Source organism: Arthrobacter sp. FB24 (assembly GCF_000196235.1).
GTDB lineage: Bacteria > Actinomycetota > Actinomycetes > Actinomycetales > Micrococcaceae > Arthrobacter.
Genome location: NC_008541.1, coordinates 1,549,047 through 1,779,732 on the forward strand (window position 1 = coordinate 1,549,047; position 230,686 = coordinate 1,779,732).

General features: G+C 65.6%; 211 protein-coding genes, 1 tRNA gene and 3 rRNA genes (2 of these 215 only partly in view). 163 read left to right on the top strand and 52 right to left on the bottom strand.

Features of this window, described 5'->3' with window-relative positions:
- The 4 genes in view from ARTH_RS07050 to ARTH_RS07065 are tightly spaced (at most 2 nt apart) and all read left to right on the top strand, a layout consistent with a single transcriptional unit that may run on beyond the window.
- Positions 1–274, top strand: the 3' portion of a protein-coding gene (locus ARTH_RS07050; RefSeq protein ID WP_011691249.1) for a CoA transferase subunit A. It extends 551 nt beyond the left edge of the window; only the last 274 of its 825 coding nucleotides appear in the window; its start codon lies beyond the left edge, outside the window; the stop codon is at positions 272–274.
- A gap of 2 nt (positions 275–276) precedes the next feature.
- Positions 277–1,044: a CoA transferase subunit B gene (locus tag ARTH_RS07055; RefSeq protein ID WP_011691250.1), complete on the top strand. Its 768-nt coding sequence runs from the start codon at positions 277–279 to the stop codon at positions 1,042–1,044.
- A complete protein-coding gene (locus ARTH_RS07060; protein ID WP_011691251.1) occupies positions 1,041–1,601 on the top strand; it encodes a MaoC family dehydratase in 561 nt (186 codons plus the stop codon). Before ARTH_RS07055 ends, ARTH_RS07060 begins: the two co-directional genes overlap by 4 nt.
- The gene (locus ARTH_RS07065) at positions 1,598–2,431 is read left to right on the top strand and encodes an HpcH/HpaI aldolase/citrate lyase family protein (RefSeq protein WP_011691252.1); all 834 of its coding nucleotides are present in this window, start codon (positions 1,598–1,600) and stop codon (positions 2,429–2,431) included. Before ARTH_RS07060 ends, ARTH_RS07065 begins: the two co-directional genes overlap by 4 nt.
- A gap of 108 nt (positions 2,432–2,539) precedes the next feature.
- Here the strand turns inward: ARTH_RS07065 and ARTH_RS07070 are convergent, their stop codons facing one another.
- The 4 genes from ARTH_RS07070 to ARTH_RS07085 are packed head-to-tail and all read right to left on the bottom strand — an operon-like array spanning position 2,540 to position 6,126.
- Positions 2,540–2,932 (bottom strand): universal stress protein, encoded by a 393-nt coding sequence (locus tag ARTH_RS07070; RefSeq protein ID WP_011691253.1) that lies wholly within the window; start codon positions 2,930–2,932, stop codon positions 2,540–2,542.
- 58 nt (positions 2,933–2,990) lie between these two features.
- Positions 2,991–4,610, bottom strand: a complete 1,620-nt coding sequence (locus ARTH_RS07075) for a tripartite tricarboxylate transporter permease (RefSeq protein ID WP_011691254.1) — start codon at positions 4,608–4,610, stop codon at positions 2,991–2,993.
- Positions 4,610–5,122, bottom strand: coding sequence for a tripartite tricarboxylate transporter TctB family protein (locus tag ARTH_RS07080; protein WP_011691255.1), 513 nt, complete (start codon positions 5,120–5,122; stop codon positions 4,610–4,612). The genes ARTH_RS07075 and ARTH_RS07080 overlap by 1 nt, the downstream gene beginning before the upstream one ends.
- On the bottom strand, positions 5,119–6,126 hold the full coding sequence (locus tag ARTH_RS07085) for a Bug family tripartite tricarboxylate transporter substrate binding protein (protein ID WP_011691256.1): 1,008 nt from the start codon (positions 6,124–6,126) through the stop codon (positions 5,119–5,121). The genes ARTH_RS07080 and ARTH_RS07085 overlap by 4 nt, the downstream gene beginning before the upstream one ends.
- A gap of 256 nt (positions 6,127–6,382) precedes the next feature.
- Here ARTH_RS07085 and ARTH_RS07090 point away from each other — a divergent pair, with 256 nt between their 5' ends.
- The gene (locus tag ARTH_RS07090; RefSeq protein WP_052309655.1) at positions 6,383–8,035 is read left to right on the top strand and encodes a sensor histidine kinase; all 1,653 of its coding nucleotides are present in this window, start codon (positions 6,383–6,385) and stop codon (positions 8,033–8,035) included.
- Positions 8,032–8,718: a response regulator gene (locus ARTH_RS07095; RefSeq protein WP_011691258.1), complete on the top strand. Its 687-nt coding sequence runs from the start codon at positions 8,032–8,034 to the stop codon at positions 8,716–8,718. Before ARTH_RS07090 ends, ARTH_RS07095 begins: the two co-directional genes overlap by 4 nt.
- Here the strand turns inward: ARTH_RS07095 and ARTH_RS07100 are convergent.
- A complete protein-coding gene (locus ARTH_RS07100; RefSeq protein ID WP_011691259.1) occupies positions 8,710–10,185 on the bottom strand; it encodes a lipase maturation factor family protein in 1,476 nt (491 codons plus the stop codon). The genes ARTH_RS07095 and ARTH_RS07100 overlap by 9 nt on opposite strands.
- Before the next feature lie 120 nt (positions 10,186–10,305).
- Between ARTH_RS07100 and dxr the strand changes: the two genes are divergently transcribed.
- The 11 genes from dxr to ARTH_RS07155 all read left to right on the top strand — a co-directional run bounded on the left by dxr (position 10,306) and on the right by ARTH_RS07155 (position 21,868).
- The gene (gene dxr, locus ARTH_RS07105) at positions 10,306–11,490 is read left to right on the top strand and encodes a 1-deoxy-D-xylulose-5-phosphate reductoisomerase (protein WP_011691260.1); all 1,185 of its coding nucleotides are present in this window, start codon (positions 10,306–10,308) and stop codon (positions 11,488–11,490) included.
- Between the two features lie 18 nt (positions 11,491–11,508).
- Positions 11,509–12,840, top strand: a complete 1,332-nt coding sequence (locus ARTH_RS07110; protein ID WP_011691261.1) for a M50 family metallopeptidase — start codon at positions 11,509–11,511, stop codon at positions 12,838–12,840.
- 105 nt (positions 12,841–12,945) lie between these two features.
- A complete protein-coding gene (locus ARTH_RS07115) occupies positions 12,946–13,620 on the top strand; it encodes a hypothetical protein (RefSeq protein WP_011691262.1) in 675 nt (224 codons plus the stop codon).
- A complete protein-coding gene (locus ARTH_RS07120; protein ID WP_011691263.1) occupies positions 13,617–14,093 on the top strand; it encodes a hypothetical protein in 477 nt (158 codons plus the stop codon). Before ARTH_RS07115 ends, ARTH_RS07120 begins: the two co-directional genes overlap by 4 nt.
- A 42-nt stretch (positions 14,094–14,135) precedes the next feature.
- Positions 14,136–14,429, top strand: a complete 294-nt coding sequence (locus ARTH_RS07125) for a YciI family protein (RefSeq protein WP_011691264.1) — start codon at positions 14,136–14,138, stop codon at positions 14,427–14,429.
- A gap of 48 nt (positions 14,430–14,477) precedes the next feature.
- Positions 14,478–15,644 (top strand): flavodoxin-dependent (E)-4-hydroxy-3-methylbut-2-enyl-diphosphate synthase, encoded by a 1,167-nt coding sequence (gene ispG / locus ARTH_RS07130; RefSeq protein WP_011691265.1) that lies wholly within the window; start codon positions 14,478–14,480, stop codon positions 15,642–15,644.
- The gene (locus tag ARTH_RS07135; protein WP_011691266.1) at positions 15,607–16,494 is read left to right on the top strand and encodes a GNAT family N-acetyltransferase; all 888 of its coding nucleotides are present in this window, start codon (positions 15,607–15,609) and stop codon (positions 16,492–16,494) included. The genes ispG and ARTH_RS07135 overlap by 38 nt, the downstream gene beginning before the upstream one ends.
- A 40-nt stretch (positions 16,495–16,534) precedes the next feature.
- On the top strand, positions 16,535–17,284 hold the full coding sequence (locus tag ARTH_RS07140; RefSeq protein WP_011691267.1) for a hypothetical protein: 750 nt from the start codon (positions 16,535–16,537) through the stop codon (positions 17,282–17,284).
- A 469-nt stretch (positions 17,285–17,753) separates the two neighbouring features.
- Positions 17,754–19,565 (top strand): proline--tRNA ligase, encoded by a 1,812-nt coding sequence (locus ARTH_RS07145; RefSeq protein ID WP_011691268.1) that lies wholly within the window; start codon positions 17,754–17,756, stop codon positions 19,563–19,565.
- A gap of 17 nt (positions 19,566–19,582) precedes the next feature.
- Complete coding sequence (locus ARTH_RS07150; RefSeq protein ID WP_011691269.1) at positions 19,583–20,377, top strand: sulfite exporter TauE/SafE family protein; 795 nt, start codon at positions 19,583–19,585, stop codon at positions 20,375–20,377.
- Positions 20,378–20,443: 66 nt separating this feature from the next.
- Positions 20,444–21,868 carry a pyridoxal phosphate-dependent decarboxylase family protein gene (locus ARTH_RS07155; RefSeq protein WP_011691270.1) on the top strand — a complete coding sequence of 475 codons (1,425 nt, stop codon included), beginning with the start codon at positions 20,444–20,446 and terminating at the stop codon, positions 21,866–21,868.
- Positions 21,869–21,899: 31 nt separating this feature from the next.
- On the opposite strand, the gene ARTH_RS07160 is transcribed toward ARTH_RS07155, so the two are convergent.
- The 3 genes from ARTH_RS07160 to ARTH_RS07170 all read right to left on the bottom strand — a co-directional run bounded on the left by ARTH_RS07160 (position 21,900) and on the right by ARTH_RS07170 (position 24,955).
- The gene (locus tag ARTH_RS07160; RefSeq protein ID WP_011691271.1) at positions 21,900–22,895 is read right to left on the bottom strand and encodes an aminoglycoside phosphotransferase family protein; all 996 of its coding nucleotides are present in this window, start codon (positions 22,893–22,895) and stop codon (positions 21,900–21,902) included.
- Positions 22,896–22,938: 43 nt separating this feature from the next.
- On the bottom strand, positions 22,939–23,670 hold the full coding sequence (locus ARTH_RS07165; protein ID WP_011691272.1) for a VIT1/CCC1 transporter family protein: 732 nt from the start codon (positions 23,668–23,670) through the stop codon (positions 22,939–22,941).
- Positions 23,671–23,749: 79 nt separating this feature from the next.
- Entirely contained in the window at positions 23,750–24,955 is a 1,206-nt protein-coding gene (locus tag ARTH_RS07170; protein WP_052309656.1) for a ferritin-like domain-containing protein, read from the bottom strand.
- Between the two features lie 105 nt (positions 24,956–25,060).
- Between ARTH_RS07170 and rimP the strand changes: the two genes are divergently transcribed.
- The 5 genes from rimP (at position 25,061) to rbfA (ending at position 31,079) form a co-directional block, all read left to right on the top strand.
- Positions 25,061–25,678, top strand: a complete 618-nt coding sequence (gene rimP / locus ARTH_RS07175) for a ribosome maturation factor RimP (protein WP_011691274.1) — start codon at positions 25,061–25,063, stop codon at positions 25,676–25,678.
- The gene (gene nusA, locus ARTH_RS07180) at positions 25,678–26,658 is read left to right on the top strand and encodes a transcription termination factor NusA (RefSeq protein ID WP_011691275.1); all 981 of its coding nucleotides are present in this window, start codon (positions 25,678–25,680) and stop codon (positions 26,656–26,658) included. The genes rimP and nusA overlap by 1 nt, the downstream gene beginning before the upstream one ends.
- 216 nt (positions 26,659–26,874) lie before the next feature.
- Positions 26,875–27,216, top strand: a complete 342-nt coding sequence (locus tag ARTH_RS07185; RefSeq protein ID WP_043429599.1) for a YlxR family protein — start codon at positions 26,875–26,877, stop codon at positions 27,214–27,216.
- Positions 27,217–27,368: 152 nt separating this feature from the next.
- Positions 27,369–30,275 carry a translation initiation factor IF-2 gene (gene infB / locus ARTH_RS07190; RefSeq protein ID WP_011691277.1) on the top strand — a complete coding sequence of 969 codons (2,907 nt, stop codon included), beginning with the start codon at positions 27,369–27,371 and terminating at the stop codon, positions 30,273–30,275.
- Positions 30,276–30,569: 294 nt separating this feature from the next.
- Complete coding sequence (gene rbfA / locus ARTH_RS07195; protein WP_011691278.1) at positions 30,570–31,079, top strand: 30S ribosome-binding factor RbfA; 510 nt, start codon at positions 30,570–30,572, stop codon at positions 31,077–31,079.
- Between the two features lie 65 nt (positions 31,080–31,144).
- Here the strand turns inward: rbfA and ARTH_RS07200 are convergent, their stop codons facing one another.
- Positions 31,145–32,257 carry a ScyD/ScyE family protein gene (locus ARTH_RS07200; RefSeq protein ID WP_011691279.1) on the bottom strand — a complete coding sequence of 371 codons (1,113 nt, stop codon included), beginning with the start codon at positions 32,255–32,257 and terminating at the stop codon, positions 31,145–31,147.
- Positions 32,258–32,441: 184 nt separating this feature from the next.
- Between ARTH_RS07200 and ARTH_RS07205 the strand changes: the two genes are divergently transcribed.
- The 3 genes from ARTH_RS07205 to ARTH_RS07215 all read left to right on the top strand — a co-directional run bounded on the left by ARTH_RS07205 (position 32,442) and on the right by ARTH_RS07215 (position 33,908).
- Positions 32,442–32,927, top strand: coding sequence for a nucleoside deaminase (locus ARTH_RS07205; RefSeq protein WP_011691280.1), 486 nt, complete (start codon positions 32,442–32,444; stop codon positions 32,925–32,927).
- A gap of 97 nt (positions 32,928–33,024) precedes the next feature.
- Complete coding sequence (gene trxA / locus ARTH_RS07210; protein ID WP_011691281.1) at positions 33,025–33,498, top strand: thioredoxin; 474 nt, start codon at positions 33,025–33,027, stop codon at positions 33,496–33,498.
- A gap of 71 nt (positions 33,499–33,569) precedes the next feature.
- On the top strand, positions 33,570–33,908 hold the full coding sequence (locus ARTH_RS07215; RefSeq protein WP_011691282.1) for a CU044_2847 family protein: 339 nt from the start codon (positions 33,570–33,572) through the stop codon (positions 33,906–33,908).
- Positions 33,909–33,939: 31 nt separating this feature from the next.
- On the opposite strand, the gene ARTH_RS07220 is transcribed toward ARTH_RS07215, so the two are convergent.
- Both ARTH_RS07220 and ARTH_RS07225 read right to left on the bottom strand, forming a co-directional pair.
- Positions 33,940–34,149, bottom strand: a complete 210-nt coding sequence (locus tag ARTH_RS07220; protein ID WP_011691283.1) for a hypothetical protein — start codon at positions 34,147–34,149, stop codon at positions 33,940–33,942.
- A gap of 93 nt (positions 34,150–34,242) precedes the next feature.
- Positions 34,243–35,397: a pyridoxal phosphate-dependent aminotransferase gene (locus tag ARTH_RS07225; protein WP_011691284.1), complete on the bottom strand. Its 1,155-nt coding sequence runs from the start codon at positions 35,395–35,397 to the stop codon at positions 34,243–34,245.
- 136 nt (positions 35,398–35,533) lie between these two features.
- Here ARTH_RS07225 and truB point away from each other — a divergent pair, with 136 nt between their 5' ends.
- From truB to ARTH_RS07250, 5 genes are all read left to right on the top strand, one after another.
- Positions 35,534–36,454, top strand: a complete 921-nt coding sequence (gene truB, locus ARTH_RS07230) for a tRNA pseudouridine(55) synthase TruB (RefSeq protein WP_011691285.1) — start codon at positions 35,534–35,536, stop codon at positions 36,452–36,454.
- Position 36,455: 1 nt separating this feature from the next.
- A complete protein-coding gene (locus ARTH_RS07235; protein ID WP_011691286.1) occupies positions 36,456–36,809 on the top strand; it encodes a hypothetical protein in 354 nt (117 codons plus the stop codon).
- Between the two features lie 18 nt (positions 36,810–36,827).
- A complete protein-coding gene (locus ARTH_RS07240; protein WP_156810637.1) occupies positions 36,828–37,283 on the top strand; it encodes a hypothetical protein in 456 nt (151 codons plus the stop codon).
- Positions 37,284–37,364: 81 nt separating this feature from the next.
- Positions 37,365–39,059 carry an HNH endonuclease signature motif containing protein gene (locus tag ARTH_RS07245; protein ID WP_043429608.1) on the top strand — a complete coding sequence of 565 codons (1,695 nt, stop codon included), beginning with the start codon at positions 37,365–37,367 and terminating at the stop codon, positions 39,057–39,059.
- A gap of 265 nt (positions 39,060–39,324) precedes the next feature.
- Positions 39,325–39,918 carry a hypothetical protein gene (locus ARTH_RS07250; protein WP_011691289.1) on the top strand — a complete coding sequence of 198 codons (594 nt, stop codon included), beginning with the start codon at positions 39,325–39,327 and terminating at the stop codon, positions 39,916–39,918.
- Between the two features lie 18 nt (positions 39,919–39,936).
- On the opposite strand, the gene ARTH_RS07255 is transcribed toward ARTH_RS07250, so the two are convergent.
- On the bottom strand, positions 39,937–40,758 hold the full coding sequence (locus tag ARTH_RS07255; protein ID WP_011691290.1) for a DUF937 domain-containing protein: 822 nt from the start codon (positions 40,756–40,758) through the stop codon (positions 39,937–39,939).
- A 256-nt stretch (positions 40,759–41,014) separates the two neighbouring features.
- On the opposite strand from ARTH_RS07255, the gene ARTH_RS07260 reads away from it, so the two are divergent.
- From ARTH_RS07260 to ARTH_RS07290, 7 genes are all read left to right on the top strand, one after another.
- Entirely contained in the window at positions 41,015–41,998 is a 984-nt protein-coding gene (locus ARTH_RS07260; protein WP_011691291.1) for a bifunctional riboflavin kinase/FAD synthetase, read from the top strand.
- A 29-nt stretch (positions 41,999–42,027) separates the two neighbouring features.
- Positions 42,028–42,882 (top strand): tryptophan 2,3-dioxygenase, encoded by an 855-nt coding sequence (gene kynA, locus ARTH_RS07265; protein ID WP_011691292.1) that lies wholly within the window; start codon positions 42,028–42,030, stop codon positions 42,880–42,882.
- Positions 42,879–44,159 (top strand): kynureninase, encoded by a 1,281-nt coding sequence (kynU, locus tag ARTH_RS07270; RefSeq protein ID WP_011691293.1) that lies wholly within the window; start codon positions 42,879–42,881, stop codon positions 44,157–44,159. The genes kynA and kynU overlap by 4 nt, the downstream gene beginning before the upstream one ends.
- Before the next feature lie 208 nt (positions 44,160–44,367).
- Positions 44,368–44,637 (top strand): 30S ribosomal protein S15, encoded by a 270-nt coding sequence (gene rpsO, locus ARTH_RS07275; RefSeq protein WP_011691294.1) that lies wholly within the window; start codon positions 44,368–44,370, stop codon positions 44,635–44,637.
- Between the two features lie 246 nt (positions 44,638–44,883).
- The gene (locus ARTH_RS07280; protein ID WP_011691295.1) at positions 44,884–47,124 is read left to right on the top strand and encodes a polyribonucleotide nucleotidyltransferase; all 2,241 of its coding nucleotides are present in this window, start codon (positions 44,884–44,886) and stop codon (positions 47,122–47,124) included.
- Positions 47,125–47,292: 168 nt separating this feature from the next.
- A complete protein-coding gene (locus tag ARTH_RS07285; protein ID WP_011691296.1) occupies positions 47,293–48,636 on the top strand; it encodes a M16 family metallopeptidase in 1,344 nt (447 codons plus the stop codon).
- A 72-nt stretch (positions 48,637–48,708) separates the two neighbouring features.
- Complete coding sequence (locus ARTH_RS07290; RefSeq protein WP_011691297.1) at positions 48,709–49,170, top strand: DUF1579 family protein; 462 nt, start codon at positions 48,709–48,711, stop codon at positions 49,168–49,170.
- A 37-nt stretch (positions 49,171–49,207) separates the two neighbouring features.
- Here ARTH_RS07290 and ARTH_RS07295 read toward each other — a convergent pair whose 3' ends face one another.
- On the bottom strand, positions 49,208–49,489 hold the full coding sequence (locus ARTH_RS07295; RefSeq protein ID WP_011691298.1) for a hypothetical protein: 282 nt from the start codon (positions 49,487–49,489) through the stop codon (positions 49,208–49,210).
- 175 nt (positions 49,490–49,664) lie between these two features.
- Here ARTH_RS07295 and ARTH_RS07300 point away from each other — a divergent pair, with 175 nt between their 5' ends.
- The gene (locus ARTH_RS07300) at positions 49,665–50,768 is read left to right on the top strand and encodes a helix-turn-helix transcriptional regulator (RefSeq protein ID WP_011691299.1); all 1,104 of its coding nucleotides are present in this window, start codon (positions 49,665–49,667) and stop codon (positions 50,766–50,768) included.
- Positions 50,769–50,783: 15 nt separating this feature from the next.
- On the opposite strand, the gene ARTH_RS07305 is transcribed toward ARTH_RS07300, so the two are convergent.
- Positions 50,784–51,050, bottom strand: a complete 267-nt coding sequence (locus ARTH_RS07305) for a MoaD/ThiS family protein (RefSeq protein ID WP_011691300.1) — start codon at positions 51,048–51,050, stop codon at positions 50,784–50,786.
- A gap of 4 nt (positions 51,051–51,054) precedes the next feature.
- Positions 51,055–52,185 carry a GTP 3',8-cyclase MoaA gene (moaA, locus tag ARTH_RS07310; protein WP_198011542.1) on the bottom strand — a complete coding sequence of 377 codons (1,131 nt, stop codon included), beginning with the start codon at positions 52,183–52,185 and terminating at the stop codon, positions 51,055–51,057.
- A 132-nt stretch (positions 52,186–52,317) separates the two neighbouring features.
- Between moaA and ARTH_RS07315 the strand changes: the two genes are divergently transcribed.
- From ARTH_RS07315 to ARTH_RS07355, 9 genes are all read left to right on the top strand, one after another.
- Entirely contained in the window at positions 52,318–53,061 is a 744-nt protein-coding gene (locus tag ARTH_RS07315) for a response regulator transcription factor (protein ID WP_011691302.1), read from the top strand.
- Positions 53,048–54,289, top strand: a complete 1,242-nt coding sequence (locus ARTH_RS07320) for a sensor histidine kinase (protein ID WP_011691303.1) — start codon at positions 53,048–53,050, stop codon at positions 54,287–54,289. Before ARTH_RS07315 ends, ARTH_RS07320 begins: the two co-directional genes overlap by 14 nt.
- A gap of 25 nt (positions 54,290–54,314) precedes the next feature.
- Positions 54,315–55,877 (top strand): molybdopterin-dependent oxidoreductase, encoded by a 1,563-nt coding sequence (locus ARTH_RS07325; protein ID WP_011691304.1) that lies wholly within the window; start codon positions 54,315–54,317, stop codon positions 55,875–55,877.
- A 105-nt stretch (positions 55,878–55,982) separates the two neighbouring features.
- Positions 55,983–57,272, top strand: a complete 1,290-nt coding sequence (locus ARTH_RS07330) for a molybdopterin molybdotransferase MoeA (protein ID WP_011691305.1) — start codon at positions 55,983–55,985, stop codon at positions 57,270–57,272.
- Positions 57,260–57,754 (top strand): cyclic pyranopterin monophosphate synthase MoaC, encoded by a 495-nt coding sequence (gene moaC / locus ARTH_RS07335; protein WP_011691306.1) that lies wholly within the window; start codon positions 57,260–57,262, stop codon positions 57,752–57,754. Before ARTH_RS07330 ends, moaC begins: the two co-directional genes overlap by 13 nt.
- Positions 57,751–58,275: a MogA/MoaB family molybdenum cofactor biosynthesis protein gene (locus ARTH_RS07340; protein WP_011691307.1), complete on the top strand. Its 525-nt coding sequence runs from the start codon at positions 57,751–57,753 to the stop codon at positions 58,273–58,275. The genes moaC and ARTH_RS07340 overlap by 4 nt, the downstream gene beginning before the upstream one ends.
- Positions 58,265–58,732 carry a molybdenum cofactor biosynthesis protein MoaE gene (locus ARTH_RS07345; RefSeq protein WP_011691308.1) on the top strand — a complete coding sequence of 156 codons (468 nt, stop codon included), beginning with the start codon at positions 58,265–58,267 and terminating at the stop codon, positions 58,730–58,732. The genes ARTH_RS07340 and ARTH_RS07345 overlap by 11 nt, the downstream gene beginning before the upstream one ends.
- 74 nt (positions 58,733–58,806) lie before the next feature.
- Positions 58,807–59,565, top strand: coding sequence for a 4-hydroxy-tetrahydrodipicolinate reductase (dapB, locus tag ARTH_RS07350; RefSeq protein WP_011691309.1), 759 nt, complete (start codon positions 58,807–58,809; stop codon positions 59,563–59,565).
- A 5-nt stretch (positions 59,566–59,570) separates the two neighbouring features.
- On the top strand, positions 59,571–60,044 hold the full coding sequence (locus tag ARTH_RS07355; RefSeq protein WP_011691310.1) for a hypothetical protein: 474 nt from the start codon (positions 59,571–59,573) through the stop codon (positions 60,042–60,044).
- Here ARTH_RS07355 and ARTH_RS07360 read toward each other — a convergent pair.
- Entirely contained in the window at positions 60,041–61,276 is a 1,236-nt protein-coding gene (locus tag ARTH_RS07360; protein WP_011691311.1) for a heparan-alpha-glucosaminide N-acetyltransferase domain-containing protein, read from the bottom strand. The genes ARTH_RS07355 and ARTH_RS07360 overlap by 4 nt on opposite strands.
- A 68-nt stretch (positions 61,277–61,344) precedes the next feature.
- Here ARTH_RS07360 and ARTH_RS23085 point away from each other — a divergent pair, with 68 nt between their 5' ends.
- From ARTH_RS23085 to ARTH_RS07395, 7 genes are all read left to right on the top strand, one after another.
- Complete coding sequence (locus ARTH_RS23085; RefSeq protein WP_011691312.1) at positions 61,345–61,803, top strand: hypothetical protein; 459 nt, start codon at positions 61,345–61,347, stop codon at positions 61,801–61,803.
- 78 nt (positions 61,804–61,881) lie between these two features.
- Positions 61,882–62,790 carry a 4-hydroxy-tetrahydrodipicolinate synthase gene (gene dapA, locus ARTH_RS07370; RefSeq protein ID WP_011691313.1) on the top strand — a complete coding sequence of 303 codons (909 nt, stop codon included), beginning with the start codon at positions 61,882–61,884 and terminating at the stop codon, positions 62,788–62,790.
- A 42-nt stretch (positions 62,791–62,832) separates the two neighbouring features.
- The gene (locus ARTH_RS07375; protein WP_011691314.1) at positions 62,833–64,524 is read left to right on the top strand and encodes a ribonuclease J; all 1,692 of its coding nucleotides are present in this window, start codon (positions 62,833–62,835) and stop codon (positions 64,522–64,524) included.
- Between the two features lie 197 nt (positions 64,525–64,721).
- Positions 64,722–67,661 carry an FtsK/SpoIIIE family DNA translocase gene (locus ARTH_RS07380; RefSeq protein ID WP_011691315.1) on the top strand — a complete coding sequence of 980 codons (2,940 nt, stop codon included), beginning with the start codon at positions 64,722–64,724 and terminating at the stop codon, positions 67,659–67,661.
- Positions 67,662–67,670: 9 nt separating this feature from the next.
- Positions 67,671–68,312: a CDP-diacylglycerol--glycerol-3-phosphate 3-phosphatidyltransferase gene (pgsA, locus tag ARTH_RS07385; protein WP_011691316.1), complete on the top strand. Its 642-nt coding sequence runs from the start codon at positions 67,671–67,673 to the stop codon at positions 68,310–68,312.
- Positions 68,309–68,803 (top strand): CinA family protein, encoded by a 495-nt coding sequence (locus ARTH_RS07390; protein ID WP_011691317.1) that lies wholly within the window; start codon positions 68,309–68,311, stop codon positions 68,801–68,803. Before pgsA ends, ARTH_RS07390 begins: the two co-directional genes overlap by 4 nt.
- Before the next feature lie 140 nt (positions 68,804–68,943).
- Positions 68,944–69,387 carry a helix-turn-helix domain-containing protein gene (locus ARTH_RS07395; protein WP_043429615.1) on the top strand — a complete coding sequence of 148 codons (444 nt, stop codon included), beginning with the start codon at positions 68,944–68,946 and terminating at the stop codon, positions 69,385–69,387.
- Between the two features lie 122 nt (positions 69,388–69,509).
- On the opposite strand, the gene ARTH_RS07400 is transcribed toward ARTH_RS07395, so the two are convergent.
- Entirely contained in the window at positions 69,510–70,019 is a 510-nt protein-coding gene (locus ARTH_RS07400) for a MarR family winged helix-turn-helix transcriptional regulator (RefSeq protein WP_043430523.1), read from the bottom strand.
- A 41-nt stretch (positions 70,020–70,060) separates the two neighbouring features.
- Between ARTH_RS07400 and ARTH_RS07405 the strand changes: the two genes are divergently transcribed.
- The 6 genes from ARTH_RS07405 to dapF all read left to right on the top strand — a co-directional run bounded on the left by ARTH_RS07405 (position 70,061) and on the right by dapF (position 75,747).
- Positions 70,061–70,285, top strand: a complete 225-nt coding sequence (locus tag ARTH_RS07405; protein WP_011691320.1) for a DUF3046 domain-containing protein — start codon at positions 70,061–70,063, stop codon at positions 70,283–70,285.
- 189 nt (positions 70,286–70,474) lie between these two features.
- Positions 70,475–71,530, top strand: coding sequence for a recombinase RecA (gene recA / locus ARTH_RS07410; protein WP_011691321.1), 1,056 nt, complete (start codon positions 70,475–70,477; stop codon positions 71,528–71,530).
- A gap of 166 nt (positions 71,531–71,696) precedes the next feature.
- Positions 71,697–72,188, top strand: a complete 492-nt coding sequence (locus tag ARTH_RS07415) for a regulatory protein RecX (RefSeq protein ID WP_043429617.1) — start codon at positions 71,697–71,699, stop codon at positions 72,186–72,188.
- A 17-nt stretch (positions 72,189–72,205) separates the two neighbouring features.
- A complete protein-coding gene (gene miaB, locus ARTH_RS07420; RefSeq protein WP_011691323.1) occupies positions 72,206–73,774 on the top strand; it encodes a tRNA (N6-isopentenyl adenosine(37)-C2)-methylthiotransferase MiaB in 1,569 nt (522 codons plus the stop codon).
- Between the two features lie 3 nt (positions 73,775–73,777).
- Positions 73,778–74,716: a tRNA (adenosine(37)-N6)-dimethylallyltransferase MiaA gene (gene miaA, locus ARTH_RS07425; RefSeq protein ID WP_011691324.1), complete on the top strand. Its 939-nt coding sequence runs from the start codon at positions 73,778–73,780 to the stop codon at positions 74,714–74,716.
- Between the two features lie 86 nt (positions 74,717–74,802).
- Entirely contained in the window at positions 74,803–75,747 is a 945-nt protein-coding gene (gene dapF / locus ARTH_RS07430; protein WP_011691325.1) for a diaminopimelate epimerase, read from the top strand.
- Here the strand turns inward: dapF and ARTH_RS07435 are convergent.
- On the bottom strand, positions 75,728–76,342 hold the full coding sequence (locus ARTH_RS07435) for a class I SAM-dependent methyltransferase (RefSeq protein WP_011691326.1): 615 nt from the start codon (positions 76,340–76,342) through the stop codon (positions 75,728–75,730). The genes dapF and ARTH_RS07435 overlap by 20 nt on opposite strands.
- A gap of 448 nt (positions 76,343–76,790) precedes the next feature.
- On the opposite strand from ARTH_RS07435, the gene hflX reads away from it, so the two are divergent.
- Both hflX and ARTH_RS07445 read left to right on the top strand, forming a co-directional pair.
- A complete protein-coding gene (gene hflX / locus ARTH_RS07440) occupies positions 76,791–78,359 on the top strand; it encodes a GTPase HflX (protein WP_011691327.1) in 1,569 nt (522 codons plus the stop codon).
- A complete protein-coding gene (locus tag ARTH_RS07445) occupies positions 78,352–80,424 on the top strand; it encodes an ATP-dependent DNA helicase (protein WP_011691328.1) in 2,073 nt (690 codons plus the stop codon). The genes hflX and ARTH_RS07445 overlap by 8 nt, the downstream gene beginning before the upstream one ends.
- A 78-nt stretch (positions 80,425–80,502) precedes the next feature.
- Here the strand turns inward: ARTH_RS07445 and lexA are convergent, their stop codons facing one another.
- Complete coding sequence (lexA, locus tag ARTH_RS07450) at positions 80,503–81,252, bottom strand: transcriptional repressor LexA (protein WP_043429618.1); 750 nt, start codon at positions 81,250–81,252, stop codon at positions 80,503–80,505.
- A 484-nt stretch (positions 81,253–81,736) separates the two neighbouring features.
- On the opposite strand from lexA, the gene ARTH_RS07455 reads away from it, so the two are divergent.
- The 8 genes from ARTH_RS07455 to ARTH_RS07485 all read left to right on the top strand — a co-directional run bounded on the left by ARTH_RS07455 (position 81,737) and on the right by ARTH_RS07485 (position 88,070).
- Complete coding sequence (locus tag ARTH_RS07455) at positions 81,737–82,078, top strand: LysM peptidoglycan-binding domain-containing protein (RefSeq protein ID WP_043430526.1); 342 nt, start codon at positions 81,737–81,739, stop codon at positions 82,076–82,078.
- A gap of 142 nt (positions 82,079–82,220) precedes the next feature.
- A complete protein-coding gene (locus tag ARTH_RS07460; RefSeq protein ID WP_011691331.1) occupies positions 82,221–83,339 on the top strand; it encodes a histidinol-phosphate transaminase in 1,119 nt (372 codons plus the stop codon).
- 89 nt (positions 83,340–83,428) lie between these two features.
- Positions 83,429–84,055, top strand: coding sequence for an imidazoleglycerol-phosphate dehydratase HisB (hisB, locus tag ARTH_RS07465; RefSeq protein WP_011691332.1), 627 nt, complete (start codon positions 83,429–83,431; stop codon positions 84,053–84,055).
- Positions 84,052–84,807: an imidazole glycerol phosphate synthase subunit HisH gene (hisH, locus tag ARTH_RS07470; RefSeq protein WP_011691333.1), complete on the top strand. Its 756-nt coding sequence runs from the start codon at positions 84,052–84,054 to the stop codon at positions 84,805–84,807. The genes hisB and hisH overlap by 4 nt, the downstream gene beginning before the upstream one ends.
- 18 nt (positions 84,808–84,825) lie before the next feature.
- Positions 84,826–84,966, top strand: a complete 141-nt coding sequence (locus ARTH_RS24070; protein ID WP_198011622.1) for a hypothetical protein — start codon at positions 84,826–84,828, stop codon at positions 84,964–84,966.
- A gap of 54 nt (positions 84,967–85,020) precedes the next feature.
- Positions 85,021–85,767 (top strand): bifunctional 1-(5-phosphoribosyl)-5-((5-phosphoribosylamino)methylideneamino)imidazole-4-carboxamide isomerase/phosphoribosylanthranilate isomerase PriA, encoded by a 747-nt coding sequence (gene priA / locus ARTH_RS07475; RefSeq protein WP_011691334.1) that lies wholly within the window; start codon positions 85,021–85,023, stop codon positions 85,765–85,767.
- Between the two features lie 13 nt (positions 85,768–85,780).
- On the top strand, positions 85,781–86,710 hold the full coding sequence (locus ARTH_RS07480) for an SseB family protein (RefSeq protein ID WP_011691335.1): 930 nt from the start codon (positions 85,781–85,783) through the stop codon (positions 86,708–86,710).
- Positions 86,711–86,768: 58 nt separating this feature from the next.
- On the top strand, positions 86,769–88,070 hold the full coding sequence (locus tag ARTH_RS07485) for an MFS transporter (protein WP_011691336.1): 1,302 nt from the start codon (positions 86,769–86,771) through the stop codon (positions 88,068–88,070).
- Positions 88,071–88,160: 90 nt separating this feature from the next.
- Here the strand turns inward: ARTH_RS07485 and ARTH_RS07490 are convergent, their stop codons facing one another.
- Positions 88,161–88,559, bottom strand: a complete 399-nt coding sequence (locus tag ARTH_RS07490) for a DUF1844 domain-containing protein (protein WP_011691337.1) — start codon at positions 88,557–88,559, stop codon at positions 88,161–88,163.
- Positions 88,560–88,944: 385 nt separating this feature from the next.
- On the opposite strand from ARTH_RS07490, the gene infC reads away from it, so the two are divergent.
- From infC to ARTH_RS07510, 4 genes are all read left to right on the top strand, one after another.
- Positions 88,945–90,024, top strand: a complete 1,080-nt coding sequence (infC, locus tag ARTH_RS07495; RefSeq protein ID WP_043429620.1) for a translation initiation factor IF-3 — start codon at positions 88,945–88,947, stop codon at positions 90,022–90,024.
- Positions 90,025–90,140: 116 nt separating this feature from the next.
- Entirely contained in the window at positions 90,141–90,335 is a 195-nt protein-coding gene (gene rpmI, locus ARTH_RS07500) for a 50S ribosomal protein L35 (RefSeq protein ID WP_009358635.1), read from the top strand.
- Positions 90,336–90,454: 119 nt separating this feature from the next.
- Positions 90,455–90,928, top strand: a complete 474-nt coding sequence (rplT, locus tag ARTH_RS07505; RefSeq protein ID WP_011691339.1) for a 50S ribosomal protein L20 — start codon at positions 90,455–90,457, stop codon at positions 90,926–90,928.
- A 53-nt stretch (positions 90,929–90,981) separates the two neighbouring features.
- The gene (locus ARTH_RS07510) at positions 90,982–91,878 is read left to right on the top strand and encodes a TrmH family RNA methyltransferase (protein ID WP_011691340.1); all 897 of its coding nucleotides are present in this window, start codon (positions 90,982–90,984) and stop codon (positions 91,876–91,878) included.
- A gap of 92 nt (positions 91,879–91,970) precedes the next feature.
- Here ARTH_RS07510 and ARTH_RS07515 read toward each other — a convergent pair whose 3' ends face one another.
- Positions 91,971–92,237 (bottom strand): GlsB/YeaQ/YmgE family stress response membrane protein, encoded by a 267-nt coding sequence (locus ARTH_RS07515; protein WP_011691341.1) that lies wholly within the window; start codon positions 92,235–92,237, stop codon positions 91,971–91,973.
- Positions 92,238–92,495: 258 nt separating this feature from the next.
- Between ARTH_RS07515 and ARTH_RS07520 the strand changes: the two genes are divergently transcribed.
- Complete coding sequence (locus tag ARTH_RS07520) at positions 92,496–93,413, top strand: cation diffusion facilitator family transporter (protein ID WP_011691342.1); 918 nt, start codon at positions 92,496–92,498, stop codon at positions 93,411–93,413.
- Positions 93,414–93,475: 62 nt separating this feature from the next.
- On the opposite strand, the gene ARTH_RS07525 is transcribed toward ARTH_RS07520, so the two are convergent.
- Positions 93,476–94,687 (bottom strand): MFS transporter, encoded by a 1,212-nt coding sequence (locus ARTH_RS07525; RefSeq protein ID WP_011691343.1) that lies wholly within the window; start codon positions 94,685–94,687, stop codon positions 93,476–93,478.
- Positions 94,688–94,866: 179 nt separating this feature from the next.
- Here ARTH_RS07525 and ARTH_RS07530 point away from each other — a divergent pair, with 179 nt between their 5' ends.
- Positions 94,867–95,319 carry a (deoxy)nucleoside triphosphate pyrophosphohydrolase gene (locus tag ARTH_RS07530; RefSeq protein WP_011691344.1) on the top strand — a complete coding sequence of 151 codons (453 nt, stop codon included), beginning with the start codon at positions 94,867–94,869 and terminating at the stop codon, positions 95,317–95,319.
- Between the two features lie 7 nt (positions 95,320–95,326).
- Here the strand turns inward: ARTH_RS07530 and ARTH_RS07535 are convergent, their stop codons facing one another.
- The gene (locus ARTH_RS07535) at positions 95,327–96,448 is read right to left on the bottom strand and encodes an Rv2578c family radical SAM protein (protein WP_011691345.1); all 1,122 of its coding nucleotides are present in this window, start codon (positions 96,446–96,448) and stop codon (positions 95,327–95,329) included.
- Between the two features lie 83 nt (positions 96,449–96,531).
- Between ARTH_RS07535 and pcp the strand changes: the two genes are divergently transcribed.
- The gene (pcp, locus tag ARTH_RS07540; RefSeq protein ID WP_011691346.1) at positions 96,532–97,206 is read left to right on the top strand and encodes a pyroglutamyl-peptidase I; all 675 of its coding nucleotides are present in this window, start codon (positions 96,532–96,534) and stop codon (positions 97,204–97,206) included.
- 4 nt (positions 97,207–97,210) lie between these two features.
- Here the strand turns inward: pcp and ARTH_RS07545 are convergent, their stop codons facing one another.
- Both ARTH_RS07545 and ARTH_RS07550 read right to left on the bottom strand, forming a co-directional pair.
- Positions 97,211–97,846, bottom strand: coding sequence for an SIMPL domain-containing protein (locus ARTH_RS07545; RefSeq protein ID WP_011691347.1), 636 nt, complete (start codon positions 97,844–97,846; stop codon positions 97,211–97,213).
- A 1-nt stretch (position 97,847) separates the two neighbouring features.
- Positions 97,848–98,336, bottom strand: coding sequence for a hypothetical protein (locus ARTH_RS07550; RefSeq protein ID WP_011691348.1), 489 nt, complete (start codon positions 98,334–98,336; stop codon positions 97,848–97,850).
- A 282-nt stretch (positions 98,337–98,618) separates the two neighbouring features.
- Here ARTH_RS07550 and pheS point away from each other — a divergent pair, with 282 nt between their 5' ends.
- From pheS to ARTH_RS07565, 3 genes are read left to right on the top strand one after another with little or no spacing between them, the layout of a single operon-like run.
- Positions 98,619–99,680 (top strand): phenylalanine--tRNA ligase subunit alpha, encoded by a 1,062-nt coding sequence (gene pheS / locus ARTH_RS07555; RefSeq protein WP_011691349.1) that lies wholly within the window; start codon positions 98,619–98,621, stop codon positions 99,678–99,680.
- Between the two features lie 2 nt (positions 99,681–99,682).
- On the top strand, positions 99,683–102,226 hold the full coding sequence (gene pheT / locus ARTH_RS07560; RefSeq protein WP_011691350.1) for a phenylalanine--tRNA ligase subunit beta: 2,544 nt from the start codon (positions 99,683–99,685) through the stop codon (positions 102,224–102,226).
- A 34-nt stretch (positions 102,227–102,260) separates the two neighbouring features.
- On the top strand, positions 102,261–102,941 hold the full coding sequence (locus tag ARTH_RS07565; RefSeq protein ID WP_011691351.1) for a 4'-phosphopantetheinyl transferase family protein: 681 nt from the start codon (positions 102,261–102,263) through the stop codon (positions 102,939–102,941).
- A 41-nt stretch (positions 102,942–102,982) separates the two neighbouring features.
- Here ARTH_RS07565 and ARTH_RS07570 read toward each other — a convergent pair whose 3' ends face one another.
- The 4 genes from ARTH_RS07570 to ARTH_RS07585 all read right to left on the bottom strand — a co-directional run bounded on the left by ARTH_RS07570 (position 102,983) and on the right by ARTH_RS07585 (position 110,718).
- Positions 102,983–104,350, bottom strand: a complete 1,368-nt coding sequence (locus ARTH_RS07570; protein WP_011691352.1) for a M1 family metallopeptidase — start codon at positions 104,348–104,350, stop codon at positions 102,983–102,985.
- Between the two features lie 52 nt (positions 104,351–104,402).
- Complete coding sequence (locus tag ARTH_RS07575) at positions 104,403–108,416, bottom strand: Pls/PosA family non-ribosomal peptide synthetase (RefSeq protein ID WP_011691353.1); 4,014 nt, start codon at positions 108,414–108,416, stop codon at positions 104,403–104,405.
- Positions 108,417–108,533: 117 nt separating this feature from the next.
- Positions 108,534–109,499 carry a quinone oxidoreductase family protein gene (locus ARTH_RS07580; protein ID WP_011691354.1) on the bottom strand — a complete coding sequence of 322 codons (966 nt, stop codon included), beginning with the start codon at positions 109,497–109,499 and terminating at the stop codon, positions 108,534–108,536.
- 130 nt (positions 109,500–109,629) lie between these two features.
- Entirely contained in the window at positions 109,630–110,718 is a 1,089-nt protein-coding gene (locus ARTH_RS07585; protein ID WP_011691355.1) for a fatty acid desaturase family protein, read from the bottom strand.
- A gap of 167 nt (positions 110,719–110,885) precedes the next feature.
- Here ARTH_RS07585 and argC point away from each other — a divergent pair, with 167 nt between their 5' ends.
- From argC to ARTH_RS07635, 10 genes are all read left to right on the top strand, one after another.
- Complete coding sequence (argC, locus tag ARTH_RS07590) at positions 110,886–111,917, top strand: N-acetyl-gamma-glutamyl-phosphate reductase (protein WP_011691356.1); 1,032 nt, start codon at positions 110,886–110,888, stop codon at positions 111,915–111,917.
- Complete coding sequence (gene argJ, locus ARTH_RS07595) at positions 111,914–113,080, top strand: bifunctional glutamate N-acetyltransferase/amino-acid acetyltransferase ArgJ (protein ID WP_011691357.1); 1,167 nt, start codon at positions 111,914–111,916, stop codon at positions 113,078–113,080. The genes argC and argJ overlap by 4 nt, the downstream gene beginning before the upstream one ends.
- Before the next feature lie 32 nt (positions 113,081–113,112).
- Positions 113,113–114,045: an acetylglutamate kinase gene (gene argB / locus ARTH_RS07600; RefSeq protein ID WP_011691358.1), complete on the top strand. Its 933-nt coding sequence runs from the start codon at positions 113,113–113,115 to the stop codon at positions 114,043–114,045.
- On the top strand, positions 114,042–115,322 hold the full coding sequence (locus tag ARTH_RS07605) for an acetylornithine transaminase (protein ID WP_011691359.1): 1,281 nt from the start codon (positions 114,042–114,044) through the stop codon (positions 115,320–115,322). The genes argB and ARTH_RS07605 overlap by 4 nt, the downstream gene beginning before the upstream one ends.
- Positions 115,319–116,326, top strand: coding sequence for an ornithine carbamoyltransferase (gene argF / locus ARTH_RS07610; RefSeq protein WP_011691360.1), 1,008 nt, complete (start codon positions 115,319–115,321; stop codon positions 116,324–116,326). Before ARTH_RS07605 ends, argF begins: the two co-directional genes overlap by 4 nt.
- Positions 116,326–116,886, top strand: a complete 561-nt coding sequence (locus ARTH_RS07615; protein ID WP_011691361.1) for an arginine repressor — start codon at positions 116,326–116,328, stop codon at positions 116,884–116,886. The genes argF and ARTH_RS07615 overlap by 1 nt, the downstream gene beginning before the upstream one ends.
- 12 nt (positions 116,887–116,898) lie before the next feature.
- Complete coding sequence (locus ARTH_RS07620) at positions 116,899–118,104, top strand: argininosuccinate synthase (RefSeq protein WP_011691362.1); 1,206 nt, start codon at positions 116,899–116,901, stop codon at positions 118,102–118,104.
- Positions 118,105–118,109: 5 nt separating this feature from the next.
- Positions 118,110–119,549 (top strand): argininosuccinate lyase, encoded by a 1,440-nt coding sequence (gene argH, locus ARTH_RS07625; RefSeq protein WP_011691363.1) that lies wholly within the window; start codon positions 118,110–118,112, stop codon positions 119,547–119,549.
- 128 nt (positions 119,550–119,677) lie between these two features.
- Positions 119,678–120,232, top strand: coding sequence for a pyridoxamine 5'-phosphate oxidase family protein (locus ARTH_RS07630; protein WP_011691364.1), 555 nt, complete (start codon positions 119,678–119,680; stop codon positions 120,230–120,232).
- A 31-nt stretch (positions 120,233–120,263) separates the two neighbouring features.
- On the top strand, positions 120,264–121,001 hold the full coding sequence (locus ARTH_RS07635) for a maleylpyruvate isomerase family mycothiol-dependent enzyme (protein ID WP_043429624.1): 738 nt from the start codon (positions 120,264–120,266) through the stop codon (positions 120,999–121,001).
- Between the two features lie 14 nt (positions 121,002–121,015).
- On the opposite strand, the gene ARTH_RS07640 is transcribed toward ARTH_RS07635, so the two are convergent.
- Together ARTH_RS07640 and ARTH_RS07645 are read right to left on the bottom strand one after the other, a co-directional pair.
- Positions 121,016–121,510, bottom strand: coding sequence for a methylated-DNA--[protein]-cysteine S-methyltransferase (locus tag ARTH_RS07640; RefSeq protein ID WP_011691366.1), 495 nt, complete (start codon positions 121,508–121,510; stop codon positions 121,016–121,018).
- A 45-nt stretch (positions 121,511–121,555) separates the two neighbouring features.
- Positions 121,556–123,070: a DNA-3-methyladenine glycosylase 2 family protein gene (locus tag ARTH_RS07645; RefSeq protein WP_011691367.1), complete on the bottom strand. Its 1,515-nt coding sequence runs from the start codon at positions 123,068–123,070 to the stop codon at positions 121,556–121,558.
- 91 nt (positions 123,071–123,161) lie between these two features.
- Between ARTH_RS07645 and ARTH_RS07650 the strand changes: the two genes are divergently transcribed.
- From ARTH_RS07650 to ARTH_RS07735, 18 genes are all read left to right on the top strand, one after another.
- Positions 123,162–123,815, top strand: coding sequence for a DNA-3-methyladenine glycosylase (locus ARTH_RS07650; protein ID WP_011691368.1), 654 nt, complete (start codon positions 123,162–123,164; stop codon positions 123,813–123,815).
- A 91-nt stretch (positions 123,816–123,906) separates the two neighbouring features.
- Positions 123,907–124,464 (top strand): adenine phosphoribosyltransferase, encoded by a 558-nt coding sequence (locus ARTH_RS07655; RefSeq protein WP_011691369.1) that lies wholly within the window; start codon positions 123,907–123,909, stop codon positions 124,462–124,464.
- A gap of 105 nt (positions 124,465–124,569) precedes the next feature.
- Complete coding sequence (locus ARTH_RS07660; RefSeq protein WP_011691370.1) at positions 124,570–125,547, top strand: IS481-like element ISArsp1 family transposase; 978 nt, start codon at positions 124,570–124,572, stop codon at positions 125,545–125,547.
- Positions 125,548–125,629: 82 nt separating this feature from the next.
- Positions 125,630–127,858 (top strand): HelD family protein, encoded by a 2,229-nt coding sequence (locus ARTH_RS07665; RefSeq protein WP_011691371.1) that lies wholly within the window; start codon positions 125,630–125,632, stop codon positions 127,856–127,858.
- Between the two features lie 100 nt (positions 127,859–127,958).
- The gene (gene tyrS, locus ARTH_RS07670) at positions 127,959–129,272 is read left to right on the top strand and encodes a tyrosine--tRNA ligase (RefSeq protein WP_011691372.1); all 1,314 of its coding nucleotides are present in this window, start codon (positions 127,959–127,961) and stop codon (positions 129,270–129,272) included.
- Positions 129,273–129,786: 514 nt separating this feature from the next.
- Positions 129,787–131,310: ribosomal RNA gene (locus ARTH_RS07675) — 16S ribosomal RNA — on the top strand.
- A 518-nt stretch (positions 131,311–131,828) separates the two neighbouring features.
- A 23S ribosomal RNA gene (locus tag ARTH_RS07680) occupies positions 131,829–134,966 on the top strand.
- Positions 134,967–135,187: 221 nt separating this feature from the next.
- Positions 135,188–135,304: ribosomal RNA gene (rrf, locus tag ARTH_RS07685) — 5S ribosomal RNA — on the top strand.
- Together the 16S, 23S and 5S rRNA genes form the textbook arrangement of a ribosomal RNA operon.
- Before the next feature lie 598 nt (positions 135,305–135,902).
- Positions 135,903–137,945 carry a hypothetical protein gene (locus ARTH_RS07690; protein ID WP_011691373.1) on the top strand — a complete coding sequence of 681 codons (2,043 nt, stop codon included), beginning with the start codon at positions 135,903–135,905 and terminating at the stop codon, positions 137,943–137,945.
- 6 nt (positions 137,946–137,951) lie between these two features.
- Positions 137,952–138,944 carry an HAD-IIA family hydrolase gene (locus ARTH_RS07695; RefSeq protein ID WP_011691374.1) on the top strand — a complete coding sequence of 331 codons (993 nt, stop codon included), beginning with the start codon at positions 137,952–137,954 and terminating at the stop codon, positions 138,942–138,944.
- Between the two features lie 22 nt (positions 138,945–138,966).
- Positions 138,967–139,167, top strand: coding sequence for a hypothetical protein (locus ARTH_RS07700; RefSeq protein ID WP_011691375.1), 201 nt, complete (start codon positions 138,967–138,969; stop codon positions 139,165–139,167).
- Positions 139,168–139,169: 2 nt separating this feature from the next.
- On the top strand, positions 139,170–139,982 hold the full coding sequence (locus ARTH_RS07705; RefSeq protein WP_011691376.1) for a TlyA family RNA methyltransferase: 813 nt from the start codon (positions 139,170–139,172) through the stop codon (positions 139,980–139,982).
- A gap of 13 nt (positions 139,983–139,995) precedes the next feature.
- On the top strand, positions 139,996–141,018 hold the full coding sequence (locus ARTH_RS07710) for an NAD kinase (RefSeq protein ID WP_011691377.1): 1,023 nt from the start codon (positions 139,996–139,998) through the stop codon (positions 141,016–141,018).
- A gap of 3 nt (positions 141,019–141,021) precedes the next feature.
- Positions 141,022–142,761: a DNA repair protein RecN gene (gene recN, locus ARTH_RS07715; RefSeq protein ID WP_011691378.1), complete on the top strand. Its 1,740-nt coding sequence runs from the start codon at positions 141,022–141,024 to the stop codon at positions 142,759–142,761.
- A 134-nt stretch (positions 142,762–142,895) separates the two neighbouring features.
- Positions 142,896–144,689: a CTP synthase gene (locus ARTH_RS07720; protein WP_011691379.1), complete on the top strand. Its 1,794-nt coding sequence runs from the start codon at positions 142,896–142,898 to the stop codon at positions 144,687–144,689.
- A gap of 27 nt (positions 144,690–144,716) precedes the next feature.
- Complete coding sequence (locus ARTH_RS07725; RefSeq protein WP_011691380.1) at positions 144,717–145,379, top strand: NUDIX domain-containing protein; 663 nt, start codon at positions 144,717–144,719, stop codon at positions 145,377–145,379.
- Positions 145,379–146,419 carry a site-specific tyrosine recombinase XerD gene (gene xerD / locus ARTH_RS07730; RefSeq protein ID WP_011691381.1) on the top strand — a complete coding sequence of 347 codons (1,041 nt, stop codon included), beginning with the start codon at positions 145,379–145,381 and terminating at the stop codon, positions 146,417–146,419. The genes ARTH_RS07725 and xerD overlap by 1 nt, the downstream gene beginning before the upstream one ends.
- Positions 146,420–146,444: 25 nt before the next feature.
- On the top strand, positions 146,445–146,936 hold the full coding sequence (locus tag ARTH_RS07735) for an 8-oxo-dGTP diphosphatase (RefSeq protein ID WP_011691382.1): 492 nt from the start codon (positions 146,445–146,447) through the stop codon (positions 146,934–146,936).
- Positions 146,937–147,012: 76 nt separating this feature from the next.
- Here the strand turns inward: ARTH_RS07735 and ARTH_RS07740 are convergent, their stop codons facing one another.
- From ARTH_RS07740 to ARTH_RS07755, 4 genes are all read right to left on the bottom strand, one after another.
- A complete protein-coding gene (locus ARTH_RS07740) occupies positions 147,013–148,152 on the bottom strand; it encodes a bifunctional 2-methylcitrate synthase/citrate synthase (protein WP_011691383.1) in 1,140 nt (379 codons plus the stop codon).
- Between the two features lie 65 nt (positions 148,153–148,217).
- Entirely contained in the window at positions 148,218–149,123 is a 906-nt protein-coding gene (gene prpB / locus ARTH_RS07745; RefSeq protein WP_011691384.1) for a methylisocitrate lyase, read from the bottom strand.
- Positions 149,123–150,643: an MmgE/PrpD family protein gene (locus tag ARTH_RS07750; protein ID WP_011691385.1), complete on the bottom strand. Its 1,521-nt coding sequence runs from the start codon at positions 150,641–150,643 to the stop codon at positions 149,123–149,125. The genes prpB and ARTH_RS07750 overlap by 1 nt, the downstream gene beginning before the upstream one ends.
- Before the next feature lie 10 nt (positions 150,644–150,653).
- Entirely contained in the window at positions 150,654–151,295 is a 642-nt protein-coding gene (locus ARTH_RS07755; protein ID WP_043429630.1) for a GntR family transcriptional regulator, read from the bottom strand.
- 175 nt (positions 151,296–151,470) lie between these two features.
- On the opposite strand from ARTH_RS07755, the gene ARTH_RS07760 reads away from it, so the two are divergent.
- Positions 151,471–153,372 carry an AMP-binding protein gene (locus ARTH_RS07760; RefSeq protein WP_011691387.1) on the top strand — a complete coding sequence of 634 codons (1,902 nt, stop codon included), beginning with the start codon at positions 151,471–151,473 and terminating at the stop codon, positions 153,370–153,372.
- Between the two features lie 43 nt (positions 153,373–153,415).
- Here ARTH_RS07760 and ARTH_RS07765 read toward each other — a convergent pair whose 3' ends face one another.
- Entirely contained in the window at positions 153,416–154,126 is a 711-nt protein-coding gene (locus ARTH_RS07765) for a response regulator (protein ID WP_011691388.1), read from the bottom strand.
- Positions 154,123–155,754 (bottom strand): sensor histidine kinase, encoded by a 1,632-nt coding sequence (locus ARTH_RS07770; RefSeq protein ID WP_011691389.1) that lies wholly within the window; start codon positions 155,752–155,754, stop codon positions 154,123–154,125. The genes ARTH_RS07765 and ARTH_RS07770 overlap by 4 nt, the downstream gene beginning before the upstream one ends.
- Before the next feature lie 140 nt (positions 155,755–155,894).
- Between ARTH_RS07770 and ARTH_RS07775 the strand changes: the two genes are divergently transcribed.
- The 10 genes from ARTH_RS07775 (at position 155,895) to ARTH_RS07820 (ending at position 165,674) form a co-directional block, all read left to right on the top strand.
- A complete protein-coding gene (locus ARTH_RS07775; RefSeq protein WP_011691390.1) occupies positions 155,895–157,238 on the top strand; it encodes a C4-dicarboxylate transporter DctA in 1,344 nt (447 codons plus the stop codon).
- 261 nt (positions 157,239–157,499) lie between these two features.
- Positions 157,500–158,399 carry a ParA family protein gene (locus tag ARTH_RS07780; RefSeq protein ID WP_028271698.1) on the top strand — a complete coding sequence of 300 codons (900 nt, stop codon included), beginning with the start codon at positions 157,500–157,502 and terminating at the stop codon, positions 158,397–158,399.
- 8 nt (positions 158,400–158,407) lie between these two features.
- On the top strand, positions 158,408–159,298 hold the full coding sequence (locus ARTH_RS07785) for a segregation and condensation protein A (RefSeq protein WP_011691392.1): 891 nt from the start codon (positions 158,408–158,410) through the stop codon (positions 159,296–159,298).
- A gap of 47 nt (positions 159,299–159,345) precedes the next feature.
- Positions 159,346–159,984, top strand: a complete 639-nt coding sequence (scpB, locus tag ARTH_RS07790; RefSeq protein ID WP_043430534.1) for an SMC-Scp complex subunit ScpB — start codon at positions 159,346–159,348, stop codon at positions 159,982–159,984.
- Positions 159,985–160,094: 110 nt separating this feature from the next.
- Complete coding sequence (locus ARTH_RS07795) at positions 160,095–161,315, top strand: pseudouridine synthase (protein ID WP_011691394.1); 1,221 nt, start codon at positions 160,095–160,097, stop codon at positions 161,313–161,315.
- A 3-nt stretch (positions 161,316–161,318) separates the two neighbouring features.
- On the top strand, positions 161,319–162,428 hold the full coding sequence (locus ARTH_RS07800) for a prephenate dehydrogenase (protein ID WP_011691395.1): 1,110 nt from the start codon (positions 161,319–161,321) through the stop codon (positions 162,426–162,428).
- Positions 162,428–163,141 (top strand): (d)CMP kinase, encoded by a 714-nt coding sequence (gene cmk / locus ARTH_RS07805; RefSeq protein WP_011691396.1) that lies wholly within the window; start codon positions 162,428–162,430, stop codon positions 163,139–163,141. The genes ARTH_RS07800 and cmk overlap by 1 nt, the downstream gene beginning before the upstream one ends.
- Before the next feature lie 61 nt (positions 163,142–163,202).
- Positions 163,203–163,886, top strand: a complete 684-nt coding sequence (locus tag ARTH_RS07810) for a lysophospholipid acyltransferase family protein (protein ID WP_011691397.1) — start codon at positions 163,203–163,205, stop codon at positions 163,884–163,886.
- 10 nt (positions 163,887–163,896) lie between these two features.
- The gene (der, locus tag ARTH_RS07815) at positions 163,897–165,447 is read left to right on the top strand and encodes a ribosome biogenesis GTPase Der (protein ID WP_011691398.1); all 1,551 of its coding nucleotides are present in this window, start codon (positions 163,897–163,899) and stop codon (positions 165,445–165,447) included.
- A gap of 150 nt (positions 165,448–165,597) precedes the next feature.
- A tRNA-Pro gene (locus ARTH_RS07820) sits at positions 165,598–165,674 on the top strand.
- Positions 165,675–165,771: 97 nt separating this feature from the next.
- On the opposite strand, the gene ARTH_RS07825 is transcribed toward ARTH_RS07820, so the two are convergent.
- The gene (locus tag ARTH_RS07825) at positions 165,772–166,662 is read right to left on the bottom strand and encodes an Fpg/Nei family DNA glycosylase (protein WP_043429634.1); all 891 of its coding nucleotides are present in this window, start codon (positions 166,660–166,662) and stop codon (positions 165,772–165,774) included.
- Between the two features lie 148 nt (positions 166,663–166,810).
- On the opposite strand from ARTH_RS07825, the gene gcvH reads away from it, so the two are divergent.
- From gcvH to ARTH_RS07850, 5 genes are all read left to right on the top strand, one after another.
- Positions 166,811–167,197 (top strand): glycine cleavage system protein GcvH, encoded by a 387-nt coding sequence (gene gcvH / locus ARTH_RS07830; protein ID WP_043429635.1) that lies wholly within the window; start codon positions 166,811–166,813, stop codon positions 167,195–167,197.
- A 135-nt stretch (positions 167,198–167,332) separates the two neighbouring features.
- Positions 167,333–167,809, top strand: a complete 477-nt coding sequence (locus ARTH_RS07835) for an FHA domain-containing protein (RefSeq protein ID WP_011691401.1) — start codon at positions 167,333–167,335, stop codon at positions 167,807–167,809.
- A 23-nt stretch (positions 167,810–167,832) separates the two neighbouring features.
- Positions 167,833–168,549, top strand: a complete 717-nt coding sequence (gene ftsR / locus ARTH_RS07840; protein ID WP_043430536.1) for a transcriptional regulator FtsR — start codon at positions 167,833–167,835, stop codon at positions 168,547–168,549.
- The gene (locus ARTH_RS07845; RefSeq protein WP_011691403.1) at positions 168,549–169,052 is read left to right on the top strand and encodes a bifunctional nuclease family protein; all 504 of its coding nucleotides are present in this window, start codon (positions 168,549–168,551) and stop codon (positions 169,050–169,052) included. The genes ftsR and ARTH_RS07845 overlap by 1 nt, the downstream gene beginning before the upstream one ends.
- 241 nt (positions 169,053–169,293) lie before the next feature.
- Positions 169,294–169,890: a MerR family transcriptional regulator gene (locus tag ARTH_RS07850; RefSeq protein ID WP_011691404.1), complete on the top strand. Its 597-nt coding sequence runs from the start codon at positions 169,294–169,296 to the stop codon at positions 169,888–169,890.
- 134 nt (positions 169,891–170,024) lie between these two features.
- On the opposite strand, the gene ARTH_RS07855 is transcribed toward ARTH_RS07850, so the two are convergent.
- Entirely contained in the window at positions 170,025–170,861 is an 837-nt protein-coding gene (locus ARTH_RS07855) for a ParA family protein (RefSeq protein WP_011691405.1), read from the bottom strand.
- A 306-nt stretch (positions 170,862–171,167) separates the two neighbouring features.
- Here ARTH_RS07855 and ARTH_RS07860 point away from each other — a divergent pair, with 306 nt between their 5' ends.
- The gene (locus tag ARTH_RS07860) at positions 171,168–174,563 is read left to right on the top strand and encodes a pyruvate carboxylase (RefSeq protein ID WP_011691406.1); all 3,396 of its coding nucleotides are present in this window, start codon (positions 171,168–171,170) and stop codon (positions 174,561–174,563) included.
- 54 nt (positions 174,564–174,617) lie between these two features.
- Here the strand turns inward: ARTH_RS07860 and ARTH_RS07865 are convergent, their stop codons facing one another.
- Complete coding sequence (locus ARTH_RS07865; RefSeq protein ID WP_043429637.1) at positions 174,618–176,456, bottom strand: AMP-dependent synthetase/ligase; 1,839 nt, start codon at positions 176,454–176,456, stop codon at positions 174,618–174,620.
- A 223-nt stretch (positions 176,457–176,679) separates the two neighbouring features.
- On the opposite strand from ARTH_RS07865, the gene ARTH_RS07870 reads away from it, so the two are divergent.
- The gene (locus tag ARTH_RS07870; RefSeq protein WP_011691408.1) at positions 176,680–177,771 is read left to right on the top strand and encodes an ROK family glucokinase; all 1,092 of its coding nucleotides are present in this window, start codon (positions 176,680–176,682) and stop codon (positions 177,769–177,771) included.
- A gap of 29 nt (positions 177,772–177,800) precedes the next feature.
- Here ARTH_RS07870 and ARTH_RS07875 read toward each other — a convergent pair whose 3' ends face one another.
- Genes ARTH_RS07875 through ARTH_RS07885 form a run of 3 tightly spaced genes read right to left on the bottom strand, consistent with a single transcriptional unit; the run spans position 177,801 to position 179,934 of the window.
- Positions 177,801–178,340, bottom strand: coding sequence for a hypothetical protein (locus tag ARTH_RS07875; protein ID WP_011691409.1), 540 nt, complete (start codon positions 178,338–178,340; stop codon positions 177,801–177,803).
- Positions 178,337–179,149, bottom strand: coding sequence for an alpha/beta hydrolase (locus ARTH_RS07880; protein ID WP_011691410.1), 813 nt, complete (start codon positions 179,147–179,149; stop codon positions 178,337–178,339). The genes ARTH_RS07875 and ARTH_RS07880 overlap by 4 nt, the downstream gene beginning before the upstream one ends.
- On the bottom strand, positions 179,146–179,934 hold the full coding sequence (locus tag ARTH_RS07885) for an alpha/beta hydrolase (RefSeq protein WP_011691411.1): 789 nt from the start codon (positions 179,932–179,934) through the stop codon (positions 179,146–179,148). The genes ARTH_RS07880 and ARTH_RS07885 overlap by 4 nt, the downstream gene beginning before the upstream one ends.
- A gap of 111 nt (positions 179,935–180,045) precedes the next feature.
- On the opposite strand from ARTH_RS07885, the gene ARTH_RS07890 reads away from it, so the two are divergent.
- Positions 180,046–180,849, top strand: coding sequence for a lysophospholipid acyltransferase family protein (locus tag ARTH_RS07890; protein ID WP_011691412.1), 804 nt, complete (start codon positions 180,046–180,048; stop codon positions 180,847–180,849).
- Between the two features lie 92 nt (positions 180,850–180,941).
- Positions 180,942–182,333: a class II 3-deoxy-7-phosphoheptulonate synthase gene (locus ARTH_RS07895; RefSeq protein ID WP_011691413.1), complete on the top strand. Its 1,392-nt coding sequence runs from the start codon at positions 180,942–180,944 to the stop codon at positions 182,331–182,333.
- Positions 182,334–182,446: 113 nt separating this feature from the next.
- Here ARTH_RS07895 and ARTH_RS07900 read toward each other — a convergent pair whose 3' ends face one another.
- Both ARTH_RS07900 and ARTH_RS07905 read right to left on the bottom strand, forming a co-directional pair.
- Complete coding sequence (locus tag ARTH_RS07900; protein ID WP_011691414.1) at positions 182,447–184,579, bottom strand: Stk1 family PASTA domain-containing Ser/Thr kinase; 2,133 nt, start codon at positions 184,577–184,579, stop codon at positions 182,447–182,449.
- 102 nt (positions 184,580–184,681) lie between these two features.
- Complete coding sequence (locus ARTH_RS07905) at positions 184,682–186,022, bottom strand: lytic transglycosylase domain-containing protein (RefSeq protein WP_043429639.1); 1,341 nt, start codon at positions 186,020–186,022, stop codon at positions 184,682–184,684.
- Positions 186,023–186,265: 243 nt separating this feature from the next.
- Here ARTH_RS07905 and ARTH_RS07910 point away from each other — a divergent pair, with 243 nt between their 5' ends.
- Positions 186,266–186,619 carry an Rv2175c family DNA-binding protein gene (locus tag ARTH_RS07910; protein ID WP_011691416.1) on the top strand — a complete coding sequence of 118 codons (354 nt, stop codon included), beginning with the start codon at positions 186,266–186,268 and terminating at the stop codon, positions 186,617–186,619.
- 54 nt (positions 186,620–186,673) lie between these two features.
- On the opposite strand, the gene ARTH_RS07915 is transcribed toward ARTH_RS07910, so the two are convergent.
- Both ARTH_RS07915 and ARTH_RS07920 read right to left on the bottom strand, forming a co-directional pair.
- On the bottom strand, positions 186,674–187,768 hold the full coding sequence (locus tag ARTH_RS07915) for a polyprenyl synthetase family protein (protein WP_011691417.1): 1,095 nt from the start codon (positions 187,766–187,768) through the stop codon (positions 186,674–186,676).
- Positions 187,765–188,295 (bottom strand): hypothetical protein, encoded by a 531-nt coding sequence (locus ARTH_RS07920; RefSeq protein WP_011691418.1) that lies wholly within the window; start codon positions 188,293–188,295, stop codon positions 187,765–187,767. The genes ARTH_RS07915 and ARTH_RS07920 overlap by 4 nt, the downstream gene beginning before the upstream one ends.
- Positions 188,296–188,435: 140 nt before the next feature.
- Between ARTH_RS07920 and dinB the strand changes: the two genes are divergently transcribed.
- The 24 genes from dinB (at position 188,436) to ARTH_RS08040 (ending at position 216,314) form a co-directional block, all read left to right on the top strand.
- Positions 188,436–189,596: a DNA polymerase IV gene (dinB, locus tag ARTH_RS07925; protein ID WP_083812744.1), complete on the top strand. Its 1,161-nt coding sequence runs from the start codon at positions 188,436–188,438 to the stop codon at positions 189,594–189,596.
- 344 nt (positions 189,597–189,940) lie between these two features.
- On the top strand, positions 189,941–190,312 hold the full coding sequence (locus ARTH_RS07930; protein WP_011691420.1) for a DUF3040 domain-containing protein: 372 nt from the start codon (positions 189,941–189,943) through the stop codon (positions 190,310–190,312).
- A gap of 387 nt (positions 190,313–190,699) precedes the next feature.
- Positions 190,700–191,128, top strand: coding sequence for a division/cell wall cluster transcriptional repressor MraZ (mraZ, locus tag ARTH_RS07935; protein ID WP_011691421.1), 429 nt, complete (start codon positions 190,700–190,702; stop codon positions 191,126–191,128).
- Positions 191,129–191,306: 178 nt separating this feature from the next.
- On the top strand, positions 191,307–192,305 hold the full coding sequence (gene rsmH, locus ARTH_RS07940; RefSeq protein WP_011691422.1) for a 16S rRNA (cytosine(1402)-N(4))-methyltransferase RsmH: 999 nt from the start codon (positions 191,307–191,309) through the stop codon (positions 192,303–192,305).
- Positions 192,302–192,964 carry a hypothetical protein gene (locus ARTH_RS07945; protein ID WP_011691423.1) on the top strand — a complete coding sequence of 221 codons (663 nt, stop codon included), beginning with the start codon at positions 192,302–192,304 and terminating at the stop codon, positions 192,962–192,964. The genes rsmH and ARTH_RS07945 overlap by 4 nt, the downstream gene beginning before the upstream one ends.
- Before the next feature lie 43 nt (positions 192,965–193,007).
- Entirely contained in the window at positions 193,008–194,810 is a 1,803-nt protein-coding gene (locus ARTH_RS07950; protein ID WP_011691424.1) for a peptidoglycan D,D-transpeptidase FtsI family protein, read from the top strand.
- Between the two features lie 77 nt (positions 194,811–194,887).
- Complete coding sequence (locus ARTH_RS07955; protein WP_011691425.1) at positions 194,888–196,540, top strand: UDP-N-acetylmuramoyl-L-alanyl-D-glutamate--2,6-diaminopimelate ligase; 1,653 nt, start codon at positions 194,888–194,890, stop codon at positions 196,538–196,540.
- Between the two features lie 6 nt (positions 196,541–196,546).
- Positions 196,547–198,022, top strand: coding sequence for a UDP-N-acetylmuramoyl-tripeptide--D-alanyl-D-alanine ligase (locus ARTH_RS07960; protein ID WP_011691426.1), 1,476 nt, complete (start codon positions 196,547–196,549; stop codon positions 198,020–198,022).
- Entirely contained in the window at positions 198,019–199,128 is a 1,110-nt protein-coding gene (gene mraY / locus ARTH_RS07965) for a phospho-N-acetylmuramoyl-pentapeptide-transferase (RefSeq protein WP_011691427.1), read from the top strand. The genes ARTH_RS07960 and mraY overlap by 4 nt, the downstream gene beginning before the upstream one ends.
- Positions 199,110–200,711, top strand: a complete 1,602-nt coding sequence (gene murD, locus ARTH_RS07970; RefSeq protein WP_043429642.1) for a UDP-N-acetylmuramoyl-L-alanine--D-glutamate ligase — start codon at positions 199,110–199,112, stop codon at positions 200,709–200,711. The genes mraY and murD overlap by 19 nt, the downstream gene beginning before the upstream one ends.
- Before the next feature lie 2 nt (positions 200,712–200,713).
- Positions 200,714–202,087, top strand: coding sequence for a putative lipid II flippase FtsW (gene ftsW / locus ARTH_RS07975; protein ID WP_011691429.1), 1,374 nt, complete (start codon positions 200,714–200,716; stop codon positions 202,085–202,087).
- 6 nt (positions 202,088–202,093) lie between these two features.
- The gene (gene murG, locus ARTH_RS07980) at positions 202,094–203,194 is read left to right on the top strand and encodes an undecaprenyldiphospho-muramoylpentapeptide beta-N-acetylglucosaminyltransferase (protein WP_011691430.1); all 1,101 of its coding nucleotides are present in this window, start codon (positions 202,094–202,096) and stop codon (positions 203,192–203,194) included.
- Positions 203,191–204,594 carry a UDP-N-acetylmuramate--L-alanine ligase gene (gene murC / locus ARTH_RS07985; protein ID WP_011691431.1) on the top strand — a complete coding sequence of 468 codons (1,404 nt, stop codon included), beginning with the start codon at positions 203,191–203,193 and terminating at the stop codon, positions 204,592–204,594. The genes murG and murC overlap by 4 nt, the downstream gene beginning before the upstream one ends.
- A complete protein-coding gene (locus ARTH_RS07990) occupies positions 204,587–205,489 on the top strand; it encodes an FtsQ-type POTRA domain-containing protein (RefSeq protein WP_011691432.1) in 903 nt (300 codons plus the stop codon). The genes murC and ARTH_RS07990 overlap by 8 nt, the downstream gene beginning before the upstream one ends.
- Before the next feature lie 273 nt (positions 205,490–205,762).
- On the top strand, positions 205,763–206,986 hold the full coding sequence (ftsZ, locus tag ARTH_RS07995; protein WP_011691433.1) for a cell division protein FtsZ: 1,224 nt from the start codon (positions 205,763–205,765) through the stop codon (positions 206,984–206,986).
- 45 nt (positions 206,987–207,031) lie between these two features.
- The gene (locus tag ARTH_RS23800; protein WP_011691434.1) at positions 207,032–207,739 is read left to right on the top strand and encodes a polyphenol oxidase family protein; all 708 of its coding nucleotides are present in this window, start codon (positions 207,032–207,034) and stop codon (positions 207,737–207,739) included.
- Positions 207,732–208,478, top strand: a complete 747-nt coding sequence (locus ARTH_RS23805; protein WP_011691435.1) for a YggS family pyridoxal phosphate-dependent enzyme — start codon at positions 207,732–207,734, stop codon at positions 208,476–208,478. The genes ARTH_RS23800 and ARTH_RS23805 overlap by 8 nt, the downstream gene beginning before the upstream one ends.
- Before the next feature lie 88 nt (positions 208,479–208,566).
- Positions 208,567–209,103 (top strand): cell division protein SepF, encoded by a 537-nt coding sequence (locus tag ARTH_RS08010; RefSeq protein ID WP_011691436.1) that lies wholly within the window; start codon positions 208,567–208,569, stop codon positions 209,101–209,103.
- Between the two features lie 117 nt (positions 209,104–209,220).
- Positions 209,221–209,508, top strand: a complete 288-nt coding sequence (locus ARTH_RS08015) for a YggT family protein (RefSeq protein ID WP_011691437.1) — start codon at positions 209,221–209,223, stop codon at positions 209,506–209,508.
- A gap of 174 nt (positions 209,509–209,682) precedes the next feature.
- Positions 209,683–210,381 carry a DivIVA domain-containing protein gene (locus tag ARTH_RS08020; protein WP_011691438.1) on the top strand — a complete coding sequence of 233 codons (699 nt, stop codon included), beginning with the start codon at positions 209,683–209,685 and terminating at the stop codon, positions 210,379–210,381.
- Positions 210,382–210,514: 133 nt separating this feature from the next.
- Positions 210,515–211,081: a signal peptidase II gene (lspA, locus tag ARTH_RS08025; RefSeq protein ID WP_011691439.1), complete on the top strand. Its 567-nt coding sequence runs from the start codon at positions 210,515–210,517 to the stop codon at positions 211,079–211,081.
- On the top strand, positions 211,074–212,000 hold the full coding sequence (locus tag ARTH_RS08030; protein ID WP_011691440.1) for an RluA family pseudouridine synthase: 927 nt from the start codon (positions 211,074–211,076) through the stop codon (positions 211,998–212,000). The genes lspA and ARTH_RS08030 overlap by 8 nt, the downstream gene beginning before the upstream one ends.
- Positions 212,001–212,036: 36 nt before the next feature.
- On the top strand, positions 212,037–215,594 hold the full coding sequence (gene dnaE / locus ARTH_RS08035) for a DNA polymerase III subunit alpha (RefSeq protein WP_011691441.1): 3,558 nt from the start codon (positions 212,037–212,039) through the stop codon (positions 215,592–215,594).
- Positions 215,595–216,314 carry an SDR family oxidoreductase gene (locus tag ARTH_RS08040; RefSeq protein ID WP_011691442.1) on the top strand — a complete coding sequence of 240 codons (720 nt, stop codon included), beginning with the start codon at positions 215,595–215,597 and terminating at the stop codon, positions 216,312–216,314. It begins immediately after the preceding gene.
- Between the two features lie 4 nt (positions 216,315–216,318).
- Here ARTH_RS08040 and ARTH_RS08045 read toward each other — a convergent pair whose 3' ends face one another.
- Positions 216,319–216,777: a flavin reductase family protein gene (locus tag ARTH_RS08045; protein WP_245201285.1), complete on the bottom strand. Its 459-nt coding sequence runs from the start codon at positions 216,775–216,777 to the stop codon at positions 216,319–216,321.
- 181 nt (positions 216,778–216,958) lie between these two features.
- On the opposite strand from ARTH_RS08045, the gene ARTH_RS08050 reads away from it, so the two are divergent.
- From ARTH_RS08050 to nrdR, 3 genes are all read left to right on the top strand, one after another.
- On the top strand, positions 216,959–217,531 hold the full coding sequence (locus tag ARTH_RS08050; RefSeq protein ID WP_011691444.1) for a hypothetical protein: 573 nt from the start codon (positions 216,959–216,961) through the stop codon (positions 217,529–217,531).
- Between the two features lie 83 nt (positions 217,532–217,614).
- Complete coding sequence (hisD, locus tag ARTH_RS08055) at positions 217,615–218,991, top strand: histidinol dehydrogenase (RefSeq protein ID WP_011691445.1); 1,377 nt, start codon at positions 217,615–217,617, stop codon at positions 218,989–218,991.
- Positions 218,992–219,127: 136 nt separating this feature from the next.
- On the top strand, positions 219,128–219,625 hold the full coding sequence (gene nrdR, locus ARTH_RS08060) for a transcriptional regulator NrdR (RefSeq protein ID WP_011691446.1): 498 nt from the start codon (positions 219,128–219,130) through the stop codon (positions 219,623–219,625).
- Between the two features lie 68 nt (positions 219,626–219,693).
- On the opposite strand, the gene ARTH_RS08065 is transcribed toward nrdR, so the two are convergent.
- The 3 genes from ARTH_RS08065 to map form a co-directional block, all read right to left on the bottom strand.
- On the bottom strand, positions 219,694–220,452 hold the full coding sequence (locus ARTH_RS08065) for an SDR family oxidoreductase (protein ID WP_011691447.1): 759 nt from the start codon (positions 220,450–220,452) through the stop codon (positions 219,694–219,696).
- Between the two features lie 16 nt (positions 220,453–220,468).
- A complete protein-coding gene (gene ppgK, locus ARTH_RS08070; RefSeq protein ID WP_011691448.1) occupies positions 220,469–221,272 on the bottom strand; it encodes a polyphosphate--glucose phosphotransferase in 804 nt (267 codons plus the stop codon).
- A 73-nt stretch (positions 221,273–221,345) separates the two neighbouring features.
- Positions 221,346–222,224, bottom strand: coding sequence for a type I methionyl aminopeptidase (map, locus tag ARTH_RS08075; RefSeq protein WP_043429646.1), 879 nt, complete (start codon positions 222,222–222,224; stop codon positions 221,346–221,348).
- A 125-nt stretch (positions 222,225–222,349) separates the two neighbouring features.
- Between map and ARTH_RS23810 the strand changes: the two genes are divergently transcribed.
- Complete coding sequence (locus tag ARTH_RS23810; RefSeq protein WP_011691450.1) at positions 222,350–222,514, top strand: hypothetical protein; 165 nt, start codon at positions 222,350–222,352, stop codon at positions 222,512–222,514.
- Positions 222,515–222,546: 32 nt separating this feature from the next.
- Here the strand turns inward: ARTH_RS23810 and panB are convergent, their stop codons facing one another.
- Positions 222,547–223,452 (bottom strand): 3-methyl-2-oxobutanoate hydroxymethyltransferase, encoded by a 906-nt coding sequence (gene panB / locus ARTH_RS08080; protein ID WP_011691451.1) that lies wholly within the window; start codon positions 223,450–223,452, stop codon positions 222,547–222,549.
- Positions 223,453–223,711: 259 nt separating this feature from the next.
- Between panB and glnA the strand changes: the two genes are divergently transcribed.
- The 6 genes from glnA to ARTH_RS08110 form a co-directional block, all read left to right on the top strand.
- The gene (glnA, locus tag ARTH_RS08085) at positions 223,712–225,052 is read left to right on the top strand and encodes a type I glutamate--ammonia ligase (protein ID WP_011691452.1); all 1,341 of its coding nucleotides are present in this window, start codon (positions 223,712–223,714) and stop codon (positions 225,050–225,052) included.
- 9 nt (positions 225,053–225,061) lie between these two features.
- Complete coding sequence (locus ARTH_RS08090) at positions 225,062–228,073, top strand: bifunctional [glutamine synthetase] adenylyltransferase/[glutamine synthetase]-adenylyl-L-tyrosine phosphorylase (protein ID WP_011691453.1); 3,012 nt, start codon at positions 225,062–225,064, stop codon at positions 228,071–228,073.
- A gap of 111 nt (positions 228,074–228,184) precedes the next feature.
- Positions 228,185–228,886, top strand: coding sequence for a transporter substrate-binding domain-containing protein (locus tag ARTH_RS24470; protein ID WP_011691454.1), 702 nt, complete (start codon positions 228,185–228,187; stop codon positions 228,884–228,886).
- Between the two features lie 18 nt (positions 228,887–228,904).
- Positions 228,905–229,720 carry an ABC transporter substrate-binding protein/permease gene (locus ARTH_RS24475; RefSeq protein WP_011691455.1) on the top strand — a complete coding sequence of 272 codons (816 nt, stop codon included), beginning with the start codon at positions 228,905–228,907 and terminating at the stop codon, positions 229,718–229,720.
- The gene (locus tag ARTH_RS08105; protein WP_011691456.1) at positions 229,717–230,466 is read left to right on the top strand and encodes an amino acid ABC transporter ATP-binding protein; all 750 of its coding nucleotides are present in this window, start codon (positions 229,717–229,719) and stop codon (positions 230,464–230,466) included. Before ARTH_RS24475 ends, ARTH_RS08105 begins: the two co-directional genes overlap by 4 nt.
- Positions 230,467–230,533: 67 nt before the next feature.
- Positions 230,534–230,686, top strand: partial view of a VOC family protein gene (locus ARTH_RS08110; RefSeq protein WP_043429647.1) — the 5' end (the start) only. 264 nt of this gene lie beyond the right edge of the window; 153 of the gene's 417 nt are visible here — the first part of the coding sequence; it begins with the start codon at positions 230,534–230,536; the stop codon falls past the right edge of the window.

Below are 230,686 nucleotides of genomic sequence, written 5' to 3' on the forward strand. Positions count from 1 at the left end.
GGTCTTCCATGCCACGGCGATGAACTTCAACCCGCTGTGCGCCATGGCCGGACGGATCACCATCGCCGAGGTCGAGGAACTGGTGGAGCCGGGCGAGCTGGATCCGGAGCATGTTCATGTTCCCGGCATCTTCGTCCAGCGGGTCGTCCTCGCCCCCCGGGGCGAGAAGCGCATCGAAAAGCGGACGGTCGCGGTGTCCTCCGCCGGCAACCCCTCCCCGGGGACTGAGCGCCAGACAACCGGCCAGCAAACAACTGGCCAGGCAGGAGCATAGCCGTGGAATCGAACAGCACGCCGGGAGCCCCGCCCCGTCCCGAAGCCGTACGCCATGAATACCGGCCGCCCGCCGTCGGGCATCCGGCTGGCACCAGCCCCGAAACGAAAGGCTGGACCCGCAACGAACTGGCCGCCCGGGTGGCTGCTGAACTGCAGAACGGCCAGTACGTCAACCTCGGCATCGGGATGCCCACGCTGATCCCCAACTACATCCCGGCGGGCATCGAAGTGGTGCTGCACTCGGAAAACGGCATCCTGGGCGTGGGGCCGTACCCCGGCGAGGACCAGGTGGATCCGGACCTGATCAACGCCGGCAAGGAAACCGTCACCGTGAACAAGGGCGCCGCGTTCTTCGACTCCGCCGCCTCGTTCGGCATGATCCGGGGCGGCCATGTGGATGTGGCCGTGCTCGGCGCCATGGAAGTGGCCCAGAACGGGGACCTGGCCAACTGGATGATCCCGGGCAAGATGGTCAAGGGCATGGGCGGCGCCATGGACCTGGTGTTCGGGGCCAAGAAGGTGATCGTGATGATGGAGCACGTGGACCGCAGCGGCAGGCCCAAGATCGTGCAGCAGTGCACCCTGCCGCTGACCGGAAAAGGGTGCGTGGACCGGATCATCACCGACCTCGCCGTAATCGACGTCGTCACCGAAGGCAGCTCCTCCCGGCTCGTACTGCGCGAACTGGCCCCCAACGTGACGGCCGAGGAAGTCGCCGCGGCCACGGGTGCGGAACTCTTCGAAGAGGACCAGGAACTGACGGTATGACGAATGCTGATGGGGTTTCGACCGGCTCAACCACCGGCAGCCCGCGCGTCGTTGAACAGCGGGGCCTCTACTTCGACGAGCTTGAGGAGGGAGTGGTCTACGCCCACCGCCCGGGCCGGACAGTGACCGAGACGGACAACGTCCTGTTCACCACCATGACCATGAACACCCAGGCGCTGCACCTTGACGCGGCCTGGAGCGCCGGGCAGCCCTTCGGCCAGCGTCTGGTGAACTCGATGTTCACGCTGGCCACTGTGGTGGGGCAGTCCGTTCCGCAGCTGACGCAGGGGACCATCATCGCGCAGCTGGGACTGACCGACGTGTCGTTTCCGCATCCGCTGTACCACGGCGACACTCTCTACACGGAGACGGTCATCACCGGCAAGCGGCTGTCCGCATCCCGGCCGGGCCAGGGAATCGTGACCATGCAGCACACGGGCCGGAACCAGGACGGCGTTGTGGTGGCACTGGCCTCGCGGAGCTGCCTGATGTGGACGCGCGAGGCGCACACGGACACGCAGAAAGAAGCCACCGAAAAGGGGACAATCGAAGCATGACTTTCCTGATGGGTCCCGCCCTGCTCTTCTGTCCTGCCGACCGTCCCGAGCGATACCAAAAGGCCGCGGAGCGTTCCGACGCAGTGATCGTGGACCTGGAGGACGCCGTCGCGCCTGCTGACAAGCAGCGCGCCCGCGGGGCCATCCTCGCCCAGCTGGGCGCCACCGGCGACGTTCCGGAGCTGGACCCCAGCCGGACGATCATCCGGATCAACCCGGCCGGCACGGATGAATTCGAGAAGGACCTGCACTGCCTCAAGCACACCCCGTACCGCCACGTGATGCTTGCCAAGGCCGAAAGTGCCGGCCAGCTCAAGGCGCTGGGGGACTACAGCGTCATCGCGTTGTGCGAGACGGCCGCGGGAATCATCAACGCCGCGGCCATCGCCGCCGAACCCAACGTGGTGGGCCTGATGTGGGGTGCCGAGGACCTGCTCGCGTCGCTGGGCGGGACGTCCAGCAGGAACGACGACGGCAGCTACCGTGCGGTGGCGCTGCATGCCCGGTCCTCGGTGCTGCTCGCGGCCGGGGCCTTCGGCAAGGAAGCCATCGATGCGGTGTACGTCAACATTCCGGACCTTGACGGGCTGGCAGCTGAGTCACGCGACGCTGTTGCTTCGGGATTCGGTTCAAAGGCCTGCATCCACCCCAGCCAGGTTGCCGTGGTCCGTGAAGCGTACGCCCCTGCGGAGTCGGACGTCGCCGCGGCCAAGGAGCTCCTGGCGGCTGCCGCTGCTGCAGGAAGCGGAGTGTTCCAGTTCAACGGCAGGATGATCGACGGCCCGATCCTCAAACACGCTGAATCAACCCTGCGGCGGGCCGCCCGCTAGACCGGGACACCTGACCGCCCCGCAAAGCGAAAAGCCGCAGCCCGGGAGTCCTAGGACTCCCGGACTGCGGCTTTTCCGGGCTACTCCGGCCTGGACGGTCGTGAGGCGTTAGCCCGCCTTCACTGCAAGCACCGGGCAGTCCGCCTCAAGCAGTATCCGTTGGGACGTGCTTCCCAGGATCAGCTTGCCTACGGGGGTGCGGCGGCGCAGACCGATCACAATCAGATCGGCCTTGTGCTCTTCCGCGGCATCCAGTACCTCCGCAGCCGCATCGTGGCCACGGACCGGCTGCTTGATCACATGGTCAATGCCCTGCGCAGCGAGCCGGTCCTCGATGCTCTGGATCTCAGGTTCCTGTGCGTACCGGTTGTCCACCAGTGCATCACCCTTGGAGGAGTTGATGACCAGCAGCCTGCCGTTGCGATTCCGCGCCTCGGCGATGGCCTGGGCGAGCGCTGCTTCACCCTCGGGTGTCGGGACGTATCCCACCACGATCGTCATGGTTGCTCCTTGTTAGCTGTACTTGTTTGTCACTGGTTCATCGTGTGGCCGGCCCTGACTAACCGTCGCCGTCGCCGTCGCTGTGGCCGTCGCCGGACGAACTGTCCGCACGGCGGCTGGCGTGGCTGACGCTGCCGCTAACTTCCCGCGGTTCGGCTGCGCCGGAAGTGGCGGGAAGCAGTGGGCTGCGCATCGGGCGGTTGCGGCGGATCAGCATGAACAGCAGCGGCCAGAGAAGGATGATCGCCACGATGACCCAGATCCCGACGGCGATCGGTTCGCTCCACAGCCCGGCCGGATTGCCGGCGCTGAGCTGGAGGGTCTTGCGCAGCTGGCCTTCCAGGCGCGGCCCCAGGATCACACCCAGGACCAGCGGCAGGACGGGGAGCCCGAAGCGCCTCATCATGAAGCCCAACGCACCAAGCACCAGCAACAGGACCAGGTCGAATGCCTGCAGGTTCACCGAATAGGCGCCCAGCGTAGCGAAGAACAGGATCCCGGCGTAGAGGTACGGCCTAGGGAGCTGCAGGAGCTTTGCCCAGACCGGTGCCAGCGGAAGGTTGATGATCAGGAGCAGGAAGTTGCCGATGAAGAGGCTGGCAATCAGCGCCCAGACCAGCGGCCCCTCGCTGGCGAACAGCTGCGGCCCGGGCTGGATGCCGTAGGACGTGAAAGCTGCCAGCATGACGGCGGCCGTGGCGTTGGTGGGCAGGCCAAGGGCAAGCATGGGGGTCAGCGTGCCTGCCGCCGCGGCGTTGTTGGCGGCTTCCGGCCCGGCAACACCCTCGATGGCGCCGTGGCCGAATTCCTCGGGATGCTTGGAGAGCCGCTTCTCCGTCACGTAGGACAGGAAAGTGGGGATCTCGGCGCCGCCCGCGGGAAGTGCTCCGAAGGGGAACCCAAAAGCCGTACCGCGGAGCCAGGGCTTCCAGGACCGCTTCCAGTCCTGTTTGCCCATCCAGGGCTGTCCTACAGGGATGATGTTCATCGGAGTGCGTCGCAGGTGCGCAGCCACCCACAGTGCCTCGCCGACGGCGAAGATGGCCACAGCCACCACCACGATGTCCAGGCCGTCGGCCAGGAGCGGCATCCCGAACGTGAGGCGCTGCTGGCCAGTGACTGAATCCATGCCCACGAGGCCAATAGCCAGGCCCAGGCCCAGCGACGCGAACCCGCGCAGCCGGGAGGAACCCAGCACGGCGGTGACGGCCAGCAGGGCGAGCACCATGATCGCGAAGTAGCTGGGGGAGCCCAGGCTGACGGCGAACTGGACCACGATCGGCGCGCAGACGGCGAGCAGCGTGGTACCGATGGTGCCGGCAACAAAGGAACCGATGGCGGCGGTGGCCAAAGCCTGTGCCGCCCGCCCGGCTTTCGCCATTTTGTTGCCTTCGATGGCGGTGACCACCGATGACGACTCACCGGGTGTGTTGAGCAGGATGGAGGTGGTGGAGCCGCCATACATGCCGCCGTAGTAGATGCCGGCGAACATGATGAAGGCGCTGGTCGGCTCCAGGGCGTAGGTGACCGGAAGCAGCAGGGCCACGGTCATTGCCGGGCCGAGGCCCGGGAGGACTCCCACGGCCGTGCCGAGGACCACACCGATGACTGCATAGAGGAAATTCATGGGGGTTAGCGCCGTGGCGAACCCGTCCATGAGGGAGGAGAAGACGTCCATTAGAGGATCCCTTCCAGCAAGCCCGCGGGCAATGCGATGCCGAGGCCCAGGAAGAAGCCGTAGAAGGTCAGGATGGACAGGGCCAGTGAGATGAGGCCGTCACGGACGTAGTGCCGTCCGCCGAGGGCCCACACGCTGCCCCAGAACAGCACCGTCCCGGAAATCACCCAGCCGGCCCAGTCGATGAGGAGGATGTTCGCGACGAAGGCGCCAATCAGGGGGAGCACGGTTTTCCAGTCCGCAGGGTGCGCCAGGTCAACATCCTCGCCGCCTTCAGCCTCGCCCTTGCCGCCGCGCATCACATTTACTGCCAGCAGCACGGCGCAGACGATGAGCAGGCCGGCCACGATGAAGGGGACCGTTTTGGGACCCACCGGGTCCGACTTGGAATAGGGTGTCGCCAGGCCGTAGGCGTCAAGGAAGACCATGACCCCGGCCGCTCCGAGCAGGAGGGCGACCCCCAGCTCGGAGCGGCCTTTGAGCCGTGAGGCCACCGTGGGTGAGGAACTCACGCCAAGCCAAGCTTCGTGAGGACGTCCGCCACCCGCTTGTCCTGCTCGGTCAGGAAGGTCTTGAATTCGTCACCGGTGACAAAAGCGTCGGTCCAGCTGTGCGTCTTCAGGGTCTCCTTCCAGGCAGCGGTACCGTGCATCTTCTCGAGGGCTGCGATGAGGGCTGCCTTGTCGGTGTCACTGATTCCCGGAGGGGCAACGATGCCGCGCCAGTTCGTGAAGACCAGGTCGATGTTGGATTCCTTCAAGGTGGGGGCGTCAACGCCGTCCAGCCGCTCTGCGCCGCTGGTAGCCAGCACTCGGACTTCGCCCGATTCGATCTGCTTGAGGTACTCACCGGCGCCCGAGGCAGCGAAGCCGAGTTTGTTGCCGAGGATGGCCGGGAGCAGGTCGCCACCGCCGTCGTAGGAAACAAAGTTGACCTTGGTGGCGTCGATCCCCACGGCTCCTGCGAGCTGCATGGGCAGCAGGTGGTCAGGACCGCCCGGCGAGGAGCCGCCGCCGACGGCGATGGAACCCGGATCCGCCTTCCAGGCCTTCACAAGGTCATCGATGGTCTTGTAAGGCGAATCCTTGCTGACCATGATGGCGCCGGGCTCTTCAATGAGCTTGGCCAGCGGCGTGGTGTCCGTCAGCTTGGACGCGGACTTGTTGGTGTAGCTGGCACCCACCACGCCCAGGCCCATCAGCATCGTGAGGTCGCCGTTGCCCTTTTCGTTGACCACGCGGGCCAGCCCCACGGTGCCCCCGGCCCCGGCGAGGTTGAAGACTTCAGTGTTGGTGGCGATCTTCTCGTCGTCGAGAACCTTCGCGGCGGCACGCGCGGTGGTGTCGTAGCCGCCGCCGGGCGTATTGGGGACCAGGATCTGCAGCCCGGTGACGGGTCCGGCAGCGGCGCTGGAGCTGCCGCTCGTTGAGCTCTTGCCGGTGGCACCGCAGCCGGTGGCCATCAGGGCGATGCCGGCAGCGACGGCGGCAATTCGCAATGCGCGGTTCTGGCGCATGGTGTTCCTCTTCTCAGTAAAGTTCTCGGTAAAGCTAGTCAGCAAGACTGACCGGTGCTCTGATGCTAGGCGCGGAAGTGACAGGCATCACTCTTGTGTACGCAGAGAAAGTTAAGTTCATTTCGTTCACGTTTCCGCGGTCCCACCGGAGGCTCCGGACGGGCGGCTTGCGCGTCTGCCCGGCAGGGCGCGCTGGGGTATAGTTCCGGTACCCCACCCACCAGAGGAAAGAACCACAGTGACTCGACGAAGAGGAATGTCCCTCGCCGGGCAGTACCTGGTCCTGCAGTTGCTGATTGTCCTGGCCGTCCTCGTCGCCGTCGTTGCCATTTCGCTGGCCCAGTCGGCCGCCGCGTTTGAGCGGATCGAGGGGCGCCGGGCACTGTCCGCGGCTGAGGCGCTGGGCAGCAATCCCGCCGTTCGTGCGCTTCTTCCCTCGGCCGAACCGCGCGGCAGCGCGGCACTGTCCGCCGTCGCCGAGTCGGTCCGCACCGTTTCCGGTTCCGCGCAGGTGGCACTCGCCCGGTCTGACCGCACCGTGGTGGCCTCGTCCGATCCTGGACTGCTCGGCCGGCCGTTGGAACTCGGTGCGAGCCGGGTCATGGAAGGCCGGGCCTGGACCGGCGTGGTGGGCGGAACGGCCACCCCCGTGCTTTCAGCCCACGTGCCGGTCCTTGACGACTCCGGGACCATGATTGGCATTGCGTCCATCAGCCGGAACTACCCGTCCACGTGGGAGCGCCTGGGGGATGCCGTCCCCAACCTGTTGACCTATCTGGGAGTTGCCAGCGTCCTGGGTGTTGCCGGCTCCCTGCTGCTGTCCCGCAGGGTCAAGCGGCAGACCCTCGGCATGGAGCCAAGCGAAATCTCGGGCCTGGTGGAGAACCGCGAAGCGATGCTGCATGGACTCAAGGAAGGCGTGGTGGCGCTGGACCTCCACGGACGGATTACCGTGGCCAACGACAGCGCCCGGGCACTGTTGGGCCTGCCGGCGGACTGCGTGGGCAAAGATCTGGCCGGACTGCCCGTTGAGCCGGCGCTCAAGGAAGTGCTGACCGGCGAGCAGCCCGGGCAGGACCAGATGGTGCTCGTGGGGGAGCGCCTGGTGGTGCTGAACCGGGTGCCGATCCGTTCCAGGGGCAGGGTGATGGGTTCTGTCGCGACGTTGCGTGACCGGACTGAGCTTTCGTCCCTGGAACGCGAACTGGGCACCACACGGACGGCAACGGACACGCTCAGGGCGCAGGCCCATGAATTCGCCAACCAGCTGCACGTTATTTCGGGGCTGATCCAGATCGGCGAGTACGATTCCGTCGTGCAGTTCGTCAACGGAGTCACGGTGGACCGGACGCGCCTGAATGATGATGTGACCAGCCGCATCCAGGACCCGGCGCTCGCGGCACTGCTGATCGCCAAATCAAGCCTCGCGGCGGAACGCGGCGTGCCGCTGCAACTGGACCCCGCTTCGTCGCTGTCGCCGGTGGGCGACGAGCTCTCGCGTGACCTGACCACCGTTGTGGGGAATCTCGTGGACAACGCACTCGACGCCGTCACGGGAGCCGCCGAGGCATCGGTCCGGGTCCTCGTCGAGGATCGTCGCGAGGAAGTGGTCGTGACCGTCCGGGACACCGGGCCGGGCATTGACGGCGCGGCCGCCGACGAGATCTTCCGGCAGGGATTCAGTACCAAGCAGCCCGGCCCGGCCGGCGGCCGGGGCTTTGGCCTGGCACTCTCGCGGGTGGTCTGCCGGCGTAGCGGCGGGGACCTTGCAGTGGCCAACGACGGCGGGGCCGTCTTTACGGCGCGGCTGAAAAGGAAGCCGCTGAAAGGTACGCCGCTGAAAGGGACGCCGGCAGAAGGCGGGCCGGCACGCACGGCTCCGGCCACAGGAAAGGGGACCCGGGCATGATCAATGTCCTGATCGTCGATGATGACTTCATGGTGGCAAAAGTCCACGCCGGCTTCATCCAGCGAACGCCGGGTTTCGCCGTCGTCGGGGTTGCGCACACCGGAGCCCAGGCCATCGCGGAAACCGCACGCCTGCAGCCTGACCTTGTCCTTCTGGACATCCACCTGCCCGACATCAACGGCCTCGACCTCATGGGCAGGCTGAGGGCAACCGCGCCGGAACTGGACGTACTGGTCATCAGCGCGGCCCGCGAGGTGGAAACCGTGCGCCGGGCGCTGCGTGGCGGCATCGTCCACTACCTGATCAAGCCGTTTTCGCAGGCGGACCTGCAGGAGCGGCTGGAGCACTATCGCAGCGCCTACCAGGGCCTGGACCTTGCCAAGGACGTCGCCGAGCAATCCGACGTCAACCGGGTCTTCGGGCTGGAGCGCACCGAGCGCGGGGAACGCACGGAAAACCGCCTCCCCAAAGGGTGCAGCCCGGAGACCCTCAGCCGGGTGGTGGACGTACTGGAGTCCGCCGAAGCGGATCTTTCGGCGGCCGAAGTCGCGGACCTGCTGGGCACATCCCGCGTCAGCGCCCGCCGTTACCTCGAATACCTCCACGATGAGGCGAGGGTCGAAGTGCGCCTGAAATACGGTGCTGGCCGTCCGGAGCGCCGCTACGCCCTCAAGTCAGCGTGACCCCGGCGGGAGGGACAGCGGCGGAATGGCCTCGTACAGCAGGGTCCTGATCCATCGCTGGCCCGTCTCGCGGTATTCGGCCCGGCTCGCGAAGCGGTACAGGTAGCTGTGGACGCGCACCCACCGGGGGCGGGCGCCGTCGAACGGGTCCTTGCGCAGCAGCCGCAGCACAGCACCGTCGGCTTCCAGCAGCTTGGCCAGGAAGGCGTAGAACCACTCCTCGTGCACGGTGCGCAGGGGCAGGAACCACATCAGCCAGTCCAGCCGGAGATGGTACGGGGCCCACTGGCGGGGCAGCCGGCGGACGTCACCGGGTTTCCCGCGGAATGCGTACTCCCGCCAGTCGGAGTCGTCGTCCGGCTCGGCGTCGAGGGTGCCCTCCACCACGATCTCGATCCGCAGTTTGGTCACCGTTCCGAAGGCGCCGTAAGTGTTCACCAGCTGCCAGCGGTTGAAGCTGGCGTTCATCAGCTGACGGTGCTGCAGCAGGTTCCGGGCCGGCCAGTAGCTGAGCACCAGCAGGAGCACGGTGACGGCGAGCACGACGGCGAGCCACCACACCGGGGTCTGCGCACCGGCGCCGGAACTGTCTGTTGAACCGTACGTATGCCAGTCCAGCGGGATAACGGGCAGCACCGCATGGGCCACCGGATCGCTGACTGCGGCGAAGGCCAGCAGGATGGCCATCCAGTTGAGCCAGGCGAAGTTTCCGCTCGCCACCAGCCACAGCTGGGTAAAGATGACGATGCCCGCGGCGACGCCGGCCAGCGGCTGCGGGGCGAAAAGGAAGAAGGGAACCACCAGCTGGGCGAAGTGGTTGCCCAGGACCTCCATCCGATGCAGGGGCTTGGGCAGAAGGTGGGCCTGCCGGCTTAAGGGGCCGGGCATCGGCTGGGTCTCGTGGTGGTAATACAGTGCGGTCAGGTCACGCCACTCGCTGCCACCGCGGATCTTGATCATCCCGGCACCGAACTCAAGCCGGAACAGCAGCCAGACCAGCAGGATCAGGATCGTCCGCGGCGGCGGCGTCTGGTCCGAGCCGAGGAACGCCACCGTGAAGCCGGCCTCCAGCAGAAGCATCTCCCAGCCGAACCCGTAGAAAGTCTGTCCCACGTTCACGATCGACATGTACAGCAGCCAGAGGGCCAGGAAGGCGATCATCGGCAGCCAGGGAGGTCCCAGCTGCGGAAGCCCCAGGACGAGAGTGGCCGAAATGGCCATGCCGCACCAGCAGACCAGCCGCAGCAGCCGGTCCGAATAGCGCCACAGGAACAGGCTGGGCCGGCGGCGGCGCCTGAAACTGTCCAGATAGTCCGGGACAGGGAGCAGGCCGCGCTCTCCGAGCAGCGCCGGGAACTGGTTGCGGCAGGAGAGGAACGCCACCAGGAAAAGTGTGGCAACGCCGCGCTGCAGCACCTGCCGGGCGAATTCGTACTCCGGCGCATCGAACCATGCGGCCCACTCCACGTTGTTCACGTTACGCCTGACGCGCACCGCGTCAATGTCCCGCGGCACAGGCCGCCGGCGGATGCGGTGTCCCGAGTCCGTGCCGCCCGCGGGTGCGCTGACGTGCGGGATACTTAACGGATGCAGCCACGCAGAATCGTTCTCCTCGGATCCACCGGTTCCATCGGCACCCAGGCGATTGACGTCGTCGACGGCGCCCCGCACCTTTTCGAGGTTGTGGCACTGAGCGCAGGCGGCGGCAACCTGGAACTCCTTGCCCGCCAGGCCGTCCATACGAAGGCCAAGGCCGTCGGTACGGCCAGTGGCGACGCCACCGCCCTGCAGCGCCTGATTGACGACGCCGCCCGCGCCACCGGCGTGGCAGGCTACCGACCGGAGATCATCACCGGGCCGGACGCGTCAACCCGGATCGCGGAAATCGAAGCCGACGTGGTGCTCAACGGCATCACCGGCTCCATCGGCCTGGCACCCACCCTCGCGGCCCTGAAATCCGGTGCCACCCTTGCGCTGGCCAACAAGGAGTCGCTGATCGTCGGCGGCGCCCTCGTGAAGGCGGCCGCGCGCGAAGGCCAGATCGTCCCGGTGGACTCCGAACATTCGGCGATCGCGCAATGCCTGCGTTCCGGGACCGCTGCCGAGGTGGACCGGCTCATCCTGACCGCCTCGGGTGGCCCGTTTCGCGGCAGGACCCGCGAGGAACTCCACAACGTCTCGCCGGAGGAGGCCCTGGCGCACCCCACCTGGGACATGGGGCTGATGGTCACTACCAACTCCGCCAGCCTGGTGAATAAAGGGCTGGAGGTAATCGAGGCTCACCTGTTGTTCGATATCCCGCTGGACCGGATCGACGTGGTGGTCCACCCGCAGTCCGTGGTCCACTCCATGGTGCAGTTCGTGGACGGCTCCATCATCGCCCAGGCTTCGCCGCCGGACATGCGCCTGCCCATCGCCCTCGGCCTCGGCTGGCCGGACCGGGTGCCGAAGGCTGCCACACCGTGCGACTGGACCCAGGCCACCAGCTGGACCTTCGAACCCCTGGACGCCGAGGCATTCCCGGCCGTAAACCTCGCCAAGGACGCTGCCAAGCAGGGGAGCACATACCCTGCCGTTTTCAACGCGGCCAATGAAGAGGCCGTGATGGCCTTCCACGCCGGCCGGATCCGGTTTACGGACATTGTGGATACCATCGAAGCGGTACTCAGCGAACACCCAGGATCTTCCGGGCTGACAGTTGAGTCCGTGCTGGATGCTGAAGCGTGGGCACGAGCGCGCACCCACGAACGTTTAGCAGTGAGCAGTCTCTAGGAAGCAGCAGATCTACGCATGAGTCCCGTCATTCTCTTCATTCTCGGTGTCGTCTTTGTGGCGATCGGCATCGCCGTCTCCATCGCACTGCACGAGGTGGGCCACCTCGTTCCCGCCAAGCTGTTCAAGGTGCGCGTCACCAAGTACATGATCGGCTTCGGCCCCACCCTGTGGTCAAAACGCAGGGGGGAAACCGAGTACGGCGTCAAGGCCATCCCGCTGGGCGGCTACGTGTCCATGATCGGGATGTACCCGCCGAACAAGGACGACGGCACGGTACGGCCCTCCAGCACCGGCATGTTCCAGACCCTCGCCACCGAGGCGCGTTCCATGGCGCACGAGGAAGTTGGCCCCGGCGACGAGAAACGGGTCTTCTACCGGCTCCCGGTGTGGAAGAAAGTCATCGTGATGCTTGGCGGGCCTGCGATGAACCTGCTGATCGGCGTGGCGCTGACGGCCGTGCTGCTGATGGGCTTCGGGATCAGCACCCCCACCACCACCATCGCGGACGTTTCCAAGTGCCAGGTGAAGGCCGGGGAGACCGTGGATCCGGACTCCGCCGACTGCAAGCCCACGCCCGCGGCTGCGGCGCAACTCAAACCGAACGACACCATTACCTCCTTCGACGGCAAAGCCGTGACCAGCTGGGATGAACTCACCGGCTGGATCCGTGCGTCCGCAGGCCGGGAAGTCAGCATCACCGTGGAACGTGACGGCTCGCCTGTCACCACCACGGTGACTCCGGTGCTTTCGGCCCGGCCGGTCGTCGGCGCCGACGGCCGGCAGGCCACTGATGCCAACGGAACCCTCCAGTACCAGGAAGTCGGGTTCCTGGGGATCGGTGCCCAAACAGCGCTGGTTGCCCAGCCGGCGTCGTCCGTCCTGCCCATGGCGGGAGAAAACATCCGGCAGGTTGCCGGCGTCGTCCTGAATCTCCCGGCACGGGTGGTGGGCGTTGCGAAGGCGGCCTTCAGCGAAGAACCGCGCGATCCGAACGGACCCATCAGCGTGGTTGGCGTGGGCCGGGTAGCGGGTGAAGTCGCCGCCATGGAGGAGGTTCCGCTGCAGTCCAGGCTCGCCGCGCTGGTGGGCCTGCTTGCCGGACTGAACTTCGCGCTCGCGGTGTTCAACCTGGTTCCGCTGCTGCCGCTGGACGGCGGCCACGTGGCCGGGGCGCTGTATGAGGGAGCCCGACGGCGGGTGGCCAAGCTGTTCGGCCGGCCCGACCCCGGTGCGTTTGACATCGCGAGGCTCCTGCCGGTGACGTACGTGGTCGCCGCGCTGCTCATGGGCATGAGTGCGCTGCTGATCTATGCGGACATCGTCAAGCCCGTCAATCTCTTCGGGTAATCAGCTCCAAGCGGCTTTGTTCCTAACATCAGCTCCTTTTGACTTATTTTCATAAATCAGCTGAAAACGATTGATATTGGAAAATCAGTCGGTTATGGTTGCCCCATGTACGTGCTCACCATCGACCAGCGGGGCAGCACCGGTGACCGGGACCGCGTGCCCGGCCTCCTTGCCGAGCTGCACCGGACATCCACCGCGGGCAGGTTCGAACGCTCCGTCGGGGACGAAGTTCAGGGCGTCGTGGAAAAAACGGCGGAAGTCGTGGACATCGCCCTTCACTGCCTGCGGAGCGGCCAGTGGTACGTCGGAATCGGAGTCGGCGCCGTCGACCTCCCGCTGCCGGCCAGCCCGCGGGAAGGATCCGGGCCCGCATTCGTCGCCGCCCGGCTGGCGGTTGAAAAAGCCAAGTCCGCTGCCGCCCATGTTCCGTTGTCCGTGGTGTCCGGCGGACTCCACCGCGGCGGAGCGGCTAACCCTGAGGCCGGGCCCGGCATCAGGGCCTGCGCGAACGCCGAGGCAGTCCTGCGTCTGATTGGCCGGCTGGTGCAGGACCGCACGGAAGCGCAATGGAAAGTGGTGGACGCCCTCCGCGGACTGCAGCACGACGGGTCAGCCAGGCACGGCAGCCAGAAGCTCGCAGCCGCACAACTCGGAATCACGGAGCAATCGGTGAGCCGTGCCGTCCTGAGGTCCGGCTGGCAGGAAGAATGGGCGGCGAGGCCTGCCGCTGAGATGCTCCTGGCCCTTGCCCATGATGCAGTGCTGGAAGGACACAGGTGAACGCTCTCTGGATTACGCTCGCCCTGCTGACTGCGGGTTTCGCCGGCTGGCCAGTCACGGCACTGGTGTTCCGGCTGGCCCGGACCATCGACGACAAAGCGGACGCGGCCAGGGCAGCCGAAGACCGGGCGGCCAGCGAGTCCGCTGACGACCCCGCCGCGGACGTCACGGTGGACAATGCCACGGCGCACAAGGCCGCGGCGGACAAGGCCTCCGCCCAGCTGGCGACCACCACGCGGATACTGCGTGGCGGTGCCATTATCGGCGTCCTGGAAAGGCTGGCGGTGTGCCTGGCCATCCTGGCGGGCCAGCCGGTGGCCATCGCCTATGTGGTGGCCATCAAGGGCCTGGGACGCTTCGCAGAGCTGAAGGAGACTCCCGTTGCCGCGGAAAGGTTCATCATCGGTACGCTGACGTCCATGCTGTGGGCCGCCGGGGTTGCCGCCCTCGCCAAGATCCTCTTCCTCGGCTGAACCGGATACGTACTCGGGCGGGCATGGCGATAGGGTATCCATATGACTGTTTTTGCTGTTGAGTACGTATACGCCGCCGAGTCCACCGAAGCACGGAACGCCGCCCGTCCGGCACACCGGGAATGGACCGCCGGGCTTGCCCGTGAAGGCGCGCTCCTGGCCAGCGGACCCTACGGCGACGGCGCCGGTGCGTTGCTGATCTTCAAGGCCGCAGACGAAAATGCACTGAACGGTATCCTCAAGCAGGATCCTTTCGCCTCGGGCAACGTCATCGCAGGCACGCGCACCACGGAATGGAACCCGGTGACCGGCCTCCTGGCCGAGCACGCCGCCTAGCCCGCCGGCACCACACACCATCGAACTTCGATATAAATAGGAGTCCACGTGACCTCGGTCAGCCTGGGAATGCCGTCAGCACCGCCGCCCGTCCTTGCCCCGCGCAGGAAGACCCGCCAGATCAAGGTGGGCTCGGTGGGCGTCGGCTCGGATTCGCCCATCAGCGTGCAGTCGATGACCACCACGCCCACTACGGACATCAACGCCACGCTGCAGCAAATTGCCGAGCTGACGGCCTCGGGCTGCGACATCGTGCGCGTGGCCTGCCCCTCCGCAGATGATGCGGAAGCCCTGCCGATCATCGCGCGGAAGTCCCAGATCCCCGTCATCGCGGACATCCATTTCCAGCCCAAGTACGTCTTCGCCGCCATCGAGGCGGGTTGTGCTGCGGTGCGCGTCAACCCCGGCAACATCCGTAAGTTCGATGACCAGGTCAAGGAGATCGCCCGCGCCGCCAAGGACCACGGCACCTCCATCCGGATCGGCGTCAATGCAGGATCCCTGGAGCCCGGGATCCTGAAGAAGTACGGCAAGGCAACCCCCGAGGCCCTAGTGGAGTCAGCGGTCTGGGAAGCCTCGCTGTTCGAGGAGCATGGCTTCCACGACTTCAAGATCTCCGTCAAGCACAACGACCCCGTGATCATGGTCGCCGCGTACGAGATGCTGGCAGAAAAGGGCGACTGGCCCCTTCACCTCGGCGTTACCGAGGCCGGACCGGCCTTCCAGGGCACCATCAAGTCCGCCACCGCCTTCGGCGCACTCCTGTCCAGGGGCATCGGCGACACCATCCGCGTTTCCCTCTCGGCCCCTCCCGTCGAGGAAATCAAGGTTGGCAACCAGATCCTGCAGTCCCTCAACCTGCGCCCCCGCAAGCTCGAAATTGTCTCTTGCCCGTCCTGCGGCCGCGCCCAGGTGGACGTCTACACCCTCGCCGAGCAGGTCACAGCGGGGCTGGAAGGCATGGAGATCCCGTTGCGCGTGGCCGTCATGGGCTGCGTCGTCAACGGCCCGGGCGAGGCGCGCGAAGCCGACCTCGGCGTGGCCTCCGGTAACGGCAAGGGACAAATCTTTGTGAAGGGAGAGGTCATCAAGACTGTCCCTGAGAGCGAAATTGTTGAGACACTGATCGAAGAGGCCATGCGAATCGCTGAAGAGATGGGGGAGGCCGATGGCGAAGATGCTGTCAAGGGTAGCCCCGTGGTTAGCGTCTCGTAAGGAGACTGCCGGGCCCGGCATATCAATCCGGGTCCTGTCCGGGCCGGACACTGCCGAACTGCGGGAACTGGCCCGGGCAGACGTTGTGGCCAACGTGTTCATCCTGTCGCACCTGGCCGCGACAGGGACGGCCGCGCCCACCGTGGGCGGGGCCAGCATTTTTGGCGTGTTCGACGGCGACGCCCTGGTGGGCGCGTGCTGGGCCGGGGCAAACCTTGTTCCCGTCCAGCTGGACCCGGAACTCGCCGGTCTTGTCGCCGAGCATGCGCAACGTTCCGGCCGCCGCTTCGCCTCCATCTTCGGCCCCGCGGATACTGTCCTAGCCATGTACGAGCAACTGGAGCAGCTCGGGCAGCAGGCACACGAGGTCCGGGCGGACCAGCCCCTGATGACCATCGCCGGGCCGCCGGCCGTACAGGCGAACACGGGCCTGGGCATCGGCCAGCTCGCCGACTTCGACAGGATCCTTCCCGCCTGCGCCGCCATGTTCGAAGAAGAAGTCGGCTATTCGCCGTTCCTGGGCGGCCGCGAGTTCTACAGCAGGCGCGTGGAAGGCCTCATCCGGCAAGGTCATTCCCTCGTCCACCTCGACCAGGGCGGCCAGGTGATGTTCAAGGCCGAACTGGGCGCCGTCACTCCCGACGTGACCCAGGTCCAGGGCGTCTGGATGAACCCCTCCTCCCGCGGGCTTGGACTCAGCGCCGGCTATATGGCCGCCGTCGTATTGCTGGCGCAGAAATTGGCGCCGGTCACCAGCCTGTACGTCAATGACTACAACGCCCGGGCGAGGGCCACCTACGAACGAGTTGGCTTCCACCAGGTAGGTACGTTCGCTACAGTTCTGTTCTAGCTGGCCCCAACGGCCGGTGTTGGAACTTATTGGGGGATAAATGAATACGTCCGTTGTGCGCTTTTTTGGGGCCTCTGCCCTCCTGGTGCTTGGCCTGTCCGCCTGCGGCGGTCCTGCGGCTCCTGTTGACGCCGGGGCGTCCCCGGAAACGTCCGCCGCATCTGTCACCCCGAGCCCCACGCCACCGGAAGCTGCATTCACCATGCTGACCTCTGACGAACTCGCGGAGATCGCCGGATCCGTCAAAGACTCAGCCAGCGCACCCCTCTCCGTGTTGCCTGCCGACAAGGTCTCGCAGGCGCTCGACCAGATGATGTCCCTCATGACCGATGTGCAGGTGGAACCGGCCGAGTGCAATTCCATCGCCACCGGGGCTGCCATCAAGCCGGACAGCAACACCACCATGGCGGTGGGTGCCTCTACTTCTTCAACGGCGGAACTCACCCAGACGCTCTCCTTGCTATCAGGGGTGGCGAAGGAGCAACTGGACCAGACGCTGGCCCGTCGCAGTAGCGAGATCAAGGACTGCAGCAGCATCAGCATGAACATCCAGGGAATGTCCATGACAGCCGAGACCACACGACTTGACAGCAGTGCCGCCACTCCCGGCGCCATCGCCATGCAGACGGACGTCACGCTGCCCACGGGCGCCACCCAGAGAACGGTGATGTCCTTTGCCGTCAAAGGCGGCGTCCTGATCTCGGCGCAGGCCTCCGGGACGGGCGTTACCTCGTCCGACCTGACGTCGGCTGAAGCCCTGCTGGACCAGGCGGCTACCCTCATTGACTAGCGGACCGTCCACCGGGACGCACGCGGTAACACAGAGTCAACAGCCGAAAACTGCGTGACGACTCTTGTAATGGTGCCGTGGATCACATAAGTTCTTCCTAGCCGCGCCGATGGGGTGCGTGCGGTCTCAGGGGGAAATCAGCAGATGGCACTGGACGTTGACCTTCCCAGCAGGCACGCCTAGCGCTTCCTCCGGACTTCTGGGTCCGACGGGCCGTAAGAGCCACGCCAAAACAGGATGACCAGCCGGCAACGGCCAGGGGCTTCCTTTCAGTTCTGGCGTGGCTCTTCTCCGTCCGGCGCGGGAACGCGCGGGCGGCAGGGTCATTGACTCCGATGCCCGGCACCCGCCGACCGGCGGCCTGCCGACGGGAACCCGGCACCCGCCGCGCCACGGTAGATTAGTACCCAGACGAATTTGCCAGGCCCGTCATCTGAACAGGCACCTCCCAAGAAACGGATTCCTACCCGTGGTCCTTCGACTTTCCAAGCTGTTCCTGCGCACCCTGCGCGAAGATCCCGCCGATGCCGAAGTGGCGAGCCACCGGCTCCTGGTCCGCGCCGGGTATATCCGCAGGGCAGCGCCGGGCATCTACACCTGGCTGCCGCTCGGCCTGAGCGTGCTGCGCAAGGTGGAGAAGGTCATTCGCGAGGAAATGGCCGCCATTGGCGCCCAGGAAGTGCACTTCCCGGCGCTCCTGCCCAAGGAGCCCTACGAGGCCACTAACCGCTGGACCGAGTACGGCGAGGGCATCTTCCGGCTCAAGGACCGCAAGGGCGGGGACTATCTCCTGGCCCCGACGCACGAGGAAATGTTCACCCTCCTGGTGAAGGACCTGTACTCCTCGTACAAAGACCTTCCGTTGAGCATCTACCAGATCCAGAACAAGTACCGCGACGAAGCCCGCCCCCGCGCGGGCCTGCTGCGCGGCCGCGAGTTCATCATGAAGGATTCCTACTCGTTCGACGTCGACGACGCCGGTCTGGACGCGAGTTACAACGCGCACCGCGCCGCCTACCTGAAGATCTTCGAACGCCTCGGCCTCGAGGTCATTCCGGTGGCTGCCACGGCGGGAGCCATGGGTGGCTCCCGGAGCGAGGAGTTTCTGCACCCCACCGAGATCGGCGAAGACACCTTCGTGCGGTCCGCCGGCGGCTACGCGGCCAACGTTGAAGCCGTCACCACTGTGGTCCCGGCTGAGATCGACTTCAGCAATGCGCCTGCAGCCGAGATCCGGGACACCCCGAACACCCCCACCATCGACACTCTTGTGGACGCGGCAAACCAGCTGGTTCCGCGCGATGAGAACGACGGCGGCGCATGGACGGCCGCTGACACGCTCAAGAACGTCGTCCTGGCCGTCACCCTGCCCACCGGTGAGCGCCAGATCGTCGTCATTGGCGTACCCGGTGACCGCGGTGTTGACCTGAAGCGGGTTGAGGCCAACATCGGCGCTTACCTGCCGGTCGCCGGCGAGATCACCGTGGAAGCCGCGGGCGAGGAAGACCTCGCCCGCAACCCCCTGATCGTCCGGGGATACCTCGGCCCGGGAATGTCCCTCGGCACGCCGCTTCTCGGCCTGGAAGGTGCCGCCAAGCTGCTGTACCTGGTGGATCCCCGAGTCGTCAAAGGCACCGCATGGGTGACCGGAGCCAACATGGCCGGCAAGCACGTCTTCGGCCTTGTGGCCGGCCGCGACTTCGGCTGGGACGGAGTGATCGAGTGCACGGAAGTGCGCGCCGGGGATGAAGCCCCGGACGGTTCCGGCCCGCTGGAAACCGCACGCGGCATTGAGATGGGCCACATCTTCCAGCTTGGCCGCAAGTACGCCGAGGCCCTTGAGTTGAAGGTCCTGGACCAGAACGGCAAGCAGGTGGTGGTCACCATGGGTTCCTACGGCGTGGGCGTCACCCGTGCCGTCGCTGCCTTGGCCGAGTCCAACCACGACGCCAAAGGCCTGGTCTGGCCCCGTGCAGTGGCTCCTGCCGATGTCCACGTTGTGGCTGTGGGCCGGGGCGAGGAAATCTTCGCCGCCGCCGAACAGCTGTCACTCGAGCTCGAAGCCGCCGGCCTCGAGGTCATCTACGACGACCGCCCCAAGGTGTCCCCGGGCGTCAAGTTCGGCGACGCGGAACTCATTGGCGTGCCCACCATCCTGGCCGTTGGCCGCGGGCTGGTGGACGGCGTCGTGGAGATCAAGGACCGCCGCAGCGGTGAGGCAGAGAACGTGGCAGTTGAGAAGGCTGTTGACTACGTCGTCAACGCCGTCCGCAGCAAGTAACCCGCGCGGCTGAAGGAGTGATCTCGGGATTCGAGTCGCTGGAGCCCGCCACGCTGATCCTGATCATCGTGGCGGGCTTCGCCGCAGGATGGATTGATGCCGTGGTGGGCGGCGGGGGGCTCATCCAGCTCCCGGCGTTGCTGCTGGTGCCGGGCATCAGCCCGGTCCAGGCCCTTGCCACTAACAAGATGGGGTCGATCTTCGGGACCACCACCAGCGCGGTGACGTACTACCGCCGCGTCCGGCCCGACCTGCGGACGGCCATCCCCATGGCCGTTATCGCGCTGGCCGGGAGCTTCGGCGGTGCCGTGCTGGCCGCCACCCTGCCGGCGAGTGTTTTCAAGCCCATCATCGTGGCGGCGTTGGTGGCCGTCGCGCTGTTCACGGCGTTCAAACCCAATGTCGGCGACCTGACCTCGCTCCGCCACGACGGCAGGACACACTACGTGGTGGCCTGCCTCATTGGAGCGGCTATCGGCTTCTACGATGGCCTGATCGGGCCCGGGACGGGATCATTCCTGATCATCGCCCTGGTGTCCGCGATGGGTTACGCCTTCCTTGAAGCCAGCGCCAAGGCAAAAATCGTGAACATGGCCACGAACGCCGGCGCTCTCATCTTCTTCCTGCCGCACGGCTCCCTGATGTGGGGCGTGGGACTGGTGCTGGGGCTCGCCAACATGGCAGGCGGCTACCTCGGGGCGCGGACAGCGGTGAAGCAGGGCAGCACCTTCATCCGCAACGTCTTCCTGGCCGTCGTCGGCGCCCTGATCCTCAAGTTGGGCTACGACATCTGGCAGGACACCTTCGCCTAGGCACTTAAGCCGAAGGTGACAGAAAAGACCCTCCCGGCCTGAGGGGAGCGGGCGTACCATGCTCCTATGTCAACAGGGGACGAACCCTTCCGGGCCGCCTTGGGCGCCGCAGCCCGGCATGCCAATGAATGGCTGGAAAGCCAGCCCACCCGCCACGTCGGGCCGCGGGCCACCGCGGGGGAGCTGGAAGCCGACTTCGGCGGCCCGATGCCCGAGACCGGCCTTCCGGCGGGCGACGTGATCGATTACCTCGCAGCCAAGGCGGAACCCGGCCTCATGGCAATGCCCTCGGGCCGCTTCTTCGGCTGGGTCATCGGCGGCACCCTGCCCGCCGCCATGGCGGCAGACTGGCTGGTCAGCGCCTGGGACCAGAATTCGTTCCTCCGCGCTGCCACGCCGGCCGCCGCGGTCATCGAGGCGGCCGCCGGGAGCTGGTTCCTGGACCTGCTGGGCTTGCCCGAAACGGCCGACGTCGGATTCGTCACCGGAGCGACGATGGCCAACTTCGCCGGCCTTTCCGCCGCGCGCTGGCGCGTCCTGGAGAAAGCCGGCTGGGACGTCAACGCCGCCGGGCTTGCCGGAGCTCCGGCTGTCAGCTGCCTTGTGGGGCAGGAACGCCATGACTCGATCGACCTCGCGCTGCGGTATCTGGGCATGGGGCACCCCGTCGCGGTGCCTTCGGACCGGCAGGGCCGCATTGATCCGGCGGAGCTGGACTGTGCCCTGGACCGCGCGCTGGTCAAAGCATCGGGCGGTGCGGGGGGATCGGCTCCTGCACCGCCGATCGTCTGCCTGCAGGCCGGAAACCTGCATTCCGGTGCGTTCGATCCGTTTCTCGAGGCGGTCACCGTGGCGAAGGCACACGGCGCATGGGTACATGTTGACGGTGCCTTCGGGCTCTGGGCGGCCGCGGTGCCGGAGCTCGCCGCCCTCACCGCCGGGCTGCACCTGGCGGACTCGTGGGCCACCGATGCGCACAAGACACTCAACGTGCCCTACGACTGCGGCATCGTTGCCGTGCGGGACACGGAAGCGCTGGAGGCGGCGTTGAGCGTCAACCCCAGCTACATGATTCGCGATGCCGGTTCGGCGCCGGACCCCTTCCAGACCGTGCCGGAACTTTCCCGCCGGGCACGCGGCGTTCCGGTGTGGGCGGCGCTGAAGTCCCTTGGCCGGAACGGTGTTGCTGAGCAGGTGCGGAACCTGGTCAGCCGGGCCTCGCAGCTGGCGCGGCAGCTGTCGGCACTGGACGGTGTTGAAGTGCTCAACGACGTCGCCTACACACAGGTCTCGCTGGCGTTCGGCGACGACGCCACCACGCGGGCGGTGACGGCCCGGATCATCGAGGACGGCCTCGTGTGGATGTCCGGTTCCCGCTGGCAGGGGCGGGATGTCCTGCGTATTTCGGTGAGCAACTGGACAACCGACGACGCCGATGTCGAAGCGGCGGTCGACGCGGTGCGGAAGGCCCTGGCAGCAGTCCGGAGCTAGGACAAAGCCTGTCCGGCCGCTTGGCCGGGTGCTACTTCCCCGGTGCCGGAAGGTCATGGGCTGCCGGCAGTCCGCCAAGGGTTCGCCCGGCCAGCGTGCTCGCCACCCAGAGTGAACGCGCAAGGTCGCCATCGTGGAGGGGGCGCGAGGCATACCAGAGCGCGTTTTCAACTTCACGGGCGAGGCTCCATTGCCGGGCCACCTCGGCATCAAGGCCTGCGGCGGCGCTGAACTCACGGCACCTGTCCAGCAATCCCCGGCCGGGGTTGCTGCGGGGGAGGTCGCGGATGCGGTTCCACAGGAGCGGCGCCACGGAGAACTCGGCTTCACCGATCATCGGCTGCGGGTCAATTGCGGCAAAACCGCCCTCCGGCCGGGCCAGGATGTTCAAGTAGTGGAAGTCCGTGTTGACCAGCACATCGGTCCCGCCACGGCGGCCCACGGCTCCGCGGGTCTGGCACACTTCCAAGGCGGCCTCCAGGAGCCAACGGGGAAAGGGCCTGCCGAGCTGCTCCCAGTCCGCCGGAAGATCATCGCTCCACTGCTCCGCGCGGGCGGCCACATGGTGGAATTCCTGCCACTCCGGGCGCTGGTCCGGGATGAGGCTCAACTGCCGTGTCAGGCCGCCCCACACTTCCACGGCCGTTTCCATTGGGACCTGCTGGAGGCAGCAGCCGGCGTCCAGCCTCTCCAACAGCATGGAACAGGTGCCGGCGTCGGACTCCAGGAGCCGTACCGCGCCTTGGCCATCCCAGAGCCGGAGGGCGAAACGCTCAACCCGGGCTTCGTCGTGCGGGTAGGCAACCTTCAGGGCGGCCGGGACGCCCTTCCGGGTGACCGGGACAACCACTCCGCCGTGGCCGTTCCACGGCAACTGGCCCGGTTCGAGGTCCACCTCAAGGTCCCACCGCTCCAGGCGTCCGCAGATCAGTCCCTGGAGTGACCCCAGCCAGGCACGTCCGCCGCTGGTCCGGCTGTAGCGGCGGCTAAGGTCGGGCGGGATCGGGACATCTGCGGGCGGTTTCATCGGATCCAGCGTAACTGCTGGACCGCCCCCGGCAGGCCGGGGATCAGGCCACGACGCCGCTGGCCCCGAGCAGGGTGCCGATGGCGAAAGTCGCGATAAGTGCCAGGGCGCCGCCTACCACCACCCGGACGGCGGCCTTCATTTTCGAGCCTCCGCCGATCCAGGCCCCCAGGGCACCGGTTGCCGCCAAGGCCACCAGCACGGCCGCGAAGGTCAGGGGAACGCGGATGTTTTCCGGGGGCAGCAGGATTGCCAGCATGGGCAGGATCGCTCCGACCAGGAAGGCTATCGCAGACGCGAAGGCTGCATGCCACGGGCTGACGATGTCGGTTTCGTCGATGTGCAATTCGGCGGACAGGTGGGCGGCCAGGGCATCGTGGGCCGTGAGTTCCTTGGCCACAGTGCGGGCGGTAGCGGGGCTGAGGCCCTTGCCTTGGTAGATGGCGGTGAGCTCCTCGAGCTCTTCTTCCGGCTGTTCGGCCAGCTCGCGCTTTTCCTTATCGATGAGGGCCTGCTGGCTGTCCTTCTGGCTGCTGACGGACACGTATTCGCCCAGCGCCATGGAAATGGCGCCGCCCACCACGCCGGCCGTACCGGCGATGAGGATGGGGCCGGAATCGGTGGTGACACCGGCGACGCCCACCACGATCGCAGCGACGGAAACGATGCCGTCGTTGGCCCCGAGCACGCCGGCGCGCAGCCAGTTGAGCCGGTGGGCTATGTCGTTGTGGTGCGGTTCGTTCTCATGCTGCGTTGCTACTCGGGCGCTGTCCATGCCTATAGCAAATCACTGGTGTTCGTGGCTTGCCAGTAATACGGGGCTAAGGAAGGTAAGGCACGCTTTGGCCCGGGGCCTATTGGCCGGCGTCCGACGGCGGCGGCGAAGCACCCGGCGCCGTGGATTCCGGAGCCGGGCTGTCCGTGGCGAGTTCGGGAAGCTGCGCGGTGTCCACCACGATGCCCGGCAGGGGGCCGGAGTCGGCGCCCCATTGCGCGGCGCGGTTGGCGGCGGCCAGCAAACCCGCAATGGCCCATTGCCGGATGCCGCCGTCGCTCAAGGCCACCAGGTCGCCGTACACCGGAAGGGTGCCTGCTTCGAGGCTGCCCAGGCCGGCTGCCGGCGACTCGAGGAACAGCGGGCCGAGGGTGTAGCCGGCCTCCCGCGGGGGAATGTCCACGCACTGTGCCCGGCTCAGCGCCTCTGCTTCGGCCAGGACTGATTCATGCCGGGCCAGCAGCTGTGACGCGGAGCCGGCGGCGGCGCCGTCGAGGCGGGCAAGAGCTACCTGGTAGCCGTAGACCGTCTCAGCCTCGGTCTTGACTGTCATTGCCAGGGCAGTTGCCGTTGTCGCCGAGCCTGCGGCCGGCCCGGACGCGGCCGGGGCGGGCGGGCACGAACTTTCGCCGGCGGCCGGCGAGGCAGCAGGCAGAGATGCGGCCGACGGCGATGCAGCTGCCGCCGCCGCAGGTGCCGGAGACGGCGCCGGAAGCACGGGCAGTTCCGGGGCCGTTGCCCCCACCGCCGGCGCCAGCGAGGACGCCTGAATAAGCTGGGCGGTGCCGACGGCGGCGAGCAGCCGGGCCATCCCGCCGTCGGAGGCTTCCGCGTCCTTGAGGCGCCGGGTGCCGCTGGCCGATACAGCGGCGACCAGCCCGGCGGGGGAGTCCGCCACCACGGGCTCTCCGTTTACGGGCGCGGAAGCTGAGGGCTCACCTGATGCTGTGCCGGATGCAGCGGCAGTGGCCGCGGGAGGCGGCTTCTGGTCGGGACCGGACAGTGCCCTCGCCTGGGTTGTCAGCAAAGTCACAGTGCGCAGCAGCGCCTGGCGCTCGGCCCCGGAAACGGAATCCGCAAGAAGGCTGCCGGCCGTGCGCAGGTGCATCGTTTCGGCAAGGGCCGAGGCCCGCGCCCGCTCGGAAAACGACGGCTCCGGCGCCTCCGGAGGCTGCCCCGGTGTCAGCGCCAGCCCCAGGCTGATGACCAGCAACGCCAATGACGCCAGGATGCCGTACCGGAAATAGCGGCCCGGCCGGCGTTTTTCCTTGGTGTCGTCTTTCACAACAGACCATGTTGTCATGCCCGGCAGCAAGCGAGTGCACCATGGCGTCCATAAAATCGCTACGCTAGTACACACAACATCATCTAGCGGGAGGCGGCCGGCATCGTGAGTAATGCAGAAGCCACGACTTCATCAGACCGGACCGGGACGGGCAAGGCTGAGGCCGAATCCGTGCATAACCCGGAGGCCGAGCGCGTCCGGGCGCTGCTGGAGCCCTCGGTCCAGGCACACCGGCTGTACCTGGAGGACGTGTCTATCCACGTCGCCGGTGCCAACCGGGTGGTCCACGTGGTGGTGGACCTGCCGCAGGAAGAAACCGGCGGAGTAAGCCTTGACGTTATTGCCGAGATCTCCAAGGAGCTCTCCGGCATCCTGGACGGCGATCCCAGCTACGACAGCCGCCCGTACGACCTCGAGGTTTCCTCGCCCGGGGTTGGACGTCCACTGACTGAACCGCGCCACTGGCACCGCGCCCGCGGCCGCATGGTCAAGGTGAATGTCATCCAGGGTGAGAACCTCACCGGCAGGATCCAGTCCGTTGACGACGACGGCGTGACCCTGGTTCCGGAGATCGCGGCCAAAAAGGGTATGAAGCCCAAGCAGGGCGAGCCCGAGAAGATTCCTTTCGACAGGATCCGCAATGGAAAAGTCGAGATAGAGTTCAGCCACCTCGATGAGGTCGGTCTGGAAGATGAAAACAATGGACCTTCTGAGGAGGCCTGATGGATATTGACATGAGCGCACTGAGACTTCTGGAGCGTGAGCGTGAAATCCCGCTGGACCTCCTGATCCCGACCATCGAGCAGGCACTGCTGGTGGCCTACCACAAGTCTCCGGGAGCCTTTGAAAAGGCCCGCGCAGAGCTGGACCGCAAGAGCGGCCACGTGACCATCTGGGCCACTGAAATCGACGACGACGGCGCCCCCATCGGCGAGTTCGAAGACACCCCGGCCGGGTTCGGCCGCATCGCTGCCAGCACGGCACGGCAGATCATCCTGCAGCGCCTGCGCGACGCGGAGGACGACAACGTCCTGGGCCAGTTCAAGGGCCGCGAGGGCGAACTGGTTGCCGGCACCATCCAGCAGGGCAACAACCCGCACATGATCCAGGTGAACCTCGGAACGGTTGAGGCGCTGCTTCCCCCGCCTGAGCAGGTACCCGGCGAGAAGTACATCCACGGCAACCGGCTCCGCGCCTTCGTGATCGACGTGCACCGCGGCACCAAGGGCCCGTCCATTACGCTGTCCCGCTCGCACCCCGGCCTGGTCCGGAAGCTCTTCGAACTGGAAGTTCCGGAGATTGCCGACCGCTCGGTGGAGATCGTGGCGCTGGCCCGCGAAGCCGGGCACCGCACCAAGATCGCCGTCAAGGCCAACATCCCCGGCATCAATGCCAAGGGTGCCTGCATCGGTGAGATGGGTTCGCGCGTCCGGGCCGTTATGACCGAGCTCAACGACGAAAAGATCGACATTGTCGATTTCAGCGAGGACCCGGCGACCTTCATCGCCAGTGCCCTGTCGCCGTCGAGGGTGAATTCCGTCACCATCACGGATGAGGCAACGCGTTCCGCGCGTGTCGTCGTCCCTGACTACCAGCTGTCGCTGGCCATCGGCAAGGAGGGCCAAAACGCCCGCCTGGCCGCCAAGCTCACCGGCTGGCGGATTGACATCGTCTCCGACGCGGCGGTTTCGCGCGAAAACTGAACTGCCTCGGCGGACGGCCCCTTGGATTGTTCCGTCCGGATTCGACCCGTCGTTTCGGGGCCGGGGCACTTGAGGGGCTAGAATAGACATTGACCGTGCCTGATGGCCGGTATTCGTGCGCCTTGAGCGTGCCCGCATAATCGGCGTTCGTCACGAACGCGGAACGTGCAGGCCGGTTCGGGGCAGCAGATTTGTAGGGGCAGGAAGATACTCACCGTGGCGCTAGTGCAACACCTTGAGGATCAGCCGCAACGCACCTGCATCGGATGCCGGAAGAAGGGCCCGCGGTCTGAGTTACTCCGGCTCGTCGCCGAACGCAACGGTTCCCCCGTTGTCGTGGTGGACGAACGACGCCGGATGGCTGGCCGGGGTGCATGGCTGCACCCCAGCGAAACGTGCCTGGCGCTGGCAATCAAGCGGCGTGCGTTCGGACGTGCCCTACCGGGCACCACCGGAACTGCCGCCGTCGAACGCCGGATAACGGCAGGCACGCAAGCCGTGGACACTCCGGTGGCCGCAGCAACAACCGTCCAACCTGAAAGCGGGTCAGAAAACTGATGGAAACCCGATGAGTTCCCAGCGATGAGTGCGCAACGATGACAACTTTGTTGCGCTCTGCAATGGACCTTTCAGCTGCTATCGCGGCGAAGGTCCGCAGTAAGAAGTAGACGGTTCGTGCCTGGCTCGGTGCGGACCGAGACAGGAGAAATGTGGCCAAGGTCCGCGTACATGAGCTTGCTAAAGAGCTCGGTATTACTTCCAAAGATGCAGTAACCAAACTGCAGGAACTGGGCGAATTCGTTCGCTCTGCCTCTTCCACCATTGAGGCCCCCGTTGTGAGGAAACTCCGCAACGCATACCCCGCCGCGGGCGCTTCGAAGTCCGAAGCTCCCGCTGCAGCGCCCAAGGCGCCCGCCAGCCCCGCAGCTACCCGACCGGCCCCCGCGCCGGGCCCGGCAGCACCCAAGGCTCCGGAACCCAAGGCAGAAGCTCCGGCTGCTGCCTCCGCTCCGTCGGCGCCTGCTCCGGCAGCACCTGCTCCCGCGGCCCCGGCTGCGGCAGCCTCTGCTCCGTCGGCGCCTGCTCCGGCCGCACCGTCCACCGGTGCAAAGCCCGGCGCACGCCCGGCCCCCAAGGCTGAAGCTCCGGCTGCCCCGGCCCGCTCCGGCGGCCAGGGCTCGGCACCCCGTCCGGGCGGCCCCCGTCCCGGCAACAACCCGTTCGCCACGTCCCAGGGCATGCCCCGGGGCCGCGGCGGCGACAACGAGCGTCCGCCGCGTCCGGGCAACAACCCGTTCGCTCCTTCCCAGGGCATGCCCCGTCCGGGCGGAAGCCGCACCGAGGGCGAACGCCCCGGCGGCCCGCGTCCGGCAGCCGGCGCAGGAGGTCCCCGTCCGGGTGCTCCGCGTCCCGGCGGCACCCAGGGTGCACGTCCCGGCGCTCCGCGTCCGGCCGGTGCTCCCGGTGCACGCCCCGGTGCAGGCGGCGGAAACCGTCCTACTCCGGGCATGATGCCTAACCGCACCGAACGACCCGCACCCGCTGGTGCAGGCCGTCCCGGCGGCGGAGGCCGCGGTCCCGGACGCCCCGGTGGCGCACCGGGTACCGGCGGCGCTCCCGGCGCCGGCGGCGGTGCTCCGGCCGGCGGTGGCTTCGGCAAGGGTGGCCGCGGTCGCGGTGGCACCCAGGGTGCCTTCGGTAAGGGCGGCGCAGGCCGTGGCAAGCAGCGCAAGTCGAAGCGTGCCAAGCGCCAGGAACTCGAGCAGATGAGTGCTCCGTCGCTGGGTGGCGTCAGTGTGCCCCGCGGCGACGGCAACACCGTAGTCCGGCTCCGCCGCGGCTCGTCCATCACGGACTTTGCCGACAAGATCGAGGCAAACCCCGCTGCACTGGTGACCGTGCTCTTCCACCTCGGCGAAATGGCCACGGCCACGCAGTCGCTGGATGAAGAGACCTTCGCCCTGCTCGGCGAGGAGCTTGGCTACAAGCTCCAGGTCGTGTCGCCGGAGGACGAGGAGCGCGAGCTGCTCTCCGGCTTCGACATCGACTTCGACGCCGAGCTGGAGGCCGAAGGCGACGAGGAACTCGAGGCACGTCCTCCTGTTGTCACCGTCATGGGTCACGTTGACCACGGTAAGACCCGCCTGCTGGATGCCATCCGTAACTCCGACGTCGTCGCGGGTGAACACGGCGGCATCACGCAGCACATTGGTGCTTACCAGATCACCACCGAGCACGAGGGCGCCGAACGCAAGATTACGTTCATCGATACTCCGGGCCACGAGGCGTTCACCGCCATGCGTGCCCGTGGTGCGAAGGTCACCGACATTGCCATCCTGGTGGTCGCAGCGGACGACGGCGTTATGCCGCAGACCGTTGAAGCCCTCAACCACGCGCAGGCCGCCAACGTGCCGATCGTCGTGGCCGTGAACAAGATCGATAAGGAAGGCGCCAACCCGGACAAGGTCCGCGGCCAGCTGACCGAGTACGGGCTCGTTCCGGAAGAATACGGTGGCGACACCATGTTCGTGGAGGTCTCTGCACGCCAGAACCTCAACATCGACGAGCTGCTCGAGGCTGTTCTGCTCACCGCAGACGCAGCCCTGGACATGCGCGCCAACCCGAACAAGGACGCCCGCGGTATTGCGATCGAAGCCAACCTGGACAAGGGCCGCGGTGCGGTTGCTACCGTCCTGGTTCAGTCCGGTACGCTTCACGTCGGCGACACCATCGTGGCAGGCACGGCCCACGGCCGCGTCCGTGCGATGTTCGACGACGACGGCAGCGTCCTGACCGAGGCCGGCCCGTCCCGCCCCGTGCAGGTACTGGGTCTGTCCAACGTCCCGCGCGCCGGCGACACCTTCTTTGTGACCGCTGACGAGCGCACCGCCCGCCAGATCGCCGAGAAGCGTGAAGCAGCAGACCGCAACGCCGCTTTGGCCAAGCGCCGCAAGCGCATCAGCCTGGAAGACTTCGACCAGGCCGTCGCCGAAGGCAAGATCGACACCCTCAACCTCATCCTCAAGGGTGACGTGTCCGGTGCCGTGGAAGCCCTCGAAGACGCGCTGCTCAAGATCGACGTCGGCGAAGGTGTCCAGCTCCGCGTTATCCACCGCGGTGTCGGTGCGATCACGCAGAACGACGTCAACCTGGCAACGGTGGACAGCGCCGTCATCATCGGCTTCAACGTCAAGCCCGCCGAGCGTGTTGCCGAACTGGCAGACCGCGAAGGCGTGGACATGCGCTTCTACTCCGTCATCTACGCAGCAATCGATGACATTGAGATGGCCCTCAAGGGCATGCTCAAGCCGGAGTACGAAGAAGTCCAGCTTGGCACCGCCGAGGTCCGCGAAGTGTTCCGTTCCTCCAAGTTCGGCAACATCGCCGGTTCCATCGTTCGCTCGGGTGTTATCCGACGCAACTCGAAGGCCCGTATCAGCCGCGACGGCAAGATCATCGGTGACAACCTCACCGTTGAGACGCTCAAGCGCTTCAAGGACGACGCCACCGAGGTCCGCACGGACTTCGAGTGTGGTATCGGTCTTGGCTCGTACAACGACATCAACGAGGGTGACATCATCGAGACCTTCGAGATGCGCGAGAAGCCGCGCGTCTAGTCTGAGCTATACAGGTCGGGGGCGTCGGAGTTTTCCGGCGGCCCCGCCCCTACGCTGGGCGGCACTGGATCTGCGATCCTGTGCCGCCCAGCTCCGGTAGCGGAACTGGCCTTCCCAACCCTCGCAAGCTCGGGTCGGGGCCCTCGGCCAGCTCCTTGGATGCCACTCCCGGGCCGCCGGAAAAAATCCAACGCGGGTCCGTCGTAGACTCGCTTTAGGTGCGTGGCAATTAACCGAACCTTTGTACGCAAGCCGCTAACGCGCCGTCGTACATCCAAATATTTAGGAGTGGAAATGGCTGATCCGGCACGCGCTGCCAAATTGGCGCAGCGGATTAAGGTTGTTGTTGCAGAGGCTTTGGGCCGGAAGGTCAAGGATCCGCGGCTTGAAGGCATCACCGTTACCGATGCCCGTGTGACCAATGATCTGCAGCACGCCACGATCTACTACACCGTGTTCGGGGACCAGGTGGTTCAGGCGGATGCTGCCAAGGGCCTGGAGAAAGCCAAGGGCGTTCTCCGCCAGGAAGTCGGCCGCAACATTACTGTCCGGCTGACTCCCACCCTCGAGTTCGTGGCCGACCAGATTCCGGTCAACGCCTCCAACCTCGAAGAACTGCTCCGCGCCGCCAAGAAGCGTGACGCTGAAGTGGCCGCCCTGGCTGCAGGCGCCAAGCACGCCGGGGATGCCGATCCGTACAAGAGCGACATTCCCGAGGACGTGGAAATCGACGAGGACGACTTCGACGAAGAGGACGAAGACCTCATCGACGACGAAGAACTCGACGAAGACGGCAACAAATAGGCCGTCGAAACATCAGTGTGGCCGGACCCGCAAGGGACCGGCCACACGGCGTTTAAGGACCCGGATCAACGGCGGGAATGGCGGTCACGGTACACGGTCACCAGTTTGCCGTTGGGCGGCTGGTTTTCTGCAGGCAGGGCATCGGTCGTTGCGTACAGCGTCGAACCCCTGAGGGCGACGTCGGCCGTGAGCTTGCCCGCCAGCACAGTCCGCTGCCTGTCGTTGCCATCTATCCTGAGCACACCCTCGCCGAACAGGGAGGCGACGTACAGGTCGCCGTCGTCGTCCACCGCCAGCCCGGTGGGTGACATGACCTCGTCAGCGAAAAGCCGCACCCGGCCATTGTCCGGGTTCACCCTGTAGACGGCGCCGCGGGCACCCAGTGCGGGGTCCTCCGGTCCGCCCGGGAGCACAGACACGTACAGCCAGCCGTCGGGTCCCACTGCGACGTCCGTGGGAACGGGTTCAAAAATATAGGTCAGGCCCACAACGCAGTCCGGGAGCTTCAGCGTGGCGGCCGCTTCTGCGGTGATTTCGAAGGGGCGCGGCGGCAGGACCGCCACTGTTTCAGCGTCTCCGGAGTCGGCGTCGACGGCCACAATGCTATTGGCTCCGGCATCGGCCACATAGACGGTGTCACCGGAGAGGGCGATGCCATACGGATGGGAGTCAACAGTCCCGGTGTAGGAGACGGGCACCTCAGGCGGAATTTGCGCCGCGCATGCATCCGGCAGGTCCTCAAATCCGTACCTGACGTCACCATCGGCGTTCTTTTCGTTCTCCAAGGCCGCCAGGTCACCAAAAGTCCGTTGTGTCCCATCGGCTGCGATGGTCCGGACATGACCGGCCAGCGGACGGGGATCCATGGGGCCGGCCCCCTGGCTCTCCACGAAGTAGGTGGTCGAACGGCGCTGCACGCTTCCGGCCACGTCCCATTCCGGATCGGAATACAGGACTGTCTTGGTGCCGTCGGAAGCTACCCGCGTCAGTCGGCTGGCGAATTCCTCACTCACAATCGCCGTGCCGTCACGGCCTGCGCTTACGTGCAGCGGGCCGACCAGCCCGTCGGCGAGGGTGACCGGTTCGGTTCGCGGCGGGGCGGCGACGCCTGCAGAGCCGGTCGCCAGGAAGACCGCGGCGCTGATGGCGGCCGCGGCAAGCGGAACGTGCTTTCTCATGGTGGTCTCCAAATGCCCAAAGATGATTACCAGGATTCATTGAGACCACGGATTCGGCTGGCGGGAAACACTGCCGCCCCCACTGCGCACATTCTATTTCTCAGCCTCCGGCAACGTCGATGGCTTCCGCAAACCCGGCATCCGGCTTCCTTGGAAAGCCGCGCCCGCTCGCTATGATCGGTGCATGGATGCCCCACCCTCAGCCGCTGATATCCAGAAATTCCTGGGCCAGGCCGTCGACCTCGCCGTTCAGAATGTGGCCGCCGGCGGCGGTCCTTTCGGGGCACTTGTGGTCACCGCGGACGGGACGCGCCATTTCGGCGTCAACAGGGTGACGCGGGACAACGACCCCACCGCGCATGCCGAGGTTGTGGCCATCCGGACGGCAGCGGCAGAATCCGCCAATTTCGATCTCAGCGGGGCCGTGCTCTACGCAAGCTGTGAGCCGTGCCCGTTGTGCCTGGCAGCCGCCTTATGGGCGCGGATCGATCGCGTGTATTTTGCCGCGGACAGGCACGGCGCTGCAGCCGCCGGCTTCGACGACGCCCTGTTCTACGAATACTTTGAGGGCGTCCGGCCCGAACTCATGCCGGTCAACCAAACCGATGTCCCGACGTCGAACGCCCCGTTTGAAGCCTGGGACGCCAACCCGGACCGCACCGAATACTGACCTTCGTTCCCGGCCCCGGCATCGGGGAATCCGGCAGCCGGAGCCGGCGGGACCTTCGACTCTATCCGGCTTATGAAGGCAGGCGTCCGATTAACCCATGACTTCAGGGGCGACTGGAAGACAGCGCGGGGCAGTGGAGCCGAGGCTCATCAGGTGTCCCGGCTGCGGGAAGACCAACAGGATTCCGGCAGCCGCTCCCGGCCGTCCCCGCTGCGGCAACTGTAGCCATGATTTGCCGTGGATCGTCGACGCCGGAGACTTGGACTTCAAGCACATCGCGGAAGAGTCAACGGTGCCCGCCCTGATCGACTTCTGGGCTGAATGGTGCGGGCCCTGCCGCCTGGTCAGCCCCGTCCTGGACCAGTTGGCCACCGAGAAAGCGGGCCGCATCAAGCTGGTGAAAGTGGATGTAGACCACGCTCCCGGGCTCTCAGCGAGATTTGCGGTGCAGGCGATCCCCACGCTCATGGTGATCGTCGGCGGGATCGTGATTGCCCGGCAAGCGGGTGCCGCGCCCGCGGCGACCCTGCGGACCTGGCTGGAACACGCGCTGTCCTCGACCCTGAGCTAACCAACCCCGGCTGCGCCCAGAGGGGTCATTTTCGGCACACATTCGGCAAAGTTCGGCACAGGGAGGAAAGCATGACAGAGATACTGCGCTACGAAGTCGGATCCGGCGTGGTCCTGGTGGAAGCCGAGGAGAGCAGCTTCGGAGTGGAACACCCGTCGCGTGACGAGCAGGGGATCCAGGACACCGGGCGCAGGCTCGAAGATGCGCTGGCCTCCGTACGGCCGGCCGCCAAGGCAGCAGCGGAAGTCCTGGGGGACCTTGCGCCGGAACACCTGGAAATCCAGTTCGGCGTGAAATTGGCCGGCGCGGCGGGGGCCATCATCGCGAGGAACGTTACTGAAGCCCACTTCATCGTCAAGATGTCATGGTCGCCCGAGCAAGAACCACTCGAGGAAGAGATAGTGCCCTAGCGGCACCGCCTTCCTAGCTTCGGGAGCGCCGCTACCTTCGGGACCGCCGGCCGCCGCGCACGCCCAGCCCGCCGAGAAGCGGTGATCCCATGCCCAGCAGGAAACCGAAGTCATACCAGTTACCGGCTCGTGCGTTGTTGTAGAAGGGGAACTCAGCCCAGGCGCCGAACACGTGCGCGATGAGCACGATCCACGCCGTAAAACCGTTCCAAAAGCCCCACAGCAGGTCCTGCCACCACATGTTGTTCCTCTCCGGTGCCGCCCCTGTGGACAGGTTAGGGCCCGGCAGGCGTCTGCACTAGGGGCTCAGTGCCCCACTTTGGGCGTCGTTTCATCATCCCCGGGAAGGCAGGCGGCCCACGCCTTCCACGAGTTCCGCCTGGGCACCGCAGAGCGCAATCCGGATCCAGCCTTCGCCGATGGAACCGAAGGCGGTGCCCGGAGCGAAGGAAACTCCGGCATCGGCCAGGAACGTGCGGACCCAGGACCGTACATCACCGCCGCTGACGTGGGAAACATCCGCCCAGAGATAGAACGCCCCCTGCGCCGACAGGAACGGAATGCCCTTGGACGCCAGCACCGCCGACGCAGCGTCCCGGTTCGACCGGTAGTGGGCGTGCGCGTGGCTGACGTAGTCCTGCGGTCCCGTCAGCGCCGCGATCGCCGCGTACTGGGACGGCGAAGCGACGCAGGAAACGATCGACTCCATCACGTTATTCATCTTCCGTTCCAGCCCGGGCGGGCAGACCAAGGCCCCGATCCGGAGCCCCGTCAGTCCGTACGTCTTGGACAGGGTCAGCGACGTGAAGACCCTGGCCTCCCCGGGGACATCGCTGTCGAAGCGGGCCGGACTGACATGGGGCACGTCATACGTGAAGGCCTCGTAGCATTCGTCGGAGATGATCCACAGGTCGTGGCGCCGGGCCAGGTCCACGAGGCCCCGGGTGAGGTCGCCGCCCAGGACCGCGCCCAGCGGATTGGACGGCGAATTGAGGATCAGCACCCTGCTCTGCGGAGTAATGAGGGCCTCAATGTCCTCGATCCTTGGCTGGAAGTCGTGCTCCGGGTACAGCGGGTACCGTACGGGCTTTGCATGCAGCAGCTGGCTGGTCATCGCAAACGTGGGGTAGCCCGGGTTGGGAATCAGGATTTCGTCACCGGGGGAGAGCAGGAGGCTCATGGCGAAGTGGAGGCCCTGCTGGGCGCCGTCCACAACATAGACGCGCTCGGCCCCGATCTCAACGCCATTGTGCTCGCGGAATCTGGCTGCGAAGGCTTCGCGGAGGGCAGTGATCCCGGCATTCGGCGTGTAGTTGGTTTCGTCGCGGTCCAGGCATGCCATGCCCGCTTCGAGGACATGGCGGGGGAGCTCAAAGCCTGGTTCGCCGATGCTCAACACAATGGCACCCGGCGTGCCCCACGCGGCTTCGGTGATCTCACGGATCTGGTTGACGGGGAAGTCGTGGATGTGTGCGGCAAGCTCGGGCATGTCTGCCATCCTAACCGCCCGCTGTCGGACCCCCGGCGGTGGCACCGCCCGCCGTCGGAGTGTCCGCCCGCCGTCGGACGGGCAGCACGCCGGCCGACGAAAAGGGAGAGCCGCAGGCGCGGATATACTGGGAGGCGTGCTTTCTGGACTGGTAATAGTGGACAAGCCGCAAGGATGGACCAGCCACGATGTGGTTGGACGGATGCGGCGGCTGGCCGGTACCCGGAAAGTGGGACACGCCGGCACGCTGGATCCCATGGCCACGGGTGTGCTCGTCCTCGGAATCAACAAGGCCACCCGCCTGCTGACGTACATCGTGGGAACATCCAAGACATATACCGCCACCATCCGCCTCGGAGAATCCACTGTGACGGACGACGCCGAAGGCGAGGTGGTGAGCAGCCACTCCGCCGCTGCAGTCACGGAGGGAGCCATCAGGGCCGCCGTTGCAGCCCTCACCGGCGAGATCCAGCAGGTCCCCAGCAGCGTCAGCGCCATCAAAGTCAACGGCGAGCGTGCTTATGCCCGCGTCAGGTCCGGCGAAGACGTGAAGCTTGCCGCACGGCCGGTCACCATCCACCGCTTCGATGTCCACGCGGTCCGCCCTGAGCGTGCCGGGGCAGTGCTGGACGTGGACGTCACCGTGGAATGCTCGTCCGGTACGTATATACGTGCCTTGGCACGCGACCTTGGTGAAGCGCTGGGGACCGGGGGCCACTTGACGGCGCTTCGAAGGACCCAGGTTGGGCCCTATACCCTTGACCAGGCCCGGACGCTGGAGCAGTTGGCCGAGGAACTGGAAGTGCTGGAGATGTCCCAGGCGGCGCGGGCGCTCATGCCGAACCGTGAGCTCAGCGAGGACGAAGCCACTGAAATCTCCTTCGGCCGGCGCATAGCCGCAGGCGCCGGAGCCGGAACACCGGAAGCTGCCACCGCAGACAATCCCGCCGCGGCCTTCGCTCCCGACGGCTCGCTGGTGGCCCTGCTGGCCGACGCCGGCGGCTACGCGAAGCCGGTGCTGGTCTTCGCCCCGAGCAACGAACAGCCGGGCAAATAGCGTGGACGCGTACTTCTATATCATTCTGGCCGTCGGCCTGCTTTCCACGGTCATCTGCGCAGTCGCGGGGATCATGAAGAAAGCTCCCAACGATGCCACCATCCTGTCAGTTGCCGCCGTCGAACTGGCGCTCCTGGTTTACCTTGTGGGCTCGATCGTCCGCGTAGCCTCGGGGGAACGGATAGCCGGGGAACCGTGGGAGTTCTGGGGCTACCTGGTCACTGCCTTGATCCTGCCGGTTGGCGCCGTTTACTGGTCCATCCTGGAGCGCACCCGGTGGAGCAACTTTGTCCTGGCTGCCGTGGGTGTCACCGCCCTTGTGATGGCCGCACGCATGAACCAGATCTGGTACTGAGTGGAAGAAGCACACGACGTGACTCCGCAAACCCCCGTCAACAAGACCGACGCGGCTCCCAAGGCCCAGTCCAAGGACACCCGGAACACCGGACCCGGGCGGCTGCTGATCGCGGTCTATGCAGTATTCGCCATCTCCGCCACGGCCCGGGCCGGCTACCAGATTCTCACGAAGTTCTCCGAAGCGCCGCTGGCTTACCTGCTCTCGGCGTTCGCGGCGCTCGTTTACGTCGTAGCCACGGTCTCCCTGGCGAAGGCCGGGAGGACCTGGTTCAAGGTGTCCGTGGCTGCTGTCCTGGTGGAACTCGTGGGCGTGGTGGTGGTCGGAGCGCTGAGCATCTTCGACTCCGTCAACTTCCCGCACGAAACGGTCTGGTCCCTCTTTGGCCGCGGCTATGCGTTTATCCCGCTTCTGCTTCCCATCCTCGGCCTCGTGTGGCTGTACAGGCGCAGGCCGGCACCTCGGGAGGTTTGAGTCGCACGGTCTGACGCATCCGTCCGGCCGTTCTGACCCCGGTGTCCCGTTTTTGTCGTAGGTCTTTGGCAGAGTTATGCCATGGAAGTTATGGGGGAACTTGCAGCAGCACGAGGGGCGTTGCGGTGGGCCAAAATGGACGCTGCCGCTTCACCCGCGTCTGATGCTTTCCCCGCGTCGGTGCGCGGTTTGCGAAGTGTTCCCTCCGGGCAGCAGCCGAAGCCGTTAGCGTTCGACGGCGGCGGGTCCGGTGATCTGGACCGGTGCCTTGCGCTGCTGGAGGCCATCAGTTCGACGGCGGTTCCGGTCGCTGCGGGGATGCGCTTCCGGGAGGCTGCTGACTTCGCTGCCCGGGTGGAGGACATCTCCCGCGCCGCTGAATATTTGCAGGTGGTTGCTGCCGCGGCTGTGGACCGGTCCCGGCGGGAGGCTATTTATGCCGCTGCACGGGCTGGTGCGGGCCGTGGCGCGGCGGTTGGCTGGACCACCGGGTGGGGCAACGAGACGGCTGTTCACGGGCCGATCGGCTGGGCGGCCGGAACGGAGGCCCAGGCCGCGGACGCCGGAAGTGGCGCGGCTGAAGAGATACCTGCGGCAATGCCGAAGACCTGCGATCCGGATCCGGCCGATGACGGGTGCCGGAACACGGCCGAGTTCCTCCGTATGAGGCTGCGGATCGGTGCCGGCGAAGCCCGCCGCCGGCTCGCCCTCGCCGAAGCCGTGCTGCCCCGGACCGGGATCACCGGCCACCCCCAAGAACCGGAACGGCCCGAACTCGCCGCGGCCGTCGCATCCGGGTCCGTGGGCTCCCGGCCCGCGACCATCATCACCCTCGCCCTGGACCGGGTCCGGCACCACGCCCCCGAAGACACCACGGCCCGGATGGAACACGCCCTAACCCGCACCGCGGCAGAGCACGACACCGATTTCGTGACCCGCATCGCCCGGCAGTGGACAGAGGCGATCGACCAGGACGGCAGCGAACCCTCCGAGGAGGAACTCCGCCACCGGCAGGGCGTGTTCATCCGGAAACCCCGCCGCGGACTGTTCCACGTGGAATTCTTCGCCACCCCCGACCAGTACGAACCCCTCCTGACCGTGATGAACACCGCCACCAACCCCCGCACCCAACCAGAAGCGGCTGAAGGCACCGACGGAACCATTAGCGGCGAGGGCGACCTGGACCGGCGGACCCGGCCCCAGCAACTCCTGGACGGCCTCGTCGGCGCCGCCAAAACCGCCCTCGCCACCGGAAACCTCCCCGCTGCCGGCGGCCTGCGTCCCCAGGTCATGGTCACCATCGACTACCGCGACCTCCTCGACACACTCGAACAGGGCACCCCAGGCACCCCGGGCACCGGCTCGTTCGCGTTCACCGGCCCCGTCACTGCGTCCACGGTCCGGAAGATCGCCTGCGACGCCGACATCATCCCCGTCCTCCTCGGCAGCCAGGGCCGCATCCTGGACATCGGCCGCACCACCCGGATCTTCCCGCCCCACATCCGCAAAGCCCTCACCGCCCGCGACCAGGGCTGCGCCTTCCCGGGCTGCACCATCCCCGCCCCCTGGTGCGAAGCCCACCACACCACCTACTGGTCACACGGCGGAACCACCAGCACCGAGAACGGCACACTGCTCTGCTCCCATCACCACCACCTGATCCACAAAGAGCAATGGCACATCCAGGTCAAAACCGGGATCCCCTGGTTCATCCCGCCACCCCACATCGACCCACACCAACAACCCCAAAGAAACCGCTACTTCAGACTCGAGTGAGACTCCGGCAGTTAACCCGTGCCCTCGTATTGGCCATCGGAAACGAGCGAACATCCTGAGCGGTTCCGGCCTGAAATCCCAGCCTTCGGTGAATCCCAAGCGCCCCAAGAACGCACGCTGGTCTGGCTCGTTGAAGGATTGTCGCGGTAGCCAAAGCCAGCCGGAGCCAACTGCGGGAACGACTGTTGCGGCCGGGTGCTATCGTGGCAAATCGCGGTGCAGACTTCTGGGGAGGCCGGACCGCCGAGCAAACGGGGAGCAGATCATGAAACCCATCCCGGTAAACCCGTCACGTGTCCTCTTTTACGGAGTGACGGGCAGCGGCAAGTCCTCGGCAGCCCGCGCCTATGCGGCAGCGTCGGGACTTCCCGAGTTTTCAGCCGACGACGACATTGGCTGGCTTCCCGGCTGGCAGCAGCGCAGCGTCGAGCAGCAACGTGAGCTCGCGGCTGATGTTGCGGCGCGCGAGCGCTGGGTCCTGGACAGCGCCTATGGCCACTGGCGCGACATCGTTGTACCCCGGGCTGAGCTGGTTATCGCTTTGGATTATCCCCGTTGGCTGTCGCTGTCCAGACTGGTCCGCCGCTCCCTGCGACGGATTATCACGCGGCAACCCGTCTGCAACGGAAACGTCGAAACGCTCGCGAGGCTATGCGCGAGGGATTCGATCTTCTACTGGCACTTCAATTCATTCGCCAGGAAGAGACGTGTGTTCAAGGAATGGCAGGCCAGCCCGGACATGCCGCCGGTGATGGCGTTTCGCAGGCCCAGGGACCTCGACGACTGGCTGGCGGAGGTCGCAGCAGCGGCTTCACGTCCCGGGGATGTTGCTGAAGGTTCCGGCCGCCAGCACCATTAGGAGCCCGACCCGGGACGGCTATTTCTTGCCGAAGAGTCCACCCAACAGGCCGCCCAGACCGCCGCCGTCGGCGTTCTTTTTCTCTTCGGGGCGGTCCTCGGAACGGTTGTCGGAACCGTCGCCGGGGAGGTCGACGTCGATCACATCTCCCGGAACGGGCGCCCCCGCCTGCGGTATCGGCTGACCGAGTGGTCCGGTGGGGGGCTGCGGCGCCGAGTCCTTGTTGGCCTCGGGGACGACTGCATCGCGGGACTGCTGACCGCCCTGCCGGCCCCCGCCCAAAATGCCGCCGAGGATGTCGCCCAGTCCTCCTTGGGCACCCGCGCCGCCCTGTGAACCGCCGAGAATGCCGCCCAGGATGCTGCCGAGGTCGATTCCGCCGGGGCTGCCGGCCGCATCACCCCCTGCCCCGCCGCCCTCCTGTGCACTCCGCCCGCCGAGGATCTTGTTGGCGAGATAGGACATCACGATGGGCGCCAGGATTGGCAGAAGCTTCCTGACGAGGTCGCCGCCCACGCCGCCCAGGTTGGCAGTGCCGGCGAGCTGTTGTGCCACCTGATCCTGTTGCCCGCCGAAAACATGGCTGACAATTTTCTCGCCGTCGGCGGTATCCACCTGCGCAGCGTCGATGCCACCTTCTGCCAGCCCGTCCTGGTGCTGGGCAAGAGCGGACTCAAGGGAGGCGGCACCACCGGGCGCCTGTGCGTTGCTCTGCAAGCCGGCGAGGAGGGTGGGAACCGCAGCCTCGATTGCGGCCCGGGCGGACTCCGTGTCCGTGCCCAGCAGACCGGCGACCTGGTCAACGGGTATCTGTTCCAAAATCTCGCGGAGGTCAGTCATAGCGCTCTCCTTCAGCCCGGCGCAGGGCCGCGGGCATCGTTGGCTGCGGCGCGCAACTGCGGCGCCGGTTGCTGCCCTTGCATCCTAGCCGGGCACCCCGGACCGCGGTAGGCCGGAACCCGGGACCGGCCGCGGTGTCGGTCGCCGCAGGGTGATTTCGGGTAATTTCCAGAGGCAATTGCGGGTAATCTTAGAGAGTTCCGGGGCCCGGCGCGGTTTCGGACGAGTCAATGGCAGGCAGCAAAAGGCGAGGTTGATGGTCCACATCTGGAACGATCCGTCCGAGGTCCCCGCGGACTTCGGCCCTACCGTTGTCACTTTTGGCAATTTCGACGGCGTACACCGCGGGCACCAGCAGGTGCTCTCCCAGCTCATCCGCACAGCCCGCCTTAACGGCGCGCGTGCTGTGGCGGTGACGTTTGATCCCCACCCCGCGCAGGTGCACCGGCCCGAGTCCGCTCCTGAGCTCATCATGGGTCTGGAGGACAAGCTCGTGGCCCTCGGCGAGCTGGGCCTGGATGCCGTCCTGGTCATGAAGTACTCCTTGGAGCTGGCCAGCCTGACGCCGGAAGAATTCGTCGCTGGCGTCCTCGTCGGCAGCCTCAAGGCCAGCCACGTGGTGATCGGCCATGACGCCCGCTTCGGCCGCGGCAACTCCGGCGACCTCTCCACCATGCAGGAACTGGGGGAGAAGTTCGGCTTCACCGTCCAGGTCATCAGTGAATTCGGCTCCGAAGGTTTTCCCATCCACGACGACGGCGGCAAGGACCGCCGTTGTTCGTCCACCTGGGTTCGTGAGGCCTTGCGGGACGGCGACGTGGCCACGGCGGGTGCCGTGCTGGGCCGCCCGCACCGGATGCGAGGCGAGGTGGTGCACGGTGCTGCCCGCGGCCGTGCACTCGGATTCCCCACCGCCAACCTGGCTTCCGAAGCCAGCGGCTACATCCCCGCCGATGGAATCTACGCCGGCTGGCTCGTGGACCAGGCCGGCACCAGATGGCCCGCAGCCATCTCCGTCGGGTCCAACCCCACATTCGACGGCGTCAGCCGTCAGGTTGAAGCACACGTTATTGACCGTCCGGAAGAACCGGTTGAAAACTTCGATCTGTACGGCCAGACAGTAGTTGTGGAGTTCGTTGCACGGCTGCGGGGCATGGTGGCGTACCGTGGGCCGGAGGCGCTCGTCGAACAGATGCGCCTGGACGTCGTCCAGGCCCACGACATCCTGTTCCGGCGCTGACCCCAGTCACTGGCAAGGAAGGCACCGCTGTGTCCGTTGAGAAGAACACGAGGCAACTGGAGAAGGACATTGTCCGGGACTTCAGTTCGCGGATGAGCTACGCGTCGTACCTGCAACTGCCCACGCTGCTCAGCGCGCAGCAACCGGTCAGCAACCCCGAACACCACGACGAAATGCTGTTCATCATCCAGCACCAGACCACTGAACTGTGGCTGAAGCTGGTCCTTCACGAGCTGCGCAGCGCCGCGGCCTGGCTCCGCAGCGACGACCTCGGATCCGCCTTGAAAGCGATCGCGCGAGTGAAGCACATCCAGAAGACACTGACCGAACAATGGTCCGTGCTGGCCACGCTGACACCCACCGAGTATTCCCAGTTCCGCAGGTTCCTGGGCAACTCCTCCGGGTTCCAGTCCAGCCAGTACCGGGCCGTGGAGTTCGTCCTGGGCAATAAGAACCGCAAGATGCTCCCGGTGTTCGAATCCGATCCTGAGGCCTACCAGCAGCTGAGCAACGTCCTTGAGGCGCCAAGCATCTACGACGAATTCCTCGCCTACCTCAACCGGCAGGGCTTCGACATCCCGACGTCCCTGCTGGAGCGCGACGTCACTAAGGCTCACCAGTTCTGCCCGGAACTGGTGCCGGTGTTCAAGCACATCTACGAGAACGCAGCTGACAACTGGGGTGCCTACGAGGCATGCGAAGAACTGGTGGACTTGGAAGACAACTTCCAGCTGTGGCGTTTCCGCCACCTGCGAACGGTGCAGCGGACCATTGGCATGAAGGCCGGCACCGGCGGATCCAGCGGGGCCGCGTTCCTGCAGAAGGCCCTGGAACTGACGTTCTTTCCCGAACTTTTCGCCGTCCGGACGGAGATCGGCCAGTGAACGCACTTGATCCGCGGGCAACAAGCCCGCTGGCACCGGATACGGCGGACGCCACAGACGCCCTGCGGCAGCGCGCCGTCGAACTTGACGCCGCCGACCCGCTGGCAGGCTACCGCGACCACTTCATCGGAACTGACACCGAGCTGTCCTACCTGGACGGGAACTCGCTGGGCCGTCCGCTCAAGCGGACAGCTACGGACATCGGCAGCTTCATCCAGCACAGCTGGGGCGGCCGGCTGATCCGAGGCTGGGACGAGGAATGGCTCCGGCTGCCGGAAGCTACCGGCGACCAGCTGGGCCGGGCAGTCCTCGGCGCCGCACCCGGGCAGACCATCATTGCCGACTCCACCACGGTTGTCCTGTACAAGCTGATCCGTGCCGCCCTCGCTGCGGTCAAGGACCCCGCCAGGACCGAAATCGTGCTGGACACGGAGAACTTCCCCACGGACCGTTACCTTCTCGAAGGCATCGCCCGGGAAGAGGGGCTGACGCTGCGATGGATCGAGGCCGATCCCGCTGCCGGGGTGACCGTTGACCAGGTGCGCGAGGCGGCAGGGCCGGCTACCGCCGTCGTGGTCCTCAGCCAGATCGCCTACCGCTCCGGTTATCTCGCCGACCTGCCGGCGATCACGGCGGCAGTGCACGACGCCGGCGCGCTGGTGGTATGGGACCTGTGCCATTCCGCCGGTTCGGTGGAGATCGACCTGGACGCCGCCGGCGTCGACTTCGCTGCGGGCTGCACCTACAAATACCTCAACGGGGGACCGGGCTCGCCGGCGTTCGCCTACATCAACTCCCGGCACCTCCCGGGGCTGAGCCAGCCGATCTGGGGCTGGATGGGCCGCAAGGACGCGTTCGAAATGGGGCCCGGCTACGAACCGGCTCCCGGGATCCGCGGCTTCCTCAGCGGAACGCCGGCAATTTTCGGCATGATCGCCATGCAGGGCACGCTGGACCTGATTGAAGAAGCCGGCATGTCCGCACTCCGGGAAAAATCCCGGAAGCTGACGGCGTTCGGGCTCGAGCTCCATGACGCGTGGCTGGCTCCGGCCGGAGTCGTGCTGGCAACGCCGCGGGATCCGGAGCGCCGGGGGAGCCACATCACCGTGGACCATCCGGACTTCCGGGAGATGACGGCGCAGCTCTGGGCGCGGGACGTCATCCCGGATTTCCGGGCACCGCACGGCATCCGGATCGGGCTCTCGCCGCTCAGCACCTCATTTATGGAGGTGTACCGCGGTGTTGCCGCCGTCCGGGATCTGCTGGCGCGCCGCTAGCAGGGCCACCCGCAGCGGTCGTGCTGCACGGCGTGTTTCGACAAGATTGCGGCCGGGCCGGTAAACTAAACGTTGGATCCGGCTGCAGTCCGTGGCGGCTGGCTCTTGTTATGTGCAGGATTTCCCGGGTTACCGCGGATTTCGGGCACTGGCACACCCGGCAGTGAGTTACTGATTCGGGCCTCACGGCACATCTCTAGGAGTTATTGTGGCACTTGACGCCGCTGTAAAGCAGTCCATCATCAAGGATTTCGCAACGTCCGAGGGCGACACCGGTTCACCGGAGGTCCAGGTTGCAGTCCTGACTCAGCGGATCAAGGATCTCACTGAGCACATGAAGGAGCACAAGCACGACTTCCACACCCAGCGCGGTCTGCTGGCCATGGTTGGTCGTCGCAAGCGTATGCTCACCTACCTCAAGAACACTGACATCAACCGCTACCGTGCGCTCATCGAGCGCCTCGGCCTGCGCCGCTAGTCAGACCTGAGGGGCGGCCCCTTCCGTGACGGAAAGGGCCGCCTTCTTCAACCAAAACTAAACAGGAGGATCAACCGCATCACGCATTCGCGGTCCTCGGTAGTGATTCCCGGGAACGGCTTCGAAGAATGAAGCCCGGCCCGTGGGTCTCGATCGATGACCGGGTGCAGTGCAGGCCAGTAGACAGATGCTGGACTGGGTTGATGCGGCTGGACTTCCGTTAACCAAGAAACGGAGGTGACTCTCTTGGAGGGTCCCGAAATCCAGTTCTCAGAAGCCGTCATTGACAATGGCCGCTTCGGCAAGCGTGTAATCCGCTTCGAAACCGGCCGCCTTGCCAAGCAGGCAGCCGGCGCAGCCATGGTGTACATCGACGAAGACACCGCGCTGCTGTCCGCAACCACCGCCGGCAAGCACCCGCGTGAAGGCTTTGACTTCTTCCCGCTGACCGTTGACGTCGAAGAGCGTATGTACGCCGCCGGCCGCATCCCGGGTTCGTTCTTCCGCCGCGAAGGCCGCCCGTCCACCGAAGCCATCCTGGCTTGCCGCCTCATGGACCGCCCGCTGCGTCCGGCCTTCATCAAGGGCCTCCGCAACGAGGTCCAGATCGTCGTCACCGTCCTGGCGATCAACCCTGACGAGCTCTACGACGTCGTGGCCATCAACGCCTCCTCGATGTCCACCCAGCTCTCCGGCCTGCCGTTCTCCGGCCCGATCGGTGGCGTCCGCGTTGCCCTCGTCGCCGACGAGCACGGTTCGCAGTGGGTTGCTTTCCCGAAGCACTCCCAGCTCGAGAACTCCGTGTTCAACATGGTCGTTGCCGGCCGCGTTGCCGGTGACGACGTCGCCATCATGATGGTCGAAGCCGAAGCTACGGACAACTCCTGGAACCTCATCAAGGAACAGGGCGCCACCGCCCCCACCGAAGAAGTTGTGTCCGAGGGCCTCGAGGCCGCCAAGCCGTTCATCAAGGCACTGTGCGACGCCCAGGCAGACCTTGCCGCCCGCGCCGCCAAGCCGACCGTCGAGTTCCCGGTCTTCCTCGACTACGAGGACGACGCCTACGCCGCTGTTGAAGCCGCTGCGGCCGAGAAGCTGGCTGCTGTCTTCCAGATTGCTGACAAGCAGGAGCGCGACGCCGCTTCGGACCAGCTCAAGGACGACGTCACTTCGTCGCTCGCCGGCCAGTTCGAGGGGCGCGAGAAGGAGCTGTCCGCAGCTTTCCGCTCGGTGACCAAGCACGTTGTGCGCCAGCGCATCCTGAAGGACCAGATCCGCATCGACGGCCGTGGCCTGACGGACATCCGCCAGCTCACCGCCGAGGTCGAGGTCCTGCCCCGCGTTCACGGTTCGGCCATCTTCGAACGCGGCGAGACCCAGATCATGGGTGTCACCACGCTGAACATGCTGAAGATGGAACAGCAGATCGACTCGCTGTCGCCGGTAACGCGCAAGCGCTACATGCACAACTACAACTTCCCGCCGTACTCCACCGGTGAAACCGGTCGCGTGGGTTCGCCCAAGCGCCGCGAAATCGGTCACGGCGCCCTGGCCGAGCGTGCACTCGTGCCCGTCCTGCCGTCCCGCGAGGAATTCCCCTACGCCATCCGCCAGGTATCTGAGGCTCTCAGCTCCAACGGTTCGACGTCGATGGGTTCCGTCTGCGCCTCCACGCTGTCGATGCTCAACGCAGGCGTGCCGCTGAAGGCGGCCGTTGCAGGTATCGCCATGGGCCTGGTGTCCGACCAGGTTGACGGCCAGACCCGCTACGCAGCACTGACCGATATCCTCGGCGCCGAAGATGCCTTCGGCGACATGGACTTCAAGGTCGCCGGTACTTCCGAGTTCGTCACGGCCATCCAGCTGGACACCAAGCTCGACGGCATCCCGGCCTCGGTCCTGGCCGCCGCCCTGAAGCAGGCCCGCGAAGCACGCCTGCACATCCTTGAGGTCATCAACTCCGCGATCGACACCCCGGACGAGCTCTCCGAGTTCGCTCCGCGCGTCATCGCGGTCAAGATCCCCGTGGACAAGATCGGCGAGGTCATCGGGCCCAAGGGCAAGATGATCAACCAGATCCAGGAAGACACCGGCGCGGACATCTCCATCGAGGACGACGGCACCGTTTACATCGGCGCCACCAACGGCCCGTCCGCCGACGCCGCACGCTCCGCGATCAACGCCATCGCCAACCCGCAGGTTCCGGAAATCGGAGAGCGCTACCTGGGTACGGTCGTCAAGACCACCACCTTCGGCGCCTTCATTTCCCTCACCCCGGGCAAGGACGGTCTGCTGCACATCTCCGAGCTGCGTAAGATCGCCGGCGGCAAGCGCGTTGACAACGTCGAGGACGTCGTCTCCGTGGGCCAGAAGATCCAGGTCGAGATCACCAAGATCGACGACCGTGGAAAGCTGTCCCTCTCCCCGGTCATCGCCGAGGAAGAAGGCGCTGAAAACGCCGAGGTCGCCGAGGCAGCCGCAGAGTAATCTGCAGCGCACCTCGTAGTACCAGCGTGACGGCGGGGCCGGTGGAACTTCCACCGGCCCCGCCGCCGTTAAGCCGCCCGATTGAATCGCCATTTCCCCGGACATGGCGGCAGTGGTCCGCTGGTACGATTGCAGGCAGATTTGGCACCGTTTTCCTGAAAGGCCTTGATGACTGTCGTACCCCTGCCGCTCGTGCAGAACCATCCCGGAGACACCCTGATCCACGGAGCCGACGGCGGGTCCGTGGTTCGCCGGTCCGTACTTCCCGGAGGCGTGCGTGTACTGACGGAAGCCATGCCCGGCCAGCGGTCCGCGACCATCGGCTTCTGGGTTGGCGTGGGTTCACGGGACGAAGCCCACGGGCAGCACGGGTCCACCCACTTCCTGGAGCACCTGCTGTTCAAGGGCACCAAGCGGCGCACCGCGCTGGAAATTGCCTCCGCGTTTGATGAGGTCGGCGGGGAGTCCAACGCGGCCACTGCCAAGGAAAGCACCTGCTATTTTGCCCGGGTCCTCGACACGGACCTTCCGATGGCCATCGATGTCATCGCGGACATGATTACCGGCGCAGTCCTGGACCCGCAGGAGATGGAGCAGGAACGCGACGTCATCCTGGAGGAAATCGCGATGGACAGCGACGACCCCACGGACGTCGCCCACGAGCACTTTGTCGCCGCAGTGCTGGGAACGCATCCGCTTGGACGGCCGATCGGCGGAACACCGGAGGCCATCCGGGCCGTTGCCCGCGATTCCGTCTGGGACCACTACCGCCGGTACTACCGCCCGGACGAGCTGGTCATCACCGCCGCCGGCGGACTGGACCACGACGTCGTCTGCGGATTGGTGGTGGATGCCCTCCACCAGGCGGGCTGGGCGCTGGAGCCCGGTGCAGCACCCGTGGAGCGGCGCTCCACCGAACGGGCCGACATCACCGGAACCGCCGGACTCCACGTGGTCAAGCGGCCCGTCGAGCAGGCAAACATCATCATGGGCTGCCCCACCATCGTCGCCACGGACGGACGCCGCTACGTCATGAGCGTGCTTAACGCCGTGCTGGGCGGCGGCATGTCCTCGCGCCTGTTCCAGGAGGTGCGGGAAAAGCGCGGCCTGGTCTACTCCACCTATTCCTTTGCCTCGTCCTATGCCGACGCAGGCTATTTCGGCATGTATGCCGGCTGCACTCCCTCGAAGGTCCGCCAGGTCGTTGAGCTGCTGGGCGCCGAACTGGACAAGCTGGCGGAGCACGGCATCTCCGGGGACGAGCTCAGGAAGGCCGTGGGTCAGCTGTGCGGCGGGATCGTGTTGGCGCTCGAAGACACCGGATCACGGATGTCGCGGCTGGGCAGGGCCGAACTGGTGTCCGGCGAATACCAGGACATCGAGGAGACGCTCCGGCAGATCAAGAGCGTTACCGTGGAGCAGGTGCGGGAACTGGCACTGGAGCTTGCGGCGGCACCCCGGACGGTGACAGTGGTGGGTCCGTTCGAGGAACGCGAAACCTTCGGCCTCTGAACCCGCCCGCCCTTCGCTGGACAACTCCATCCGCGGGCGTGATGATGAACCCGGGGCCACACTGGAGGAGCAATGGACCGTACGCACCCGGGCACTGCGCAGGCAGAGCTGGAGGTTTTCCTCGGGCACTGGACGGGGACGACCCATATTGAGGCGACACCCCGGCGGCCTGCCAGGACTGCGGCGGCAGAGATGACCTTCACCAAGGCCGCCGGCGGCTACGCGGTGCTGCAAAGCTACCGGCATACCCAACTCGACGGTATCCGTTTTGAGCGCCATGGCATGTTCACCATGGACCCCGACCACCCTGACACGGTCTGGTACCACGTGGACAGCGTGGGGCTGCCCCGGGAGCCCCCTACGCGGTGCAGCTGGCACGGCGGAGTCCTCACCGTGGAACGCCGAACCGGCAGGGATACCTCCCGGCACACGTACCGGGTGGACGACGGCGTGCTGACGCACACGTCCGAAGTCCGCCTGGCCGGCGCCACAGCCTTCGCGCCGTTCATGACCTCCGTTTGCCGCCGCACCTGACAGCGCAACCGGACACCTGTGGCCCGCCCGGAGCGAATCAGCCTGCTGATTCCAGAATCCGTGCCTTCGGCGCACCGTCCAGGGCCGGAGCCGCGGCCGGCGAGTTCCACACCTGCTGCCGGAGCCTGGCCAGCAATTCCTCGGCCTGTCCCCGGCGGGTAAGGTCAAGTTCAACCACCACGTAGTGCGGATCGTCCACTGGCCGGCTAATGCGATGGGCCAGTACGCCAGAGGCTGTCCGGTTGACAGGGTCCCTGTCGAAGGCGGCCTTCCACATCCCGAAGTCCTTGATGCCGTGCTCAATCTGGAGCGTGTACATGTCATTCCTTTCTGTGGGCCGATGCCGTCCGTCCGGATCGTGCCCCTGGGCCAACGGTAGGCACACCGCGGGAAGGGCCGGTATCCCAGAAATCTGGGCGGGACCCCTGGCCGGGCAGTGATGGCCGGGGGCCCGTGACCCGCACTTGCGGGGGCTCCCGGGCCATACTGTTTGCATGACCACGCATCGGGCAGCGGGCCGAAGCCTGGAAAGGATCGGTGACCTCTGCGGTTCGCCGCTGGAGGACCATAACCTGCGCGCAGCCCTGTTAGCGGAAATTGCCGGCATTGTCCCGTTCAGCTCGTTTGTGTGGCCCCTGACCGACCCCGAAACGTGCACCGGGATCTCACCGATGGCCCGGATTCCCTGCCCCCAGGAACTGCCGGCCCTGATCAGGCTGAAGTACGTGACGGCGCCCGGCCGGTGGACGTCGCTCATCGGGAACGGCCCGCCCACGGTGACGCTGCAGACGGCAACCGGGGGAGACCTTGTCCGGAGCCCGCTCTGGAACGGTGTCCTTGGGCGGTACGGGGTGGTGGATGTCCTGTCCACGGTGTTCGCGGACAGATACGGTTGCTGGGGCTGGCTGGACCTGTGGCGGACCGCAGATGACGGGCAATTTTCGGACCTCGAAGCGAAGCACCTGGCGGCTGCGGCGCCCGTCATCGCGGCTGGCCTGCGGCGAAGCAGGGCAGCCCGGATGAGGCTCGATGCGAAGCCGCGCCGCAACCTGCTGCCCGCGGCGGGGCTGCCTCAACAGGCGGTGCTGACGCTGGACACGGAGCTGGGAGTCACCAGCCGAAGTGCGTCCGCAGCCGATTGGCTCGGCCTGCTGCAGCCGGGGCCCCGCCCTTTTGAAGCGATACCGGCCGAGGTCTTCAACGTGGCCGCGCAACTCCTGGCACGGGAGGCCGGAGTGGATTCCCACCCGGCGTCTGCCCGGGTCAGCATCGGCTCCGGCCGGTGGGCGGTGCTCAGGTCATTCCGGCTGGATCCGGGGGAGAACGGGGCAGCGAGGCTGGCAGTGACCATCCAGGAATGCCCGGCGGGGGAACGGCTCGACGTGTTCGCCCGGTGCTTTGGCCTGACGCCGAGGCAGCGCAGCCTGCTGGAACTCGCCGCAGGCGGACTGGACACCGCGGCGCTGGCGGCGGCCCTCCGGATCAGCCCCTACACGGTGCAGGACCAGTTCAAGCTGGTTTTTGCTGCCTGCGGCGTACGGAGCAGGAACTCGTTGCTGGCTTTGGCCCTCGGAACGGAGCGGGCCGGCCCCTCGTAATAAGCTGCCCAATCCCTAGCCGCCGGCAAACGGCGGCAGCACGTCCACGACGTCATCCGGCCCCAGGACCACGGACCGGTCGCGGACGGCCACTTCGTTAAGCAGGAAGCTGCTTCGCGAAAGAAGCCGCGCGAGCGGCGGGGTGCCGGCCGGCGGAACCGGGCGGTCGACGTCGAGCACAGCGCTCAACAGTGCCTCCAGAGTGGAGCCGGCGGGAAGCTCAAAGCCTTCCTCTTCCACCCCTGCGGCAGCGCGCGCGGCAGCGAAATAACGTACGTTCAATGCTTCAGCCTCCGATGGCGCTCATGCTGCGGTCCGGCTGGACAAAGTCCGGAGCGTCCAAACCGACGTGGTCCATGCCGTGGGCTTTCGGCTTGATCCACATGGCGTCCTGCCAGCGCTCGGCGAGTTGCTCATCCGTGGCGCCTTCGCGCAGCAGCCCCAGAAGGTCGACTTCTTCGCGCGAGAACAGGCAGCTCATGATCTTGCCCTCGGCCGTGATCCGGGTGCGGCGGCAGTCCGAACAGAAGGGTTCGGTGACGGAGGCGATGATTCCAACTGTTCCCAGCACGGGTCCGGAGGCCTCCGTGGAACCCGGGGCGCGGCGTCGTACTTCGAAGCGTTCGGCCGGTGCGCCGTCACGGTCCCTCGGATCGGCGCTCAGGACGTAGTCGACGGACAGGAGTTCGCGGATTTCGGCCGCGGTAATCATGTTCCGGCGGGTCCACCCGTGGTCGGCGTCGAGCGGCATCTGCTCGATGAAGCGGAGTTCGTAGCCGCGGTCCAGTGCCCACGCCAGCAGCGACGGGGACTCGGCGTCATTGATTCCGCGCATCAGGACGGCGTTGAGCTTCACGGGACCGAGCCCGGCGGCCCACGCGGCGTCCACACCGGCCAGGACCTTGTCCAGGAAAGGCCTCCGGGTCAGCTTGGTGAACGTCTCTTCGTGCAGGGAATCCAGCGAAACGTTGATCCGGGAAAGACCGGCAGCCTTCAGTCCGGCCGCCTTCTTATCCAGCCCCACCGCGTTGGTGGTCATGGAGATCGGCAGCTCCGGGTGCGCCTGGCGCAAGGCGGAGATAATGTCGAGGAGGTCGGCCCGGACCAGGGGTTCGCCGCCGGTGAGGCGCAACTCGCGCACCCCCAGCATGTCGACGCCGATCCGCACTATCCTGACGATTTCCTCGGCGGACATCACGGCCTGCTTGGCCAGCCATTCAAGACCTTCGGCCGGCATACAGTACGTGCAGCGCAGGTTGCACTTGTCCGTCAGGGACAACCTCATGTCCGTGGCGCGGCGTCCGTACCGGTCCATTAGGCCCGCGGGCATGCCCGCCGGCCTCGACGGCAGCGACGGTGCTCCCGGGTCGGAACCTGCCCCCTCCCGGGGTTGCGGCATACCAAGCTGAACACTCATAAATTCAGGCTACGCCACCTTGGGGTCAACCATCACGCCTATGACATCCGCGGATCTTACGGAATCCCTACGGATCGCCACGGCGGGCGGCAAAGCCGCGCCACGCCCAGGCGTCGAACCTATGCTGGAGGAGTGAACAAGTCCCAGCCGGCGCCGGTCCAGGCCGCAGTCGGAAACCGGCGGATACTCCTCGTCGAAGACGAACAGACCATCGCCGGAGTGGTCCGTGACTACCTTGTGCAGGCGGGCTTCCAGGTGGACCTCGCTGCGGACGGGTTCACGGCCCTGCGCCTCGCGGCGGAGCGGCACCCGGACCTCGTCCTGCTGGACCGCATGCTGCCCGGCCTGGACGGCGTGGAAGTGTGCCGCAGGCTCCGCCAGACGATGAGCGTCCCCGTCATTATGCTGACGGCCCTGGGGACGGAGGATGACAGGATCCTTGGACTGGAGGTCGGTGCGGACGATTACATCACCAAGCCTTTCTCGCCCCGGGAACTGGTGCTCAGGGTGCGCTCTGTTTTGCGGCGCAGCGTTCAGGAGTTCAGCCCCGAACCGGCGGTGCAAGTTGCCGGGTTCGAGCTCAACCCGGCAGCCCGGACCGTGACGCACCACGGATCTCCGCTCGCGCTGACCATCCGGGAGTTCGACCTTCTGGCCTTTTTCCTGCGCCGCCCCAACCAGGTGTTCAGCCGCGAGGAGCTGATCAGGGCCGTGTGGGGCTGGGACTTCGGGGACCTCTCCACGGTCACCGTCCACGTCCGGCGGCTGCGCGAAAAGATCGAGGCTGATCCCACCCGGCCGGCCCTCCTGAAGACGGTGTGGGGCGTGGGCTACCGGCTGGACACCCCGGACGGGGCTGACGGTGCAAACAGCTGAACTTCTCGCCATCGTCGCCTGGGCGCTGCTCTGGGCCGTAGTCATCGGAGCAGCATCGCTGCTGCTGCTCAAACCCCTTCGCAGAACGTCCATCGCCGTCCAGATCTGCGTGGTGGTGCTGTCCACCGTTGCGGTCCTGACCGCAGGCATGGTGAGCGCCTTCAATGCGATGGTTATTTCCGCCCGGGACCTGGAGGTCATGTGGTACGTCCTGGCCATCGCGTCCGCGGTGGCTGTGGCCATCTCACTGGTCCTCGGGGCGCGTGTCTCACGCAACGCCAAACTCCTCGCAGCTGCCGCAAGGAGCATTGGACGCGGCGAGCACCCGGGGCTGCCGGCGCCGCTCATGAGTTCCGAGCTCTCGGAACTGGCGGATGAACTGGAACGCAGCAGCCGCATGCTGGCTGAATCCCGGGAGCGGGAGGCCGCCGTCGAGAATTCCCGCCGCGAACTCGTCAGCTGGATTTCGCACGACCTTCGCACGCCGCTGGCCAGCATGCGCGCGATGGCGGAAGCGCTTGAAGACGGAATGGCCTCCGACGTCAGCGGCTACTACCGCAAGATCATCAGCCAGACGGATCAGATGGCCGTCATGGTCAATGATCTCCTGGAGCTCTCCAAGATCCAGGCAGGCACCCTGCGGCTCAAGGCCGAACCGCTGGATCTCTACGACCTCGCCAGTGACGCGATTGCGGATCTGGCCCCGCTGGCCGCCCGGCGGCAGATGAGGCTCGACGGCGGCGGGGTCCGTGAGTGCCTGGCCTTCGCGGACGGCCCCTCCCTGGGGCGGGCGGTCCGCAACGTGGTGCTCAACGGCATCCTGTACAGCAAGCCCGGTACCGGCGTGACCGTTGAAGTCACCAGGGAGGGGGAAGATGCGGTGGTTACGGTGACGGACGGCTGCGGCGGAATTGCACCGGAGGACATCCCCCACCTCTTCGACACGGGATGGCAGAAGAATCCCTCGCGCGGCCGCTCCGGCGGCGCGGGCCTCTCCGGAACAGAACCGGAAGCCGCGGGCTACAGCGGGGCCGGGATCGGGCTCAGCATGGTTGCAGGAATCATCCGGGCCCACGAGGGAAGCGTGACGGTGGAAAATGTCGACGGCGGCTGCCGGTTCTCCCTGCGCCTGCCCGCCCCGGACAGGGAGCGCCCGACGGAAGCCCCGGGCCGGAGTTCAACCGGCAGCCCGGACGTGAAAGAAGGGGAGGTCCCCCGTGGACACTGATCCGCAGGAAAGGGCGGCCGCGAAAGTGCCTCCCGCCGCTGTTCCTGCCCCCGCCCCCGCCGCTGTCGCCCGCCGGTGGGCAGCGGCCGCAGGCGTTGTCGCCGTGGCCGTCGGAGTCGTGGCCGGCGAACTCGCCGCCGCCCTCGTGAGCCCCGCACTTTCGCCCCTGACGGGCGTCGGCGGTGCAGTGGTCGATGCTGTTCCTCCGGCCGTGAAGGACTGGGCCATCTCAGTGTTCGGCACGGCGGACAAGCTGGCGCTGCTCGTGGGCATGGGACTGGCCATGGCGGCCCTCGCTGCGCTAGCCGGCATCCTTGAGTGGCGGCGCCGCTTTGCCGGGTTTGCAGTCATCGCCCTATTTGGCGTGGCGGGCCTGGCGGCGGTCCTTGGCCGGGCACAGGCAACCGGCAACGCCGTTGTGCTGCCCCTTCTTGCGGCCGGAACCGGAATCCTTGTCCTGCGCTGGCTGATGTCACGCCTCCGGAACCGGGACCCGGCAGGCACGCCGACGGCCGGCCCGGCCCGGCGCCGGTTCCTGCAGGCACTGGGCGGAGGCGCCGTCGTCGCGGCCCTTGGAGGCGCGCTTGCTGTTGCCCTGCGCGGCGCCGCGGCCGGCGTCAGTGAATTCCGTAGCAAACTTGCCTTGCCGTCCGCGGCATCCCCGGTCCCGCCGGTTCCGGCCGGTGCTGAGCTGGGGCTTGACGGCATCAGTCCGCTGGTCACGCCCAACCGGGACTTCTACCGGATCGACACTGCCCTCACTGTTCCGGCGGTGGGTCCGGACACCTGGGTCCTCAGGGTCACGGGAATGGTGGAACGGGACATCGAGCTCGATTTCGCCACGCTGCTTTCGAAACCCATGACGGAACGCCACATCACCATCGCCTGCGTCTCCAATGAAGTGGGAGGGGACCTCATCGGCAATGCGCTGTGGCTGGGCTGGCCGGTCCGGGAGCTGCTGGCCATGGCCGGGCCGCAGAGCGGCGCGGACATGGTGCTGTCCCGCAGCAGTGACGGCTGGACGGCCGGCACCCCCCTCGAAGCGTTGACGGACACGCGGGACGCACTGCTCGCCGTCGGTATGAACGGCGAACCGTTGCCGCTGGAGCACGGCTTCCCGGTGCGGCTCGTCGTGCCCGGCCTGTACGGCTACGTTTCCGCCACCAAATGGCTCACCGAACTAAAAGTGACCAGGTTCGCCGACGACGCCGGATACTGGACACCCCGCGGCTGGAGTGAGCGCGGACCCATCAAGACGTCCTCACGCATCGACGTCCCGCGCACCGGCCGTCCGGTGCGTGCCGGAACGGTGGCGTTCGGCGGCGTCGCGTGGGCCCAGCACACCGGAATCGGCACAGTGGAACTCCGCGTTAATCGCGGCCGCTGGCAGACGGCGGAACTTGCACCCGGCATTTCCCGGGACACCTGGTACCAGTGGCAGCTCTCACTGCCCCTCACGCCCGGGCAGTATGAGATCCAGGTCCGGGCCACGGACCTCAACGGTGTGCCGCAGATCGAAAAGCCGTCCCGGGTTGCCCCGGACGGCGCTACCGGATTCCACACCATTAGAGTTGACGTGACGCCGTAGCGGGGCCGAATTCCCGCGGGCAGGGCCGCAGCACACCGCCACAGCAGTATTCAGACACAGCAGTACCCACACACAGCAGTACGCCCGGACCGAGGCAAGGAACGTATGCACCGCACCGACAACAGGCACGCCACCGGCGGCAGCCAGACCCACAGCGGCCGCCATCGCGGCTTCTCCGGGCACGGCCACCAGGCCCGTACCGTGGAGGCCCACCGTGAGGCCGTGCGTGAGCTCCTGGTGGACTTCAGCGGTCCCGGCCGTACAGAAGAGTTGCCGCTCCAGGCGGCGCTGGGACGCGGGCTCGCAGCGGATATCCCTGCGCCCGTGGACCTGCCGCCCTTTGCGAACTCCCAGATGGACGGCTTCGCCGTCCGCAGCCAGGACATTCCCGACGGCGGGACGGACCTGAGAGTGGTGGCGCCCATCCCGGCCGGTGCCACTGCAGCGGCGCTGGAACCGGGCACGGCCGCGCCGATCATGACCGGAGCCATGATTCCTGCCGGAGCCGACGCCGTCGTACCCGTTGAAAAGGCTGTTCCGGATTCCTTCCCGGAACCCGGAGCGGCGGCCACCGTCCGGCTGCCGGCAACGGAAGCAGGCACATACGTCCGCAGTGCGGGCAGCGACATCCCGGCCGGGGAGCTCGCGCTCGCCGCCGGAACGTTCCTGGGCCCGGGCCAGCTGGGGCTGCTGGCGGCACTGGGCATCACACGGGTCACGGTGCACCGGAAGCTGACGGTGCTCCTCGCCACCACGGGCGACGAAGTGGTGGAGCCCGGCAGCCCGCTGGAGCCCGGCAAGATCTACGACGCCAACGGCACACTCCTCGAAGCCGCCATGCGCCAGGCCGGGCTGGAGGTCCTGCGGGCTGCGATCTCAACGGACAGTCCGGACGAGCTGACCGCCACGCTGCGGAGGCATGCCCCGCAGGTGGACCTGATCGTCACCACGGGCGGTGTCAGCAAAGGAGCCTACGAGGTGGTCAGGCAGGCAGCCGCGGGACAGGACGTGGAATTCCTGCACGTGGCCATGCAGCCCGGTGGACCCCAGGGCCTCGGGCGGTTCGACGGTGTCCCGTTCGTGGGTTTCCCGGGTAACCCGGTCAGCTGCCTGGTCTCTTTCGAAATGTTCCTGCGCCCGGTCCTCAGCTCGTTGTTCGGGGCACCGGCGCCGCGGCCGGCCATCCGGGCCAGGCTGGCGGCACCGCTGGAGTCACCCGAGGGGAAGCACCAGCTCCGGCGCGGCACGCTCCTTCCGGACGGCTCGGTCCGGCTCGAAGGGGGCGCAGGCTCGCACCTGGTCCATGCCCTGGCCAATTCCAACGCCCTGATCCATGTCCCGGTGGGGACATCTGCGCTCGCCGCGGGGGCAGAAGTGGAAGTATGGACGCTGTGAACAATGAAGACAACGTTGCCGGGCTGACGCATCTGCGCCGGGACGGGACAGCGCAGATGGTTGATGTTTCCGGCAAGGCCGAGACAACGCGGGAGGCAACAGCCACCGCCACGGTCCGCACCACCGCGGAGGTCCTCGCCCTCCTGGGTGCAGGCGACCTGCCCAAGGGCGACGCGCTGGCGGTTGCCCGCGTCGCAGGAATCATGGCTGCGAAGAAGACTCCCGAACTCATCCCGTTATGCCACCCGCTGCCCATCTCAAAAGTCACAGTCGATTTCGAACTGGGCCTGGATGCCGTTGCGGTCCTGGCAACCGTCAAGACCCGCGGCGTGACCGGCGTCGAAATGGAAGCGCTCACCGCGGCGTCGGTCGCGGCCCTCAGCGTGTACGACATGATCAAGGCAGTCGACAAGCATGCCGTATTGACCGATATCCGGGTGCTGGCCAAAAGCGGCGGCAAGAGCGGGGACTGGACAGCATGAGCACCTTCGGACAGCAGCCCGAACCGCACCGGCACGGAGAGGCCACCGGCCGGAAGGCCGGCGTCGTGATTGCCTCCAACCGGGCCGCTGCGGGCATCTACCGCGACGAAACCGGACCGGTCATCACCGATTGGCTGACCGAGCACGGTTTCGAGACATTCCCTGCCATGGTGGTGCCCGACGGCGAACCCGTGGGCGCCGCGCTTCGCGCCCTGCTGACACAGCAGCCCGCCGTGATCATCACCAGCGGCGGCACCGGCCTGAGCCCGGATGACCTGACTCCGGAGATGACGGTCCCCCTGCTGGACCGCGAAATTCCGGGGATCATGGAAGGAATCAGGCAGGCCGGACTGGCCAAGACGCCCATGGCCATGCTGAGCCGCGGACACGCGGGCGCGGCCGGACGCACTTTCATTGTCAATCTTCCCGGGTCACCCAAGGGCGTCATGGACGGCCTGAGCGTGCTGGATCCGGTCATCAGCCACCTTTGCGACCAGTTGGAAGGCAGCCATGAGCACTGACAAGGCCACTGAGTCCGGATTCGAGATCGTGAATGCCGTGCTGAGCGCGGAGCCCATCTCCGTGGCGCAGGCTATCGCCGCCGTGGAATCGGACACGGCCGGCGCCGTGGTCAGCTTCAGCGGCGTGGTCAGGAACCACGACGGCGGCAAGCCCGTTGAGCGGCTCAGCTACAGTGCGCATCCCACCGCCCACCAGGTGATGGCCGACGTCGTTGCCCGGCTCGTCGCCGAACATGCGGGCGACGGCGGCGAAACAGTGCGGATCTGGGCGGCGCACCGGGTGGGCATGCTGGAAATCGGCGACCCCGCGCTGGTGTGTGCCGTGTCCGCCTCGCACCGCGGCCAGGCCTTCGAGGTGTGCTCGGAGCTCGTTGACCGGATCAAGGAGCAGGTGCCCATCTGGAAGGAACAGTTCTTCACCGACGGGACCGTTGAATGGGTCGGGGCCGGAGCCTGAAGCAAGGGGCCGGAGGCCAGTAACCTCCTGTCCCGGTTCATCCTTGCAGCCGGGCCGACGGTAGGGTTAAGTCCATGACCGAACAACTTGCCGTCGCCGTCCTGGGCGCGAACGGGCGCATGGGCGCCGAGGCCGTGAAAGCCGTTGAAGCGGCCCCCGACATGAAGCTTGTAGCGGCCCTCGGACGCGGTGATTCACTCGAAGAGCTGGTCAATGCCGGCGCCCGGTTCGTGGTGGACCTGACCGTCCCCGAAAGCACCGAAGCGAACGTCCGCTTCGCCGTCGAACACGGCATGCACGCCGTCGTCGGCACTACCGGCTGGGACGCCTCCAGGCTCGGTGCGCTTGAGGAACTGCTGGGCCGGAATGCCGGGGTGGGCGTTCTCATTGCCCCGAACTTCGCGCTCGGCTCCGTCCTGGCGTCCGCCTTTGCCGCCAAGGCCGCCAGGTACTTCGAGTCCGTCGAGGTGATCGAGCTGCACCACCCGGACAAGGTTGACGCACCCTCCGGCACCGCCGTCCGTACCGCGCAGCTGATCGCGGCTGAACGCGCCGCCGCTGGCGTAGGCGCCAGTCCGGACGCCACCACTACTGAACTTGCCGGTGCCCGCGGCTGTGACGTGGACGGCATCCGCGTCCACAGCGTGCGCCTCCGCGGCCTTGTGGCCCACCAGGAAGTCCTCCTCGGCGGACCGGGGGAGCAGCTGACCCTGCGCCACGACTCCTTCGACCGGGCTTCCTTCATGCCTGGTGTCCTGCTGGGGGTGCGGAACGTTGCCGGCCACCCCGGACTGACCGTGGGCCTGGACGGCTACCTGGACCTCGGAGTCTGACGGCAATGGGCAATGTCCTAGCCGGCTTTAAGAAGAACCGCACCAAGATCTGGGTCGGCGCGGTGACGCTGCTGCTGGTTTTCTACCTGGTGGTGTCCTTCCAGCGGTCCGTACTGCTCCTCGCGGACCCCAATCCCGTGGCAAAGGCCATTGGTGCCGCCTACCTGGTCCTGCCGGTCATCGGGGCCTGGGCCCTGGTGCGTGAACTGCTGTTCGGCGCACGGACGGAACAGATGGCCAAGGTCCTCGAGGCGGAAGGCGGGCTGCCGGTTGACAACCTGCAGCGCACACCTGCGGGGCGGATTGTGCGCGAATCGGCAGACGCCGAGTTTGAGAAGTACCGGACCGAAGCCGAGGAAGCGCCGGAAGACTGGCGTTCCTGGTTCCGGCTGAGCTGCGCTTATGACGCCGCAGGCGACCGCAAGCGCGCCCGGGCATCCATGCGTGACGCCCTGAAGCTGTTCCGCCAGGCCGCCTAGCGGATCCCCGCCCGCCGGTACCGGCCCACTTCATTGGCGGCGTGGGCCACCCACTCCAGCGGCCCCCGCCAGTTGAGCGCTGCCAAGGACCCTCCGATGAGGACGGCGGTCAGTGCCTGCGCCGCGTAGACGCCTTCGCGGGTCCATCCGGCGGGCAGCGGCTGCAGGTACATGGCGGCCACCAGGCACACATGCGCCGTGTAGAGGGTGAGGGTTATGGCGCCCGCACCCCGCAGCGGCAGCAGCAGGTCCAGGCTAAGCCATTCGCCCAGCCTCCCGAGGAGCAGGCAGGCGCCCACCACGGCTGCCGCTACGGCCGAAGTGTGGAGCAGGTCCAGGGTCGTGCCCGAATGCGGGGCGCTCCCTGCCAGCCACCACCAGGAGCCGGACTGCTCCACCCCGGCGAGGTTCACCTGCAGGAGGCTGTCCAGCGGGTAGCGGGGGTCCGCCAGCTGGGCCCGGAGCGCTTCCTTGCCGCCCCACTCATCCATCATCAGCACCCCCAGCCATTTGGCCAGCACGGCCACCACGGTCCCGCCGACAAGCAGGAGCACCTGGACGGGCGCCTTCGTCAGTGCCAGCCGGCCGATGACCAGCCCGATCAGCAGATAGCTCATCCACTGCAGGACGGGGTAGTACCCGGTCAGGAAAATGTCGCCCAGCAGGCGGCCCGGCGTGGTGAGGTCGTCCCAGCTGGGGTTGTGGCCCAGCTGCAGAGGCGGCGAAGGGGCCAGGAGCCAAGGCCGCAGCAGGTAGGCCAGCACCGGCGAGCCCAGTACCCAGGCGGCAGCCAGTGCACAGAGCGGTTTGATGCCGAGGCCAATGAACGGCAACACACACAGGAACAACACGGCGTAGTGGACCAGGATCACCGCGACGTTGACGTCCAGCCCGCCCAGGAAGAGCCCGACGACGGCGATCACGAGGGCGCGGAGCGCTATGCCGCGGCGTGCGCCGCTCAGTTCCTGGCCTTGCGGCGGACGCTGCTTTCCGGTGGACAGGGCAAGTCCGATGCCGGCCAGCACGGCAAACAGCGCGGCCGCACGCCCCGAGAAGGTCAGGCCGATCCACGTGGGCGTCAGCTGCGCGTTTGCTTCGAACGTGGGAAGCAGGTGGGTGGCCATCATGCCAAGAAGTGCCAGCCCCCGGGCCGCGTCGACTCCGGTGAGCCTCGTTGTCGTGCCGGTGCCTTTGGCAGTCCGCGAGGGGGAAGCAATGCCACGGGAGGTCATGAGCCGATCGTCTCATATCCGGCCCGCAGGCTCTTGTATTCGAATATATGTTCGAATAGCATCGGTGTATGAACGATGCGCCGGAACGCCGAATCCAAGAACGCCGAATCCAAGAACGCCGAATCCAAGAACGCCGAATCCCAGAACGCCAACTCCCGGAACGCCGAATCCCGGAACGCGAGACGTCCCCTGGCCCGCTCAAGGCGATGAGCCCCGGCGTGGTGGACTATCTCTTTCGGCAGCTGGTGGCCGGAAACCCGGCCGAAGATATCCAGTGGGGGAGAGAGGGCGTGGCCCTGTCCGCCCAGCCGCCCGGCGCCGAGTTGGCGCGGCGGCTCTCTGAATGCGACCTTGAGGCCCTCACGCCCACAGAGCTGTTCCACTACGTCCGTGCCGCCCAGCGGCTGGCCTCGTGGGCGGAGGCGCTGCGGGAGGATGCTGTTGCCCGCTACTGCGGTGCGCCCGGCCCGGAATCGGCAGGCCGCGAGCCGGCGGAGCCGGGACCGGCCCGCCGCACTGACAAGTGACGTTCGTGGTGTGAATTTGACGACGATCACGCGGCCGCCATTGTCCTAACAAGGCGGGGACAGGGTAACGTTTTTCCTATGGCTGACACTTCCGCGAATAACCCTGCTTTTGGCACCCTCCTGACCGCCATGGTCACGCCGTTCACTGAGGACGGCAAAGTGGACTACCAGCAGGCGGCGGAACTGGCCGTAAAGCTTGTCGACGACGGCTGCGACGGCCTGGTCGTCACCGGCACCACGGGAGAAACCTCCACCCTCACCGACGAGGAGAACGTGGGCATGTTCCGTGCGGTCAAGGAAGCTGTCGGCGGCCGCGCCGCCATCATCGCCGGCACCGGAACGAACGACACCGCCCACTCCGTGCACCTTTCCAAGCAGGCAGCCGAGGTTGGCGTCGACGGTCTGTTGCTCGTCACGCCGTACTACAACAAGCCCAGCCAGGCCGGCGTGCGCGCCCACTTTGAGACCATTGCGTCCTCCACCGACGTTCCCGTGATGCTTTACGACATCCCCGGCCGTTCCTCAATCCAGATTGCTCCGGACACCATGATCCGTCTTGCCGAGCACCCGAACATCGTTGCGGTCAAAGACGCCAAGGCCGATTTCGCCGCCGCCACGCGGGTCATGGCCCAGACCGACCTCCTGTTCTACTCCGGAGACGACGGACTGACCCTGCAGTGGATGGCGATGGGCGCCGTGGGGCTCGTGGGCGTCACCACCCACGTCGCCACCCGCCGGTTCCGTGAGTTGATCGACGCCGTGAACGCGAACGACCTGGGCACCGCCCGGAAGATCAATTTTGAACTCGAACCTGTCATCCGGGCCACGATGACCCGCGTGCAGGGGGCCGTTGCGGCCAAGCAGATTCTTAAATGGCAGGGAGTCCTGCCCAACTCGGTTGTCCGTTTGCCCCTCGTGGAGCCGGACGAAGCTGAGATCGCAATCATCCGCGAGGATTTGGCGGAAGCAGGCATGGTCTTTTCCTGATCGGCAAAGACCATTCCTGTTCCGCCCGGAAAGTAGTGCACTATGACCCAAACCGCCCTTCCCGGCCTTGTCACGCCACCGAAACTTCTCAAGGACACCCTGCGGATCGTTCCGCTCGGCGGCCTGGGGGAGATCGGCCGCAACATGACCGTTTTCGAAATCGACGGCAAGCTGCTGATCGTCGACTGCGGTGTCCTCTTCCCGGAGGAGACCCAGCCCGGCGTCGACCTGATCCTGCCCGATTTCTCCTACATCGAGAAGCGCCTCGATGACATCGTCGCCGTCGTCCTGACGCACGGCCACGAGGACCACATCGGTGCCGTTCCGTACCTGCTGCGCCTCCGCGCCGACATCCCCCTGGTGGGTTCCCAGCTGACGCTCGCCCTTATCGAGGCGAAGCTGCAGGAACACCGGATCAAGCCGATCACCCAGACCGTCACCGAGGGACAGGTGCAGAAGTTCGGCCCGTTCGAATGCGAATTCGTGGCCGTCAACCACTCCATCCCTGACGCCCTGGCAGTGTTCCTCCGTACCTCCGGCGGCACCGTACTGCACACCGGTGACTTCAAGATGGACCAGCTTCCGCTGGACGGCCGCATCACTGACCTCCGCCATTTCGCCAAGCTGGGCGAAGAAGGCGTGGACCTGTTCATGTCGGACTCCACAAACGCCGACGTGCCGGGCTTCACCACCGCGGAGAAGGAAATCGGCCCCACCCTGGACCGTCTCTTCGGCCAGGCGTCCAAGCGCCTGATCGTCGCGTCCTTCTCCTCGCACGTGCACCGGGTCCAGCAGGTCCTGGACGCTGCGGCCAACCATAACCGCAAGGTTGCGTTCGTGGGCCGCTCGATGGTCCGCAACATGGCCATCGCCGAGAAGCTCGGCTACCTCGACGTGCCCCCGGGCATCCTGGTTGACATCAAGAACATCGACAACCTGCCGGACAACCGCGTGGTGCTGATGTCCACCGGGTCCCAGGGCGAGCCGATGGCTGCCCTGTCCCGCATGGCCAACGGTGACCACCGCGTCGTCGTCGGCCAGGGCGACACCGTGATCCTGGCCTCCAGCCTGATCCCGGGCAACGAGAACGCGGTCTTCCGCATCATCAACGGCCTCCTCAAGCTCGGCGCCGATGTCATCCACAAGGGCAACGCCAAGGTCCACGTGTCCGGCCACGCCGCAGCCGGGGAACTGCTGTACTGCTACAACATCCTGGAACCGCTGAACGCGATGCCGGTGCACGGCGAGACGCGGCACCTGATTGCCAACGGCAAGATCGCCCTCGAGTCCGGCGTGCCGGACGAGAGCATCCTGCTGGCGGACAACGGCACTGTGATCGACCTCCGGGACCACCAGGCCGACGTCGTGGGCCAGGTCGAGGTGGGCTACGTCTACGTTGACGGCTCCAGCGTCGGCGAAGTCACGGAAGCTGACCTCAAGGACCGCCAGACCCTTGGCGATGAAGGCTTCATCTCCATTATCACCGTGATCCACCGCGCCACCGGCAAGGTGGTCTCCGGACCGGAAATCCACGCCCGCGGTGTGGCTGAGGACGATTCCGTTTTCGACGAAATCATTCCCAAGATCAATGCTGCGCTGGAAGAGGCCGTGCTGAACCATACGGACCACACCACGCACCAGCTCCAGCAGGTTGTCCGCCGTGTTGTCGGCACGTGGGTCAACCGCAAGCTTCGCCGCAAGCCCATGATCATTCCGGTGGTGCTGGAGGCGTAAGCGCCTGGGATTGTTTGACGGGTCCCTCCCCGCAGGAAAGCAGGCCCCCGGGCCGCGGACTGCGGGGAGGGTCCCGTCGTTTAAGCCGGGCGAGGCCCCCCGGAGACGCTGGGCCCAGCCGTCCCGTCCGCAACATGCATGCCGGAACGCCCCGGAAATCCGGGGTTTTTGGCCGCACTTCGGGTACCGTGGCGGGTATGGCGACACGTACCTCCTCCGCGCCTAGAGGCAACTCAAGCGGCAAATCAGGCAGCTCAGCGGGCAGGGGCTCCGGCTCCGCAACGTCCAAAACCGGCCGGACCGGAGGATCATCGGGCACGGCACGCACCCGCCAGATGGCCGCCGTCGAACCCCGGCAGCCGTGGCTCGTGCGGGTGGCCGCAGGCGCCTGGCTGGGAATAGGGCACGTTGTCGGCGGCGGCATCCGCCGGATCGGCCACGACGTCAGCGACCTTGCCCCCGAGGACCGCCGGGACGGTGCCGCCCTCTTCAACCTCGCCCTGGGCGTCTTTGTTGCAACGTTCGCGTGGTGGGGTTTCAAGGGATGGTTCCCCGATACTGTGTTCGCGATTGTCAACGGCACGTTCGGCTGGATGTCTCTTTTGCTGCCGCTCATGCTTTTCGTCTGTGCCTTCCGGCTGTTCCGCCAGCCGTCGGACGGGCGGGGCAACAACAGGATCGGCATTGGCTTCCTCATCATGACCTTTGCCGGCTGCGGCCTGGCACACGTCATCGGCGGCCAGCCCACCGTAACGGACGGCTTCGACGGACTGCGCCAGGCCGGTGGAATGCTCGGCTTCCTGGCTGCCTCGCCGCTGGCTGCCCTGCATACCGCGGTGCCGGTGGCCGTGTACGGCTTGCTGGCCTTCACGTCCCTCCTGATCGTGACCGCCACGCCCTTCGGCGCGATTCCCCGCCGGATCAGGGATGCCTATGAGCACCTCATGGGCATCGACCTGCAGGAACCCGGCGACGTTCACGACCGCAGCTACCTCTACGAGAACGCGGGCCAGGATGCGCCCAAAAAGAAGAGGCGCAGCAGGCTGTTCGGCAAGGACCAGGAGACCGACCCCCGCCTCGAAGGATATGTGGGCGACGAGGCCTTCGAACATGCCGTCATCGACGACGACGAAGCGGCCGAGATCGCCAACGGCACCAAGGCAGCAGGCAGGGGCCCGCGTCCGGCGCCTGGTGTGCGCCGGCCCACGCAGGCCGAAATCGCCGTCGAAAAGATCAAGGCAGCCCAGGGACTGGGCACCAAGGGACAGGATGCAAACGGCGAGAACGCCACCGAGGCCATCCCGCTGGTGACGCCCGGAATGGTGGCTGCGGGCTCACTCAATCCGGCAGCCGGTGCTGCCGCCGTTGCCTCAGCCGCGCAGGTGCCCTCGCGCCCCGTCGCTCCGGCCCCGCCGCCCACGCCGATCCCGCAGCGCACGGAGCAGCTCTCGCTCGCGGGTGACGTTACGTACACCCTGCCGTCGTCGGATGTGCTGACCCCGGGCTCCATCCCGAAGGAACGCACGGAGGCCAACGATGCGATCGTGGCGTCACTGACCGAAACGCTCAACCAGTTCAACGTGGATGCCCAGGTCACCGGCTTCAGCCGCGGCCCCACGGTCACCCGTTATGAAATCGAACTCTCCCCGGGCACCAAGGTGGAACGCGTCACGGCGCTGTCCAAGAACATCTCCTATGCCGTCGCGTCCAGCGACGTCCGTATCCTCAGCCCGATCCCCGGCAAGTCCGCCATCGGCATCGAGATCCCCAACACGGACCGCGAAACCGTGTCCCTCGGCGATGTGCTCCGCAGCCAGAACGCCCGCCGCACCGACCACCCGATGGTCATGGGCGTCGGCAAGGACGTCGAGGGCGGCTACGTGGTGGCGAACCTCGCCAAGATGCCCCACCTGCTCGTCGCCGGTGCCACTGGTGCCGGCAAGTCGTCCTTCGTGAACTCCATGATCACCTCGATCCTGATGCGCGCCACCCCGGATGAGGTCCGCATGGTCATGGTGGACCCCAAACGCGTCGAACTCACGGCGTACGAGGGTGTCCCGCACTTGATCACGCCCATCATCACCAACCCCAAGAAGGCCGCCGAGGCCCTGCAATGGGTGGTCCGCGAAATGGACGCCCGCTACGACGACCTCGCCAACTACGGCTTCAAGCACATCGACGACTTCAACAAGGCGGTCCGTGCGGGCAAGGTCCACCCGCCGGTCGATTCCAAGCGCGTCATCCGTCCCTACCCGTACCTGTTGGTGATCGTGGACGAACTCGCCGACCTCATGATGGTCGCCCCGCGCGACGTCGAAGACTCCATCGTCCGCATCACCCAGCTGGCCCGTGCTGCCGGCATCCACCTGGTCCTGGCAACCCAGCGTCCGTCCGTCGACGTCGTCACCGGCCTGATCAAGGCCAACGTCCCGTCCCGCATGGCGTTCGCCACCTCATCGGTCACCGACTCCCGCGTGGTGCTCGACCAGCCCGGCGCGGAGAAGCTGATCGGCCAGGGTGACGCGCTCTTCCTGCCGATGGGCGCGTCCAAGGCCATGCGCGTCCAAGGCGCGTGGGTTACGGAATCGGAAATCCACAAGGTCGTTGAGCACGTCAAGGGCCAGCTCAAGGCCGTCTACCGCGACGACGTCGCGCCCGAGGCGCAGAAGAAGCAGATCGACGACGACATCGGGGACGACCTCGAAGTGCTGCTGCAGGCCACCGAACTCGTGGTCACCACCCAGTTCGGCTCCACCTCGATGCTCCAGCGGAAGCTGCGCGTGGGGTTCGCCAAGGCAGGCCGGCTCATGGACCTGCTCGAATCGAGGGGAGTGGTGGGCCCCTCCGAGGGCTCCAAGGCACGCGATGTGCTCGTGAAGCCGGACGACCTCGCCGCCGTCCTCGCTGCCATGAAGGGCCAGGACGCCCCTGCTGCACCGGATTCGCAGACCGCAGCACTCAGCGATAACGCCAACGCGAACATCGCCCAGGGCGGCTACGCCGAGGACCTCGTGGCGGCAGACCTGGACAACCGCACCCAGAAAGTCGAGTACTTCGACGGCGCCGACGCCAGTGCAGGAGGCTACGGTGATGACGAAGACGGCTCCGAAGACGCCTGGTCGCTCACCGGACGGTAGCCTAGGAGAGTGACTAGCACTGAAGCCAACAGCTCAGGCTCCTCCTCCGGGATCTGGAACCTTCCGAACATCCTGACGATGCTGCGGATTGTCCTGGTGCCCTTCTTCGTCTGGTTCCTCGTTGCGGACGCACCGGGGTTTGACAGCCAGAACGGCATCTGGCGCTGGGCCGCGGCCTTGACGTTTGCGGTTGCCATTTACACGGACAAGCTCGACGGCGACATCGCCCGCAGCAGGGGGCTGATCACAGACTTCGGTAAGATCGCCGATCCGATCGCGGACAAGCTGCTCACCGGCTCCGCCCTCGTGATGCTCTCGCTGCTGGGCGAACTGCCGTGGTGGATCACCATCCTGATCCTGGCCCGCGAATGGGGGATCACGGCACTGCGGTTCTTCGTGATCAGGTACGGCGTCATCCCGGCGTCCCGCGGCGGCAAGCTCAAGACCGTGGTGCAGACCGTCGCGATCCTGCTGTATGTGGTCCCGCTCGCGTCACTGGCTCCGTGGCTGGGTGTGGTTGCCTTCCTGGTGATGCTGGCCGCCGTGGCCATCACCGTCTGGACCGGTGGACAATACGTCGTAGAAGCGCTGAAGCTGCGGGCAAACGGCAGGCGCGCAGCCAGCCAGCACGTACAAGGAGAGCAGCCATGAGCAATCTGCACCGCATCGCAGAACAGGCCGTCACCGGTGCCATCTCGCGCGGACTGACCGTTGCCACAGCCGAGTCGCTGACTGCAGGCATGGTGGCGGCGGTACTCGCGGACACCCCCGGCGCCTCGGGCATGCTCCAGGGCGGCGTGGTGTCCTATCAGAATTCCGTCAAGGCGGACGTCCTGGGCGTCCCCGGCGAACTGCTCGACGCCGTCGGGTCCGTCGATGGTGACGTGGCGAAAGCGATGGCCGAGGGGGCGAGGCGAGTCTGCGGGGCGGACATTGGCGTGTCCACCACAGGAGTCGCAGGTCCGGAACCACACGGCGGGAAAGCCGTGGGAACGGTTTTCGTCGGCATCGCCACCGCGGACGGTACGACGTCGTTCGGTTACGTTTTCGAGGGAAACCGCGCGGACATCCGCGGCCAGGCATGTGCGGCTGCTTTGGAGCGGTTGCTGGAGGCCCTATCTTCCGAGGCTTACCCGGCGTAAAGTTGCCGGGAACAAAATTTGATTCCTAATAGTTGTTACATTGTGTCGCTTCGGAATCAGTGAGGCGCCTAGGATGAATAAATAATTATGGTTCGCCTGACGAGGGCGGACCTGACGTACGAGGGAGCAAGGCGATACAGATGGTAAAGCAGCCCGTATCCGTGAACGGCGTTGTCCGCTGGAAGGATGTGGGCCTCGCCGATCAGGCAAAGAGCGAACAGAAGGAGCGCAAGATGGTAGTACTTCGTCACGAAATCGGTGATGTGCTGCGCGACGTTCGCCAGCGTCAGGGCCGTACCCTCCGCGAAGTGTCACACAGTGCCCGGGTTTCCCTGGGTTACCTCAGTGAAGTGGAGCGCGGCCAGAAGGAAGCCTCTTCGGAGTTGCTGTCTTCGATCTGCTCGGCCCTGGACGTCCCGTTGTCCAGCATGCTCCGCGAAGTCAGCGACCGCGTTGCCGTCGCTGAGGGCGTTGCTGTTCCGGACACCGTTCCGCAGGAATTCTCGCAGCGTTACCTTGACCGCGAACTCAATACTGAACTGTCTGACGAACTGGCCAAGGGACTGCTCTCGGGCGCCCGCTGACCCGCACATATTAGATCTTCGTATTAGACGCGAGGGGCCTCCGGCTGTGCCGGAGGCCCCTCGTCGTGATGCGTGCTGCCAGAGGCTTGTGCGGGCCCGGCGGGAGCGCCGGCCGTCAGGACCTACTTCGGCTCATCTTTGGCGAAGCCGTCGCGCTCATAGGTCGCGTTGAGCTTGGCCATGTAAGCGGCGAGAGCCTGCAGGTCCTCCACCGGCCATTCCCCGAGCCGCTCACGGAAAACCTCACGCCGGGCGTCCTGCACCTGGTGCATCTTTTCCTCACCCTTGGGCGTCAGCCGGATCGTCTGGGCCCGGCCGTCGAGAGGGTCCGCTTCTTTCGACACAAGGCCGATGCTCTCAAGGAACGCGATCTGCCGGCTGACGGACGGCTTGCCGACTCCGATGCACGTTGCCAGTTCGGTAAGCCGGATGGGACCTTCACGGCGGATGACGGTGAGCAGGCCATAGGCCGCCGGCTCCATGTCCGGGTGGACCTGCCGGGAGAGTTGCTGGGAGAGGGAGCGTCCACGGCGCCAGAAGAGGCTGATCTGGTTCTCCACGGTTCGCAGGGCCGCGTCGACGCTGTTTTCGGTGGCCCCGGAAGCATCGGGTTCCACGGCTGGGTTGCTCATGGCAACCATTCTATTGGCCGCAGGCGTGAGAGACTTTATCCGTGCGAATCAGCGACTTTTGGCGGCTCATGGACGACGAGTTCGGTGCGGGATACTCCCGTGTCCTCAGCAGTTCCCTGGTGCTCGCAGGTGTGGGCGGGCGGACGGCCGACCAGGCACTGGCGGCGGGTGTTCCCCCGCGGCAGGTCTGGCTTGCCATGTGCGACGTGCAGGACGTCCCGGCTGATCGACGTCTCGGCAGGGACGTAAAGCCGACCCGAAGCTGAGCGTCCGTGGCCTGACACGCCGTAGAATTGTTCGAATATCTGTTCGGGTCGGGCTATGCTTTTTTCAGACCGTTTTCCACATACGCAATGTCATCCGGCAATAATGTCGGTGGGTACCGTTAGCGTCGGTGATGACAGACAAAGGGCCGCTCAGGCCACTCCACAGCGAGAAAACTAGAGGTGTGAACCATGGCGGCAGCCCCGGATCGTCAGAAGGCGCTCGATGCAGCGCTGGCCCAGATCGACAAGCAGTTCGGCAAAGGCTCCGTCATGCGGCTGGGCGACGAAGTACGTGCTCCCATCGAAGTAATCCCCACCGGCTCCATTGCCTTGGACGTTGCCCTCGGCATTGGCGGCCTGCCGCGCGGCCGCGTCGTGGAAATCTACGGCCCCGAATCGTCGGGTAAAACCACCGTCGCCCTGCATGCCGTCGCGAATGCCCAGCGGCAGGGAGGCATCGCCGCCTTTATCGACGCCGAGCACGCCCTGGATCCGGAATACGCCGCCAAGCTTGGTGTCGATACTGACGCGCTGCTGGTCTCGCAGCCGGATACCGGTGAGCAGGCTCTGGAAATCATGGACATGCTGATCGGCTCGGGCTCCCTCGATGTCATCGTCATCGACTCCGTGGCAGCCCTCGTGCCCCGAGCGGAAATCGAAGGCGACATGGGCGACAGCCACGTCGGCCTGCAGGCCCGCCTGATGAGCCAGGCACTCCGTAAGATCACCGGCCGGTTGAGCCAGACCAAGACCACGGCCATCTTCATCAACCAGCTGCGCGAGAAGATCGGCGTTTTCTTCGGATCACCCGAGACAACCACCGGCGGTAAGGCACTGAAGTTCTACGCCTCCATCCGCATCGATGTCCGCCGCATCCAGACGCTGAAGGAAGGCGCCGACTCGGTGGGTAACCGCACCAAGGCAAAGATCGTCAAGAACAAGATGGCCCCGCCCTTCAAGATCGCCGAATTCGACATCATTTACGGTCAGGGCATCTCCCGCGAGGGCGGCATCATCGACATGGGCGTGGAGCACGGCCTGATCAAGAAATCGGGTTCATGGTTCACGTACGACGGCGACCAGCTGGGCCAGGGCATGGAGAACTCCCGGCGCTTCCTGCGGGACAATCCCGAGCTTGCCGCGGAGCTGGAGCGCCTCATCAAGGAGAAGCTCGGCGTCGGCGTCAAGCCCGCCGAGGCTGAAAAGGAAGCGTCGCCGAAGCTCAAGGCCGTTGACGGTTTCTAGGGGAAACCGGCCCGGGGGAGGCAGGCGCAGCGGGCCAGGGTTCCGTTCCCGGAAGCCTGGCCCGGCGGAATTCGGCGACGCCGCGCAGGAAGTCGACGGTCTTGCCGGAGCAGGGTTTTCCCCGGCGCCGCAGGCTGGACAGGATTCGGAACCGGATCCAGCTTCGGTGGCGCGGGCTATCGTGCTGCGGCAGCTCACCAACTCGCCCAAGAGCAGGCTGCAGCTGGCCCGCAAGCTCGCTGAACGCAACGTTCCGGACGATGTGGCTGAGTCCGTGCTGGACCGGTTCGAAGAAGTCCGGCTCGTCGATGACGCGGAGTTTGCCGACATGTGGGTCCGGAGCAGGTCCCAGACCCGGAAACTTGCCAGGGGGGCGCTGCGGCGTGAGCTCGCGGACAAGGGCATCGAGCCGGACGTTGCAGCCCGGGCCCTGGAGCAGCTCAGCGACGAAGCAGAGGAGTCGGCTGCCCGCCAACTCGTTGAACGCAAGCTGAAGGCCTCAGCGGACCTCACGGACCGGGCCGAACGGGACAAAGTCACCCGTCGGCTGGCCTCCATGCTCGCCCGGAAGGGATACCAGCCCTCGCAGGCCTTCCGGATTGTGGGGGAGGTCCTGGAGGCCGCCGCCGGTGAACGGGCGGCAACGGAATTCCTGTGAACCGGTACCCTTAACAGGTGAGTTTGACCATTCCCTCCCCAGCGTCCGGCACCAGCACTTCCGCCACCACCGATACAGCACCCGCAGCTGCCCCGCAACGCACCTACCAGGTGCGTACCTTCGGCTGCCAGATGAACGTGCACGACTCCGAGCGGATGGCAGGCATGCTGGAAGATGCCGGCTACGTCCCGGCGTCCGGGGAGAACGCTGACGTGGTGGTCTTCAACACTTGCGCTGTCCGGGAGAACGCCGACAACAAGCTGTACGGCAACCTGGGAATGCTCGCGCCGGTCAAGGCGGCCAACCCCGGCATGCAGATCGCTGTGGGCGGCTGCCTGGCCCAGAAGGACCGCGAAACAATCCTGAAGAAGGCCCCGTGGGTGGACGCCGTGTTCGGCACCCACAACGTCGGAGCCCTGCCCGCACTCCTTGACCGCGCCCGGCACAACAACGAAGCCCAGCTGGAAATCCTGGAGTCGCTGGACGTTTTCCCGTCCACCCTCCCCACCAAGCGGGACTCGGTGTATTCGGGCTGGGTCTCGATTTCCGTGGGTTGCAACAACACCTGTACGTTCTGCATTGTTCCGGCCCTGCGCGGCAAGGAAAAGGACCGCCGCCCGGGCGACATCCTCGCCGAAATCCAGGCACTGGTGGACGACGGCGCCATCGAAGTCACCCTGCTGGGCCAAAACGTGAATTCCTACGGTGTGGAATTCGGCGACCGCCAAGCGTTCTCCAAACTGCTGCGCGCCTGCGGCGAAATCCAAGGACTGGAGCGGGTCCGCTTCACCAGTCCGCACCCCGCCGCGTTCACTGACGACGTCATCGACGCCATGGCCGAAACACCCAACGTCATGCCGCAGCTGCACATGCCGCTGCAATCAGGCTCGGACAAGGTGCTCAAGGACATGAAGCGTTCCTACCGCTCCACCAAGTTCCTCGGCATCCTGGACAAGGTCCGGGAGCGCATCCCGCATGCGGCCATCTCCACGGACATCATCGTGGGCTTCCCGGGAGAAACGGAAGAGGATTTTCAAGCCACGCTCGACGTCGTCGAGAAATCCCGTTTTGCCACGGCATTCACGTTCCAGTACTCCAAGCGCCCCGGCACCCCCGCCGCCGACCTGCCTGACCAGCTTCCCAAGGCCGTGGTCCAGGAACGCTTTGAGCGCCTGACCGCCTTGCAGGACAGGATCGCCGCCGAGGAGAACGCCCGCCAGCTGGGCCGCCGGGTGGAGGTCATGGTCACGGCACAGTCGGGCCGCAAGTCCGAGGAAACACACCGCCTGTCGGGCCGGTCGCAGGACCAGCGCCTGGTGCACTTCTCGGTGCCGGAGGGTGCGGAGAAGCCCCGCCCCGGTGACCTTGTCACGGTGACCATCACCGAAGCCGCGGCTTTCCACCTGGTGGCAGATCCCGCGTCGGCGGCAGACTACTCCCTGCGCCGTTCGCGAGCCGGCGACGCCTGGGACAGGTCCCAGGCGGACTCCTGCGGAGCGCCCGTGGCCGGCGGCGGTGCCGGCAGCAACGGCGGCAAGGGCGGAGTGTCCCTCGGCATGCCGGCGCTCCCCGTCCGCCGCAGCTAGGCGATGGCCAGCCCGCAGGAGCACTCCGGCCCCACAACGCAGCCTCGGGGCGTCCCTCCCGTTATCGCGGTGGTCGGCCCCACGGGATCCGGCAAGTCGGACCTCGCCGTGGCGCTGGCGCTGGAACTGGACGGCGAAGTCATTAATGCCGACGCCATGCAGTTCTACCGTGGAATGGACATCGGCACCGCCAAAATCACGGCGGAGGAGCGCAGGGGAGTCCCGCACCACCTGCTCGACACCCTGGACGTCACCGAAGAAGCCAGTGTGTCCGACTTCCAGTGGGAAGCGCGGGCAACCATCGCGGAGATCCACGGGCGCGGGAAGCGGGCAATCCTGGCGGGCGGGTCCGGCCTGTACGTCCGGGCCGCCCTGGACGTCCTCGAGTTTCCCGGCACGGATCCGGGCATCCGGCGCCGGCTGGAAGAGGAGCTCGACGACGCCGGCCTGGCCACGCTGCGCCGCAGGCTGGAAGCGGTCGATCCCGTCTCCGCCGCCCGCTTGGGCGACGCCCGCAGGGTTGTCCGCGCCCTCGAGGTCTTCGAACTGACAGGGCGCGCTTTCAGCTCCTTTATGCCCGTCCGGGAGTACTACCAGCCGGCGGTCCAGATCGGGCTCGAGGTGGACCGGGAGCTGCTGAAGGACAGGCTGGCGCAACGCGTTCACGGCATGGTCGCCAACGGACTCCAGGCCGAAGTGCAACGGTTGGACGCCGCCGGGCTGAGGCACGGCAAAACCGCCTCCCGCGCACTGGGCTACTCGCAGTTCCTGAAGGTGCTCGACGGCGAATGGGATACCGGCCAGGCCACGGAGGACACCATCGTGGCCACGCGGAAATTCGCCCGCAGGCAACTCACCTGGTTTAGGGCAGACCCCCGCATCCACTGGTTCGATTGGCAGGACCCGGACCTGGTGGCCAAAGCATTGGCTGTCTGCCGCTGACGAGGCTGTGCGCTGTGGCGCGTGTCCATTGGGATTCGGGCCGCACGGTTTTCCGGCCCGTCCCGCCGTGACGGTAACCTTGGACCATGGACGAAACCCTTGCACCCGCCCCTGACCGCACACTCCAGGGGCTGAGCGGCCTGGCCTTCTCCAAGGGCCACGGCACCGGCAACGATTTCGTGCTCGTCGCCGACCCCGAGGCTACCTGGCCGATTGCTCCCGAACAGGTGGCGGAACTCTGCGACCGCCACCGCGGCATCGGCGGCGACGGGCTGATCCGCGCCGTGCCGTCGCGCTACCTTCCCGAAGGGCGTGAGCTGCAGGCAGTCCACCCGGATGCCGAATGGTTCATGGACTACCGCAACGGCGACGGGTCCCTGTCGGAAATGTGCGGCAACGGCGTGCGGGTGTTCGTGCACTTCCTCGTCGCCCAAGGCCTTGTCCGCCTGGACGTGGGCGATGCCCTGACAATCGGAACACGCGCGGGCGCGAAAACGGTGGTGCGGACCGACGACGGCTACGCCGTGGACATGGGCCCGTGGGAATTTATTTTCCCGGGGGAGGCCACGGCGCGGGCCATGGACTCGCTCGTGACGGCCGACGGCCTGGAAGTACCGCGGCCGGCCCTGTCCGTCAGCATGGGGAACCCGCATACCGTGGTGGCCCTCGCAGAACTCAGCGAGCTCGAGGCAACGCAGCTATTCAAAGCACCGCATGTGGATCCGAAGCCGGCCAACGGCACCAACGTCGAGTTTGTCGTCCCGTCCGAGCCCCTGGTCCACGATGGCGTCGGGACAATCACCATGCGCGTCCACGAGCGCGGCGTGGGGGAGACGCAGTCCTGCGGTACAGGCGCCTGCGCGGCGGCCGTGGCCATCCGCCACTGGGCCGGGCAGGGCGCTCCCGACGCCTGGAACGTCAAGGTTCCCGGCGGCGTCGTCGGCGTGAAGTTCTTTGCCGGGCCGGAAGGCCACGAACATGTGGAGCTCAGCGGTCCGGCTGTGATCGTGGCTAGCGGGACGCTTTCCTGACCCGAAGGATCCTGAAGGACTTCGAGGTGCTTTCCCGGGTGACGGTAAAGCTGCTGTCCAGTTCGGCGCCCAGCCAGCGCTGCAGCGAATCCGAGCCCAGGTTCTTCTGGACCACCAGCCAGGCGGATCCGCCCGGCGCCAGGCGGGGGAGCCAGAGCAGCAGCATGGAGTGCAGCTCGTCCTTGCCGATCCGGATGGGGGGATTGGACCAGATCGTGTCGAAGCGGAGGCCGGGATCGACGTCGTCAGGCAGGCTCGCGGTCACGTTGTTCAAGCCCAGCAGGCCGGCATTTTCATTCGTCAGCGCCACGCAGCGTTCGTTCACGTCCACGGCGTAGACATGCGAATGGGGCGCCCGGAGGGCCATTGTCAGGGCGATCGGACCCCAGCCGCAGCCGATGTCCAGCAGGTTGCCCTGGGGTGAAGGGGCCGGCACGTCGGCCAGCAGCACGGCAGTTCCCTTGTCGATTCCGTCGGGGCTGAAGATGCCGCCGGACGTCTGCAGCCTGCGGGTTTCACCGGCAAGTTCCACGGTTAGCGGCTTGCGTGTGAACGGCCCGGCGGGTTGGGCGCTGAAATAGTGTGCAGACTCCATAACTCGCCAGATTAGTTGCCGTACGCGCCGATGGGAAACGGGGACTGGAAGCGAGCACGGACACCGGTCTGCTAGTGTTTAATCCATGTTCTTGATCTTCGAGTAGCCGGCACGGGCCACAGCCCGTCCCGAAGCGACGCAGGTATTCACCTTCCGCTCTGTGCGCCGTCCTGCCGTGATTCTCCGGCCTGACATCCCGCCCGTACTACTTGGAGTCCAGCAATGCTGATCATCTGACCATGCGCATCCCCTCAGGACAGGCGCATCCGCAACCCCGACTGCCTTCCAGGCGTCCGCCTCCGTTACCGCCCGTACCGCCGCCCGCTGCCCCGCAGCCGCCGGCATTCCAGGAGCCCGAATGACCCATAGTCGTCAGCCCAGCGCGAATACCGCCCCGCAGACAAACAATCAGCATTATTCTGAAAGTGTCGAATCTTCAAAGGAGAACATGACCAACCAGCCCAATACCGGATCAGATTCAGCCTCCCAGGACATGAGTCCTGAGGAAATCCAGGCTGTCATCGACCGGATTCTGTCCAAGGATGTCCCGGCACGTGCCGCCGGCTCCGCCCCGGAAAATCCGCGCGGAGTTCTGGGTTCGGCCCAGGCGATTTCCCGCCAGGACAGCGAACACAGCATCTTCGACGGGGACCAGCAGGACCTCGAGGAACGCCGGGCCCTGCGCCGTACCGCCGGCCTTTCCACCGAACTCGAAGACGTCACCGAAGTTGAGTACCGGCAGTTGCGCCTCGAACGCGTGGTGCTGGCCGGCCTCTGGACCGAAGGCACCCTCGCCGACGCGGAAAATTCGCTCCGCGAACTCGCTGCCCTTGCCGAAACAGCGGGTTCGGAAGTCCTCGACGGCATCGTCCAGCGCCGCGCCAAGCCTGACCCCGGTACCTTCCTCGGCTCCGGCAAGGCCCAGGAGCTCAAGGACATCGTGATGTCCACTGGTGCCGACACCGTAGTGGTGGATGCCGAGCTGGCACCTTCACAGCGGCGCGGACTCGAGGACATCGTGAAGGTCAAGGTGATCGACCGCACGGCCCTGATCCTGGACATCTTTGCCCAGCATGCCAAGAGCCGCGAAGGCAAAGCCCAGGTGGAGCTGGCTCAGCTCGAGTACCTCCTCCCGCGCCTGCGCGGCTGGGGCGAATCCATGTCCCGCCAGGCCGGCGGCCAGGTGGGCGGCGCAGGAGCCGGCATGGGCTCCCGTGGCCCCGGTGAAACCAAGATCGAACTGGACCGGCGCCGGATCCGTACCAGGATGGCCAAACTGCGGCGCGAAATCGCCGCAATGAAGCCGGCGCGGGAAACCAAGCGGGCCAACCGCCGTCGTAATTCCGTGCCGTCCGTAGCGATCGCCGGGTACACGAACGCCGGCAAGTCCTCGCTGCTTAACCGGCTGACCGATGCCGGGGTCCTGGTCGAGAACGCCCTGTTCGCGACGCTGGATCCGACCGTCCGCAAAGCGGAAACAGCCGATGGCCTGGGCTACACCCTGGCGGACACCGTGGGCTTCGTCCGTTCCCTTCCCACGCAGCTGGTGGAAGCGTTCCGCTCCACGTTGGAGGAAGTGGCCGATTCGGACCTCATCTTGCACGTGGTGGACGTCTCGCATCCCGATCCGGAAGGCCAGATCGCCGCGGTTCGGGCAGTGTTCAGCGAAGTGGACGCACGCAAGGTCCCGGAGATCATCGTGCTGAACAAGGCCGACGCCGCGGATCCCTTCGTCGTGGAACGCCTCAAGCAGCGCGAACCCCGCCACGTGGTGGTCTCCGCCCGCACCGGTCAGGGCATCGCGGAGCTCCTGAAGGCGATCAGCGAATCCATTCCGCGGCCGAGCGTCAAGATGGAGCTGCTGATTCCCTACAACCGCGGGGACCTGATCAGCAAACTCCACGAAACGGACGCCGAAATCCTTCGCCTGGATCATGAGGAGGAGGGCACCCGCGCCCTCGTCATGGTGCGCGAAGGGCTCGCCGCTGAACTGGAATCCTTCATCAGCAATGTCTGATCCCGGGGCCGGAGAAACCAGCGGCTCCGCCGGCGAGGAGTTCGTCATCGAACTTCTCGACCGGGCAGTGTCCGGCATGGGCGGACAGAGCCGCAGCGGCCAGCACGAGATGGCCAGGCAGGTGGCGCGCGCTATCGACAGCGGCGACCACCTGCTGGTCCAGGCCGGCACCGGCACGGGCAAGTCCTTGGCATACTTGATTCCGCTGATTGCGCATTCACAGGTCAGCGACAAACCCACTTTGGTGTCCACTGCCACCCTGGCCCTGCAGACCCAGATCGTGGGCAGGGACCTTCCCCGGCTGCTGGAAACCATCACCCCCGCGCTGGAGCGCCCCGTTAAGGTCGCGCTCGTCAAGGGCCGGGCAAACTACGTCTGCCGGCACAAGCTCGACGGCGGGTTCCCCTCCGAAGAGCCTTCGGAGGGACAGCTCTTCTCCCTGGGCGAGGACACCAGCGTCCCGCACTTCGCCGCGTCCTTGGGCGGTCCGGCCTCGCAGCTGGGCAAGGAAGTGGTCAGGCTCCGGGAGTGGGCTGAGAAAACGGCCACGGGGGACCGGGATGAACTGATGCCGGGGGTGACGGACCGTGCCTGGCGGCAGGTGTCCGTCACGTCGATGGAATGCCTGGGCGCGCAGAAATGTCCCATGGCTGCCGAGTGCTTCAGCGAACTGGCCCGCCAGGACGCCGCCGAGGCTGACGTCGTGGTCACCAACCATGCCATGCTGGCCGTCAGCGCCTTCGAAGGCCTGGCAGTCCTGCCGGAGTACGACGTCGTGGTGGTCGACGAGGCGCACGAGCTGCAGGACCGGGTAACGGGAGCGGTCTCCGGCCAGCTGTCCGTGGCCATGGTCCACGCCGCCGCCTCCGGCGCCCGGAAAAATACCGGAATCACGGTGGATGCGCTCAATAACGCTGCTGCGAACCTTGAACTGGCCATCGCCGGAGTCCCCAGCGGCCTTCTGCCCAACGGCCTCAACGACGAACAGCTCGACTGCGTCGACCAGTTGCGGGAAGCCTGCCGCGCGGCCCTTTCGGACTCGAAAGGTGACAGTGCGAATACGGCCGACGGCGGTCGCCAGCTTGCGCGCTCACGCCTTATGGTCATCCTCGAGCTCTGTGAACGCCTGATCGCCGCCCGGGAAAACCGGGAAGTGGTCTGGTTCTCGCGGAACAGCACTTTTGACCCGCAGCAAGGCTATTCGCAGCCGGACGACGCAGCACCGGCCTTGATCAACATCGCCCCGTTGAGCGTGGCGGGGAAGCTCCGTGACGGGCTCTTTGCCGGCCACACAGTGGTCCTCACCTCAGCCACCCTCGCGATCGGAGCGGCGTTCGAGCCGGCTGCGGGAGGGCTTGGGCTGGTGGGGCCGGGCGCTCCCAGCTGGACCGGCGTAGACGTCGGGTCCCCGTTCGACTACCCCAAGCAGGGGATACTCTACGTTGCCAGCCATCTGCCCAAGCCCGGCCGCGGGACGTCGCCCGAAGCCCTGGATGAGCTGGAGAAGCTGATCCGGGCGTCCGGCGGCGGGGCACTGTGCCTCTTCTCCTCGCGGCGGGCGGCGGAGGAGGCGGCTGAGGCGATGCGCCCGCGCCTGGATGTCAGCATCCTGTGCCAGGGCGAATCAACCATGACGGCCCTGGTGCGGCAGTTTGCGGACGAGCCGGACACCTGCCTTTTCGGCACAATGTCCCTCTGGCAGGGCGTCGACGTTCCCGGCGGCTCGTGCCGGCTGGTGGTCATTGACCGGATTCCGTTCCCGCGGCCGGACGATCCGCTCATGACGGCGCGGTCCCGGGCGGTGGCCCAGGCGGGCGGCAACGGCTTTATGTCGGTGTCGGCCACCCACGCGGCGATCCGGCTCGCACAGGGAGCCGGCCGGCTGATCCGCTCCACGGGCGACAAGGGCGTTGTGGCTGTCCTTGATTCCCGGTTGTCCACGGAGCGGTACGGGGGCTTCCTGCGGGCCGCCCTGCCGCCTTTCTGGCCCACCACCGATCCGGCGGTTGCGGTTGCTGCGCTGTCGAGGTTGGCCCAGGCCCCGACGGCGGCGGCCGCAGGCTGACAACGCGTGCCGTTGCCGCCGGCACCTGACCGTTTCGGAGGCCCGAAGACGGGTCCCCGAAAGCGGGCTGCCCAGCGGCTACAGCGAGCGAAACACGGAGACGACCTTGCCCATGATGTTGGCGTGGTCGCCGAGGATGGGCTCATACTGCGTGTTCTGCGGCAGGAGCCAGGTGTGGCCGTCCCGTTGCCGGAACGTTTTGACTGTGGCCTCGTCATCCAGCAGGGCTGCCACAATGTCGCCGTTGACCGCGTCACTCTGCCGGCGGACCACAACCCAGTCCCCGTCGCAGATGGCGGCGTCGATCATGGAGTCGCCGGTCACCTTCAACATAAAGAGCTCACCGTGGCCAACCAGTTGCCGTGGCAGCGGCATCACGTCCTCCACCACCTGGTCAGCCAGGATGGGGCCGCCTGCGGCGATCCGGCCGACCAGGGGGACCATGGCCGTGTCGGTTGCGGTGGCCAGTTCGGAGACGGCCAGTCCGCCAATAGTGCGCAGCCGCGCAGGCTTCTCCACACCTGAGATTTTGGCAGTACCTTCATCCAGGGTCAGCGGCATGAGCACTTCCATGGCCCGTGGACGCTTCGGGTCGCGGCGGAGATAGCCCAGCTTCTCGAGCTGCGAGAGCTGGTGGGTGACGCTGGAGAGGCTGGCCAGGCCCACGGTGTCGCCGATTTCACGCATCGACGGCGGATAGCCGTTGTCGTTGACGGACCGCTGAATGGTTTCCAGGATCTTCTTCTGCCGTACCGTGAGGCCCTTCGGCTTCGCTGGTGACTGCTGGCTCCGCTGCGTAGCCCTGCCGCCGGTGGCTTGTGCTGCCATGTTCGCCAACGCCTTTCCGTTCCACCCGGCCTCCGTGGCTGCAGCTGCCGGGAACTTCCGGCCTGAAAATGTCAGACCCTGCTGATCAACTGCAGAAGTGGTTGATCTGTAGCTCAAACGTAGGCCAGCCCCACAGCTTTTTCAAACATTTGTTCTAGTGAGTCTCGACAATGTTCGTTAATAAGTGCTAGAAAAGAACAAGCAACGTTCGAATATGTGTTCTAGTCCAAAACCCCGTTCGGTCCTATGTTCGAAGACCGGGCGGGCGGATGGCAGCTTCAGGAACATGCCGGGCAGCACAGTCAGGTCCAGGAGGGCTCAGTTCATGTCAGCAACAAGCGCTATTCATGGTTCGCGTTTCAAGGGTTCGGCCGGCCGGGGCCGCGGCGATAACGTATCGGAGTTTCCGGGTTCCACCGGGCAGGAAGCCGGGGCCCCGGGAATTCAGGGCTTCAACTGGGAGGAGCGTCCCGCGGCGAAAGCCGTGAAGGCGGCGAAGGCAAGGTCCACGCAGCCGCCCCTCCGCCTGACGCGCAGGGGGCGCATCGTCCTGGTGGGAGTGCCGCTGATCCTGTTGACGGTGCTGCTGATCTCGCTGGCCGGCTTCCTGAACTCGCCGGCGAAGGCGGCGGATTCCGCGTCCGAGCTTTCCGTGACCCCCACAGTGTCAGTGACGGTGCAGCCGGGCCAGTCCTTGTGGGAGATTGCCGGCTCCGTGGCGCCGGAACGAGACACCCGGGACGTTGTTGCCGATATCGTTCAGCTCAACAACCTCGACGGCGGCAGAGTCATGCCGGGCCAGCAGATCTTTGTCCCCGCAAGCTAGGGCCCGACGCTGACGCCCCGGAACCTGCCCAGCCGCCAACGCCCCGCGCTCCGCACCGGCGGCGGGCCGGAGACAAGCCCCGGCGGCGGGCCGGAAGCGTCACAGTTTCAATGCCCCGGCCACCCTCACTTAAACTGTTGAAGTGACTGACCAGCTAGAGCGCCTGAACCGACTTCCCCTCCGGACCAACCTGCGTGGCCTCACCCCGTATGGTGCGCCGCAGCTGGACGTTCCCATCCTGCTCAATGTCAACGAAAACACCCATGGCGTTCCGGCCGATGTCCTCGTGGCCATTTCCGAGGCCGTGACCGCGGCTGCTGCGGGGCTGAACCGCTATCCGGACCGTGAGTTCACCGAACTCCGGGAGCGACTGGCCGAGTACCTTGGCCACGGCCTGGGTGCGGAGAACATCTGGGCCGCCAACGGATCCAACGAAGTGCTGCAGCAGATTCTGCAGGCATTCGGCGGTCCGGGACGTACCGCACTTGGTTTCCCGCCCACGTACTCCATGTATCCCCTCCTGGCGAGCGGGACCGACACCGAATACATCGTCGGCCAGCGTGCGGACGACTATGGCCTCAGTGCCGAATCCGCTGCGCAGCAGGTCCGGGAACTGCAGCCGAACATCGTTTTCCTGTGTTCACCCAACAACCCCACCGGCACCGGGCTGGGACTGGATGTGGTGGAGGCCGTGTATGCGGCAGGCGAGGCCAGCCAGACCGTCGTGATCGTCGATGAGGCTTACCACGAATTCGCGCACGACGGCACGCCCAGCGCCCTCACGCTTCTTCCAGGCCGTGAGCGGCTTATCGTCTCCCGAACCATGAGCAAGGCATTTGCGCTGGCCGGAGCACGCCTGGGCTACATGGCTGCCGCGCCCGAGGTTGCGGATGCACTGCGGCTGGTGCGGCTGCCGTACCACCTGTCCGCTATCACCCAGGCCACTGCGCTGGCTGCCCTGACCCACCGCGAGGCACTGATGGCCGACGTCGAAGACATCAAGCTGCAGCGCGACCGGATTGTCACGGAACTGACCAGAATGGGCCTCAAGCCTGCCGCGTCCGACTCCAACTACGTTTTCTTTGGCGGCCTGGAGAACCCGCACGAGGTCTGGCAGGGGCTGCTCGACCGCGGGGTCCTGATCCGGGACGTTGGGATCCCCGGGCACTTGCGCGTCACGGCAGGCACTGAGACGGAAACCACAGCCTTCCTGGAAGCCCTTGAACTGATCCTGACCGGCCAGCCCAGCGTCCCGGCCTAAACTGGAGTCAGACCCCCGGTTCCCAGGGATCAGTCCCACGCCCCCCGTAACCAGACGTTATTTCTCCTTACATCCAAAGGACACAACACATGAGCACCAACGGATCCATTGCTGCCGAGGCCAGGACCGCACGCATGGAGCGTTCCACGAGCGAATCGTCCGTGCTCGTCGAAATCAACCTCGACGGCACCGGCGTCTCGGACATCAGCACCTCGGTTCCGTTCTACGACCACATGCTGACCGCATTGTCCAAGCACTCGCTCATCGACATGACGGTCAAGGCCACCGGGGACATTCACATTGACGTCCACCACACGGTGGAGGACGTCGCCATCACCTTTGGCGAGGTCCTCCGGACTGCCTTGGGCAACAAGGCCGGCATCCGCCGCTTCGGCGAAGCCACCGTGCCCCTCGACGAAGCCCTGGCACACGCCGTGGTTGACGTCTCCGGGCGTCCCTACCTGGTACACGGCGGAGAGCCTGCGGGCCAGGAATACCACCTGATCGGCGGACACTTCACGGGTTCGCTGACCCGCCACGTCTTCGAAGCCATCACCCTGCACGCCGGCATTTGCCTTCACATGAACGTCATTGCGGGACGGGACCCGCACCACATTGTGGAGGCCCAGTTCAAGGCGTTTGCGCGGGCACTTCGCGCGGCCGTTGAACCGGATCCCCGCGTGGAGGGCATCCCCTCCACCAAGGGCGCACTGTGACCGGGCCGGTCCTTCGCGACGGAGCCATTTTTGATCCTGCCGCGAACGTGAAGCCTGCTTCGCCCGAGGGCAAGCCCACGGTCACCGTCCTTGACTACGGTTCCGGGAACGTCCGGTCAGCCGTGCGTGCGCTGGAGCGTGCGGGCGCCGAGGTCATCCTCAGCGCCAGGCCGGAAGACGTCCTCAATGCTGACGGACTGCTCGTGCCCGGGGTCGGGGCATTCGAAACTGTCATGCGCGAACTCAAGGCAGTGGACGCCGTACGGATGATCGGCCGGCGCGTCGCCGGCGGCCGTCCCGTCCTGGGCATCTGCGTAGGCCTTCAGGTGCTTTTCGAAGCCGGTGTCGAGCACGGCACCGAAGCGGAGGGCATGGGGGAGTGGCCCGGCAAAGTGGAACTGCTGCCTGCCGAAGTAGTGCCCCACATGGGCTGGAACACCGTGACGGTTCCGGAAGGATCCAGGCTCTTCGAGGGCGTCGAAAACGAGCGGTTCTACTTCGTCCACTCGTACGGTGTGCAGCACTGGGACTTCGATGTCATCCAGCCGCGCATGGCGGCACCGCTGGTCACCTGGTCCGAACACGGCGCACCATTTATCGCCGCCGTGGAGAACGGACCGCTGTGCGCCACACAGTTCCACCCGGAAAAGTCCGGCGACGCCGGTGCCCGGCTGCTCCGCAACTGGGTGAACAGCCTGCGCCGCGGCCAGGGCGCCGCAGCCGCCCCCGCCAGTGCCGGGCCGGCCGCCTAGATGTGGTCGATTGTCCTGATGGGCCTCGCCGGCCTGCTGGTCGGCGGGGCGCTGTCCTTCAGGCAGCAGCAGAAGCCCCTCTGGACGCAAATTGTTTTTTACGTTCTGGCCGGAATGGCGCTGCTGGCCGCCTACCTGCTTACCTTGCCGGCCGGCTAGCCGGCGCCGCACCTCCCGATCTACGCAGCTTCACTACAACCTGAGGACCTGAAGATGACCACCGAAACGCCGCTGCCCGTACTGGAACTGCTGCCCGCCGTCGACGTCGTGAACGGCCAGGCGGTCCGCCTGGTCCAGGGCGAAGCCGGCAGCGAGACAAGCTACGGCACTCCGCTGGAAGCTGCGCTCAACTGGCAGGAACAGGGCGCCGAGTGGGTGCACCTGGTGGACCTGGATGCTGCCTTCGGCCGCGGCTCGAACGCGGAACTGCTCCGCGAAGTCGTGGGCCGGCTGGACATCAAGGTAGAACTTTCCGGCGGCCTGCGCGACGACGAGTCACTCGAGAAAGCCCTGGACCTGGGCGTTGCCCGCGTCAACCTGGGCACTGCTGCGCTGGAAAACCCGGAATGGACGGCACGCGCCATCGACCGCTTTGGCGACAAGATCGCCGTCGGCCTCGACGTGCGAGGAACCACTCTGGCAGGCCGCGGCTGGACCAAGGAAGGCGGCGACCTCTGGGACGTGCTGGCACGTCTCGAAGAAGCCGGCTGCGCCCGGTACGTCGTCACCGACGTCACCAAGGACGGCACCCTGCAGGGTCCCAACGTTGAGCTGCTCCGCAAGATGGTGGAGCGGACCGGCAAGCCGGTGGTGGCCTCCGGCGGCATCTCAAGTCTGGAAGACCTCAAGGTCCTGCGCTCCCTGGTTCCCCTGGGCGTCGAAGGCGCCATCGTTGGAAAGGCACTCTACGCCGGTGCATTCACGCTGCCGGAAGCGCTGGATGTCGCAGGCCGCCGCTAGGCAGGTAGCCATCATGGAACAGCGACCTCCAGCACGGGAACTGCCCGGCCACATCGCAGCCGCACTGGCTGGCTCCGGGGGCGCCACGGATTCGGCCGGGCAGCCTTGGGCGGGCCGCAGCCTCGCCGGCGAGGATGCGAGGATCCATAACTTCGAGGACGACGACGGCACGGCCGACGCCGGTTACCTCGCCGCGGTTGCGGCTCTCCGCTCGGCCGCAGGCGACGAAGCTGCCGTGGTGGCGTCGCTGGCCGCTGCCCGGGTGTTCGTTCCGATCGTTGCCCAGCTGGCCGAAGAAAGCGTTCATCCGGCAGCTCCGCAAGGTAACACCCCGCACGGCGGCGGGGCCCATGGCGACGAGGCCCACGGTGACCAGCTGCACGGGGACAAGCAGGCAGACATGGCGCTGGTAACACTCAAAGCGCCGGACGGACGGACGGCGATGCCGGTCTTCACCTCGGCAGCAGCGTTGTCCGCGTGGCATCCGCAAGCCCGCCCGGTGGCGGTATACGCCGCCCGGGCGGCGCTGTCCGCGGTGGCCGAAGGCGCTGAACTCCTGGTTCTGGACCCCGGTTCAGAGTACACATTCGTTGTCCGCCGCCCGGCCGTCTGGGCCCTCGCCCGGCAGCAGGATTGGCTGCCGTCCTACGCGGATCCGGAGCTTGCCCGCGCCATGGCCCAGGCAACGGCCGGCTACCCGTCCGTGAGGCGTGTGGAACTCGAAGCGGGAGGCGGTGTCGCTTCGGCAACAGCCGGCGGCGCCATTGTGCCCGGCGGCGGTCCGGGCCCGGAGCTCCGGGTGGTGCTGTATCTGGCAGACGGACTGGACGCGGCCGGTGTCCAGGCAATCGTGGCAGGTCTTAACGCCGAGTGGTCCCGGAATGCGGTCTTCGCCGAGCGGGTTGATTCGATCGAGGTAAAGTTGCAGCGCGCAGCAAAGTAGTCGGCGGCAGGCGGGGCACACCCCGGTTCTGCCCTGGGCAGGACGAAGGACGTACCCCGTGAATTTCGCTCTCTACAAGGAGCTCCTGGCAGTCAGGCCCATCAGGCGCCTGTTGACTGTCGGAATGATTGCCCGCATACCGCACTCAGCGGCCGGGGTACTCCTGACGCTGCACATCGTCCTGACCCTCGGTGAGGGTTATGCCGCCGCCGGTGCTGCGGCGGCGGTCATGACTATTGGAATCGCCCTCGGCGCCCCGTGGCGCGGACGCAGGGTTGACACCGTAGGCCTTCGCAAGGCACTTGTGCCCTCCGTCATTTCCGAGACCGTCATCTGGTCTGTGGTGCCGCATGTTTCGTACCAGTGGCTGCTGGCGCTGGTCTTCGTCGGCGGCCTGCTCACCCTGCCCATCTTCAGCGTGGTGCGCCAGTCCCTGGGGGTGCTGGCGAGCGGTGAGCAGCGTCGGACGGCCTTCGCACTGGACGCGATCGCCACGGAGTTGGTCTTTATGCTCGGCCCCGCAGCGGGCGCAATTGTGGCCACTGCCGGTTACTCGGTTCTCGGGTTGACTGTGGTGGGCGTGTGCACTTCCGTGGCCGGACTCTTCCTGATGTGGTTCAACCCGCCCACCCGCAGCGCGGTGCCGGATGACGAATACGAAACGGACCAGCAGGAGGGCGCGGAAGTGGCGGTCGTCGCGGCGGCTCCGGCGCATCTGCAGGAAGCTGCTGCGGAACTCGCCCCAGTAGCGGCAGGTGAGCTCCGTCGCTCAGGATTGCGGCACAAAGTGGCACACAACTTCGTCTGGTTTACCGCGGCCGTGGCAGCGGTCTTCGCCGTGGCCGCAGGGGCGGGCATGGTGCTCAGCGGTACGGACGTGGGGATCGTGGCCGCCTTGGAGACCGGCGGGCATCAGGCGGAGATCGGGCTGGTCTTCGTCTTCTGGTGTGCGGCTTCCGTGGTCGGCGGCCTTCTCTACGGCGCCATGCACAGGCCGGTTTCACCGATTCTCCTCTTGCTCGGCATGGCCGCCCTCACGATCCCCATGGGCTTCGCCCGGGACACGCTGACGCTGTGCCTGCTGTCGTTGCTGCCCGGCCTGCTGTGTGCGCCGGTCCTGTCCGCTGCATCGGAAAAGATGGCCGACCTCGTGGAGGAGGCCCGCCGCGGTGAGGCCATGGGCTGGTACGGGTCCGCGCTCACGGCGGGAGTCGCCCTCGGCGCCCCGTTGGCCGGTTTGTTCATCGACGGAATCGGACCGTCCGCCGGGTTTGTCTCGGTGGGTGCAGCCGGCGTTGTCCTCTGCCTGTTCGGACTGGGGCTGCAGCATCGACGGCGCCGGCGCGGCGCGATTGCCTAGGCCGGCTCAAGTCCCGGACAGACACGACGGCGGCGGCGGTCGGACCGGAATGGTCCGCCCGCCGCCGCCGTCGTGCAACCGGTGAAGTGCCTAGTTGACCGGCCCGGTGTATTTTTCCCCCGGCCCCTTGCCCGGAGCGTCCGGAATGATCGACTCTTCGCGGAACGCCAGCTGCAGGGAGCGCAGTCCGTCGCGCAACGGGCCTGCGTGCTGGGAACCGATCTCCGGGGCTGCGGCGGTCACGAGCCCGGCCAGCGCGGTGATCAGCTTCCGGGCCTCATCCAGGTCCTTGAGCTCCTCGGCATTTTCCTCGGCAGCAAGGCCGAGCTTAACGGCCGACGCGCTCATGAGGTGCACAGCGGCGGTGGTGATGACCTCGATGGCGGGGACCTCGGAGATATCGCGGATCTGCTGCGATACCTGCTCCTGGCCCTCCCGCTGACCGGCGGCGGGCTCGAAAACGTGTGAATTACTGTCTGAAGTGCTCATACTGGTAAGCTTGTCACAGACCGACTGAATGTCGTTATTTTGCTATGTGGAACCCGCAGCTGCCAATGTGCAGTATTCGGGGTTCTGTCTGTAGAATTGGCTTCAGTTTGCAAGCGGAGTTCTCTCCCACCCGCGTCAGCCGTTTTCCCGGAAATTATTTCCATGGAAGCAAGGTTGCCGGGTACCTGGTCGGGCGAACCACGGCGGCGTCAGCTGCCTGGAACGCGTACAGCCTCTCCGGAGGCAGTGCACATCCGATCTTCGAGGCCTTCGATTGCTCCGGCAATTGGGGGCCTTCTCTATTTGCCGGTGGAATACTCATCTCAACAACAGGAGTTCTAACATTAGCGAGCCAAGAATCAATGAGCGTATCCGCGTCCCCGAGGTGCGGCTGGTCGGCCCTGCAGGTGAACAGGTAGGAATCGTCCGTATTGAGGACGCCCTGCGTTTGGCTGCCGAGTCCGACCTTGATCTCGTTGAAGTTGCACCGCAGGCCAAGCCTCCGGTGTGCAAGCTGATGGACTTCGGCAAGTACAAGTACGAAGCCGCCGTCAAGGCACGCGAGGCCCGGAAGAACCAAACCAACACGGTTCTGAAGGAAATCCGTTTCCGGCTGAAGATCGACACCCACGACTACGAGACCAAGCGCGGCCACGCCCTCCGCTTCCTCGGTGCCGGGGACAAGGTCAAGGCTATGATCCAGTTCCGCGGCCGCGAACAGCAGCGTCCGGAAATGGGCATCCGCCTGCTCCAGCGCTTTGCTGACGACGTCGCAGAAGTGGGTGTTGTGGAGTCCAGCCCCCGCATCGACGGCCGCAACATGGTTATGGTCGTGGGTCCGCTGAAGAACAAGGCTGAGGCCAAGGCAGAAGCGCGCCGTGCAACGCAGCGCGCTGAAGCGAAGGCGCAAAACGAAGCCAAGGCCGGCGGCCGCGTTGATGTCAGCCGCGACCAGCCCGCCATGACGCAGTCCCTGGCGGACCTGCTTCCTGAGGGTTTCGCTGTGAACACTGAAGAGGCAGCGCCGGAGGTTACCGCCGAGGCTGCTATGGCTTCAACCAGCGCCGAGGCACCCGCCGAAGCGGTTGCGGCACCGGAAGCCGAGGCTCCGGCCACGGAAGCTCCCAAGCAGGAAGCCCCGAAGCAGGAAGCCCCGAAGCAGGAAGCTCCTGTTGAGGAAGCTCCGAAGCAGGAAGCTCCCAAGGCGGCACCGGTCAAGGAAGCTCCGAAGCAGGCAGCGCCGAAACGCGAAGCCCCCAAGGCAGCGGCAGCACCGCGTCCTGCGGTAAGCAAGCCCGCAGCGGCCAGGGCGCCTGAATCGCCCAGGCCTGCAGCGGCCGCCCCTGTGGCGCCGAAGCCGGCAGGAGTGCCGTCGCCGCCGCCCAAGCCGGTAGCACGGCCCGCAGCGCCGAAGCCTGCGGCACGGCCGGCTGCTCCCAAGCCGGGCACCAAGAAGACCAACTAGTTCAAAGCTGCGCGAAGCAACGCCTGAGCGCAGCAAGCAACCAGCACGCCGCCCGCAGGGGTGGCTGCACGAAAGACTGCAGACTTGTCTGCGGATACGTAAGGAGATCGGTTCCCATGCCGAAGATGAAGACCCACAGTGGTGCTAAGAAGCGCTTCAAGCTGACCGGCAGCGGCAAGCTGCGCCGCCAGCAGGCCAACCGCCGCCACTACCTCGAGCACAAGTCATCCAGGCTGACCCGTCGCCTTGCCGGCGACAAGATCGTCTTCAAGGGCGACGCCAAGGTCATCCGGAAGATGCTCGGCATCTAAGTTCCAAGTTCTCTGACTGCTCGCCACCTGGCAGCGGTCAACTACCAAAAAGGCTTCTCAGGCCAGCCGGTTGTTCCGGCAGTAGTCGCTTGGGATAAGAATTCTGAAGGAGTACGCACGTGGCACGTGTGAAGAGGGCGGTCAACGCCCACAAGAAGCGCCGGGTTATCCTTGAACGCGCTAAGGGCTACCGTGGACAGCGTTCACGCCTGTACCGCAAGGCCAAAGAGCAGCTGCTGCACTCGTTTGTGTACAGCTACGGTGACCGCAAGAAGAAGAAGGGCGACTTCCGCCGCCTGTGGATCCAGCGCATCAACGCTGCATCCCGCGCCAACGGCCTGACCTACAACCGTCTGATCCAGGGCCTGAAGGCCGCTGAGGTCGAGGTTGACCGCCGTATGCTGGCCGAGCTGGCTGTCTCTGACGCCAACGCTTTTGCTGCCCTGGTGCAGGTTGCCAAGGACTCGCTGCCTGCCGACACTTCCGCGCCGGCCGTCTCGGCCGAAGCCGCCCCGAAGGCAAAGGCTGCCAAGAAGCCCGCCGCCAAGAAGGCCGCAGCGAAGAAGCCTGTTGCTGAAGAGGCTGCCAAGTAGTACCAGCTTTGGGTAGTTCAAGAACCCGTGGCAATAGCCACTAAAGTTCTTATATGAACGAAACCGGGCGCCCGCAAGATTTTCCACTCTCCAACCCCCGAGCTGATCGGGTGAGGGATGTGGCAAAGCTTGCCGGGCGCCCGGCCCGTTTAAAGCGCGGGCAGTTCCTGGCTGAGGGGCCGCAGGCCGTCCGCGAAGCCCTGGTGCTCCACCAGAAAAGGATGGCGGCGGGGGAGCCCGGCGTGGTCCACGAAGTATTCGCCAGTGAGGCCTGCCTGGACCGCTATCCCGAGTTCGAGAAGCTGGCCGAGGGCGTTAACGCCAGGCTCGCCACCGACGAGGTGCTCGCCGCCATGGCGGACACTGTCAATCCCCAGGGCATTATCGCCGTCTGCGCCTTTGTGGACGTGGCCCTTGAAGCCGTGCTCGACGCCGGGCCCCGCCTGATTGCCGTGCTGTGCCAGGTACGGGACCCCGGCAACGCCGGAACCGTCCTGCGGGCAGCCGACGCCGCCGGGGCCGACGCCGTCGTCCTGACGGCCTCGAGCGTGGATATCTACAATCCCAAGGCCGTCCGTTCCACCGCCGGCTCGCTGTTCCACCTCCCCGTAGTCCTCGGCGTGGACCTTTCCGATCTCGCCACTGCCTGCCGCGAACGCGGGATCGGCGTCCTGGCCGCCGACGGATACGGCCAGCTGGACCTCGACCAGCTCCAGGACGAAAATGCTGCCCGGAGGCTGGGCAACCCGGGCGCCGAGTCGGCATACGATCTTGGCCGGCCCACCGCGTGGTTGTTCGGCAATGAAGCCCAAGGCTTGTCCGACGCCGAACTCGCGCTGGCCGACCACCGTGTGGCCGTTCCCGTCTACGGCGCCGCGGAAAGCCTAAACGTGGGCACCGCAGCCACGGTGTGCCTCTACGCAAGTGCGCGTTCGCAGAAGCGCGCCTGAACGCAAAGGCGGGGGCCCACCTTCCGGTGGGCCCCCGCCGTCGCAATCTCCACCATCAGGCACCTCGGCGCCTTAAGCGGTGGTGGGTGTCGTTAAGTGGTCTTGCTTCTGCCGGTGATGAAGCCGTAGATGCCGGCTACTACCAGGCCGCCGACGATGGCAAGAAGCCAGGAACCAAGGTTCCAGAATTCCATTTTGCCCCCGCCAAACAACAGGTCGCCGATCCAGCCGCCGACGATGGCGCCGACAACACCAAGAACGAGGCTGGTGACCCAGCCGCCGCCGACCTTGCCAGGCATGATCGCCTTGACGATAGCTCCTACAATGAGTCCGAGAATGATCCAGCCAATGAAGCCCATTTCTCCTCCTACATATTCGTCGGAACTCTCTACGGGTCCCGATTATGGATTCAAGCTAACACAGGGTGTGTTTGCTTGTCAGCAGGCTTAGTTTCAATGTTTTTGGTGTCATCCGCTGTGGCCCGTGGTGTGGCCCGTGGTGTGGCCCGCGGTGTGGCCGGCAGCGGCAGGCGGGTACGGTATTCCTTGCGGGCATCAGCATTGTGCGGTGATCGAACCTGCAAATTTTCCGGCAATCCCTGAAGAGGTGAAGCTCACGTGGCTGCAAATGGCGGTACCAAGGCGATCGTCGCGGCTCTGGCTGCAAACCTGACCATCGCTGTACTGAAGTTCGTCGCTTTCATCCTGACGCTGTCGTCATCCATGCTGGCCGAGGCTATCCACTCCGTTGCCGACTCCGGCAACCAGCTGCTCCTGCTGATTGGCGGTAAGCGGGCCAAACGTGCCGCGAGCCCCGAACACCCCTTTGGCTACGGACGTGAGCGCTATATCTACGCGTTCATTGTCTCGATTGTGCTGTTCAGCGTGGGCGGCCTGTTTGCCCTGTACGAGGCGTGGGGGAAACTTCAGCATCCCCATGCCATCGAAGGCGACTTCTGGTGGGTTCCGCTGGCAGTCCTGATCGGTGCAATCATGGCGGAATCCTTCTCGTTCCGGACAGCCATCATCGAGTCAAACCACATCCGGGGCAAGCAGAGCTGGGTCCGCTTCGTCCGCAATGCCAAGCAGCCCGAGCTCCCCGTCATCCTGCTGGAGGACCTGGGCGCCCTGCTGGGCCTGGTGTTCGCGCTGTTCGGGGTGAGCCTGACGCTGGTCACCGGCAACGGTATCTGGGACGCCCTCGGAACCGCGATGATCGGCTTCCTGCTGGTGGCTATTGCAGTCGTCCTTGCCATGGAGACCAAGTCGCTGCTGCTCGGCGAATCCGCTACCAAGGCGGATGTCGTGAGGATCAGCAGCGCGCTCGAGGCCAACGGCACCAAAATCATCCACCTGAAGACCCTGCACCTCGGCCCGGAGGAACTGCTGGTGGCTGCCAAGATCAGCGTCGGCGCCGCCGCCACCGGAGCGGAGATCGCCACGGCAATTGACGACGCCGAGAGCCGCATCCGAGACGCCGTGCCCATTGCGCGGGTCATCTACCTTGAACCGGACGTGGAGCGCGCGCACGTCTGACCCCGGCCGCGGGCTGCCGTGTTCCGCGGAAGGCTGCTGGTTTCCTTGCCTGCTGGCGCAGGCTAGGAAACCAGCGGCCTTTTACGTTCCAGCAGGCCGCTGATTACCGCCACACCGAGGCCCAGGATTGCCAGGACGGCACCGACAAGTGCGGGCGCAATATAACCCCATCCCCATGCGATCACCAGGCCTCCGAGGAAGGCGCCCAGGGCGTTCGCGACGTTCAGGGCCGCGTGGTTGAGCGAGGACGCGAGGGACGGGGCATCGGGTGAGGCATCCAGCAACCGCGTCTGCAGTGCCGGCACCAGCAACGAGCCGGCACCGCCGACCACAAACACCATGACGAAGGCGGACCACGGCCAGTGGACGGCCACCGCGTAGACAACCAGGGCGACGGCGATGCCGGGCAGGACCCAATAGATGGTGCCCATCACGGATTTGTCGGCAATGCGCCCGCCCACGATGTTTCCCGCCACCATGCCCAGGCCGTAGAGAGCCACCACCAGGGGCAGGAACGCGGGCGGGATTCCCGCCACCGAGGTCATGGTGTGCGCAATGTACGTGTAGGTGGCAAAGAACCCGCCGAAGCCAACGATGCCGATCAGGATGGCGAGCCACACCTGCAGCCGTTTTAGGGCGCCAAGTTCGCGGCGGATGCTGGCGTCCGGGTGCGCTTCGTGGAACGGGACGAACTTCCAGATCATCGCGAGCGTCACCAGCCCGATTACGCCGACGAGCACGAAGAGCAGGCGCCAGCCGAATGCCTGGCCCACCCAGGTGGCGAAGGGGACCCCAATGACGTTAGAGACGGTCAGCCCGGCCATCACCATGGAAATCGCCCAGCCCCGCTTGGTCGGAGCGACCAGCGAAGCTGCAATCACCGCGGCGACGCCGAAGAACGCTCCGTGAGGCAGACCTGCCGCGAACCGGGACACCAGCATGGTGCCGTAATCCGGGGCGATGAACGACGTGAGGTTGGCCAGGCTGAAAAACAGCATGAGGCCCAGGGCAAGGTGTTTGCGGGGGAGTTTGGCGCCGACCGCCGCGAGGAGCGGCGCGCCGATCACGACGCCGAGCGCGTAGGCGGAGATGAGGTGGCCGGCTTCCGGGGTGCCGATGTTCAGGCCCTGTTCCACCTCCTTGAGCAGTCCCATCATGGTAAATTCGGTGACGCCGATACCGAACCCGCCCATCGCGAGGGACACGATGGCTAAGGCGAGGTGATTGGTTCCGGCCCTGGACTTGGCGGGGCTGATGGTGGGCGTGGAGGTCATTGGCCTGTTTCTCGAAAGTTCTGATTCATCAAAGGTTCAGTCAGGAAGCAGCATAAAATCTGATTACTTCAACGTTGAGGGAGGGGGGCCGTATTCCGGAGTGAACGCTTTGTCGGTGAGTGCCGTTCCGGCTCGCCGACGGAACCAGCCACCCCTATTGTCCCCCATAGACTGGTGCGGTGACTGGACTGATCAATGTTGTTGGCGGAGCCGTTGTGGATTCCCTGAGTTCCCCTGCACGGCTCCTCGTCGCCCGGCGGACGGCGCCACCCCAGTTTGCCGGCATGTGGGAATTCCCGGGCGGGAAGGTGGAGCCTCGTGAGACGGCGGAAGACGCCCTGCACCGGGAGCTCCGTGAGGAACTGGGAATCGGGGTCAGGCTCGGGGCTGAACTGCCGGCTGAAACAGCTGCCGGCTGGCCCCTCAATGCCAAGGCCTCGATGCGCGTGTGGTTTGCCGAGATCGCCGACGGAGAACCCCGCCCCCTGGAAGACCACGACGAGCTGCGCTGGATTGCCTTGGCGGGAAATGACGAAGCTCTGGCCCTGCCGTGGATACCCGCAGATTTCCCGATTGTCCGCGCCCTGCTGGCGGCCGTTGCCGGTTCGGAGCGCCTTTCGCCGGGATTCTAACGAACGGTCAGAACAGCGTGGGCTGGGCGGACTCCACACCCTGGCCGGGTCCCGCGCCCGTTCTTGCTGCGGGGATGCTGCCGGCGGGGTACTGAGCTTCCTCTTCCCTGGGGTCCCCGGCGAGGTCTCGGTGGCTGAACCCGTGCGAGCCGTAAAAACCGTGACGGGACTTGAAGTAGCGGATCCGTCCCCCGAGCCACTCGCGATATTCCTTGGACGCGTAGGAGCCGGTCCCGTACAGCCGGCGGTAGCGGCCCGCCAGTTCGGGGTGCCTGGCAGCGATCCATTGCATAAACCACTCACGCGTGCCCGGTTTGAGGTAAAGCGCCCCGGCGGTGACGCCGGTGGCGCCAGCCGCAGCCAGTGCGCCAAACAGCGAGTCCAAGGCTTCATCGCTGTCGGAAAGCCACGGCAGGATGGGCATGGCCATCACGCCGCACGGCAGCCCCGCATCGCGAAGCCTCGAGACGAGCTTGAGACGCGCCCTGGGCCCCGGAGTGCCGGGCTCGACCGCCTCCGACAGTTGCTCGTCGGTCATGGCCAGCGAAATTCCGATCCCTACGGGCACCTGGGTGGCCGCGTGCTTGAGGAGCGGGATGTCCCGGGCCAGCAGCGTCCCCTTGGTGAGGATGGACAGGGGAGTCCCTGAATCGGCAAGCGCACGGATGATGCCGGGCATCAGCTGGTACCGGCCCTCGGCCCGCTGGTACGGATCCGTATTGGTGCCCAGGGCCACGTGATGATGGCCCCACGAAGGCTTGGCCAGTTCCTTCCGGAGGACCTCGGCTGCGTTGATTTTCACCACCACCTGGCTGTCAAAATCCAGGCCGGCATCAAAGTCCAGGTACGTGTGGCTCTTGCGGGCAAAACAGTAAACGCATGCGTGGCTGCAGCCACGATAGGGATTGACGGTCCATTCGAACGGCATGCGCGAACCGGCCGCCACTTTGTTGAGCATGGATTTGGCCGTGACCTCATGGAAAGTGACCCCGGCAAATTCCGGAGTGGAAACTGAACGGATGAGCCCTGCCAGGGGCAGCAGCGCCTGGGTGGCCGGGGCGGAGGCCGGTGCGTTGCCGGCGGTGGTGTCCGCCAGCGCCGGCCGGAGTGCTTGTGCGTCCCATCTCATGGATACAATTCGAAGGTATGTTCGAATTTAAGTCAAGGACGCTGGGGAAACCATCGTACGTGCCGGGTTGCTAGGCTGAGGCAATGATCCTCCTCACCGGGTTCGAACCCTTTGGCGGCGAAACCATCAACCCTTCCTGGCAAGCGGCGGAAGAGGCCTCCCGGATCCTGCTGGAAGAGGGGCACGCCGTTGCGGCGCTGGAACTGCCGTGCGTGTTCGGGCAGTCCATCACGGTGCTTGAGGATGCGTTGCAGCGTTACCGCCCGGAGCTGGTGGTCTGCGCCGGCCAGGCCGGCGGCCGGCCGCGGATCTCCCTGGAGCGGGTCGCCATCAACTGCGACGACGCCCGCATCCCGGACAACGCCGGAAACCGTCCCGTGGACGAGGAAGTGGTCCGCGGCGGCCCGGCAGCTTATTTCAGTTCGTTGCCGGTGAAGGCGGGGCTTGAGGCCCTGCGTGCTGCGGGGATACCGGCCGAGGTTTCCCAAAGCGCGGGCACCTACGTCTGCAACCACGTTTTCTACGCACTCATGCACGCGTTAAACAGCGGTCCGGCAGGCGGAAAGTCCGGCAGCAGCGGTCCGCCTGCGGCCCGCGGCGGATTCATCCATGTTCCGTATGAGACGCAGCAGGTGCCCCGGGGCAGCGGTACCCCGTCGCTGCCCGCCGCCGTGATGGCGGAGGCGCTCGCCGTCATCGTACGAACCACGCTGGCGACCACCGCGGACATCAAGCTGCCGGCCGGTAGCGTTCACTAGCCTGTCATCGGAGCTCCCAGACGACGTCCACCGTGGCGGAGACGCTGGACTGCCCCGCTTCGATCCCTACGGAGTCCGTGGCCATGGCGCGCTGCATTCTTGCCACCGGAATCGGTCCTGACGGTCCGGGCAGCTGAGTGACGGAAACCACCGCGCCGAGTTCGGCGCCCGCCAGCGAGGCGAACTGCCCGGCCGCGGCCAGGGCGTCCTGCCAGGCGGCCTCCCGTGCCTGCGCCGTGACGGCGGCAGGATCCGCGAAGCCGAGCTCCAGCCCGTTAAGCCGCACGTCATTGCCGCCGGCGGCCACCGCAGCCGCGATGACTTCCGAGGAACCGGCAACATCCCGCAGCCGAACGCCCAAAATGCTTGAGGCAATGTAGCCCGCGACGGTCTGGCCCTGACCCTCCTTCCACACCACGTCCGCGCGGACGTTCAAGCCCGAGGTGCTGATGTCCGGATCGGGTACACCGTGCTCCCGCAGTACCGCCGATATCCCGGCCGCGGCCCTCCCGGCAGCCGCATACGCGGCACCCACGTCCTCCCGGCGGCACTCCACTCCGATGGAAACAGTCAGCAGGTCGGGCACTGCCTCGACAGTGCCCGAGCCGGTCACCGCTACAGTCCTCGTATTTTCGGTCATGTCATCCCTCAATTCCATCGTGGGCAACGCTGCCCTTTCGGGGTTTTTTCGTGCCGCGGTTGCCCGTTTCACGGCGGCGCCTATCCACGTAGCCGCCGGCCTCCAACCCCGCCAGGCGTTCAAAGACGTTGGCGGAGCCCGGGTTTCCCGTCCGCAGTTGAGACCACCCGGCTGCGATGAAGTACAGGGGCAGGAACGGCAGGCCCAGGCACCAGGCATATTGGCTGCTGTGCCGTTCCTCGTGTCCCAGCAATACCGGGTTGGACAGAGCCTCCGCAGGCGCCGCCCGGAACAGCACGACGTTCCCCACCGCGAACGCCTGGGCGGCGGGGAGCCGCCACCGGTAACCCGTGGCGATGAGCAGGCCGCGCGGGCCAACATGGACGGCCGTGCCTGCGCACCTTGCCAGCAGCAGGCCCATGAGCGTCGTTGCATTCAGCACGTTGGTGATCTGCCGCAGCCGCTGTCCTGGGGTTATGGGGCCGGTCATGAGGCCATGGTATCGGGAGCCGGCAACCGCCGCGCCGCCCCGCTTCTCCGGTCCGCGGGCAGTCACGTTGCGGGCTGTGGCGCGTTCCGCCGGGCGCGTTCAACTAGACTGGGGGAGAGTGCCCGCCGGACGAATTCCGGCGAGCCCTGCCCTTTGTCGCTTCACGCGGTCCCTGAACCCGGCCGCGCGGAAAGACAAGCCAGTGACGGACACGCTGCCGGTGGACCCGAATGCAGCCGGACAGTTCGCTGGCGATACCCGACTCGTAGCTAAGAACAGTAGATGACTGAAACTTTGCCGGGCGCTGCCATCCCGAATCCTCTGGATGAAGCCGCCATTACTGCCGCCGTAGACCACGCCGTTGCCGCCATTGCCGCTGCCGCCACCCTTGACGAGCTCAAGGCCGTGAGGTTGGCACACACCGGTGAGAAGTCGCCGCTGAGCCTTGCCAACCGCGAAATCGGCGGCCTGGCGAAGGATCAGAAGGCCGCCGCCGGAAAGCTCATGGGTGCTTCCCGCGGACGCGTCAATAAGGCGCTCGCGGACCGTACCGCCGAACTCGAAGCTGAGAACGATGCACGCATCCTCGTTGAGGAGACCGTCGACGTCACTGCAGCTCCGCGCCGCCGTCGTGCCGGTGCGCGCCACCCGCTGTCCACCCTTCAGGACCGGGTGGCGGACATCTTCGTCGGCATGGGCTGGGAAATCGCCGAAGGCCCCGAGGTTGAATCCGAGTGGTTCAACTTCGATGCCCTGAACTTCAAGCCGGACCACCCGGCCCGCGAAATGCAGGACACCTTCTTCGTGGAGCCCCCCGAGGCCCACCTGCTGATGCGCACCCACACCTCGCCGGTTCAGGTCCGCTCCATGCTTGAACGCGAAGTGCCCATCTATGTCCTCTGCCCGGGCAAGGTGTTCCGTACCGACGAACTCGATGCCACGCACACGCCGGTCTTCCACCAGTTCGAGGGCCTGGCCATCGACAAGAAGCTCAGCATGGCGGACCTCCGCGGCACGCTGGAGCACTTCGCCCGGCAAATGTTCGGCGACGAAGCCCAGATCCGCCTTCGCCCCAACTACTTCCCGTTCACCGAGCCGTCGGCAGAGCTGGACATCTGGCACCCGGGCGCCAAAGGCGGTCCGCGCTGGATCGAGTGGGGCGGCTGCGGCATGGTCAACCCCAACGTCCTCCGCGCCGCCGGCATCGATCCGGACATCTATTCAGGTTTTGCCTTCGGCATGGGCATCGAGCGCACCCTTATGTTCCGCAACGAGGTGGGCGACATGCGCGACATGATCGAAGGCGACGTACGTTTCAGCGAGCACTTCGGGATGGAGATCTAACAGTGCGTATCCCACTTTCCTGGTTGCGTGAGTTCGCGCAGGTACCGGCCGAAGCAACGGCCGAAGACGTCATGGCAGAACTGGTCAAGGTCGGTTTTGAAGAAGAAGCAGTCCACCGCCCCACGGACGCGCTCCGCGGCCCCGTTGTGGTGGGCCAGGTACTGAGCCTGGTCAAGGAGCCGCAGACCAACGGCAAGACCATCAACTGGTGCCAGGTCCGAGTGGTCCCCGAGGGCCAGGAACAGACCCTCACCGGCGACGGCATTGACCCGTCGGGTGTCCAGGGCATCATCTGCGGCGCCCACAACTTCGTGGAAGGTGACAAGGTAGTGGTCACCCTTCCCGGTGCCGTGCTGCCCGGAGACTTCCACATTTCCGCCCGGAAGACCTACGGCCACCTGTCCGCCGGCATGATCGCCTCCGTCCGTGAACTGGGCATAGGCGAGGACCACGACGGCATCCTGGTGCTCTCCCGGATCGGGCTGGATCCCGAAATCGGCACCGACGCCATGGAACTGCTCGGCCTCTACGACCAGGCCGCCGAAATCAACGTCACTCCGGACCGCGGCTACGCGTTCTCCATCCGCGGCGTCGCCCGTGAATATGCCCACGCCACCGGTACCGCTTTCACGGACCCGGCTTCACAGGTGCAGGCACCGGCTGAACTGGCCGGCGGGTACGGAGTCAAACTCAATGACGACGCCCCCATTTACGGCAAGCCGGGGTGCGACCGTTTCGTGGCACGCACCGTCCGTGGCATCGATGCCACCAAGCCGACGCCGCCGTGGATGGTCTCGCGCCTGCGGCTGGCCGGCATCCGCTCCATCTCGCTGCCGGTGGACATCTCGAACTACGTCATGCTGGAACTCGGCCAGCCGACGCACTGCTACGACCTGGACAAGCTGTCCGGCGACATTGTGGTGCGGCGCGCTGTGGCGGGAGAGAAGATCACCACCCTTGACGACAAGGAGCGGAAGCTCGACGTCGAGGACCTCCTGATCACCGACGACTCCGGCGCGATCGGCATCGCCGGCGTCATGGGCGGTGCTGCCACGGAGGTGAGCGATTCGACGTCGAACGTCCTGGTTGAAGCGGCGCACTTCGACGAAGTATCGATCGCACGGTCACGCCGCCGGCACAAGCTGCCCTCCGAAGCGTCCAAGCGTTTCGAACGCGGCGTGGACTGGCAGGTTGCCGGCATCGCCGCCCAGCGGGTTGTCGACCTTCTCGTCGAGCTGGCCGGCGGCACGGCCGATGAAGCCGGCACCGACGTCGGCACGGCCCCTGACGCCGTGACCATCGAGCTGCCGGCGGCATTCGCCGCAGCCCGGATCGGCATCGACTTCACCGACGAACAGATCGTCACCTCGCTCGAGGACCTCGGCGCTGCCGTGGCCAGGAACGACGCCGGCTGGACAGTCACGGCCCCGAGCTGGCGCAACGACCTCGAAACCAAGGAAGACCTCTCCGAGGAAATCGCCCGGCTGGTAGGTTACGACCAGATTCCCGCGACGCTTCCGGTGGCGCCTCCGGGACGCGGCCTGACCCGCGTCCAACAGCAACGCCGCCGCCTGGTCCAAGCGCTCGCCGACGCCGGGCTCACCGAGGTCCTCGCGTACCCGTTCGTGTCCAAGGCTGCCAATGACACCTTCGGCGTGGCTGAGCAGGGCGCCGGCCGCAAGGCCGTCAAGCTTGCCAACCCGATCAGCGAAGAACAGGGCTACCTGCGGACGTCCATCCTGCCCGGACTGATCGAGGTAGCCAAGCGCAACCACTCGCGCGGCTTCCGCGACCTGGCGGTCTTCGAGGCGGGACTTGTCTTCCTGCCGGGGGACACCCTGGGTACTCCCTCCATTCCGCCGCTTGGCGTCAAGCCCTCCGATGAGGTGCTGGATGCCCTGTACGACGGCGTTCCCGACCAGCCGCTGCACATCGCGGCGGTCCTGACGGGCCACGACTCGCCCGCCGCAGCGTCGCACACACCGCGTGCCTGGGACTGGGCCGACGCTTTGGACATCGCCCGCCTCGCCGGCGATGTCCTGGGTGTCGAAATCGTCATCAGCCAGGGCCACCACCAGGCCTACCACCCGGGACGGACCGCCCAACTGTCGCTGCGCTCGGGCGAAGTCATCGGCTATGCCGGTGAACTGCACCCCAAGCTGCTGGCCGCGCACGACATGCCGGCACGCTCGGTGGCACTCGAGCTCAACGCCGATGCCCTCTTCGAAGCCGCCGCGGATGTCATCGTGGCCAAGCACATTTCCGGCTTCCCGGTGGCCACCCAGGACGTGGCCCTGGTGGTTCCCAAGGATGTTCCCGCCGACGACGTCCTGGCCGCCCTCCGCGAAGGAGCCGGCGAGCTGCTGGAAGACGTGGCGCTGTTCGACGTGTACGCAGGAAAGGGCATTGAGGACGGCAAGAAGTCGCTGGCATTCGGCCTGCGCTTCCGTGCCGCTGACCGGACGCTCACAGCCGATGAGGCCTCTGCTGCCCGTGAAAGCGCCGTGACGGTGGCCGCCGAACGGTTCGGAGCCGTTCAGCGCTAGTTCCAACGGCGCTAAGCACGCAGAAGGGCGGGCCATGGCATCACAACTTGTTGTGCGTGCCTGCCCGCCCTTTCGCGCAGCCGGGCAGGATCCGGCCACGGCACGTGCGGAGTTGGAACGCGGAGCCCGCCGGCTCCTGGAACGGACTGAACTGGAACGGGCCCGCGCCATGGTGCCCGGGGCGCGCGAGGATTTCCTGGCCGGCCGTCTGGCCCAGCGGCTGTTCGCCGCGGAGCTGCTCGGGGTGCGCGCCCATGATCTTGCCGCCAGTTACAGCTGCCCGCAATGCGGCACTGGACCGGGCGTCCCCCATGGAAGGCCCGGCTACACCCTGGACGGAGTCCCGGTGCCCCTGCTCCTGAGCCTCTCACGGGCTGGCGGCTGGACCCTGCTGGCGGCCGTGACATCTCCCGTGCCGGGTCAGCGGCTGGGGGTCGACGCCGAGGATCCGCAGCGGATGGAATTCGAGGGCTTCGACGCGGTGGCGCTGACCCCCGCGGAGCGCCAGGCCGCGGCCCCGTTGCGCGGGACCGCCCTGCTGCGTGAGCGTGCCCGGCTCTGGGCTCGGAAGGAGGCCTTCCTGAAGATGACCGGGGAGGGCCTGAGGCGGCCGCCTGAGACTCTTGACGTGCTTGACCGGGCCGGCATCCGTGACCTTGCGTCAGCCGAGTCGGGGCTGCCGGGCCACTTGGCGGCCGCCGTCGCCTTCGGGTGAAGCCCCGGCAGCTACCGCTCGGTCAGGGCCACCCCCGGCGGCTACCGCTCGGGCAGGGCCGGCAGTGCCTCTTCGAACAGCCAGGGGTGGAGCAGGGCTTCTGAATCGATTCCGGCCACGCGGTCCGCTGTCTGGATGAACCCGGCAGTGGACACGGATCCGTGGCGGTTGCTGGCCGCCCACTCGTGCAGCAGCGCATAAAAGGCGAGGTCTCCGCACCGGATCCGGAGCGCGTGCAGCGCCAAGGCGCCGCGTTTGTAGACCCGGTCGTCGAACATCAGCTCCGGCCCGGGGTCACCGACCATGAGGTCCTGGCGACCGGCGTCGAGCTTCCGCCAGGCAGCCGCTGCGCGGTCCGCAACGCTCATGACCCCGGCAGCCTCGGACCAGATCCACTCCGCGTAGCACGCGAAGCCTTCGTGCAGCCAGATGTCGCACCAGGCCGCAACCGTCAGGGAATTGCCGAACCACTGGTGGGACAGTTCGTGGGCAATGAGCCGCTGCGATTCCCATCCCGTATCCAAATGGTTGGGGCCCAGGATGGACAGCGTCTGGGCCTCGAGCGGAATCTCGAGTTCGTCCTCTGCCACCACCACGGTGTACTCCTGGAACGGATAAGGGCCGAAGCTGTTGACGAAGGTGCGCATCATCTCCGGCTGGCGGGCCAGGCCCCGGCGTGCTGCGTCGGCCAGGGAGGCAGGCACTGCGACGTGCTGGGGGACGCTGCCGGGTACCGACGCGGTGTCCAGGGTCAGAACGTCGTACCGGCCGATCTGGACGGTGGCGAGATATGTCGCCATCGGCTCGGCCTGCTCGTATGTCCAGGTTTCACGGCTGGAGCCGGTCTTGCGGGAGATCAGCAGACCGTTGCAAACCGCCCGGTAGCTTGCGTCCGTGGTGACGGCGATCCGGTAGCTGGACTTGTGCTGCGGATGGTCGTTGCAGGGAAACCAGGAGGCGGCACCGTCGGGCTGGCCCGCCACCAGCACGCCGTCGGTAAGTTCTTCCCAGCCCACCTCGCCCCAGAGGCCCCGGCGGGGAGAAGGATTCCCCTCATACCGGATGTCCAGCGTGAAGCGGTCTCCCGGCAGCAGCGCCGCGTCAGGGACGATCACCAACTGTTCGGCCCGCTGGCTGAATCTCCGCAGCCTTCGGCCGTTCAGGGAGACTTTGACGGCGCGCAGTCCAGCGAGGTCCAGGACAACGGCCGACGACGGCCGGTCCGCCTCGGCGTGCAGGACTGCCCTCCCGTTCAGCCTGTTGCTGGCCAGTTTGTAGTCCAGTTCCAGTTCGTATCGCGTGACACGGTAGGCGTTCGTGCCATGCCCGGGGACGTAGGGATCCGGGGAGCCCGACGGTTCGCCCGGCCGGCGTGTATCGCCGGGACTGGCTGGTGCTGCAAAACTCATAGACTGGCCTTCGAATTGCGGATGGCGGGAGCCGGAGCCGACCGTGTGGGAGCTACTTTAGCCGCGGAGCCGGTACGGCCGGACCTGCCCAGGGGCTGACCGGGTTGCCCATCCAGTAGGTCGCGGCGGGAACAGTCTCCCCGCGCATGACCAAGGATGCCGGCCCCACCGTGCCGCCCCTCGCGATGCGTGCCCGCGGAAGGATGACACCGTGCGGGCCCATCGTGGCTCCGTCTTCGAGGGTAACAGTGTCGATGCTCATGATCCGGTCGTGGAACAGGTGGGTCTGGACCACGCAGCCCCGGTTGACTGTTGAGCTCTCCCCCAGAGTGACAAGGTCTGCTTCGGGCAGCCAGTAACTTTCGCACCATGTGCCGCGGCCGATCTTCGCTCCCAGCCCGCGCAGCCACCACACGAGCGCAGGAGTGCCCGAAGCCGAGCGGGCGAACCAGGGCGCACTCACCATTTCGATGAACGTATCCACTACCTCGTTCCGCCAGATGAAGGAGCTCCACAACGCATGTTCGCCCGGCCTGATTTTGCCCACCAGCAGCCATTTGGCCGCAACGGCGCTGGCCGCGGCCACGGCTCCTGCCACCAGGACCACGATGCCTCCCAGGATGGCAGCGAAACCGTAGCCCCATAGCGAGGCGAGCCGGTCGAAGGCGAGCATGACGCCGGCGGCCAGGCCCACCGTGAGCACCACCGGAATGAACCGGCAGAGCTCCCACAGGGCGCGGGCCAGTTTCAGCCGCCGGGGTGGCTGGAAGGTCAGGGTGTTGTCCGTGGCAATTGCTGTACGCCGCAGCCGGACCGGCGGGCTGCCCAGCCAGGACGTGCCGGATTTCGCCTTGGCCGGGGTGGCGGAGAGGACGGCCACCAAGGAGTTCTTGGGCACGCTTCGCCCGGCCCCCGTCATTCCGGAGTTGCCCAGGAAAGAGCGTTTGCCGATTTTGGCCGGGGCAATCCGCATCCACCCGCCGCCAAGTTCATAGGAGGCCACCATGGTGTCATCCGCAAGGAACGCGCCTTCGCCGACGGTTGTCATCTTGGGGAGCAGGAGGACGGTGGAGGCCTCAACGTTCTTGCCGACCTTGGCTCCCAAGAGGCGCAGCCAGACCGGGGTGAACAGGCTGGCGTAGATCGGAAACAGGACGTCACGGGCCAGGTCCAGCACCCGTTCTGTCGCCCAGACCTGCCAGCCGATCCGGCTCCGCACCCTGAAGTAGCCTTCCTTGAGTCCCACACCCAGCAGCCGGGTGGTGGCAAGGATCAGCAGGAGGTTGGTGATGAACCACGTCAGCGCCGCGAGCGGGAGCGAGGCAAGCACCTGGGGGATGGCTGCCGAAAGTGATTCGCTGCCGCGGATGAACAGGAAGACCACCAGCGCCCCGGCGGCAGCGGACAGGTAGGGGATGGTGGCCAGCGCCGCCGAGGCTGCTGCAAAGCCGGCGAACCAGAGCCGCCCGATCAGCGCATGCGCCGGCGGCGGCGTGTCCGGCCACGCATGTTTGGCTTTGCCGATCCGCTCGGCGGGGGAGCCGGACACCAGCTGCCCGGCCTTGACCTTGCCGAGAACCGCCGAGCCCGGCTCCACTTGGGCGCCGGCTCCGATACTGGCGCCTGGCATGAGCGTGCTGCGTGCTCCCACTGTGGCGCCGGCGCCAACGTGCACCCGGCCGATGTGGACGGTGTCGCCGTCAATCCACCAGCCGGAGAGATCCACTTCGGGTTCGATGTTGCAGCCGCGCCCCAGCGAAAGCATTCCGGTGACGGGCGGCAGCGAATGCAGCTGGACGTCGTTGCCGATCTTTGCCCCGAGCGCTTTCGCATAGTACGGAACCCAGGGGGCGCTTGCCAGGCTGATGGCGCCCGACAAGTCCTGGATTTGTTCTGCCAGCCACAGCCGCAGGTGCACCTTGCCGGACCTCGGGTAGGTCCCGGGGACCACGCGCCGGAGCAGGGTCCTGGCGGCCAGGACCGAGAGGGCCATCCGGCCGGCCGGGCTCACGAACACCAGCCAGGAAGCGGCCACCCACCACCAGGAAACAACGGGAGCAGCCGTGAAGCCGGCAAGGGCGGCCAACAGGTTGTTGGCCGCCATCACGTAGGTCAGCCACCGCATGCCCACCAGAATGTGCAGGGGGACCCCCATCAGAGTCTGGAAGACCTGCGATTTCAGGGCTGTGGGACGGACCTCACGCTCCGGCGCCGGTCCGGCCGCCCCCTCGGGCAGGGATTGCCGGGCAACGTCGATGAGCGCGCCCACCCTCGGGGTGGCGTAGATGTCGGCCACCGTGATGGTGGGATAGCGGACACGGAGCGCGGACACGAGCTGCGCGGCTGCCAGGGATCCGCCGCCATGGGCAAAGAAGTCGGCATCCAGGCTCGACGCCGGTGTCCCCAGCACGCTGCCCCACTGCTCCACGATCCAGCGTGCGTCGTCCGGCAGGTTCAGGGGTGCATTGTCCGCATCTGCTGCCCCCGCGCCGGCGAGCGGCCAGGGCAGGGCGTGCCGGTCCACCTTTCCGCTCGTCTTGGTGGGCAGTGATTCCACAACAGTGAGGAGCGGTATGAGCGCCGCCGGGAGGCTGGCTCCCAGCAGCTCCCTGGCCGCCGCGAGATCGATCTCCGCGGTGCCCGCGGCGGCAAGGTAACCGACGAGGATCTGGTTCCCGGCCGCCGTCGTGCGGACCGCGGCCGCCGCTCCGGCAACGTCAGGCAGTGCCTGCAGGGCGGCGTCGATCTCTCCGAGTTCGATCCGCCGGCCACCGAGCTTCACCTGTTCGTCGCCGCGGCCCATGAAGACGAGCCCCGATGCCTCATAGCGGACCAGGTCTCCGGACCGGTAGGCCCGGGTCCAGCCGAGGGACGGCATGGGCGCATACTTTTCGGCGTCCTTGGCGGGGTCGAGGTACCGGGCCAGCCCCACGCCGCCGATGATGAGCTCGCCCACCTGGCCCTCCTCCACCGGAATGCCGCCGGCGTCAACCACGGCAAGGTCCCAGCCGTCCAGCGGCAGGCCGATCCGAAGCGGGCCCGGCACGCCCAGCTGCGCCGCGCAGGCAACCACGGTGGCTTCCGTGGGGCCGTAGGTGTTCCACACCTCCCTGCCGTCGACGGCGAGGCGATCCGCGAGCTCCGGCGGGCAGGCCTCACCGCCGAATATCAGCAGCCTCACGTTCTCCAGCGCTTCTGCCGGCCACAGGGCCGCGAGGGTGGGCACAGTGGACACCACTGTTATCCCGTGGCTGATCAGCCACGGGCCGAGGTCCATGCCGGTCCGGACCAGCGACCGAGGGGCAGGAACCAGGCAGGCTCCATAGCGCCAGGCCAGCCACATCTCCTCGCAGGACGCGTCGAAGGCCACGGACAGTCCGGCGAGCACCCGGTCCTGGGGGCCGATGGGTTCGTCCTGCAGGAACAGCCGGGCTTCGGCGTCAACGAACGCCGCCGAGGAGCGGTGCTGGACGGCGACGCCCTTGGGGGTGCCCGTGGAGCCGGAGGTGAAGATCACCCAGGAGTCGTCGTCGGCTTGCGGTTTCCGCGGCGCCGGGAACGGCCGGGGACGCTTGCTGTCCGTGACGATCTCGCCATTGCCTCTGAGGATCGCGCCGACGCGGGCTTCACTGAACACCAGCTTGGCGCGTTCGTCGGGGTCATCAGCATCCACCGGAACGTAGGCAGCCCCGATCAGCAGTATGGCCAGGATCGAGACATAGAGGCGGTTGGTGCCGGAAGGGATGCGGACGCCGATCTTGTCGCCGGCGCCGAGGCCAGCCAGATGCAGCTCCCGTGCCGTGGCCCGGACCTCGGCCATCAGCTGCGCGTAACTCAGGCGCCGGTGGCCGTCGTCCAGGGCCGACGCCTCGGGATACTTCCGGGCCGTGTCCTCCAGGATGTCGATCAGCGTCCGCTCCGGCGGTGCCGCGGCGGCGCCGGGCAGCTGCGGCAGATGCACGTTCCGGACGGCGGGAAGAGCAGAGCGTCCTTCCAGGGGGCCGGACTCGGACTCCGGCGCGGGCGCGGATCCGGAGGCTTGCGGTTGTTCAGTCACGGGGGTCATTCTTTCCGCACAAGATGAACAGAAGGTGTCGCAGTTCTCCCGGCGTTCGCCGGGGGTTTGTGTCCCGTTAACGGGTTCCTGCTACCCGGTCCCTGCTTCGTTGTCCTGTTCCCTGGTTCAGGGGACCAGGATGATTTTGCCGGTGGTGCGGCGCTGTTCAAGGTCGTCGTGTGCCTGTGCTGCACGGGCCAGGTCGTAGCGGCCGCCGATCCGGACCTTGAGGTTCCCGTCTGCGGCCGCCGCGAAAATCTCATCTGAGCGCCAGCGGCGTTCCTGGGCGTTGCGGAGGAAGTGGTTTATGGTCGGCCTGGTCAGGTACAGTGAGCCGCCGGCATTGAGGCGCTGCGGATCGAAGGGCGGAACCGGTCCGGATGCGGCGCCGAAGAGAACCAGCGTGCCGCGGACCCGCAGGGCGGCCAGGGAACCGTCGAAGGTGTCCTTGCCGACGCCGTCGTAGACCGCATCCGCGCCGGTTCCGTCGGTCAGCTCCCGGACTTTGGCGGAGAAGCCGTCATAGGGAATGACGTGGTCGGCGCCGGCCTCGCGGGCCAGTTTCGCTTTGTCATCGGTGGAGACGGTGGTGATGACGCGGGCTCCCTTTGCCTTGAGCAGCTGGATCGCCAGCAGGCCCACCCCGCCGGCCCCGGCGTGAAGCAGGATGGTGTGGCCAGGCTCCACCCGGAAAGAGGAATTGACCAGGTAGTGCGCGGTGATCCCCTGCAGGGGAAGGGCTGCCGCCGTGAAATCGTCCACGCCGCGGGGGACCGGGAGGGCCTTGTCCTCGTCCACGAGGATGTAGCCTGCGTAGCAGTTGGCTCCTTCGGCAGTAGCCACCCGGTCGCCCGGTGAGAACACCGTGACGTTGTCGCCGATTTCCTCGACGGTGCCGGCGGCCTCGGAACCCGGGGTAAATGGATAGGCGACTTTGTACGTGCCGCTGCGCTTGTAGGTGTCGATGAAGTTCACGCCCGTGGCGGAGACCTTCACCAGCAGCTGGCCCGGACCAGGCACCGGACGATCCACTTCGGCAAGCTGCAGCACTTCAGGGCCGCCTGCCTGGCGGGCAACAATTGCGTGCATCATATGTCTCCTTCCCTGGGCTGGGATTTCCAGGCCCGGATACAGGAACCATCCTAGGGACACGGCCGTCAACGACGAAGTGACGGCCGGTAACCGGCCGTCACTTCGTCTCAAGGGTGAATCGGGGGTGTGCCTAGAAGCGGCGGGTAACAGTGGCCATGGGGCATTCGAAGTGGCGCCCGGCGGAGAGGCCCACGTCGTTGAGGTAACGCACGATGATTCCGTAGGACTGCAGCAGCGTGGTCTCTGTGTAGGGGACCTGGTGCTTGGCGCAGAACTCCCGGACGATGACTGCGGCCTTATCCAGCTGCGGGCGGGCCATGTCCGGGAAGAGGTGGTGTTCGGCCTGACGGTTCAGGCCGCCCATCAGGATGTCCATGAAGCGGCCGCCTGAGATGTTCCTGGACGTCAGGACCTGGCGGCTGAAGAAGTCCACGCGGCTGTCCGCCGGCAGGACCGGCATGCCCTTGTGGTTCGGGGCGAAGGAAGCGCCCATGTAGAAACCGAAGACAGCGAGCTGGACGCCGATGAACGCCAGCGCCATGCCCCACGGCAGGAACGTGAAGGTAAGGACCGGCAGCAGGCTCAGGCGGGCCAGCAGGATCGGGAGTTCAACCCAGCGGTGCGTGACCTTTGCGCGGCGGAAGACGAACTTGACCGAATCGATCTGCAGGCCGAGGCCCACCAGGAACAGCAGCGGGAAGAAGAACCAGCCCTGCTTCTTGGTAAGGAATGCGAACCGTCCCTGGCGGTCTGCAACCGCTTCGGTGTGGAAGGCAATGGGCCCGGGCGCGATGTCGGGATCCTTGGAAATGACGTTCGGGTGGTTGTGGTGGGCGCCGTGCTTCTGCTCCCACCAGGAGTAGCTCATGCCGGCGACGGACGTGGCCAGCAGCCTGGCCGCCCAGTCGTTTGCACGGCGGGAGGCGAAGATCTGGCGGTGCCCGGCCTCGTGGGCCAGGAAGCTCAGCTGGGTGCAGAGGATGCCAATGGCGGCGGCGATGAGGAGCTGGAACCAGCTGTCACCGATGAGCGCGAAGCCGAACCAGGCTGCTGTCATCAGGAGCACCAGGACGGAGAAGACCGTGATGTAGAAGCCGACGCGCCGTTCGAGCAGCCCTGCGGCCTTGACGGTTTTGAGGAGTTCGGAGTAGCTCAGGACAACCTGGTTGGGCTGCCGGACACGCGATTGCGGGCGCTCCGAAGTGGTGGTGGGGGTCATGGACTCGGGGCCTCGTAACTGTTACGGGCAACGCTGCAGCCGACATTCGGACCGCACGGTCAGGATCACCCTTCTTCAAGCATACGCTGGCTGGCCTAACAAGGGCAGGTATGAGCGTATGCATAAATATCGGGTTCTATGCATAGTCTTCCTGTATAGTCGTTTCCATGACTATTTCTGTTGCCGTTTCCGGTGCGAGCGGTTACGCCGGCGGTGAGGTGCTTCGCCTTCTGGCCGGACACCCCGACGTCACTATCGGCGCTATCACAGCACACAGCAACGCCGGTTCCAGACTAGGCGAATTGCAGCCGCATCTCCATGGTCTGGCCAGCCGCATCCTCGAGGACACCACCGTGGAGAACCTCTCCGGCCACGACGTGGTGTTCCTGGCCCTGCCGCATGGTGCCTCCGCGGACATTGCGGCCCAGTTGCCCGAAGGCACGGTAGTGATCGACGCCGGCGCCGACCACCGGCTGGAAGACCCCGCCGCCTGGGAAAAGTTCTACGGTTCCGCGCACGCCGGGACGTGGCCCTACGGGCTGCCCGAACTTCCGGGCCAGCGGGAAAAGCTCAAGGGAGCGAACCGGATTGCCGTACCGGGATGCTACCCGACGTCGGCCCTGCTGGCCCTGACACCCGGGTTCGCCGGCAGCCTCCTGCAGCCTGACGACGTCGTGATTGTCGCTGCCTCCGGCACCTCTGGCGCCGGGAAAGCCGCGAAGGTGAACCTCATCGGCTCCGAGGTCATGGGGTCCATGAGCCCCTACGGCGTGGGCGGCGGCCACCGGCACACCCCGGAGATCGAGCAGGGGCTGGGCAATGCCGCGGGCGAGGCTGTGACGGTATCCTTCACGCCCACCCTTGCCCCGATGAGCCGGGGCATCCTCACCACCGCAACGGCAAAGGTGAAGCCCGGCGTCACCGCAGCAGAGCTGCGCAGCGCCTGGGAAGAGGCGTACGACGACGAGCCGTTCGTTCACCTGCTTCCCGAGGGCCAGTGGCCCTCCACCAAGTCCGTGCAGGGCTCCAACCACGCCGTGATGCAGGTGGCGTTCGATGCGCACACCGGCCGCGTCATTGTTACCTGCGCCATCGACAACCTGACCAAGGGGACCGCCGGCGGCGCCGTGCAGTCCATGAATATCGCCCTTGGCCTGGCGGAAACCGCCGGCCTCAACCTGCAGGGAGTTGCCCCGTGAGCGTCACCGCCTCCAAAGGATTCCGCGCCGCCGGGGTCAAAGCCGGCCTGAAGGCGTCAGGGAATCCTGATCTTGCCCTTGTGGTCAACGACGGCCCGTCCAAAGCCGCAGCGGCGGTGTTTACGTCCAACCGCGTGGCCGCGGCCCCCGTCCACTGGTCGCGCGAAGTGGTGAAGGACGGCCGCGTCGACGCCGTGATCCTCAACTCCGGCGGCGCCAACGCCTGCACCGGCCCGCACGGCTTCCAAAACACCCACACCACCGCGGAAAAGACCGCCGAAGCCCTGGGCGTCTCGGCCACCGACATCTTTGTCTGCTCCACCGGCCTGATCGGCGAGCAGCTGCCCATGGACAAGATCGTCCCGGGCATCAGCGCGGCCGCCGCGGCCCTCGGCACCGACGGCGGCCCGGCTGCGGCCACGGCGATCATGACCACGGATTCCGTGTCCAAGGAAGCAGTGTTCACCGGCAAGGATGCCGAAGGCAACGAATACACCATCGGCGGCATGGCCAAGGGCGCCGGCATGCTCGCCCCCGGGCTGGCCACCATGCTGGTGGTCATCACCACCGACGCGGACGTCCAGCCGGAAATGCTCGACGTCGTGCTTCGCGACGCCACCAGGGTCACCTTTGACCGGGCGGACTCGGACGGCTGCATGTCCACCAACGACACCGTGGTGCTGCTGGCATCGGGTGCATCGGGCGCCGTGCCCTCGGCAACGGAATTCGGTGCCGGACTGACGCAGGTCTGCGCCGAACTGGCCCGCAAGCTGATCGGTGACGCCGAAGGCGCCAGCCATGACATCGCCATCCGGACGTTCAACGCCGCCAGCGAAAAGGACGCCGAGATTGTCAGCAGGGCCGTGGCCCGCTCCAACCTCTTCAAGGCTGCAATCTTCGGCAAGGACCCGAACTGGGGCCGCGTGCTGTCCGCCGTGGGCACCACCGACGCCGTGTTCGAGCCGGACCAGCTGAATGTTTCCATGAACGGCGTGCAGATCTGCCGCAACGGAAGCATCGGCGAAGACCGCAGCCTCGTGGACCTGGAGCCCCGGGAGGTCCACGTCGGGATCGACCTGCAGGCCGGAGAATCCGAAGCAACGATCTGGACCAACGACCTCACGCACGACTACGTCCACGAAAACAGCGCCTACTCAAGCTAGGTGGCAGACCCACCTTCCGGGGAGACAGCACCATGAACACCCAGACACGCGAGACCACCTCCATGAGTGATGCCCAGGACAAGGCAGGCACCCTGATTGAAGCCCTGCCGTGGATCCAGCGCTTCGCGGGCACCACCATGGTGATCAAGTACGGCGGCAACGCCATGGTCAACGATGAACTCCGCCGGGCGTTTGCCGAGGACGTCGTCTTCCTGCACCACGTAGGCATCCACCCGGTGGTGGTGCACGGCGGAGGTCCGCAGATCAACGCCATGCTCAGCCGCCTCGGCATCGAGTCCGAGTTCAAGGGCGGGCTGCGCGTCACCACCCCCGAGGCTATGGACGTGGTCCGCATGGTGCTGACCGGCCAGGTGGGCCGCGAACTTGTGGGCCTGATCAACTCCCACGGCCCGTACGCCGTCGGCATGTCCGGAGAAGACGGCGGGCTGCTGCGTGCCGTCCGGACCGGCACCGTCGTGGACGGCGAGGAAGTGGACCTGGGCCTTGTCGGGGAAGTCGTGGGCGTCAACCCCGAGGGCATCGTGGATATCCTCGCGGCCGGCAGGATCCCGGTGATTTCCACTGTTGCCCCGGAAATAGCTGACGACGGATCCACCACCGGGCAGGTGCTCAACGTCAACGCCGACACCGCGGCCGCCGCCGTCGCGTCGGCGCTGGGGGCCTCCAAGCTGGTCATCCTGACCGACGTCGAGGGCCTCTACGCGAACTGGCCGGACAAGTCGTCGCTGATTTCATCCCTCACGGCCTCAGAGCTGCGGGAGATGCTGCCGAGGCTTGAATCGGGCATGATCCCCAAAATGGCCGCCTGCCTGCAGGCGGTTGACGACGGAGTGGAGCGCGCACACATTGTGGACGGCCGCCTGCCGCACTCCATGCTGCTGGAAACATTCACCACCGCCGGAATCGGCACGCAGGTGGTCCCGGACGAGGAAACGAACGCATGAGCCAGATAGAAAAGTCCCCGGTGGTTGAGCTGGTCGAAACCAAAGGCCATACGACCGGAGCCGAGTGGCTGGCCCGCTATTCCTCGTCCCTCATGGGTGTGTTCGGGACGCCGCAGCGGGTCCTCGTCCGCGGAGCGGGCTGCCTGGTCTGGGACGCCGACGGCAAGGAGTACCTCGACCTGCTCGGCGGCATAGCCGTGAATGCCATGGGCCACGCCCACCCGTTCGTGACGTCGGTGATCTCCAGCCAGCTCGCCACCCTGGGGCACGTGTCCAACTTCTTCACCAGCCCCACTCAGATTGCGCTGGCCGAAAAGCTGCTCGAACTGGCCAAGGCGCCGGCGGGTTCCAAAGTATTTTTCGCGAACTCCGGCACCGAGGCCGTGGAGGCCGCCTTCAAGCTGGCGCGCCGCAATTCCGGCGCCGAGGTGTCAGCCGGCCCGGGCGGAACCGTCAAACGGCGGACCAAGATCGTCGCGCTCGAGGGGGCGTTCCACGGCCGCACCATGGGCGCGCTGGCGTTGACCGCCAAGGCCGCCTACCGGGCGCCGTTCGAACCCCTGCCCGGTGGCGTTGTCCACATCCCGTTCGGGGACATCGACGCGTTGATCGAGGAAATCGATGAGACCACTGCGGCTGTCTTCCTGGAGCCGATCCAGGGTGAAGCCGGCGTCCGGCCCCTGCCCGCCGGCTACCTGAAGGCTGCCCGCGAAGCGACCACAAAGGCGGGCGCGCTGCTGATCCTCGATGAGGTCCAGACCGGCATCGGCCGCACCGGCAAATGGCTGGCCAGCGAAGACGCCGGAATCGTCCCGGATGCAGTGACGCTCGCCAAGGGCCTGGGCGGAGGTTTCCCGATCGGCGCGTTGATCACCTTCGGTCCCGAAACTTCCTCGCTCCTCACCGCAGGCCAGCACGGCACCACCTTTGGCGGGAACCCGGTGGCCACGGCCGCCGCCCTGGCCACGCTCCACGCGATCGAGAGCCAGCGCGTCCTGGACAACGTCCGTGCCGTGGGGGAGCACCTCCGATCGAAGCTCGCGGCAGTCGACGGCGTCACGGAAGTCCGCGGCGAAGGCCTTCTGATCGGCTTTGACCTGGACGCGGACATCGCGCCTGCCGTCGTGACCGCAGGGCTGGATGCCGGGTTCATCGTCAACAGCCCGGGTCCGCGCACCATCCGCCTCGCCCCGCCGCTGATCCTGACGGCCGCACAGGCCGACAGCTTCATCCAGGCACTGCCCACGCTCCTCCAGACCGCAAAGGATGCCCAGTGACCAGCTCCGCAACAACCCGTCACTTCCTCAAGGACACCGACCTCACCCCGGCAGAACAGGCCGAGGTCCTGGACCTCGCCGTCCGCATGAAAGCCGCGCCTTACAGCATCCAGCCGTTCGCGGCAGAAGGCAGCGGACGCAAAACGGTCGCGGTCATCTTCGACAAGACGTCCACCCGGACCCGCGTGTCCTTCGCCACCGGCGTGGCTGACATGGGCGGAAACGCCCTCATCATCAACCCGGGCGAGGCACAGATCGGCCACAAGGAATCCGTGGAGGACACCGCCAAGGTCCTGGAACGCATGGTCTCCACCATCGTCTGGCGCACCGGCGCCCATTCGGGTCTGGTGGCCATGGCCGAAAACTCCAAAGTCCCGGTCATCAACGCCCTCTGCGACGACTACCACCCCTGCCAGCTGCTGGCCGACCTGCTGGCCGTCAAGGAACACAAGGGCGAGCTCAAGGGCCTCACCATGAGCTACCTCGGTGACTCCGCCAACAACATGGCGAACTCCTACCTGCTGGCGGGGGTGACGGCCGGGATGCACGTGCGCATTGCAGGTCCGGACGGCTACCTGCCGGCCGCGGATATCGTCGCCGCCGCAGAGGAGCGGGCTGCGGAAACGGGCGGCTCGGTACTGATCACCACGGATGCCGCGGAAGCTCTCAAGGGGGCCGACGTCGTCGCCACGGACACCTGGGTGTCCATGGGACAGGAGACCGAAAAGGAAGCCCGGCTCCAGCTGTTCCGCAACTATTCCGTTGATGAAGCAGCGATGCAGCTCGCGGCGCCGGACGCCGTCGTGCTTCACTGCCTGCCGGCGTACCGGGGCTATGAGATCTCCGCAGGAGTCATCGACGGTCCCCAGTCGATCGTCTGGGACGAGGCGGAAAACCGCCTCCACGCCCAGAAGGCGCTGATGGCGTGGCTCATGCACCGGTCGGGCCTGGCCTTCGTCGACGGTCTCTCGCCCGTTGAAGGAACCGGGGAGAGCACGTTCTAGTGTCCACCAACCCGTCGGTACCGGGCCCGAGCCCGGCGACCAAAACCGCCAGGCTGGCGCGGATCACCGCGATCCTGACCGGTGAGTCAGTGCGTTCGCAGGCCGAGCTTGCCGCGCTGCTGGCGGACGACGGCGTCCAGGTCACCCAGGCCACGCTGTCCCGCGACCTCGTGGAACTCGGGGCGGTCCGGGTTCGCGGCAAGGACGGCGTGCTCGTGTACGCCGTTCCGGGGGAGGGCGGTGAACGTGCGGCCAAGGCCGGCGTCACCCAGGAGATCCTGGACGCCCGGCTTGCCCGGCTGTGCGGGGAACTGCTGGTTACCGCCGAGGCATCGGCGAACATCGTGGTGCTCCGGACCCCTCCGGGGGCGGCGAACTTCCTGGCCCTGGCCATCGACCACTCGGTCATGCCCTCCATCCTGGGGACCATCGCCGGGGACGACACCGTGCTGCTGGTCACGCGGGATCCGCAGGGGGGCGGGGAAGTGGCCGCCCGCTTCCTGCAGTTCGCTGAAGAAGCCGGCCATAAGCTTGAAGACAACCAAGAACCAAACAACTAAGGAGCATTTGAAGTGACTGAGCGTATTGTGCTGGCCTACTCCGGTGGCCTGGATACTTCCGTAGCGATCGGCTGGATCGGTGAAGCAACCGGTGCCGAGGTCATCGCCGTGGCCGTCGACGTCGGGCAGGGCGGCGAGTCGCTGGAGACCATCCGCCAGCGTGCCCTGGGCTGCGGCGCCGTCGAAGCCTACGTGGCCGATGCCAGCGACGAATTCGCCAACGAGTACTGCATGCCCACGCTGAAGGCCAACGCCCTCTACCAGGGCCACTACCCGCTGGTCTCGGCGATCTCCCGCCCGGTTATCGTCAAGCACCTGGTCAAGGCCGCCCGTGAATTCGGTGCCACCACCGTGGCGCACGGCTGCACCGGCAAGGGCAACGACCAGGTCCGCTTCGAAGTGGGCATCCAGACCCTCGGCCCGGACCTGAAGTGCATTGCCCCGGTCCGCGACCTCGCCCTGACCCGCGACAAGGCCATCGCCTTCGCCGAGGAAAAGGGACTGCCGATCGAGACCACCAAGAAGAACCCGTACTCGATCGACCAGAACGTCTGGGGCCGCGCCGTCGAAACCGGCTACCTCGAGGACATCTGGAACGCCCCCACCAAGGACATCTACGACTACACCGCCACCCCGGAATTCCCGCCGGCGCCGGATGAGGTCATCATCTCCTTCGAAGCCGGCGTGCCGGTCGCCATCGACGGTGTCAGGGTCACCCCGCTGCAGGCCATCAAGGAACTCAACCGCCGCGCCGGCGCCCAGGGCGTGGGCCGGATCGACGTCGTCGAGGACCGCCTCGTCGGCATCAAGTCCCGCGAAATCTACGAGGCCCCCGGTGCCATGGCGCTGATCACCGCGCACAAGCACCTCGAGGACATCACCGTTGAGCGCGAACAGGCACGCTTCAAGGCCACTGTCGGGCAGCGCTGGTCCGAGCTGGTCTACGACGGCCAGTGGTTCTCCCCGCTCAAGCGCTCCCTGGACGCCTTCATCGAGGACACCCAGAAGTACGTCTCCGGTGACATCCGCATGACGCTGCACGGCGGCCAGGCCGTGGTCAACGGGCGCCGCTCCGAGACCTCCCTCTACGACTTCGACCTCGCCACCTACGACACCGGCGACACCTTCGACCAGTCGATGGCGCGCGGCTTCATCGAGCTGTGGGGCATGTCCGCCAAGGTTGCCTCCGGCCGCGACATCCGCGTCGCCGGAAAGTAGCCCCTGTGGCTGAGTCCGTCGAAACCCCGAAGTCTGAAGCGACCAACACGGGCGCTCTGTGGGGCGGCCGGTTCGCCGGCGGCCCAGCCGACGCCCTTGCGGCGCTGAGCAAGTCCACGCACTTTGACTGGCGGCTGGCCCGTTACGACATTGCCGGGTCCAAGGCGCACGCCCGCGTGCTGCACAAGGCCGGCCTGCTGGACGACGCCGAGCTGGAGGGCATGCTGGACGCCCTGGACCGGCTGGATGCAGACGTTGCCTCCGGCGCCTATCTGCCCGCGGAGTCCGATGAGGACGTCCACGGTTCGCTGGAACGCGGACTGATCGAGCGGGCGGGCACCCAGCTCGGCGGCAAGCTGCGCGCGGGCCGGTCCCGCAACGACCAGGTGGCCACGCTGGGACGGATGTTCCTGCGTGACCATGCCCGGATCATCGCCCGCGGCGTGCTCGCCACGATCGATGCCCTTGTGGACCAGGCCAGGGCACACCAGGGCGTGGCTATGCCCGGACGCACGCACCTTCAGCACGCGCAGCCCGTCCTGCTCAGCCACCACCTGCTGGCCCATGCCTGGGCGCTGCTGCGCGACGTGCAGCGGCTGGCGGACTGGGACAAGCGTGCGGGCGTCTCGCCCTACGGCTCCGGCGCCCTTGCGGGCTCTTCCCTGGGCCTGGACCCGGAAGCCGTGGCCGCGGAGCTGGGCTTCTTCTCCGCGACCCACAACTCGATCGACGGCACCGCCTCGCGCGACGTCTTCGCCGAGTTCGCGTGGGTCACGGCCATGATCGGTGTGGACCTTTCGCGCGTGTCGGAGGAGGTCATCCTTTGGGCCACCAAGGAATTCTCCTTTGTCACCCTGCACGATTCGTACTCCACGGGTTCCTCGATCATGCCGCAGAAGAAGAACCCGGACGTTGCCGAACTGGCCCGCGGCAAAGCGGGACGCCTGATCGGCAACCTGACCGGGCTGCTGGCCACGCTCAAGGGCCTGCCGCTCGCGTACAACCGCGACCTGCAGGAGGATAAGGAGCCGGTCTTCGACGCCGCCGACACGCTGGAGGTCCTGCTTCCGGCCGTCTCCGGCATGATCGCCACGCTGAAGTTCAACACTGAACGGATGGAGTCGCTGGCACCCCAGGGCTTCGCGCTGGCCACGGACATCGCCGAATGGCTGGTCCGCCAAGGGGTTCCGTTCCGCGAGGCGCACGAACTCTCCGGCGCGGCCGTGAAGCAGGCGGAAAGCCGCGGCGTGGAACTCTGGGACCTGACGGACGAGGAATACGCCGCCATCTCGGAGCACCTGACGCCGGAGGTCCGCACGGTCCTGTCCACTGAAGGTTCGCTCAACAGCCGCAACTCCCAGGGCGGGACGGCACCTGCCGCCGTCGAGCGCCAGCTCATCGCGCTGGAAGCCGAGCTGGCCGGTGTGCGGGAGTACGCAGGCTAACAGCCGCACGCTCTCTCACTTGTTGCAACTATTTGGCCGACGCTCTCTCACTTTCCTCAAGAAAGTGAGAGAGCGTTGCCGATGGTCCCGCAATAACTGAGAGAGCGTTCTGCGTTTATGGTGGGTGCATGAGCGAATCCTTCCGCCAGTACCTTCGTGCCCTGCCGGACTTCCCCGACGACCTTCCGGATTTTGATCCGGCGGCGGCGCCGGCTGACCCGGCCCAGCTGTTCCGGCAATGGCTGGAAGAGGCGCTGGCCGCCGGAGAACCCCAGCCGCATGCGTGCAGCCTGGCTACGGTCGGGGCCGGCGCCCAGCCCTCGTCGCGGATGTTGATCCTTAAGGACATCGACGACGACGGCTGGCACATCGCGACGTCCCGCACCTCACGCAAGGGCAAGGAACTCGCGGCGACCCCAAAGGCGGCCCTGAATTTCTACTGGCCGCTGCAGGGCCGGCAGGTTCGCGTGGCAGGCGGCGTCGTGGAGCTGTCCGCAGAGGCCTCGGCAGCGGACTGGGCCGCCAGGCCGGCGGCGGATGGCAGCGGCAATCCGGACTGGCAGCTCTACGCCGTCCGGCCGCACGAGATCGAGTTCTGGCAGGCCCGGCACGACCGGCGCCACGTGCGCCATCGCTACGGTGCCGGTACTGACGGTCGCGATTCCGGCAGGGACCTGCGTTAAGGGCGATTAACTGTCCGCTACGATGGCGGGTATGACCGCAATCACACCGGACGCGCTGCTCGCCGAACTCCACAAAGCTGCCGACGTCGTTGCCTCCCAGGCCGGCAAACTCACCGAAGAAGACGTGACGGCCCCTTCCTTACTGCCGGGCTGGACCCGGGGCCACGTGCTTGCGCACCTGGCCGGCATTTCGAATGCCATGGCCCGGCAACTTGAGTTCGCCGGCCGCGGTGAGACAGTTGAACTTTATGACGGCGGCTTTGAAGGCCGCACCAAAGCCATCGAAATGTCCGCCGGGCACACCCTGGAGCAACACCGGGCGGATGTGGATTCTGCGCTGGAGCGCGCCCTTCGGGCCTTCAATTCATTGGATGCCGGCGGCTGGCAGGTGCCGATCTCCTACCGCGGGGGAGTGGTGCTGGACGGTGGCATGGCCCTATGGCGGGAGCTCGTGATCCATGCCTCGGACCTGAATACCGGACGTGGCCCGGAATCCTGGAGCCGGCCCTTCTGCGAGCACTTGTTCGATTTCCTGTCAGCGCGTGTGCCTGACGGGCAGCGGTTCGTTTTGCAGCCACTCGGCCTTCCGCCGGTGACCATCGGCACCGGCAACCGGTCCACCGTCATTAGCGGAATGCTGACGGACATCGCGGCCTGGCTGGCGGGGCGCGAGCCCTCGCTGGGCAGCCTGCGCGCGTCTGCTGCTGCCGACGATGTGGATCTTCCGGAACTCCTGCCGTGGCCCGCGGGCGTTCCAGCCAGCAAGTAGCGTTGCCGGCTCCGTCAGCCTTTCTCGCGTCCCAGCAGGCTTTCCTTGACGGCGAGCCCCCACCTGAATCCGCCCAGGGTGCCGTCCGTCCGCACCACGCGGTGGCACGGTACGAACAGGGCCGCCGCATTGAGGGCGCAGGCACTCGCCGCGGCCCGCACGGCCCTCGGGTTCCCGGAGAGCTCCGCGTATTCCGTGTAGGTCACGGGGCGTCCCGGGCTCACCGTCCGGAGGACATCCCAGGCGTGGCTGCGGAACGGCCCCGATTTCTGCAGGACCCGCACACGCATGGCAGGCTCCGGGTCGCCGGCATAGAAGGCAACCACGGCGTCCGAGATATCGCCAAGATCCAGGGCCGGGACTAATTCATCCGGCAGCAGTTCGGGATGGATCTGCCCGGTCAGCTCCGCAGCCTCCGCGGTCCAGCCAGACGCCAGGACGGCGCCGTCGCGGGCAATGATGGTGAACGGACCGTCCGGGGTGGACATGGTCAGCAATTGGGCTTTCATTTCTTCGCTTTCTTGGGTTAAATCTCCGGGATTAACTCTTCAGGGTTAACTCATCGAGGCGGCAGACTCGGCCTGCCGCCTCGGCCTGGCTTGAGGGCGCATGGCGGCAGCACGCCAGAGGTGCATAGTGGCGTAGGAACGCCAGGGGCTCACGTCCGTGAAGTCCGCGGGCTGCACGCCGGGCGGCCGTTCACCCGCCTGCGGGCCGGTGTCGAGGGCGAGGATGCCGTTGCGCACGGCGGCGTCATTGGCCAGGAACACATCCGGTGCACCGATCACGCGCATGGCAACGTACCCCACCGTCCAGGGTCCCACCCCGGGCAGCGGCAGGAGCTTGGACTGCAGGCCCGCCAGGTCGTCTCCGTAACCGAAGTCGAGGTTTCCGGCGGCCATGGCGCCGGCAGCGGCCCTTACCGAGTCGATCCGCCGCTGCGGACCGCGCAGCAGGCCGAATCCCGGGTCGGCGATCTGGGCCGCAGTGGGGAAGAGACGGTGCAGGCCGTCCGCCGGCACCAGGCTCTCGCTTCCGCAGGCGGAGAGCTGGGTGAGGGCGGTCCGGGCGGCCGCGACCGTGATCTGCTGGCCGATCATCGCCCTGATCAGCAACTCCTGCGGATCCACGGCCCCGGGCATCCGCATGCCCGGAAAGGCTTTGACCGCCGGTGCCAGCCGCGGATCGGCTTCCAGCGCGTTGTCGATGGCCACGGGGTCTGCGTCGAGGTCCAGGAGCCGCCGGACACGGCTCAGCAGCGACGGCAGGTCCCGTAGGTCCACGGCCCCGATGGTGAGAACCAGCGGCCGCCCCGGGGCGTCGGCGTCGTACTCAACGCTGAAGCGGGCATCAGCGTGCGGCAGCCGCAAGGTCCGCGCGTAGGAGGTGCCGGTGCCGGTCTCGATCCCGGGAATGGAGCGCACGGCGAGGAATTGGAAGATGCCCGGATCGAACGGTTCACGGTAGGGCAGGTTCAGCGTCAGAGCCGTCGTTGCAGTAGGCGTCCGGTGGTGGCGCGCGGTGCCCCGGAGGGCCGTCGGCGTCAGGTCGAAGACCTCGCCGATTGTCTCGTTGAACTGGCGGACGCTGCTGAATCCGGCCGCGAACGCCACGTCGGCGAGCTTCATCTGCGTGGACACCAGCAGCGTCCGGGCCGTCTGGGCCCTGCCTGCCCGTGCCAGCGACAGCGGACCGGCGCCGAGTTCGTGGGTGAGGATCCGGTTGAGCTGCCGCGAAGAGTAGCCGAGCCGCGACGCGAGCCCTTCTACGCCGTCGCGGTTGATGACGCCGTCGTTGATGAGCCGCATGGCCCGCCCCGCGATGTCTGAGCGGATGTTCCACGCCGGCGTTCCGGGCACGGCTTCGGGAAGGCAGCGCTTGCAGGCCCGGTACCCCGCGTCGTGGGCCGCAGCGGAGGTTTCGTAGAACGTGACGTTCTCCGCCTTGGGGGTCCGGGCCGGGCACGAGGGTCGGCAATAGATGCCTGTGGTCCGGACGGCTGTGTAGAACTGCCCGTCGAAACGGGGGTCGCGGGCATCGATTGCCCGGTACCGCTGCCAGAAGTCCATGGCTCCATCCTGTCAGCTCGGGGAACCGGGTGCTAGCGGAAATCGGACACGGCCGTGGGGCGGTAAGGCCGCTCTTTGTTAAAGTCGATGCATGAGCAGCAGTCCGCCGCGACCTGGCCACGAACATGCCGTGCGGGAGTTACTTTCCGGGGACGCCCGGCTCGTGGCGCCCCTGGTCCTTGGCGCCGTACTCACCCATGACAGTCCCGAGGGGGCGGTTTCCGTACGGATCACCGAGGTGGAGGCCTATCTTGGCCCGCACGACTCCCCGCACCCGGACCCCGGTTCCCACACCTTTCGCGGACAGACCGGCCGCAACAAGCCCATGTTCGGGCCCGCCGGGCACCTGTACGTCTACTTCACCTATGGCATGCATTATTGCGCCAACATCGTGTGCGGACCTCCCGGAACGGCGTCGGCCCTGCTGCTGCGGGGCGGGGAAATCGTGGCCGGCGAAGACGTGGCACGTACCCGGCGCCCGACGTCGAAATCCTCCAAAGACCTGGCCAGCGGACCCGCCAGGCTGGCCACTGCACTGGGACTGACGACGGCGGACAGCGGGCGGGACGCGCTCGGTGAACCGTTCAGGCTGGAGTTGCCCGTGGCGCGGGCACGCGACATCAGCACCGGGCCGCGGGTGGGGGTTTCGGGCGCCGGCGGTAGCCACGCCTATCCGTGGCGGTACTGGCTGACCGGCGATCCCACGGTCTCCCGCTACAAGGCCGCGAAGGCCCGTCCGGCTTAGGCGCCGCCGCTGCGGCCCAGGCGTGGCCGCTCGGGCCAGGCTTCGGCGCCAGGATCGTGAAGAATGGCCGCCACCGGCATAGGGTGGATGCGTGAATCAAAGCGAGCCGGGCCAAACCAGAAGAAGCGTTCCCGTGGACCAGCTGATCAACAGCCTGTGCGCCACGGTGCCGGACTATCCCAAGCCCGGAATCATCTTCAAGGACCTGACGCCGGTCTTCGCCAACGGTGCCGCCCTCCGTGCGGTGGTGGACGCACTGGTCGAGCCGTTCAAAGGACAATTCGACGCCGTGGCCGGGGTGGAAGCCCGAGGCTTCCTGCTGGCAGCCGCTGCTGCCTATGCCACCGACACTGGGGTGATCACGGTGCGAAAAGCCGGAAAACTCCCACGCAAGGTGATCTCGGAAGACTATGCGCTGGAATACGGGACGGCAACGCTGGAATTGCACACCGCGGATCTGCCAGCCGGGAGCCGTGTGCTGATTCTCGACGACGTCCTGGCCACGGGCGGTACGCTCGGCGCCGCCGCCCGGCTGTTTGAACGCTGCGGCGTCCATGTGGCCGGTGTGGGCGTGGTTATGGAACTTGGTGAACTGCGCGGACGCTCGGCACTCACCGGCCACCGGGTCCGCTCACTCCTCCGGCTCTAGGTGTAATTCCCACGGAGGTTGTGAACAGCGTGGCGTGATGTAAAAAGCGAGAGCCTCCGGTATCGATTTGGGTTACCACACTCATCTCGACGCCAGGAGGCTCTCGTGTCCTACGTTACTCATGCCAACGCCGACCTGACACCCAAAGCCAGGGGAAAGCTCGCCCGGCTGGTCATCGAGCAGGGCTGGACTCTACGCCGGGCCGCGGAACGGTTCCAGTGCTCACCGGCCACCGCGAAGAAATGGGTGGACCGGTACCGGGCCCGTGGCGAGGACGGCATGGCTGACTTGTCCTCGCGGCCGCGTCGAAGCCCGAACCGCACTGATGTCCGCACCGAACGGCGGATTCTGGCGCTGCGTTTCACCCGCCGGTGGGGTCCTCACCGGATCGCAGCCCACCTGCACCTTGCCCGCTCGACCGTGGGAAAGGTCCTGACCCGGTACCGGATGCCCCGGCTGGCCTGCCTGGACCAAGGCACCGGCCTGCCCATCCGCAAGCCGGCACCCCAACGCTACGAACACGACCATCCCGGGGACCTGGTACACGTGGACATCAAGAAACTCGGACGCATCCCAGACGGCGGCGGGCACCGCGCCCTGGGACGGGCGGCAGGCCGTAAGAACCGCCGGGCCGGGACCGGCTACGCCTACCTGCACCACGCCGTGGATGACCATTCCCGCCTGGCCTACTCCGAAATACTCACCGACGAAAAGAAGGAAACCGCCACAGCGTTCTGGTTCCGCGCCGCATCGTTCTTCGCCGCCCACGGCATCACTGTCAGAGCCGTGCTCACCGATAACGGCGCTTGCTACCGCTCCAGAGCCTTCACAGCCGCCCTGGGCCCGAACATCAAGCACCGCAGGACTCGGCCCTACCGGCCACAGACCAATGGCAAGGTAGAACGCTTCAACCGGACCCTCAACACGGAATGGGCCTACGCCCGGCCCTACACATCAGAAGCCGAGCGAGCAGCCACCTACCCCGGTTGGCTACATCAGTACAATCATCACAGAACTCATACCGGCATCGGAGGAAAAACTCCCATCAGCCGCGTTCACAACCTCCGTGGGAATTACATCTAGGGCTCACTGAAATGTTTCAGACGCGTTCATCAAAATGGTTGTAGAATGGACGGTCTGTCTTTTGCGATAGGGGAAAGTCTCGATGCTCGACGCTGATTTGGCCCATGAACGGGACTATGTTGCCGGACTGTATGCCCGCCTTGATGAGCTGCGCGAGGAAAAGCGCACTCAACTTGCCCAGGTCCGCCGTGCCGGTGCCGTGGGAACCATGCAAAATGTTTCCGAACGGGATGCCTTTGCGGCGCTCTATGAGGACCGCCTGGCACAGCTGGATGCTGTGGACGACCGGCTTGTTTTCGGCCGCCTGGACCTGGACTCGGGGGAGGCACAGTACATCGGCCGTATCGGTCTGACGACTGATGACCTCCAGCGGCTCATGGTCGACTGGCGCGCGCCCGAGGCCGGGCACTTCTACCAGGCCACTGCCTTCGACCGCCAGGGCGTGCGCCGCCGGCGCCACCTGATTCTGCAGGGCCGCGAGGTCAAGGCCATAGAAGACGACGTCCTCGACGCCGACATGCTGGCCGACAACGAGTCCCTGCAGGGGGAGGGCGCGCTGCTGGCCGCCCTGAACTCCAAGCGGACCGGACGCATGTCGGACATCGTGGGCACCATCCAGTCGGAGCAGGACCGGATCATCCGCTCGTCCATCTCCGGCGCCGTCGTCGTCCAGGGCGGCCCCGGTACAGGCAAGACGGCGGTTGCGCTGCACCGCGCAGCGTACCTCCTCTACACCCACCGTGACCGGCTGAAGACCGCCGGTGTGCTCCTGGTGGGTCCGTCGTCGTCGTTCATGAAATACATTGAGCGCGTCCTGCCGTCACTCGGCGAGACAGGCGTGGTCATGGCAAGTGTCGGCCGGCTGATGCCCGGCATCAACGCTGTGCCCGAACAGGAAGCGGACGTCGCTGCCGTCAAGGGCAGGCTGGATATGGCCGAGGTGGTTGCCAACGCCGTTTCCAACCGGCAGCGCATTCCGGCTGAGAACCGGATCCTTGAAGTTGACGGCCGCAAGCTGGTCCTGACTCCCCGACAGGTGCGGCGGGCCCGGGAAAAAGCCCGTGCCACCCACAAGCCGCACAACGAGGCGCGCCTGACGTTCGTGAAGATCCTGCTCCGTGAGCTCACCGAGCAGATGACCGAGCTCGTCGAGGCCGGCAGCATCGGCAACAATGCCGACCGTTCGTACCTCGCCGAGGACGTCCGCACTGCACGCGATGTCCGGATTGCACTCAATCTGTGCTGGATGCCGATGACCCCGGAGAAGCTCATCTCCGAGCTGTTCAGCAAGCCGGCCATCCTGGAGGCCTGCACGCCCCACCTGACAGATGCTGAACGAGCTCTCCTCAGCCGCCCGGCCGACAGCCCCTGGACCGAAGCCGACGTGCCGTTGCTGGATGAAGCGGCCGAATTGCTGGGTGAGCTTGATCCCGCCGCCGGCCGCGGACTGGCACAGCAGGAGCACGACCGTGCCCGGGATATCGCCAACGCCAAGCAGACCCTGGTAAACATGGAAACCGCCGGGGTGGACGTGCTGATGACGGCCGAGGAACTCGTCGACCAGAACCAGGAGCGGGAAGCGCGGCTCACCGCGGCGGAGCGGGCCACCAGCGACCGCACGTGGGCCTTCGGGCACATCGTCGTCGATGAGGCGCAGGAGCTGTCGCCCATGCAGTGGCGGCTCCTGGTGCGGCGTTGCCCGCTGAAGTCGTTCACGATCGTGGGCGACATCGCCCAGACGAGTTCCGTTGCGGGGGCCAAGTCCTGGCAGAGCGCGCTGGAGCCGATGTTCGGCGACCGCTGGCAGCTCGAGGAGCTCACCGTCAACTACCGCACGCCATCCCAGATCGCGGAGGCGGCGGCACGGATGGCCACCGCCGCCGGTCTGGTGATCTCTGCTCCCAAGGCCGTCCGCGAAGGCCGCTGGTCGCCGATCATTGACCGGGTGGAGGACGGGGCTATCGTCAGCAGGCTCGTTGAGGTCCTTCCGGATGAGCTGGACGCGCTCGACGGCGGCCTGCTTGCGGTGATTGCCGACGGCGAACTGCTGCCGCAGGCCACTTCTGCCCTGCGCGCTGCCTACGGCCGCCGCGTCGGTACCGGGGCCGGCAGTTACGAGCAGGACATTGTGGTTATCAGCCCGCGGGAGGCCAAGGGCCTGGAATTCGATGGCGTGGTGGTGCTGGAGCCGTCGATGATGCTCAACCATGAACACGGACGCGTCGGCGACCTCTACGTTGCCATGACCCGGCCAACCCAGCGGCTGCGGCTGATCGCGGCCGCCCCGGTGCCGGCAGGCATCGAACGCTGAACCCCGGAGGCGGGAGGACCGGATTGTCCCGGACTCCCGCCACCCCGGAGGCGCTGTCACGCAGCGCTGTGGCCCGGGCAATCCTGCTAACTTAGATCACGTGTCCCAACTAAATGATCTCGAGTCCCAGCAGAACGATCCGACCTTTGCCAACATCTGGCAAGAGCTCAACTGGCGCGGCCTGGTCCACGTATCCACTGATGAAGTGGAACTGGAAAAGCTGCTCGCCGGGGACCCGATCACCTATTACTGCGGGTTCGATCCAACCGCACCCAGCCTGCACCTGGGCAACCTCGTGCAATTGCTCCTGATGCGCCGCCTTCAGCTCGCCGGCCACAAGCCGCTGGGCCTGGTTGGCGGATCCACCGGCCTGATCGGTGATCCGAGGCCGACGGCGGAGCGCACCTTGAACACCAAGGACACCGTTTCTGAGTGGGTCGGTTACCTTCAGGCCCAAGTGCGCCGCTTCCTGAGCTTTGACGGCGACAACGCCGCCAGGATGGTCAATAACCTCGACTGGACTGCCCCGCTTAGCGCCATTGATTTCCTTCGCGAAATCGGCAAGCACTTCCGGGTCGGCACCATGCTCCGCAAGGATGCCGTTGCCTCCCGTCTCAGTTCGGATGAGGGCATCAGTTACACCGAGTTCAGCTACCAGATCCTGCAGGGCATGGACTACCTCCAGCTCTTCCGTGACTACGGCTGTGTCCTGGAGACCGGTGGCTCGGACCAGTGGGGCAACCTCACCAGCGGTACCGAACTTATCCGCAAGGTGGAGGGTAAGCACGTGCATGCGCTTGGTACGCCGCTCATCACCAACTCGGACGGCACCAAGTTCGGAAAGAGCGAGGGCAACGCCATCTGGCTTGATCCGGAGATGTGCAGCCCCTACGCCTTCTACCAGTTCTGGCTCAACACCGCTGATGCCGACGTTGCCGCGCGGCTGAAGGTGTTCACCTTCCTGACCCGGGCAGAGATAGAAGCCCTGGAGGTTTCCATCGCCGAGCGCCCCTTCGCCCGCGAAGGCCAGCGCCGGCTGGCGTTCGAAGTGACCTCGCTGGTCCACGGCGTGGAGGCTACGGAGAAGGTCATCGCCGCCTCGGCGGCACTTTTCGGCGGAGGCGATCTCGCGGCGCTGGACGAGCAAACCCTCTCGGCCGCGACCGCCGAACTCCCCTCGGTGCGCGTTGACCCGGACGGGACGGGCATTGTGGATCTGCTCGTGGCCTCGGGGCTCGCGGACAGCAAGTCGGCCGCCCGCCGGACGGTCGGCGAAGGCGGCGCCTACGTCAACAACACCAAGGTCACCGATCCGGATGCAGTCATTCCGGGCAGCGAACTCCTGCACGGGCGTTACCTGCTCCTGCGCCGCGGGAAGAAAAACCTGGCAACCGTGGAAGTGGCAGCTTCCTAGGAACGGGCGCACCCAAGAAGTCATTTACACGCTCCTTTCCGGCCGATTTGCGCGGCCGGGGAGGAGCGTGTAATGTTTTCTGAGTCGCCGCCGCTGAGTGGTGACAAACCCCCTACAAATGAGAAGCAATTCTTCATGCGCAAGGCGCAGATATGAAAAATTGCTTCGCATTTTGCTGGGCGGATTCGATCCACCAAGTGAATTCCGGGAGAATAACCGGATTTGCAAAGTGGAAATGAATGAAATAAGCTAGAAACATCGCAGCGAAGAAATGATAACAAAGAATTCACTGGAATTCAAATAATTGTTTGAAAAGTATTCGGGTGTGTCTGTTGTTTGAGAACTCAATAGTGTGCCAAGTTTGTTGATACCAATTTATTTTATGGATTGGTTGAATTGACTGGATTATGCCACCCCGTGGTGTGGTCTGGTTTTTACAGCTGGTTTCAAATTTTGTGCAGCCGCTTTCTTCCGTTTTCCCGGGGGTGGTGGTTGTGTCTGTTTTTGTTTTACTTCAACGGAGAGTTTGATCCTGGCTCAGGATGAACGCTGGCGGCGTGCTTAACACATGCAAGTCGAACGATGATCCCAGCTTGCTGGGGGATTAGTGGCGAACGGGTGAGTAACACGTGAGTAACCTGCCCTTAACTCTGGGATAAGCCTGGGAAACTGGGTCTAATACCGGATATGACTCCTCATCGCATGGTGGGGGGTGGAAAGCTTTTTGTGGTTTTGGATGGACTCGCGGCCTATCAGCTTGTTGGTGAGGTAATGGCTCACCAAGGCGACGACGGGTAGCCGGCCTGAGAGGGTGACCGGCCACACTGGGACTGAGACACGGCCCAGACTCCTACGGGAGGCAGCAGTGGGGAATATTGCACAATGGGCGAAAGCCTGATGCAGCGACGCCGCGTGAGGGATGACGGCCTTCGGGTTGTAAACCTCTTTCAGTAGGGAAGAAGCGAAAGTGACGGTACCTGCAGAAGAAGCGCCGGCTAACTACGTGCCAGCAGCCGCGGTAATACGTAGGGCGCAAGCGTTATCCGGAATTATTGGGCGTAAAGAGCTCGTAGGCGGTTTGTCGCGTCTGCCGTGAAAGTCCGGGGCTCAACTCCGGATCTGCGGTGGGTACGGGCAGACTAGAGTGATGTAGGGGAGACTGGAATTCCTGGTGTAGCGGTGAAATGCGCAGATATCAGGAGGAACACCGATGGCGAAGGCAGGTCTCTGGGCATTAACTGACGCTGAGGAGCGAAAGCATGGGGAGCGAACAGGATTAGATACCCTGGTAGTCCATGCCGTAAACGTTGGGCACTAGGTGTGGGGGACATTCCACGTTTTCCGCGCCGTAGCTAACGCATTAAGTGCCCCGCCTGGGGAGTACGGCCGCAAGGCTAAAACTCAAAGGAATTGACGGGGGCCCGCACAAGCGGCGGAGCATGCGGATTAATTCGATGCAACGCGAAGAACCTTACCAAGGCTTGACATGGGCCGGACCGGGCTGGAAACAGTCCTTCCCCTTTGGGGCCGGTTCACAGGTGGTGCATGGTTGTCGTCAGCTCGTGTCGTGAGATGTTGGGTTAAGTCCCGCAACGAGCGCAACCCTCGTTCCATGTTGCCAGCGCGTAATGGCGGGGACTCATGGGAGACTGCCGGGGTCAACTCGGAGGAAGGTGGGGACGACGTCAAATCATCATGCCCCTTATGTCTTGGGCTTCACGCATGCTACAATGGCCGGTACAAAGGGTTGCGATACTGTGAGGTGGAGCTAATCCCAAAAAGCCGGTCTCAGTTCGGATTGGGGTCTGCAACTCGACCCCATGAAGTCGGAGTCGCTAGTAATCGCAGATCAGCAACGCTGCGGTGAATACGTTCCCGGGCCTTGTACACACCGCCCGTCAAGTCACGAAAGTTGGTAACACCCGAAGCCGGTGGCCTAACCCCTTGTGGGAGGGAGCTGTCGAAGGTGGGACTGGCGATTGGGACTAAGTCGTAACAAGGTAGCCGTACCGGAAGGTGCGGCTGGATCACCTCCTTTCTAAGGAGCACCTACAACAACCCTGCCGGGCGTGATGCCTGTGTGGTGGTGTTGTCAGGAGTACGCCCGTTGCGCAGACGTAAGTTCTGCGGCGGGTGCTCACGGGTGGAATATCAGCAAATAGCGGCCGGTGGTTCTTTTTCCTGACTTAGTACGGATGTTCTTCACGTGTGGAGGGTGTCCTGGAAGGGTTCGGGGGGAGGGGTTCCGGTTTAGTGTTTGGCACACTGTTGGGTCCTGAGGCAACAGGGCCATGGCGTGGCCGGGTTTCCTTTGCGGGGGATGCGGTTGTGGTGTGGGTTTGTTTGTTTCTGGTTTCCTGGCTGCACCGATCATGCATGTTTGTGTGTGTGGGGTGTGTGGTACGGGGTTGTTGTTTGAGAACTACATAGTGGACGCGAGCATCTTTTATAAGAAGCAATTTCCAAGAATATGAACCTGGATCTGTTGTTCTGTCTTTCGGGATGGAGCGGTGGTTTCTGTGGTTCTCTCGAAAATTAGCGTTTTTGATCTTTTGTGGTCAAGTTTTTAAGAGCACACGGTGGATGCCTTGGCATTAGGAGCCGAAGAAGGACGTAGGAATCTGCGATAAGCCTGGGGGAGTCGATAACCGGACTGTGATCCCAGGGTGTCCGAATGGGGAAACCCCGCCAGGGACGCGAGTTGCCTGGTGACCCGCATCTGAACACATAGGGTGCGTGGAGGGAACGCGGGGAAGTGAAACATCTCAGTACCCGCAGGAAGAGAAAACAATAGTGATTCCGTTAGTAGTGGCGAGCGAACGCGGATCAGGCTAAACCGTTCCATGTGTGATAGCCGGCGGGCGTTGCATGGTCGGGGTTGTGGGACTTTCCGTATCAGTTCTGCCGGACTGGTGAGGTGTGATGTGCAGGCATAGGTGAACGGTCTTGAAAGGCCGGCCAGAGAGGGTGTGAGCCCCGTAACCGTAATGTTGTGTACCGCCTGGAGAGTATCCCAAGTAGCACGGGGCCCGAGAAATCCCGTGTGAATCTGTCAGGACCACCTGATAAGCCTAAATACTCCCTAATGACCGATAGCGGACCAGTACCGTGAGGGAAAGGTGAAAAGTACCCCGGGAGGGGAGTGAAACAGTACCTGAAACCGTGTGCTTACAATCCGTCGGAGCCAGTCTGATTCTGGTGACGGCGTGCCTTTTGAAGAATGAGCCTGCGAGTTAGTGTTACGTCGCGAGGTTAACCCGTGTGGGGAAGCCGTAGCGAAAGCGAGTCTGAATAGGGCGTTGCAGTGGCGTGATCTAGACCCGAAGCGAAGTGATCTACCCATGGCCAGGTTGAAGCGACGGTAAGACGTCGTGGAGGACCGAACCCACTTCAGTTGAAAATGGAGGGGATGAGCTGTGGGTAGGGGTGAAAGGCCAATCAAACTTCGTGATAGCTGGTTCTCCCCGAAATGCATTTAGGTGCAGCGTTGCGTGTTTCTTACCGGAGGTAGAGCTACTGGATGGCTAATGGGCCCTACAAGGTTACTGACGTCAGCCAAACTCCGAATGCCGGTAAGTGAGAGCGCAGCAGTGAGACTGTGGGGGATAAGCTTCATAGTCGAGAGGGAAACAGCCCAGACCACCAACTAAGGCCCCTAAGCGTGTGCTAAGTGGGAAAGGATGTGGAGTTGCGAAGACAACCAGGAGGTTGGCTTAGAAGCAGCCATCCTTAAAAGAGTGCGTAATAGCTCACTGGTCAAGTGATTCCGCGCCGACAATGTAGCGGGGCTCAAGTACACCGCCGAAGTTGTGGCATTCACATTTTATCCAAGCCGCCTCCTTTGTGGGGTTGGTTCAGGAGTGTGGATGGGTAGGGGAGCGTCGTGTGGGCAGTGAAGTCGCGGTGTAAACCAGCGGTGGAGCCTACACGAGTGAGAATGCAGGCATGAGTAGCGAAAGACGGGTGAGAAACCCGTCCGCCGAATGATCAAGGGTTCCAGGGTCAAGCTAATCTGCCCTGGGTAAGTCGGGACCTAAGGCGAGGCCGACAGGCGTAGTCGATGGACAACGGGTTGATATTCCCGTACCGGCGAAAAACCGCCCATGCTGAACAGGGGATACTAACCGCCCGAGACCTGCCCGATCACCCTTGTGGTGTGAGGGTTTTGGTGGAGCGCGGGACCTGATCCTGGGAGGTAAGCGTATTAACAGGTGTGACGCAGGAAGGTAGCCGAGCCGGGCGATGGTTGTCCCGGTCCAAGGATGTAGGGCGAACGGTAGGCAAATCCGCCGTTCATGATGCCTGAGACCTGACGGGACCCCTTTAGGGGGGGATTCGGTGATCCTATGCTGCCTAGAAAAGCATCGACGCGAGGTTTTAGCCGCCCGTACCCCAAACCGACACAGGTGATCAGGTAGAGAATACTAAGGCGATCGAGAGAATTATGGTTAAGGAACTCGGCAAAATGCCCCCGTAACTTCGGGAGAAGGGGGGCCCCAACCTTGATGGACACTTGCTGTCCGGAGGGGATCGGGGCCGCAGAGACCAGGGGGAAGCGACTGTTTACTAAAAACACAGGTCCGTGCGAAGTCGCAAGACGATGTATACGGACTGACTCCTGCCCGGTGCTGGAAGGTTAAGAGGACCGGTTAGCCGCAAGGCGAAGCTGAGAATTTAAGCCCCAGTAAACGGCGGTGGTAACTATAACCATCCTAAGGTAGCGAAATTCCTTGTCGGGTAAGTTCCGACCTGCACGAATGGAGTAACGACTTCCCCGCTGTCTCAACCATAAACTCGGCGAAATTGCAGTACGAGTAAAGATGCTCGTTACGCGCAGCAGGACGGAAAGACCCCGAGACCTTTACTATAGTTTGGTATTGGTGTTCGGAGTGGCTTGTGTAGGATAGGTGGGAGACGTTGAAGCCCGGACGCCAGTTCGGGTGGAGTCATCGTTGAAATACCACTCTGGTCACTTTGGACATCTAACTTCGGCCCGTAATCCGGGTCAGGGACAGTGCCTGATGGGTAGTTTAACTGGGGCGGTTGCCTCCTAAAAAGTAACGGAGGCGCCCAAAGGTTCCCTCAGCCTGGTTGGCAATCAGGTGTCGAGTGTAAGTGCACAAGGGAGCTTGACTGTGAGAGAGACATCTCGAGCAGGGACGAAAGTCGGGACTAGTGATCCGGCGGTACATTGTGGAATGGCCGTCGCTCAACGGATAAAAGGTACCTCGGGGATAACAGGCTGATCTTGCCCAAGAGTCCATATCGACGGCATGGTTTGGCACCTCGATGTCGGCTCGTCGCATCCTGGGGCTGGAGTAGGTCCCAAGGGTTGGGCTGTTCGCCCATTAAAGCGGTACGCGAGCTGGGTTTAGAACGTCGTGAGACAGTTCGGTCCCTATCCGCTGCGCGCGCAGGAAATTTGAGAAGGGCTGTCCTTAGTACGAGAGGACCGGGACGGACGAACCTCTGGTGTGTCAGTTGTACTGCCAAGTGCACCGCTGATTAGCTACGTTCGGATGGGATAACCGCTGAAAGCATCTAAGCGGGAAGCTCGCTTCGAGATGAGATTTCCATACACCTTGTGTGTGAGAGGCCCCCAGCCAGACCACTGGGTTGATAGGCCGGATGTGGAAGCGAGGACTAACGACTCGTGAAGCTGACCGGTACTAATAGGCCGATAACTTACACCACACACCCTTTTCGTGAACGGATTCAAAAGACGTTCACACCAGGAAAGGGTACAAAGAAAAACAAGACTGCTTGCGTCCACTATGTGGTTCCCAAACAACAAACCCGTTGCTTGAGGAACAAAACACAACAACATAACAACACCACACCTGCCCTGAGCGGCAGGAGCATGTTGTAACCACTAATTTTCCCAACCCCCGCACCGGGGGTCCGGGTAGAAGGGTTACGGCGGTCATAGCGTGGGGGAAACGCCCGGTCCCATTCCGAACCCGGAAGCTAAGACCCACAGCGCCGATGGTACTGCACCCGGGAGGGTGTGGGAGAGTAGGTCACCGCCGGAACATCATTCAGGTCGAGAGCCCCAACCAGGCAACTGGTCGGGGCTCTCCCACGTTAACCACCAAAACCCCTTTGCCGGCCGCTCCCGCACTGCCGCCCCCTGGGACGCTCTCTCACATCCAGCCCCCCTTCCGGCCCACGCTCCCTCATTACCTGCCGTGTTGCTATCCCCCCTGCGGCACCCGGGCCTGACACCCGGCCCTGGCACGTGGGCCACACACCGCCGTCGAACCCCGCCACAACCGAGAGAGCCTCCCCAGGGGGAGTGCCAAAGGTGAGAGAGCGTCCGCAAACAACCCGCCGCAACTGAGAGAGCGTCGCCAAGGGAGGCCGGCTGTCCCTGGATTTGGCCTGAGCAGCTACTGGGAGCGAAGCCCTGACCGGGCCAGATGCTGACACAGGAACCACGTCCATGTGAGGCTTGCCACGAGAGCAGGCTTCGGGGCTGGGGCAGTTAGTTGGTGAGCGGTGACTCGCCTAGAATTGCAAGAGATGTACGGACTTGGAAGCGCTTTATTTCGGGTTGCGTAGGATAACGAAACACGGATAAGAGCGGCTGCGATTGCGCCAGTGGTCGGCTCACAACAGGAGGAATCCAACATGGCTGAGCACAACGGCGGAAATCGAAACGGTAAGGACCGCGGCAGCTACGGAAGTGGCCGGCCTTCGGGCGGAGGACCGTTCCGCGCCTCGAATAATTCAGGCGGCGATCCCCGTGGATTCCGTGCAAAGGACGATCGCAGTGACCGTCCGCCGCGTGAGGGTGGGGAGCGCCGCAGCTTCGGTGCTGGCGACCGCGATCGTAAGCCCTTTGGCGCCGGCGGCGGCGACCGTGACCGTAAGCCGTTCGGTGACCGCCCGTCCCGTGAGGGCGGGGAGCGCCGCAGCTTCGGCGCCGGTGGAGCTGGCGACCGCGATCGTAAGCCCTTTGGCGCCGGCGGCGGCGACCGTGACCGTAAGCCGTTCGGTGACCGCCCGTCCCGTGAGGGTGGGGAGCGCCGCAGCTTCGGCGCCGGTGGAGCCGGCGACCGTGACCGTAAGCCCTTCGGCGCCGGTGGAGCCGGCGACCGCGATCGTAAGCCCTTTGGCGCCGGCAGCGGCGACCGCGATCGTAAGTCGTTCGGTGACCGCCCGTCCCGTGAGGGTGGGGAGCGCCGCAGCTTCGGCGCCGGTGGAGCCGGCGACCGCGATCGTAAGCCCTTTGGCGCCGGCAGCGGCGACCGCGATCGTAAGCCGTTCGGTGACCGCCCGTCCCGTGAGGGTGGGGAGCGCCGCAGCTTCGGCGCCGGTGGAGCCGGCGACCGTGACCGTAAGCCCTTCGGCGCCGGTAGCGGCGACCGTGACCGTAAGCCTTTTGGTGATCGGCCGTCCCGTGAGGGTGGGGAGCGTCGCAGCTTCGGTGGTGGCGCCGGCGCCGACCGTAAACCCTACAGCGATCGCCCGCGCCGCGAAGGCGACGGCGAACGTCGCAGCTTCGGCGGCGGGGACAACCGCAAGCCGTTCGGTGACCGCCAGGAACGGGCGCCCCGCAGCTTTGACCGTGGCGATTCAGGCCCCCGTGACTTCGGACGCGACCGCCCCGAGGACCGTCCCGCACGCGTACCGAACGCCCGCGACCTGCGCAGCGCCAACCGTCCGGATCGTGAGCGCTCTCCCGAGATCGACGAAGATGTCACGGGCCAGGAACTGGACCGCGCGACCAAGCACGAGATCAAAACCCTCGAGCCCAAGAGCGCAGAGTGGGTTGCACGCCACCTGGTGATGGCAGGCCGCCTCATCGACGAAGAACCGGAGCTCGCCTTCCAGCATGCCCTGGCGGCCAGCCGCCGCGGCGGACGTCTCTCCGCAGTGCGCGAGGCTGTAGGCCTGACCGCCTACGCCGCAGGCCACTACGGTGAAGCCCTGCGCGAGTTCCGCACCTACCGCCGGATTAGCGGCTCCAACGTGCACCTGCCGGTCATGGCCGACTGCGAACGCGGACTGGGACGGCCGGATCGTGCCCTTGACGTGGCGCGCTCCGAGGAAGCCAACGACCTCGACGCACCCGGCAAAGTTGAACTGGCCATCGTTGCCGCAGGCGCGCGCACCGACCTGGGCCAGCTGGACGCCGCCGTGGCCGAACTGGAAATTGCCCAGTTGGACATCAACCGCGCCTTCTCCTACAGCCCTCGCCTCTTCCGCGCCTACGGTGACGCCCTCGCGGCAGTAGGACGGACCGAGGAAGCAGCGAAGTGGCAGCGCCAGGCCGTTGTTGCTGAAAACGCCCTGGGCCTCGGCGAGGACGAGGAACCTGACATCATCGACCTCGGCTGGGACGAGGAAGAAGAAGCCCGTGAAGAGGAAGCAAGGCGCCGCCTGCTCGCGCAGCAGCAGGCTGCCAGTGCGCCTGCCCCGTCGCCGGGTGTACGTGACGACAGCCAGTCGGCCCTCGTCGAGGCTGCCGCTTCGGACGCTGCTGCCCTGGACGAAGGCTCCGACGACGCTGAAGCGGATTACTTTGAATCCGACGACGCTGAATCCGACGAGGACTCAGTTGAGCAGGACGAACTCGAAGAGGGCACAAGCGGAGACGGCACCACCGAGGACGCCGTCCATGACGCCGGCGATGCGGACATCGCACAGTCGGACCGCGAAAGGGAATAACTGCGCATGAGCGGTGCTTCATTGATTTCCCGGTTCGACGCCCTGCTGTCCGATCTCGACGGGGTTGTCTATGCCGGTCCTCACGCCATCCCGGGCGCCGTTGAGGCGCTCCGCCAACTGGCGGGAATCGACGTCGGACTTGGGTACGTGACCAATAACGCCTCCCGGACTCCCGCGCAGGTGGCGGCGCACCTGCGCGAGCTTGGCGCGCCTGCCGAAGACGCGCAGGTGGTCAGTTCCTCGCAGGCTGCCGGCGAGCTGCTGGCGGGACTTCTTCCGGCGGGGGCGCGGGTCCTGGTGACCGGAAGCCCGGCGCTGGCGCATGAGGTGGAGCTGGTGGGGCTGACACCCGTTCACAGCGCCAAGGAAAAGCCGGTGGCGGTGGTCCAAGGATTCAATCCCGAGATCGGTTGGAAGGACCTCGCTGAGGCTTCGTACGTTATCGCCGGCGGCGCCCTGTGGGTTGCCACCAACACGGACATGTCCATCCCGCAGGCCCGCGGCATGGCTCCTGGCAACGGAACCCTGGTGGCTGCCGTAGCTGCGGCCACCGGACAGCAGCCCCTGGTGGCCGGGAAGCCCGAGGCTCCGTTGTTCCGCACCGCCGCCAAGCGGCTCACCTCCGAACGGCCGCTCGTCGTGGGCGACCGGCTGGACACCGACATCCTCGGCGGGAACAACGCCGGGTTTGCCACGGTGGCAGTGCTCACCGGCGTCGACACCCGGGAATCCATCCTCGCCGCCCGCACGGCCGAGCGGCCGGACTTCCTCATCAATGACCTCAGCGATCTGTACCGCCCGTACCCCGCTGTGGAAGAGCACGACGGCGGCACGTTCCGTTGCGGTTCGGCCTCCGCCGTCGTGCGCGGAGAGTCGGTCCACATCAGCGGAATCCCGGGAGACCTCGACTCGTGGCGGGCAGCCTGTTCGGCGTGGTGGACGGCCAATCCGCAGGCAGACGCTGCCCTGGCCCCTGCCATCGAGTGGCTGACGGACTAAACCGGATCACTAGACTGGAAACATGACCGAGCTGAACAACTTCCCGGAAGCCGGCCGCAGCATGAGCCCGGTCGGTGACGCGTCAGTCGACGCTGCGCTGGACCGTTTGGCTGACATCGAAGGGCTTCCGGTTGCCGGGCACGCCGAGGCCTACGCGGCACTTCACGATGCCCTGCTGGATGCGCTCAACGACGATGACCCGTCCGCTGCGGGTGACGCCTGAGGATGGCCAGGCTTGACCAGATGCTCGTCGCCCGGGGGCTGGCGAGATCCCGCACCCACGCCGCGCGCCTGATTGCCGAAGGCAAAGTCAGCTCGGAGGGCACCGTTCTCGCGAAAGCCTCCGCCCAGGTGGATGACCTGACGCCCCTGGACGTTGCTGATGACGGGCAGGACACGTACGTCAGCAGGGCAGGCCACAAACTGGCCGGGGCGCTGGAAGCTTTTCCGGAAGTCATTGCGGAAGGCAAACGCTGCCTGGACGCCGGCGCTTCCACCGGCGGCTTCACCGAGGTCCTGCTCAGGCGCGGCGCGGATCATGTGGTGGCTGTCGACGTCGGACACGGCCAGCTGGTGCCCCAGCTCCGGGACGACCCCCGCGTGTCGGTGCACGAAGGCCTCAACGTTCGTTACATGACGCCGGAAGAGATCGGCGGCCCGGCCGCGCTGACGGTCGCCGACCTGTCGTTCATTTCGCTGACCCTGGTGTTGGAGCCGCTGGCGGCGTGCACGGAGCCCGGCGGCGACCTGGTCCTGATGGTCAAGCCGCAGTTCGAGATCGGCAAGGACCGGCTGGGCCGCACCGGTGTGGTGAATTCCGGGCGTGAACGCCGGATGGCGGTGGAAAAAGTCGCCCAGGCAGCGCTCGACGCGGGGCTCGAACTTCGCGGCCTCGCGGCAAGCCCCTTGCCCGGCCAGGACGGAAACGTCGAATACTTCCTGTGGATAAAGCGCAGGATCACCTCAGACTTGCCTAAGATCGAAGAGCGGGACGCAGCCGTTGCTGCGTTGCTCGGAACAATCTGGCCGAACAACTAGAAAGCGGAACCCGATGAGCAGGCGTGTACTGGTCCTTGCCCACACCGGCCGCGAGGAATCACTGAAGGCTGCCTGGGAGGCGTGCATCCAGCTGCACGCCTCAGGCATTGTTCCGGTGATGCAAAAATCCGAACTTAAAGACATGGAAGGGTTTTTCGGCCGGCTCGAAGACCCCGTTGAGATCCTTCACGACCACATCCAGCTCCCCGACGTCGAGCTGGTCATGGTCCTCGGCGGGGACGGCACCATCCTCCGCGCCGCCGAACTCGTCCGGGAAGTGGACGTGCCGCTCCTGGGGGTCAACCTGGGCCATGTGGGCTTCCTTGCCGAGAGCGAGCGGGCAGACCTTGCGCAGACCGTCGAATGGATCGCCAGCCGCGACTATACGGTGGAAGAACGGATGACCATCGATGTCCAGGTCTGGGTCCGCGGACAAAAGATCTGGCATACCTGGGCGCTCAACGAGGCCGCCATCGAGAAAGGCAACCGGGAACGGATGCTCGAGGTGGTCACGGAAGTCGACGAGCGTCCGCTGACGTCGTTCGGTTGCGACGGCGTGGTGATGGCCACCCCCACCGGTTCGACGGCCTATGCCTTCTCGGCCGGCGGTCCGGTGGTGTGGCCGGAGGTGGAAGCACTGGTGATCGTCCCCATCAGTGCCCACGCGCTCTTCGCCAAACCGCTGGTGGTCTCTCCCCGGTCCCGGCTGGCCGTGGAGGTCCTGAACCGGACCGACGCCCAGGGTGTGCTGTGGTGCGACGGACGCCGGTCCGTGGACCTGCCGCCGGGCGCCCGCGTGGAAGTGACCCGATCGGCCACGCCGGTGCGGCTCGCGCGGACACACCAGACACCGTTCTCGGCGAGGCTGGTCCGTAAGTTCCAGCTTCCCATCCACGGCTGGCGCGGTCCCATGCCCCTGGCCGAGTCCGTCCACACCGGGCCCGTACCCGTCATCCGTACACCCCGGCCCATGGCACCGCCTCCGGGTGCCCGGCACGCCGGGACGTCCGAGACTGATCCGACGACTGCGAAGTGAATCATGCTTGAAGAACTGAGAATCCGCGACCTCGGCGTCATCACCGACGCAACCCTTCCGCTTGGCCCGGGCCTTAGCGTGGTGACCGGCGAAACGGGTGCCGGTAAGACCATGGTGGTCACCGCCGTCGGCCTCCTGCTGGGTGCCCGCTCGGATGCGGGTGCCGTGCGGAGCGGTGCGAAGAGCGCCTCGGCGGAAGCCGTCCTCAAACTGGACGCCGGGCACGCAGCCGTCTTACGCGCCTTGGAGGCGGGCGCCGAGGTGGAGGAGTTCGACGGCGGCGCTGAGCTAATCCTTGCCCGCCGCCTGGGTGCGGATGGACGAAGCCGTGCCTACCTTGGCGGCCGCGCCGCCCCTGTAGGGGTCCTGGCGGAGATCGGCGAAAGCCTGGTGGTGGTCCATGGCCAGTCGGACCAAATCAGGCTGAAGGGGGCGCTTGCCCAGCGCGGCGCCCTGGACAAGTTTGCCGGCGACACCCTGGCCGGCCCGCTGGGTACATACCAGGCCCTGTACAGCCACTGGAAAGCCAGCCAGGCGGAGCTGGACGCGCTGCGGGGCGCGGCTCGTGACAGGTTGCGGGAAGCAGAGTCGCTGGAGATCGCACTGGCAGAAATCGATGAGGTGGACCCGCAGCCGGGTGAGGACGAATCACTTAAGGCGGAGGCCGTGAAACTGGCCAACGTCGAAGAACTCAGGATTGCGGCAAACACCGCCCACCAGGCGCTTATCGCGGAAGACTACGGTGACGAGGGCGACGCCACCACGTTGGTGGATGCGGCGAAACGGACACTGGAACATGTGGCCGAGCACGATGCCGAACTCGGCGCGGCAGCCGCACGCCTGGCCGAGGTCGGCTTCCTGCTGAACGACATCGCCACGGAACTGGCGAGCTACCAGGCCGGGCTGGATTCAGAGGGGCCGGAGCGGCTCGCGGAAATCGAGGACCGGCGGGCTGCGCTGGCCAAACTGGTCCGCAAGTATGCCCCCAGCATCGACGAGGTCCTGATGTGGGCGGAGAACGCCCGCGTACGGTTCGACGAACTGCAGGACGACTCCACCCGGATCGAGGCGCTGGAAGCGGAAGTCGCCCGGACCGAGGCGGAGCTGAAGAAGCAGGCCACCGCGATCAGCAAGGTCCGGGGCAAGGCCGCCAAAGATCTCTCTGCACGCGTCAGCGCCGAACTGAAGGCGCTGGCCATGGCCGACGCGACCCTGGTAATCACCATCGAGCCCGCCGCCCAGCTGATGCCGTACGGGGCGGACGAGATCTCGTTCCTGCTCCAGCCCCACTCCGGTGCGCCCGCCCGTCCGCTGGGCAAGGGCGCCTCCGGAGGTGAGCTTTCCCGCGTGATGCTGGCCATCGAGGTGGTGCTCGCCGCAGTGGATCCGGTGCCCACCTTCGTGTTCGACGAAGTGGACGCCGGAGTGGGCGGGAGGGCCGCCGTCGAGATCGGCCGCCGGCTGGCCATGCTGGCGCAGCATGTGCAGGTCCTGGTGGTCACGCACCTTCCCCAGGTTGCCGCGTTCGCGGACCAGCACATCACCGTCACCAAAACATCGGTCAGAGGCGCCGACGGCGGCACCGCCACCGGGTTCACGTCCAGCGACGTGCGTCTCCTCGACGGCCCGGAAAGGGTCAAGGAGCTGGCACGAATGCTTGCCGGGCAGGAAGACTCCGAAACAGCCCAGGCCCACGCCCAGGAGCTGCTGGACGACGCCAAGCTGCTGCCGCTGCGGGCCTGAACGGCACTGCGAGAACCGTCACACCGGCCGGGCCGCCGCCCGCGGTTTGCAGCTAAAACTTGATCAGTGTCCAGCGCCGGGGGAGACTGAGTCATTTGGGGAATCCGATTTTCGACCCGTGGAAGGCTCAATTGATGATAGGCTCGAATTCCGTGGTGCAGCGATCAAATTCCCGTGTAAATTCCCGGTTCCCGGGCTCGTCCAAGACGACCAAACACATCTTCGTCACCGGTGGTGTGGCGTCCTCGCTAGGCAAGGGACTGACGGCTTCGAGCCTCGGCCACCTGCTGCGGGCACGCGGTTTGTCTGTAACTATGCAGAAGCTCGATCCCTACCTGAATGTGGATCCGGGCACGATGAACCCCTTCCAGCACGGCGAAGTCTTCGTGACTGACGACGGTGCCGAGACTGACCTGGATGTCGGCCACTACGAGCGCTTCCTCGATGAAAACCTCGAAGGCTCGGCCAACGTCACAACCGGCCAGGTCTACTCCACGGTTATCGCCAAGGAACGCCGGGGCGAGTACCTTGGCGACACCGTCCAGGTCATTCCGCACATCACGGATGAGATCAAGCGCCGGATGCGGCTTCCTGCCGAAGGCAAGAACGCACCGGACGTCATCATCACCGAGATCGGCGGGACCGTCGGCGATATCGAGTCGCAGCCCTTCCTCGAGTCAGCCCGCCAGGTGCGCCAGGATATCGGCCGCGGCAACGTCTTCTTCCTGCACGTGTCCCTGGTCCCGTACATCGGACCGTCCCAGGAGCTGAAGACCAAGCCGACGCAGCACTCCGTTGCCGCACTGCGCTCCATCGGTATTCAGCCCGAGGCAATCGTGATCCGTTCGGACCGCGAAGTCCCGCAGGCCATGCGCGACAAGATCGGCCGCATGTGCGACGTCGACATCGACGCCGTCATCGGCTGCCCGGACGCCCCGAGCATTTACGACATCCCCAAGACCCTCCACTCCCAGGGCCTGGACTCCTACATCGTCCGCGCGCTGGACCTGCCGTTCAAGGATGTTGACTGGACCAGCTGGGACAAGCTGCTCGAAGCGGTCCACAACCCGAAGCACGAAGTGGAAATCGCCCTGGTCGGCAAGTACATCGACCTGCCGGACGCCTACCTTTCAGTCACCGAGGCACTGCGCGCCGGCGGTTTCGCCAACGACACCAAGGTCAAGATCCGCTGGGTCCCCTCGGACGAATGCGAAACCCACGAGGGCGCAGTCAACTCGCTCTCCGGGGTTGACGCCATCTGTGTGCCCGGCGGGTTCGGTATCCGCGGCCTCGAAGGCAAGCTGGGCGCGCTCAAGTTTGCCCGCGAAACCAAGTTGCCGGTCCTGGGCCTGTGCCTGGGCCTCCAGTGCATGGTCATCGAATACGCCCGGAACGTGGTGGGCCTTGAAGGCGCATCATCCAGCGAATTTGAACCGGATTCCAAGTACCCGGTCATCGCCACGATGGAAGAGCAGCTGGACATCGTTGACGGCAAGGGCGACCTTGGCGGCACCATGCGCCTGGGCCTCTACGAGGCCAAGCTGGACGAAGGCTCCGTCATCGCCGAGACCTACGGCACCACCAAGGTCAGCGAGCGGCACCGCCACCGCTACGAAGTCAACAACAAGTACCGCGACCAGATTGCAGCGAAGGGGCTCGTGTTCTCCGGAACGTCCCCGGACGGCAAGCTGGTGGAGTACGTGGAGCTTCCCCGCGAAGTCCACCCGTACTACGTCGCTACCCAGGCGCACCCGGAACTGAGCTCCCGCCCCACCCGGCCGCATCCTTTGTTCGCGGGCCTGGTCAAGGCCGCGCTGGATCACCAGAAGGGCGGGGACATCCTCCCCGCCGCCAATAGTGCGGAAGCAACCCGTGCGGATGCGCCGGCTGAGGCCAGCGGCTCCGCCCGCAAGGTCTCGGCCAAGTAGTCACCAACTAAATCAAAGGACGGCGCGATGCCCGGTATGCCTGAAACCCCCAATGCTGCACGGCAGGTTTCGGATGCGCCGAGCCCGCGCCGTCTTTTGTCGTCCCGGAAGGTGTACGAAGGCCGCATCTGGGACGTTGTCAGCGACAGTTTCCAGCTCAGCGAACACGGCGACGAGCTGGTGCGCGACTATATCGACCACCCGGGTGCGGTAGCAGTCCTGCCCATGAACGATGCCGGCGAAGTTCTGCTGATGAAGCAGTACCGGCATCCCGTCGGCATGGACCTGTGGGAGATCCCGGCCGGGCTGCTGGACATTGAGGGTGAGGACTTCGTGGTGGGCGCCGCACGTGAGCTCGCCGAGGAGGCAGACCTGGTGGCCGGCACATGGAACGTGCTGGCCGACTTCTTCAACTCCCCGGGATCCTCGAGCGAGGCGATCCGCATTTACCTCGCCCGGGATTTGAGCGATGTGCCGGATCATGAACTCCACGTCCGTACGGATGAGGAAGCGGAGATCGAACTGCACTGGACACCGTTGGACGAAGCGGTGGCGGCCGTTCTGGAGGGCCGGCTGCACAACCCGTCCGCCGTCGTCGGAATTCTTGCCGCCGCGGCAGCACGCGCGGACGGCTTCGGGCACCTGCGTCCGGCAAATGCCCCCTGGCCCGCCCATCCCAGCCAGCGTTAATGGGCAGCACCGTCACTCCCGCGCCGGAACGTGCCGGTGCTGAACCAGTCCGTGCTGAACCGCCCCGGGCCGGACAGCCCCAGGGAGAAGGCTCCGCACGGCCACGCAACGCCATAGACCGTGCCGTGAACGACTACCTCCAGCACATGGGCGTGGAGCGGGGTCTGGCGGCGAACACGTTGTCCGCCTACCGTCGTGACCTTGCCCGGTATGCAAACTACCTCGCCGCGTGCGGTCCCTCCCGCCCTGGCGATGTCACCCGGCGGCACGTCACCGGATTCGTACAGGCATTGTCCGACGGTTCCGACGGCGGGACAGCACTCGGTGTCAGATCCGCTGCCAGGACCGTCGTGGCGGTCCGCGGCCTCCATAAGTTCTGGGCGTTGGAAGGAATTACGACGGCGGATCCCGCCAGCGATGTCCACCCGCCCATGCCCGGCAAGCGGCTGCCCAAGGCCATCAGCGTGGACGAGGTCACCCGGATCCTGGAAGCGGCCGGCACGGACACGGCGACAGGTTTGAGGGACCGGGCACTGCTGGAGTTCCTCTATTCCACCGGTGCCCGCATCAGCGAGGCCGTGGGCCTGGACGTCGACGACATATCGCTCCAGGCAGATCAGGCCGGCCCGGCAATCGTCCGGCTCTTCGGCAAGGGGTCCAAGGAACGCCTGGTGCCGCTTGGGTCCTACGGAGCGCGTGCCCTTGACGCCTACCTGGTGCGCGGCCGGCCGCTGCTGGCCGCCAAAGGCAAGGGCACGCCGGCGCTGTTCCTGAACGCCCGCGGCGGACGGATCAGCAGGCAGAGCGCCTGGACCATCCTCAAGGCAGCAGCGGACAAGGCCAACATCACCAAGGACGTGTCTCCCCATACCCTGCGCCACTCCTTTGCCACCCACCTCCTGGAGGGCGGAGCGGACGTGCGGGTGGTCCAGGAACTTCTCGGCCATGCCTCCGTCACCACCACCCAGGTCTACACCCTGGTGACGGCAGATACCCTGCGGGAGATTTACGCCGCCGCCCACCCGAGGGCGCTGGGCTGAGCCCGGCAACGCTAGTCTGGTGTCCATGACCTCGACGCCCGTCACATTGTGCTTCCTGCTGAGGGACCGGCCCGACGGCGGAACGGAAGTCCTCCTCGGCCTTAAGAAGACCGGCTTCGGCAGGGGCAAGATCGTCGGGCTTGGCGGTCATGTGGAGCCGGGGGAGAGCCACGCCGAAGCGGCATGCCGGGAGGTGCAGGAAGAGTCTGGCGTAACGGTGCTTGAGCGGGACCTGCGCCCTGCCGGCGTGGTGGAGTTTGTCTTTCCCCACCGCCCGGAATGGAACATGCACACCACCCTGTTCACCACCCGTGAGTGGCACGGCGAACCGGCGGAAAGTCCGGAGATCGACCCCGAATGGTTTGATGCATTGTCGCTGCCGGTGGACCGCATGTGGCAGGACGCTGACCACTGGCTGCCGCCGGTACTGGAAGGCGGGACAGTGGATATCGTGGTCACCCTCAACGCCGACAACGAAACGGTGGCGTCCTCAGTGACCGTCCTGCGGAACCTATAACCTTAAAGAACGACGGCGGGCTGGACACCTGTGAAAGGTGACCAGCCCGCCGTCGTACGCTCCCGGGGGTGCGGACTTAAGACAGGTGCCGTTCCTCCACACCGTTGTACTCACTCAACGGACGGATCAGGGAGTTGGATTCCAGCTGTTCCATGATGTGCGCGGTCCAGCCGGTGATGCGGCTGGCGACGAACAGCGGAGTGAACGTGGCAGTGTCGAAACCCATGAGGTGGTAGGTGGGGCCGGTGGGGTAGTCAAGGTTGGGCTTGATGCCCTTGGCCTCGTCCATAGCTGACTCCAGCCCGTTGTAGAGCCCCAGGAGTTCCGGCCGGCCGTAGTGGGCAATCATCTTGTCCAGTGCGGCCTTCATGGTGGGGACGCGGGAGTCGCCGTGCTTGTAGACGCGGTGGCCGAAGCCCATGACCTTCTTCTTCTTCGCCAGGGCATCCTCCATCCAGGCCTTGGCCCGGGCGGCGGCGTCCTCCAGGGATTCCTCGGAGCGGATGCCGATTTCATCGAAGGTGTGCATGACGGCTTCATTGGCGCCGCCGTGGAGCGCACCCTTGAGGGCACCGATGGCTCCGGTCACGGCCGAGTGCAGGTCCGACAGCGTGGACGTGATCACGCGGGCCGTGAACGTGGAGGCGTTGAAGGAGTGCTCGGCGTACAGAATCATGGACACGTTGAACGCGTCCACGACTTCGGGCACCTGCTCTTCGCCGAAGGTCATCCAGAGGAAGTTGGCGTCGTATCCCAGATCGTCGCGGGGCTCAACCAGTTCCAGGCCATGGCGGCGGCGCTGGTCGTAAGCCACCACGGCCGGCATGGCGGCGAACAGGTCGATGGCCTTCTGCATGTTTGCTTCGCGCGAGGAGTCCTCGGCAAGTTCATGCCGCGCTCCCATCACGGACGCCGCAGTCCGGCACACGTCCATCGGGTGGGACGTGATGGGCAGCGCGTCGATCACCTGCTTGACCACCGGATCCAGCCGGCGTCCGGCCCTTTCCTTGGCCGTGAACTCGGCCAGCTGCTCCGGAGTGGGCAATTCGCCGTTCCAGAGCAGGTAGGCCACTTCTTCGAAACTGCAGGAGGCGGCAAGTTCCTGGACGGGGTAGCCGCGGTACAGCAGTGAGTTGGTGTCCGGGTTGACCTTGGATACCGCGGTGTAGTCGACCACGACGCCGGCGAGGCCCTTTTTGATCTCATTTTCAGCCATGCTGAAACTCCTTCGTTCCTTATGCTGTGTGCCGGCCGGAGCCGGAAGTCCGGGATGGATGGGGGTCAGTTGGTACCGGGAATCCTGAAGTTGAAGACTCCGGTGTCGAAGCGGTTGTAGGCCTCGTAGTCCACAAGGTCGTACAGCCGCGCACGGGTCAGCATGCTCTTTACCTGTGCCTCCTGGGTGCCGTCGGACCTGATCGATTCCAGAGTACGCTCAGCTGCCCCCATGGCACTACGGAGCAGCGTGACCGGGTAGATGACCATGTTGACGCCGACGCCCTGCAACTGTTCCACGGTGAAAAGATCGCTTTGGCCAAACTCGGTCATGTTGGCGAGGATGGGCACGTCCACTGCGTCGCGGATCGCCTGGAACTCGCTGAGGTCCTTCATGGCCTCGGGGAAGATGGCGTCCGCCCCGGCCTCGACGAGCGCCTTCGCACGCTCCTGCGCCGCCTCCAGCCCGTCCGTGGCCCGGATGTCCGTCCTGGCCATGATGAGGAAATTGGGGTCCCGGCGGGCGTCTGCTGCGGCGCGGATGCGCTTGGTGGCGGTGTCCAGGTCCACCACGTTCTTGCCGTCCAGGTGGCCGCACCTCTTGGGGTTGAACTGGTCTTCGATGTGCAGGCCGGCGAGGCCTGCGTTCTCGATTTCCTGCACCGAGCGGGCCACGTTCATGGGCTCGCCGAAGCCCGTGTCGGCGTCCACAATGCAGGGCAGGTCGGTCATCCGGGCAATCTGCCCGGCCCGCGTTGCCACCTCGGTGAGCGTGGTCAGGCCGATGTCCGGCAGGCCCAGGTCATTGGCCAGGACGGCGCCGGAGATATAAACCCCGGCGAAGCCCTTCTCCTCGATGAGCCGGGCCGAGAGCGGGTTGAAGGCTCCCGGGAACTGCTGGAGGGTGCCGGACGCCAGGAGCTCGCGGAACCGGATCCGCTTCTGCTCCGGCGTGACCTTCGAATACAGCATTAGAAAAGTCCCTTCGGTGCGGCAGCGAGGTCGATCACGCCGTCGGCCGCCTTGATGTTCAGCTGGTCCAGTTCCCCGGCGGCCAGTTCCGGGAGCCGGGCCGCTGCGGCAAGGAACCGTTCGATCTCGTCTTCGGCGACGAGGCCGGCTGCGAGTGTGCAGAACTTGTTGACGTACTGCTCCCGGGCGAACGGCCGGGCACCCAGCGGGTGGGCGTCGGCGACGGCGATCTCGTCGGTAATGACAGTGCCGTCGTTGAGCGTGATTTCGACGGTACCGCCGAAAGCCTTCTCAGCGATGTCGAGGGAGTGGTAGCGGCGGGTCCATTCCGGGTCCTCCACCGTGGTGACCTTGTGCCACAGCTCCATGGTGTCGGGGCGCGCGGCCCGCTCCGGGGCGTAGGAGTCCACATGGTGCCAGGCGCCGTCCTGCAGCGCGACGGTGAAGATGTACGGGATCGAGTGGTCCAACGTTTCACGGGACGCGGTGGGGCTGTACTTCTGCGGGTCGTTGGCGCCGGAACCAATCACGTAGTGGGTGTGGTGGCTGGTCTTGATCAGCACGGATTTCACGTTGGCCGGGTCGGTGACTTCGGGGCGCTCGCCGTGCAGCTTCCGGGCGAGGTCGATCCAGGCCTGGGCCTGGTACTCGGCGGAGTGTTCCTTGGTGTACGTGTCCAGGATGGCGCGCTTGGCTTCACCGGGAGTCGGCAGCGGCACCATGTAGGAAGCCTCGGGGCCGTCCAGCATCCAGGCGATGACGCCGTCTTCACCCTCATAGATCGGGACCGGCGACGTCTGGCCGCGCATGGAGCGGTCCGCGGCTTCTACGGCCATCTTCCCGGCGAAGGCCGGGGCGTGCGCCTTCCAGGTGGAAATCTCGCCCTTGCGCGACTGGCGCGTGGCGGTGGTGGTGTGAAGGGCCTGGCCCACGGACTGGAAGATGGTCTCGACGTCGAGCCCGAGGAGGGTGCCGATACCGGCAGCGGCGGAGGGGCCGAGATGGGCCACGTGGTCGATCTTGTGCTTGTGCAGGCAGATGGCCTTGACCAGGTTCACCTGGATTTCGTAGCCGGTGGCAATGCCGCGGATGAGGTCGTGTCCGCTGGAGCCGACGTGCTGGGCGACGGCGAGGATCGGCGGGATGTTGTCGCCGGGGTGGGAGTAGTCCGCTGCCAGGAAGGTGTCGTGGTAGTCGAGTTCACGGACAGCAACGCCGTTGGCCCAGGCGGCCCATTCCGGTGCCACGCGCTCGTCGATGCCGAAGACCTTGGATCCCTTGCCGCCCGTGGTGGGTCCATGGGTGAGTGCCTGTGCGCGGGCGGCAACGATGGGGGCCCGGTTCAGGGAGGCGATGGCCACCGAGGCGTTGTCGATGACCCGGTTGATCACCATGTCGGTAACCTCGTCGGTGACGGCGACAGGATCGGTGGCAACCTTGGCGATCTTGTACGCGAGCTGGTCCTCGCGGGGCAGGTTTTCCTCGCTCTTGTAAACGCGGACGTGGTGTTCCTTGACCATGGTGCTCCTTTTAGTGAGGTGTATGCGTGACTTTAACGTGGGAAAGACTTCGGTGCAGATGAAGGGTGGTGGCCGCTTCGGCCAGCCGGGGATTGCCTGCGGCGATCGCTTCCGCGATGGCGGCGTGCTCTGCTGCGGCCGCGGTGAGCCGTTGTGTGTCGTCGGCGGCCAGTCGGCGGACCCGGACCAGGTGCACGCGGAGGCTGCGCATGGCCTGGGCCAGGTAGGAGTTGGAAATCGCCGCGTCGATAGCCGCGTCGAGACGGCCCGCCAGCTCATAGTAGGCATGGCGTCCGGGATCGGTGCCGTTGATCAGCTCCGGAGCCTGGAGGAGCTCAAGGCGGAGTTGTTCAAAGGTCGCGGAGTCGCCGCGCTCGGCGGCCAGGGCGGCGGCCTTGCCTTCAAGGGTTTCGCGCAGTTCGAATAGCTCGTCGATGTCGTCAAGGGAAATATCGGTGACGACGACGCCGCGGCCGCCCGCCGTCGTCGTCAAGCCCTCCGCGGTCAGCCGGCTTAGGGCCTCCCGCAGAGGTGTGCGGGAGATGCCCAGCCGCTCGGACTGCTCCACTTCCGCGAGGACAGTCCCGGGCAGGAGGCGCCATTCGATGATGTCATCGCGCAATGCCGCATAGGCCCTGTCGCTGGCGCGCATCTCTGCCTCCTTCATTGGTTGACGCTCCCCAGTGTATACACAGAAGGCTTGATTGCCCAGTAAATGCCTCAGATTGTTGATTTTTCTCCAAATTTGTATACACGAGGCCTTGTATCTGCTTCCCGACCGGGACTAGCATGGCCCTCATCACAATGTCGTGGACGGGATGCATTTCATGGGTACCAAGAGCTATCAGGACAGCTACGCACAGAGCCTGGACAGGCCCGACGAGTTCTGGCTGGATGCTGCCGGAAAGATCTCCTGGTCGACGCCCCCGACGCGGGCTCTTGATTCCGCCCGGGCGCCGCTGTACAGCTGGTTTCCGGATGGCGTCCTCAACACGTCCTACAACGCCCTCGACCGTCATGTGGCAGCCGGGCGTGGCGGTCAGGATGCGCTGATCTACGATTCCGCCATGCTCGGGATCCAGCGGCGCTTCAGCTACGCGGAACTCACGGAGCTTGTGGGCCGCTTTGCCGGGGTTCTGCGGCGGCGCGGTGTGGGCAAGGGGGACAGGGTTGTCATTTACATGCCGATGATCCCGGAAGCCGCCATCGCAATGCTGGCTACTGCGCGGCTCGGAGCGGTCCATTCGGTGGTCTTTGGAGGCTTTGCGCCCAAGGAGCTGGCGGCCCGCATCCGGGACGCCGCCCCCGCCGTGGTGGTTACGGCATCCGGCGGAATCGAGCCATCCCGCCGGATCGAATACCTTCCCGCTGTCGAGGAAGCACTCCGCCTCGCCGGCGCTCCGGGGCTCCCCGTGGTCGTCGCGGCCAGGGAGGGGTTTGCCTCCTCGGTCTCTGACCACCCGGGCTGGCTGGACTGGGACACCGAGATGGCGGCCGCAGAACCGGCGGCGCCGGTGGACGTCAAAGCTACTGACCCGCTCTACATCCTCTACACCTCGGGAACCACGGGTGCACCCAAGGGGGTGGTGCGGGACAACGGCGGCCATGCCGTGGCGCTTAGCTGGACCATGGAAAACGTCTACGGCATCGGCCCGGGGAACGTCATGTGGACCGCTTCCGACGTCGGCTGGGTGGTAGGACACTCCTACATCGTCTACGGGCCGCTGCTGGCCGGCGCCACCACCGTCCTCTATGAGGGGAAACCGGTAGGAACACCTGATGCGGGCGCTTTCTGGCGGGTTATCCGGGACCACAAGGTCAATGTCCTCTTTACCGCCCCGACAGCGCTGCGCGCCATCCGCAAAGCCGACCCCGAAGCGAAACTGCTGCGGGACTACGACATCTCCAGCCTGCGAACGCTTTTCGCCGCGGGGGAGCGGCTGGACACAGATACCTTCCACTGGGCCGCGCAGACCCTGGGCGTCCCGGTAGTGGACCACTGGTGGCAGACCGAGACCGGCTGGGCCATCTGCGCCAACCCGCGCGGGCTGGAAGAGCTCCCCATCAAGGCAGGCTCGCCCAGCGTTCCGATGCCGGGCTTCAGGCTCAACATCGTGGACGGACTGGGGGAGGACGTCGAAACCGGGACGGAAGGAAACATTGTGCTCGGGCTGCCGCTGCCGCCCGGAACGCTGACCACTCTCTGGGGCGACGACGAACGCTACGTCTCCTCCTACCTCCAGGCCTTTGAAGGCTCCTACGCCACCGGCGACTCCGGCTACCGGGACGAGGACGGCTACGTGTTCGTGATGGGCCGCACCGACGACATCATCAACGTGGCAGGGCACCGGCTGTCCACCGGCGCCATGGAGCAGGTCATCGGACAGCACCCGGCCGTGGCCGAGTGCGCGGTGATCGGCCTGGCGGATCCGCTGAAGGGCCAGCGGCCCAGCGGCTACGTGGTGCTGAAATCGGGGGTGGACGTGCCGGAGGACATTCTGGTCAAGGACCTGATCGCGCTGGTCCGCCGGGACATCGGAGCCGTCGCGGACTTCAAACACGTGGCAGTGGTCGATGCCCTTCCCAAGACCCGTTCGGGCAAGATCCTTCGCAAGACCATGAGGCAGATTGCGGACGGCGAGGAGTACGTCGTGCCGTCCACGATTGAGGACGCCGGGGTGATCGACCAGCTGATCGAAACGCTGCGTCCGGCCGGGCCCCGGAACTAGCCCGGGGACGTACCAGCCGTGCGCTCGCCGGAGCCGGCCATCGTCAGCTCCTGATCCAGCGGTACTCGTTTTCAGGCCTGCCCGGCGCACCGTACCGGGCGGTCCGGGAGACGGTCCCGGCATCCGCAAGGTACTCGAGGTACCGCCGGGCCGTCACGCGGGACATCCCGAGCGCGTCCATGACTTCCGTGGCGGAGACAGCATCAGCCTGCTGCTTCATGAACTCCTGCACGGCGTCCAGGGTCGACGTCGACAGGCCCTTGGGAAGCGGCAGCTCACTGGGCGCCCGCAGGCTCGCGAACGCCTGGTCGACGTCGCTCTGGGACGCGCCGGACCTGCTCCCGCCCACGCCGGCGGCGAGCTGCTCGCGGAACTGCCGGTAGCTGGCCAGCTTGTCGGCGAAAGTGGCGTAGGTAAACGGCTTGATGAGGTACTGAACCACCCCGATGGACACTGCGCTGCGCACGATATTGAGTTCACGCACGGCCGTGATCGCGATGATGTCCGGCAACAGGCCTGATGCCCGCATCCGCCGGGCGATGTCAAGGCCATGGAGATCGGGTAGGTTCATGTCCAGCAGGACCAGTTCCACGGGGTTGCCGGCGGCAGCAAATTCCGCCAGGAGCCGCAGCGCCGATTGGCCGTCAGGAGCCGTGCCGGCGAGGGAAAAACCTTGGAGCCTCCCCACGTAGGCGCCGTGCGCTGCCGCGGCCACCGGCTCGTCCTCAACGACGAGCACTCGGATATCGCTCATGAAGTCTCCTTGGTGGTGCCTGCTGCGGGTAGGAAAACATGGAAATGCGCCCCGCGGGGGTTGGTTATTGCCACGGTGCCACCCAGGCGGTGGACGGCCTGCCGGACCAGCGCCAGGCCCAGCCCCCGGCCGTAGGCGCCGGACGCTTTGGTGCTGAACCCGTGGCGGAACACATCGTCCATGGCACCGGGGTCAATCCCGCGTCCCGAGTCCTCCACTGTGATGTCAACACCCCTGACGCCCGACTCCACCGACAGCTCGACCCACTTGGGCGCCGGAGCGTCGGCCGCAGCGTCGATGGCGTTGTCCAGGAGGTTGCCAAGTATCGTCACCAGGTCCTGGACGGCCACACCGGCGGTCCCGGCTGTGCTGTTCGCCTGCAGGCCCAGTTCGACGCCGCGTTCGTGCGCCTCGGCCGCCTTGCCCATGAGCAGGGCACTCAGCACCGGCTCTTCCATGGCGCCCACCATCTCGTCGGTGAGCTGCTGGCTGAGCTCCAAGTCCTTGGTGGCAAAATCCAGGGCCTCGTCCGCCCGCCCCAGCTCCATCAGCGAAACGATGGTGTGGAGGCGGTTGGCGTGCTCGTGGGTCTGGGCCCGCAGCGCGTCCGACAGCGTACGCATGGTTTCCAGTTCGCTGCCCAGCGACTCGATCTCCGTGCGGTCGCGGATGGTTGCCACGGTACCGAACACTGCAGGTCGCTGCCGTCCGGCGGATGAGGCCGGCCCCACCGCTGGTCCCTGGTTGACCACCAGGACACGCGGGCCGGCCAGGTGGATTTCATCCTGGGCTGCCCGGCCGGACTCGAACAGGTCCTTCAAGCTGGGCGCCAAGGGGAGGTCGCGGAGCAGGGCTGCGTCGCCCGGATCGGCCCCGGACGGCCGTGGTGTGAGGCCCAGGAGCTCGGCCGCCTGGTCGTTGTACATCACCACCCGGCCCTTGGGATCGATCAGGATCACCCCCTCGCGGACGGAGTGCAGGACGGACTCGTAGTACGCGAACAGCTGGGCGAGCTGCTCGGGCCCCCAACCCCGCGTGACATTGCGCAGATACCGGCCCAGCAGCCAGGAGGCCACCGAGCCGCCCACCAGGAGGGCAAAGGCGATAGCCAGCAGCGCCGGCAGGCGGCCGGAGACGGCAACGTCCACCGTCCGGACCGTCACCCCCGCTGCCACCAGGGCCTTGACGTTTCCCGACTGGTCCTTGACCGGCGCAATCGTCCGTACCGAGGGGCCCAATGTCCCGGCCGTGATTTCGGTGAATATCTGTCCCTTCAGGGCGGCATCAATGGATCCGATGTACGGCTTGCCGAGCTCCTCGTCGCGCGGGTGCGTCCACCGGGTCCGGTCCGGAGCCATGATGGTGATGAAATCCGCGTCGGCGTCGCTCATCACGTGCAGGGCGTAGGGCTGCAGCACGGCAGACGGGTCGGGCGACGCAGCTGCCTGCAGGACCAGGGGGTTGTCGGCAATGGCCGTGGCGATGCCGGACATCCGCCGGCCGGCCTCGTCGTAGGCGTGATCCCGGGCGTCGATAAAGGTGGCTGTTCCGACTGTCGCGGTCAGCGCGAGCATGAACAGCAAATGCGCGACGAACAGCCGGCGCGCGATGCTCCACTTGTGCCTCATTCCAACCTTCCACGACCAATATGAACGCAACGGTGAGCCAGGTCACGCCATGCCCAATGATGGATATCACACCGGACGGACGTGCAGAGCCCAGAGACTGTGCCGCAACGTCTTCCAGATTATCCATAAGGAGACACATCATGGCTTCTCAACGAGGAGAGTCAGCTGCGCCAGTCAAGGCGAAGCGCAAAGGACTCGACAAGTCGCACTACCTCTACATTGCCGTCATCGTTGCCGTGATCCTCGGCGCAGTGATTGGCCTCATGTTCCCGGAGGTCGGCAAATCACTCAAGCCGCTGGGCGACGGCTTCATCAAGCTGATCAAGATGATGATCGCTCCGGTGATCTTCTGCACCATCGTCCTGGGGATCGGCTCCATCGCGAAGGCTGCCACTGTAGGCAAGGTGGGCGGCCTGGCGCTGGGCTACTTCATCGTGATGTCCACCTTCGCACTGGCCATCGGCCTCGTGGTGGGCAACCTCATCCACCCCGGTGAAGGCCTCAAGCTGACGCCGTACGATCCCAATAAGAAGGCCGCCACAGACAGCACGGTTGACTTCCTGCTGGGCATCATCCCAGGCGACATTCCGGTGCTGCCCACCCTGCTGGCCGCGATCCTCGTCGGCTTCGCCCTGCAGAAAATGGGCCCCCAGGGTGCCCCCATCCTCAAGGCCATCGGCCACGGCCAGGCGCTTGTCTTCCGCATCCTCATCATGGTCATGTGGCTGGCGCCGGTTGGTGCCTTCGGTGCCATCGCCGCAGTTGTCGGTGCCACCGGCTTCCAGGCGATCGTGAGCATGTTCACCCTGATGCTGGCGTTCTACATCACCTGCGCACTGTTCATCGTCGTCATCCTCGGCGGCCTCCTGCAGGTCGTGGCCGGCGTCAACATCTTCCGCCTCATGAAGTACCTGGCCCGCGAATACCTGCTGATCTTCTCCACGTCCTCCTCTGAAGCCGCACTGCCGCGCCTCATCGCCAAGATGGAACACCTTGGTGTGTCCAAGCCGGTCGTGGGCGTGACGGTTCCCACCGGATACTCCTTCAACCTTGACGGCACTGCCATCTACCTGACCATGGCATCCCTGTTCGTGGCGAACGCCATGGGCACCCCGCTGGACCTCGGCGCGCAGGTTTCCCTGCTGGTCTTCATGATCATCGCTTCCAAGGGCGCAGCAGGCGTCACCGGTGCCGGCCTGGCCACTCTGGCCGCAGGCCTGCAGGCCCACAAGCCCGAGCTTCTTGGCGGCGTCGGCATGATCGTGGGTATCGACCGCTTCATGTCCGAGGCCCGAGCCCTGACCAACTTCACGGGTAACGCCGTGGCTACGGTCCTGATCGGCACCTGGGTCAAGGAGATCGACGGCGGCCAGGTCGAGCGTGTCCTGTCCGGCGAAGAGCCCTTCGACGAGCAGACCATGATCGCCGGTCACCACGTCGAACAGGAAGTAGCGGCACCGGCCCCGGCCCCGGCCCGCGCCTGAACCGCCCCCGCCTGAAGGGCCTGCTTCAACCGCCGGCCTGAGGGACATTCGAACCGCCCGTGCAGGAGCATCCTGCACGGGCGGTCTTTTGTGTCCGGCCCGACAACCTTCGACCTTTACCAGAAGGTAAAGGCTCAATCAAGGGCACGTGTCAAGTTCCGTTGAATCACGGATGCGGCGCTGTAACCTTGGTGGGAAGAACCATAGGCGCTGAACATTCAGCGGCAGGACATCAACGTCATCGAAAGTGTGGATAGATACGTGAGCAGCGAACAGGGTTCAGCAACTCTGGAAGGCACCGAACTCGATCTGGAAGACGCCGTCATGGGTCCTACCGGGCGCCCCTACCGCGAATTTCCCGAGCCTGCGCCCCTGTCGTCCCACGGCCCCGCCCGTGTGATCGCCATGGTGAACCAGAAGGGCGGCGTCGGCAAAACGACGTCCACCATTAATCTGGCTGCCGCACTCGCCGAATACGGCCGCCGTGTCCTGCTGGTTGACTTTGACCCCCAGGGCGCATTGTCCGCAGGCCTCGGGACCAATCCGCACGAACTGGACCTGACGGTGTACAACGTCCTGATGGACCGCAAAGTGGACATCCGGGACGCCATCCAGCACACCGGTGTCGAAAACGTTGACCTGCTGCCGGCAAACATCGACCTCTCCGCCGCGGAAGTGCAGCTGGTCAATGAAGTGGCGCGCGAACAGGTGCTGGACCGGGCCTTGAAGAAGGTTGAAGACGACTACGACGTGGTCCTCATCGACTGCCAGCCGTCGCTTGGCCTGCTGACTGTCAACGCACTGACGGCCGCGCACGGCGTCATCATCCCGTTGATCTGCGAATTCTTTGCGCTGCGCGCCGTTGCGCTGCTGGTGGAAACCATCGACAAGGTCCAGGACCGGTTGAACCCCAGGCTCCAGGTGGACGGCGTGCTGGCCACCATGTACGACGCCCGCACGCTGCACAGCCGCGAGGTCATCAGCAGGCTGGTGGAAGCCTTCGGGGACAAAGTCTTCGAGACCGTCATCAAGCGCTCCATCAAGTTTGCCGATGCCACGGTGGCCGCGGAACCCATCACCAGCTATGCCGCCAACCATATCGGTGCCGACGCTTACCGCCGCCTGGCCAAGGAGCTGATTTCGCGCGGCGGCGCGCCCTAGCCAAGGCCGTGGCACTGGCAGGCACCCCGCTCGCTCCCGCCCGACGGAACGGCCCGGCGGAACTCCCGGCGGCTGACGCGCAAACCGGGCCGGGGAAGAAACCCGGCTTCGAAGTGCGGCTCGCCAACTTCACCGGTCCCTTCGACCTGCTGCTCGGCCTGATTAGCAAACACCAGTTGGACATCACCGAGGTGGCACTGGCCACGGTGACCGATGAATTCATCAAGTACATCAGGAACCTCCAGCAGCTGGGCGAGGAGTGGGCGCTTGACGAGGCCAGCGAATTCCTTGTCATCGCCGCCACACTCCTCGACCTCAAGGCCGCCCGGCTCCTGCCGGCAGGGGAGGTTGAGGACGACGAAGACGTCGCCTTGCTCGAAGCGCGCGACCTCCTCTTCGCCCGCCTGCTCCAGTACAAGGCATTCAAGCAGGTGGCAGGACTGATCAACTCCACTTTAGAGATCGAAGCCCGCAGCTACCCCCGCCAGGTTGCCTTGGAAGAGCACTTCGCGGCGCTGCTTCCGGAACTCGTGTGGCGGCACACGCCCGCGCAGTTCGCTGCCTTGGCCGAAGCCGCGCTGAAGCCCAAGGAAGCGGCCCCTAGCGAGGTTGGCCTGGCGCACCTGCACGGCAGTGCCGTCAGCGTGAAGGAGCAGGCTGAAATCCTTGGACTGAAGCTCCAGGCAGGTCGGCCGTTGTCCTTCCGGGCACTGATCGCGGACGCCGAATCGACGCTGGTTGTGGTGGCCCGGTTCCTGGCGCTCCTGGAAATGTTCAGGGAAAAGGCGGTAGCGTTCGACCAGCTCCTCCCGCTGGGCGACCTGACAGTTCATTGGACGGCGGACCGCGATGACTGGAGCAGCGAAAATCTCACCGAGGAATACGAGGAGCAGCCGTGAGCGCCAACGCCCCGGATCCCGCCACCAGCGCTGACAATGACAGCGATTTGAACGTCACCGAACTGCCCGGCGGCGCACATGCCGCCATCGAAGCGGTGCTGATGGTGATTGACCAGCCGGCCACCGCCGTCGAACTGGCCGCCGGGCTCAATCTCACGGTGGACACCGTCGAGCAGCTCCTGGCGGAACTTCAGCGTGAGTATAACGGCTATACTGTTAATGCCCCGGACTCGGACGTTGCCAACACTGCTCATATGAACACTGCCGGCACCACATCCAGACCCCGGGGTTTTGAATTGCGGAATATCGCCGGAGGCTGGCGCATCTATTCCCGTACGGATTTTGCCGACGTCGTGGGCGGATTCGTTCTGGAAGGACAGACAGCCAGGCTGACGCAGGCGGCGCTGGAAACGCTCGCCGTCATCGCTTACCGCCAGCCCGTATCAAGGGCCAGGGTGTCTGCAATTCGAGGAGTTAATGTTGACTCTGTCGTGCGGACGCTGATGCAGCGGGGACTGATCGAAGATTCGGGGACCGATCCCGAATCCGGAGCCATCCTTTACCGCACGACGTCGTATTTCCTGGAACGCATGGGAATCGGCTCGGTGGCTGAGTTGCCGCAGCTTTCACCCCATCTTCCGGGGCTTGAAGGCATCGAAGAGTTCTACGACGCCGGAAGAATGTAGGCAGTATCCATGCCTGCGCACGAGTATCCACCAGGGCGGAAGCAATTCGCCCGGCTGGCTGGTGTTGTCGGGAGACAGCCAATGCCGGCCAACATAACGAAGGACGGGTCATGACACAGGCGGGACGCCAGGGTTCACCACGTAACAGTTCGGGACGCAACAGCGCCGGACAGGCCAAAGATGGCCAAAACAGGGCCGGACGCAACCCGGCCCGGGGCGGCAGCAGCCGTGCTGCCGGGGCCGGCGGCGCCGGCTTCAAGGGCGGCGGCGACCGTCCCTTCAAGCACCCCAAGCCTCGCGAAGAGGCATTCGTCGATCCGGACCTGCAGGGCCCCGGCGGCGCGCCGGCGGACCGCCCGGCAGCCGGCGACTGGAAGCCGGGCAAACCTGCTGCCCGGAAGCCCGGTTCGCGCAAGCCCGGCGCCGGCAAGGTGCCCGGCACTCCCGGCGCGCTGAAGCCCAAGCCGCGGTCCGCCGCAGCCAAGACGTTCGGTACGCGCGCCTTCGGCGGCGAACGGTTCGGCCAGAACCTCGGTGCCGTCCGCAAGCCTTCGCGCAAACGCGGACCCCGCGGGGACGTGCCGCAGTCCGAAATGCACGACGCCGACGGCATCCGCCTGCAGAAAGTCATGGCCTCAGCCGGTGTCGCTTCACGGCGCGTCTGCGAGGAAATGATCTCAGAAGGCCGTGTGGAGGTGGACGGCAAGGTCGTCACCGAGCTCGGCGTCCGAGTCGACCCGAAAACGGCAGTGATCCACGTCGACGGCCTGCGCATCCAGCTGGACGAAAACATGGTCTACATGGTGTTCAACAAGCCCAAGGGCGTTGTATCCACCATGGAGGATCCGGACGGCCGTCCGTGCATCAGCGACTTCGTTCGCAATACCCACGGCGAACGCCTCTTCCACGTGGGACGTCTCGACGTCGCCACCGAAGGGCTGTTGTTGCTGACCAACGACGGCGAACTGGCCAACCGTTTGACGCACCCGTCCTACGAGGTACCCAAGACGTACCTGGTCCAGGTCCGCGGCCCGTTCCCGCAGGGAATCGGCGCGCAGCTGAAGGCGGGCGTCGAGCTTGAGGACGGAATGGCCTCGGTTGACTCCTTCAAGCTGGTGGACTCCACCCCGGGCCACGTGCTGATCGAGGTAGTGCTGCACTCCGGCAAAAACCGGATCGTGCGCCGCCTCTTTGACGCCGTCGGTTTCCCGGTACTCCGGCTCGTGCGCGTCAAGGTGGGACCCATCGGCCTGGGAGACCAGCGCCAGGGGAGCATCCGCAACCTCGGCAAGCAGGAAGTCGGCCACCTGCTGGCATCCGTAGGGCTGTAGCGCATGTCTGCCTTTCGCACCCATGGTCGCGGGCACCTGAACGGTCCGGTCCTGGTTATCGGCACGGGGCTGCTGGGAACCAGCATCGGCCTTGGCCTTCGGGGCCGGGGAGTATCCGTGTTCCTGTCCGACCCGTCTCCCACCAACCAGGCGGTCGCCGTCGATATCGGGGCAGGCCTTCCGTTGTCGCGCCTTGGCGGCGAGCAGCCCGAACTCGTTGTCGTGGCCGCGCCGCCGGACGTGACAGCGGACGTGGTGGAACGCTCACTGGCTGATTACCCCGCCGCAACGGTGGTGGACATTGCCAGCGTCAAGGCCGGCATCCTGGCCGACCTCCGCGGCCGCGGAGTGGACCTCGCACGCTATGTGGGCACGCATCCCATGGCCGGCCGGGAAAAGTCCGGGCCGGTGGCGGCGCGGGGTGAGCTGTTCACCTCCATGCCGTGGGTGGTCTGCCCCTCCGGGGAAACATCCCCCGGTGCACTGCAGGCCGCCCGAGCCCTGGCAACAGACCTGGGCGCCGTGGTGACGCAGTTCGGCGCCGAGGAACATGACCACGCCGTGGCGCTCGTGTCGCATCTTCCCCAGGTGATGTCTTCGCTTGTCGCCAGCCGACTGCAGGGTACGCCCATGCATGCCCTCTCGCTGGCCGGAAACGGCCTGCGTGACGTCACCCGAATCGCTGCCAGCGACCCCACACTTTGGGTGCAGATCCTCGGCGCGAATGCCGGCCCTGTGGTGGAAATCCTGCACGGGGTCCGCGAGGACCTCAACCGCCTGATCGGAACCCTCGAAGATCCGGCTGCCCCCGGTGCCCGCCTCGACCTGGCGCAGCTCATCAGTGAGGGCAACGCCGGGCAGTCCCGTATTCCGGGCAAGCACGGCGGCCCACCGCAGGCCTATTCCTGGTTGACCGTCCTGGTGGACGACCGGCCGGGCCAGATCGCCCGCCTCCTGACGGAGATCGGCGAAATCGGGGTCAACCTCGAAGACCTGCGGCTGGATCATTCCTCCGGGCAGAATGTAGGCATGGTGGAACTGTCCGTTTTGCCCAACAAACATGATCTGCTCATCGAAGCCCTCAACGACCGTGGATGGCGGGTACTCCAGTAATGACACAGGAACTCATCGAAACCGTGCCCATGCTTCGCCAAGGCAGGCCGCTGGTCGTTGCCATCGACGGGCCCTCGGGATCCGGAAAATCCAGTGTGAGCAGGGAAGTGGCGCGACGCCTCCGCCTCGCCTACCTGGACACCGGCGCCATGTACCGGGCGCTGACCTGGTACTGCCTTGACCGGGGCATCGACCTGGGCGATGCCGCGGCCATCGAACAGGCCTCCGAGGACCTGCCGCTGGACGTCAGCACCACCCCGAACGAAGAGTACGTCAGGGTCGGCGGAACGGACGTCACCCAGGCAATCCGGGAACCGGCCATCTCCTCGGCCGTCAGTGCCATCGCCACCACCCTCGGTGCGCGGAAGGAACTGGTCCGCCGGCAGCGTGAACTGATTGAGGTCCACCACCGCCGCATCGTGGTGGAGGGACGGGACATCACCACCGTCGTGGCGCCTGGCGCTGAAGTACGCATACTCCTGACCGCCAGCGAGGAGGCCCGGCTTCGCCGCCGGGGCGTCCAGCTGGGCGGAACGCAGAGCGCCGAGCAGCTGGCGGCACAGGTCACACAGCGTGACGCCAAGGACTCCACGGTGGTCAACTTCACCACGGCGGCGGATGGCGTCGTCACCCTGGATTCCTCGGATCTGGACTTCGACGGCACCGTTGACGCGGCCCTGGGCATAGTCAACAAGGTCCTCAACCGTGACTGACGCCGGCAGCCGCCGTCCGGGCCAGCTCCAAGCGGGGGGCGCCCTTCCGGGTGCCTGGACCATGGCGTGGAGCCGGCCTGTCGGCTGGTTGCTGGACCACGTCGTCTACCGGACAACAGTCCGCGGCCGGGAAAACGTTCCGGCAGCAGGGCCCGTCATCTTCGCCGGCAACCACCTCAGCTTCCTGGACGGGCCGGTGATGTTCGGAGCATCGCCGAGGCCCATGCACATCCTCGTCAAACAGGAAATGTTCAAGGGGATCCTCGGGCGGGTCCTCACGGCGTCAGGCCAGTTTCCGGTGGACCGCTCGGGCGACCGTGCCGCGCTGCAGCTGAGCAAGAGCGCGCTCGACGCCGGCCGCTGCATCGGCATCCTTCCCGAAGGAACACGGGGGAGCGGCGAGGCCTCCACCATTAACAACGGGGTGGCCTGGCTCGCGCTGAACTCCGGCGCGACCGTGATTCCCGTTGCCATCCTGGGCACCCGGATCGCCGGTGAACACCTCGACGCCGTTCCGCGGCCGGGCCGGAGGCTGCACGTCAGCTTCGGCAAGGCCGTGGCTGTAGGGCGCAGGCCCGGCGAGACAGGGCGTGTTTCAATGGACAGGGCGGGAAACGAGATCCGCGCTGCACTGGCACGGCATGTCCAGCACACGATTCAACTCAGCGGGCAGGCTTTGCCCGGCGCGGATTCCCCGCAAAAACGTCATAAAGAAGTAGCCGGGACGCCGGCAGATCACCACTAAGGAAAGTGCAATGAGCGATACGACTCAAACCTCCGGCAAATTTGGCGCCGGCGAAGACGAATACACGCCCACCGTCACGGACCAGGTGGCGGAACATCTTGCTGCCCTGGACGATGACGAGGCCGAGCTCCGCGCTGCCTCGCTCCGGGCGGGCCTGGACGACTACGAACTGGATGAAGAAGACGCCGCCCTCCTGAGCGGCCGCTACGACGACCAGGACTTCGACGGTCCGGTCAAGCTCGATCCGGTCCTGGCCATCATCGGCCGTCCCAACGTGGGCAAATCGACCCTGGTAAACCGTATCCTCGGCCGCCGCGAAGCCGTGGTGGAAGACACCCCCGGCGTCACGCGTGACCGGGTGATGTACTCGGCCACCTGGAACGGCCGGAACTTCACGGTCGTCGACACCGGCGGCTGGGAGCATGATGCCCGCGGCATCCACGCCCGCGTGGCCGAGCAGGCCGAGATGGCCGTGGAGCTCGCCGACGCCGTGCTGTTCGTCGTCGACTCCGCCGTAGGCGCCACCGCCACGGACGAAGCCGTCGTGAAGATGCTCCGCAAGTCCAAGAAGCCGGTCATCATGGTGGCCAACAAGGTGGATGACTTCGCGCAGGAAGCCGACTCGGCAACGCTCTGGGGCCTCGGCTTCGGCGAACCGTACCCGGTATCGGCACTGCACGGCCGGGGTGTCGCTGACCTCCTGGACCACGTCATGGACACCCTGCCCGAGTACTCCACCATCGAAGGCCTGGAGCGCTCCGGCGGCCCGCGCCGCATCGCCCTCATCGGGCGTCCGAACGTCGGCAAGTCCTCGCTGCTGAACAAGCTGGCCGGTTCCGAGCGCGTTGTCGTGGACAACACCGCCGGCACCACGCGCGACCCCGTCGATGAATTCATCGAACTCGGCGGCCGCACCTGGCGTTTCGTCGATACCGCCGGCATCCGCCGCCGCCAGCACATGGCACAGGGCGCCGACTTCTACGCCTCACTGCGTACGCAGAGCGCACTGGAAAAGGCGGAGGTCGCCGTCGTGCTCCTCGCGGTGGACGAAGTCCTCAGCGAGCAGGACGTCCGCATCCTGCAACTGGCCATCGAATCCGGCCGCGCACTGGTTCTCGCGTTCAACAAGTGGGATCTGCTGGACGACGAACGCCGCACCTACCTGGAGCGCGAAATCGAGCAGGACCTCGCCCACGTGGCCTGGGCTCCGCGGGTCAACATTTCAGCCCTGACCGGCTGGCACAAGGACCGCCTCGTTCCTGCCCTGGACACCGCACTGGAAAGCTGGGACAAGCGCATCCCCACCGGACGCCTGAACGCCTTCCTTGGCGAACTGGTGGCCGCGCACCCGCACCCGGTCCGCGGCGGCAAACAGCCCCGCATCCTCTTCGGCACCCAGGCCTCCAGCCGTCCGCCGAAGTTCGTCCTGTTCACCACCGGTTTCCTGGATCCGGGATACCGTCGCTTCATCACCCGACGCCTCCGCGAAACCTTCGGTTTCGAGGGAACGCCGATCGAGGTCAACATGCGTGTCCGCGAAAAGCGTGGCAAGAAGCGTTAATTACGACACACCTCGCCCGTGTCACACGCAAAGTGTCACTGGCACCCTCCGGAATCGTGTAAGCTTTTGGAGGTGGTTCGGCCGGACTGCTGAGGTAAAAATCCCGGGGAAACCCGGGAGGACAACCGAGGCGGAGAACGGCGGAACTAACGGGCTGTAGCGCAGCTTGGTAGCGCACTTGACTGGGGGTCAAGGGGTCGCAGGTTCAAATCCTGTCAGCCCGACCAGCAAAGATAACCGCTCCGCTTCCGGGAAGTATCCCGGAGCGGGGCGGTTTTTTCTTTATGCTTTTCCCTCCGCCGAGAGCGCATTCCTGCCAGCGCCCTACTTCAGGAAACGCGACGTCCGCCGGTCCGCGAGGATCTTGCCGCCTGTCTGGCAGCGCGGGCAATACTGGAGCGCCCTGTCCGCAAATGACACCTCCCGGACCGTGTCCCCGCAGACCGGGCACGCCTGGCCGGTCCGGCCATGGACCCGCATGGTGCTCCGCTTCGCGTCCTTCAATTCGTTCGGAGCCTTTCCCACAGCCTCCGCCACGGCGGCCCCCAGAATGTTGTGCACCGAGTCGTACAGGACGCGGACGGACTCCGGGTCGAGTGACTTCGCGGTGGCGAAGGGGGATATCCGGGCAGCGTGGAGGATTTCGTCGCTGTAGGCGTTGCCGATGCCGGCGATCACCCCCTGGTTTCGTAACAGTCCCTTAATCTGCTGGCTGCTCGAGGAAAGAATTTCAGCGAAGGCGTCAAGGGTGAACGAGGCGCTCAACGGATCCGGGCCGAGGCTTGCGATGCCGGGGATATCCTCCGGGTCGCGGACTACGTAGAGGGCCAGGCTTTTCTTTGTTCCCGCCTCGGTGAGGTCGATCCCCAGATGGGCTTCGCCGCCGTCGGCATCAGGGCGGATCCTGGAGAACTCGAACCTTGCGGCTATATACCCTTTGCCCCGTGGCAAAAGGGCGTTCGACGGCGATTCGGTGTACCGCAGCCAGCCGGCCTTGGCGAGGTGGAACGCGAGATAGATGCCGTCGGCATCAATGATGATGAACTTGCCCCGGCGCTGGACGCCGGAAATGGTGCGGCCTTCCAGCGCCGTATATGGCGGGTCCGCCGTTTTGAGGACCGCGAACGAAACGATCTGGATTTTCGTCAGCACAGCTCCGCGAAGCCGGTCGCCCAGGAAGGCGCCCAGCCCGGCCACTTCGGGAAGTTCTGGCATGCCACTACTGTGCCACACGGGTCCGCCAAGGCGCTCCCTGCGGGGAAGGGTGATGTGCATATACTTTCAGCGGCGGCTTGTTCTGCAGACCTCCGTTGACATTGCTGATTGACCAACATTCCTGGTTGACCCGATGAAAGGCCCCCTGATGAGCAACATTCCCGAAGACCTGTCCTACACTGCCGAGCACGAGTGGGTTTCCGCCCCCAACACTGACGGCGTGGTGCGGGTGGGCATCACCGATTTTGCCCAGGACGCCCTGGGCGACGTCGTGTACGCGCAGATGCCCGAAGTCGGCACCAAAGTGACGGCAAACGAGGTCGTGGGCGAGGTTGAGTCCACCAAGAGCGTCAGCGACATCTACGCTCCCGTGAGCGGGGAAGTCGTCGCCAGGAACGAAGCCCTGGACACCGACTCGGCGCTTATTAACAGCGATCCCTACGGCGAGGGCTGGCTGATCGAGGTCAAGCTCGCTGAGGCTGACGCGGTGGAGTCCCTGCTCAGTGCATCGGAGTACGAACAACAGGTAGGCTAAAGATAACCGGCATGGAGGTCCGGCTGTTGAGGGATTAACAGCCGGACAACACGCCGTAGGACCGGATCTGCCAGGCTTTTCCGGAGGGCACGCGTTGTTTGCAGGGGGACATCTGCAACGGAAGAGGAGGAATCCATGGTTGGTCACGAAAATAGCCACAGCGGTGGTGATTACGGCACGGGCGGAGTGAAGGCTTCGGAGACCACCTCAATCCACCTCACGCCAATCCGTGACGAGCCCATCATCGCGCCCAAGCTCTCTCCGGAGGAACGGGTTGCCGTAGAGGCCCTTCCGTACGGCTCAGCGCTCCTGGTTGCCCACAGCGGTCCCAACACCGGTGCACGATTCCTGCTGGACTCCGACGTCACCACCGCCGGACGCCACCCTGACGCGGACATCTTCCTCGACGACGTCACGGTGTCCCGCCGCCACGTGGAATTCCGTCGGACGGCACGCAGCTTCGAAGTTGTCGATACGGGCAGCCTCAACGGAACCTACGTCAACCACGACCGCGTGGACAGCGTGGAACTGAAGTCCGGTAATGAAGTCCAGATTGGCAAGTTCCGGCTCACTTTCTACCTCAGCCCTGCCCGCGCAGCAGGCAACGTCTGATCCCGGGGTAGTTGCCTGTGGCACTGGCACAACCGGAACGGCGCGGACCCCAAGTCCTGAACATAGGGGAAGTACTCGCGCAGCTGAGCGACGACTTTCCTGGAATGACTGCGTCCAAGATCAGGTTCCTTGAAGAAAAAGGCCTGATCAATCCGCAACGCACCCCGGCCGGCTACCGGCAGTATGCGGACACCGACGTGGAGCGGCTCCGGTTCGTGCTGGCCCTGCAGCGGGACCAGTATCTTCCGCTGAAGGTCATTAAGGACTACCTCGACGCCATTGACCGCGGCGAACGCCCGGAGAACCTGCCGCCGGGCGTCACTGTGTCGCCGCGGATCGTGTCGGACGAGCTCGCCACTGAGCTGCAGAACAAGGTGCGCCGGCTCAGCGAGGACCAGCTGCGGGCCGAATCCGGCGCCAGCGTGCCGCTGTTGAGGTCCCTCCTCGAGTTCGGCCTGATCGGACACGTCAACGGGAAGTTCGATGAACATGCCCTGCAGGTGGCCCGCGCGTGCGTGCAGCTGGAAAGCCACGGCCTGGAGCCGCGCCACCTTCGGCCGTTCCAGGCCGCCGCGGAACGGGAGTTCGGACTGGTGGAGCGGGCCGTAGCGCCGCTGACTTCCCGCAAGGATGCGGCGTCGCACGCCCGGGCCGCCGAGGCTGCCCGCGAAATCAGTGATCTCTGCCTGACACTGCACCGTGCCCTGGTGCAGGACCGTATATCGCGAATGGATATCTGATGATTGAAGTCGAGATCGTGGGTGTGCGGATCGAACTGCCGTCGAACCAGCCACTGGTGCTGTTGCGGGAGATTCACGGAGAACGGCATGTGCCCATCTGGATCGGCACCCCTGAAGCCAGCGCCATTGCGCTGGCCCAGCAGGGGGTGGTGCCGCCGCGGCCAATGACGCACGACCTCCTCATCGATGTCGTGGAGTCGTTGGGCCACTCCATTGTCAGCGTGAACATCGTCGCCGTCGAAGACAATATCTTCTACGGGCAGCTGCAGTTTGAAGACGGCACTACGGTCAGTTCCAGGGCTTCGGACGCCCTTGCGCTGGCGTTGCGGGCCAAATGCCGTATTTGGTGCGCCGACTCGGTGATGGATGAGGCCGGCGTCAGGATCACCGAGCATGATGAAGGCGAAGACACCGAGCCGGGCCCCACGGTGGACGAGGAGCGTGAACTGCGGCGCTTCCGGGAGTTCCTGGACGACGTGGAGCCGGAAGATTTCGACGGCTGAGATCACGTTAAGGTTAAAGTTGAGGCTGAAAGTTTCGACACGCCCCTGAAATGGGGCCAACGTCTTTGACCTTGGGGCGTGGCAGGCCTAACGTCGAAGATATCAAGTTCCCATTGCATACAACAGCCGCGCAAGTCACACTGGAATGTGCAGCCCCGGCTGAATTACACAGGTGAATTTCAGATCTGTGATCGCTGTTGCTGTGACTTCCTTAGGGGAGCAAAAGACGAGGAGGGTCCACGTGAGTCCGAAAGGCGAAGCTGGCGAGCTAAAGCAGGCTTCAACGGCAGGCGTTGCCCTGCCTGCGAGCGGTGCTCAGGGCCTCCTCTTCACGGAAGACCTCCCGGTATTGGACGAAGACGCGGGCTACCGCGGACCGACCGCCTGCAAAGCTGCGGGCATCACCTACCGCCAGCTCGACTACTGGGCACGCACAGGCCTCGTTGAGCCTGCCGTGCGTGGTGCAGCCGGGTCTGGCTCCCAACGGCTGTACGGCTTCCGGGACATCCTTGTGCTGAAGGTAGTCAAACGGCTGCTGGACACGGGAGTGTCACTGCAGCAGATCCGTTCCGCCGTGGAGCACTTGCGTGAACGCGGCGTTGAGGACCTGGCGCAGATTACCCTCATGAGCGATGGCGCCAGCGTCTACGAGTGCACGTCTGCGGATGAGGTCATCGACCTGGTCCAGGGCGGCCAGGGCGTTTTCGGGATCGCGGTCGGACGGGTGTGGCGCGAAGTGGAAGGCAGCCTCGCAGCGCTTCCCAGCGAGCACGCCGTCGAGCAGTCCTTTCCGGACGACGAACTTAGCAAGCGCAGGGCCGCCCGCAAAACCGGCTAAAGCTGCTGCCGCACCGGCTGACGCACTTCCATAGCCGGCACCCGCACGCAAAGAAAGGCCGCTTTCCATCCGGAAGGCGGCCTTTCTGTGCAGTTCGTGTCCCGGCATCGCGGGCCGTGTTCCGTGGGTGTCCGCTACCGAAGGCTGCGTTCGCGGAGCGCCCCGGCGGAACCCGCGTCGTTGGAAGCCATGAGGTTGTCAAGAAGCGTGTTGAAGAGGCTGGCCGCATTTTTCGCGGAATCGCCCGGCCAGTGGTGCACGGAATGGGCCGCACCCTGGATCTGCTGCCAGTTCGCCTGCTCCGGAATGTACGGTGTCAGCAAGAGTTCCCCGAACATCGACTGCATCTCGGCGAGGCGGAAGGCGTGCTCCGACGATCCGGACCGTACGCGGTTCGCGATAATACCGGCGGGGGAGAGGTTCGGGGCGAACTCCTGGCGGAACAGCTGGATGGCGCGCATGGTGCGTTCTGTACCTGCCACGGAAAACAGTCCGGGCTCGGCAACGAGGGCCACCTTGTCGCTGGCGGACCATGCCATCCGGGTCAGTCCGTTCAGCGAGGGCGGGCAGTCAACCAGGATCAGCTGGTACTTGTCCGTACCGGCCAGGACAGCCGAGAGCCTGCGCAGGTCCCTGCGGCCCAGGTCCGGCCGGTCATAAATGCCGGTGTATGCGGAGCCAACAGCGACGTCCAGGACGGCGGGCCGGGCTCCGTTGTAGTTTTCCCGGGCCACCCAGCCGCTGGTGACCACGTTTTGCGAAAGCCGCGCGCGGCGGGGGCTCTTGAGCATCCGGCCGATGTCCAGCTGCTCGTCCGGCTGGACACCCAGGGCCGTGCTGGCATCCGCGTGCGGATCAAGGTCCACCACAAGGGTGGGGATGCCGGCGGCCAGGGCCGCAGATGCCAATCCGGTGGTGACGGAAGTTTTGCCGACCCCGCCTTTGAGGCTGCTGATGCTGACTACTTGCACTTGAAAAACCAATACCTAACGCCGGTTGCCGTGTTGGGGTAGTGCCGGCTCCGGCTCCCCGGAGCGGAGGGCGCGCGTAAGCACCCCCGACCCATCATATGTTGCCGCAGTGTTGAATCCCGTTTCATCGGGCGTGTGTGCGGCGCATCCCACGCTGCCGGCGGGGGCATCACCGGTCGGCCCTGCCTAATCCCGCTGAGATGACGGATAATCTTGTGATGGTCGACACAATGATTTGTGTTTCCACGCGCCCGTCTTACACACTGTGACCACTTATCGATACACCCGCAATGATGCAGGAGAAGTATGTTTTCCAAAATTCTGGTGGCTAACCGCGGCGAAATCGCGATCCGTGCCTTCCGTGCCGGCTACGAGCTGGGCGCCAAGACTGTTGCCGTGTTCCCCAACGAGGACCGAAACTCCATCCACCGCCAGAAGGCTGATGAAGCGTACCTGATCGGCGAAGAGGGCCACCCGGTCCGGGCTTACCTTGACGTGGACGAAGTGGTCCGCGTGGCCAAGGAATCCGGCGCCGATGCCATCTACCCCGGCTATGGATTCCTCTCGGAGAACCCCCGCCTGGCCCGGGCCGCCAAAGAGGCCGGCATCACCTTTGTTGGCCCGCCGGCCGAGGTCCTTGAGCTGGCCGGAAACAAGGTCGCCGCGCTCGAAGCCGCCCGCGCCGCCGGCGTCCCCGTCCTCAAGTCGAGCCAGCCCTCCAAGGACCTGGATGAACTGATCGCCGCAGCGGACGAAATCGGCTTTCCCATCTTCGCCAAGGCCGTTGCCGGCGGCGGAGGCCGCGGCATGCGCCGCGTGGACACCCGCGAGGCTCTCCCTGAAGCGCTGCAGGCCGCCATGCGCGAGGCCGATGCCGCTTTCGGTGATCCCACCATGTTCCTGGAGCAGGCCGTTCTCCGCCCCCGCCACATCGAGGTCCAGATCCTGGCCGATGCCGAAGGCAACGTCATGCACCTCTTCGAACGCGACTGCTCCATCCAGCGCCGCCATCAGAAGGTGATCGAGATCGCGCCGGCGCCGAACCTGGATGAAGGCATCCGTCAGGCGCTGTACCGGGATGCGGTGAAGTTCGCCAAGGCCCTCAACTACGTCAATGCCGGCACCGTGGAGTTCCTGGTGGACACCGTCGGCGAACGCGCCGGCCAGCACGTGTTCATCGAGATGAACCCGCGCATCCAGGTGGAGCACACTGTCACCGAGGAAGTCACCGATGTGGACCTCGTCCAGGCACAGCTCCGCATCGCATCGGGCGAGACGCTCGCTGACCTCGGCCTGTCGCAGGACACCGTCCAGCTCAAGGGCGCCGCACTGCAGTGCCGCATCACCACCGAGGATCCGGCCAACGGCTTCCGGCCCGACGTCGGAAAGATCACCGGTTACCGTTCCGCCGGCGGCGCCGGTGTAAGGCTCGACGGCGGCACCGTCTACTCGGGTGCCGAAATCAGTCCGCACTTCGACTCCATGCTGGTCAAACTGACCTGCCGCGGCCGGGACTACCCTGCAGCAGTGGCCAGGGCGCGCCGGGCCCTCGCGGAGTTCCGCATCCGCGGCGTCTCCACGAACATTTCCTTCCTGCAGGCCGTCCTGGATGACAAGGACTTCATCGCCGGCGACGTGGCCACCAACTTCATCGACCAGCGCCCCGAGCTGCTCAAGGCCCGCGTTTCCGCGGACCGCGGCACCAAGCTGCTGACCTGGCTGGCAGAGGTCACGGTCAACAAGCCCAACGGCGACCTCACCGTCCATTCCGACCCGGCGGCCAAGCTGCCCGCAGTCGGGGACACCCCCGCCCCCAAGGGTTCGCGCCAGCGACTGCTTGAGCTGGGTCCCGAGGGATTTGCCAAGGCCCTGCGCGAGCAGCAGGCCGTTGCCGTCACCGACACCACCTTCCGTGACGCCCACCAGTCACTGCTGGCCACCCGGGTCCGTACCCGCGACCTCGTGGCGGCCGGCCCCGCCGTGTCCGCGCTGCTTCCTGAACTGCTGTCCGTGGAGGCCTGGGGCGGGGCCACGTACGACGTCGCCCTGCGGTTCCTCGGCGAAGATCCCTGGGACAGGCTTGCGGCGCTGCGCAAGGCATTGCCCAACATCTGCCTGCAGATGCTCCTCCGGGGCCGCAACACCGTGGGCTACACGCCCTACCCCGAGGAAGTCACCGAGGCATTCGTCAACGAGGCCGCCGCAACAGGCATCGACATCTTCCGCATTTTCGACGCCCTCAACGACGTCAACCAGATGGCTCCGGCCATCCGCGCCGTGCGGGCCACCGGCACCGCCGTCGCAGAAGTTGCCCTCTGCTACACCGGCGACATGCTCGATCCGGACGAAAAACTCTACACGCTGGACTACTACCTGGAGCTGGCCCAGAAGATCGTCGACGCCGGCGCCCACATCCTCGCCATCAAGGACATGGCAGGGCTTTTGCGTCCCGCGGCCGGCGCCAAGCTTGTGGCGGCCTTGCGGGAACGGTTCGACCTCCCGGTCCACCTGCACACCCACGACACCGCAGGCGGCCAGCTGGCCACGCTCCTGGCGGCAGTGGACGCGGGTGTGGACGCAGTGGACGTCGCGTCTGCTTCACTGGCCGGCACCACCAGCCAGCCTTCGGCCTCCGCCCTGGTTGCGGCACTGGCCCACACCCCGCGTGACACCGGCCTGGGCCTGGCCAAGGTCAGCTCGCTGGAACCTTACTGGGAAGCTGTACGCCGCGTCTACGCTCCCTTCGAGTCGGGACTGCCGGGTCCCACCGGCCGCGTCTACCAGCACGAGATCCCCGGCGGCCAGCTCTCCAATCTGCGGCAGCAGGCCATGGCCCTCGGCCTCGGCGAACGCTTCGAAGCCATCGAGGACATGTACACGGCAGCCGACCGCATCCTGGGCCGCCTCGTGAAGGTCACCCCGTCCTCGAAGGTTGTGGGAGACCTTGCCCTGCACCTCGTTGGCCTCAATGCCGATCCTGCGGACTTCAACGAAAACCCGCAGAACTACGACATCCCGGATTCCGTCATTGGCTTCCTCTCCGGCGAACTCGGTGATCCTCCCGGAGGCTGGCCCGAGCCGTTCCGCACCAAAGCCCTCCAGGGCCGCAGCATCAAGGTGCGCGACGCCGAGCTTAGCCCCGAGGACAGCGCCGCACTGAAGGGCGATTCCAGAACCCGCCAGCAGACGCTCAACCGGCTGCTCTTCGAAGGTCCCACCAAGGACTACCAGAAGAGCGTGGAAACCTACGGCAACCTCTCGGTCCTCGACACCCGTGACTACCTGTTCGGCCTCCAACGCGGAGCCGAGCACGAGATCGAGCTGGAGAAGGGCGTACGCCTGATCGCCTCCCTCGAAGCCGTGTCGGAGCCGGACGAAAAGGGCATGCGCACCGTGATGTGCACGCTTAACGGACAGTCCAGGCCGGTGGTGGTCCGCGACCGTTCCGTCGTCAGCAACGTCAAGGCAGCTGAAAAAGCGGACGCCAGCCAGCCGGGCCACGTCGCCGCACCCTTCGCCGGAGCCGTGACGCTCACGGTCAAGGTGGGCGACGCCGTGAACGCCGGCGACACCGTTGCCACCATCGAGGCCATGAAGATGGAGGCCTCAATTACGACGCCGGTGGCCGGCACGGTCGGGCGCCTCGCAGTCGGCGCCGTGGAACAGGTCCAGGGCGGAGACCTGCTGCTCGTCGTCGAGTAACCACACACACGAAAAGGGGCCTCCCGCCGGGAGGCCCCTTTTTGGTGTCTTGCGCTAGTGCTGTCCGGACGGCTCCGTACGGGCCGGCCGCGGTGTAGCGTACATGTCCGCGATGACGGCGTCGAAGTCCTTCATCACCTGGGCCCGCTTGACCTTCATGGAGGGGGTGAGATGGCCGGATGCCTCGGTGAAATCAGACGGTACGATCCGGAACGATTTAATGGCTTCCGCCTGGGACACTGACTGGTTGGCGCGGGTGATGAGGTCCTGGACGGCAGCCTTGACCACCGGATGGCCTGCCGCTTCCGCGACCGTGGTGCCGGCCGGAAGTCCGTGACGCTGCAGCCATCCCGGCAGGGCTTCCTCATCGAGTGTCACCAAGGCTCCGATGAACGGCATGTTGTCGCCCACAACCAGCACCTGGGAGACGAGGGCGTCGGCCCGGATCTGGTCTTCCAGCAGGGCAGGCACCACGTTCTTGCCGCTGGCCGTCACGATGATTTCCTTCTTGCGGCCTGTGATGGTCAGGAAGCCGTCGGCGTCCATTTGTCCGATGTCGCCCGTGCGGAACCAGCCGTCCACGAACGTGTCGGCTGCGAGGTCGTCGCGCTTGTAGTAGCCGCGCATCACGCAGACGCCCTTGGCGAGGATCTCGCCGTCGTCGGCTATTTTCACCGCATTCCCCGGCAGGGGAGCGCCCACCGTCCCGATCCTGATGAGCGAGGGAGTGTTGACCGTGATCGGCGCGGTGGTTTCGGTCAGGCCGTAGCCTTCAAGGATCTGCATGCCGATGCCCTGGAAGAAGTGCCCCAGGCGTTCACCCAGCGGACCGCCGCCGGACACTGCGTGTGCCACCTGGCCGCCCATGGCCGCGCGGAGCTTGCTATAGACAAGCTTGTCGAACAGCGCGTGGCGGAGTTTGAGGCCGAAGCCGATGGAACCGGCCTGCCGGGCCCGCGAGTAGGCGATGGCGGTGTCGGCTGCCTTGTGGAAGATGGCGCCCTTGCCGCTGTCCTCGGCCTTGGTCAGCGCGGAGTTATAGACCTTTTCGAATACGCGCGGGACGGCGAGGATGAACGTGGGCTTGTAGCTTTGCAGGTCCGGCAGGAGGTGCTTGATGTCCGGGGTGTGCGCCACAGTGACGCCGGCAGCCACGGCCAGGACCGAGATGAACCGGGCGAAAACGTGTGCGAGTGGCAGGAACATGATGGTTCGTGCCTGCTCGTGGACGATGCCTGAGAGCGAGGTGGCCAGTGCATTCTCGGACAACTCCACGAAGTTCCCGTGCGTCAGCTCGCAGCCCTTGGGCCGTCCGGTGGTGCCGGAGGTGTAGATGATCGTCGCGACGTCGGCCAGCGAAGCCAGGCTCCTGCGGGCTTCGAGCTCCTCGTCGCTGACGGTGGTGCCGGCCGCGCGGAGCTCGTCCAGCCCGGCGCCCTCAAGCTGCCAGACGTGGGCCAGGGATGAAAGCCCTTCCGAGGTTGCGGCCTGCCGGATGATGTCCTCGTGGTGCGCCGACTCGCCGAAGGCCGCGACGGCACCCGAGTCGCCCAGGTTCCAGGCGACCTGGCTGGGGGAGGAGGTTTCGTAGATGGGAACGGAGATGCCACCGGCAAACCAGATCGCAAAGTCGACCAGCGCCCACTCGTAGCGGGTGCGGGACATGATGCCGACGCGATCGCCTGCTGCCACTCCGCTGGCCATGAGGCCCTTGGCCAGGATGCGCACGTCGGCGAGGAAATCCGTGGCAGAAATATCCTGCCACTGTCCGGCGGCATCGAGCCGCGAAAACAGGGACGGGTTCGAGGCCTTGGCGGCCTGCCGCAACACCAGGTCGGTGATGTTGGTTTCCGGGGGTACATTCACCAAGGGCGGAACACTGAATTCGCGCACGATAGCTCCTTTGTTATCCATAGACCCGCAGGGGGTACTGATAACACTAGTACGCCCTCTGCGGAGGTGTGTCCTGATTCACCTACTGGCGAGTAACTTTACGGTTAAGTGCCTGAAACCCGCTACTCCGGTCCGCCGCGGCCTGTGCATGGGGTCGTTGCAGTGGACGTTTTCCGCATGTCCGGCATCACCGCAAATTGGTGCGGCAATAGAATGGGCAACCATGCACACACCTTCGCCCGGCGACCTGCCCAGACCCTACCGACGGACGGCCGCGTGGCGGCGCAGGAAGCCTTCCGGGCAGGATGCGCTGGCCGCCAGCCAGGGCTTCCGGGAGCACCTCCGGCTCGGGCGCAAAGGGTTGGCGATCGGTGTGGACATCGGAGGCACCAAGGTCGCGGCCGGTGTGGTGGACGCCGACGGCCGGATCCTCAGCCAGGCCAGGCGCTCCACACCCGGGAACGACCCCCGGGCCGTGGAACAGGTGATCGTCGAACTCGTGGAGGAGCTGAGCCGCGGCCACCGCATCTGGTCGGTGGGAATCGGCGCGGCCGGGTGGATGGACCTCGACGGCGGCACGGTGCTGTTCAGCCCGCACCTCGCGTGGCGCAACGAACCGTTGCGGGACAACCTCCAGCGACTGCTGCGCCGTCCGGTCCTGCTGACCAACGACGCCGATGCCGCCGCGTGGGCGGAATGGCGCTTTGGTGCCGGGCAGGGGCAAAGCAGGCTCGTCTGCATCACCCTGGGCACGGGGATCGGCGGTGCCATGGTGATGGACGGCCGGCTGGAACGCGGCCGCTTTGGGGTTGCGGGAGAATTCGGCCACCAGATCATCATGCCCGGCGGGCACCGTTGCGAATGCGGAAACCGCGGCTGCTGGGAACAGTATGCGTCTGGAAACGCGCTGGGCCGCGAAGCCCGCGAACTGGCTGCTGCCAATTCGCCCGTGGCGCAGGAACTCCTGAAGGCCGTGGACGGTCAGGTGGACCGCATCACCGGGGCCATCGTGACGGAACTGGCCAAGGCGGGGGACCCCACGTCCCGGGAACTGCTGGAGGACGTTGGGGAGTGGCTGGGCCTGGGGCTGGCCAACCTGGCTGCCGCGCTGGACCCTGGAAAGTTCGTCATCGGTGGAGGCCTGTGCGATGCGGGTGAACTGCTGGTGGCGCCGGCACGGAAGGCCTTTGCGCGGAACCTGACAGGGCGCGGATTCCGGCCGGCTGCCGAAATCGCGCTCGCAGCCCTGGGCCCCAACGCCGGGCTGATCGGGGCCGCAGACCTGTCCCGTGTCAGCAGCAGGATGCACGGCTGACAGCGGACCCGGCGGGCAAAGCCCGAAAGCTAGACCCGGGCGCCGTCGTCGTGCTCGTCCTTTTCCTGCGGCAGCTGCATGATCAGGTAGATCACTGAGACGACGAATGCGGCGACGATCCCCAAAATAGCCATGAGCGGCGCAGACCGCCAGAACATGGCGGACAGCACCAGTGCGACGGGGCCGCCCACGGCGCCCAGCCAGGCCAGCACGGTCAGCGGGTCGCTGCCGGCCAGGCTCGGGGGTTCCTCCGGAACGAAAGGCTCGTCGTCGTCGGCCTCGTAGTCACGGGGCCCGCTGGCTGGCTCCGCGGGGTCCGCGCCTGCGTGGCCCGTCCCGGGCTGCGGTCCACGGACGGCGGCCCCGCGTTCGGCCGCCGATGGCTCCGTCGGAGCAGTACCGGAGAGGCCCAGCGGGTCGAAGTCGCGGAAGGACCGTTTGTGCGGTTCGTTGCCGTCGCCGGCAGGAGCTGGCGTGTCGGTGCCCTCGAGCCGGGAAACCAGGTCAAGCCATACGGCGTCGTCCTGGTTGGCGCTCTGGTCCGAGGAATTGGAGTCGGATCTGGTCATCGGCCGTGTCCTTCGGGGCTGGCGGGCGAGGCGTCCACGTCTGCCGGAGCCGGTGCTCCCGGAACCACGGTGCGGATGAAGTCCGTGGTGCCGCTGAAAATCTCTGCGGCATCGTTGTCCAGGGTGGCCACATGGTAGCTGTTTTCCAAGGCGCTCAGTTCGAGCCGGGCATTGGTGAGGCCCCGGCGCAGCGCCACGATGCTCGAGTCGGACACCACGTGATCCACTGTGGAGCGGAACACGCGAACAGGTGCCGTGATCTGCGGCAGCAGCCGCCTGGTGTCCTTGAACATCTTGTTGAGCTCGTGGGCCGCGGCCACGGGTGTCCGGGGGTAGGCGCCTTCATCCGTGTCCGGCTTGAGGATGTCGTTGGCAATGGCAGGAGTGCTTTTCAGGACCAGCTTCAGGATGCCGGCCAGCGGCGCGCGGGGATCATCGATGACCAGGCCGGGGTTGACCACGATAGTGCCCGCCACGGGACGCAATGCCGCCACCCGCAACGCCAGGGCCCCTCCCATGGACAGACCGGCCGTGAAGACGTGGTCGCATTCGGCTTCGAGCTCAAGGTAGGCCTTGTCGTAGGCGGAATACCACTCCTGCCAACGCGTCCTGGCAAGTTCCTGCCAGCTGGTGCCGTGTCCGGGCAGGAGCGGCATCCGCACGGCAAATCCGGCGTCGGCCAGCGAGCGGGCCCATGACCGCACACCGTGCGGGCTTCCGGTGAAGCCATGGGAAACGGCGACGCCGATCGAGGGACCGTCGCCGGTAAAGGGACTGCTGAAAGGGCTGTGGTCGGCGGCAATACTCATGATGTCTCCGAGGATACGTGGTGCGGTGCGTGCTCATGGAAGAAGGTGGTGGAATGCCCGAAGATCGCGGGCGCATCGTTGTCCAGCGTGGCCACGTGGCCGCTGTTGGGCAGCGGCACCACGCGAAGTTCGGCCGACCCCAGGCGCCTCCGGATCAGCTCGAGCGACGACGGCGGCACAACCTCGTCGGTGTCCGACTTGAAGACCAGGACCGGGGCCGTCACACGGGGCAATCCACGGCGGGCGGCGGCAAACAGTTTCTTCAGCTGATGGACGGCGGAGAGCGGCGTCTGCGAATAGTCGCCGTCCTCAGTGGTGGCAGCTGTGGGGTTGGCCTCCACTATCGGCAGCGTGGTCGGTTGGAAGTACTTCAGGACGCCGACAATACGAACCCGCCGGTCGTAGAAACTGAGTCCGGGATTGACCACGGCTACACCGGCAACACGGTGGCGTGACGCCGTGCGCAGCGCGACAGCGCCGCCCATCGAGAGCCCGGCGACGTAACAGGCGTCGGTCCGGCCCGCGAGTTCAAGGTAGGCGTTCTCGAATGCGCCGGCCCATTCACGCCAGCCCGACCGGGCCAGTTCGCGCCAGTGGGTCCCGTGCCCGGGCAGGAGCGGGACGGAGACGGCAAACCCTTGCTCCGCCAGGTGGAGTGCCCACGGCATGACGCTGAGCGGACTCCCGGTGAAGCCGTGGCAGATGGCGACGCCGATCCGGGCGTTGGGTCCGTGGCCGGGGTAGCTGAAAGCGGCAGGCACAGTCTGTTTGCTGCTTTCTCTCATGTGCCCATCGTGTCACCATTCGCCGCAAATCTCACTAGAGTAGGGTTGCATTGAAGTCCTGGCCGGACCCGACGGAGGGCCGGCCAGACGCCTTCCGGAGAGGTTCACCACGTGTTTTATTGGTTCATGAAGACCTTCGTCCTGGGACCGGTGCTGAAGCTCCTGTTCCGGCCCTGGGTCAAGGGGCTCGACAATGTGCCCGCGGAAGGCGCCGCCATCCTGGCTTCCAACCATTTGTCGTTCTCCGACTCCATCTTTATGCCCCTGATGGTTCCGCGTCCGGTGGTCTTCCTGGCGAAGTCGGAGTATTTCACCGGCACCGGCCTCAAGGGCAGGCTGACCGCACTATTCTTCCGGCTGACAAACCAGCTGCCCATGGACCGTTCCGGGGGAGCGGCTTCGGCGGCGTCGCTCAATGCCGGCATGGACGTCCTGTCGCATGGTTCGCTGCTGGGCATATATCCCGAAGGCACGCGCAGCCCCGATTCGCGGCTGTACCGGGGCAAAGTCGGTGTCGCCAAGCTCGCCCTGGAGGCGAGGGTTCCCGTGATTCCGGTAGCCATGATTGGGACCGACAAGGTCCAGCCCATTGGCAAACGGATGCCGAACATCAGGCGCATCGGCATGATCTTCGGTGAACCGCTGGACTTCAGCCGGTACTACGGCATGGAAGACGACCGCCTGATCCAGCGGTCCGTGACCGACGAAATCATGTACGAGCTCATGCGCCTGTCCGGGCAGGAGTACGTCGACGAATACGCGGCGGTGGTCAAACTGCGGCTGGCGGGGAAACCCACAGACGGCCCCACCGGTGCCGGGGACAAAGGTTCCGCAGGCGCCGGTCCCTCCGGCTCCGGGGACACCAGTCCCGGAGAGCCTAGGGACAGCGGTCCCGGGGAGCCCGGAAACGCGTGACGCCGCCTTTGTGCTGCCGGTTCTGTGACGGCGGTTTGGGGCTAATGACGGTTACGGTGCGGAAACCCGGATACGGGAACTAGTCTTGTAGTGTGACTGAGCTATCTGCAAAACCTGCCTCCCTGCTGACCAGTACCGCCCAGAGCGGTGCCGCCAACTATCCGGGACTGGACCACTGGCGGGAACTGCCGGTTTCCCAGCAGCCCAGGTGGCAAAACAAAGAGGTCTTTGACGCCTCCGTGAAGGAACTGTCCGTCCTTCCGCCGCTTGTGTTCGCCGGCGAAGTGGACATCCTCCGTGAACGGCTCGCCGCGGCCGCACAGGGCAAGGCCTTCCTTCTCCAGGGCGGGGACTGCGCAGAAACGTTTGAAGCCGCTACTGCGGACAAGATCAGCGCCAGGGTCAAGACCATCTTGCAGATGGCGGTCGTCCTGACGTACGGCGCAGCGATGCCTGTCATCAAGATGGGCCGCATGGCCGGACAGTTCGCCAAGCCCCGCTCTTCAAACGATGAAACGCGCGACGGCGTGACCCTCCCGGCGTACCGCGGCGACATCGTCAACGGCTACGATTTCACCCCTGAATCCCGGGCCCACGACGCCGGCCGGATGCTGAAGGCGTACCACACCTCCGCATCGACCCTGAACCTGATCCGCGCGTTCACGCAGGGCGGCTTCGCTGACCTGCGCCTGGTCCACCACTGGAACAAGGGCTTCACGGAGAACCCCGCCCACGCCCGCTACGAGTCCTTGGCGCGTGACATCGACCGGGCCATCAAGTTTATGGCTTCCTGCGGGGCGGACTTCGAAGCCCTGAAGCGGGTGGAATTCTTCGCGAGCCACGAGGCGCTGCTGCTGGACTACGAGCGCGCGCTGACCCGCATCGATTCCCGCACCGGACTTCCGTACGACACGTCGGCGCATTTCCTCTGGATCGGCGAACGCACCCGCGAACTGGACCACGCCCACGTGGACTTCCTGTCCCGCGTCCGCAACCCGATCGGCGTCAAGCTGGGGCCCAAGACCTCCGGCGACGACGCCCTGCGGCTCATCGACAAGCTGGATCCGGACCGCGAACCCGGCCGGCTGACCTTCATCACCCGGATGGGTGCCGGCAACATCCGGGAGAAGCTCCCCGCCATCGTCGAAAAAGTCACGGCGTCGGGCGCGCAGGTCCTCTGGGTGACCGATCCCATGCACGGGAACACGGTCACGTCGCCCAACGGCTACAAGACGAGGAACTTCGACGACGTCATCGACGAAGTGCGCGGCTTCTTCGAAGTCCACCACTCGCTGGGGACCATTCCGGGCGGCCTGCACGTCGAAATGACCGGCGACGACGTCGCGGAGTGCCTCGGCGGCGCGGACCCGATCGACCAGGAAGCATTCCTGGATCGCTACGAATCAGTCTGCGATCCGCGCCTGAACCACATGCAGTCCCTGGAAATGGCGTTCCTCGTCGCAGGAGCCCTGGCCAAGCGCTGACCCGCTGGCAAGCGCTGACCCGCTGCCCTGATTGACCACAAAGCTCCGCCCGGCTGGTCCAGCCGGCGGAGCTTTTTGGTGTGGCGGCTGCTGCGAGCGGGGTACGGTTGCGCTCAGACGACGGTGAGGGTGACGACGGAACCTTCGGGCACTTGGGTGTCCACCGGATCCTGGTCCCGCACGGTTCCGAAGAAACCGCCCAGGATGTTGTTGACGCGGACCTCGAAACCGAGCTTCTCCAGCGCCTTGCGTGCATCATTGGCCTGCTTGCCGATGTAGCTGGGCACATTCACGAGCTTGGGCCCCTTCGATACCGTAAGGGTGACCGTCGCACCCCTGGTGAGGGTGCCGTTGGATGGCTCCTGGGCCACCACGGCGCCCTTGGGGACCTTCTTGTCGTTTACCGTTTCGGGTGAGATCACAGCCTTCAACCCCGCGGCCTCCAGCGCTTTGACTGCGGCGCCTTGTTCCTGTCCGCGCATGTCTGGTACAGGAATGGGTTCGGGCCCCTTTGAGACAGTGAGGCTGACGGGCGTGCCGCGCCTGGCCGGAGTGCCCGCTGCGGGGTCCTGGGCGAGGATGGTACCCGCCGGCTCAGTTTCGCTGTACGTCTCTGTGACGGTCCCCAGGGCCATCTCGGCGCTGTTGAGTTGGTTCTTTGCCTCATCCAGCGATTTGCCGCTCACTCCGGGCAGCGGAAAGAGCTGCGGGCCTTTGGACACGAACAGCGACACCATCTGGAACTTGCGGATTTCCCGGCCGGCTTCAGGTTCGGTGCCCACGACGAGGCCTGCCCGGATGTCGTCGTCAAAGACATCCTTCGTGGTGGACTGGAATCCAGCTGTTCCGAGCAGTTGCTGGGCCTCGGCGACGGTCTTGTTGGCCACCCGGGGAATGGTCCCCGGGGAGCCGGGTCCCATGCCAAAGAACCAGCCGGCGCCGGTGGCGAGCAAAGCTGCGATCACCAGGATGATGATCCACAGAAGGCCGCGGCGACGCGGGTTGCCTTCGCGAAGCGAGCGCACCGGAGTGGATGCTGCTTTGGACTCCGCCCTGGCGGCCTCGCGGTCCAGCTTGCGTTGCGCACGCTTACTCAACGGAACCGCAGTGTCCGGCCCGTCGTCGCCCGGATCCCCGAAGGCGGGCTCCGGCTCTGCCGGGGCGGCCAGTGCACCGAACTGGCCCGGCCGGCGCCCGGCCGACAGCACCGTGGTGGGATTGCTTTGGCGGTTGATGATTTCCGTTGGATGCTGTCCGGCCGATAGGATCTCCGTCTGGTCCTGGCGCGCCGGGGACCGTGCCTCGGAGGGACGACTGGTCGGCGGGTGCGCAGGCGGGCGGAGCTCCGAAGGAGCATGGGCTACGGCGGCGATCGCTGCCGGGGGCTGAAGATCCAGTTCGGCGTCGGTCAGGTTGGTCCGGATATGCCTGAGCTCGGACAAGAGTGCATTGCCGTCGACCGGGCGCTGTTCGGGATCCCTTGCCGTGCACCACTGCACCAGCTCGTCGACTTCAGCTGCCAGCCCCGGAACGACCGCCGAAGGGGCCTCCACGGAGGAGTTCACGTGCTGGTAGGCCACCTGGATGGGGACGTCGCCGTCGAAGGGCTGACTGCCGGTGATCATTTCGTACAGCATGATGCCCACGGAGTAAATGTCGCTGCGGGCGTCCGCCTGCCGGCCGAGAACGAGCTCCGGTGACAGGTAGGCGACGGTGCCGATCAGCGCCCCGGTGCTCGTTGAGGTGGTGACCGCACGGGCCAACCCGAAGTCACCGACTTTGATTCGGCCGTCGTCGGCGATCAGGACGTTTTCCGGTTTGATGTCCCGGTGGATGAGTCCTGCGGCGTGCGCCGCTCCCAGCCCTTCAACGACGGGGTCGATCAGTGCCAGTGCCAGCCGGGGAGACAGCGCCCCCTTCTCCTTGATGACGTCCCTGAGCGTGTGGCCCTTGATGTACTCCATCACCAGGTAGGCAGTGTGGCCGTCGCTGCCCTGGTCAAGGACGCCCACCACGTGGGCGTGGGACAGCTTGGCCGCAGCTTTGGCCTCACGGCCCAGCCTGTCCAGGAAGTTACCGTCATTGACCAGGTGCGGGTGGAGGACCTTCAGTGCGACGTCGCGCTCCAGCCGCTGGTCCGTCGCCAGGTAAACGGTGGACATTCCGCCGCGCGCCAGCCTGGACTGAACCCGGTAACGGTTGTCCACCAGCGTTCCAACGAGGGGGTCCGACACTTTATCCTGCACTCTACGATCCTAAGTGCTACACGGAAACGGGCCCGAATCGACATGCAATCCGGACCCGTATCGTTACCCTCCCGGCACCCGCTTCCCGAGCGCCGGCGCGGTTTAGCTGAAGTTCTTCTTGTGCGCCTTGATCGCTGCGACGTATGCCTTCGTGTCGTCGAACATGCCGTTCTTGCTGACGGAGTACTGGCCCTGGTAGTAGCCGGCGATGGCGTTGTCCAAGTCCTTGCTGGTGCGGATCAGCTGGCGGATGATGGCCACGCCTGCGGTTGCGTTGTCGTAGGGATCGAGCAGGTTCAACTTGCGGCCCACGAGATCAGAGGCCCATTCGCCCGACGTCGGGATGACCTGCATGGTGCCGATGGCGTTGGCCGGCGAGACTGCGCGCTGGTCGAAGCCTGACTCCTGGTAGGCGAAGGCAAGGGCAAGCGAGGGATCCACGCCCATCCGACGCGCGGTGTCCGCGACGATCGACTTCATCTGCTCCCTTGTGGGCACGGGCGACGAGTTGAGCAGTGCCTTGTTCTGGTTGGCGGAGGAGACCACGGCAGCCGGGTACGTGAATCCGAGGAAGGAACTCGGCACCAGGGGAGTAACGCTGGCTGCCGGCTGGATCGAGGCGCCGGGGATGACCAGCTTGTTGCCCGGGAAGATAACGCTGGTCATGGTCAGCTTGTTCGCGGACAGGATGTCTGACAGCTTGACCCCGTGCTTTGCGGCGATGGCGGACAAGGTATCGCCTGACTTCACGGTGTAGGAGCCCGAGTTGGCCGCCGGAGCCGGTGCCGGAGCGGGGGTAGCCGCCGGCGCGGGAGCCGGTGCCTGGCCGCTGCCGATCTTGATCTTCTGGCCCGGGTAGATGATGGAGTTCATATTGAGGCCGTTCCAGCTCAACACCTCGGACAACTTGACGCCGTGCCGTGCCGCAATGGCGCCCAGCGTGTCGCCGGACTTAACGGTGTAGACACTGCCGGCGGTGCTGGCAGGAGCGGGAGCCTCCGGCTTGGCCGCGGGAGCGGAGGGGGCCGCCGCCGAACCGGTCAGCTTAATTTTCTGCCCCGGATAAATGATGGTGTTCGCCTGCAGGTTGTTCAGCTTCAGGATGGCGTTGGTGTCCAGGCCGTAGCGACCCGCAATGCCGCTGATGGTGTCACCGCGGGCAATGGTGTATTCGGCCGGTGCGGAGGGCTGGGCGGGCCGCAGGGATGCGGGGAGGGCCGTCGAAACCGAGGCTGCCGGAATGACTCCGGCCTTCAGGGCGGCTTCCTGGGCCTGTATTGCAGCCGCGAGGGTCGCCGGCACGGTCCGCGGGCGGGATTCAGCCGCCGCCGGCTGGGCGATGGCCAGCGAGGAAAGGACGACCGCCGGGAGGGCGGCCGTGGTTGCCGCAATCATGGGCAGGCTCGGCCTGGTGTGCTGCTTTGGCGATCGGGGCGTCGTCATGGGAGTGATCCTCTTCTCAGCGGCAAGTGCTGTCGGTCAGGCCGTTGTTACGAATGGTACTAGTGTTACTAAAGTTAGTGTTGATGCAAATGTGATCTATGTGAATCTCTCACGAATTGCCGATTAGCACAAGAAATGTGCGGCATCGGATATATGCCTTTTTTCGGAGTGTCGATTCGCGGGTTCACGCCGCCGCTTTGCGCTGACTAGGCGCATTAGCGCCCGCCGTGGCAATCTTGATCCGTGAGTACTGTAGAAAGCCTTGTAGGCGAATGGCTGCCGCTGCCCGACGTTGCAGAAATGATGAACGTTTCCATCACTAAGGTCCATGGATTGCTGGACGAAAAGGCGCTGGTGGCCCTCAGGGTCGGCGAACGCCGGATCAGGTCCGTTCCCGCCGACTTTATGCAGGACGGCCATCCGGTAGAGAGCCTGAAAGGCACAGTCGTGGTCCTCTCGGACGCCGGCTATACCGATGAAGAACTCATTACCTGGCTTTTCACCCCGGATGAATCTCTGCGGGGCCGTCCGATTGATGCGCTGCGCGAAGGCCGGAAGACCGAAATCCGCCGCCGCGCCCAGTCCCTCGCCTGGTAATACCCTCCAGGATCCCCGCAATGCGGGCTGAGCGCGGTGGCCGCGCCGCCACAATCAGGCGGCGCGGCTAACGGTTGCCTCGGCCAGTTTCCGCAGGGCCGTCTTGGGGAGATCGTCCAGTGGCAGCAGGTCCAGTTCGGCGAAGGCGGCTCGGCCGAATTCCTCAATGAGGACTTCAGTAGCCTGGAGCGCGCCACAGTCCACAATGATGCGCCGGATTTCCTCCACGTCGTCATCGGACAGGTCCGGGCTTCCGAGCTTCGCATCGAGGAAACGGGACTCCTCCGGGGAAGCCTGGTCCAGGGCGAAGGCAACCAGGACCGTACGCTTCCCTTCCCGCAGGTCATCGCCAGCGGGCTTACCGGTGGTAACCGGATCACCGAACACACCGAGTACGTCGTCCCGGAGCTGGAAGGCTTCCCCGAGCGGCAGGGCGAACGCTGAATAGCCGCGAAGCAATTCGTCGGAAGCACCTGCCAAGGCACCTCCCAGGGCGAGCGGGTGCTCCGTCGAGTACTTCGCCGACTTGAACCGGATTATTGACTGGGCCCTGCTGACGGCTCCCGCCCGGTCGCGCATGGGACCGGCGACTTCTTCCAGGATGTCAAGGTACTGACCCGCCATCACTTCGGCCCGCATCAGGTTGAAGATCAGCCTGGCCTGGCTTCCCGACGCTGCCGCTTCGCCTATGTCCGTGAACGTTTCTTCGCTGAAGGAGAGGCAGAGGTCGCCGGTCAGGATGGCTGCGGCATGGCCGAACCGTTCGCTGTCCAGGGCCCAGCCCTGGTCTTCATGCAGCTGACTGAACCGGCGGTGCACGCTGGGGCCTCCGCGCCGGGTATCCGAGCGGTCGATGATGTCATCATGAATCAGCGCTGCCGCCTGGAAAAGCTCCAGGGCGGATCCGGCAGTGACCACCTCGGTGGCAGCAGCCTCTCCGCCGGCGCCGCGCCAGCCCCAGTAGCACATCAGTGCACGAAGCCGCTTACCGCCGGTCACCAGGTTGGAGATGGAGCCCATCAGCGGATCAATATCCTGTGAAATGGCGGACATCACGGACTGGCGTGTGGCCAGGAAGTCGTTGAGCTTGCCGGCGACGGCGGCTACGAATGCCGTCTGCTCCAGGCGCAGCTGCTCTGCGACCGTCACTTCGCGGACTCAGCTGCGACGTTGGCGCCGATGGTGAATGTGGAGACCCCGCCTGTTTCCACCACTGCAACGTTCACTGTTTCGTTGTCGCCGCGGAGGAAGTCCTTTGACGCTACCGCGCCCACGTTCTCACCGGGCACCGCTTTGAAGCCTTGGGCCTCCAGCTCCTTTGTATAGAAAGCCACGACGGCGGCGGCCGGCGAACTGATGTTACCCACCAGCGCTGCAGTGGCCGGAGTGGACGTCTTGTCGAAGCTGCTTGAAACCACCCTGGCCCCCGGCATTACGGGCAACAGCTTTTCCGGGAAGCCGTCGACGAGTGCACCAACGACCGCAGTGGTACCCGGCGACGCCGAAGGGCTGGCCGGTGCCGTGGTGGATACCTGTCCGGTGGCGGAAGCTGAAGCGCTGGCGGTCCCGGTGGCCTTGGCTCCGGAATCGGCCGGGGTGCACGCAGCCAGGGCAAGCACCGCGCCAGCCACAATCACGGCGCAGCCCGCAGGCTTGAGCTTTCCAATTACCTTCACAGGGACAGTCCTCCTGGTGTTGACGCCGGATGCAGCCTCCAGTTTAGTCAGTCCCACGGCATAGGATTGAAGACGTGGGGTCGGAACAGGATAAACAGCAGCTCGAAGCGACCCTCCGGGAGCTCCGTCGAAGCAGCATCATGCATGTGGACATGGACGCATTTTTCGTCTCCGTGGAACTCCGGAGCCGTCCGGAACTGGTCGGAAAACCGGTCATTGTGGGTTATCCGGCGGACCGGTCGGTGGTGCTGTCCGCTTCCTACGAGGCCCGAAAATTTGGCGTCAAGTCTGCTATGCCCATGGCGATGGCTGCGCGCATCTGCCCCTCGGCAGTCATCATCGAGCCGAGGCACAAGCTCTACTACGAGGTGTCCGCGCAGCTGATGGCCATCTTCGGCTCGATCACGGACCTGGTGGAACCGCTGAGCGTCGACGAAGCCTTCCTGGACGTCGGCGGAGCTATCCGGCGGCTGGGGAGTCCGCGGGAGATCGGGGCGATTATTCGCCGGCGTGTGCGGGACGAACTCGGTATCACCGCGTCCGTTGGCATCGCCGCCAGCAAGTTCGTGGCCAAGATCGCGTCCACCCGCTGTAAGCCGGACGGTCTCCTGCTGATCGGGCCGGACGAGACCGTTGCCTACCTGCACAGCCTTCCCGTCAATGCGCTGTGGGGCGTGGGTGCCAAAACGGGGGAGGTGCTGGCACGCATGGGGATCCGCAGCGTGGCGGATGTTGCCGCAACCCCGCCGTCCGCACTGAAGAAGCTGCTCGGGGCGTCAGGCGAGCACGTCTACCGGCTGTCCTGGGGGATTGATCCGCGGCCTGTGACTCCGGTCCGCCTCGAGAAGAGCATCGGTGCCGAGGAGACGTTTGCCGTGGACACGGCCGACGACGCCCTCCTGCACCGGGAGCTGCTGCGGCTGTCGCACCGCACAGCCGAGCGGCTCAGAAGCACAGGAATGGTTGCCAGGACCATCTCCCTGAAGCTCCGCTACACCGATTTCTCCACCATCACGCGCAGCAGGACGGTGCATGCCCCGGTTGACAGTGCCCAGTTGATCTACGCCGTGACCGTTCAGCTCCTGGAATCGCTCGGCCCCAGGGCCATGACAGTGCGCCTTGTCGGCGTAAGGGCGGAGCAGCTAGAGGATGCAGCCCAGACCTCGCTGCAGCTGAGCTTTGACCGCCGCGATGACAACTGGCGGGCCGCGGAACAGGCCCTGGACAGGGTGGCGGAGAAGTTCGGTTCCAAGTCGGTGCTCCCTGCCCGGCTGCTGGACCCGAACACCGCCGCTGACTGACTTTCCCCCGGCTGACGGCCGCCAAAAGCTGTCCCCCGGCTGACGGCCGCCAAAAGCTGTCCCCCGGTGCGCCCCTCGCCCTTGGATGCACCGCCTCCGACGGCGGGTGCGCCGGGTCAGAGTATCTTTCAGAACAGGGCGCAACAAACTATCCTTAGATATACATAGATTTCGAACGTCTGGACATACCAAAAGCCGTCTGTATCAGCCCGCCGTCCGAATGCGTGGAATCCGGTTGCCCGGTATACGGTGGCCGGGAACCTCCTGCGCATGCCGGTCGTTATTGGATTGACAACATAATGGCCACGGCAGGTCCGGACGTTGGCCGACTTAAGGAGGTCGTGATGCCGCTCTCGGAGCACGAACAGAAGTTGCTCGAGCAGTTGGAGAAGCAGCTGCACGAGGACGATCCGAAGTTTGCCAACTCGATGGGATCGGATCCGGGCCGTAACTGGTCCACACGCCACATAGTCATAGGCGTGCTGGCCACCCTGGCCGGTGTCCTCCTCCTGCTGGTGGGCGTATCACTTCAAAGCATTTTTGTTGGTGTCCTCGGATTTATCGTGATGGGAGCCGGAGTCTATTTCGCAACGATGCGTAGTTCCGCTGCCGGCAAAGCCAAACCGGCCGGAGGCAAGAAGGCCGGCAAGGGGCGCAGTTCGTTTATGAGCGGCCTGGAAGAACGCTGGGACGAACGCCGCCGCGGCGAACCGTGACCGGCCGGTCCTGACAGCCGGCCCGTGACTGCCATCCAGTAACTCTCCACTTCACACCACCTGCCCACGGGCAGGCCTGCAGGAAGACCCGCCCCGGCGGGTCTTTCGCATTTAAGCACCCCAATGCGGGCCTGGACGACCGGGATCCCCACAGACCGCCGTCGTATATTCCCTGGCACGCGGGATGCGCGCCAAGGACGCCACAATCCCTCCACTTTGCACCACCACCCGGAAACCCCGGATTTCCGGGCCAAGATTCCTCCACTCCCGGGAGGAAACTTCCGTGTCGCGTTGACTGTGGAGCGATGTGGAGTAAAGTGGAGCAGGTAAGAGGGTAGTGGCAGCACAGGGGACGTGCAGCTCCTGACGACAGACAGGCGGGTGGCCATGTTTCTTGGCACTCATTCGCCGCGTTTGGACGAAAAGGGGCGGATCATCCTCCCAGCGAAGTTCCGCGAGGAACTTGCCAGCGGATTGGTACTCACCAGAGGCCAGGAACGCTGCATCTACGTCTTCAGTGAACGGGAATTCGGACGGATTCACGAGCAAATGCGGGAGGCGCCCATCTCCTCCAAGCAGACTCGTGACTACATCCGGGTTTTTCTCTCTGGAGCCTCGGACGAGGTACCTGACAAGCAGGGGCGCGTGACAATTCCTCCCGCACTCCGGGCATACGCAGGTCTTGGCAGGGAGCTTGCCGTCATCGGCGCCGGCTCCCGTGCGGAGATCTGGGATGCCCAGGCCTGGAACGAGTACCTGGCAGAGAAGGAAACCTCCTTCTCTGAAACCGACGACGCCATCCCGGGAATCTTCTGAGGCCCGGAGGCGACAACGGCAACGTTTCTTGTATGAGATCTCCAGCCGCCCATCCGAACGTTGTCCTGGCTCACTTCCCCGGAGCCAGGCGGACGTCCGGATAGGCGCGGATGGGGATCTGGTTCAAGAAACACACCGAGGCCCAGCACGGCAGACAACGGCACGAAAGGACGAAGGTATGAGCGATCCCAACCAGCCAAAACCCACGTCCGAACGCCATGTACCGGTCCTCAAGGACCGGTGCATCAATTTGTTGGCCCCGGGAATCGAAGCGGCCCGCCAGCGGGGCGAGACGCCCGTGGTCATCGACGCAACCCTGGGAATGGGCGGCCACTCCGAAGCCCTGCTCCAGCGGTTTCCGGACCTCCACCTCATCGGGATCGATCGCGACGAAGAAGCGTTGGCCCTCGCCGGGGAGCGTCTGAAGCCCTTCGCGGACCGGACCGACCTGGTCCACGCTGTTTACGACGAGATCCCGGACGTTCTCCGGGATCTTGGCGTTAGCGAAGTCCACGGGGTCCTCATGGACCTGGGGGTTTCCTCTCTGCAGCTGGACGAGCGCGAACGAGGTTTTGCCTACTCCTTTGATGCGCCCCTGGACATGCGAATGGACACCAGCCGCGGCCAGACCGCCGCTGACGTGGTCAACAATTACAGCGAAGAGGACCTGGTTCGGATCATCCGCAAGTGGGGTGAAGAGAAGTTCGCCGGCAGGATCGCCAACCGCATCGTGGCGGCACGCGAGGCGAAGCCGTTCGCCACCACCGGTGAACTGGTAGACACCATCCGGGCGGTCGTTCCGGCCGGCGCGGCAAAGACCGGGGGACACCCGGCCAAACGGACCTTCCAGGCCCTGCGGATCGAAGTCAACGAAGAACTTGATGTCCTGGAGCGTGCGGTGCCCGCCGCTGTGGATGCACTCGCCATGGGGGGCCGCGTCGTGGTCATGTCCTACCACTCTCTGGAGGACAAGATCGTCAAGAAAGTCTTCCAGACCGGCTCCAAGTCCTCAGCGCCGCTGGGTTTCCCGGTGGAACTGGAAGAGCACAAGCCCGAGCTCAAGACCTTGACCAAAGGCACCGAGGTGCCCACGGCAGACGAAATCGCCGAAAACCCACGTGCAGCATCCGCCCGGTTGCGCGCCGTTGAACGAATCAGAGCCAGGAGGGCCGCATGAGCACCGCCGCTGCTAAGAACTTCCCAGTCGTGTCAGGTACGGCGGCCCGTGCCCTCACGGGGATCAAGCCCTCGGAAGGATCCGAACGCAAACTGCGGACCCCGCTGTCGGTGGTCCGCTCCGCGCCGCGCAAGCGCAGGGCCCCTTTCGTCGTGCTCTGCTTCGCGCTGCTCGCCGTGGCGCTCATGGCGGTCCTGGTACTCAACATTTCCGTCTCCACGGCCCAGTACCAGCTGGTGCAGCTCCGGGGTGAGCAGTCCACGCTGACGAAGCAAAACCAGGACCTGACACAGCAGGTCCAGAACTTCGACGCTCCCCAGAACCTGGCCGCCAAAGCCATGGAATTGGGCATGGTGGCTTCCACCGGCAAGGGCCAGATCGACCTGTCCACACTGACCGTCAGCGGCACCCCGAAGCCCGCGGTCAAGGGGGACAAGCCGGGAGCCATCATTGCAGCGCCGGCCGTCGCCGGTCAGCTGACGGTGGTGCCGCCCGCCACGACCAAGGAACCGCTGGCTGTCCGAAAGCCGGCTGAGGCCGCCGCTCCTGCGGCTCCGGCCCCTGCGGCGGCGGCGCCGGCCGCAGCTGCCCCAAAGCCCGCGGTTAATCTCCACGGAGGATCCGTGCCGGCTCCGCAGCAAAAGACGCCCGGACAGTAACTGACAGGACTGCTCACCAGTACGCAACCAGCAAGGACTCACCGTGGCGAAGAGCACCGGCAAGAAGACAACCGCAAAAGTGCCCAACGCCACCAGGAGGCTTCGCCTGGGCCTGGGTATGATGCTGGCACTGCTGCTCGTGGTCGGCGGAAAGCTGTTCATGGTACAGGGGCTGGACATCGGCGGAATGGCCGAGGCTGCGCTGAACAACCGGCTCACCCCGATAGAACTCCCGGCCGAGCGCGGCAGCATCCTGGATGCCAACGGGACGGTCCTCGCCAACAGCGTCATCCGCTACAACGTGGTGGTGGATCAGCGCGTCAACACGAAGACGGAGTCATTCAAACGACTGGACACCGTCGGCGAAAAGGAAGAGCTTGTCACCGTTTCCAGGGACAAGGGCATCCAGGAGCTGGCCGCCGTGCTGGGACAGGATCCGGCAGACGTCAAAGACGCACTGACGGGGGAAAAGCCCTACTACATCGTGGCGAAGGACCTCAAGCCTGACATGGAGGACCGGATTTCCAAGCTGCAGATTCCGGGAATCGTCACCGTTGGAACCAGCAAGCGCGTCTACCCCAACGGCGCAGTGGCAGGCGGTATCGTCGGCTTCCTGCAGGACGGCACAACCGGTCAGGCGGGGCTGGAGCAGACGCAGGACGAGATCCTCAAGGGAACTCCGGGCAAGCGGCTCTTCGAAATCGGTGCCGACGGCCTGCGCATCCCTGTCGGCGTGGACGAACTGACGCCCGCTGTCGACGGCAAGGACATCCGGCTTACCCTGAACTCCGACCTGCAGTATTTTGCCCAGCAGGCCATCCAGAACCAGTCGGACAAGCTGAGCGCAGAGTGGGGCGTCATTATTGTCCAGGACATCAAGACCGGCAACATCATCGCCATGGCAGACACCAACGCCCCGGATCCCAACGACCCCGGGAAAGTGGCAGCCAAGGACCGCGGCGTTCGGTCGGTGACGGCCGCCTACGAGCCGGGTTCCGTGGAAAAGATGATCACCGCCGCTTCAGTCATCGAAGAAGGCAAGTCCAGCCCGCTGGACCATTTCACCATCCCGCCCTCCTACGTGGTGGACGGACAGGTCTTTACTGACTCGTTTGATCACGGGACCGAGGAACGGACCCTTGCCGGCATCCTGGGCTGGTCCATGAACACGGGAACGGTCATGGCCGGCCAGCGCCTCACGAAGGAACAGCGCCACGACTGGCTGCAGAAGTTCGGGATCGGCGAAGCACCGGACATCGGCCTGCCCGCAGAAGCGAGCGGCATCCTCACCCCGGCCGACCAGTGGGACGGCCGGCAGGAGTACACCGTCCTGTTCGGCCAGGGCGTGTCGCAATCCACGCTGCAGACTGTCCGCGCCTACCAGTCGATTGCCAACGGCGGAGTCATGCTGCAGCCGCGCCTGATCGACAGCTACATCAGCCCGGACGGAACCGAGGAGAAGGTCCCGGCGAAGGAAAGCCGCCAAATCGTGTCAAAGGAAACTGCGAAACAGGTGCGGGACATCCTGGAGAGCGCCGTGACCGAGGGCCAGATCAAGGACGCGGCCATCGACGGATACCGCGTCGGCGCCAAGACGGGAACCTCCGAATCACCGTGCGACGACGGCAAGTCCGGATACTGCGGCTACACCGCCTCCATGGTGGGGATGGCGCCGATGGACGATCCGCGGTTTATTGTTGAAGTTGTCCTGCAGCGTCCCAAGGGCAGTATTTACGGAATCACCAACGGTCCGGTATTCCGCTCCGTGATGAGCCAGGCGCTGCGGACCTACAACGTTCCGCCATCGACGGGCGAGCCGGTCAGGCTGCCCCAATACGTCAAATAGCACGTCCACAGCATCGTTCGTACGAGGGGAACTTCCCCTACGCCCGGTGTGATCCACTAGCACCAACGGAGATCCACTTGTCAGAGCACCATGCCCCAGGCAGTACCGATACAACGAGCGGCAGGGTTCCCGGTTCAGGGTTCCGGCCGACCGCCGTTGCCGCGGTGCCCCTTGGCACCATCGGCGAGTCCGTCGGCGTCGTCGTTCCCGGGGCATCCAGCTCCGTCCCCGTCACCGGGATTTCCCTGAACTCGAGGACCGTGCAGCCGGGCGATCTCTATGTCGCCCTGCCCGGCGCCGCCAGGCATGGCGCGGACTTCGTGTCGCAGGCCGTCGCGGCAGGCGCCGTCGCGGTAGTGACGGACGACGACGGCGCGAGGCTGCTTGCGTTGTCAGCGGACACTCCCGTACCGGTCCTGGTGGTTGACGAACCCCGCAGCGCTGTGGGCGGCCTCGCGGCACTGATCTACCAGAGCAGGCCGGAAGGCGGAACTTCGCCGTCGCTGTTCGGTGTTACCGGCACCAACGGCAAAACCACCACCACGTACTTTATTAATGCGCTCCTGCAGGCGTTGGGCCGCAGGACCGGCCTGATCGGCACCATCGAGATCCTGGCGGGCGGTGCCCCTATTCCCAGCCTGCTGACCACGCCTGAGTCCACCGACCTTCACGCGCTTCTGGCCCTGATGCGCGAACGCGGCCTGGACGCTGCGTCGATGGAGGTTTCCTCGCATGCAGTATCGTTCCACCGCGTCGACGGGGTGCAGTTCGACGTCGCCGGCTTCACCAACCTCACCCAGGACCACCTGGACCTCCACGGGACCATGGACGAATATTTTCAGACCAAGGCCCGGCTCTTCACGCCCCGGCACGCCAAGTCTGCCGTGATCACCGTAGATGATGAGTGGGGCCGGCGCCTCGCATCCGCTGCCGGCATTCCGGTCACCACCCTGGCGACCGCCCAAGGCAACGATCCCGCCGCGCCGGCTGCTGACTGGACAGTCACGGCCGCCGCCCCCCGGGGCCTTGGCACGGAGTTCCGGCTGCGGCACCGTGACGGCAGCGAACTGCGTGTTCACACGGGGCTGCCGGGAAGCTTCAATGTTTCCAACGCCGCCCTCGCGACCGTAATGGTCCTGGCCAGCGGCGTTGAGCCGGCCACGCTGCAGGCTGCCCTGGACGAGGCTGATCCGTTCACCGTTGCCGTTCCGGGACGCATGCAGCTCGTCTCCACGGCGCCGGCCGCCGTCGTCGACTTTGCCCATAACCCGGACGCCCTGCAGCGTGCGCTGGAGGCTGTGCGTTCAACCGAGCCCGGTTCGCGGGTGATCGTGGTCTTCGGCGCCACCGGACAGCGGGACCAGGGCAAACGCCCGGCCATGGGGGCCATCGCGGCGCGGCTTGCGGACGTGGTGATCATCAGCGATGACGATCCCCATGACGAGGACGCCGCCGCCATCCGCGCGGACGTCCTGGCGGGCGCGCGTGAGGCGAAGGAATCCGGCGGCCTTGGCTGCACGATCCTGGAATCCTACCCGCGCGACGTGGCGATCCGGGAGGCCGTCAACATGGCACAGCCGCAGGACACGATCCTTGTGGCCGGACGCGGCCACGAAGTCTGGCAGGAAGTCAAAGGCGTCAACCTGGCGCTCGACGACAGGGTGGAGCTCCGCGAGGCCTTGACAGCCCGCGGATTCACCGTTCTGAATGACGAGCGGATAGAGTCCTAGACCGAGATGATTGCATTTACTGCGGCGGAAATTGCCGAAATTACAGACGGCCGCCTTGCCGCCGATCCGACCATCACGCCCTCGGCAGTGGTCACCGATTCCCGGGAAGCCACGGAGGGATCCCTCTATGTGGCCAAGCCCGGCGAAAGCGCTGACGGCCACGACTTCATCGGCGCAGCCTTTGAACGCGGCGCCGTCCTGGCCCTGGTGGAACGGGAAGGCCCCGACGGCGCCGGCGCGCCGTACCCCGCCATCGTGGTGAAGGACGCCGTCCTTGCCATGGGCGCACTGGCCGCCGAATCCGTTCGCCGTATCCGTGCCCGCCGCGCGGCTGAGGGTACGGAATTCACCGTCATCGGCATCACCGGTTCCGCCGGCAAGACCACCACCAAGGACCTCCTCGCCGGAATCCTTTCCGCCGAAGGCAACACCGTCTCACCCCAGGGCTCCTACAACGGCGAAGTGGGTGTACCGCTCACTGTCTTCCAGGCCGGGTTCGACACCCGCTACCTGGTGATCGAGATGGGCGCCACCGGGATCGGCCACATCCGCTATCTCGCGGACATGGTCCGGCCCTCCATCGGAGTGGTCCTGGGCATCGGAACCGCCCATGCCGGTGAATTCGGCGGCGTGGACAATATTGCCGTTGCCAAGGGCGAACTGCTTGAAGCCCTTCCGGACAGCGGGACCGCTGTGATCAACCTCGACGACGGCCGTGTTGCCGCGATGACGAGCAGGACCACGGCGAACGTCCTGGGCTTTTCGGCACAGCCGGCTGACGACGTCCCGGGTGCCGCCCTGCGCGCCGTCCACGTCGAAACGAACCCGGCCGGAAATCCCGAGTTCGAACTTTTCTTCCCCGGCGAAGCCGAAGGGCACCAGGTACGCAGCCGCCTCATCGGTGCGCACCACGTGACCAACCTCCTGGCAGCGGCCGGAGCCGCTTACGCTGCCGGAGTCACAGGTGAGCGGATCGCGGCCTCCCTCAGCACGCAGACCGCGGCCAGCCGCTGGCGGATGGAACGCACCGAGCGGCCGGACGGCGTGACCATCATCAACGATGCTTACAACGCCAATCCGGAATCCATGCGCGCGGCTTTGCGGACGCTGGCGGACCTCGGCCGCGGACGCCGGACCTGGGCCGTTCTGGGCGCCATGCTGGAACTGGGCGACGAGTCCATTCGAGAGCACATGGCAGTCGGCACGCAGGTGGTGAGGCTCAACATTTCCCGCCTGGTGGTGGTTGGCCGGGAGGCCCGTTCACTCTACGTCTCCGCCGTCAACGAAGGCTCCTGGGGCGACGAGTGCGTCTTCACCGAGTCGGCTGACGAGGCCTACGACCTCCTCCAGCGCGAGCTGGAACCAGGCGATCTTGTCCTCTTCAAGTCCTCCAACAGTGTGGGGCTGAGGCATCTGGGTGATCGGATAGCATTACCCCCACAAGTCCGAGCAACCGCCAATGAAGGGAGCGAGTCGCTGTGATTGCACTGCTGATCGGCGCTGGCCTGGCCCTGCTGTTTGCATTGGTGGGAACCCCGCTGTTCATCCGTCTACTGGTGCGGAAGAGCTACGGCCAGTTCATCCGCGACGACGGTCCCACATCGCACCACACCAAGCGCGGCACCCCGACCATGGGCGGCACCGTGGTGGTCTTCGCGGTCCTTCTGAGCTATGCGCTGACCCACCTCATCATGTGGATGATGAATCCAAGGTCACCCGGGCCGTCGGCCTCCGCGCTCCTGCTCCTGTTCCTCATGGTGGGAATGGGCCTGGTGGGATTCCTGGACGACTTCATCAAGATTTCCAAGCAGCGCAGCCTTGGCCTGGACGCCAAAGCCAAACTGGTACTGCAGGGCGCCGTCGGCATCATTTTCGCGATCCTGGCCCTGAACTTTCCCAACGCCGACGGCGTCACCCCCGCATCCACCCAGATCTCCCTGGTGCGGGACATCCCGTGGCTGAACCTCGCTTTCGGCGGCACCGTCCTCGGTGCCATTCTGTTCGTGCTGTGGTCCAACCTGATCGTGACGGCTGCCACCAACGGCGTGAACCTTACCGACGGCCTGGACGGGCTCGCGGCCGGGGCCTCGGTGATGGTGTTTGGCGCCTACACGCTGATGGGCATCTGGCAGAGCAACCAGGCCTGCGGTTCGCCGCGGCAGACCGGCGGCGGCTGCTATTCAGTCCGGGACCCGCTGGACCTGGCACTGCTGGCGGCGATCTTGAGTGCGGCCCTGGTTGGCTTCCTGTGGTGGAACACCTCCCCGGCGAAAATCTTCATGGGCGACACCGGCTCGCTGGCCATCGGCGGGGCCGTCGCCGGCTTCGCCATCCTGTCCCGGACCGAGCTGCTGCTCGCCTTCATCGGCGGACTCTTCGTCCTCATCACCCTCTCTGTGATCATCCAGGTGGGCTACTTCAAGATCACGAAGGGCAAGCGATTCTTCAAGATGGCTCCGCTCCAGCACCATTTTGAACTCAAGGGCTGGGCGGAAGTCACCGTGGTGGTCCGGTTCTGGATCCTCGGCGGCCTCTTCGTCGCCGCGGGTCTGGGCATCTTCTACGCAGAATGGGTGGTCCTGCTGTGAGCAGCCCTATACCTTCGCCGCTGGCGACGTCTCCCCGGCTCGAGAACCTTGTGAGCTGGGACTCGGACTGGACCGGCCTCAGGGTGGTCGTGACGGGAATCGGCGTGTCCGGCTTCGCCGCCGCAGACACCCTGATCGAACTCGGTGCCAGGGTGGTGGTGGTTGACGCCGCCACCAGTCCCACGGCGCGGGCCCAGGCGGACACCCTGAAGATCGTGGGTGCCGTGGATGTCCTCCTCGGCGAGGACGCCGTGCACTCGATGCCGAAAATTGACGGGCTGAAGCCGGACCTGATTGTGACCTCACCGGGATGGCGCCCGGACCAGGCCCTTCTCGCGGCGGCTGCCCGGACCCACATCCCGGTCTGGGGTGATGTGGAACTTGCCTGGCGCGTGCGCGAGCGGAAGGGCCGCAAGACCGCTGACTGGCTGACCATCACCGGAACGAACGGGAAGACCACCACGGTGGGCCTTACCGAATCCATGTTGCAGGCGGCCGGGCTCAAAGCCATTGCCGTCGGAAACGTGGGAACGCCCATCCTGGACGCCCTGCGCGACCCGGTTGAATACGACGTCCTTGCCGTAGAGCTTTCAAGCTTCCAGCTGCACTGGAGCCACTCCGTCTCCCCGGTCGCAAGTGTGTGCCTCAACGTTGCTGAGGACCACGTGGACTGGCACGGATCCTACGCCTCGTACCTGGCCGACAAGGCGAAGGTCTACGAGCACACGCAGAAGGCCTGCATCTACAACGCCGAGCAGATTGAAACCGAACGCATGGTGGAGAACGCGGACGTCGTGGAAGGCTGCCGCGCCGTCGGTTTCACCACGCTGACGCCGGCCATCAGCATGCTCGGTGTGGTCGAGGGCCTCCTGGTGGACCGTGCCTTCATCCCCGAGCGTAAAGACAGCGCTGCTGAGCTTGCCGCGATGGCGGACCTCGGCCCGGTGGCCCCCCGCCACATGGTCGCCAACGCCCTGGCGGCGGCGGCACTGGTACGGGCGTACGGCGCGGAACCGCAAGCGGTACGCCAGGGACTGAAGACTTACATTCCGGGAGAACACCGCATCCAGCTTGTAGCCCGGCACAACGATGTGCTGTGGATCAACGACTCCAAAGCCACGAACCCGCACGCGGCGGCTGCGTCGCTGTCCGCCTTCACCAACGTCATCTGGATCGCCGGCGGGCTCTCCAAAGGCGTGAGCTATGACGAACTCGTCCAGGAACAGGCGCCGCGGCTAAAGGCCGTAGTACTGATCGGAGCGGACACCACCGCGCTCTCGGACGCCCTCAAACGACACGCACCGGATGTCCCCGTGATCGGGCGCACGAAGGGCGACACTGAAAATGTGCAGTCTGCCGGGACGGGCGATGCCGGCACAGTGCCCTCGCCGATTTACGGGGAAACTGTGATGGCCCAGGCCGTCGCCGCAGCGGCACAGCTGGCTTCTCCGGGAGACACTGTGCTCATGGCCCCGGCGGCTGCTTCCATGGATCAGTTCTCTTCCTACGCTCACCGTGGCGACGCCTTCATTGAAGCTGTCCGCGGGCTCGTGGAAGGGCAGGCTCAGACCGGCGAGGAGTAACAATGGTCAGCACGCCCACCCGTGCCCCGGCTGCCAGGCAGCGGGGCGCAACCCCGCTCCCGCCGGCTTCGCGGACAGGAAACGCGGCAGGTTCGAAACCGCCATCGCCCAAGACCCAGGCCCGCGGAACCGGCCACGTGCCGCCGCTGGCCAGGTTTCGCGGCTGGCACCGGAGTTTCTGGGCGAAGCTGGAAGGGACCGGCAAGTCACGCAACGGTTCCACGTACTACCTGATCCTCGGGGCCACCCTCGCGCTCACGGCCATCGGCATCATGATGGTACTGTCCGCGTCCAGCGTCGAGGCGATCGCAGCGGGGGAGTCGCCGTACACGGCAGCACTCAAGCAGGGCATGTTCGCCGCCATCGGGGTCTTCCTGATGTTCGTCCTCTCGCGCGTCAACGTGGTCTGGCTCAAGCGCCTGGCCTGGCCGGGGATCGCCGGAGCCTACGTGCTCCTGGTCCTCGTTCTCCTGATCGGCACCAGTACCAACGGCAACCAGAACTGGATCGAATTCGGCGGCATCACCTTCCAGCCGTCAGAAGCGGCCAAGCTCGCCCTGGCACTCTGGATGGCCACCGTGCTGGCGGTCAAGGCAAAACTGCTCCACCGCTGGCAGCACGTGGTGGTTCCGGTCCTTCCTGCCGCCGCCGGCATCATCGGGCTGGTCCTGGCCGGCAATGACCTCGGTACAGGCATGATCATCATGATGATCATGGCCGCCGCACTGTTCTTTGCCGGGGTCCCGCTCTACATGTTCGGCATCGCGGCCCTGGTCGCCGTGGCCGGGGCCGGGTTCATGGCCGTGACGAGCTCCAACCGGATGTGCCGGATCACTTCGTGGTGGACCGGAAACTCCTGCGGCGAAGGCATTGACGCCAACTACCAGTCAACCAACGGCCTGTACGGGCTCGCCTCCGGCGGTTGGCTGGGGGTCGGGCTGGGCCAAAGCCGGCAAAAGTACAGCTGGATCCCGGAAGCCCACAACGACTTCATCTTCGCGATCATCGGCGAGGAACTCGGCCTGGTGGGCACCGTCGTCGTGCTTATCCTCTTTGCCATCCTGGGTGCTGCGATCTACCGGGTGGTGGTGGCGCAGGAGGACCTCTTCCACCGCGTCCTTGCAGGGACCATCATGGTGTGGCTGCTCGGCCAGGCCACGGTCAATATGTCCGTGGTCACCGGACTCGTTCCCGTCATCGGCGTGCCGCTGCCGTTCATTTCCTATGGCGGCTCGGCCTTGCTGATGTCGCTGTGTGCCGTCGGCGTAGTGTTGTCGTTGGCCCGGGAACAGATGGCGCCAAGCGTGCAGCCCAAGCGGCTGCTCAAGTTCCGCACCAAGGGCGGCCGCCCGCACCCCACACGAAAGCGTAAATAGCACTTAATGAATGCCGAGTCTTTGTCAGTTGTCCTTGCCGGCGGCGGAACGGCCGGGCACATCAGTCCGCTGCTGGCCATCGCGGCCGCGTTGCGGGACGTGCGTCCGGACGTTCGCCTCCTGGCTGTGGGGACGCCCAGCGGAATGGAGACCAGGCTGGTCCCCGCAGCCGGCCTCGAGCTGGCCACCATCAGCCGCGTGCCCTTTCCCCGCAGGCCGTCGCTGGATCTCCTGCGGCTGCCGGGACGGCTGGCCGGCGCTGTTAAGCAGGCCGGAAGGATCCTCGACGACGCTCACGCGGACGTCCTCGTGGGCGTCGGCGGTTACGTCTGTACCCCGCTGTACCTCGCCGCCCGGCGCCGGAAAATTCCGATTGTCATTCACGAAGCCAACACCCGGGCCGGACTGGCCAACAAAGTGGGTGCCCGCTTCAGCCACCACGTCGGCGTCGCGTTTGCCGGCACGAAGCTGCGCGGGGCCCGTCACGTCGGCATGCCGATGCGACGGGAAGTCTCCGGGCTGGATCGCGCTGCTTCCCGGCATGCCGCACGTGAGCTGCTGGGGCTGGACCAGCACAAGCCCGCGCTCATTGTCACCGGCGGCTCATCCGGGGCGCAGAGCATCAACAGGACCATTGCGGCGTCCCTGGATGCACTGGCCAAGGCCGGGATCCAGACCCTGCACATCACCGGGAAGGGCAAGTCGGTCCTTGACGGCGAAGGCAAACCCCTCGCCGCAGACGGCTACCGCCAGGTGGAGTATGTCGACGGGATGGAGAACGTCTATGCGGCCGCCGACCTGCTGCTGGGCCGTGCGGGAGCGGCCACCGTCTGCGAAACCGCTGCTGTGGGCATCCCGGCCGTGTTCGTTCCGCTCCCGATCGGCAACGGCGAACAGGCGCTCAACGCCGCCGGTCCGGTGCAAGCGGGAGGCGCCCTGGTGGTTGACGACGAATCGTTCACGCCCGAATGGGTCAGCCGGGAAATCATCCCGCTGCTCTCAGACCCTGCCCGGCTGGCGAAAATGGCGGCGAGTTCTGAAGCCCTCGGTATCCGAAACGCAGATCGCCGTATGGCTGATCTGGTCCTGGAAGCGGTAAGCAAATGACCATGTCCACAGCACGCACGGCCGTGCGGAGCCTGGAATCCCTTGGCCGCGTGCATTTCATCGGCATTGGCGGCGTGGGCATGTCCGCCGTGGCCCGGATCATGGTGGCCCGCGGTGTCCCGGTGACAGGCTCCGATGCCAAAGACCTTCCGGTCATGGCAGACCTCGCTGCGGCCGGCGCAGGCATCCACGTGGGCTATTCCGCGGGCAACCTGGGCGCGGCCGAGGCCGTGGTGGCCGGCTCCGCCATCCGCGCGGACAATCCGGAACTCCAGGCCGCACGTGCCGCCGGGCTGCCCGTATTGCACCGCTCGGAGGCACTGGCGGCGGCTATGGCGGGTGACCGCGTGGTTACGGTGGCCGGCACCCACGGGAAGTCCACCACGACGTCCATGGTCACGGTGTTGCTGCAGGGTGCCGGCCTGGATCCCACTTTTGCGATCGGGGCCAACGTCCCTTCCCTGGGGGTTAACGCCGCCAGCGGCACTTCGGACATCTTTGTTGCCGAGGCCGACGAGTCCGACGGGTCATTCCTCAACTACCGACCCCACATTGCGGTTGTCACCAACGTGGAACCCGACCACCTTGACTACTACGGCACCGCCGAAGCCGTCTACGAGTCGTTCGACAGCTTCACGGAATTGCTCCCGGCCGACGGCGTCCTGGTGGCCTGCGCCGATGATCCCGGTGCCCGCGCGCTTGCGGAGCGGACCAGGACACGGGGCAACACCAGGGTGGTTACCTACGGCACCGCTGAAGACGCGCAGCTGCGGCTGCACGACGGCGGCCCGGGAGACGTGTGGGTGTCCACCGGCGCGGGAAGGTTTGCACTGGACCTCCAGGTGCCAGGGCGCCACAACGCGCTCAACGCTGCAGCCGCGTTTGCCGTTGCCCTGGAACTTGGCGTCGCACCCGACGCGGCCTCCGGGGCCCTGGCCCATTTCTCCGGCGCATCACGCCGCTTCGAGTTCAAGGGAGAAGGCAGGGGAGTGCGGGTCTACGACGACTACGCCCACCACCCGACGGAAGTCCGGGCAGCGCTGGCCGCGGCACGTTCCGTAGCGGGGGACCACAAGGTGCACGTGCTTTTCCAGCCGCACCTGTTTTCCCGCACCAGGGAGTTTGCAGCCGATTTTGCCGAGGCGCTCAACGCCGCGGACACCGCCCTGGTCCTGGACATCTATCCGGCCCGGGAAGATCCCATCCCGGGGGTCAGCAGCAAGCTGATCGGTGACCGGCTTTCCGCGGGCGGCCGGCTGGTGGCCGCAGAAGACGCCGTCCGGGCCGTCGTGGCCAACGCAGCCGCCGGCGATATTGTGCTCACGGCCGGAGCGGGCGACGTCACGGCCTACGGTCCGCTGATTGTGGAGGCACTGCTGGCGGAGGCGCCGGGTGGCTAGCACGCGCCGGCCCACCTACAAGACAGGCTCGCCTGGCACCCAGGGAAAGTCCGCCCAGGGAAAGTCCGCCCAGGAAAAGTCCCACCAGGGAGGCGGACGCGCGGACGTAATATCGGCCTCCAAGGCCGCACCCGCGGCCGCGGCCGCGGGAGCATCCCGTCCCTCCGCCACCGATAACGTGCTGTCCTTCCCGGAGCCCAAGGGCAGGCGGATCCGGCGCAACATCATCCTGGCTGCGTGCATTGTTGCCGCGCTGGTGGCCGGACTGCTGGCAGCAGCCGTCTACTCGCCGTTGTTCGCCATCCAGACGGTCTCGGTGGACGGCACCAAAATGCTGACTCCCGGCCAGGTCCAGGAGATGCTGAAGCCGTTGCATGGCAAACCCCTGCCGCAGGTGAATGACGACGAGGTGAAGCAGCTGCTGCAGCCCCTTGTCCAGGTCAAGGACGTGACCACGGAGGCGCGGCCGCCGTCGGTACTGGTGGTGCACATCCATGAGCGCACACCGGTCGCCCTGGTGAAGCAGGGAGAAGTGTTCCAGCTGGTCGACGTCGACGGGGTGCAGCTCGGCACGACCCAGGACCCGGGCAGCATCCAGCTGCCGGTGATCGACGGCGGAGCCGGAGTGATCGGCAGGGACCTTTTCAAGGCCATCACGGGCGTGCTGGCCGCGTTGCCCGCAGACGTACTCGCCAGGTTGTCCGATGCCTCGGCGAAGTCGGTTGACGCCGTCGAACTCAAACTAGTGGACGGCCAGACCATTGTCTGGGGCAATGCGGGGGAGAAGGAGCTCAAAGCCAAGGTGCTCGCTGCCCTGCTGAAGGCGCCCGCGGACCCCAAGAACCCCGTCCAGGTCTACGATGTCAGCGTGCCACGGCATCCCGTGACACGATAGTGGGCGAGCCCCCGGGGACAACCCCGGGACGAACATTCAGCCGCGCTGGGGAATCAGCGGACCGGCGGTGTGGTCAGAGGCGATTTCCGCTCTATTTCGCGGGTATTCCTACGACACGCGGAGCAGGTCATTGAATGTCTCAGGCATAGGAAATAGCGTCACAGCATGAGTTACTTGACATAACTATAACCCTCAAGTCGAAGGTTAAGGTTAAAAGCTTCAAGCAGGACTCCATCAGTTTTCGCAATAGGACACGAACAAGGGACACGTAACGTGGCAGCTCCGCAGAATTACTTGGCCGTCATCAAGGTCGTCGGCATCGGCGGCGGTGGCGTGAACGCAGTCAACCGCATGATCGAAGTCGGTCTCCGCGGTGTCGAATTCATCGCAATTAACACCGATGCCCAGGCTCTGCTCATGAGCGACGCCGACGTCAAACTTGACGTAGGCCGCGAGCTGACGCGTGGTCTCGGGGCCGGCGCAAACCCGGAGGTCGGCAAGCAGGCGGCCGAAGACCACGCCGACGAGATCGAAGAGGTCATCCGCGGCGCGGACATGGTCTTCGTGACGGCCGGCGAGGGCGGCGGCACCGGTACTGGCGGCGCCCCCGTGGTGGCCCGCATTGCACGCTCGCTCGGCGCCCTCACCATCGGCGTTGTCACACGCCCGTTCACCTTCGAGGGCCGCCGTCGTGCAGGTTCCGCCGAGGCGGGCATCGACGCCCTCCGCGACGAAGTCGACACCCTGATCGTGATCCCCAATGACCGCCTCCTGTCCATCAGCGACCGCAATGTATCCGTCCTGGACGCTTTCCGCTCTGCCGACCAGGTCCTGCTGTCCGGTGTCCAGGGCATCACCGACCTCATCACCACGCCGGGCCTGATCAACCTTGACTTCGCGGACGTCAAGTCCGTGATGCAGGGTGCAGGCTCCGCCCTCATGGGCATCGGTTCGGCCCGGGGCGAGGACCGCGCCGTCAAGGCCGCGGAACTCGCCATCGCCTCCCCCCTCCTGGAAGCATCGATCGACGGCGCCCACGGTGTCCTGCTGTCCATCCAGGGCGGCTCGGACCTCGGGCTCTTCGAGATCAACGAGGCGGCCCGCCTGGTTCAGGAAGTTGCCCACCCGGAGGCCAACATCATCTTCGGTGCCGTCATCGACGACGCCCTCGGCGACGAGGCCCGGGTGACAGTGATCGCAGCAGGCTTTGACGACGTCAAGGCCACCTCGCCCTCGATGGACCAGTCCCAGCCGCAGGCCGCTCCCCAGCGCCCGGCCGCGCCTACCTCGGCTCCCGCGCCCGCCCAGGCGCCGGCACAGCACGTCCAGCCGGTCCACGCCGGGATCGGTGCTTCCGGCCTGAGTAACTGGGGCCAGCAGCGCCCCTCGGCCGTCCCCGCCGACTCGGGATTCGACGTCGACCTTCCGTCTGTTGTGGAGCCGGACCTTTCGGGCAGCCGCTCGGACGACCTGGACGTTCCCGACTTCCTGAAGTAGGACTTGCGGGACGTCTTGTCAGCTCGTCAGTTAGCGGTGTTTTGATTGTTTTGGTGGCGAACCGAAGTCCGGCCCGGCGTTTGGGTTGCATTCACTGACGCCGGGGCCGGCAACCTCGCCCTCCACGTGGGAGACGATCCGGCCGAAGTCCTTCGCCGGAGAGGCTTCCTGGAGGCCGAAGCGGGCCTGCCCGCAGGCAGCTTCCAGTACATGAACCAGGTTCATGGCAATGCAGTGGCCTATATCGGTGATGCGGCGGACAGCTCCGCACCCGGCGGTCCCACTGCGGACGGGATGGTGTCCTCCGGGCGCCCGCTCGCGGTCATGGTGGCGGACTGTGTCCCGGTGGTCCTCGCAGGCTCGGCGCCGGGGGGAAAGCCGATCCTGGCCGTTGCACACGCGGGCCGCCCGGGTGTGGCCAGCGGCGTCATCCCGGCAACCGTGGCGCGCATGCGCGCTGAGGGAGCGAAGGACATCCACGCCTGGATCGGTCCCTCCATCTGCGGATCCTGCTACGAAGTGCCGGAGGGCATGCGGGCTGACGTGGCCGCAGCCGTACCGGCCACCTGGTCAACAACATCCTGGGGCACCCCCGGGCTTGACCTTCCGGCCGGTGCGCGCAGCCAGCTTGAAGCCCAAGGGGTCACCGTGGACTATTCCGGACCCTGCACCCTCGAAAACGAAGAATTGTTCTCCTACCGCGGAAACCCGGACACGGGCCGGTTCGCGGGGTTGGTGTGGATCAGTGAGTGAGCCCCTTGACGTGACGGCCGCGGATGACCCCCGCCTGATCGACATCGGGTCACGGCTTGCCGCAGTCCGGCGCCGGATCACGGCCGCCACGGAAGCTGCAGGCCGTCCGGACAACCCGCCGGAGCTGATCGTGGTGACCAAATTCCACCCCGCCGCAGATGTGCGCAGGCTGGCAGCACTGGGTGTGACCGATGTGGGGGAGAACCGCGACCAGGAGGCTTCGGAGAAGGCCGCCAGCCTTAGTGATCTCAGGCTCCGGTGGCACTTCGTGGGTCAGTTGCAGAGCAACAAGGCGAAGTCTGTGGTCCGGTACGCCCACGCCATCCATTCAGTGGACCGGCCGCAGCTGGCAGCAGCCCTGGCCAAGTCCATTGCCGCGGAGCAGGAGCGGACAGGCAGGGCACCGCTTGAGTGCTTTATCCAAGTAAGCCTGGACGAGGACGCCGGAAGCCATCGGGGTGGCGCAAGCCGGCTGGAGGTTGCCCCGCTGGCGGATCAGTTGGCAGGATCGCCGGGGCTTGTTCTCGCCGGCGTCATGGCGGTGGCTCCGCTGGGTTCGGATCCTGATGCGGCCTTCGGCAAGCTGGCGGAAATATCGGCTCAGCTGCTCCGCGAGCACCCGTCGGCTAAGGGGATATCCGCCGGCATGAGCCAGGATCTGGAATCCGCCATCAGGGCGGGTGCGACACACCTGAGAATAGGGTCGGATATATTGGGTTCGCGTCCTGCGTTGCGGTAGCGTCAAAGTATTGGAAGAGAATGGCGGGGATTCCAATGCTGTCAAGTCAACTCAGCGGCCCGCTTACGGACACGATTAGGAGTCGACCATGGCTGGCGCTCTGCGCAAGACAATGATCTATCTTGGGCTCGCCGATGGCGATGAACACTACGAGTCTGAGCACCACACACCGCACAAGGACGAGGACGATTCAATGGAGCATGACCGCGAGGAACGCCGGGCACCGGCGCCCGTCCGCGAGATCGCCCGTGAAACTCCGACTCCACACGCCGCCGAAGAGGAATATCGCGCACCTGTGACACCTATCAAGCGCGCGGCCTCGAGCCGCGAAGAGACCACCGGACTTCGCCAGATCACTACGATCCACCCGCGGTCCTACAACGACGCCAAACTGATCGGCGAAAGCTTCCGTGATGGCATCCCCGTCATTATGAACGTCACGGACATGGGCGAGGCCGATGCCAAGCGCCTGGTCGATTTCTCGGCAGGGCTGGTGTTTGGCCTCCGCGGCAGCATCGAGCGGGTGACCAACAAGGTGTTCCTTCTCTCGCCGTCGTACGTTGAGGTCATCGGCGACGACAAGAAGGTCAGCGAGACGCAGGCCAGCTTCTTCAACCAGAGCTAGCAGCGGGCGTGTATGGATGCCAGGCAGGCGACCTGTCTGGCATCTGTGCTGAAATAGATAAGAACGGCAACAGGACACTGGGGTATCCGGAATGAACATGGAGATATGAGTTAACTCATGGGAATTGTTTTCGGACTTATCTATATCGCTTTATTATTCGTGTTTGTGGCATTGATCATCCGTTTGGTCTACGACTGGGTACAGATGTTTGCCCGGGAGTGGAGGCCAAGAGGCGCTGCACTGGTGGCGGCCCACACTGTCTACTCGGTCACAGACCCGCCGCTGAAGGTGCTGAGGCGCCTCATTCCGCCCTTGCGGTTGGGCGGGATTTCGCTGGATCTCGGCTTTTTGCTGTTGTTCATCGCTATCAGCGTGGCTATGGCAATCGTGAAGAATCTCGCGTAATTTTCATTACAGCTTGCGGCGCACTGACAGGGCGGGAAACCGCCGTCCACGGCATCGCGTAGAACCTCCGGTTTGACACCTCAGTGTTGAATTAGAGGAACCAGACCATATTTAGGTACCGTAGTTTTGACGGCCGGAAGGCCTACTGACTAACTAGACCAACGAGGTGACCAGATGGCTTTGACGCCAGAAGACGTTGTCAACAAGCGCTTTCAGCCGACCAAGTTCCGCGAAGGCTACGACCAGGACGAAGTTGACGACTTCCTGGACGAAATCGTCGTCGAACTGCGCCGCCTGAACCAAGAGAACGACGAGCTTCGCAAGAAGCTTGCCGAGAGCGGCTCAGGCACGCCCGCCAGCTCCGCAGCAGCGGCGCCGGTGGTGGAGAAGGTTCCCGCCCCGGTCAAGGCTGAAAAGGACGAGTCCCGGGCCAAGGCGGAAGCCGAGGCCAAGGCCGCCGAAGCCAAGAAGAAGGCTCCCGAGCCGGCAACGGCACTCGCTCCGGTTCCCGCCGCGGCTGCCCCCGCCGCGGTCAACCCGACGGCGGAATCCGCCGCCGGCCTGCTGGCCATGGCGCAGCAGATGCACGACAAGCACGTCGCCGACGGCCAGCAGCAGAAGGACAAGATCATCGCCGAGGCGCAGATCGAAGCCAGCAGCCTGGTCAACGACGCGCAGGAGAAGTCCCGCAAGATCCTCGGTGCCCTGGAGCAGCAGCGGTCTGTCCTGGAACGCAAGGTGGAGCAGCTGCGCGGTTTCGAGCGCGACTACCGTTCACGCCTGAAGGCCTACATCGAAGGCCAGCTCCGCGACCTGGACGCCCGCGGTTCCGTGGCTGCGCCCGAGGTTAGCGACGGCAGCCCCGCCGTTTAGCAAGTATTCTGAAAGCCGGTGGCTGAGGACTCCTCGGCCGCCGGCTTTTGCCATTAACCGCCACCCGTGTGACACATGGCGGGCACCAGCAACTTCCTTCCTGTCCCGGGACCGGCTCTTGAATGAAAGCTCTATGACTGACGAAACAGCACCTGCCGCAGCGCAGCCAGCAACGACTCATGCCCGGCCGCGTAAGGCGTTCCTGCTGGCGCTCTTCGCCGGCTTCGCTGTTTTCGCCTACGTCTTCGACCAGCTCACCAAGCTGTGGGTGACCAGCACCATGGTGGAGGGGGAGCGTATTCCCGTGCTGCCCCCGTTGCTGCACTGGTATTACATCCGCAACTCCGGGGCCGCTTTTTCCATTGGCGAGAACGTGACGTGGGTGTTCACCATCATCATGGCGGCCGTGTCGATTGCCATTCTCGTGCAGCTGCGCAAGCTCGGTTCGGCGTGGTGGGCACTGGCTTTGGGCCTGCTTCTTGGCGGTGCCTTGGGGAACCTCACTGACCGACTGTTCCGGGAACCGTCGTTCGCCATGGGCCACGTGGTGGACTTTATCCAGCTGCCGAATTTCGCCATTTTCAATATCGCCGATTCCGCTGTTGTCTCCGCCGTTGTGATCATCTGCCTGCTGACCTTGCGGGGTATATCCCTTGACGGTTCACGGCTCCAGAAACCGGCGGAGGGCCAGGATGCCTGAGAAACTTACCGTTCCCGAGGAACTTGCCGGCACGCGCGTCGATGCGGGCCTTGCCAGGCTGATGGGGATATCCCGCTCGCAGGCGGCAACGCTGATCGCCGAGGGCAACGTCAGCTCCGGAGGAAAGGCCGTGGGGAAGTCCCTGAAGCTGGCCTCCGGCACTGTGCTGGAGGTCGTTGTCCCTGAACGGCGGGACCCCCTGGAAATCGTGGAGGAAGTTGTGGAAGGCCTGAAAATACTGCTGGACGACGAGGACTTCGTGGTCATCGACAAGCCAGTGGGTGTGGCCGCGCACCCGTCCCCCGGCTGGGTGGGACCCACTGTGGTGGGTGGCCTCGCCGGGCTGGGCTATCGGATCTCGACGTCGGGCGCCCCCGAACGTGCGGGCATTGTGCACCGCCTCGACGTCGGCACCTCCGGCGCCATGGTGGTCGCCAAATCGGAACGCGCCTATACAGCGCTCAAGCGTGCCTTCAAGGAGCGCACGGTGGACAAGGTGTACCACGCAGTGGTCCAGGGGCTGCCTGATCCCCTCGCGGGCACGATCGACGCGCCGATCGGCCGCCACCCGGGCCATGACTGGCGCTTCGCAGTTATCGAAGACGGCCGCGAATCCGTCACCCACTACGAAGTCCTCGAGGCCTTCGGCAAGGCCTCCCTCGTTGAGGTGCACCTTGAAACCGGCCGGACCCACCAGATCCGTGTCCACTTCTCCGCCCTGCGCCACCCCTGCGCGGGCGACCTGACGTACGGGGCAGATCCGCGGCTGGCCGCGACGCTCGGCCTGACCCGGCAATGGCTCCACGCCCGGCAGCTTGGGTTCGACAGTCCCAGGACGGGTGAGCGCGTGACGGTGACGAGCGATTACCCGCAGGATCTTGCATACGCACTCGAAGTTCTGGCCTCCGGGGAGGCCTGAGCCGGAACTGTCGCTGCCCGGCACTAGAATGGTCCGGTGACTTCCAGCAATGACTCGTTCGTCCACCTGCACACCCATACCGAATACTCCATGCTGGATGGGGCGGCCCGCCTGGGGGAGTTGTTCGACGAAACCGAACGCCTGGGGATGCCCGCCCTGGCCACAACGGACCATGGCTATCTTTTTGGCGCCTTCGATTTCTGGCGCAAGGCCACTGACAAGGGCATCAAGCCGATCATCGGCGTCGAAGCCTATGTGACTCCCGGCACCGCCCGCGGTGACAAGAGCCGCGTGCGGTGGGGCGAGGAAAGCCAGCGCAAGGACGACGTCTCCGGCGGTGGTTCCTATACGCACATGACCCTGCTGAGCTACAACAACGTGGGCATGCGGAACCTGTTCCGGGCCTCGTCGATCGCGTCGCTGGACTCGGTCTTCGGCAAATGGCCGCGGCTGGACCGTGAGTTGCTGAACACGTACTCGGAAGGGCTCATCGCCACCACCGGCTGCCCGTCGGGAGAGGTCCAGACCCGGCTTCGGCTGGGACAGTACCGCGAAGCGCTCGAGGCGGCGGCGGAGTTCCGCGACATTTTCGGGGCCGAGAACTACTTCTGCGAGCTGATGGACCACGGCCTGGACATCGAGCGGCGGGTCACCGGCGACCTGCTGCGCCTGGCCAAGGACCTGAACCTTCCGCTGGTGGCCACCAACGACCTGCACTACACGCACGAGCACGATGCGAAGGCGCACGAGGCGCTGCTGGCCATCCAGTCCGGTTCCACACTCCTGGAGCCCACCTACGACAACGGCGGCTCGCGCTTCGCGTTCTCCGGCAGCGGCTACTACTTGAAGTCGCCCCAGGAAATGCGTGAACTGTTCCGCGACCACCCCGAGGCCTGCGACAACACGCTTCTGATCGCCGAACGCTGCGAAGTCTCCTTCAACACCGGCGCCAACTACATGCCGCGGTTCCCGTGCCCCGAGGGTGAGGACGAGACGTCCTGGCTCGTCAAGGAAGTCGACAAGGGACTCCATTACCGCTATCCCCAGGGAATCCCGGACAAGGTCCGCAAGCAGGCCGACTATGAGCTGGAAGTCATCACTTCCATGGGCTTCCCGGGCTACTTCCTCGTGGTGGCCGACTTCATCAACTGGGCCAAGAACAACGGCATCCGGGTGGGTCCCGGACGTGGCTCGGGTGCAGGCTCCATGGTTGCGTACGCCATGCGCATCACCGACCTGGATCCGCTCCACCACGGCCTGATCTTCGAACGCTTCCTCAACCCGGACCGCGTCTCGATGCCTGACTTCGACGTCGACTTCGATGACCGGCGCCGCTCCGAAGTCATTGACTACGTCACGCGCAAGTACGGCGACGAGCGCGTCGCCATGATCGTCACCTATGGAACCATCAAGACCAAGCAGGCCCTGAAGGACTCCTCGCGCGTGCTGGGTTACCCATTCAGCATGGGCGAAACGCTCACCAAGGCGCTGCCGCCGGCCGTGATGGCCAAGGACATTCCGCTGGCCGACATCCAGAACAAGGAAGCCAAGCGCTACAGCGAAGCCGGCGACTTCCGCCAGCTGATCAGCACCGACCCGGAGGCCGCCAAGGTCTTCGAAACGGCCCTGGGCATTGAGGGCCTGAAACGGCAGTGGGGCGTGCACGCCGCCGGTGTGATCATGTCCTCGGACCCCATCATCGACGTCATTCCCATCATGCGCCGCTTCCAGGACGGCCAGGTCATCACCCAGTTCGACTATCCGACGTCCGAAGGACTCGGCTTGATCAAGATGGACTTCCTGGGCCTTCGAAACCTGACGATCATTTCGGATGCCCTGGAAAACATCAAGATGAACCGGGGCATCGATCTCGACCTCGAAACCCTGGAGCTTGACGACACCGCCTCCTACGAGCTGCTGGCCCGGGGCGACACCCTGGGGGTGTTCCAGCTCGACGGCGGCCCCATGCGGTCCCTCCTCAAGCTGATGAAGCCTGACAACTTCGAAGACATCTCCGCGGTCCTGGCCCTGTACCGGCCGGGTCCGATGGGCGCCAACGCACACACCGACTACGCGCTGCGCAAGAACAAGATCCAGGAAGTCATCCCGATCCACCCGGAGCTCGAGGAGCCGCTTTCCGAAATCCTGGGCGGCACGTACGGGCTGATCGTGTACCAGGAGCAGGTTATGGCGGTGGCGCAGAAGCTCGCCGGCTATACCCTGGGCCAGGCCGACATCCTGCGCCGCGCCATGGGCAAGAAGAAGAAATCCGAGCTGGACAAGCAGTTTGCCGGCTTCTCCCAGGGCATGCAGGACAACGGCTATTCCATGGCCGCGGTCAAGACCCTGTGGGACATCCTCCTCCCGTTCTCCGACTACGCCTTCAACAAGGCGCACTCGGCCGCTTACGGCGTGATCTCTTACTGGACCGCATACCTGAAAGCGCACTACGCGCCGGAGTACATGGCCGCATTGCTGACCTCCGTGGGCGACGACAAGGACAAGTCGGCGATCTACCTCAACGAATGCCGCCGCATGGGCATCACGGTGCTGCCGCCCGACGTAAATGAGTCCGCCCTTAACTTCACCCCTGTGGGCAACGACATCCGCTTCGGCATGGGCGCCATCCGCAACGTCGGCGTTAACGCCGTCGAAGCCATGGTGGCGGCGCGCGAAAAGGAAGGCGCCTACACGTCCTTCAAGGACTACCTCATGAAGGTCCCCGCAGTGGTGTGCAACAAGCGCACCATTGAATCCCTGATCAAGGCGGGCGCGTTCGACTCCCTGAACCACCACCGGCGCGCGCTGGCCATGATCCATGAAGAAGCCATCGACTCCGTGATCACGCTCAAGCGCAACGAGGCGATCGGTCAGTTCGACCTCTTCGCCGGTTTCGACGAAGCCGAATCCGAGGCGTCCCTGAGCATCGAAATCCCGGACCTTCCCGAATGGGAGAAAAAGGACAAGCTCTCCTTCGAACGGGACATGCTGGGCCTCTACGTCTCGGACCACCCGCTGCAGGGCCTCGAAGGATTGCTGAGCCAGCACGCCGACCAGTCCATCACCTCGATCATCGCGGAGGACGGCCCGCACGACGGCGCCATCATCACCATTGCGGGCATGATCACCTCGCTGAGCAGGCGGATCGCGAAGGCCAGCGGCAACGCCTATGCCCGGGCGGAGATCGAAGACCTGGGCGGCTCAATTGAGGTCATGTTCTTCGGCCAGGTGTATGGTCCGATCGCCTCCGTGCTGGCCGAAGACCTTGTCGTCGTGGTCAAGGGCCGGCTGCAGCGCCGCGACGACGGCGCCGTCGCGCTGAACTGCATGGAGCTGTCCGTCCCGGACCTCAGCGAGGGCCTGAACGGGCCCCTGGTGATCACCATGCAGACGCACAAGGCCACCGAGGCCGTGGTGACCGAGCTTGGTGACGTGCTGAGGACCCACCGCGGCAACTCGGAAGTCAGGCTGCACCTGCAGGGCGACACCCGGGTGGAAGTGATGGCTCTTCCGGTCCATCTGCGCGTCAACCCGAGTCCGTCACTCTTTGGCGACCTGAAGGTGCTCCTCGGACCGACCTGCCTGGACAGTTAGGTGCCCGGACCTCTGGCGGCGGCGGGCACGGCGGTGATCTCGGGGGCCGGCCGGGGCTTCGGCGCAGCGCTGGCCACCGTTCTGGCAGCTGAACAGTGGACGGTGTATGGCATCGTCCGTCCGGGATCCGCGCCAGCAACCGGGGCCAGCGGCCGCGTGAGGTACCTGGAATGGGATATCGCCCGTTCCTGCCCGGAGGACGTGTCCAGGGTCCTGGCAGATGCCTGCATCGACGTCGTGGTCAATAATGCGGCGGTTGGCAGCAGCCAGAAGACGCTGTCTTCAGTTGATTCAGGCTCCCTCGCGCAGCTCCTGGACAACAACGTCGCAGGCGCCGTCCGGGTGACCCAGGCGTCCCTCGCCGGACTGCTCCGGCCGGGTCCGGGCAGTCGCAGGCCACTGGTGGTCAACGTGTCATCCAGGTTGGGTTCGGCAGCACTGCAGGGGGAGGGCGCGTTTGCCGGTTTCGGGACGAGTTATGGCTACCGCCTCAGCAAAGCTGCCCTCAACATGCTGACCCTGAGCCTTCACGAAGAGTTTGGCGCGGAACTCGACGCATGGTCCGTGCATCCCGGCGCACTGAAGACGGGAATGGGACGGGCCGGCGCGTCGAAGGAGCCCGCGACGGCGGCCAGGGAGCTCCTGCACGAGTTCACCGAACGCCGCGGCGGCAGTCCCCGGTTCTTCGAACTGGGATCGTCCGCGTCCCTGCCCTGGTAGGGTCCTAGATTTCGTAGTCGAGAGGCACGGGCTGGCTGTAGGCGCCCGAATGATAGAGCAGCGGCGTTCCGTCTTCGCCGACCTGTCCTTCCACGACTTCCACCACAACAACCGCATTGTTCTCGAAGGACAGGCGCATCTGGATTTTGCCGATCAGCCAGCCGGCCACGTCCTTGAGGATGGGCACTTCGTACGGTCCGAGCTCCCAGTGGTCGCCCTCAAACCTGTTCTTGGTCCGGGCGAACCGGTCTGCCAGTTCCTGGTTGTCGAGTCCGAGCATATGGACGCCGATGTGGGTCGTGTTGGCGATAGCCGGCCATGAACTGGAGCTGCGGGCCATGTTGAAGGTGAAGCGCGGGGGTTGGGCGGACAAGGACGCAACAGAGGTGGCGGTAAATCCGTACGGGGTGCCGTTGTAGTTCACGGTGATAATTGCCACGCCGGCCGCATGCCGGCGGAACATCTCCTTGAACGTGCCTTCGAAGGCTGCGTTGTCTGAGGTCACTGTGATCTAACTCCCTGCTGAAAAATATCGTGGTTGGGTCCTGCTTGCCCAGCGTAGGGGGCGCCCGATGCTGTGGATGACTTGGTTACCTGCCGCGTCATTTGTTTAACGGCGGTGAACGTTTGTTAATCTTTGTTTCATGACACAGCCATCAGGCACCGGCCCGGTTCCGCAGAATCCGAAGTTTTCCGGGGACGCTGGCAACCCGCCCGCCTATGGTGAACTTTACCGTGGTGACCCACCTTCGTGGCGTGTGCCGGCGGTCACAGCCGCTGCAGGGATACCGGTAGGACTCGTGTGGTGGCTGCTGGCGCCCGGCGGGCTGAACCTTTTGTCCGGCGATCCTTCCCTGGCCTCCGGTACGAATGTTGAAGGCTGGCTTCCCCGGGACCTCGTGCTGGCGGGCCTGTTCCTGCTGGCGGGTTGCGTGACCGGATTCCTCCTGAACGGAAAACGCACCGGAGCCCCCGCGCCCGGGACGGTCCTCCTCGCCGTAGTGGGAGGGGCGCTCGGCGCACTTATCGCCTGGCAAACCGGGGTGCTGGCGGGGCAATGGTGGGGCCCGGCCGAAGACACTGCCCGGAACGCCAGCATCGCGTTCTCGCTCCGCGCCTTGGCCGTTCTGGCCATCTGGCCCGCGGCGGTGGCAATAGCGGTCTTCGTGGCAAACCTGCTCAGCCTCCTGGGTAGCCCGCCGGCGCAGGACACGTAGGCTTACGGTCCCCAGGCGGCCGTCCTTTCCTGAGCCAACTTAACAGGGAACGAAGGTCCTCCGACGGCACGTAAAATGGGCGGGTGACCATTTCTCCGGACAGCCCCGTACAGACCACAGCCCCGGCCATCAACTACCGCACCATTGACCTGCGCGGTCAGCGGCTCTCGCTCGCCGGACTCCGGGCGGCTGTCCCGCGTGCCCGGCACCAGACCATGGCGGACGCCGAGCAGAAGGTCACCGACATCATTACCGCGGTCCGGTCCCGGGGCTTCGCCGCCCTGAGTGAGTTCGCAAGAACGTTCGACGGCGTCGAGCAGGCACACCCGCGTGTGCCGGGCGCCGCGCTGCGCGCGGCGCTGGAGGAGCTGGACCCGGCAGTGCGGGCGGCCCTCGAAGAATCGATCAGCAGGGCGCGCAAGTTCGCAGACAGCCAGCGGCCGGCAAACGTCGACGTCGAACTGGGCGAGGGCGCCGTCGTTAGCCAGAACTGGGTGCCGGTTGGTCGCGTGGGGCTGTATGTGCCCGGCGGACTGGCTGTCTACCCGTCGTCGGTCATCATGAACGTCGTCCCGGCGCTGGCGGCCGGCGTTGCCTCCATTGCCCTGGCTTCTCCTCCCCAGAAAAACTTCGGGGGGCTCCCGCACCCCACCATCCTTGCCGCGGCGGCGCTGCTTGGCATTGATGAGGTTTACGCCATCGGGGGCGCACAGGCCATCGCGGCCTTTGCCTACGGTGTTCCCGCTGACGACGCGGAGGCAGCCCTGGATCCGGTGGACGTAGTGACCGGGCCGGGCAACATCTTTGTTGCCACGGCCAAACGGCTGGTCAAAGGTGTTGTCGGCATCGATTCCGAGGCCGGCACCACGGAAATCGCCATCCTTGCGGACAGGACCGCCCGCCCGTCGCTGGTGGCGGCCGACCTCATCAGCCAGGCCGAACACGATCCGAAGGCCGCCTCGGTCCTCATCACCGACTCAGAGGATCTTGCCGGGGCCGTCCGCGCCGAGCTCGCCGTGCAGGCTGCGTTGACCAAGCATTCCGAACGTGTACGGGAAGCCTTGTCCGGCCCGCAGTCCGGCGTGGTGCTCGTGGACGACCTTGAGCAGGGAATCGCGGCCTGTGATGCCTACGCCGCGGAGCACCTTGAAATCATGACGGCGGATGCCCCGGCTGTGGCTGCCCGTATCCGCAACGCTGGAGCGATCTTCGTGGGGGACTACAGCCCCGTCAGCCTGGGGGACTACTGTGCAGGGTCCAACCACGTGCTGCCGACGAGCGGCACGGCTGCTTTCTCTTCCGGCCTTAATGTCACCACGTTCCTTCGTGCCATCCAGGTGGTCAACTACAGCAAGCCGGCCCTCCAGAAGGTCAGCGGGCACATCGTCAGCCTCGCGGGCGCAGAGGACCTGCCGGCCCACGGCGAGGCCGTGACGGCGAGGTTCGCCGGAACGGAATAACCACTACATGTAGTAATTACAGGCTTGTTATTCAGCTACATGTAGTCGTAAACTGGGATCGGGCGAATGTATTCCAGGATCGAAGTCCTGGGAATGACGTTCGGCCCGTTCAGCGCCGGCCAGGGAAGGAAGCAACGTGTACTGTCCGTTTTGCCGCAACCCTGATTCCCGCGTCGTGGACAGTCGCATGGCCGACGATGGTTCCGCCATCCGCCGCCGCCGGCAGTGTCCTGAATGCGGCCGCCGCTTCACCACCGTGGAGACCACCAGCCTCACGGTGATCAAGCGTTCCGGTGTCGGCGAGCCATTCAGCCGAAGCAAGGTAATCAACGGCGTACGGAAAGCCTGCCAGGGCCGCCCCGTGACTGAAGACGATCTTGCCATGCTGGCGCAGGAAGTCGAGGAAACGATCCGCGCGTCCGGCGCTGCGGAAATTGAGGCCCACGAGGTGGGCCTGGCCATCCTCAGCCCGCTCCAGAAACTGGACGAAGTCGCTTATCTTCGGTTCGCGAGCGTGTACCAGGCATTCGAATCCCTGGAAGATTTTGAGACAGCTATTTCCATCCTCCGCCATGAAGCGGAAGTCGAAGCCAAGGCCGCCAAGGGCAAGAGCTCCGAGAAGAGCCCACTCTAGACTCCGGTGGTGGCAGCGGAGGGGAAGCCGAAGCCACCACCGGCACCAAACCCCGGGGACGATTGCGGTCAGCGGCCTCCGGCCACTGGGACTACGGCTCCGGTAATGTAGCCGGCGTCACGGGACAGCAGCCACAGCACCGCAGCCGCAACCTCGTCAGGTTCGGCGCCCCGGCCCATGGGGATGGTCGGATTCAGGCGCTCCACCCGGTCGGGCATTCCCGCTGCTGCGTGCAGGCCGGTGTTGGTGCTCCCGGGGGCGACGCAGTTGACCCGGATTCCCTGCGCAGCGACTTCCGAGGCAAGCCCCACCGTGAGTACATCAACAGCACCCTTCGACGCTGCGTAATGCGCCCAGGTGCCCGGCGACCCGGCCTTCGTCGCGGTGGAAGAAATGTTGACGATGGATCCGCCGGGTCCGCCAGTGGCTGTGCTGAGCCGCCGCACCGCTTCCTGGCAGACATAGATCAGCCCTGACACGTTGACGTCCATGACTCGTCGGACAGTTGCCGGAGGAACGTCCGAGAGGTTGCCGATCAGGTTGCCCGTAATCCCCGCATTGTTGATCACAGCCGTGACGGCGCCCAAAGTAGCCGCCTGGTCGAACATTGATCCAACCGCTTCCGGATCGCTGACGTCTGCCTGGTGCGCCAGCGCCGTGCCGCCGTCATCCCGAATTTCCTGCACTATGGATGCAGCTCCGGCGGAGTCCGCGGAATAGTTGACCAGGACGGCGTAACCGGCCCGTGCCGCGCGGAGGGCGATGGCGGCGCCGATTCCACGGCTGGCCCCGGTGACCAGGGCAACGCCCCCCGCTGAGGCAGTCATGGAACCGGCAGCCCGCCTACTTGGCCAGTTTGTGCGTCAGTGCAACTTCGATGGCGGCGCCCACAATGCCGGCGTCGTTCTTGAGCTCGGCCGGGACGATCTTCGTGCGCAGCTTCATGTGCGGCAGGTACTCGTCGGCCCGCTTGGAGATGCCGCCGCCGACGATGAACAGTTCGGGGGAGAACAGGAATTCAACATGCGAGAAGTAGCGCTGGAGCAGCACGCTGTACTCGGTCCAGCTTAGGCCGTCGCGTTCACGTGCCACGGCGGAGGCCTTGCTCTCGGCGTCAAAACCGTCGATCTCGAGGTGTCCGAGTTCGGCGTTCGGGACCAGCTTGCCGTTGAAGATGAAGGCCGAGCCAATGCCCGTCCCAAGGGTAATCACGAGGACGGTCCCGGAGACACCCGCTCCCGCTCCGTAGCGGGCTTCGGCGAGACCCGCGGCGTCGGCGTCGTTGATGACCTCCACCGGGCGGCCCAGGCGCTTGGTCAGCAGCGTGTCAATATCCGTGTTGAGCCAGGACTTATCGACGTTGGCTGCGGAATGAACCACACCGTGCTGGATGATGCCGGGGAACGTTACGCCGATCGGCGAATCGGGGGACGGCGCGTCCGGCCGGGCGTCGAGCTCAGCGACCACCGCTGCGACCGTTTCGGCAACCGACTCCGGCGTCGCGGGCTGCGGCGTCGGAACGCGGAAGCGGTCGCCCACGAGTTTGCCCTTTTTGAGGTCGACAATGCCGCCCTTGATTCCGGTTCCGCCGATGTCGATTCCGATCAGCGGGGCGTTCTTGGTTGACTTGTCGTCCTTCTTGGCCAATGTGATTCCGTTCGTGGCTGTGGGCGGGCAAAGGGTTGTGGGCTAAGGTTCCGGCACATGCCGGGAGGGGTGATCAGGGCAGGGTAAGGATTTCTGCGCCGGACTCGGTAACGAGCAGGGTGTGCTCGAATTGGGCAGTGCGCTTGCGGTCACGCGTCACCACGGTCCAGTCATCAGCCCACATGTCCCACTCAACCGTACCGAGGGTCAACATCGGTTCAATGGTGAACACCATGCCCGTTTCCATGACCGTGTTGTAGGCGGGAGCGGCATCATAATGCGGAATGATCAAGCCGGTGTGGAAAGCCTCGCCAACACCGTGGCCGGTGAAATCCCGGACCACGCCGTAGCCGAAGCGCTTGGCGTAGGACTGGATGGCGCGGCCGATCACGTTGATTTCACGTCCGGGGGCCACGGCCTTGATGGCACGGTTCAGGGATTCCCTGGTGCGCTCCACGAGGAGCCGCGACTCTTCATCGACGTCACCCACCAGGAACGTGAAGTTTGTGTCGCCGTGCACACCCCCGATGAAGGCGGTGATGTCGATGTTCAGGATGTCGCCGTCCTGGACCACCGTGCTGTCCGGTATTCCATGGCAGATCACTTCGTTCAGCGAGGAGCACAGGGATTTCGGGAAGCCCCGGTAACCCAAGGTCGACGGGTACGCCTGGTGGTCGAGCAGGAACTCGTGCCCGATCCTGTCCAGCTGGTCCGTTGTAACGCCGGGCTCGATGTGCCTGCCGACCTCAACGATTGCCTGGGCCGCGATCCTGCTGGCGATCCTGATCTTCTCGATGGTCTCGGCGGATTTCACCTCCGAGCCGGTGAACTTCTCCGGACCCGGCTTGCCCACATACTCGGGGCGGGGAATTGACGCCGGGACAGGCAGCTGCGGGCTGACGGTTCCGGGGACCAGGGTGCCGGTGGGTGCAGTCGAGGCAAGAGAAGGCATAGATTGATCATATAAGCAGGCACAGAAGCCCATGTAACGGACAGCCGGATCGGAACCCGATGGCGGCCTACGTTACGCGGATCACTTTCAGCGGGCGCGGAGCCTGCACGATGCGAGGAGCAGCGATGACCGAGTACTGGTACAACGTCAAGACCCATGAGGTGGAAGAAGACGCCATGTCCGACTGGACGCAGCTGATCGGGCCATACAAGACGCGCGCCGAAGCCGAGCATGCACTGGAGAAGGTCAGGGCACGCAACGAGTCATGGGAAAAGGGCGACGAGGACTGAGGCACCAGCCGGGCGGCCCGGCCGGAGTCCGGCTAGAACGAATGCTCGGGGCCGGGGAACTGGCCCGTCCGGACGTCGTCACCGTAGGCCTTGGCCGCGTTGCTCAGCGACGTTCGCAGGTCAGCATACTGTTTGACGAATTTGGCCATTTTGCCGCCGCGTAGTCCCGCCATGTCCTGCCACACCAGGACCTGGCCGGTTGTGGTGTTACCCGCGCCGATGCCCACGGTGGGAACTGCAATGGCGGCGTCAACGGCCGCAGCCGTGGCGGCCGGAACCATTTCCATCAGGACGCTGAAGGCGCCGGCCTCGGCGAGTGCGACCGCGTCATCGATCAGCCTCTGCGCATCATCGCCCCGGCCCTGGACCCGGTAGCCGCCCAGGGAATGCTCGCTCTGCGGGGTGAAGCCGATGTGCGCCATCACCGGAATGCCGGCCTGGACCATGGCCCGGACGGTGTCAGCGTAGAACTTGCCGCCTTCAATCTTCACGGCATGGGCGAGTCCTTCCTTCAGGAAGCGGACTCCGGTGGCCACGGCCTGCTCGGCTGAAACCTCATAGCTTCCGAACGGAAGGTCCGCGACCACAAGCGCCCGTTTGGCCGACCGCGCCACGGCCCGGCACAGCGGAAGGAGCTCGTCCACGGTGACGGGAAGGCTGGTTTCGTTACCGAAGACGTTGTTCGACGCGGAGTCGCCCACGAGGAGCACCTCGATGCCCGCTTCGTCGAAGATCTCTGCCGTGTACTGTTCGTAAGCTGTCAGCATGGCAAAGTGTTCACCTTTGTCTTTGGCCTGCTGCAGGTGGTGGGTCCGGATTCGTGCCACGGGCTTTTTGGCGGTGTCCGACGGCGTTGCGGGCGCATTGGCGGGCCCGTTGCCGTAGGGAGCAGGTACTTCAGCGGACATGCTGGAATCGGAACTGTTGCTTGTGGCCATGGCTAGAGCGTAATGCGGTACTGTGCGTCCTAGCTACCGGACGGTCCGCCCGTTCCGGTGAATCGCGTCACAAAGCAACGTCCCCCGAAAGCCGGTCGCATCCCCGAAGCCCGCCGCTGTGCGTGTTAAGGCTGTGTTACGCAGAGGTCCGGCACCAACATTCGGCGCGAATGCTTAGTAAAGTGAATCGTGAGCTGCCGCCGGCTCTATGGAATACGGACCCGGGGCATCAAAATGTTGATCCGGAGAAGAGGCCATAATGGACCGCCAGCAAGAGTTTGTCCTGCGGACGATCGAAGAGCGAGATGTACGGTTCGTGCGTCTGTGGTTCACGGATGTCGTGGGTTCACTCAAGTCTGTTGCGCTTGCCCCCGCCGAAGTCGAGGGTGCCTTCGAAGAAGGCCTGGGCTTCGACGGTTCCGCGATCGAGGGCTTGGCCCGCGTGTTCGAATCGGACATGCTGGCGCAGCCGGACCCGTCCACCTTCCAGATCCTGCCGTGGCGTGGGGAAACCGAACAGACGTCGCGCATGTACTGCGACATTCTGACGCCCGACGGCGAACCCTCCGCGGCGGACCCCCGTAACGTCCTGAAGCGCACCCTCGCCAAAGCAGCCGACATGGGCTTCACCTGCTACACCCACCCCGAAATCGAGTTCTACCTGCTGAAGTCGCAGGAGCCGGGCCCGGATGGCTCGCCCGTCCCTGTCGACGAGGGCGGCTACTTCGACCACGTCCCCGGCGGCGTCGCACAGGATTTCCGCCGCACCGCCGTCACCATGCTCGAATCCGTAGGGATCTCCGTCGAATTCAGCCACCACGAAGCCGGTCCGGGCCAGAACGAGATCGATCTCCGTTACGCGGATGCCCTGCAGACCGCGGACAACATCATGACTTTCCGCACCGTCATCAAGGAAGTGGCGCTGCAGCAGGGCACCTACGCCACGTTTATGCCCAAGCCGTTCACAGCCCACCCGGGCTCGGGCATGCACACCCACTTCTCGCTGTTCGAGGGCGATACGAACGCCTTCTACGAAGCCGGTGCCGAATTCCAGCTGTCCAAAACGGCCAAACAGTTCATCGCGGGCATCCTCAAGCACGCCCCCGAATTCACGGCCGTGACCAACCAGTTCGTGAACTCGTACAAGCGGCTGTGGGGCGGCGGCGAAGCGCCGAGTTACCTGAGCTGGGGCCACAACAACCGATCCGCGCTGGTGCGCGTCCCGCTGTACAAGCCGGGCAAGGGCCAGTCCGCGCGCATTGAATACCGCGGCATCGATTCCGCGGCCAACCCCTACCTCGCCTATGCGGTGCTGCTGGGAGCCGGGCTCAAGGGCATCGAAGAGGGCTATGAGATTCCTGCCGCCGCCGAGGACGATATCTGGTCACTGAGCTCGGCCGAGCGCCGCGCCATGGGACACGATCCGCTGCCCGCCAGCCTGCATGACGCGATCAGGGCCATGGAGGATTCCGAACTCATGCCGCAGATCCTCGGTGAGCAGGTCTTCGAGTACTTCCTGCGCAACAAGCGCGCCGAATGGCAGGACTACCGTCTCCAGGTGACGCCCTACGAGCTGCAGCGCAATCTCGGCATTTTGTAAGGGGCAACGGTGAGCCTTGCCCGTCGCCTGATCTCCGCCGGTTTCAGTGACCTGGAAAAGGGGGAGCGGTTCCTGGCTGCCCGGGAACTGGAAGGCATCGACCAGGAGGCGCTCTTCGCGGGCTTCCACCTTGCCGCCAACCCCGACACCGCGCTGCAGTCGCTGGTCCGGCTGATCGAAAAGCATCCCGATCTTCGGAAGCTCGCTGCCGCAGACATCGACACGAGCGAGCCGCTCTACCGGGTCCTGGGCGCCTCAGAGGCTTTGGGTGAATTCCTGATCCGCCACCCGGAGCACCTTGACGCCTTCGACGTGGTCGCGAGCCCGGAACCGGTCGCGGCGGATGCCGGGGAGCTAAGGTCGCGGCTTCTGCGGTCCGTGCAGGCAGACCCGAAGGCGCGCAGGCCGGTGGCCGGGTTGTCCGGTCCCGAGGCCTATGTGGCGCTTCGCACCGCCTACCGCAGGGGCGTAGTGGACCTGGCGGTCAAAGATCTGTGTGCCGCCGATCCGCTGGACTTTATGCCCGCTGCCGGCGCCGAACTGGCCGACCTCGCCGGTGCGGCCATCGAAGCGGCCCTGGCGGTATCCCGGACCGAAGCAGGCGAGCAGTTCGATGCGGCGGAGGTCGCCGACATCGGGCTGGCCGTCATCGGCATGGGCAAATGCGGTGCACGCGAACTCAACTACATTTCCGACGTCGACGTCATTTACGTGATCGAGGCAGACGGACTCGACGACGCCCGTGCCAACACCATCGGTACTGCCCTTGCTACAGGGATTTCGAGGGCCATCATGTCCATTGGCCGGGAGCCCGGCCTTTGGGAGGTGGATGCCAACCTGCGGCCCGAAGGCAAGTCCGGTCCGCTGGTGCGGACCCTGGCGTCCCATCAGAGCTACTACGCCCGCTGGGCCGAGAGCTGGGAGTTCCAGGCGCTCCTGAAAGCGCGGACCATTGCCGGGGATGCGGAGCTGGGTGCCCGGTACGAGGCCGCGGTGCTACCCCTGATCTGGGGTTCGGCAAACAGGGAAGGTTTCGTGGAATCCGTACAGGCTATGCGCCGGCGGGTCACGGACAACATCCCGGCGGATGAGGAGCAGCGCCAGATCAAACTGGGCCGCGGCGGCCTGCGCGATATCGAATTCACGGTTCAACTGCTGCAGCTGGTGCACGGCAAGGCCGACGAATCCCTTCGTCACCGGGACACAACATCGGCCATAGCCGCCCTCTCCGCCGGCGGCTACATCGGACGGACGGACGCCGCCGAATTCGACCACGCCTACCGTTATCTGCGGCTCCTGGAGCACCGGATCCAGCTCTTCCAGCTGCGCCGCACCCACCTGATGCCGGTGCGGGAAGACGCGCTCCGCGCCCTCGCGAAGGCCGTGCTTGGCCCGTTCGCCCGTGAACGCCCGCACCCCGATGCCCTGCTGGCCGCCTGGCAGAAGACCAAACGCTCTGTGCGAGAACTGCACGAGCGCATTTTTTACCGCCCGCTGCTGAACACCGCCGCCAAGCTGAGCAGCGAGGAAGCCCGGCTGACACCGGAGGCCGCCCAGGGCCGCCTGGCCGCCCTCGGTTACCTGGACCCCCGGGGCGCCATGCGGCACATCGAGGCCCTCACCGCCGGCGTCAGCCGGCGCGCGGCGCTGCAGCGCCAGCTCCTGCCCATCCTGCTCGGGTGGCTCGCGGACGGTGTGGACCCCGACGCCGGGCTGCTGGGTTTCCGCCGCGTCAGCGAGGCACTGGGAACAACGCACTGGTATCTGGGGATGCTACGGGACTCGACGGCCGCCGCCGAGCGGCTGTGCCATGTGCTCTCCAACTCCCGGCTGATGGCCGACCTCCTGGAGGTCTCCCCGGAATCGGTCGCCTGGCTGGGGACCGACAAGGACCTGGCCCCGCTGGAATTTGAAGCCCAGTGGCTGGAAATCACGTCGAAAATGTCGCGGCATGAGGATCCGGAAAGCGCCATGCGGCTTATCCGGCTTATCCGCCGCAGGGAGATCCTCAGGATCGCCATTGCAGACAGCGCCGGCCTGCTGGACCAGGACCAGGTGGGCGCCGCCCTGGCGGACACGGACCGTGCAGCCGTGCTTGGAGCCCTCCGGGTGGCAGAGGGAATTGTCGCCGCATCGGGTCCCCTCAAGACACGCGTCCTGGTGGTGGCCATGGGGCGGCAGGGCGGCCGTGAAATCGGTTACGGCTCGGACGCGGATGTCATGTACGTCCACCGCGGCCTGCCGGGGGTCTCCGACGAAGAGGCGCAGAACCAGGCTGCGCAGATCGTGGGCCACATTTCGAATCTGCTGACGCAGCCGCTCAAGCCCGCCATCTTGGCCGAGCGGGTGCTGACGGTGGATGCCGACCTGCGGCCCGAGGGCAAGAGCGGCGCCATGGTCCGTTCCCTGGAATCCTATGCGGAGTACTACCGCCGGTGGTCGCTGGTCTGGGAAGCCCAGGCACTGCTGCGTGCACTGCCCATCGCAGGTGACGACGACCTTGCCGCGGACTTCGTACAGCTGATAGATCCCATCCGCTATCCGGCGGAACTCTCGGAGAAGGACGTGCGGGAAATCCGCCGTGTCAAAGCCAGGGTTGAAGCAGAGCGGCTGCCCCGGGGTGCAGATCCCGCCCGGCACCTCAAGCTGGGCCGCGGCGGCCTGAGCGACGTCGAGTGGCTCGTTCAACTGCTCCAGCTGCAACATGCGGGACAGCATCCGGAACTGCGGACCACGTCCACCGTGCCGGCGCTGGAAGCGGCGGCCTCCCTGGGATTCCTTGAACCGGACGAGGCCGAACTGCTGCTCAAAGCCTGGCGGCTGGCGAGCCGCATCAGGTCGGCAAACGTGATTTGGACCGGCCGCGCCTCCGACCTGCTGCCCTCCTCCCGCAGGGACCTTGAAGCCGTGGCCCGCTGGTGCGGCTACCAGCCCGGCAACGCTGCGGCGCTGGAAGAGGACTACCTGCGGATCAGCAGGCAGGCCCGTGCGGTCTTTGACCGTGTATTTTATGGCCAGTAAGCGTCAGTGAGGCAGGCTTCTCAGGCCTGATGGAGAAATGCGGGTAGCCTCTAGGGGTACTTTGCCGGTCTTCGGGACCGGCTGCCGCATTTACCTAGGAGTTGTATCAACTTGCCCGGACTCCAGCAGACCAAGGCCGCCAGGCCTCGGACGGCCACAGTCATCGGAGCCATGCTGGCCCTGGCCGCGATGCTCTTCGGTGCCGCCGGCGCCGCCGCGGCGCCGGCGGACGCACCAGGCGCCGCAGGCGCAGCGCACCAGGCTGCCGGTTCATCGCATCCGGCCGCCGCGCCGTCGAGCCTTTCCGGAAAGACCTTCGTCATCGGCACGGACACCACGTTCGCCCCGTTCGAATTCCGTGATGCCGGCGGTGAACTGACCGGCATCGACATGGACATCATCCGCGAGATCGCCAAGAACCAGGGATTCGCCGTCGAGATCAAATCGCTCGGCTTCAACGCGGCCCTGCAGGCGCTGTCCTCCAACCAAGTGGACGGCGTCATCGCCGGCATGTCCATCACGGAACCCCGCAAGCAGATCTACGACTTCTCCGACCCCTACTTCGAGTCGGGCGTGCAGATGGCCGTTGCCAAGTCCAACACGGACGTCAAGGGATACGAAGACCTCAAGGGCAAGACGGTTACGGCCAAAACCGGCAGCGAGGGCGAAACGTTCGCCAAGTCGATCGCCGGCCAGTACGGCTTTACCGTTAAGGCCCTGGACCAGTCGGCCACCATGTACGAGCTCGTAAAGTCAGGGAACGCCGTCGCCGTTTTCGATGACTATCCGGTTCTGGCCTACGGCATCAGCTAGAACAACGGACTCAAGGCCGTGTCCGAGAAGGAAAAAGGCGGCTCCTACGGCTTCGCCGTCAACAAGGGCCAGAACCCGGAACTGCTCCAAGCGTTCAACACCGGCCTGGCGGAGCTGAAGTCCAGCGGCAAGTACCAGGAAATCCTGGACAAGTACCTCAAGGACCCCACGCAGGCCGCCGAGTCCAGCTTCTGGGACCTCCTGGCCAACAGCTTCCCGGCGCTGATGAAGGGCCTTGGCAACACTGTCCTGGTCACCGCGATTTCCTTCGCCCTGGCCATGCTGATCGGCCTCTTCATGGGGTTCCTGAAGATCTCCACCAGCGTGGTGCTGCGCGGGATCGCCACCACCTTCGTCAGCATCTTCCGGGGAACCCCGCTGCTGGTCTGGGCCTTCTTCTTCTATTTCGGCATTCCCCAACTGACCGGCCAGCCCATCGACATCTGGGTGGCGGGCGTGCTGACGCTCAGCCTCAACGCCGGCGCCTACATCACCGAAATCGTCCGCGGCTCCATCCAGTCGGTGGACCCCGGCCAGCTCGAAGCCAGCCGCAGCCTGGGCCTCGGATACGCGAAGTCCATGCAAAAAGTGGTGGTCCCGCAGGCGTTCAAGATCATGACGCCCTCCCTGATCAACCAGCTGATCATCATGCTCAAGGACAGCTCGCTGCTGCTCGCCATCGGATTCGCCGAACTGCTCTACCAGGGCCAGCAGATCTACGCAGGGAACTTCCGGATCACCGAAACCCTGCTGATTGTCGCGGTCCTGTACTTCGTGGTCATCATGCTGCTGACCAAACTGGCCAACGTCGCGGATAAGAGGTTCAACAAATGAGCACGGCACTCACTGCCCCCAGCAAGATCTCCGTCAGGGAACTGACGAAGTCCTTCGGTTCCAACCAGGTGCTCAAAGGCATCAACGCCGAGGTCGCCGAAGGCGAGGTGGTCTGCGTGATCGGGCCTTCCGGCTCCGGTAAGTCCACCTTCCTGCGCTGCCTGAACAAGCTGGAGGACATCACCGGCGGCCACGTCACAGTGGACGGCTTCGACGTGACGGACCCCAAGGTGGATATCAACGAGGTCCGGCGGCACATCGGCATGGTCTTCCAGCACTTTAACCTGTTTCCGCACATGTCCGTGATCGAGAACATCATGCTGGCGCCGGTGGAGTCCGGGAAGCAGGGCAAGGACGAGGCCCGGGCCAGCGCCCTGAAGCTCCTGGAGCGCGTGGGACTCGCCGAGAAGGCGGATGCCCGCCCGGCGTCGCTCTCCGGCGGCCAGAAGCAGCGCGTGGCCATCGCCCGGGCGCTGGCCATGAACCCGGACATCATGCTCTTTGACGAGGCGACGTCCGCGCTTGACCCGGAAATGGTGGGCGAAGTGCTGCAGGTCATCAAGGACCTGGCCCGCGACGGGATGACAATGGTGCTGGTCACCCACGAGATGGGCTTTGCCCGGGAAGTGGCCGACCGCGTGCTGTTCATGGCCGACGGCGTCATCTGCGAGCAGGGACCCCCGGAGGGTCTGTTCGGAAACCCCCAGCAGCAGCGCACCCGGGATTTCCTTTCCAAGGTGCTGTAATTCGGGAGGCCCGGCGGGGAGCGTTCCGGGGCTGACATGCCTTGACCACGGTGCTATTTTGGAGCCCATGGCCAAGCAATTGTTCCTGAACCTCCCCGTCAAGGACCTCGACAAGAGCGTGGAGTTCTTCACCGCACTGGGCTTTTCCTTCAACCCTGACTTCACGGACGAGAACGCCACGTCAATGATCATCAACGACAACGCCTTCGTCATGCTGCTG

Bases quoted from the DNA above. Each gene is read 5' to 3' on its own strand.
- ARTH_RS08020 (WP_011691438.1), top strand. From the start codon at position 209,683: ATGGCTTTGACGCCAGAAGACGTTGTCAACAAGCGCTTTCAGCCGACC.
- ARTH_RS07550 (WP_011691348.1), bottom strand. From the start codon at position 98,336: ATGACCGGCCCCATAACCCCAGGACAGCGGCTGCGGCAGATCACCAAC.
- ARTH_RS07225 (WP_011691284.1), bottom strand. From the start codon at position 35,397: ATGCCCGAGCTTGCCGCACACATCCACGACTTCCCCGTCAACCAGATC.
- ARTH_RS07065 (WP_011691252.1), top strand. From the start codon at position 1,598: ATGACTTTCCTGATGGGTCCCGCCCTGCTCTTCTGTCCTGCCGACCGT.
- ARTH_RS07085 (WP_011691256.1), bottom strand. From the start codon at position 6,126: ATGCGCCAGAACCGCGCATTGCGAATTGCCGCCGTCGCTGCCGGCATC.
- ARTH_RS07090 (WP_052309655.1), top strand. From the start codon at position 6,383: ATGTCCCTCGCCGGGCAGTACCTGGTCCTGCAGTTGCTGATTGTCCTG.
- hflX (WP_011691327.1), top strand. From the start codon at position 76,791: ATGACCAACCAGCCCAATACCGGATCAGATTCAGCCTCCCAGGACATG.
- ARTH_RS07330 (WP_011691305.1), top strand. From the start codon at position 55,983: ATGCACCGCACCGACAACAGGCACGCCACCGGCGGCAGCCAGACCCAC.
- ftsW (WP_011691429.1), top strand. From the start codon at position 200,714: ATGGTCAGCACGCCCACCCGTGCCCCGGCTGCCAGGCAGCGGGGCGCA.
- priA (WP_011691334.1), top strand. From the start codon at position 85,021: ATGACCACCGAAACGCCGCTGCCCGTACTGGAACTGCTGCCCGCCGTC.
- ARTH_RS07515 (WP_011691341.1), bottom strand. From the start codon at position 92,237: ATGGGCTTCATTGGCTGGATCATTCTCGGACTCATTGTAGGAGCTATC.
- ARTH_RS07585 (WP_011691355.1), bottom strand. From the start codon at position 110,718: ATGACCCCCACCACCACTTCGGAGCGCCCGCAATCGCGTGTCCGGCAG.
- ARTH_RS07200 (WP_011691279.1), bottom strand. From the start codon at position 32,257: ATGAGAAAGCACGTTCCGCTTGCCGCGGCCGCCATCAGCGCCGCGGTC.
- panB (WP_011691451.1), bottom strand. From the start codon at position 223,452: ATGGCCACAAGCAACAGTTCCGATTCCAGCATGTCCGCTGAAGTACCT.
- ARTH_RS07700 (WP_011691375.1), top strand. From the start codon at position 138,967: ATGACCGAGCTGAACAACTTCCCGGAAGCCGGCCGCAGCATGAGCCCG.
- ARTH_RS07800 (WP_011691395.1), top strand. From the start codon at position 161,319: ATGTCTGCCTTTCGCACCCATGGTCGCGGGCACCTGAACGGTCCGGTC.
- ARTH_RS07885 (WP_011691411.1), bottom strand. From the start codon at position 179,934: ATGAGAGAAAGCAGCAAACAGACTGTGCCTGCCGCTTTCAGCTACCCC.
- murD (WP_043429642.1), top strand. From the start codon at position 199,110: ATGGGTGGTCCTGCTGTGAGCAGCCCTATACCTTCGCCGCTGGCGACG.
- ARTH_RS07165 (WP_011691272.1), bottom strand. From the start codon at position 23,670: ATGGACAGCGCCCGAGTAGCAACGCAGCATGAGAACGAACCGCACCAC.
- ARTH_RS07775 (WP_011691390.1), top strand. From the start codon at position 155,895: ATGGCTTCTCAACGAGGAGAGTCAGCTGCGCCAGTCAAGGCGAAGCGC.
- ARTH_RS07355 (WP_011691310.1), top strand. From the start codon at position 59,571: ATGGGCAATGTCCTAGCCGGCTTTAAGAAGAACCGCACCAAGATCTGG.
- rbfA (WP_011691278.1), top strand. From the start codon at position 30,570: ATGGCTGATCCGGCACGCGCTGCCAAATTGGCGCAGCGGATTAAGGTT.
- argB (WP_011691358.1), top strand. From the start codon at position 113,113: ATGAACACCCAGACACGCGAGACCACCTCCATGAGTGATGCCCAGGAC.
- ARTH_RS07490 (WP_011691337.1), bottom strand. From the start codon at position 88,559: ATGAGCACTTCAGACAGTAATTCACACGTTTTCGAGCCCGCCGCCGGT.
- cmk (WP_011691396.1), top strand. From the start codon at position 162,428: ATGACACAGGAACTCATCGAAACCGTGCCCATGCTTCGCCAAGGCAGG.
- glnA (WP_011691452.1), top strand. From the start codon at position 223,712: ATGGACCGCCAGCAAGAGTTTGTCCTGCGGACGATCGAAGAGCGAGAT.
- ARTH_RS07380 (WP_011691315.1), top strand. From the start codon at position 64,722: ATGGCGACACGTACCTCCTCCGCGCCTAGAGGCAACTCAAGCGGCAAA.
- ARTH_RS07880 (WP_011691410.1), bottom strand. From the start codon at position 179,149: ATGAGTATTGCCGCCGACCACAGCCCTTTCAGCAGTCCCTTTACCGGC.
- ARTH_RS07345 (WP_011691308.1), top strand. From the start codon at position 58,265: ATGAGCACTGACAAGGCCACTGAGTCCGGATTCGAGATCGTGAATGCC.
- ARTH_RS07300 (WP_011691299.1), top strand. From the start codon at position 49,665: ATGACCACGCATCGGGCAGCGGGCCGAAGCCTGGAAAGGATCGGTGAC.
- ARTH_RS07710 (WP_011691377.1), top strand. From the start codon at position 139,996: ATGAGCAGGCGTGTACTGGTCCTTGCCCACACCGGCCGCGAGGAATCA.
- dapF (WP_011691325.1), top strand. From the start codon at position 74,803: ATGGACGAAACCCTTGCACCCGCCCCTGACCGCACACTCCAGGGGCTG.
- ARTH_RS07115 (WP_011691262.1), top strand. From the start codon at position 12,946: ATGTACGTGCTCACCATCGACCAGCGGGGCAGCACCGGTGACCGGGAC.
- ARTH_RS07155 (WP_011691270.1), top strand. From the start codon at position 20,444: ATGTCAACAGGGGACGAACCCTTCCGGGCCGCCTTGGGCGCCGCAGCC.
- ARTH_RS07360 (WP_011691311.1), bottom strand. From the start codon at position 61,276: ATGACCTCCCGTGGCATTGCTTCCCCCTCGCGGACTGCCAAAGGCACC.
- ARTH_RS07720 (WP_011691379.1), top strand. From the start codon at position 142,896: ATGATAGGCTCGAATTCCGTGGTGCAGCGATCAAATTCCCGTGTAAAT.
- ARTH_RS07630 (WP_011691364.1), top strand. From the start codon at position 119,678: ATGAGCGAATCCTTCCGCCAGTACCTTCGTGCCCTGCCGGACTTCCCC.
- ARTH_RS07635 (WP_043429624.1), top strand. From the start codon at position 120,264: ATGACCGCAATCACACCGGACGCGCTGCTCGCCGAACTCCACAAAGCT.
- moaA (WP_198011542.1), bottom strand. From the start codon at position 52,185: ATGAGTGTTCAGCTTGGTATGCCGCAACCCCGGGAGGGGGCAGGTTCC.
- recA (WP_011691321.1), top strand. From the start codon at position 70,475: ATGGCGGCAGCCCCGGATCGTCAGAAGGCGCTCGATGCAGCGCTGGCC.
- ARTH_RS07400 (WP_043430523.1), bottom strand. From the start codon at position 70,019: ATGAGCAACCCAGCCGTGGAACCCGATGCTTCCGGGGCCACCGAAAAC.
- prpB (WP_011691384.1), bottom strand. From the start codon at position 149,123: ATGCTGTATTCGAAGGTCACGCCGGAGCAGAAGCGGATCCGGTTCCGC.
- ARTH_RS07575 (WP_011691353.1), bottom strand. From the start codon at position 108,416: ATGACCCCCGTGACTGAACAACCGCAAGCCTCCGGATCCGCGCCCGCG.
- ARTH_RS07545 (WP_011691347.1), bottom strand. From the start codon at position 97,846: ATGACCGAAAATACGAGGACTGTAGCGGTGACCGGCTCGGGCACTGTC.
- ARTH_RS07755 (WP_043429630.1), bottom strand. From the start codon at position 151,295: ATGCGCGCCAGCGACAGGGCCTATGCGGCATTGCGCGATGACATCATC.
- xerD (WP_011691381.1), top strand. From the start codon at position 145,379: ATGGGCAGCACCGTCACTCCCGCGCCGGAACGTGCCGGTGCTGAACCA.
- ARTH_RS07870 (WP_011691408.1), top strand. From the start codon at position 176,680: ATGCACACACCTTCGCCCGGCGACCTGCCCAGACCCTACCGACGGACG.
- ARTH_RS24070 (WP_198011622.1), top strand. From the start codon at position 84,826: ATGGGCCTCGCCGGCCTGCTGGTCGGCGGGGCGCTGTCCTTCAGGCAG.
- ARTH_RS07795 (WP_011691394.1), top strand. From the start codon at position 160,095: ATGACACAGGCGGGACGCCAGGGTTCACCACGTAACAGTTCGGGACGC.
- ARTH_RS08050 (WP_011691444.1), top strand. From the start codon at position 216,959: ATGACACAGCCATCAGGCACCGGCCCGGTTCCGCAGAATCCGAAGTTT.
- ARTH_RS08015 (WP_011691437.1), top strand. From the start codon at position 209,221: ATGGGAATTGTTTTCGGACTTATCTATATCGCTTTATTATTCGTGTTT.
- ARTH_RS07825 (WP_043429634.1), bottom strand. From the start codon at position 166,662: ATGCCAGAACTTCCCGAAGTGGCCGGGCTGGGCGCCTTCCTGGGCGAC.
- argC (WP_011691356.1), top strand. From the start codon at position 110,886: ATGACTATTTCTGTTGCCGTTTCCGGTGCGAGCGGTTACGCCGGCGGT.
- pheS (WP_011691349.1), top strand. From the start codon at position 98,619: ATGACTGAAACTTTGCCGGGCGCTGCCATCCCGAATCCTCTGGATGAA.
- ARTH_RS07445 (WP_011691328.1), top strand. From the start codon at position 78,352: ATGTCTGATCCCGGGGCCGGAGAAACCAGCGGCTCCGCCGGCGAGGAG.
- ARTH_RS07075 (WP_011691254.1), bottom strand. From the start codon at position 4,610: ATGGACGTCTTCTCCTCCCTCATGGACGGGTTCGCCACGGCGCTAACC.
- ARTH_RS07695 (WP_011691374.1), top strand. From the start codon at position 137,952: ATGAGCGGTGCTTCATTGATTTCCCGGTTCGACGCCCTGCTGTCCGAT.
- ARTH_RS07650 (WP_011691368.1), top strand. From the start codon at position 123,162: ATGAGCAGCAGTCCGCCGCGACCTGGCCACGAACATGCCGTGCGGGAG.
- ARTH_RS07645 (WP_011691367.1), bottom strand. From the start codon at position 123,070: ATGGACTTCTGGCAGCGGTACCGGGCAATCGATGCCCGCGACCCCCGT.
- ARTH_RS07525 (WP_011691343.1), bottom strand. From the start codon at position 94,687: ATGACCTCCACGCCCACCATCAGCCCCGCCAAGTCCAGGGCCGGAACC.
- ARTH_RS07945 (WP_011691423.1), top strand. From the start codon at position 192,302: ATGAGCACCGCCGCTGCTAAGAACTTCCCAGTCGTGTCAGGTACGGCG.
- rsmH (WP_011691422.1), top strand. From the start codon at position 191,307: ATGAGCGATCCCAACCAGCCAAAACCCACGTCCGAACGCCATGTACCG.
- ARTH_RS07435 (WP_011691326.1), bottom strand. From the start codon at position 76,342: ATGGAGTCTGCACACTATTTCAGCGCCCAACCCGCCGGGCCGTTCACA.
- ARTH_RS07735 (WP_011691382.1), top strand. From the start codon at position 146,445: ATGACCTCGACGCCCGTCACATTGTGCTTCCTGCTGAGGGACCGGCCC.
- ARTH_RS07060 (WP_011691251.1), top strand. From the start codon at position 1,041: ATGACGAATGCTGATGGGGTTTCGACCGGCTCAACCACCGGCAGCCCG.
- ARTH_RS07570 (WP_011691352.1), bottom strand. From the start codon at position 104,350: ATGAGTTTTGCAGCACCAGCCAGTCCCGGCGATACACGCCGGCCGGGC.
- ARTH_RS07110 (WP_011691261.1), top strand. From the start codon at position 11,509: ATGAGTCCCGTCATTCTCTTCATTCTCGGTGTCGTCTTTGTGGCGATC.
- ARTH_RS07750 (WP_011691385.1), bottom strand. From the start codon at position 150,643: ATGGTCAAGGAACACCACGTCCGCGTTTACAAGAGCGAGGAAAACCTG.
- ARTH_RS07395 (WP_043429615.1), top strand. From the start codon at position 68,944: ATGGTAAAGCAGCCCGTATCCGTGAACGGCGTTGTCCGCTGGAAGGAT.
- ARTH_RS07390 (WP_011691317.1), top strand. From the start codon at position 68,309: ATGAGCAATCTGCACCGCATCGCAGAACAGGCCGTCACCGGTGCCATC.
- ARTH_RS07215 (WP_011691282.1), top strand. From the start codon at position 33,570: ATGACAGAGATACTGCGCTACGAAGTCGGATCCGGCGTGGTCCTGGTG.
- murG (WP_011691430.1), top strand. From the start codon at position 202,094: ATGAATGCCGAGTCTTTGTCAGTTGTCCTTGCCGGCGGCGGAACGGCC.
- ARTH_RS07725 (WP_011691380.1), top strand. From the start codon at position 144,717: ATGCCCGGTATGCCTGAAACCCCCAATGCTGCACGGCAGGTTTCGGAT.
- ARTH_RS08105 (WP_011691456.1), top strand. From the start codon at position 229,717: ATGAGCACGGCACTCACTGCCCCCAGCAAGATCTCCGTCAGGGAACTG.
- ARTH_RS07770 (WP_011691389.1), bottom strand. From the start codon at position 155,754: ATGAGGCACAAGTGGAGCATCGCGCGCCGGCTGTTCGTCGCGCATTTG.
- mraZ (WP_011691421.1), top strand. From the start codon at position 190,700: ATGTTTCTTGGCACTCATTCGCCGCGTTTGGACGAAAAGGGGCGGATC.
- gcvH (WP_043429635.1), top strand. From the start codon at position 166,811: ATGAGCAACATTCCCGAAGACCTGTCCTACACTGCCGAGCACGAGTGG.
- ARTH_RS07340 (WP_011691307.1), top strand. From the start codon at position 57,751: ATGAGCACCTTCGGACAGCAGCCCGAACCGCACCGGCACGGAGAGGCC.
- pcp (WP_011691346.1), top strand. From the start codon at position 96,532: ATGATCCTCCTCACCGGGTTCGAACCCTTTGGCGGCGAAACCATCAAC.
- ARTH_RS07765 (WP_011691388.1), bottom strand. From the start codon at position 154,126: ATGAGCGATATCCGAGTGCTCGTCGTTGAGGACGAGCCGGTGGCCGCG.
- ARTH_RS07760 (WP_011691387.1), top strand. From the start codon at position 151,471: ATGGGTACCAAGAGCTATCAGGACAGCTACGCACAGAGCCTGGACAGG.
- ARTH_RS07375 (WP_011691314.1), top strand. From the start codon at position 62,833: ATGACCCAAACCGCCCTTCCCGGCCTTGTCACGCCACCGAAACTTCTC.
- hisB (WP_011691332.1), top strand. From the start codon at position 83,429: ATGAGCACCAACGGATCCATTGCTGCCGAGGCCAGGACCGCACGCATG.
- ARTH_RS07835 (WP_011691401.1), top strand. From the start codon at position 167,333: ATGGTTGGTCACGAAAATAGCCACAGCGGTGGTGATTACGGCACGGGC.
- ARTH_RS07605 (WP_011691359.1), top strand. From the start codon at position 114,042: ATGAGCCAGATAGAAAAGTCCCCGGTGGTTGAGCTGGTCGAAACCAAA.
- recN (WP_011691378.1), top strand. From the start codon at position 141,022: ATGCTTGAAGAACTGAGAATCCGCGACCTCGGCGTCATCACCGACGCA.
- ARTH_RS07640 (WP_011691366.1), bottom strand. From the start codon at position 121,510: ATGAAAGCCCAATTGCTGACCATGTCCACCCCGGACGGTCCGTTCACC.
- ARTH_RS23085 (WP_011691312.1), top strand. From the start codon at position 61,345: ATGAACGATGCGCCGGAACGCCGAATCCAAGAACGCCGAATCCAAGAA.
- ARTH_RS08030 (WP_011691440.1), top strand. From the start codon at position 211,074: ATGCCTGAGAAACTTACCGTTCCCGAGGAACTTGCCGGCACGCGCGTC.
- dinB (WP_083812744.1), top strand. From the start codon at position 188,436: ATGCATGTGGACATGGACGCATTTTTCGTCTCCGTGGAACTCCGGAGC.
- murC (WP_011691431.1), top strand. From the start codon at position 203,191: ATGACCATGTCCACAGCACGCACGGCCGTGCGGAGCCTGGAATCCCTT.
- ARTH_RS07140 (WP_011691267.1), top strand. From the start codon at position 16,535: ATGAATACGTCCGTTGTGCGCTTTTTTGGGGCCTCTGCCCTCCTGGTG.
- ARTH_RS07665 (WP_011691371.1), top strand. From the start codon at position 125,630: ATGCTCGACGCTGATTTGGCCCATGAACGGGACTATGTTGCCGGACTG.
- ARTH_RS07565 (WP_011691351.1), top strand. From the start codon at position 102,261: ATGGCATCACAACTTGTTGTGCGTGCCTGCCCGCCCTTTCGCGCAGCC.
- dapA (WP_011691313.1), top strand. From the start codon at position 61,882: ATGGCTGACACTTCCGCGAATAACCCTGCTTTTGGCACCCTCCTGACC.
- ARTH_RS07070 (WP_011691253.1), bottom strand. From the start codon at position 2,932: ATGACGATCGTGGTGGGATACGTCCCGACACCCGAGGGTGAAGCAGCG.
- lspA (WP_011691439.1), top strand. From the start codon at position 210,515: ATGACTGACGAAACAGCACCTGCCGCAGCGCAGCCAGCAACGACTCAT.
- ARTH_RS07205 (WP_011691280.1), top strand. From the start codon at position 32,442: ATGGATGCCCCACCCTCAGCCGCTGATATCCAGAAATTCCTGGGCCAG.
- ARTH_RS08045 (WP_245201285.1), bottom strand. From the start codon at position 216,777: ATGTTCCGCCGGCATGCGGCCGGCGTGGCAATTATCACCGTGAACTAC.
- ARTH_RS07255 (WP_011691290.1), bottom strand. From the start codon at position 40,758: ATGACTGACCTCCGCGAGATTTTGGAACAGATACCCGTTGACCAGGTC.
- ARTH_RS23810 (WP_011691450.1), top strand. From the start codon at position 222,350: ATGACCGAGTACTGGTACAACGTCAAGACCCATGAGGTGGAAGAAGAC.
- ARTH_RS08065 (WP_011691447.1), bottom strand. From the start codon at position 220,452: ATGACTGCCTCAGCGGGGGGCGTTGCCCTGGTCACCGGGGCCAGCCGT.
- ARTH_RS07250 (WP_011691289.1), top strand. From the start codon at position 39,325: ATGAAACCCATCCCGGTAAACCCGTCACGTGTCCTCTTTTACGGAGTG.
- dapB (WP_011691309.1), top strand. From the start codon at position 58,807: ATGACCGAACAACTTGCCGTCGCCGTCCTGGGCGCGAACGGGCGCATG.
- ARTH_RS07220 (WP_011691283.1), bottom strand. From the start codon at position 34,149: ATGTGGTGGCAGGACCTGCTGTGGGGCTTTTGGAACGGTTTTACGGCG.
- nusA (WP_011691275.1), top strand. From the start codon at position 25,678: ATGGATATTGACATGAGCGCACTGAGACTTCTGGAGCGTGAGCGTGAA.
- ARTH_RS07260 (WP_011691291.1), top strand. From the start codon at position 41,015: ATGGTCCACATCTGGAACGATCCGTCCGAGGTCCCCGCGGACTTCGGC.
- ARTH_RS08010 (WP_011691436.1), top strand. From the start codon at position 208,567: ATGGCTGGCGCTCTGCGCAAGACAATGATCTATCTTGGGCTCGCCGAT.
- ARTH_RS07510 (WP_011691340.1), top strand. From the start codon at position 90,982: ATGAACGAAACCGGGCGCCCGCAAGATTTTCCACTCTCCAACCCCCGA.
- ARTH_RS07125 (WP_011691264.1), top strand. From the start codon at position 14,136: ATGACTGTTTTTGCTGTTGAGTACGTATACGCCGCCGAGTCCACCGAA.
- moaC (WP_011691306.1), top strand. From the start codon at position 57,260: ATGGACGCTGTGAACAATGAAGACAACGTTGCCGGGCTGACGCATCTG.
- ARTH_RS07740 (WP_011691383.1), bottom strand. From the start codon at position 148,152: ATGGCTGAAAATGAGATCAAAAAGGGCCTCGCCGGCGTCGTGGTCGAC.
- lexA (WP_043429618.1), bottom strand. From the start codon at position 81,252: ATGGCAGCACAAGCCACCGGCGGCAGGGCTACGCAGCGGAGCCAGCAG.
- ARTH_RS07905 (WP_043429639.1), bottom strand. From the start codon at position 186,022: ATGACGACGCCCCGATCGCCAAAGCAGCACACCAGGCCGAGCCTGCCC.
- ARTH_RS07245 (WP_043429608.1), top strand. From the start codon at position 37,365: ATGGAAGTTATGGGGGAACTTGCAGCAGCACGAGGGGCGTTGCGGTGG.
- ARTH_RS07160 (WP_011691271.1), bottom strand. From the start codon at position 22,895: ATGAAACCGCCCGCAGATGTCCCGATCCCGCCCGACCTTAGCCGCCGC.
- ARTH_RS07295 (WP_011691298.1), bottom strand. From the start codon at position 49,489: ATGTACACGCTCCAGATTGAGCACGGCATCAAGGACTTCGGGATGTGG.
- ARTH_RS07960 (WP_011691426.1), top strand. From the start codon at position 196,547: ATGATTGCATTTACTGCGGCGGAAATTGCCGAAATTACAGACGGCCGC.
- ARTH_RS07810 (WP_011691397.1), top strand. From the start codon at position 163,203: ATGGCGTGGAGCCGGCCTGTCGGCTGGTTGCTGGACCACGTCGTCTAC.
- ARTH_RS07930 (WP_011691420.1), top strand. From the start codon at position 189,941: ATGCCGCTCTCGGAGCACGAACAGAAGTTGCTCGAGCAGTTGGAGAAG.
- ARTH_RS07580 (WP_011691354.1), bottom strand. From the start codon at position 109,499: ATGATGCACGCAATTGTTGCCCGCCAGGCAGGCGGCCCTGAAGTGCTG.
- map (WP_043429646.1), bottom strand. From the start codon at position 222,224: ATGCCTTCTCTTGCCTCGACTGCACCCACCGGCACCCTGGTCCCCGGA.
- ARTH_RS07860 (WP_011691406.1), top strand. From the start codon at position 171,168: ATGTTTTCCAAAATTCTGGTGGCTAACCGCGGCGAAATCGCGATCCGT.
- ARTH_RS07285 (WP_011691296.1), top strand. From the start codon at position 47,293: ATGACTGTCGTACCCCTGCCGCTCGTGCAGAACCATCCCGGAGACACC.
- ARTH_RS07135 (WP_011691266.1), top strand. From the start codon at position 15,607: ATGCTGTCAAGGGTAGCCCCGTGGTTAGCGTCTCGTAAGGAGACTGCC.
- ARTH_RS07845 (WP_011691403.1), top strand. From the start codon at position 168,549: ATGATTGAAGTCGAGATCGTGGGTGTGCGGATCGAACTGCCGTCGAAC.
- ARTH_RS07705 (WP_011691376.1), top strand. From the start codon at position 139,170: ATGGCCAGGCTTGACCAGATGCTCGTCGCCCGGGGGCTGGCGAGATCC.
- ARTH_RS07690 (WP_011691373.1), top strand. From the start codon at position 135,903: ATGGCTGAGCACAACGGCGGAAATCGAAACGGTAAGGACCGCGGCAGC.
- ARTH_RS07535 (WP_011691345.1), bottom strand. From the start codon at position 96,448: ATGAGATGGGACGCACAAGCACTCCGGCCGGCGCTGGCGGACACCACC.
- dxr (WP_011691260.1), top strand. From the start codon at position 10,306: ATGCAGCCACGCAGAATCGTTCTCCTCGGATCCACCGGTTCCATCGGC.
- trxA (WP_011691281.1), top strand. From the start codon at position 33,025: ATGACTTCAGGGGCGACTGGAAGACAGCGCGGGGCAGTGGAGCCGAGG.
- ARTH_RS07290 (WP_011691297.1), top strand. From the start codon at position 48,709: ATGGACCGTACGCACCCGGGCACTGCGCAGGCAGAGCTGGAGGTTTTC.
- miaA (WP_011691324.1), top strand. From the start codon at position 73,778: ATGGCCAGCCCGCAGGAGCACTCCGGCCCCACAACGCAGCCTCGGGGC.
- ARTH_RS07095 (WP_011691258.1), top strand. From the start codon at position 8,032: ATGATCAATGTCCTGATCGTCGATGATGACTTCATGGTGGCAAAAGTC.
- ARTH_RS07480 (WP_011691335.1), top strand. From the start codon at position 85,781: ATGGAACAGCGACCTCCAGCACGGGAACTGCCCGGCCACATCGCAGCC.
- rpmI (WP_009358635.1), top strand. From the start codon at position 90,141: ATGCCGAAGATGAAGACCCACAGTGGTGCTAAGAAGCGCTTCAAGCTG.
- ARTH_RS07875 (WP_011691409.1), bottom strand. From the start codon at position 178,340: ATGACCAGATCCGACTCCAATTCCTCGGACCAGAGCGCCAACCAGGAC.
- der (WP_011691398.1), top strand. From the start codon at position 163,897: ATGAGCGATACGACTCAAACCTCCGGCAAATTTGGCGCCGGCGAAGAC.